The organism is Microlunatus speluncae, assembly GCF_009299835.1.
Classification (GTDB): domain Bacteria; phylum Actinomycetota; class Actinomycetes; order Propionibacteriales; family Propionibacteriaceae; genus Microlunatus; species Microlunatus speluncae.
This window is the reverse complement of record NZ_VKCZ01000014.1, coordinates 630304-860989: the sequence shown is the minus strand read 5'-3', so window position 1 is coordinate 860989 and position 230686 is coordinate 630304. Positions and strand designations below refer to the sequence as shown.

Below are 230686 nucleotides of genomic sequence, written 5' to 3'. Positions count from 1 at the left end.
GTTGGAGTTGTCGCCGCTGGACACGGCCGCAAAGGCGCTCGCGTCACCGATCCGGGCCTCCGTCAACACCTCGCGATCGAAGCCGACCCCCTTCACCGTGGTGCCGGTGAAGTCGGGGCCGAGCCGGCGGAAGGCAGCCGGCTGCATGTCGATCACGGCCACCGAATGACCCCGTCGCTCCAGCGCCCGAGCGAGCGTCGAGCCGACGCGACCGCAGCCCATGATCACGATGTGCACAGCGAAGACGCTACACGACGCGCCGGTTGGGCGGCCTGGCCCGCGGTGGTAGGTCTAGAGTGTCGGGACGTGAGTTTTTCGGACCTCGGCAAGCGCCTGTTGGTGGGGCGCAAGCTGCGGAGCACCCAGCTCGGCGAGACGTTGCTGCCGAAGCGGATCGCCCTTCCCGTCTTCGCCTCGGACGCCTTGTCCTCGGTCGCCTACGCGCCGGACGAGATCCTGCTGACGTTGTCGTTGGCCGGCATGGCGGGCTTCGCGTTCTCCTGGCCGATCGCGATCGCCGTCGCCGTGGTGATGCTGGTCGTCGTCGCCTCGTACCGGCAGAACGTGCACGCCTATCCGTCCGGCGGCGGCGACTACGAGGTGGCCACGGTCAACCTCGGCCGCAACGCCGGCACCACCGTGGCCAGCGCGCTGCTGGTCGACTACGTGCTGACCGTTGCGGTGTCGGTCAGCTCCGGGGTGCAGAACGCGAAGTCGGCGCTGCCGTTCATCGAGGGCCACGAGGGCTGGATCGCCGCGGCGGCGGTGGCGCTGCTGATGGCGCTGAATCTGCGCGGGGTGAAGGAGTCGGGCACGCTGTTCGCGATCCCGACCTACTGCTTCATGATCGGGATCATCGGCATGGTCGCGGTCGGCCTGATCCGGATCTTGATCATGAATGATCCGGTGCGGGTGCACAGCGCGCAGTACGAGGTGGTGGGGGATCCCGCCTTCACCTCCTTCACCGGCCTGATGATGGTGGTCTTGCTGGCCCGGGCCTTCTCGTCCGGCTCCGCGGCGTTGACCGGGGTGGAGGCGATCTCCAACGGCGTCCCCGCCTTCCGCAAGCCGAAGAGCAAGAACGCGGCGACCACACTGCTGCTGCTCGGCGTGGTCGCGGTCAGCATGTTGCTCGGGGTGATCACCCTGGCCAACCTGACCGGGCTGCGACTGATCGATCCCGCTCACTCCTTCTACACGCTGAACGGGGTCCGGGTCGACATCATCGAGGAGACGGCGATCGGCCAGCTGGCCCGGGCGATCTTCTCCGGCTTCCCGATCGGCTTCTATTTCGTTGTCGCGGCGACCATGATCATTTTGTTCCTGGCCGCCAATACGGCGTTCAACGGCTTCCCCGTGCTCGGCTCGATCCTGGCCCGGGACGGCTACCTGCCGCGGCAGCTGCACACCCGCGGCGACCGGCTGGCGTACAGCAACGGGATCATCGTGCTGGCCACGCTGGCGATCATCCTGATCCTCGCCTTCGATGCGAACGTGACGGCCCTGATCCAGTTGTACGTGGTCGGCGTGTTCGTCTCGTTCACGGTCAGTCAGGCCGGCATGCTGCGGCACTGGACCCGGGCGCTGAAGACGGAGACCCGGCCGGGCGAACGGCGGCGGATGCAGCGATCGCGGGTGATCAATGCCATCGGCCTGACCATGACCGGGACGGTGTTGATCATCGTCCTGCTGTCCAAGTTCCTGCAGGGCGCCTACATCGCGATCATCGCGATGGCCGTGCTGTTCGTGTTGATGAAGTTGATCAAGCGGCACTACGACGCGGTGGCGGAGGAGACGGCGCTGGTGCCGGGCGAAGCGAAGACCCTGCCCAGCCGGGTGCACGCGATCGTGCTGGTCAGCAAGCTGCACAAGCCGACCGCGCGGGCGCTGGCCTTCGCCAAGGCGTCCCGGCCCAGCACGCTGGAGGCGATCACCGTCGACGTCAACGACGAGGAGACGGCCAACCTGGTGCGGGCCTGGGACGAGGCGGGGATCCCGATCCCGTTGAAGGTCGTCGCCTCGCCGTACCGCGAGGTGACCAACCCGATCCTCGACTATGTGAAGACGATCAGGTCGGAGAGCCCGCGGGACGTGGTCACCGTCTACATCCCCGAGTACGTGGTCGGTCACTGGTGGGAGCAGATCCTGCACAACCAGAGCGCGCTGCGGCTCAAGGGCCGGCTGCTGTTCACCCCGGGCGTGATGGTGACCTCGGTGCCGTATCTGCTGGCCACGGCGGACGTCGCCGAACGCCGGCTGGCGCGGTCCGATCTCCAGGGCGCCCGCCGGCGGCGCTGATGCCGGCCGAGGAGTTGGTCGGCCCGGCCGATGTCGGGCCGGTGGCACATGGCGGCCACTGCGTGGTCCGTGATCAGGGCCGGGTGATCTTCGTCCGGCACGCGCTGCCGGGGGAGCGGGTGATGATCAAGATCACCGATCGCAGTCATGATCGTTACTGGCGCGGGGACGCGGTGCAGATCCTCGATCCGGGGCCGGGACGGGTCCAGCCGCCGTGCCCGATCGCGGGCCCGGGCCGCTGCGGTGGCTGCGACTTCCAGCACGCCGACCCGGCCACTCAGCGGGAGCTGAAACGCGCCGTCGTGGCGGAGCAGTTGCTGCGCCTGGCCGACCTCGACTGGACCGGTGAGGTCGAGCCCGCCGGCGGGGATCCGGATGGCCTGGGCTGGCGGAGCCGGATGCGGTATCACGCCGGGCCCGATCAGGATTCGGCGGACGACAGCTTCGGGCTGCGGGCCCATCGGTCGGACCGGGTGATCATGCTGCCGGCCGATGGCTGCCGGATCGCCGCGCCGTCGATCGCCGTACCGCCGCGGGTGCCGGAGGGTGCGGACTCGATCATCGGCGTGGCCGCGGCCGGCGGCACCGTCTGGGCCTCCGAACACCATCCGGCCGGCACCGTGCTGGAGCGTGCCGGTGATCGCGAGTTCACGGTCGGGGTGGATGGCTTCTGGCAGGCACATCCGGCCGCGCCGCGGCTGCTGTCCGAAGCGGTGATCACCGGGCTGGCTCCGCGCCGCGGCGAGTCCGCTTTCGACCTTTACTGCGGGGTGGGCTTGTTCGCGGCCGCACTGGTTGATCATGGTTGCGGCCCGGTGACCGGGGTCGAGGGCTCGAAGCCGGCCGTAGCCTCGGCCCGTCGCAACCTGGCCGATGTGGGCCGGCGGGCCCGGTTCGTCGCCGGGTCGGTGGAGCGGGTGCTGGAGCGGCCGAAGGCTCGCGGCGGTCTGCCCGATCAGGTCGACCTGGTCGTCCTGGACCCGCCTCGGGTGGGAGCCGGCCGTCGGGTCGTCGCCGCGGTGGCACGGCGACAGCCGCGCGCGATCGCCTATGTCGCCTGCGATCCGGCCGCCCTGGCCCGCGACCTGGCCTACTTCGGCGATCGCGGCTACCGCCCGGTCTCGTTGCGGGCGTTCGACCTGTTCCCGATGACGCACCACGTCGAGTGCGTCGCCATCCTGGAGCCGGCGCCGGCCGACTAACGTACGGGGATGGATTCGGCGCTCCGGCGGGCACGCTACGCGAAGATCAGCACCGAGCTCGCCCACCACGACGACGATGCCCTGCGGGTGCTGGTGGGGAATCCAGCCGGCACGCCGGGCTGGGGCAGCGTCCGGACGGTCGAGGTGGCCGGTGAGCCCGTCTTCGTCAAGATCATTCCGTTGACCGAGTTGGAGTTGGCGCGGCCCTACTCCACCCGGAACCACTACCGGCTGCCGACCTGCTACCAATACGGGATCGGGTCAGCGGGGTTCGGGGCGTGGCGGGAGATCATCACCTATCTCAAGCTGTCGAATCAGGTCCTCGCCGACGCCGTCGCCACCTTTCCGCTCGCCTATCACGTGCGGGTGGTTCGGCGTGCCGGACGGGCGTCGACGGGACCGGCTGATCTTGAACGGTACGTCCGGTACTGGAACTCCAGCCGGGGCATCGAGCGGTTCCTGACCGAGCGCGCCGGCGGGACGCACGAGGCGATGATCTTCCTCGAACACCTGGCTCATCCACTGGCGGACTGGCTGCTGGAGCATCCGGAGGACACCCCGCGGCTGATCGGGCAGCTGTGCGACACGACGGCATTCCTGCGGGACCAGGGAATCGTGCACTTCGATGCGCACCTCGGCAACATCATGACGGACGGCGATCGCGTCTACCTGACCGACTTCGGGCTGGCGCTGGACGGGAGATTCTCGTTGACCGCGCGCGAGCGCGAGTTCCTCGACCGGCACCGGCTGTTCGACCTGGGCGAGATCCTGTACGGATTCGGGCCGCAACTGATGCGCTGGTATCGATCGCTGCCGACCGCTGAACAGCAACAGGCACGGGCTCTGGTGGGTGCCGCCGGTGACGACAATCTTGCGATCGAGCTGGGATTGGTGCGCGGCGCCGAGCGGCTCGCCGGGGTCGCTCATCCGGCGGTGATCGAGTCGGTCATCAGGTATCGCGCGATCATCGAGTTCATGATCGACTTCTTCATCACATTGCAGAAGAATCGGCGGAAGAACACTCGCTTCGGCGACGCCCGGCTGGGCGAACTGCTGCGGGCGGCGGAGGTCCCGGTCGACTGAGCCACGGCTCCCATCTGCTTGGCTACCATCCGTGATCGTCTGTCTGATGGGTCCGGCCGGCTCGGGGAAGTCGACGCTGGCCAAGCGGCTCGAGGAGGAGCGCCCCGATCTGTTCGCGCGGGTCCCGGTGGACTACTTCTTCGTGCCGCGCGCCGCCGGGACGTCGATGGCAGAATTCCTGGCCCGTCCCTTCGGCTACGACTGGGCAACCGTCGACAAGGCCCTGACCGAGGTCGGGGAACGTCGGAGCACGCCGGCCTGCGACTTCGACTCGATGCGCTGGCGCTCGCCGCACGGTGGCCTGCCGATCGCGACGGCGCCGATCATGGTCTTGGACGGGATGCGGCCGCATCCGCTGTGCGATCGACTCTTCCTGCTGGACCTCGATCCGGTCGAACAACGCCGTCGCCTGGCCGACCGCGACCGCCGCTGGGGCACCCGCGTCGCCGACCGCGAAGATCATCTCGCGGCCACTTTCCGACAGGGACTCTCCGAAGCGTCACGTCCACCCGACCTGCGCCTGAATGCCTCCGACCCGACCGAGTCGACGATCCGGACCTTGATCGAGTTCCTCACCTGACCCGGCCTTGGCGACGGGGACATCACCCTGCTTTTTCCTTGTTTTGCTGTGATTGTGGGCGTGGTGGGATAGAATCGAACACATGTTCGAGGGATCGTTGGAGGGGTGTGCTGCGGGGTTGGATGCCCGCGGGATCCTTGACGCGGCCGCCGCCGCGCAACGGGCCCAGGTCATGGCGCAGAACCAACTGTTGGTGTTGGCGGCGGAGTGGGCGGACCGGTTCCCGGCCGACTCGATCCATCCCGACCAACTGGGGTTGCCGGGGGCGGCGCGTGGGGTTCGTCCGGGTGGGGACGGGACGCCGGAGGTGAACGATCTGGCGATGGTCGATTTCTGTGTGAAGATCGGTAAGAGCACCGGGGCGGGGTTGTTCTTCATCGGTGACGCGTTGGATCTGCGGCACCGGTTCCCGCTCTTGTGGGGGAAAGTCCTGCGGGGGGAGTTGTTGGGTTGGCAGGGCGGCAAGATCGCCCGCCTGACCCGCGGCCTGCTCTTCGACCAGGCGCGGCTGGTTGATGCCGAGGTGGCCCGGTTCGCCGGGGTGGTGCCCTTCACCAAGTTGGAGAACCGGGTGTTGGCGGCGGTCCGCACGGTCGATCCCGAACACTACGAGAAACTGATCGGGCGGCGGAAGAAGGAACGCGGGGTCTGGTTGGGCCGGGTCGATGAGGACGGGATGCGCAGCATCCACGGCCGGATCGAGGCGGTGAAGACCAACCGGCTCTACGCCACGGTCGAGGAACTCGCCGGCTACCTCCCGGTGGAGACCGGCAGCGCCGACGAACGCCGCGCCGAAGCGTTGGCCCTGCTGGGTGATGATCTCCGAGCGGCCGAACTCCGCGCCCGGCACCGGCAGCCGGAACTGTTCGATGAAGAGTTGGCGTCGGCAGTGGCGGAGATCGTGGCCGAGACGGGCGGTCCGGTCGAGGAATCCGAGGTCCATCCCGCTCTCCGCGACCGACCGTCCGCGGTCGATGTCGAGTCGGTGATCTTCCAGACCGCCGTCCGGCGGATGCTTGAACGGTTGGATCTGACGAAGCTGTTGCCGATCGCCCACCTGGTGGTGCATGTTGCGGCGGAGTCGTTGGAGAAGGGTCACGGGGTTTGTCGGGTGCCGGGGATCAAGCCGACCACGATGGGCGTCGTGCAGGACTGGCTCGGCCATACCCGGGTCCGGGTGCGGCCAGTGATCGATCTCAACGACACTCCGCCGCCGGTCGATTCCTACGAGATTCCCGACCGGCACCGCCGTTACCTGCGGTTGCGGCAACCCGGCAGCAGTTTCCCCTGGTCCACCGCCACCGGCGGGTTCGATCTTGATCATGTGCAGCCGTTCGTTCCCCCGCATCGTGGTGGGCCGCCGGGCCAGACCCGGATCGACAACCTGGCCCCCGACACCCGAACCGAGCATCGGGCCGTGACTCATGGTGGGTGGCAGCGTCGACAACCCGACCCCGGCGTGATCCTGTTCCGGGCACCCCACGGGGACGTCTACCTGACCAACCATTCCGGCACCCATGATCTTGGTCCCGGCCCGTTCGCCCACACCATCTGGCAAGCAGCCGCCCCCAACCAGGCCCTGGCCGACTAAGCACCTGAGCCAGTCGAAGGGCAAAGCCCGTCTGGCCTCTGATCAGTTCAGCAGCCAGCGGTCCGGCCGTCCTTCAGCCTGCGGACCCGCCAGACCTGCGCCAGTGCCGGATCACCGGACGAGCTGGGTTCGATCCGCTGCACAGTGAATCCCTCGCGCTGATAGAACGCACCGGCACGTTCGTTGGCGACGAATTGCTCGACGTACAAGCGAATCACGTCGGCGGGCAGCTGCTGGATCAGCGCGTCGATCAGCCGCGGCCCCAGACCGTGACCACGATGGTCCGCGTGCACGTACAGCTTGTAGATCACGTGGTCGGCCCCGGCGAGCCCGGATTGCCCGACGCCGATGACCCGACCTTCGTCCGCGGCGACGACCAGCGTGTTCGCTGCCACGGCGGCGTTGAGGTACGCCTCGTTCCACCAGCTGTCGACCTGGGCGGTCGCTGTGTCGCTGTCGATCAAGGCCGCGTAATGCGCGAACACCTGGGTTTCACCGAACCGCCGCACCGCCGGTACGTCTTCGAGCTCGGCGGCGCGGACGACCGGTCCCGGCCGGTTCATCGGTGATCATCCCGCCGGAGCAGTCGGGTGGCCCGCTCGATCTGGGTGATCATCCTCGTCGGCGGACTGTCGACGGGGGAGTCCTTCGATCCGAGACTCCAGCCGCCGTCATCGGCCCAGAACTGAAACTTGGGCAGCCCGATCAGGGGATCCTCGAAGCAGGCGAGCTCGAAGTCGACCCAGGAGATCAGACCCGTCTCGTCGGCCAGGACGTTGAGCGGGTTGTAGTCGCCGTTGGAGAAGACGAGGGGCCGGCGATGCCGCGGCACCACTTCGTGCAGCACCGCCAGGGCCTCGCTCATCACCCGGGTCCCGGTCCACGGGCTCACCCGCCGGGCCGCAGCCGCCAGCTCGTCGTCGAGGGTCCGCTCCGGCAGATCGGCGGCGAAGGGATGGGCGGCGACCCGAGGGGTCAACCGGTGCAGCCGGTCGATGGCGTCGAACAGCAGTCGGCAGGTCCGGTCAGCCGAGGCGACCTCGGCCACTCCGATCCACGGCAGCACGCGCCCCGGTGCGACGCTCAGCACAAGAGCGTGTAACGAACCGGCCGCGGCGGTGGTCGGGATCGGCCCGGCCAGCACGCGCGGAATCGCGAAGCCCATCGCGCCGAGCTCGGCCAGGGCCCGCAACGTGGCCGATTCGAGCTGCAGCGGAACCGGGTCGGCGACGACCTTCACCACCCAGTCAACCGGTCCGTCGTCGGTGTCGAGGGTCAGCTTCGCCGGGAACGGGAGTGGTGCGCACCGATACGGTGCCACGCTCGCGATCCGGGCCCCCGGCGCGGCCGCGGCTACGACAGCGGCAAGGATCTCGTTCGCATCCGTCACGGATGATCACGCTACGGGCTGCTGAGCGACCGTGCACCAGGGATCCGATCAACGTTCTACTCCCGTGAGACGATCCGAGTTCGACTACCCCGGGGTGCTGGTCGCCTCCAGTCGCGGGGCCGACCTGGTCGTGGCCGTCCGCGACTGACCGGGCGCACAAATCAATCGCGATGGCCACAGGAACCTGGCAGGGTGCCGGGGGTGATCGCCGACGACCTCACCACCGCGTTGCGCAATGATCGCTATCCGCGCACCGCGCGCTACGACCCGCACTGGATCGTGGCGAACCTGATGGGTCCGCATCCGCTCTGGTTGGCCGAGGTGTTGACGAACGTGATGTCGATCAAGTCTGGGCTGCGGGTGCTGGACCTCGGCCACGGACAACTGGCAACGAATCCAGGAGGCCGGCCTGGCCGGCCGGGTGCATCCGTTGGACAGTGATGCACGGAGCCTGCCGTTGCGGACGGATTCTTCGACCTGATTATCAGCATCGACGCTTACGCCTACTTCGGCACCGATGTCCGGCATCTGCCGTACTGCTTGAGGTTCCTCGCTCCGGGCGGCCGGATCGGGATGATCGACGAGGGTTGGCGGGATTGGCTGACCTGGTTGGAGGCCTGCGACCTGGTCGGCAAGGGCTTCGAACCGGACGCCGAGATGCTGCGGGCCGATCAAGGACGGTTGCTCGGCTTCAGCAGAGTCGTCGCTTCCCGGGTATAGCGTCGGCATCATGTTGATCTCGTCCCGGACGCTGGCGGAATACCGGGCCATGTTCGAGCTGACCGACGCGGATCTCGCCGGGGCAATCCTCGACTGCGCGGCCGGCGGGTCCAGTTTCGTCGCCGAGCTGGGGGACCGGGCGGAGGCGGTCGCGACCGATCCTGCCTACGAACGGCCGGTCGAGGAGCTCGCCCGGGTGCTCCGGTCGGACCGGTCGCAGTGCGTCAAGATGACCGTTGATCATGGCAACGAATTCGTCTGGGACTGGTACGGGACCCCGGAGCGACGTGATCAACTCCGGCAGGAGGCGGCCGAGCGGTTCCTGGCCGATCGGGCGGCGCGGCCGGAACGCTACCGACCCGCGTCACTGCCGGAGCTGCCGTTCGCCGACGACGCGTTCGACCTGGTGCTGTGCTCGCATCTGCTGTTCACCTGGGCCGGGCCGCTCGACCGGGCCTGGCATGCGGCGGCGATCACCGAACTGATCCGGGTCAGCCGGGGCGAGGTGCGGCTGTATCCGCTGGTCCATCGCGGGGCCGGCGATCCCGTGCCCTTCCTCGGCGAACTCGCCGAGGAGGTCCGGGCGGCCGGTCACCGGTGGACGGAACGGGCGGTCGACTTCCGGTTCCAGCGGCGGGCCGGGGTGATGGCGGTGATCACCAAGTGAACGGCGTCGCGGCCCGGGTCGGCCACGGTGTGACGGCGGCGGTGGGGATCTTCGCCATCGTCGCGCAACTGGTACTGGTGATCCAGGGCGTCTCCGTGTTGATCACCGACAACCCACCCTCGCTGCCCGAGCGCCTGCGCCGGTTCGTGCTCTATTTCACCATCCAGAGCAACGTGCTCGCCGTCGTCGCGGCGGTCTCACTGGTGTTGCGGTCCGACCGGGACGGCGCGTTCTGGCGGGTGCTCCGGTTGGACGCCGTGGTCGGGATGATCACCACCGGGATTGTGCACTGGTTCCTGCTCCGGCCGCTGCTCGACCTGACCGGCTGGTCCTTGATCACGGACAAGCTGCTGCACGTGGTGGCGCCGATCCTGGTCCTGGCGTGCTGGATCGCCTTCGGCCCGCGGCCCCGGATCGACCTCCGGACCGGCCTGCTGGCCCTGATCTGGCCGATCGGCTGGCTGGTGCTGATCATGGTCCAGGGCGCGGTCAGCGGCTGGTATCCGTACCCCTTCCTGGATGTCACCACCCATGGGGTGGGGCCGGTCGCGGTGGTGATCGCGGCGGTCACCGTCGGCATGATCGTCATCGGCCTGCTGGCAGCCGTGGCGGAGCGGTGGCTGCCGGGCGATCGGCCGCAGCCGGCCGCACCGGATCGCCGACGATGACCCCGAACGAGCCGGGCCGCAGATAGCGGACGGCGAGATTGGCCGAGGTGACCAGCCGGTTGCGGCCGCCGAGCAGGTAGACGATGTGGATCCCGAGCCAGGTGAACCAGGCCAGCAGGCCGGTGATCCTCGGCCCGATCGGCAGCTCGACCACCGCGGAACCCTCGCCGATCGTGGCCATGATCCCCTTGTCGAAATAGCGGAACGGCCGGGTCGGCTGATCCCGCTCCAGCCGGATGATCTGCCGGGCGGCGTGCCGGCCCGACTGCAGCGCCGGCTGGGCCAGTTGCGGCAGCGGGTTCGCCCCGATCACGGCCGTGTCGCCGACAGCGAACACCTCCGGCTTCCCGGGCACCTGCAGGGACCGGTCGACCAGGATCCGCCCGGCCCGGTTCCGGGGCAGCCGCCACTCGCCGGCTTCGTCCGAACCCCGGACCCCGGCGGTCCAGATCACCAGCGACGCCGGTAGTACGGTCTCGTCGGCGAACCGGACCGAGTCCGGCCCGATCTCGACGATCGGCGCCTGCAACCGGACGTCGACACCGCGACGCCGCAACTGGGCCAGCCCGTAGCGCTGCAGCGACGGTGCGAACGGCGCGAGCAGTTGCCCGCCGGCCTCGACCAGGATGATCTTCACCCGGTCGGCGTCCAGCTCCGGGTACGAGTTGGGCAGGCCGTGATCACGAAGCTCGGCCAGGTTGCCGGCCATCTCGATCCCGGTCGCCCCGCCGCCGACGATCACCACGGTGGTCGGCTCGGTCGAGCCGGAGCGGGTGGCGTCTTCGAGCAGCCCGAACAGCCGGTCCCGGACCTGCAGGGCGTCGGAGCGGGTGTAGATGCCGACCGCGTGCTCGGCCGCGCCGGGGATGCCGAAGTGGTTCGTGGTGGCGCCGTTGGCGATGATCACGTAGTCGTAGCCGAGCTGCTGCCCGCCGGCGGTGTTGATCACCGAACGATCATGGTCGATCTCGATCACCCGGTCGCAGACGAATCGGACGCCGGGCCGGCGGGCCAGGAAGTTCCGGATCGGGTAGGTGATGTCGCCGGCGTTCAACCCACCGGTCGCGACCTGATAGAGCAGCGGCTGGAAGGTCGCGTACGGCCGCTGGTCGATCAAGGTCACCTCCAGCCCGGCGCGGGACAGCTGCTTGACCGCGGCCAAACCGGCGAACCCGGCACCGATCACCGCCACCCGCGGCACCGCGGCAAAGCTGCCGGGACGACAAACCGGCCGACTTCGCCGGAACAGGGACACCGCCCCGACGGCGAGCGCCGTGCCGACGCCGGCGAACGCGAGCCCGCCGAAGATCATGATCAGCGGCAGATCGAGCCCGGGCAGGGCCGGGTCGGGGGCCACCCGGACGATGCCGCCGAGGCCGAGCAGCCCGCCGATCAACAGCGGAAAGCCGTAGGCCACCAGCGGCACGGCCGCCAGGGCCGAGGGGACGACCAGCAACGGCGTGGGCAGCCAGCGCGGCAGCCGGGCCAGCAGCACCACGGCCAAGATCATCCCGACCGCGGCCGCGACCACGGTGATGTCGATCCCCAGCTCCGACAGTGCCCGGGCCGGGGCCGACATGATCGTCCGGTCCGCGGCCTGCTGCCATTCCGCCGCGGTGACCCCGAGCAGGGTGGCGCCGAGACCCCAGCCGAGCTTGACCACCGCCCAGGGGAAGACGGCGACGAGGGCGATCGCGGAACCGACGCAGACTGCCGCTGGGGCCATGGTCGGCACCGGTCGCTCCAAGGACGAGCCGGCAGCGTCGGCAGCCGAGCCGCCCGGCAGCGCCCGGTGCCGGCCGCCGCAGCGTTCGCACCGGCCGCGGACCCGGCGACCTTCAAGCACGATCAGCCGGCCGAAACCGACCACCGCGACCACCGCGGCGAGTTGCCAGAGCAGGCCGACGGGGGAGGGACGTTGCCCGGTCGCGACCAGATCGACCAGCACCAGTGGCACCAGTGCGGCCTGACTGCCGGCGGCGATCAGTCCGAAGACCAGTCCGACCAGCGCCAGCGGCCGGGGCGTGATCCGTGACCGCAGCCCGTAGCCGGAGAACACGGCACCGGCCGCCGCCACCGAGAGGCCGATGATCAGCCAACAGACGACGGTGATCGCCGCCGGCCCGATCCGGGGCCGGCCGGAACCATCGAGCAGCGGAAAGGAGAACGTCATCCCGATCAGCCAGGTCAGGGCGACGGCGACCGACAGGACCGACCAGACGCCGGTCACGATCAGGGCCAGCCCGGTCCGGCCCTCGGCGCGGGAGCCGGAACGGTCCCGGGATACGGCATGCGATGCTGTCATGGCTCCAGCCTCGGCCGGTGCGGCCGCCGACGGATCCCCTCCGCGGCGGGACCGACCTCACCCACCCGGGGGAGCGAGCCGTCCCCGCCCGGGGAGTGATATCTTGACGTCAAGACAACAAGACCCCCAACGGAGAGTTCATGAGCGTCAACAGCTTCAACGCCAAGGCCACCCTCGATGTCGGTGACAGCTCGTACGAGATCTTCCGGTTGTCCGCCGTGGACGGCGCCGACAAGCTGCCGTACAGCCTGAAGATCCTGCTGGAGAACCTGCTGCGGACCGAGGACGGCGCCAACATCACGGCCGACGACATCCGCGCCCTGGCCGAATGGGATCCGAAGGCCGAGCCGAGCAAGGAGATCCAGTTCAGCCCGGCCCGGGTGGTGATGCAGGACTTCACCGGCGTCCCGGCGATCGTCGACCTGGCCACGATGCGCGAGGCGATGGCCGACCTCGGCGGCGACCCGACCAAGATCAATCCGCTGGCGCCGGCCGAGCTGGTGATCGACCACTCGGTGATCGCCGACGTCTTCGGCACCGCCGACGCGTTCACCCGCAACGTCGAGATCGAGTACGGCCGCAACAAGGAGCGCTATCAGTTCCTCCGCTGGGGGCAGACCGCGTTCGACGACTTCAAGGTGGTGCCGCCCGGCACCGGCATCGTGCACCAGGTCAACATCGAGCACCTGGCCCGGGTGATCTTCCCGCGCGAGGTGGACGGCGTCACCTACGCCTACCCAGACACCTGTGTGGGCACGGATTCGCACACCACCATGGTCAATGGCCTCGGCGTGGTCGGCTGGGGCGTCGGCGGGATCGAGGCCGAGGCGGCCATGCTCGGCCAGCCGGTGTCGATGCTGATCCCGCGGGTGGTCGGCTTCAAGCTGTCCGGCCGGCTGCCCGAGGGCGCCACCGCGACCGACCTGGTGCTGACGATCACCGAGATGCTGCGCAAGCATGGCGCGGTCGGCAAGTTCGTCGAGTTCTACGGGCCCGGGGTGTCCGAGGTGCCGCTGGCCAACCGGGCGACGATCGGCAACATGAGCCCCGAGTACGGCTCCACCATCGCGGTCTTCCCGATCGACGGCAAGACGATCGAATACCTTCAGCTCACCGGCCGGAGCGCGGAGCAGATCGCGCTGGTCGAGGCGTACGCCAAGGAGCAGGGCATCTGGCACGACGACGACCGCGAGGCCGCCTACTCCGAATACCTCGAACTTGATCTTGGCACGGTGGTGCCGAGCATCGCCGGCCCGAAGCGGCCGCAGGACCGGGTCTCCCTGTCCCATGCCCGGGAGGGCTTCCGCGAGGCGCTGGGCGACTACGTCAGCGAGGACGAGCAGGGTTACGACGAGGCCGTGGCCGAGTCCTTCCCCGCCTCGGATGCGCCCTCTCACGCCAACGGCAACGGCTCCGCCGCTCCGAAGCAGTACGGCGAGCACGGCGACGGACCCGGCCGGCCGAGCAAGAAGACCGCGGTCACCCTGGCCGACGGCTCCAGCTTCGAGATCGATCATGGTGCGGTCGTGATCGCCGCGATCACCTCCTGCACCAACACCTCCAACCCGAGCGTCATGATCGGCGCCGCGCTGGTGGCGAAGAAGGCGGTGGAGAAGGGCCTCACCCGCAAGCCGTGGGTGAAGACCACGCTGGCGCCGGGCTCGAAGGTGGTCAGCGACTACTACGACCGATCCGGGCTCACTCCCTATCTGGACAAGCTCGGCTTCAACCTGGTCGGCTATGGCTGCACCACCTGCATCGGCAACTCCGGCCCGCTGATTCCCGAGGTCAGCGAGGCGGTGAACGAAAATGATCTTGCCGTGGTCTCGGTGTTGTCCGGCAACCGCAACTTCGAGGGCCGGATCAACCCGGACGTGAAGATGAACTACCTCGCCTCGCCGCCGCTGGTCGTCGCCTACGCGCTGGCCGGGACGATGGACATCGATCTGCAGAACGATTCTCTCGGCAACGACGAGGCCGGGAATCCGGTGTATCTGAAGGACATCTGGCCGACCGAGGCGGAGATCGACAAGATCGTCGCCGGCTCGATCGGGGCCGAGATGTTCACCGACTCCTATGCCGATGTGTTCGCCGGTGATCAACAGTGGCAGTCGCTGCCGACGCCGGAGGGTCAGACCTTCGCCTGGGACGAGGATTCGACCTACGTCCGCAAGCCGCCGTACTTCGACGGGATGCCGGCCGACCCGGAGCCGGTGACCGACATCGCCGGAGCGCGGGTGCTGCTCAAGCTCGGCGATTCGATCACCACCGACCACATCTCGCCGGCCGGTTCGATCAAGGCCGACAGCCCGGCCGGGGCCTACCTGAGCGAGCACGGGATCGAGCGCCGCGACTTCAATTCCTACGGTTCCCGGCGCGGCAACCACGAGGTGATGATCCGGGGCACGTTCGCCAACATCCGGCTGCGCAACCAGCTGGCGCCGGGCACCGAGGGCGGCTTCACCCGCGACTTCACCGTCGCCGACGGCCCGGTGACCAGCGTGTACGAGGCGTCGGAGCACTACCTGGCCGCGGGCACGCCGTTGGTGATCTTGGCCGGCAAGGAGTACGGCTCCGGCTCGTCCCGGGATTGGGCGGCCAAGGGCACCGCGCTGCTCGGTGCCCGGGCCGTGATCGCGGAGTCGTACGAGCGGATCCACCGGTCCAACCTGATCGGCATGGGGGTGCTGCCGCTGCAGTACCCGGACGGCCAGAACGCCGAGAGCCTCGGCCTGACCGGCGAGGAGACGTTCGAGATCACCGGCATCACGGCGCTCAATGACGGGCCCTCGCCGAAGACGGTCAAGGTCAGCGCGCAGGGCACGGGCGATCCCGTCACCTTCGACGCGACGGTCCGGATCGACACCCCGGGAGAGGCCGACTACTACCGCAACGGCGGCATCATGCAGTACGTGCTGCGCTCGCTGCGCGGCAAGTAACAGCGCCGCGACGGTCGCCGGAGCCGGGGCTCAGTTGATCTGCTGGAGGCAGATCAGGTCGGGCCCCACTCCGGCGAGCCGGTCGCCGAACGTCACCTGGTAGAGGCCCTCGGGTCGGACGGTCGCCACCCGTTCGCCGGTGCGGAAGTCGACGATGTCCAGCCGATAGAACCCGACCATGAGCTCGTTCTTGATCAGGGTCGCGCTGCTCGAGAACCGGGCGTACGGGCTGTGCCAGATGATCTTGTCCTCGGTGGGATGCACGAGCGCGGTGCCGGCGTCACCGCCGAGCACGGTGGCGTCGCCGACGGTCTCGGTGCTCATGGTCGTCGGCAGCTCCGACCCCGCCGGCGTCCGGTACGGCTTGCCGACCTTGCCGGTGTCGAGGTCGACGGAGATCGGCGTTCCGATCTCGTCGAGGAAGACCGGCCGGTTGCGGTCGACGCCGTCTCCGTCGTCGCCGGGGAAGGCCAGCCGAGGACCGACGACGCGGCGGAGCGGCTTGCCGGCATAGGAGTAGGAGGCGGCGCCGTCGGCTTCGTTGCACCAGATCCGGCGGCCGTCGTCCACCACCCGGGAGCAGCGCGGCATCATGATCAACTTTCCGCTGCGCGGTTGGACGAAGGCCGTCCGGAGCCCGGCCCACAAGGCCACCAGCCCGCTGTTGCCGGTCTCTTCCGCGGATGCTCCATAGCCGACGTCGCGGAGCCGGGGCCGGTCCATCACGACGTCGTCATGATCGGGATCCTTGCGCGCGATGATCCGGTTCTCACTGAACATCGTGTCGTGACCGGGCTGCTTCGAAAGATCGAGTTGCCAGCGCGGTTGCAGGGTCGCGAGATCGAAGCCGCGGAGCACCGCGTGCGGCGCCGGCTCGCGTTGCTCCAAGATGATCACGGTGTCGCCGGCGCGGTGCAGCACGTTGAACCAGCCGGCCACGTCGCTGCTGCGCCGGGTCTCGCCGGTCCGCGGGTCGAGCAGCTGCAGTCGCCACTGCCGCCCCGTCCCGCTTGCCGGGTCGCGGTCCAGCACCTCGGCGCACACCAGGCCGCGCGGATCCGCCTCCCGGGCACAGAGCGCGCCCTCCATCGGCCGGTCCCACAGCACCCGGCCCGAGTTCGGGTCGATGCCGTGGACGACGATTCCGCGCTCATCCGGATCCCCGGTCAGGGCGACCCAGACATCGGTGATCGAGGGATCGACGGCCGTGACGTAGGGACCGGAGAAGTCGCCATCGATCGGCCCGACGAACTCGGCACCGGGCAGATCAGGTCTGAGCTCGTCGGGGGAGATCCGCCACGGAACGGTCGGGGACCGGTCCGGGACCGCGGGCCCCGACGGCGACGAGGTCGGCGCCGGGCGCTCGAACGAGGAGAGCCGCCCCAGTTGTGATCCGAGGCTGCGGGCGAGGACGACGACACCGGTGATCACCAGCACGAGGATCAGGCCGATCGCCACCAGGTTCAGATACACCGGGGTGCGCGGCCGGGGTGGCGGTTGCCGGTACGGCCAGGGGCTCGGGCCTGGCCAGCCACCCTGACCCCGCGGTCCCTCTGGTTCGCGCATGGGCAGCATCTTGGCAGGATCACGGTCGAACGCGTGCCGGGGTGGTCGTCACGTCGGGTGATTCCGGGCCCCGTCAAGAACGCGTCAAGATCGATGAGGACGCCGTCAACGCGAAGTCCGGGTCGCCCCGACCGGAGTTGAATCGCGATCATGAGCTTCGAATCCGCCGGCTTGATCGTCCTGGTCGCCGGCCTGATCGTCTACCTGGTCGTCACGCTGGTCTTCCCGGAGCGCTTCTGATGACCGCTGATCTTGCCGGGGTGTTGACGATCGTCGCGCTGATCGGCTTTCTGGCCCTCTGCTATGTGCCGCTGGGGGACTACCTGGCGGCGGTGCTGACACCGACCCGGCACAGCCGGGCCGAGCGGGTCACCTACCGACTGCTCGGCGTGAACCCGGACAACCAGCAGAGCACGGCCAGCTACGTGCTGGCGACGATCGGCTTCTCCCTGGCCGGCCTCGTCATCCTGTTCCTGATCTTGGTCGGGCAGGGCGCGCTGCCGTTCAGCCGCGGCCTGCCGGGGATGCCGTGGGACATGGCGTTCAACACCGCGGCGTCGTTCGTCGGCAACACCAACTGGCAGTCGTACGCGGGGGAGTCGACACTCGGCTACACCGCACAGATGGCCGGCCTGGCGGTGCAGAACTTCGTCTCCGCCGCCACCGGCATCGCCGTCTTCGCCGCGGTCGTCCGCGGCTTCCTGGCGCTGCGGACCGACGTGCTGGGCAACTTCTGGGTCGATCTGATCCGGATCTGCTACCGGCTGCTGCTGCCGATCTCGGTGATCGGCGCGGTGATCTTGCTCGCTTCGGGCGTGATCCAGAACTTCGCCCCGGACCTGGTGATCACCACCGTCGCCGGCGGCCAGCAGACCATCCCCGGCGGCCCGGTGGCCAGCCAGGAGGTGATCAAGCTTCTCGGCACCAACGGTGGCGGCTTCTTCAACGCCAACTCCGCGCATCCGTTCGAGAGCCCGAACGGGTTCAGCAACCTGTTCGAGATCTTCCTGATCCTGGTCATCCCGTTCTGCCTGCCGCGCACCCTCGGCACCATGCTGAAGAACCAGAAGCAGGGCCTCGCGGTGCTGGCCGCGATGGCGATCCTCTGGCTGACCGCGACGGCCCTGACGGTCTGGTCCGAGCTGTCCCGGCTCGGTGCCGCGCCACAACTGGCCGGGGCCGCGATGGAGGGCAAGGAAGTCCGGTTCGGGGTCTGGGCCACCGGCATCTTCGCCGCCGCCACCACCGGCACCTCGACCGGGGCGGTCAACGGCATGCACGACTCGTTCACCGCCCCCGGTGGCGGCGTGGTGCTGCTGAACATGCTGCTCGGTGAGGTCTCGCCCGGCGGGGTCGGCTCGGGCATCTACAGCATGCTGGTGATGGCGGTGCTGGCCACCTTCATCGCCGGCCTGATGGTCGGCCGGACGCCGGAGTTCCTGGGCAAAAAGATCGGCGCCCGGGAGATGACGTACGTCGCCCTCTACGTGTTGATCATGCCGGTCTGCGTGCTGGTCGGCACCGCGGTGGCGATCGCGCTGCCGGACACGCCGGACGCGATGGCCAACTCCGGCATCCACGGCTTCTCAGAAGTCGTGTACGCCTACGCCTCCGCCGCCAACAACAACGGCAGTGCGTTCGCCGGGATCACCGTGACCTCGACCTTCTTCCAGGTCACTCTGGGGCTGGCGATCCTGATCGGCCGCTTCGTGCCGATGGTGCTGATCCTGGCCCTGGCCGGGTCAGTCGCCCGGGCCGGCATCGTCCCGAAGACATCCGGCACGCTGCCCACCCACACACCCCTCTTCATCGGGCTGCTGGTCGGCGAGGTCTTGCTGGTCACCGGTCTCACCTTCTTCCCGACGCTCGCGCTCGGTCCCATCGCGGAGGCACTGCTGTGAACAAGTCTGCACTGAAACTGGTCGAGGATTCTGATCCCTCGACACCGGATCCGGGGCGGGAGGTGGCGAAGCGCAGCAAGCGCACCAACGTCAAGCACCTCGGCCTCGGCCGGCAGTTGGTGGCGGCGTTCCCGGACGCGCTGCGCAAGCTGAACCCCCGGCACATGTTCCGGTCGCCGGTGATGTTCATCGTGCTGCTCGGATCGGTTGTCACCACGATCCTGGCGATCGTGCAGCCGAACCTGTTCAACGTCGGGATCGCGATCTGGCTCTGGCTGACGGTGATCTTCGGCAACCTGGCCGAGGCGGTCGCCGAGAGCCGGGGCAAGGCCCAGGCCGACACGCTCCGGGCCACCCGGTCCGACACCATCGCGCACCGGATCGGTTCCGACGGTGCCGTCCAGGAGGTGCCGAGCACCCAGCTCCGGCTGGGCGACCGGGTCCGGGTCAGCGCCGGCCAGATCATCCCCGGCGACGGAGACGTCGTCGAGGGCGTGGCCAGCGTGGACGAGTCGGCGATCACCGGCGAGTCCGCCCCGGTGATCCGGGAGGCCGGCGGCGACCGGTCCGCGGTCACCGGTGGCACGACCGTGCTGTCCGACGAGATCGTGGTCAAGATCACCGCGGCCCCGGGAGAGTCCTTCCTGGACAAGATGATCGCCCTGGTCGAGGGTGCAACCCGGCGGAAGACGCCGAACGAGATCGCGTTGTCGATCTTGCTGTCCAGCCTGACGATCATCTTCGTGCTGGCCGTCGCCACGCTGCAGCCGATGGCGGCGTACGCCGGTGCCCCGCAGCAGGTCGGTGTCCTGGTGGCCTTGCTGGTCTGCCTGATCCCGACCACCATCGGCGCGCTGCTCAGTGCGATCGGCATCGCCGGGATGGACCGGCTGGTGCAGGCGAACGTGCTGGCCATGTCCGGCCGGGCGGTCGAGGCGGCCGGCGACGTCAGCACGCTGCTGCTGGACAAGACCGGCACGATCACCTACGGCAACCGGCAGGCGGCCGAGTTCCGGCCGCTGGCCGGGGTCAGCCGGGCCGAGCTGCGGGACGCCGCCCGCTGGTCCAGCCTGGCCGATCAGACGCCCGAGGGCCGGTCGATCGTGGATTTGGCCCTGCGCGAGGGTGCCGATGACAACGATCTGCCCAGCGGCGCGAGCTTCGTCGAGTTCACCGCGCAGACCCGGATGTCCGGGATCGATCTGACGGACCGGCAGATCCGTAAGGGCGCGGGTTCGGCCATCCTGGCCTGGGCCGGCACCAACCCGCCCGGGCTGGCCGAGATCGTCGAGGACATCTCCACCGTCGGCGGCACCCCGCTGGTGGTGGCCACCAAGACCGGCAACACCGCCACGATCCTCGGGGTCATCTACCTCAAGGACATCGTCAAGCCGGGCATGCGGGAGCGGTTCGACCAGCTCCGCGCGATGGGGATCCGGACGGTGATGATCACCGGCGACAATCCGCGCACGGCCAAGGCGATCGCCGACGAGGCCGGGGTCGACGACTATCTGGCCGAGGCGACGCCCGAGGACAAGATGGCGTTGATCAAGACCGAGCAGGCCGGCGGCCGGATGGTCGCGATGACCGGCGACGGCACCAACGACGCCCCGGCGCTCGCCGCCGCGGACGTCGGCGTGGCCATGAACAGCGGCACCTCGGCGGCCAAGGAGGCCGGCAACATGGTCGATCTGGATTCGGATCCGACCAAGCTGATCTCCATCGTCGAGATCGGCAAGCAGTTGCTGATCACCCGTGGTGCGCTGACCACGTTCTCGATCGCGAACGACATCGCGAAATACTTCGCGATCATTCCGGCGATGTTCGCCGTCGCGTACCCGGGACTGCAGACCCTGAACATCATGGGCCTGTCGTCGCCGACCTCGGCGATCCTGTCCGCGGTGATCTTCAACGCCCTGATCATCGTGGCGCTGATCCCGTTGGCGCTGCGCGGAGTCAAGGCCCGGCCGACCACCGCGTCGCGGACCCTTCGCCGGAACCTGTTGATCTACGGCCTGGGCGGCATCATCGTGCCGTTCATCGGGATCAAGATCATCGACCTGCTCGTCTCTCTCATCCCAGGAATTGGCTGATCATGACAAGTCTTCAGGCCAAGGGGGACGACCCCCTTCGGATCCCCCGCACGCTCCGCGAACGGACCGGAGGGACTTCCTTCCCCAACTTCGTCCGGCAGCTCTGGACCGGCCTGCGCGCCGTCGTGGTGCTGACGATCATCCTCGGCATCGCGTATCCGGTGGCCATCTGGCTGATCGGCTTCGCCATGCCGAACCAGGCAAACGGCTCGCTGCTCGAGAGCAACGGCCAGGTCGTCGGCTCCGCCCTGATCGGGCAGACCTTCGAGGGCGAGGGCTGGTTCCAGCCGCGACCCTCGGCCAACGACTACGACGCCCTGGCCAGCGCCGGATCCAACGCCGGCCCGAACGACGAGGACCTGCTCGCCGCGATCGCCGAACGGCGGGCCGAGGTGGCCAAGTCCAACGGCGTCCCCGAGTCCGCGGTGCCGCCGGACGCCCTGACGGCCAGCGGGTCGGGACTGGAGCCGTACATCTCACCCGCCTACGCCGAGATCCAGGTGGCCCGGGTGGCCCGGGAGCGCAATCTCCCGGTCGCCGACGTCCAACGACTGGTCGCGGAGCACACCCAGGGCCGGATCCTCGGCTTTCTCGGCGAGCCGGGGGTCAACGTCGTGAAGCTCAACCTGGCGCTGCGGAACGGGGGATGAGTTGCGTGGCCGGCGCCGCCGCGTGGGGGAGACTGGGGCCATGGACCGTGGACGGCTTCGGGTTTACCTCGGCGCGGCGCCGGGTGTGGGCAAGACGTTCGCGATGCTCAACGAGGGCCGGCGTCGTCGGGACCGGGGCACCGATGTCGTCATCGGCCTGGTCGAGACCCACGGCCGGGAACGTACCGACGCCGAGATCGGTGATCTCGAGGTGGTGCCGCGCAAGCTGATCAGCTACCGCGGGATCGAGGCGAGCGAGCTCGACCTGGCGGGCGTGCTGCGCCGGGCGCCGGGGGTGGCGCTGATCGACGAGCTGGCCCACACCAACATCGAGGACCCGGACGATCCGTCCGGGCACGAGAAGCGCTGGCAGGACATCGAGACGCTGCTTGATCACGGCATCGACGTGATCACCACGCTCAACGTGCAGCATCTGGAATCGCTGAACGACGTGGTGGAGTCGATCACCGGCGTCCGGCAGCAGGAGACCGTGCCGGACGCGATCGTCCGGGCGGCCGACGCGGTCGAGTTGGTCGACATGAGCCCGCAGGCGCTGCGCCGGCGGATGGCCCACGGCAACATCTATCCGGCGGAGAAGATCGACACCGCCCTGTCCCGGTACTTCCGGGAGGGCAATCTCGCCGCCCTGCGCGAGCTGGCGTTGCTCTGGCTGGCCGACCGGGTGGACGAGGGGCTGGAGCGCTATCGCGAGGCGCACGGCATCGAGTCCACCTGGACCACCCGGGAACGCATCGTGGTCGCCATCTCCGGCGGGGAGGAGTCGACGGCGCTGATGCGCCGCGCCGCCCGGATCGCGTCCCGGACCGCCGGTGCCGAATGGATGGCGGTCTACGTCAGCCGCAGCGACGGACTGAAGGGCGTGTCCGCCGAACAGCTGGAACGGCTGCGGCGAAAGACGACCGAGATGTCCGGCACATTCCACGCCGTGGTCTCCGCCGACACCGCCGGCGGCCTGCTGGCGTTCGCCCGCGGGGTCAACGCGAGCCAGATCCTGGTCGGCGCCAGTCGCCGGAGCCGCCTGGCCACGGCGCTGCAGCCGGGGATCGGCGAGATGGTGATCGCCGAGTCCGGCGACATCGACGTGCACGTGGTCAGCCACGACTATGCCCGCGGCCGATCGCTGCTGCACCGGCGGCGGACCAACCTCGGCCGGCGCCGGGTGATCACCGGCTACCTGATGGCCACGATCGGCTCGGTGCTGCTCACCACCGCGCTGTACGTCACGCCGAGCCTGCACGGGCTGCCGACCGAGTCGATGTTGATGATGGCGCTGGTCGTCGCGACGGCCCTGGTCGGCGGGCTCTGGCCGGCCGTCGTCGGCTCGCTGATCAGCGGCGTCGCATTGAACCTGTTCTTCGTCCCGCCGACCATGACGCTGACGATCGCGGATCCGGAGAACGCGCTGGCGCTGCTGGTGTTCCTGATCACCGGGATCGCCGTCGCCTCGGTCGTCGACCTGGCCGGCCGCCGCACCGAGGAGGCCACCCGGGCGAGATCGGAGGCGAACGCGCTGGCCGTCCTGTCGCACAGGCTGCTGCACACCGGCGGTGACCAAGATCAACTGCTGCTGCAGGCGTGCGAGGTGTTCGGGATGAACGGCGCGTCCCTGATCCGGCACGACGGTGCGACCGACGCCGACCGGATCGTCGCCCGCTGCGGCCAGGGACCGGAGACACTGGACCGGGCCGACGTCTCGATCCGGATCGACGACGAGGTGGAGCTGGCGATGGCGGGGCGCACGCTGGAGGCGAGCGACCGGCCGCTGCTCACGGCGTACGCGGCTCACTTCGCGGTGATCAGGGAGCGGCAACGGGCGGCGGCGGACTCCCGGCAACGGGCGCAACTGGTGGAGGGCAACCGCACCCGCACCGCGCTGCTCGCGGCGGTGTCGCACGATCTGCGCAGCCCGTTGGCGGCGATCAAGGCCTCGATCAGCAGCCTGCGCGGCGGCACCATCGTCTGGTCGCCGGAGGACGAGGCGGAGTTGCTGGCCACGATCGAGGAGTCGGCCGACCGGCTGGACGCGTTGGTCGGCAACCTGCTGGACATGAGCCGGCTGCAGATGGGTACGGTCACGCCGCTGCTGGCCGAGATCGACCTCGGCGCCGCAGTCGACCAGGCGATCCGACCGATCGCCGGCAGCGACCGGGTCAAGGCCCTGATCAGCGATGATCTTCCGCTGGCCCTGGCCGATGCCGGACTGTTGGACCGGGTGCTGGCCAACATCATCGAGAACGCGTTGCGCTACACCCCGGCGGAGGTGGCGATCGACGTCACCGCCGCACCGTTCCACGACGAGTCGGGCCGGGACTGGGTCTCGCTCCGCGTTGTCGATCATGGTCCCGGTGTGCCGGGGGAGGGCAAGGAGACCCTGTTCGCGCCGTTCCAGCGATTGGGGGACGTGCCCCGCGGTGACGGGATCGGCCTGGGCCTGGCCGTGGCCCGCGGGTTGACCGAGGTGATGCATGGCGAGCTGTCCGCGGAGGACACGCCGGGCGGCGGGCTGACCATGGTGGTCGACCTCCCGGCGGCCGAGGCTGCCCGGGTCGAGGTTGCCCGTGCCGAAGTTGCCCGGGCCGGAACGGAGGAATCATGACGTTCATCGTTGCCGTCGACGACGATCCGGCGATCCTGCGGACCCTACGGATCAATCTCCGGGCCCGCGACTACGAGGTGGAGACGGCGGGCGACGGCCGGTCGGCGCTGCAGGTGATCAAGGAACGCACGCCGGATCTGGTGCTGCTCGATCTCGGCCTTCCTGATCTTGACGGGGTCGCGGTGCTGACCCGGTTGCGCGAGGTCAGCTCGGTGCCGGTGGTGGTGCTGTCGGCCCGGCACGGTTCTGACGACAAGGTCGAGGCGCTCGACCTGGGCGCCGACGACTACATCACCAAGCCATTCGGGATGGAGGAGCTGCTGGCCCGGATCCGCGCCGCCCTCCGCCGTGGCCCGGACCAGTGGGTCGGTGATCAGTCGGTGATCACCACCGACACGCTGCGGCTGGACCTGGCCGAGCAGGTGGCCAGCAAGGACGGTGAGCCGGTGCACCTGACGCCGACCGAGTGGCGGCTGGTCGCCGCCCTGGCCAAGCGGCCCGGCCGGCTGGTCCGCCAGTCCGAGTTGCTGCAGGAGGTCTGGGGGCCGGCGTACCACCGGGAGACCAACTATCTGCGGGTCTACTTCGCCCAGCTGCGCCGCAAGCTGGAGCCCGAGCCGAGCCGGCCCCGGCACTTCCGGACCGAGCCCGGGGTCGGCTACCGCTTCGTTCCCTGACCCCGGTGGCCGCGGGCGGGTCAGCCGAGGGCGCGGGCGGCCGGGCAGTCGAACGGATCCCGGGCGTGCAGGCCGACCCGATTGAGATAGCTGACGATCCGCGCGTACGACGCCGGCAGGGTCGTCTCGAGGTAGGGGATCCGTACCTCCTGGCAGTGCTCCCGGACGATGGCGGCCGCCCGGCGCAGGTGCGGCCGAGGCATGCTCGGGAACAGGTGGTGCTCGATCTGGAAGTTCAGGCCGCCCATCAGGGTGGTGGTGCCGCGGCCGCGGATGTTGCGCGAGGTGAGCACCTGCTTGTGCACGAAGTCGAGCTTGCTGTTGGCCGAGATGATCGGCATCCCCTTGTGGTTGGGTGCGAAGGACATGCCCATGTAGAAGCCGAACACGGCCACCTGCACGCCCAGGAAGGCTGCACCCATGCCGGGGCCGAGCAGCAAGATCACGGCCGCCGGGAAGAGAGTGAGTCGGAGCACGATCAGGATCCGTTCCAGCGTCGTTGCCCGGCCGGTCCGGCTGAACGCGCTGCGAACGGAATCGACGTGCAGGCCGAGTCCGGTGAGCAGCAGCAACGGAAAGAACAGGTAGCCCTGTCGGCGGGTGATCGCCGCCCAGATGCCGCGCTTGGCGCGGGCATGCTCTTCGTCGAAGGAGAGGAGGTCGATGTCGATGTCCGGGTCCTTGCCGATCTTGTTCGGATTGGCATGGTGCCGGCTGTGTTTGGACTGCCACCAGGAGTAGCTGATCCCGACGATCCCGGTGCCGACCAGCAGCCCGGCAAGATCATTCTTGCGGGCCGAGGCGAAGACCTGCCGGTGGGCGGCTTCGTGGGCGAAGAACGCGAACTGGGTGAAGATCACGCCGAGCCCGGCCGCGATCAACAGCTGGAACCAGGACGAGCCGAGCAGGGCGCCGCCGGTCACCGCCACGGCGGTGCAGCCGAACAGCACCGCCAGCACGCCCAGATAGAAGCCGCGGGTGCGTTTCAGCAGCCCGGCCTCCTGGACGGCGCGGATCAGGGCTCCATGCCCGCTGCCCGGACGGGCCGGAGCCGGATCCGTGGTCAGGGTCAACGTTGTCGTCATCAATCCTCGCTCAAGTCGGCAGGCACCAGGCTGATCGAGGCGATACGCCGCCACGGGCAATCCCAGATCCCGGAAGCTGTGACCAGCACTGCGTTCAGGGTCCGTGAACGGTGTGTGTGGGCTCCAGCATAGGTGGCGCCGGAAATCCCCCGGAACCAGCGCAAATCGGGACGCGCGGCGAGGGCGGACCACCGCTGCGTCAACACCGAGTCAAGATCGCGTCAAGGACCTTGACCCCGCTGCCCGAACGGGAGCTTGATGGTGTGGTGCGGAGCTTGCTGCAACGGACCTCGGTGATCATCACGGCGGCCCTGGTCGCGCCGATCATGATCGGCTGGCTGCTGAGCCTGGTCCGCGACCAGGTCGACAACGCCAACGCCGCGCTGGTGCTGGTCCTGGTCGTCGTCGGGGTCGCGGCCACCGGCCGCCGGCTGGCCGGCATCGTGGCGGCCCTGTCGGCGACGGTGTGGTTCGACTTCTTCCTGACCGAGCCGTACCTGACGTTCACGATCAATGATCAGAACGACATCGAGACCGCGGTGCTGCTCACCCTGGTCGGCCTCGCCGTCACCGAGGTCGCCCTCTGGGGCCGTCGGCATCAGGCCCGCGCCAGCCGACGCGAGGGCTACCTGGCCGGCGTGATCACCGCCGCGCGGACGGCCGTCTCGGGCCGGTCCGAACCCGAGGCCCTGGTCGCCGGGATCGCCGAGCAGATCGGCGTGGTGCTGGAAGTGGACCGCTGCGTCTTCGAACCCGGCAGCAGTTCTCGTGATCATGATCGGCCGCGACTGCAGCAGGACGGATCGGTCACCGTCGCCGGCCGGACCGTCGACGTCGATCGTTACGGACTGCCGACCGACGACCTGATCGAGCTCCCGGTCGAGCGGGCCGGCATCCGGCAGGGTCGCTTCATGATCACGGCCGCCACCCGGGTCAGCCGACCCACCCTGGAGCAACGGCAGGTCGCGGTCACCCTGGCCGACCAGGCCGCCGCCGGTCTGGCGGCCACCGCTTCCTGATCTAGGATCGCGGGCGTGAGTGATGACGTGATCTGTCAGATCGTTCGCGGCGACCTGCCCGCGGCCGAGGTGGCCCGGACCGATCAGCTGGTGGCATTCCTGGATCACCGGCCGGTGTTCAAGGGGCACGTGCTGATCTCCCCGACCGAGCACGTGGACACGCTGCTGGAGTTGCCGACCGGACTGATGGAACCGCTGCTCACCCTGGCCCAGCGGGTGGCGGCGGCCCTCTCGACGGCGGTCGAGGCCCAGGGCAGCTTCGTCGCCATGAACAACGTGATCAGCCAGTCGATCCCGCACGTGCACCTGCACGTGGTGCCCCGGACCAAGGGTGACGGGCTGCGCGGCTTCTTCTGGCCGCGGACCAAGTACGCCGACGGCGAGGCGGCGGAGTACGCCGAGCGGATCCGGCAAGCACTCGGCGCCCCCTCGTGATCATGAGCCGGATCAGGGCACGCGGTAGCCGGCGGCGGTGAACAGCCGGTACCACTCCTGCCGGGTCAGCGGGATCTCGGAGCCGGCGGCCGACTCGCGCACCCGCTCCGGCTTGGTGGTGCCGAGCACGACCTGGATGCCGGCCGGGTGTCGGGTGATCCAGGCGACCGCGATCCCGGTCGGCGTGACGTCGTACTTCTGCGCCAACTCGTCGATCGCGTCGTTGAGCTCCGCGTAGTTCTCCCGGTCGCCGAGGAAGACGCCGTCGAAGAAGCCCTTCTGGAACGGCGACCAGGCCTGCAACGTGATCCCGTTCAGCCGGCAGTAGTCGAGCAGCCCGTTGTCCCGGTCGATCGACTGGTCCAGGCCGGCCATGTTGGCCGCGATCCCGGCGGCGAACAGGGGAGCGTGGGTGATGCTTAGCTGGACCTGGTTGTACGCCAGCGGCTGGTTCACCGACCGCTTCAGCAACTCGATCTGGCCGGGCGTGTGGTTGGAGACGCCGAAGTGCCGCACCTTGCCGTCGGCATGCAGCCGGTCGAACGCGGCCGCGACCTCATCCGGCTCGACCAGCGTGTCCGGCCGGTGCAGCAGCAGGATGTCGAGGTAGTCGGTGCGCAACGCCTGCAGCGAGGCGTCCACCGATTCGGCGATGTGCTCGGCCGAGAAGTCGAAATAGCCGGAGCGGATGCCGACCTTGGACTGGATGATCATGGCCTCGCGGTCGGCGCCGGTCGGTCGGACTGCATCACCGAAGCGCCGCTCGCAGCCGTGGTCGCCGCCGTAGATGTCGGCGTGATCGAGCACGTTGATGCCGACCTCTTGAGCGGTCGCGACCAACTCGCGGATCTGATCATCATCGAGAGCGGAGATCCGCATCAGGCCAAGGACGACGTTGGAGACCTGGAGATCATTGTGGGCGGAGTCGAGGAGTTTCACGACACCATCATCCTCTTCAGTCGCCTCGGGCCATCCACCGGCTTCCATGGTCGGTTCCTGTCGCTGGGTCGCCGAGGTCCTATTGGGGACGCGTGTCGTACGCCTGCTGGGTCAGCTCGAGATAGTTCGGCAGGCCCATCTGCTCCAGCTGGGTCAGGTAGGCGTTCCAGTCGGCGTCGTTGTTGACGTCGAGCTGGCCGGTGGCGAACTTGGCCAGGTGGATCGACACGGCCGAGGTGAGGTTGGCCTCGATGTCGCCGCGCTGAGCGGTGACGTCGGCGGAGAAGAGCAGCCGGGGCAGGAACTGGTCCTCCGGCTGCGCGTACTCCTTGTACAGCTGCGCCACCTCGTCCAGGTTCGGCACGGTCGGGTCGACCTTCTCGCCGGCTCGGTAGTCGGCGGAGCGGTACATGATCGCGTACTGGTTCCAGCCGTCGCCGACCGGAATCTTGTCCCGCGGGATGCCGGCCCAGACGGCCTGTTGATCACCGCTGCCCTTCTCGCCCTTCTTGGCCCAGCGCCAGCCCGCGTCCTGCGGCCCGGCGTAGGACCGCATGGTCGATTCGAGTTCCATCTGGGCGTCGGCCCAGCGGACCAGGGTCTCGGGATCCTTGCAGGCGCTGGTGATCGCCATCGCGTTGGTGAACGGCGCGTTGCCGTAGGTCCAGGTCGCGATCCGGGTGCCGTCCGGCCCGGCCAGCGGCGGCACCGGGACGTAGTCGCGCCAGAGTGCGTCTTCCTCCGGTCCCATCGTCACCCAGGCGGCCCAGTTGAAGGCCCGGCAGACACCGATCAAACCGTTGTTGCCGAGCTTGGTCAGCTCCTCGCCCTTGATCGTGAACGTCTGCTGGGTCAGCGTGCCGTCGTCGAACAGTTGCCGCATGTAGCGCAGCCCGTTGCGCCAGCCCTCGCTGTTGGCGGCGAACTCGACCCGGCCCTGGTTCAGCCGCAGATAGACGGCGCCGGAGACCGGGCCCGGGTTGTACGTGAACGGGCCCATCATGAACTGGTCCACCGGGTCATAGGTGATGTCGCCGCCCATGAACGCCTGGAATCCCTCCTTGCCGCTGGGATTCTGCTCCTTCAGCGTCTTCAGCAGGGTGCGGAACTCCTCGGTGTTGGTCGGCATCTTGGCGCCGATCTTGTCCAGATACTTCTGGTTGACGAAGGCGCGGGAGCCGGCGCAGCGGCAGTGGAAGCAGTCGTTGACGCCGCCGAAGTTGTAGATCTTGCCGTCCTGGGCCAGGTTGGTCCGGCGCACGTCCGGCAGGTCGAGGAGCATCTGCCGCATCTGCGGGGCGGCATTCTCGATGTGCCCGTCCAGCGCCTGGAACAGACCCTGCTGACCGTAGAGCGCGATCTGGTCCCGGCTCAGCCCGACCGCCATGAAGGCGTCCGGAAGATCACCGGAGGCGATCATCGCGTTGATCTTGGACAGATCGGCGCTACCGTCGGGATTGGTGACCAGCACCGCGTCGAACTGGATCTTGACGCCGGTCTGCTGCTCCAGCCATTTCGTGTACGTGTTGTCGTTCCAGTCGCCGACCACCGTCGTGTCCTGCGGGACGACGATCCGGAAGGTGGTGCCGGCGTCGCCGAACGGCGCGATCTTGGCAGCCCGCGGGCCGACATAGGGGTCGGGGTAGAGCACCCCGTCGGTCGCCGGGCCGAACTCGACCCGCTCGCCCGCGGGCGCGCTGCCGGAAGGTGCGCTGCCGGGGCCGGGGTTGCCGCCGCTACAGCCGGCGAGCAGGCCGGCCGATACGCCGGCGGCGCCGGCGATCAGACTGCGCCGGGACAACTCCAGGTGATCGACCATGATCGAGTTCCTTTCTCAGCTTCTAAAAGAGGGACGTCTTGGCGACGCGTCGGGCGAGCCAGTTGGCGAGGATCAGCAGGATCAGGGCGATCACCGACTTGAACAGGCCGATCGCCGTCGCGTACGAGAACTGGGGGACGGTGGAGGCGAGGCCGACGCGGTAGACGTACGTGTCGAGCACCTCGGAACCACCCAGGTTGAGTGGGTTCTGCATCAACAGCACCTTCTCGAAGCCGCTGTTCAGCATCGATCCCATGTTCAAGATCAACAAGGTGATGCTGACCGGGAGCACGGCAGGGAAGTCGATGTGCCAGATCCGGCGCAGGATGTTGGCCCCGTCCACCTTGGCCGCCTCGTGCAGCTCCGGGTCGACGCCGGAGAGGGCGGCCAGATAGATGATCGCCGACCAGCCCAGCGTCTGCCAGGCGCCGGACCAGACGTACATGTGGCGGAACGAGTCCGGGCTGGCCAGGAAGTCCCGCGGCTGGCCGCCGAACACCTCGATCACCTGGTTGACGATGCCGCCGTTGGGGGAGAACAACATCACCATCATGCCGACCACGACCACCGTGGAGATGAAGTGCGGCGCATACGTGATCAACTGGACGCCGCGCCGGAACAGCGCGCTGCGGACCACGTTCAGCAACAGCGCCAGGATGATCGGCAACGGGAACAGCGCGACCAGCTCGTAGACGTTCAGGATCAGGGTGTTCGAGATCACCGGCCAGAACTGGTAGGAGTCGATGAACCGCTGCAGGTGCAGCATGCCGACCCAGGGGCTGCCGAGGATGCCCTGCACGATGTTGTAGTTGCGGAACGCGATCTGCAACCCGTAGAGCGGCCAGTAGAGGAAGACGATCACGTACACCAGCGGCAGCGCGAGCATGGCGTAGAGCTGCCAGCTCTGCAGGATCCTGGTCACGGTCCGCTTCTTGCGCACCGGCCGGACCGCCCGCTCCTGCGCCGGTCGCACGGACTCCTCGAGTTGGGTCATTTGAGTGATCCGATCAGTGCGCCCTTGACGAAGTGGCGTTGGACGAAGGGGTAGGCGATCAACGGCGGGATCATCGCCACCACGATCAGCGCGTAGCGCAGCTTGTCGAACAGGTCCTGCCGGCGGGCGAACTCGGCCGCGCTCATGCTGCCCATGTCGGTCGGGCTGACGCTGGCCAGGGTGAGCACCTCGCGCAACACCAGTTGCAGTGGGTAGAGGTTCTGGTCGGTCAGATAGAGCATCGCGGAGAACCAGCCGTTCCACTGCCCGACGGCGTAGAAGAGCAGGTTCACCGCGATGATCGGCTTGCTCAGCGGCAAGGCGACCCGGAGGAAGAACTGGGCGTCGGTGGCGCCGTCGATCTTGGCCGCCTCGAGCAGCTCACCGGGGATGTTGAGCTGGTAGAAGGTGCGGGTGATGATCACGTTGAACACCGCCATCGCCCCCGGCAGCACGATCGCCCAGACGGTGTTCAGCAGGCCCAACTGCTGCACCACGATGTAGTTCGGGATGATGCCGGCCGAGAACAGCGTCGGGATCAGCACGAAGAAGGTCAGCCAGCGCCGGCCGGGCAGATCCGGCCGGGACAGGGGATAGGCGCAGAGCACGGTCAGCACGGTGCCGAAGACGGCACCGGCAACGGCGTAGAAGATCGAGTTGGCCATCCCGCGGAGCAGCGCCGGCGCGGCGAAGATCATCTGGTACGCGTCGACGTTGAAGCCGACCGGCCAGAGCACCACGGATCCGGAACTGATCGCTTCCGCGCTGCTCACCGAGCTGCTGACCACGTAGATCAACGGATACACCACCGACAGCGTGAACAGCGCCAGGATGCAGTAGTTGATCACATGAAAGCCGCGATCGATGCGAGGTTCGCGGATGCGCATGCGGCGGAACCTTCCCTTCCCCGTACGGACACCGAATCGCCTGGCCAAGATCATCACGGCATCGTGAACTGCTCGGCATGAAACTAACAGGTAGGCTACCTAATAGATAATTGATGCGCTAGTGTTTGCGACGCACCAAATCAGTGGCGGGCGGGAGCTGAGAGAGGTCGGCCGTGAAATCGAGAAGCGATCACCGGGTGATCGAGCTGCTCCTGGCCAAGGGGCCGTTGGACCGGCCGGCGCTGGCCGAGTTCACCGGGCTGTCCCGGCCGTCGACCGGTGAGTTGATCACCCGGTTGACGCTGGCCGACCTGGTCGAGGAGGACGGTGAGATCGCCACCGGCCGGCGCGGCCCGAATGCGATGCGTTACCGGTTGCGGCGCGGTCGCGGCACCGTCGCCGGGCTGGAGATCCAGCCGGATCACGCCGAGGCGGTGCTCGCCGACGTCGAAGGCACGGTGCTGGAGCGGATCCGGGTGAAGGCGCGGCGGAACGAGCGACCGGCGACCCTGGTCCGGCGGGCCGTGCGCAGCTTCGAGGAGGCCGATCGGCTGCTGGCGGTGGTCGTCGCCACGCCGGGCATCGTCGACCGGCAGGGCAACGTGGCGTTCGTGTCGGACCATCCGCACTGGGCCGGTCCGCAGGGCGTCCGGATGGCCGAGGCGCTCGGCGTGCCGGTGGTGCTGGAGAACGACACCAACCTGGCCGCGGTCGCCGAGCACCGATTCGGTGCGGCCGCCGACTCCGAGAATTTCGTCCTGCTCCGGTTCACCGAGAGTCTGAGCGCGGGGCTGGTGCTGGACGGCCGGCTGGTCCGCGGTGCCCACGGGGCGGCGGGCGAAATCGGGTTCCATCCGTATCAACGGACGGCGACGGAGCTGATCGGACAGTTGACCGAGGCGGTGATCGCCTTGTGTTCGGTGGCCGATCCCGAGCTCGCCGTACTCTCCGGACCGCAGGCGACGGCGGAGGTTGCCGCGCAGGTGCAGGATGAAGTGGCGGCGACGTCGCTGTTCCGGCCACGGGTGGTGCCGAGCGCACTGCCGGACGGGGCCGAGGACCAATCTCCGGCGACCCAGGGTGCGCTGGCCCTGGCCTGGGACCGTGGCCGTGATCGTGTCTACTTCGAGGAGGAACCCGTCCGATGACCCTCACACCGACCCCGGAGCAGCTGCGCTGGCAGCACTGGGGCCTGGGAGTCTTCTTCCATTTCGGCCTGAACACCTTCAACGGCAAGGAATGGAGCGACGGAACGCTGCCCGCGGCCTCCTTCGACCCGGCCGAGCTCGACGCCCGGGAATGGGTCGAGGTGGCCCGCGCCGCCGGCGCACGCTATGTCGTGCTGACGGCCAAGCACCACGACGGGTTCTGCCTGTGGCCGACGGAGACCACCGACTATTCGGTGGCCGGCAGCCCGTGGCGGGACGGCCGGGGTGACCTGGTCGGCGAGGTCGCGGCGGCCTGCGCGGAGGCGGGCCTCGGCCTCGGGCTCTACCTGTCGCCCTGGGATCGCAACGCCGACTGCTATGACGACCCGGCCGGCTACGACGCCTTCTACACCCGGCAGCTGACCGAGCTGTGCACCCGGTACGGGCCGCTGGTCGAGCTGTGGTTCGACGGCGCCGGCTCGCAGGGCCGGACCTACGACTGGGCCGCGATCATGGACGTGGTGCACACCCACCAGCCGGGCGCGATGATCTTCAACATGGGCGATCCGACGATCCGCTGGGTCGGCAACGAGGACGGGTACGCCGAGGATCCGGTCGACTACGTCATCGACCACACCCGGATGGACAACTACACCGTGGTCACCACCACCTTCAGCGAGGCGCTCTATCTGCCGATCGAGTGCGACGTGTCACTGCGGCGCGGCTGGTTCTGGCATCCGCAGGAACAGCCCAAGGAACTTGATCACCTGTTGGCGATCTACTACCGCTCGGTCGGGTTGGGGGCCAATCTGCTGCTCAACGTCCCGCCGGACCGCCGCGGCCGGATCGACGCCGCGGACCGGTCCCGGATCGAGGAGTGGGCGACGGAGCTCGACCGCCGGTTCGCCGACCCGCTGCCGGCCAAGCTCACCGAACAGGGCGAGGAGCTGATCATCGACTTCGGCTCCGCGGTCACGCTTGATCATCTGGCGCTGGTCGAGGAGTTGGCCGACGGGCAGCGGATCACCGGGCATGTCGTGCTGGACGGTGATCACGAGCTCGTCGCCGGGCTCAGCGTGGGCAGCCGGCGGTTGCACGCCTTCGCCCCGCGGACCGTTGAACGGCTACGGATCCGGCTGTCCGGCTCCACGCCGAAGCTGGCCGAGGTGACCGGATACGCCACCGGGGTGGCCGAGATCCCGCCGCTGCCGGGCGACTACCGGGCGTCGACCACGGCGCCGCTGGACTGATGACCGCCGGCACCGATCCGGTCGAGGAACTGCTCGGCCGGCTGTCCCTGCGCGAGAAGGTCGGCCAGCTCAACGTCCGGCTGCACGGCTGGACCGGGGTCGAACGGCGCGGGGACGGCTACGTCCTGACCGAGGCCTTTCACGCCGAGGTCGAGCGGTGGGGCGGGCTCGGCGGCTTGTACGGCGTCTTCCGCTCCGACGCCTGGTCGGGCCGGGGCTGGCAGAACGGGATCCGGCCCGAGGACCGGCCCGACGTCGCCGCCCTGGTGACCGACGCGGTCCGGGCGAAGGCTCGGCACGGCGTCGCACCGCTGCTGATCGAGGAGGCGCCGCACGGGCATCAGAGCCTGGGGCAGACGCTGTTCCCGGTCAACCTGGCGGCCGGCGCGGCCTGGGATCCCGAGCTGACCGCGGAGGCCGCGGCGGCGATGGGCACGGAGTTGCGCCGCGACGGGGTGCACGTCGCCCTGATCTCCGGGCTGGACCTGCTCCGCGATCCGCGCTGGGGCCGCAGCGAGGAGTGTTTCGGCGAGGATCCGCGGCTGGCGGCGGCGCTCACCGCCGCGCAGGTGCGCGGGCTGGCCGAGGCGGGGGTCGGTTCGGTGATCAAGCATTTCGCCGCGCAGGGGGAGGGACTCGGCGGTCGTAACGGCCACTCCGCGGTGATCGGTCCGCAGGATCTGGCCGAGCTGCATCTGCCGGCCGCGCGGGCGGGGATCGAGGCCGGGGCGGTCGGGGTGATGGCCGCGTACAACGACATCGACGGCATCCCCTGCTGTGCCAACCCGGAGCTGCTGACCGGATTGCTGCGGGACGACTGGGGCTTCGACGGGATCGTGCTCGGCGACGGGCTGGCGATCGACCGGCTGGCCGGTCAGACCGGTTCGCTGTCGGCCGCGGCCCGGTCGGCGCTCATCGCCGGGGTCGATCAGAGTCTCTGGGACACCGCGTACACGCTGCTGGAGGACGTCGTCGCGGCCGAGCCGGCGCTCGAGCACCTGATCGACCGGTCCTGCCGCCGGGTGCTGCGGCTCAAACACCGGTTCGGGTTGCTCGGCGGACTGCCGCCGGCGGATCCGATCGAGCCCGGACCTGTGATCATCCGGGATCCGGCGGTGCTGTCGCGGCAGCTGGCCACCCGGTCGCTGGTGCTGCTGGACGCCGCCGCCGGCGTGCTGCCCGCCATCGCCCCGGGACGGCTGGCCGTGGTCGGGCCCAACGCCGACTCGGTGACCTGCCTGCTCGGCGACTACGTGCCGCCGCTGCGGCCGGGGGAGGCCCGGACGGTGCGCGAGGCGTTGGCCGAGCGCCGGCCGGTCGTCGGACCGGAAGGGATCGCCGAGGCCGGGGCGGTGATCTGTGTCCTGGGCGGCACCAGCCATCGGGCCTATTCGGAGGAGTTCGCCGACAACGGCGCGGCCGGTGGGCTCACGGCGGCGACCTGCGGTGAAGGGGTCGACGTGGCTGACCTGGAGCTGCCCGGTGATCAGCTCGAGCTGCTGCGCCGGCTCCGGGCCGAGGCCCGCGGGCCGGTGATCAGCGTGGTGATCATGGGCCGGCCGCACGTGCTGACCGAGGTGATCGAGCTCAGTGATGCGACCGTGCTGGCGTTCTATCCCGGACCGTACGGGGCCGACGCGATCGCCGACCTGCTGACCGGGGTTGCCGAGCCGGTGGGCCGGCTACCGATCACCCTGCCCTCGGCGACCGGCGTGGTGCCGGTCCGCTACAACGATCGGCTCGACCCGGCCGGGGTCTACGTCGACCGGTCGGATCCGGTGCTGCGGCCGTTCGGCTTCGGTCTCGGCTTCCGCTCGGCTCCGGTGACCGGACTGACCGCGACCGCCGGTCCGGACCGGGTCGAGGTCGCGGTCCGGCTGGCCAACGAATCCGACGGCACCGTGCCCGAGGTGATTCAGGTGTACGGGCGCCGGACCGGCGGGCCGCGATGGCCCCGGGTCCGGGAACTGCTGGCGTTTCGCCGGGTCGACGTGCCGCCCGGCGGGACCTTGATCGACTTCTCGATCCCGGCGGACGAGGCCTTCGCCGGCCCGGCCGGCACGACGATGATCATGGTCGGTGAGCAGCGAGCCGAGGTGGCTCGGCTCAGGTCCACTGCCAGCTGTCCAGCACCGAGTTGAGTGCCTGGTCGGTGACGTCGATGTCGTTGGGGTCGGATTGCAGGCTGATGTTGAACAGGGTGCCCTTCGACTGCACGCACCGCATCCGGTAGGTGTCCTCGCCGGCGAGCTGGCCGCCCGGGGCGACCTGGCCGTCGATCTTGCGATCGGGCAGGTCGGTGATCACGCCCGGCACCCAGATCTCCAGATCTCGGAGCTGCTCCTGACACAGCTTCTCCGGGGTGGACCCGGCCAGGACATAGACGGTGATGTCGTTGCCGGCGGCGTCGATGATCTTGCCGTCGTTCTTGTCGCCCCACTCCGGGGCCCGGGTCCAGCCGGCCGGTGAGGTGAACGTGAAGCCGGTGCCCTGCTGCTGCTCCGGTTTGGTCGGCAACGGCGGTGTCTTCTCCCGCGGCGGGGTGCTCCACGGGTCGGACGGGCCGCCCCGGGTCGAGTTCATCGCGTTGCCGATCACGACCACGCCGCCGGTGATGATCAACACGGCGGCGACGACCGACACCAGGGTGATGATCACGCCGCGGGACGGACCGGAGGGTGGCTGCTCCGGCGGCGAGGCGAAGCCGACCGCGCGCGGCGGTCCGGACGGCGGCGGGAAGGAATCGGCGGGTGCCGCGGCCGGGGGATAGGAACCCGGTGGTGGTGCCAACGGGGAGGACCCGGGTGGTTGGGCCGGTGTGGGGGTCGGTGGGCCGGACGGCGGCCCATAGGAAGGACCCGCGCCCGGCGGCGCGAAGTCCGGTCCGGCCTCCTCGCCGAGGCCCTCGCTGTCGGGGTCGCCGTTCAGCGGCCGATCGGTCACCCGCCTCACCTCCAGCGAGGGAGACTACGGCATCGCCCGGCCGATCCGCCGTCTCGTTCGGGACTGTCGGCCGCTTCTGGTTCGATGACGTGGTGGCCGTGACGATTCCGACCTTCCTCCGCCTGGTCGACCTGCTGCCCGAGGTCGAGCGGAGTGAAGGACCCGACTGGACCGGGTTCAAGGTCCACGGCAAGGCGTTCGGCTACCTCTGGGAGCGCACCAGCACGGTCGGCCTGAAGCAGACGATCGCCGAGCAGTTGGCGTTGGTGCACGAGCGGCCCGATGTCTTCGAGGTGCAGTTCACCACCGGGCAGTTCGGGTGGGTCGTGGTCTATCTGGACGGGCTCGACCAGGACGAGTTGGTCGAGTTGACGTACGAGGCCTGGCGGCTGTCCGCTCCGCTCTATCTGATCGAGGAGCAGGGCGGTGAACCGCCCCGGTTGCCGGCCCGCCGGCGCCGATGAGCTCGATCGAGCCGAGTCGCTCCGCGGTAGAGGCGAGTTCTGCCCGATGGGGGGAGGCCCACCGGGGAGAACTCACCTCGCCGGTGGTTCAGGCCTGCAGGTTCAACCGGAACTGGACGTTGCCCTGGTCGTCGACCTGGGCATCGAGTTCCTTGTCGTCCAGCGCCGTCGACGCCGTCTCGTCGACGAACACCTTGGCTCCGGCGCTCTCCACCACCTGATCGCCGGGTTGCCCGTCGGGGACCGGCGCGATGGCGAAACTCCCGTCGGCTCCGTCGTGGCTACTGATCCGCAGGCCGCCCTCCTCGGCGCCCAACTGCTGGGTGGCGATGGTCTTGACTACGGTGCTTGCGTTCTCGGTCAGGGTGAGCACAGCTCTCCTCGAAGATCGCGGACAGAAAGGGTCCACGCTACGTGTTCCTCCGCACAGATCAACCCCCCGCGCGGGGATCCTCCCCGGTGACGGGCCGCGATTCTCGTATGGTGAGCTACGGATGACATGGATCGATCCGGAAGAGGTTGACGACGTGACGGTGAAGGTGTCCTGGCCCCGCCAGGCCATGACCCAGCTGCAGTTCCCGCCGGTATGTCCGCTGACGGGAGCGCCGGCGACGACGCGGGTCCGGATGGTCTTCCGCAAGGAGTGGACGATCTTCCTGCCCGGCATCGGCCGGCTGATCGTCAACGCGACCGCGCCGCCGGTGATGATGGACGTGCCGGTCAGCGAGGCGACCAAGAAGCAGATCTCGAACTGGCGGATGCTGATGCTCGCCGGGCTCGGCTCGCTGATCTTGTGTGTGATCTGTTTCGCCACCCTGCCGGCCGCCATCGGCGGTTTCGGCAGCTTCCTCGGCTTCCTCTTCTTCCTCGGCTTCATCGGGCTGGTGATCTTGGGCGGCTGGAAGTCCGACGTGATCGGCGCGGACGTCAACGAGCACTCGATCCTGATCAACAAGGCTCACCCGGTCTTCGTCGACGCCCTGGTGCGCGCGAACCCGCCCGGGATGGTCCAGGTGATCACGCCGATGCCGGGCCAGCAGCCCGGCCCGCAGCAATTCGGCTCGCCCCAGCAGTACGGCTCGCCGCAGCAATACGGCTCCCCCCAGCAGTACGGGTCCCCGCAACAGTTCAGCCCGCCACCGCAGCAGTACGGGCAGCCCAACCAGCCGCAGTACGGCCAGCCGCCGCAGCAGCAGGGTCCCCCGCAGCAGTACGGCTCGCCCCAGCCGTACGGGCAGCCGCAGCAGTACGGGCACCAACAGCAGTACGGGCAACCTCAGCAGCCCAATCAGTACGGGCAGCCCCAGCAGAACGGACAGCCCCAGCAGTACGGGCAACCTCAGCAGTACGGGTCGCCGCAGCAGTACGGGTCACCGGCGCTGCAGCCCGATCCGTCGCCGGGTCCGGCGCTGCCGGGTCAGGGGCCGGTGCGATCGACCCACCAGCCGGGCCAGGGTCCGCAAGACCAGCGGTGACCCGGGACGATGCACGGTGAATACAAGGTCCCCGGCGGCAAGCTGGTCGCCGCGGACGTCGAGATCGATCATGGAACGCTGCGCTCGGTCCGGATCTCCGGCGACTTCTTCCTCGAGCCGGACGAGGCCCTGGAGCGGATCGACCAGGCACTGACCGGGCTGCCGGAGGACACCCCGGTGGACCGGCTCAGCGCCGCCGTCGCGACGGCCGCCGGCGACGCCCGGATGATCGGCTTCACCGCCGACGCGGTCGCGATTGCCGTCCGCCGGGCGGTCGGCAGGGCCACCGGCTGGCAGGACCACACGTTCGGGCTGATCCACGGTGCGGCCGAGACCCCGCCGATGCAGATGGCGCTCGACCAGGTGCTGGCCGAAGCGGTGGCCGAGGGCACCCGAGCGCCGACACTGCGGATCTGGGAGTGGGAACGGCCGACGGTCGTGATCGGGTCGTTCCAGTCACTCCGCAACGAGGTCGATCTCGATGCCGCGGTCGCCTACGGCGTCACCGTGGTGCGCCGGATCTCCGGCGGCGGGGCGATGTTCATCGAGCCGGGCAATACGATCACCTATTCGCTCTATGTGCCGGCCTCGCTGGTCGAGGGGCTCAGCTTCGAGCGCTCGTACGCGTTCCTGGACGACTGGGTGCTGGGTGCGCTGCACGGCCTGGGCATCGATGCCAGCTATGTGCCACTGAACGACATCGCCTCACCGGCCGGCAAGATCGGCGGCGCGGCGCAGAAGCGGCTGGCGGCCGGCTCGGTGCTGCACCACGCGACGATGGCGTACGACATCGATGCCGACAAGATGCTGCAGGTGCTGCGGATCGGCCGGGAGAAGCTGTCCGACAAGGGCACCAAGAGCGCGAACAAACGGGTCGACCCGCTGCGCAGCCAGACCGGGCTGTCCCGGGCGGCGATCATCGAGGCCTACAAGGAGCACTTCCGGTCCCGCTACGCCACCGAGGACTCCGAGATCACCGCCGCCGAGCGGTCCCGGGCCGAGGCCCTGGTGGCGGAGAAGTTCGGCACCACCGACTGGCTGCACCGCGTCCCCTGATCATGGACGGAGCCCAGCTACTCCTGGTCGTGATCGCGGCGATCGTGGTCACCGCGATCGCGCACCGGCGCGGCCTGCAGACCCCACTGGTCCTGGTCGTGCTCGGCATGGCCGCCTCGTTCATCCCCGGCATGCCGCGGTTCGAGATCGCCCCCGAAGTGATCTTGAGCTTCGTGCTGCCGCCACTGCTGTATTCGACGGCGGTCGAGTTCTCGTTCATCCAGTTCATGCGCAACCTGCGGCCGATCCTCGGCCTGGGCGTGCTGCTGGTGGTGGTGACCACGGTCATCGTCGGTCTCTCGGCCAACATCATGGTGAACGAGCTGACCCTCGGCGCCGCGCTGGTGCTCGGGGCGGTGGTGGCGCCGCCGGACGCGGTCAGCGCCGTCGCGATCGGCCGCCGGCTCGGGCTGTCCAAACGGGTGATGACGATCTTGACCGGCGAGAGCCTGGTCAACGACGCCGCCGCGCTGACGCTGTTCACGATCACCACGATCGCGGTCACCCGGCAGACCGCGTTCATCGACGGGCCGGTGCTGTTCTTCGGCTACGGCGTGGTCGTCGGGCTGGTGGTCGGGATCGTCCTGGCCATGATCGTGTTGCAGACCCGGAGCCGGCTGAAGAACGCCGGCCTGGAGACCGTGCTCGGCATCGTCGTCCCGTTCGCCGCCTATCTGGTCGCCGAAGAACTGCACGCGTCCGGGGTGGTGGCGGTGGTCGCCGCCGGGTTCATGATCGGCCACAACGCCGACCGGACCGGGGTCGCGACCCGGATGCAGGAACGCGACGTCTGGCGCACGGTCTCGGTGTTGCTGGAGGCGTTCGTCTTCGCCTACATGGGGCTGCAGTTCAAGTTCGTCCTCGAGGACGTGCAGCAGGAGGGCCGGTCGATCGGCGGCGTGCTGCTCGCCGCGGTCGGCGTGCTGCTGGTGGTGATCGCGGTCCGGATCGCCTGGGTGCTGCTCGATCATGCGCGGCTGGTCGGCCTGGCCGCGTTCTACCGGCGGTTGGTCCGGGACCGGCCGAACGTACGGGCTGAGATCAAACGCCGAAGAAACCGGGAGGGACAACCACCGCCGGAGGCCCGGATCCTGCCGCTCAAGTCGGATCTGGTGATCTCCTGGACCGGGATGCGCGGCGTGGTCACGCTGGCCGCCGCGGCCGGTGTGCCCGCGGTGACCGCGACCGGCGAGGACTTCCCGGGCCGCGGCACGATCCAGGTGATCGCGCTGGTCGTCGCGATCGGCACGCTGCTGATCCAGGGCGCGACGCTGCCGGCGTTCATCCGGGCGCTGAAGCTGGAGCCCGATGACGAGGCGTACAACGAACGGCAATATCGGCTCGCCCACGAGGTGACCCAACGGGTGGCGCAGGAGAAGATGCAGGAGGCCTTCCAGCAGCTCGCGGCGAAGAAGGCGAGCGGGGTCGACGCGCCGATGATGGAGAAGTTCATGGCCCAGTTCACCGAGGCGCAGCAGGCCCGGCAGCGGCTGTTCGATGATCTTGGTCCGGCGGAGTCCGACGGCGAGGTCGAGGATCCGCGGGAGCGGAAGCGTCGGCTGGTGGCGGAGCAGTTCCAACAGGTCCGGCTCGAAGTTCTGCAAGCTCAGCGGCAGGCCTTGATCGCGGAGCGTGATGCGTTCAGGCTTGATGATGACGTCTATCGGGTACTGATCGAACAACTCGACTTCGATGAAGCGTCTGTCGAGGCGCGACTCCAGTCGCGGCTGCAGTAGGTTTTGCCTTATTCAAGGCGGGCATCGACGCGAAGGGGACTTTCGTGGCGGAGGAGGCACCCGCGTCCGGTGACGAAGTCATCGAGTCGCATCAGAGTGAGATCACTTACGACGAGCAGTTCTATCCTGCTCGTCCGCAACGATTGCGCCCTCGGGCGCGATTGCGTGATCTGTTCGCTCTGCGTCCTCGCACGCCACGAAACGGCCGGCCGTCCGGGGACAACCCGGCCTATGTCGCCTGGCTGAAAGAGGAATCGATGCTCGGCGACGCGACGGCGATCGCGGGGCAGTTCTCCGGGCTGGGCAGCATGTGGCAGAACCCGTACGCCCATCCCGATCCGCGGGCCGCGATCGACAAGGCCTCGGTCTGGTTCACCGCGTACCCGATCTCCTTGATCACCGCGCCCGGGCAGTCCTTCCTCGGCACCCTCGGCGACGACGCGCTGTGGCAGGCGTTCGAGCGGATCGGGATCAGCGCGCTGCACACCGGGCCGGTGAAGCGGGCCGGTGGCCTGAGCGGCTGGGATCCGACGCCGAGCGTGGACGGGCACTTCGACCGGATCAGCACCCAGATCGACGAGCAGTTCGGCACCGAGGAGGAGTTCCGATCCCTGTGCGACGTGGCCGCCGGCCACGGCGGCACCGTGATCGACGACATCGTGCCCGGCCACACCGGCAAGGGTGCGGACTTCCGGCTGGCCGAGATGAAGGTCGCCGACTATCCGGGGGTCTACCACATGGTGGAGATCGCGCCGGAGGACTGGCACCTGCTGCCGCCGGTGCCGCGGGGCCGGGACTCGATCAACCTGGACGCCGAGGCCGAAGATCAACTGGCCAAGGCCGGCTACATCATCGGCCAGATGCAGCGGGTGATCTTCTACGACCCGGGGATCAAAGACACCAACTGGAGCGCGACCGACCTGGTCCTCGGCCCGGACGGCGTCGAGCGGCGCTGGGTCTATCTGCACTACTTCAAGGAGGGTCAGCCGTCGATCAACTGGCTCGACCCGACCTTCGCCGGGATGCGGCTGGTGATCGGCGACGCGCTGCACTCGCTCGGTGATCTCGGCACCGGCGCGCTGCGGCTGGACGCCAACGGCTTCCTGGCGGTGGAGAAGACGACGGAGGGCGCGCCGGCCTGGTCGGAAGGGCACCCGCTGTCGGAGGCGGCGAACCAGTTCATCGCCTCGATGGTGCGCAAGGTCGGCGGCTTCACGTTCCAGGAGCTCAACCTCACCGTCGACGACATCAAGGCGACCTCCGAGCGCGGCGCCGACCTGTCCTACGACTTCGTCAACCGGCCCGCCTATCACCACGCGCTGGCCACCGCCGACACCGAGTTCCTGCGGCTGACGCTGAACCTGTCGCTGGAGTTCGGGGTCGAGCCGGTCGGGCTGGTGCACGCCCTGCAGAACCACGACGAGATGACGTACGAGCTGGTGCACTTCGCCACCCTGCACGCCGACGACCTGTTCAGCTATCAGGGGGCCGAGATCAGCGGCGGTGATCTTGCGGTCAAGATCAGGCAGGATCTGCTGGATCAGCTGACCGGCGACGCCGCCCCGTACAACGCGACCTTCACCACCAACGGGATCGCCTCGACGCTGGGGACGATCATCGCGGCGTCGCTCGGGATCACCGATCTGGACCGGATCACCGAGGCCGACGTCGAGTCGATCAAGCGGGCCCATCTGCTGCTGGCCGCGTTCAACGCCTGGCAGCCCGGGGTGTTCGCGTTGTCCGGCTGGGATCTGTGCGGCATGCTCACCCTGGACCGGCGGCAGGTCGAGCCGCTGCTGGCGACCGGCGACACCCGATGGATCCATCGCTCGGCGTACGACCTGATGGACTATCAGCCGCACGCACTGCAGTCCGGTTCGCAGATGCCGAGAGGTCGCAGCCTGTACGGCTCGCTGCCCGCTCAGCTCGCCGATCCGAACTCGTTCGTCTCCCGGCTGGCGGAGATCCTGCGGGTCCGGCGGCGCTACCGGATCGACATCGCCGATCAGGTCGACGTGCCGCAGGTGTCGCAGCGGGCGATGCTGGTGATGGTGCACGCCCTGGCCGAACGCGAGGCGCGGCAGGTGACGGTGCTCAACTTCTCCGACGAGCCGATCTCGGGCAACGTGCTGTCCGAGCAGCTGCCCGCCGGCGCCCAGGTGATCGACATGATGGGCGACAAGATCATCGGCGAGGTCGACGACCTGCACAGCTTCCCGGTGGTGCTCGATCCATTCGAGGGGCTGTCGCTGCTGATCGAGCCGCCGATCGATCGGACCGAGCCACCGACCCCGGCCTGACCGAGTGACCGATTCGTCGACGAACCTGTCCTGGGATCTCGTCCTGGATCTGTCCGAGACCGAGGACGGTCCGCTGTATCAGCGGTTGACCCGGTCGCTCCGGTCGGCGGTGCGGACCGGGCGACTGCCCGGCGGTTCGGCGCTGCCGCCGAGCCGGGTGCTGGCTGGCGAGCTCGGCGTGTCCCGGGCGACGGTGACCGAGGCGTACGGGCAGCTGGCGGCGGAGGGCTATCTGACCGCGCGGAGCGGCTCGGTGACCCGGGTCCGGCCCGGCCTGGTCTGGCAACCGGGCCAACAGCCGCAGCCGGATCCGAATCCGCGACCGTGGCGGATCGACCTGGGGCCGGGCATCGCCGACCTGAACGCCTTTCCGCGGGTCTCCTGGGCCGAGGCGATGCGGCGGGCGATCACCGGCTTGCCGGTCGGTGAACTCGCCGCTGCCTATCCGTCCGGGCACCCACGGGCCCGCCGGGCGATCGCCGGCTATCTGCGCCGGGCCCGGGACGCCGACGCGGACGAGACCCGGACCTTCCTGGTGCCCAGTGCCAGCTCGGGGATGGGTGGGCTGGCCCGGGCCCTGGCCCGAGCGGGCCGGACCGAGATCGCGGTGGAGGATCCGAGCTGGCCGAACCTGCGCCGGATCTGCGCCGAGCACGGGCTGACCCCGCGCCCGGTGCCGGTCGACGCGGACGGACTGCGGGTCGACCGGCTGGCCGCGCTGCCCGACGTGCGCGCGGTGTTGATCACTCCGGCACACCAGTTCCCGACCGGGGTCGCGCTGTCGCCGGCCCGCCGGGCGGCACTGCTGGCCTGGTGCCGCGACGTCGACGGCTTGATCATCGAGGACGACTACGACGCCTCCTTCCGCTATGACCGGGCCCAGGTCGCGGCGCTGCAGGCGATGGCACCGGACCGGGTGGTGCTGCTCGGCTCGGTGTCGAAGACACTGTCGCCGGCGCTGGGCCTGGGCTGGATGCTGGTGCCGCCGCTGTGGTGCGACCCGGTGTCGGCCGAGCTGGGCGGGCCGTCGACCGTCGACTCGGTCGCCTTCGCCGACCTGATCGAGACAGGCCGCTACGACCAGCAGTTGCGGCGGCTCCGGCTGACGTACCGGCGGCGTCGGGACCGGCTCGCCGCCCGCCTCGCCGCCGACCTGCCCGGACTGCCGGTCTCCGGCCTCCGTGCCGGCCTCCATCTGGTCCTCGGCCTGCCACCCCGGACCGACGTGCCCGCGCTGATCAACCGTGCCGCCGAGGTCGGCCTGCACCTGGTCGACCATGATCGTTACCGGGCCTCGGACCGCCCGAAGGATCCACCGGCCCTGGTCATCGGCTACGGCAACCTGCGCGACGCCCAGGTCGATCAAGCTGTCCGCCTGCTGGCCGAGTTGATCAGCTAGCGTCGTGCCCCGAACGGGCTCTGGTTGGGTCGTTTCTCTACCTGTGGCGACTTGCGTGCTCCGGAACGGGCTCTGGCTGGGTCGTTTCTCTACCTGTGGCGACTTCTGAACCTCGAGATCGACCGGCCGGAGACGGCGGAGTCCAGATCAGGAATGATCGGGCTATGGCCGCGAGCCACTGGACGGCGAATCCGGCCAGTCGTCCGGGTAGCGGTGGGCGATTCGGTCGAAGTCGCGGTAGAGCTGCTTGCGGCGGCGGCCCGGCAGTCGGTCGCCGAAGACCATGCCCAAGGTGTGATCGGTCTCGTGCTGCAGGCACCGGCCGAGCGTGCCGCCGCCGGTGATCACGACCGGCTCGCCGTACTGGTCGAAGCCGCGGCAGGTCGCCACCTCGGGCCGGACCAGCTCGGCGTCCGCCCCGGGCAGCGAGAGACAGCCCTCCTCGTAGGTGACCAGGCTGCGATCCCGGCCCTGCGGCAGTTCCAGCTCGGGGTTGCAGACCACGCCGACCCGGCGCTGCCAATCCTCGTCCGGGCAGTCGTAGATGAACACGGCGAGATCGACGCCGATCTGCTGCGCCGCCAGCCCGGCTCCGTTGGCCGCCGTGTTGGTGGCGAACATGTCGGCCAGCAGGCTCTGCAGACTCGGCCCGAAGTCGGTCACCGGCCGCGCGGGCGCGTGCAGCACCGGATCGCCCCAGCGGACGATCGGGCGTGGTCGACCCAGGCGGAGCAGCTCGGCGATCGGCATGGTGCTCATCGTGCCCGCGCCGTACCGGCCGGGCAAGCCGGCGCCTGGTCGGGTGGGGGAGTCTTCCGGTCCAAGACCAGTGTTCAGTCCCGCCGTTCACCCGCAACGGTTGAGTCCGGCCCACCGGGCTCGACGCGCCGGCTCCACTCACCGAGTGTGACCTTATCGACGCAAAATCGGCACTTTGAGGTCGATAAGGTCACACTCGACGACTCCGCAACCGGAAGCCGGCCGGCCAACGTGTCCGACGCCAGACCTTCCCCTCTTGGTGCCGAAAGAGTCTCCACCCGCCCACGCTTCGGCGCGGCACCGAGCCCGATCACCGGCACGGGGTCGCGCATCCCGAAAGGACCGCGCTCCGGGCACACTCGACGTCTCCGCAACCGGAAGCCGGCCGGCCAAACGTGCCCGCCGCCCGACCCCGCGACCGGTAGCCGGCCGGCCAAAACGTGTCCGACGCCAGACCTTCCGCCTCTTGCTGCCGAAAGAGTCTCCACCCGCCCACCCTTCGGCGCGGCACCCAGCCCAATCACCCGCCAGTGATCGCGCACAACGACAACACTGGGCTCTGCGCTACTTGCGGTTGCGGTCGAGGGCGGCGAGGACGGCGGTGTAGTGGCCGGGGGTGAGGCGGGCGACGAGGTCGGGGACGGTGGCGGTGCCGCCGATCAGGAGGCGGGGGCGGCGGCGTTCGACGGCCCGGAGGATCAGGGCTGCGGCGCGGTCGGGCGGGAAGCTGAGCAGGCGTTCGAAGGCGCGGAGTTGATCTTCGTCCGCGGCGGTGAGAGGCGGGAGGGCGGCGGCGCGGCGGGCGGTGCGGGCGATGCCGGTCCGGATCCCGCCGGGATGCACCACGGTGACGCCGACGTCCGGCGCGAGCTCGGCCCGGAGGGCTTCGGTGAAGCCGCGGACGGCGAACTTGCTGGTGGCGTACGCGACGTTGCCGGCCGGGGCGATCAGGCCGAACAGGCTGGACAGGTTGACCAGATGCGATCCGGGGTTGGTCCGCAGCACCGGGACCAGGGCCCGGGTCAGCGTGATCACCGCCCGGAGGTTGATCGCCAGCAGCCAGTCGAACTCCTCGGCGCTGAGCTGCTCGAAGGTGCCGTGCAGGGCGACGCCGGCATTGTTGATCACCAGCGTCGTGTCGGGATGATCACGGGCCAGCCGGTCGGCCAGCGCCCGGGTGCCCGGTTCGTCGGCAAGATCGGCGACGTGGGTCGTCACCGGGACGCGCTCCCGAGCCGAGCCGGCAACCAGCTCGAGCCGATCGGCGTCGCGGTCGATCAGGACGAGCGGCAGGCCGCGATCGGCCAGTTGGTACGTGAGCTGCTCGCCGATGCCGGCGGCCGCGCCGGTGACGATCGCGGCTCCGCGGCCGAAGTCGAAGCGGCGCATCAGCGGTCCTGCGCCTTCGCCGCCCCGGCCGGACGAAGATGATCGCCCGAGGTGCGGGCCCGGACCCGGCCGAAGCGCAGGCTCCGGTCGCGCAGCGGTCCGTGCCGCAGCGGCCAGACCTCGCGCAGATAGCTCTGCTGGATCCGCCACGGCGCCCGCCCGGCCTGATGGGGGAGCACGCCGTCGGCCCGTTCGATGTAACCGGACCGGAGGTCGAGCAGCGGCCGGCCGGTCGCCCCCTCCGGCGGCGGTTGCGGGACCGCGTAGTCGTACCCGTGCCGATCGAGGTGGCGGAGCAGTCGGGTCAGATAGCGGTTGATCAGATCGGCCCGCAGCGTCCAGGACGCGTTGACGTAGCCGATCACCATGGTCAGGTTGGGCACGCCGCAGAGCATCATTCCCTTGTACGTCACGCTGTGGCCGGGATCGACCGGGGCGCCGTCGACGCTCAACCGGATCCCGCCCGCGGTGCGCAGCGCCAGCCCGGTGGCGGTGACGATGATGTCGGCGTCGAGCTGCCGGCCCGACCGCAGCCGGATCCCGGTCGGGGTGAAGGTGTCGATCCGGTCCGTGACGACCTCGGCCCGGCCCTCTCGCAGGGCCCGGAACAGATCGCCGTCGGTGACCACGCAGAGCCGCTGATCCCAGGGCTGGTAGGGCGGAGTGAAATGGGTGTCCAGGTCGTACGGCTCGGGCAGCGCATGCCGCAGCCCGCGCCGCAGCAACTGTTTCATGGCCTCGGGCCGGCGGCGCGCGAACCGGTAGGACGCGGACGTGGTCAGGATGTTCTTCCAGCGCACGATCCAGGACGCGAGCCGTCCCGGCAGCCAGCGGGGCAGCCGACCGACCAGCGGGTCGATGGTCGGCTGGGACACGATGTAGCTCGGGGTCCGCTGCAGCATGATCACCTGTTCGGCCGAGCGGGCCAGGGCCGGCACCAGGGTGATCGCCGTCGCGCCGCTGCCGATCACGATCACCCGCCGGCCGGTGCAGTCGAGCTCCTCGGGCCAGTGCTGCGGGTGGACGACAGTGCCGGTGAACTGGTCCTCACCGGGGAAGGCCGGACGGTGACCGTCGGCGTAGTCGTAGTAGCCGGCGCAGACCGAGAGCCAGCGGCAGGTGATCAACTTCGTGCTGCCGGTGCCGTCCTCGACGGTCACGGTCCACCGGCCGGTGCCGCCGTCCCAGTCGGCGGAGCGGACCCGATGGCCGAACCTGATCTTGCCGTCGAGGTCGTACGCGCGGGCGGTGTCCTCGACGTAATCCCGGATGGAGGCGCCGTCGGCGATCGCCCGGGAGTCCTGCCAGGGCCGGAACGAGTAGCCGAGAGCGAACATGTCGGAGTCGGAGCGGACGCCGGGGAACCGGAACAGATCCCAGGTGCCGCCGACCCGGTCCCGGGCCTCGAAGATCACGAAGGACTGATCCGGGCATCGGCGCCGCAGCATGCACCCGGCGCCGATCCCGGACAGGCCGGCGCCGACGATGATCACATCGACATGATCGGGCAACGCCGCCGGGTCGGGAGGGTCGGCTGGCACGGACATGGTGATCAACTCCTCGGCGGCGTCGGGCGATCCCGTCGGGTCCCATCGTGCGCAGCGGGACACGGTGCGGTCAATGATCCTCGCGGCCGCCTCCTCGAGCCGCGGAGGTCACCTCACTGTGGCGGCTGATCCGGTGACGGCAGGGCATCCCAGTGTTCGGTGTCCTGGAGCCGATCGATCACCGCGTGCAGGACGTCGAGGGCGGGATGGTCCCGTTCGTCCAGCCAGACCATGCTCCAGCTGAGCACCGGCACCGGGTTCACCAGCGGCCGGACGACGGAGGTCGCCGTGGCCGGCTGACTGATCGGCACCAGCACCGGCGGTTCGCCGGCCCGGACGTGATGATCGACTTCGTCGGCGCCGCGGACGTACGGATGGTCGACGGCCGACCGCGCGCCCCAACCGGTCAGGAGTTGCTGGGCGACAATCTCCCAGTCGGCGGTGACATGACGGCCGGCGCGGACACAGACGGTCAGCTCCGCGAGCGCCGCCGGCTCGATGACCGGCGAGTCGGCCAGGGGATCGGTGAGCGGCAGCAGCAGGGCGAGCGGTTCGTGCCGGACCAGCCGACGCCGCAGCCCAGCACTCGGTCCGGCCGTCGCCGACCAGTGACCGAACGCCACGTCGAGGGCACCGGCCCGCAACTGGGCCACCGCCTCGCGCAGCCCGGTCCCCGTCCGCGCGTAGTACTCGAATCCGTCCTCCTGCCGCCGGGCCTCGGTGAGCACCCGCGCCGGCGTGGTCTGCTCACCGACGATGTCGACAACGAAGCCGCCGCTGTCGACCCGCATGGCCCGGATCAGTTCGTCGTGATCATCGATCAGCCGCCGGGCATGCCGCAGCAGGCGTTCGCCGGCCGCGGTCAGCGAGACGCTGCGGCTGTTCCGCTCCAGCAACCGGGTGCCGAGCCGATCCTCCAGCGCGCGTATGTCCCGGCTCAACGTCTGCTGCGCGACATAGAGTCTGGCCGCCGCCCGACTGAAATGGAGCTCGTCCGCGACCGCGACGAAGTGCCGGAGCAGGCGGACGTCGAGATCGCGGGGCACACCGACGAGTGTGCCGGATCGACAACAGATCCGGGTAGCTGAGGGGCACGATCCGTGTTGGACCCGGACCGGTCTCCGGCCGCAGGATCGAACCATGGAAACGATCACCGAAATCCACCCCGACGGCGCCGCACCGGAGCAGTTGATCAAGGTCGGCGACGTCGAGCTGTGTGCGCAGACGTTCGGCCGCCGCGACGACCCGGCCGTGCTGCTGGTCGCGGGCACCTCCTGCTCGCTCGACTGGTGGCCCGCGCCCTTCTGCTCCCGGCTGGCCGACCGCGGCCTGTTCGTCATCCGCTTCGATCAGCGCGACACCGGCCGCTCGACCGCCGATCCGGCCGGGCAGCCGTCGTACGCGCTGCGTGATCTGGTGTCCGACGCCGTCGGCGTCCTCGACGCCCACGGCATCGACCGGGCCCATTGGGTCGGGTTCTCGATGGGCGGCTGGATCGCTCAGCTGGCCGCCCTGGATCATCCGGACCGGGTGGCGGCCCTGGTGCTCGTGTCGAGCCGGACGACGGGTCACGGACCCGCCGACCCGGATCTCCCCGAGGTCGCCGATCGGCTGCTGGCCGGCTGGGAGTCGGCGGCGGAACCGGACTGGGCCGCTCCCGCGGCCGTCGTCGACTATCTGGTCGAGGCCGAGGGGGAGCTGGCCGGTGCCGAGTTCGACGAGCCGACGGTGCGGCTGATGTGTGAACGCGCCGTCGCCCGGACCCCCGACCTCCGGCCCGCCGTGACCAACCACCCGATGCTCGACCAGGGCCCGCGCTGGCGCGAACGCCTCGGCCAGGTCGCCGCGCCGACATTGGTGCTGCACGGCGAGGACGACCCGATGTTTCCGCCGCGGCACGCCGGAGCCCTGGCCGCGGCGATCCCGGGCGCCACCCTCCGGCTGATCCCCGGCGTCGGGCACGAGCTGCCGCCCCGGCACTGGGCGGACTACGCCCGGGCCATCGCCGATCACGTCCGCTGACCCGCGGGGTCAGAGCCACGGCCGCCCCGCCCTGGCCCAGGCTAAGGTCGGTGCCGTGGAGCCCCTCCCGGCAGAGCTGAGCCGCGTCCTCGAACTCGCCGCGGCCAAGCTGCCGACCGGTCGGCTGACCGACCAGACCTCGCGGCTGATCGACCGCTATCAGAGCGACTTTCCGGCGCCGCCCGGCGAGCCGATCGTGGCCGACGATCCGGCCGCGACGGCCTATGCGCTTTATCGAATGCCCGCCACCTATGCGGCGGTGCGGGCGGCGCTGCACCAGGCGGCGCTGGCGATGCCGGGGTTCGCGCCGCGGCGGCATTGTGATCTTGGTGGTGGCACGGGTGGAGCGGTCTGGGCGGTCGCCGACACCTGGCCGACGATCACCGAGCACCGGGTGATCGAGCAGTCGCCGGCCATGATCACGCTCGGCCGGCGGCTCGCCTCCGCCGGCACCGGGGCGGTGGCCGGCACGGCGTGGGACCGCGGGCTGTTGGACGGCTCGCTCGCGATCCCGCCGACCGACCTGATCACGATCTCGTACGTCCTCGGCGAGCTGGCCCCGGAGCTGCGGCAGACCATGATCACCAAGCTGGCGCAGGCCGCACCGACCGTGGCGATCATCGAGCCCGGCACCAAGGCGGGCTATCGACGCATCCTGGACGCGCGAAAGATCTTGATCACGGCCGGAATGCGGATCGCCGCCCCCTGTCCGCACGCCGAGCCGTGCCCGATGGCGGCAGACGACTGGTGCCACTTCGCGGTCCGGGTCAATCGGTCCTCGACCCACCGGATGATCAAGAACGCCGAGCTGTCGTACGAGGACGAGAAGTTCAGCTACCTGATCGCGACCCGCGAACCGGCCCAACCCGGCGCGGCCAGGATCGTCCGGCATCCCCGCTACGCCAAGGGACGGGTGCTGCTCACCCTGTGCCGGCGCGATCCGCAGATCGAGCAGGCGGTGGTGGCCAAACGAGACCAGGAAGGCTACCGGCAGGCTCGTCGCGCCGACTGGGGCGACCGCTGGCCGACCGGCTGACCAAGATCGACAACGATCCCGATGATCAGCCGTTCTCCAGCGCCGCCGGCCCCTCGGAGCGGCGGATGTCGATCACGTGACCGGACTGGCCGGACAGCAGCACGTCCAGTGACTGCCGGGCCACCTCCTCGGAGGTGAGCAGCGTCCCCGGCGGCTCGTCGCCGAACGCCTTGGTCCGCATCGGCGTCGACGTCCGCTCCGGGTTCAGGCAGTTCACCCGCACGCCGGCGTCGGCCCACTCGTCGGCCAGCGCCTGGGTCAGGTTGACCACCGCCGCCTTGGCCGAGGAATAGAGCGAATAGCCGGAACGGCCGCGGGTATAGGAGGAAGAGGTGAACAGCAGCAGCGAGCCGTTGTTGGCAGCCAGGTGCGGGAAGAACTCCTGGGCGATGAAGATCGGCGCCAGGTAGTTGATCTCCGTCGCCGCATAGACGGCTTCCTCGCTGTATTCGGCCAGTTCGCCGAGCGGCAGGATGCCGGCGGTGTTGACCACGAAGTCGACCCGGCCGTCCTTGGCCAGCACCTCGTCGGCCGCCTTGGTGATGTCGTCCCGGCGTTCGACATGAGTGTCGGTCGCGGACCGCGAGTAGGACCGGACGTTGGCCCCGTAACCGGCAGCGAGTTCGGCGATGTCGTGCCCGATCCCGTACGAGCCGCCGAAGATCACCATGGTCTTGCCGGCCAGTCGCCGCCGGTACTCCTCGTCGCTGAGCGGCTCGGGCCGATCTGCCGAGGCCAGCTGGAACAGCTTGTCGGCCAGCGAGATGTCGATCGGCTCGGTCACCTTCATGTTCCGCTCGTGCCCGGCGACGACGGCGATCTCCACCTCGGGCAGATAACGCAGCACCACCGTGCAGTCGTCGGTCGCGGTGAACGCCGGGTCCTGCGACGCGCGGGCGTACGCCGAGCGGAGGGTGGAGAGCCGGAACGACTGTGGGGTCTGGCCGCGGCGCAGCAGATGGCGGGGGAGCACGTCGACCATCCGGGCGCCCGGGTCGTCGACCATGATCACCGTGTCGGCCGACGGGATCGCGGTGTCGACGGCCTGGTGCGTCTGCAGCGCCTGCACGTTCGCGGCGATGATCGACTGCGACACCAGCGGCCGGACGGCGTCGTGCAACAGCACGTTGCAGTCGTCCTCGCCCAACGCCTTCAGGGCGATCGCCGTGGTGTCGTTGCGAGTGCTGCCGGGACCGCTCGCACCCTCGAGGATCTGGGTGACCTTCTCGTACCCGCCCTTCTTCGTGATCGCGCGCACCTCGTCCAGGTAGCCCGGCGTCATCAGCACGATGATCTCGTCGATCAGCGGACACGCGTCGAACGTGGCGATGGTGTGCTCGATGATCGGCTTCCCGGCAACCTTGATCAACTGTTTGGGGATGCTCATGCCGACCCGGGTCCCGATGCCCCCGGCGAGGATGACGGCGACGTTACGCAAGCTGGTCACCGCACGACTGTAGCCGTTCCCTCCCCGGACACGTCGAACTTGACTCCCCGTCGTCGACCCGTCACCGGCGCTCGCGCGCTACCGTGACCGGATGAGGTCCCTGGAGCTTCTCGCGGAGGTGCATCGGCTGCTCGAGCCGGAGCGCTATCTGGAGATCGGTGTGCGCCGCGGCAACAGCCTGGCGCTGGCTCGGGGGCAGGCGGTGGGGATCGATCCGCGGTATTCGATCGAGGCGGAGTTGCACTGTCAGGTGGCGCTGTTCCGGACCACCAGCGACGACTATTTCAGCCAGCCGGATCCGTTGGCGCCGACCGGCGGCCGGCCGTTCGACCTGGCCTTCATCGACGGGCTGCACCTGTTCGAGTTCGTGCTCCGCGACCTGATCAACGCGGAGCGGTTCACGTCGCCGCGCGGGGTGATCATCCTGCACGACGTGATGCCGCGGAACGTCGACGAGGCCGCGCGGGTCAAGCACACCAGGATGTGGACCGGCGATGCGTACCAGATCATCGCGGTGCTGCGGACCTACCGACCGGACCTGGCCGTGGTCCCGATCGGGACCCAGCCCACCGGCCTGTTGCTGCTGGCGGGCCTCGACCCGAGCAACACGGTTTTGGCCGACCGGTACGACCAGATCGTGTCGGAGTTCCGAGCCACCGACCCGCAACCCGTGCCGGCGGATCTGCTCGACCGGTTCGACGCCCAGCCGCCGGCCCACGTGCTCGGCTCGGGACTCTGGGACGTGCTCCGGTCGGCCGCGGAATCCGACGGCCCGGCTGCGATCCAGGAGCAGGTCGCGGCCCGGCTGGCGGTCGAGCTCGGCCCCGTCTACGCCCGCTGACTCCTCGCACGGCAGTAACCCGCTCCGATGGCATGATGGCTGTCGGACAAACCGCCGATGGAGTACGGGCCGCGACAGGTAGAGGGACGGATTCAACTGAGATGCAGTTCAGCGAGGCCCTAGCGCTAGGCGCTTCCTACCGCCTCGAAGAACGGATCGGCAGCGGAGCCACCGGCGAGGTGTGGCGCGGAGTCGACACGCGGAACGGCGACACGATCGCCGCCAAGCTGCTCCGCCCGGAGCACGTCGCCGACCCCGGTTTGGTGGAGCGGTTCGTCCGCGAGCGGTCCCTGCTCACCGGCCTGCGTCATCCCAACATCGTCGCCGTCCGCGACCTGGTGATCGAGGGCGACCGATTCGCCATCGTGATGGACCACCTCGACGGTGGCGCCCTGCGCGAGTTGCTGCGGCGCGAGCGGACACTGCCGCCCACGGTCGCCGTCCACTTCGCCGCAGCCGTCCTGGACGGGCTCGCCGCCGCGCACCAGCGTCGGATCCTGCATCGCGACGTGAAGCCCGACAACGTGCTGCTGCTCGCCGACTGGCGGACCAGCCGGACGGACGGGGTCAAGGTCACCGACTTCGGCATCGCCGAAATGATCTCCGACACCCCGCACACGCCGACCACCGCATCGGGCACGGGCGCCCTCGGGTCGGGGGCGCTGGGCACCCCGGAATACATGTCGCCGGAGTTGATCAGCACCGGCGAGGCGGGACCGCCGGCCGACGTCTACGGCGCCGGCATCCTCTTCTACGAGTTGCTCGCTGGACGGACCCCGTTCGCCGGGCCGGGCACCGACTTCAGCATCGCCCAGCGGCACGTCTCGGCCCAGGTGCCGGTGCTGAAGCTGCCGTCGGAGCTGTGGCGGCTGGTGCAGAGCCTGCTGGACAAGGACCCGCGGTCCCGGCCGACGGCCGCCGAGGCCGCCGCTGCCCTGCGCCGGCTGAGTGGATCGGTGTACGTGGTGCCGCCGCTGGCTCTGGTCCCGCTACCGGACAACTACACCCGGGTCGACCGGCCGGCCACCGCCGTTCGCGGCGTCGTCGAGGAGCCGGTCGAGCGGCCGGCGGACACCGAGACCCGCCGCAACCCCGGCCCGGTGCCGGATCTGGGCACGCCCGGCCAGGCGACCCTGCACCGGCCGCTGCCGACGCGTCCGGCCACGCCGATCGAGCCGGAACCTCAGTCGGAGGAGCCGGATCGACCCTGGTGGCGGACGCCGAAGGTGCTCATCCTGTCCTCCGCCGCCCTGGTGGTTCTGATCGGTGCGGTGATCGCGGCGGTCATCCTCATCCCGCGGCCGGCGGCGACCCCGCCACCGACCCCGCCGCCCGTGGTCGCCGAGTATCAGACCAGCCAGACCGATCAGCCGACCCCGACCGGGCTCGGCGTCTCCCGGCGCGCCGAGTACGACTCGCAGACGGCGTCGATCGACCTGACGATCACCTACAGCGCGCAGAACGCGCCGCTGCGCGGCCCGTTCCTGGAGGTGCTGCCCGGGCTGGATCCGAAGGCGGCCTGCCCGACCGTGAGCTGGAACGGATCCAAGCAGCAGCAGAACCTGCCGAGCGTCACCGGGATCAGCCAGCGCTGCGGCTGGAGCGTGGACGGCGTCGCCGTACCGGCGCAGAGCAGCAAGCAGGTCCGGGTCTCGGTGCGACAGCCGATCAAGAGTTCCGAGGAGCTGCAGAACTGGCTGGCGGCGGCCGCGGAGACGACCCGCACCGCGGTCACGGACGCCGAGGTGACCGGCACCGCCTACCCGGTGCAGCGGTTGCAGAACATCCAGGTCAGCACCCCCTCACGCACCGTGAGCCAGCAGACCCTGCCGGTCACCCTGGTCCCGGTCTGGCCCAGCGGCTCCGACTCGGTCAATCCCCTCTACAAGAGCCCGTCCGTCGGCGCCGCGTCCAAGATGCTGGTTGCCATTGCCGGAGGTGAGAAGGGCGTACGGTTCAGCGACGGCTGCTCCGGCGCGGTTTCCGTCTCCTCCAACGGCCTCACCGTGACCGCCCTGGCCCAGACCCCGGAATGCTCGATCAACGCGAAGGTCGGCAACTTCGCCGACCTGCAGAGCGCCCCCTTCGAGATCGTCACCCGCGGCGGCTGATCGGTCGCGGCGAGTGGTGCCCGTGCCCCCGGAGAATTCCCTTCGAGAGTGACGAAAACGACGTCGAAATCGCTTTGAGGCGTCGATAACGTCACAGTCGAGGCGCCGAATCGCTGACGTGTGGGTTCGATTGGGTTGGGGAGAGAAAGACGCGCCAAGGACGGGCGGGTCGGGCGGAACGCAGCCGATCCTGCCGACTTTCGGTCCGGCGCTGGGAACACCGCCCGGACGCGTCTGCGGATTGCGGCGAGTGGACTGTTTGGCCTCGAGATTTCGCCTTGGGCTTGGCCAACGCGTCCACTCGGTGAGGGTGCGCCGAACTGCCCGGCAACCAGCCGACGGCCGGCATTGAGGGCTCAAGCTCCGCTCGAACCGCCCGTCCTTGGCGCGTCTTTGATCTTTACAGGAGGGCTTGATCGCCTTGGCCCTTCGACAGGCTCAGGGATCGGACCAAACATCCACCGATCAGTAATCCGCCGCCGCGTCGTCAGTTCTGGCAGCACTCAACGCACCCGGTGGAAGGATCGATGACATGAGCGACGACGAGGCTACGTTCGTCGCGGCGGCCAGGGCGGGGGACACCGCGCGGTTCGCGCAGCTGACCGAGCGGCACCGGCGGGAGTTGCAGGTGCACTGCTACCGGATGCTCGCGAACTACGAGGACGCCCAGGACCTGACGCAGGAGACGTTTCTGCGGGCGTGGCACAAGCGGGAGTCGTTCCAGGGGCGCGCGGCCCTGCGGACCTGGCTGTACCGGATCGCGACGAACGCCTGCCTCGACTTCCTGGCCAAGCGCAAGGACCGCACCCCCGTACCGTCCGGGTTGCCGGGCCCGGACTCGGGCTCTGAGGTGCTGTACCTGCAGCCGTACCCCGACCGGATGCTGCCCGAGGACCCGCAGGAATCGGTGGTGGCGCGGGAGACGATCGAGCTGGCGTTCATCGTCGCCGTCCAGCAGCTGCCGCCGCGGCAGCGGGCGGTGTTCGTGCTGCGCGACGTTCTCGGCTGGCCGGCGTCGACCGCCGCCGACGCCCTCGAGCTGACCGTCGCCTCGGTGACCAGCGCGTTGCAGCGGGCCCGGGTGACGATGCGGGAGCAGCTGCCCGACCGCCGCCTCGACTGGCGCAGCCCCGCCACCCGCGAGCTGTCGACGGACGAGCGCGGCGTGGTGAAGTCGTACATCGAGGCCCATCAGCGCAACGACCTCGACGGGCTGGTGTCGCTGCTCCGCGAAGACCTGCGCTTCGCCATGCTGCCCGAGGCCGGCACGGTGATCAGGACGGCCGAGGAGGCGGTGGACGGCTGGGTCTCCGGCGGGCTCTTCCAGCGCGGCCATGACGACTGGCGTGGGATCGCCACGACGGTCAACCGGATGCCGGCCGCCGCGTTGTACCTCCGCGCCTCCGAGGATCCCGACCACCGGCTGTTCGCCGTCGCGGTCCTGCGTGTCGTCGACGGGAAGATCGCCGAACTCACCGGATTCGACGCCAGGGACCAACCATGGCTGGGCCTGCCCTCGACCCTGTGATCAGCCGGGTCGCCATCGGGGCCCGTGCTCAGCGCCTCGTCTCGTAGCGGGTCAGGAGGATGCCGCCGGAAAACGTCCGCGTCTCCACCAGGTTCAGATTGACCCAGCTGTCCAGGGCGGTGAAGAACGGCGTGCCGCCACCCAATAGGACCGGTGCGGTGAGCAGCACGTACTCGTCGATCAGCCCGGCCCGCATGACCGTCGCGGCCAGAGTGGCGCCAACGATGTCCAGCGGACCGCCGCCTTCGGCGGCCTTGAGCCGGGTGATCTCGGTGACCGCGTCGCCGGTGACCAGGCGGGTGTTCCAGTCGACCGTGCTGGTGGTCGAGGAGAACACCACCTTCGGCATGTTCCGCCAGCGCTGGGCGTACATGATCTCCGCCGGTGTCGCGCCGGGCTGCTGATCGGCGGTCGGCCAGTGGGAGCTCATCGCCTGCCACGTCTTGCGCCCGTACAGTGCCAGAGCGGTCGCCCCGACCCGGTCGGACCACCACTGGAACAGCTCGTCGCTCGGCACGCTCCAGCCGAGGTCGTCGCCGGGAGCGGCGATGTAGCCGTCCAGGCTCACGTTCATCCCGTAGCTCAGTTTCCGCATCGTGCCAGCCTCCTGTGAATCGGTCTCACAGGTACAGACGGGCCCGGCGCGGAATCCTGATCGGTCAGGTCGTCGAGGGGCTGGCGGTCTGGACCAGGGCCAGGCCGCCGGCGACGCAGGCGTAGCCGCGGCCAGGAGTGAGGGCGACCGGGGCTCGGCGCGGGAGGGTGACGCCCAGCAGGTCACCGTCGTAGTCGACGTTGGGTTGCAGCAGCACGCCGCAGCGGGACTTGCGGACGGTCTTGGTCCAGTGGCTGTAAAGGCTGCGCAGGTCGTCGGAGCGGCCGCCGGCGATGATCCGGAGATCGGTCAGGCCGGCGTCGAGCAGGCCGCTGATCGCCTGATCGGCGTCGTCGAAGCGTTCTGCGTCGTCGATCATCAGGACCAGCGGGCCGTCGTGCATCCGGGCCTCGGCCAGCAACGGGGCCAGGCCGTCGGCGGCGGACGCCGTCCGGTCGAAGAGCGGGGAGCTGAGCAGGGGAGAGCGGCGATCGCCGACCCCCCAGACCTGGGCCGGGTCGCCCTGGTGTTCACCGGCCCGCAGCGACTCGGCGATCGACAACAGCAGGGTCGACTTGCCGGACCGGGCCGGCCCGGCGATCATCATGTGCTCGCCCTCGTAGAGCTCCAGCAGTTGCGGCTCCAGGTCGACCTCGCGGATCCCGACCGGGACCTGCCACGGCTCGACGCCGATCACGGACCGGACCCCGAGCTCAGTGACCGACACGTGCTCCGGCAGCCGGCCGACGACGTCGGACTTGCCCGACTCGCCCCACTTGGCGGTCAGCCGGGCCACGGCTTCGCGCAGCCCGCAGTTCGGCGTCGCCACGTGGGTCTGCAGCTTGGTCTCGCTGAGCACACACCGGCCGGGCACCGCGGCCGGCGCCTCGGCCGGCTTCACCCCGGCGGCCGAGTAGTCGTACTGGTCGGCCAGCCGGAACAGCCACTTCTGGGTGGTCACCTCATCGATCGCCGGCGGCACCGACTTCGCCCGGGTGGTCGCCGCCGCGAAGTAGAGCCCGAGGTCGGGGCCGTCGGCGTACGCGCGGTAGAGGCTGTCCATCAGCGCGATGCCCTCGAAGTCCTGGAACTCCTCGCGCAGCGCGGCCAGCCCGTCGATCAGCACCACGGTCCGGCGATGCTGGCCGGAGCTGTCGGCCTTGCGCCGGTCCAGCTCGGCCCGCAGGTAGCGCATGAACCGCACCTGCTGTTCCCGGGCGCCGCTGCCCGACCCGACGTAGCCGGTGGTGTGCGGCAGCTCGGCCAACGGCCGCAGGTCGCCGGATCCCATGTCGAGCACGACCAGGTCGAGCTCGTCCGGGGCGACGGCGTCGGCCAGGGTCAGCGCGAGGGTGGACAGGGAGGTGCTGGTGCCGCTGCCGGGGATCCCCATCAGCAGCAGGTTGCCGCGTTCGATGTCCCAGCCGGCCGGGATCTGCCGCTGCCGGTCCGGGTCGTCGGAGATCGCGAACTCGATCCGGCCGCCGTCGACCAGACCGCCCACCACCGGCAGCGGCGGACCGTCCTCGTCCTCGGGCTGCGGTTCGAGGCCGGCCGGCTGCTCCGGTACGAAACCGGCGAGCTCGACCCGTTCGCCCAGCGGCTCGGGCCAGACCGGCCGGGGCGCGGCGATGCCGGCATCGCCGGCCGCGGCGACGATCGCGTCGATCATCAGATCAAGGTCGGCCGGCGCATCCTCCGCGGGCCGCGGCCGGGCCTCCTGGCGTACCTGACCGAACACCACCGGATGGGCGTCGATCTTGGACACCGACTCCTGCTCCGACTGTCCGGTGACCAGGGCGGTCTGCACCGGCGTGATGTCGTCCTGGCCGAGCTTGACGTAGGCGCGGCCCTGCTGCCGGCGGCTGATCGCGGCGGCATCGGGCACCCCGATCACATTGCTCGAGTCCTCCCGGCTCTGCACCCGCAGGGCCACCCGGAGGTTGGTGTTGGCCAGGATGTCGTCGTTGACCACGCCGGCCGGCCGCTGGGTGGCCAGGATCATGTGCACGCCGAGGGTACGGCCGACGGCGCCGACGCTGACCAGCGACGACAGCACGTCCGGGAACTCCTTGGCCAGCATCGCGAACTCGTCCACCACCAGCAGCAACCGCGGCATCGGCTCGCTCGGGTTGGTCGCCAGATAGGTGTCCAGGTTGTCCACGCCCTCGCCGGCCGCGGCGAACTTACGCTGCCGGTACTGCATCTCGGCCTCCAGCGCGCGCAGCGCCCGGTTGGCCAGCTGCTCGTCCAGGTTGCTGATCGTGCCGATCGTGTGCGGCAGCCGCTCACAGGTCTTGAATGCCGCACCACCCTTGAAGTCGATCAGGATGAAGGTCAGCTTGGTCGGATCGTTGCGGGCCGCGAGCCCGGCCACCAGCGAGCGCAGGAACTCGCTCTTGCCCGAGCCGGTGGTGCCGCCGACCAGGCCGTGCGGGCCGTCGCGGACCAGGTCGAGGCTGAACGCTCCGCCCTCACCGATGCCGACCGGCGTCGACACCCCGGTCGGCGCCGACCAGGCCTGCCGGATCACCTCGGCGGAGATCTCCTCGAAGTCGAGCAGCGGCGGCAGCCGGACCAGCGAGGGGAGGGCGGCGCCCGGCACGACCAGGTCCGGGTCGTCGAACCGGGCCAGGTCCATCGCCGCCCGGAGGGCGGTGGTCAGGCTGATCCCGGCCAGCACGACGTCGTCGACCTGCTTCAGGTCACCCGGCCGGGTGACCGTGCCGGCGGCGTCGGCGCCGACCGTGATCACCACCGTGCAGGCGGCCGGAAGTTGATCTTCGGAGGAGGCGACGACGATGCCGGAGACCTGGGTCTCGGGCTTCTGCGGGTTGCTGGTGCCGTGCGGCCGGCCGTGGCCGAGCAGGGTCCGGGCCGGGGCGTTGCGGCCTTCGGTCAGCACGTCGGAGTCGAGCATCATCAGCACGGCCGGGGTCGGATGATCATGGATCCCGTCGCGCAGCGTACGCAGCAGTTCGTCGCTGCGGGATCGCTGGTCGGACAGCCACCGTTCGCCGGCGCCGCCGCCGTGCCGGCGCAGGTGCGGCAGCCAGGACGTCCAGGCCCAGTCCTCGTCCCGGCCCTGGTCGCAGAACACCCCGACCGTGAGATCCGCCGGCCCGCTCTGCGTGGCCGCCTGGGTCAGCAGGCTCCGGGCGACGGCCAGGGCGCCGGCCCGGTCGCCGACGATGCCGACCACGCCGGCTCCGGAGAGGTCGACCTCGACGGCGGACGCGGGCATCCGGCTGTCCCGCATCGCCGCCCGGATCTTGTCGTCGAGCCGGCCGCCGGCCCGGTTCTCCACCGGCGGCGACCACGGGGTGTCGCCCACGCCGGCGTGCAGGTGCAGAAAGTCCTGCGCTTGGGATCGGCGCTCCCACAGCGTCATGGTGGGGATGGCGGCGCGGCGGATCGCCGTCGCCGGGTCGGGCGCGTCGCCGTAGCTGCGCCGGCTCGCCTCGACCCCGGCCTCCCGAAGCTCGGTCCGCAGCGTCACGATCGCCTCGTCGAACCGGGTCTCCTCGGCCTTCAGGTTCTTGGTGCGCCGGTGCTTGCCTTCGATCCAGGTGCCGACGCCGAGGATCGGGCTGAGCGCGGCCATCATGGCGAACATCGGGTTGCCCATCACCATCACCATGGCCCCGGCCAGCACCAGCGGCGCGATGATCATCGCGATGCTGAACCGGCTGGAGTCCGGCACGTCCTTGCGGGCCGGGGGCTGCACCGGGTCCGGGTCCTCCGGTCGGCCGGGTCGGGGCGGCCGGTTGTACGGCGCCGTACCGGCCGGGGTGAGGTTGTGCAGGGATCCCGGCTTGGGCGCCGGAGTCTCCACGATCCGCGGGCGCAACAGGACGGTCACCCCGCCGGCGGTGACCACGGCCTGTTCGGTGACCAGGATCCCCTCGGGCCGCGGCTCGGCGGGCACCTCCTTGCGACCCTTGCGTCGGATCAGGTCGGCCGCGCGCTGCCGTGGGCCGGGCCGGTCCTTCGTCGCCGTCTCGTCCTGGTCGTCGGCATCCTCGGCCTCGTCGCCGTCGCCGTCGGGTTCTTCCTCGGGGCCGCCGAGGCGCCGGCCGTCGACCAGGGTGCCGTTGGTCGAGCCGGCGTCCTTGACCCGGACGCCGTCGCCCTCGATGGTCACCGTCGCGTGTTCCCACGAGGTGCTGGCGGAGTCCACCGAGATGTCGGCCTGCGGTGAGCGGCCGATGATCATCGCCCGGTTCGCCGGAACGGCGATCACGAGGCCGGCGTCCAGCCCACCGGCCAGGGTCGCGGTCCAACCGGTCGTCGGCGTCGGTCGTTCCAGTGGCGCCCGGGACACGGTGCTGCCCTCGAGCAGCAGCAGCTCGGACAGCAGCGTGTCGGCGGCGGCGGCGTTCTCATCGACGAAAAGGGTCGTCTGATCATCGAGCCGCTGCCCGCAGGTCTCGGCGACCAGATCGGCCAGGGTGGCCGACGGAGTGCTGCGGCTCACCTCGATTTCGCGCGGCGAACCGTCGATGTCGATCAACAGACGCAACGAAATGCCTTTCCGACGTCGGTGGTCACCAGTCCAATCTACGGAGTCCCGGGGCTATCGGCGTCCCAGGTCGCCGGGGCCTCGAGTCATGGGGCGTCGAGTCAGGGGGCCGCGAACCAGATCAGCCGCGGGGCCGGGTCGGACGCGCCGGGCCGGAGCCCGAGATCCTGATCCGACGATCGCAACCCGATCACGCCGTCGGGCGCCAGGGCGCCGCTGCCGGAGAAGTCGAGCGCGGGCCCGGCCAGTCCGCTGGCGTGGTCGAGCTTCAACCCGGCGATCGCGGTCTCCGGATCGACGCTGCCGTCCTGGCTCTGCCGGGTGGTCACGGCGGTGATGGCGTACGCCATCGCGATCACCGCGTCGTGGCTGCGGGTGTCGGCGTGGTCGGCCACCTCGGCGAACGGCTGGTCGCCCAACAACGTCGTCCGCTCCGGATCACCGGCCAGCATCCGGGTGGCGGCCAGGAAGGCCGACACCGCCTTGCCGGTCTCGTCCGCGCCCAGCGCCGCCGCGTCGTCGGCGTCGGGCCCGACACTGGCCAGGCTGGTCGACAGGCTGCCGCCGGCCTCGACCAGCGCGGCGGTGAAGGCCGGGCTGGTCGCGTCCGGGGTGAGATAGAGCGGCAGCGTGAGGTCCGCGCCCTGCAGCGCCTGGACCACGGCCGCCTGCTGCACCGCCGGCCCGGAGATCAGGACGGAGTCGATGGGCTTCTTCTCCTTGGTCCGGTCGGTGACGACCTTGACCAGGTTCTTCGGATCGTCGTCCGGCTCGAAGGTGATCTTGCCGTCCGGGTCCACCCCGTCCGGGGTGCCGCCGCCGACGTCGATCAGCAGGGTCCGCTTCAGGTTCGCCGCGGTCAGCGACTGCTGCAGGGCGGCGCCGATGGCCGAATCCTGCGGGCCGGTGGCCCAGGCCAGATCGCCGAGCAGCTTCGGATCCGGCTCGTACGGCAGCAGCAGCGGCACCTTGGCCTTCTTGGCGGCCTTCACCGCGCCGCTCAGGTGCGAGCCCTGGCTGGCAGCGATGATCCCGACCACGCTCTGGTCGGCGAGTTGCTCCACCGCGCGCTGGGCGCCGGCCTCGCTGCCCTTGTCGTCGACGGTCACCAGCGTGACCTTGACGCCGCCCATGGTCAGCCGTTCCGCGGCCACCTGGGCGCCCTCGGCGGCGAACTTCCACTCCGAGCCCTGGCCCGGCCGCGAAGCCAGCGTCACCAGGACGCCGATCTTCAGCTCGGCCGGCGCCCCGGGCACCGCGACGGCGACCGGCTGGGCCGGAGCCGGGTCCGTCTTCGGGGTGGCGGAGGCGTTCCGCCACACCAGGAACCCGCCGCCGCCGGCCAGCAGCACGACGACCGCGACGGCGATCACGATCCAATGACGCTTGCTCACTGCGCCCCGATTCGGAAGGTGTAGACGGTCTGGCTCTCGGCGCCGGGCGGCACCTCGAGCTGGAACGCGGGCAGCGTGGCGCCGACCTGCAGGGCCGCCTGCAACTGGGCCTGCTTCAGCAGGATGCCGTTGATGTCCTCACCGCGGACGTTGGCGTACGCCTCGGTCTGGCCCGACGCCAGCGCCAGCTGGAAGTCGGCGGTGCCGACCTGGGCCGCGCTGGTGGCCATCGAGCCGAGCAGGCCGGAACCGTTGACCTTGCGGTCACCGAGGTCGAGCAGCACCTTCTTCAGGCTGGTCTCGAGCAGGGCGAACGAGGCGTTGACGTCCCGGGTCGAGTCCGACACTCCGCGGGCCAGGTCGCCGAGTGATTCGTCGACCTGCTTGGCCGCGGCCGCCGCGGTCCGCTTCTCCGACTCGCGCAGCGCCCGGCGCTGGCTGTCGATGATCCGGGCGCCGTTCTTGTTGATCGCCGCCGCCCCGTTGGACAACCCCACGGCCGACTGCTCGAACATCTTGCCCACGGCCTCGCTGTCGATCTCGGCCTGCTTGCTGATCTTGCGAATCGCGGGCTCGATCGCCTCGGCCAGTCGCTTAGTGGCGTCCTGGGAGGCGTTCTTGAACCCGGCCCGGATCAGGCCCGGCAGCTCGGCTTCGTACTTGATCAGGGCCTCCATCGCCGGGCCCATGTCCTGGTACGAGCCCTGGAACTCCTCGATCGATCCGGTCAGCTCCTCGACCTGCTCGGTCAAGTCATCCAGCTCGGGCAGTTCCTTATCGATGTCCACGTCCTCCGGCGTCTGAGCGAGGAGCTTCTGGATCGCGGCACGGATCGCCGTGATCCGTTCCTGGGAATCGGCCAGCTTCTGCTTAGTGGCGCGCAGCGGACCGTAGAGGCTTTCGTCGCTCTCCTCATCGGTGGCATCCACGACCTTCTGCCAGGCGGCCGACTGGTCCTTGATCCGCTGCAGCAGTGAACCCTTCTGCCGGAACGGCGACGGAGCGTCCAGGATTTCCGGCACCGGCGGTGTCTGGGGATTGTTGTCGTCGTCGATGAGCTCGCAGCCCGTGCCGACGAGGTAGGCCCGCATCTTCTCGACGTCGCGCTCGTCGGCACCTTCGTCGAACGCACCATCCTCGCCCATCTCGCAGGCGAGTTCGGCAGCCGCCAGGATCTGGGCCTCCACCGAGTCGCCCCGATCGGGATTGTCCTCGTCCTCGCTCCGCAACTCTTCGATCGCGTTGCCGGCGTCGACGTGGATCGTCTCCAGACCGTCGCCGAACAGGTCCAACCCTTCGTCAGTCTGGGTCAGAACCGCCGATAGGTCTTCCAATTGCTGGTCCATCGCCTCCAGCTGGGCTTTCGTTCCAGCCAGCTCGGCTTCCAGATTCTTCTCGACATCATCCAGTCGCTGCTTGGCGGCCGCCTCCAAGATCTCGGCCGACTTCTTGACCAGGTTGGCGTTGTCGCCGACGGCTACAACTTCGTCTTCGAGACCGGCGTATTCGTCCCGCGCCGTCGCAACGATCTCGGGCTGCAGCTTGCTGATCAACTTCTCGCCGTCATCGACCAGCCGCTGCATGATCGCGGCGAAGGTCTGCTCGGCCGCCCACAGTGAGCAGGTGGTCGACTTGTCCTCCTTGCACAGTTCGGCACTCGGCTCGGCCGGGCCGACCGAACGCAGCAGCACGGCCTGGGCTTCGGCCTTGCAGTTCTTGCTGGCGGTGGCGTAACCCTGGAGCTGGCCGGAGACCTGGAGCAGGTTGCCGTACACGCTGCCGACGGCCTGCGGCGAGCCGACGACCGTCGCGCAGCCGTTGCCGCTGACCCGCGGTGCGGGCGGATCACCCGAGGTGTCGCCGAGCAGCTTGTCCAGCGCGCCGACGGTCTGGCTCAGTTCCTGCAGCACCGCGGACTGGGCGCCCTCGACGGTGCCTTCGATGTCGCGGTTCAGATCGGTGAGCTGGCCGTCGAGGGTCTTGACCGAGGAGGACAGACCCTTGGTGCTCTCCTCCAGTTCCTTGACTGTCCGGGTGCCGAGCGTCTTGGAGGTGGACTCCAGGTTCTTCCGCACCTTGGAGATGTCCCCGCTGGCGCGGGTGAGCACCTGGTTGACGTCGGTGATCACCCGGATCGTCCGCTGCTCCAGCGCGAGCTGGGAGGTCGGGCTGGTGTTGAACGCCGACTCCAGCACCCGGCTCACCGACGGATCGGTGACCAGCCCGGGCTGCACCGACAGGTCGAAGGTCGGCACCTTGAAGTCCTTGGCGTCCGCGACCAGTCGCAGGGTCGCGTTCGAGCCCATCTGCGGCGACGCGAGCAGGGCGGCCCACTGGATCACGGCCTCGCCGTTGTCGGACCGGCTGAGCACGCCGTTGGTGGCGGCCCCGGTGCCGGACGCGGTGGCGGTGATCACCTCGGTCGGTTCGACCCCGGACAGCGCGGTCGAGGCGACCACGGTGAGCGGGGCGCCGACCAGCGCCGGCTGGGTCCGCGAGCTGCCGGCGACGTCGTAGGTGAGGTTCTCCGGCCGCAGGGTCAGGTTCTGCACCGTGATGTCGATCTCGATCCGGCCGGTGTGCCCGGCCAGCTCGTCGAGATTGGTGCCGGTCCTGTCGGCCGTACGGTACGCCGTGCTCACCCGCACCGGCAGGTCGTCGGCGACCTCGCGCGGGGAGTAGTTCCGGGTGTCGGTGGTGGCGTCGGACGCGTTCTCGCGGACCGACAGTGCGGTCGACTTGATCGCGGTCATCGCGCCGTCCGGGGCCATCTGGACGTCCACCGACTGCAGGATGCGCTGCGGCGGCAGGTCCGGTCCCTGGTCCTGCGTCGTACAGCCGGCGACCACCAACACGGCCGCGAGCAGCAGCGCGAGGGGTCGGACACGGATGGACGGTTGACGGGCGAAGGACCCGCTGGGACAGGTCCGTTCGGGCCTGGTGATCGTCATCAGCTCCCTTGTGAATGGCTGGTCAGTCGGCTGGGTGGTGCGATCTTCCGACGCTCCGGGCGTCGCCATGCTGCGGGATCGTATCGCAGAGGCGCGTCACGGTGCCGTCCACGCCGCGCCGAGCCGTGATCTTCCTCCGGGCCCGGTGCGGGCCTTGGTTAACGCCGGAAGAACAGTGGATTTCCAAATGATCTTGGTGCTCCCGCCGCTGTTAAGTTGATCTTGGTTCGAGTCGGGCCGTACGAGCGGGCGGGTCTGCTCCGCGTGTTCGCCCAGACGATGAATGAGCCAACTCACACACGTTGACCGGCCCGGGGCCGGTGTGGATGGAGGTGTACGGATGACGCGGGTTTTGTCGACTGAGGAAGCGAAGATCGCGATCGGGGAGATTCAGAGGATCATCAGCGGGGGTTTGACGGATGACATCACGCAGTTGAACACCCAGGGGACCACGCTGTCGCAGCCGAATGTCTGGGACGGCGCGTTGGCGGCTCAGTTCCGGAGTTCGACTTGGCCGGAGACGAAGGCGGCGTTGGACAAGGCGAAGCAGGAGCTGGAAGAACTGCGGGACCAGTTGCAGAAGATCTCGCAGAACATCATGACCGCCGGCGGCAACGGCTGAGCTGCCCCGGCTTCGAGCGGGGAGGAGTCGTCGCGGCCTTCCGGTCGCCGCTCCTCCCGGCTACCGGTGCGGTCACCTCGACGCCGAGCTGACCGACCCGTTCCGTCAGGGGTAGGCAATCAACGGGAAGGTTGCAGCAGTGGTAGACATCTCCGACCTCGGGGCCATCGACGAGAAGGTGCCGTTCGACCACGACGTCGCCGACGCACTGATCGCGGCCTTCGACGCGGCGGCGACGGACATCGACGGGCAGACGGCTGTTCGCGCGACGTCCGTGAGCACCGGCACGGTGGACTTCAAGGGACATTTCTCCGAACTCTTCTCCGGCAACGCCTCGGTGGCCGCCGCAGACGCCACCGAGCTGATCTCCCGGCTGCGGGAGGTCGCGACCGGTGCGCGCACCCTCAAGACCGAGGCGACCAAGGAACAGCAGCGTCGCGACAAGGCGCGCACCTGGAAGCAGGAGCAGGACGACCGCAACGTCTTCGAGGAGTTCGGCGATTGGATCGGCGGTGGTGAGGATCCGCCGGTCGGGCCGCCGGCCGACCCGGTGTCGATCACTGCCTCGGCATCGCAGAACGGGACCCGGCAGACCCCGCCACCGGGCACCGGCGCCAGCGGCGGCAGCTCGACCACCACCTCGGCCCGACCCTCCAACCTGCGCCAGTTCGTGACCGGTTCCGCCCCGCTGAACGAGGCGCTGAAGGACAAGCCGGGCGCGCTGCGCGGCCACCTGACGAGCTTCGCCTCGGCCTGCCAGTGGGGCTCGCTGTCCGCCGACGGCGTGGTGACCGGCTTCGACCAGTGGCTGGCCGCCAACGTCCAGGACGTGACCTGGGCGACGACGGTCGCGAACGCGTTCGCCACGGCCGGCGGCGAGGGCAACATCACCTGGCTGTTGAACAGCACCCTGTCGGAGGTGCTGAGCGCCGCCGGGATCGCCGAGACCCGGCAGGATCTGACCATCGTCGCCGCGCAGGCCTACGGTCATCCGCCGACCACCGGCTACGCCGACGACCCGGTGAACACCGCCACCGGCAACTTCGTCGAGACCGAACTGGATCTCGGCTTCGCCGGCGCCGCGGCCGAGCTCGAGTTCTCCCGCACCTACAACGCCGTGGACGGCGAAGGCGGCGCGTTCGGGCCGGGCTGGTCGTCGGTGCTCGACGTACGGCTGGAGTTGGCCGACGACGGCGCGACGATGGTGCTGGCCGACGGGCGCCGGGTGCTGATCCCGCGGCTCGGCGACGGCTGGGACCGGGCACCGGGGGAGAAGCTGTGGTTGCACCGGGTCGGCTCCGGCGGCCTGGTGGTGTCGGACAACGACGGCCTGCGGCGGACCTTCACGGCCGGCGGGCTCTGGACCTCGGTCAGCCGCGGTCCCGGGACCAAGATCACCGCGGAGCGCGATGACGAGGGTCGGCTGATTCGGCTGGCCCACGAGCGCGGCCGGTGGATCGAGATCGGCTGGACCGCGCACCGGGTCACCGAGGTGCGAGCCTCGGACGGCCGCCGGGCCTCCTTCGGCTACGACGACGCCGGCCGGCTCGCCTCGGCCACCGGGCCGCTGGGCACCCGCACGTACCGGTGGAACGACGCCGGCCTGATCGAGGCCGTGATCGCGGCCGACGGCACGGTCGAGGTCGAGAACAGCTATGACGAGCAGCGCCGGGTCGCCGGCCAGCGCTCGCCCTTCGGCCGGGAGACCCGCTACACCTATCTACCCGGCCGGATCACGGTCGTGTCCGATCGCGACGGCGACCGGTCGAACACCTGGGTCGCCGACCAGCGCGGCCGGCTGGTCCGGGTCGTCGACGCCGACGGCCACCGGCAGGCGATGAACTACGACGGCTTCGGCAACGTGGTCTCGGCGACCGAACGCAACGGCGCCGTCACCACCCACGGCTACGACGAACGGGGCCGGCGGCTGCGGACCCGGACCCCGGCCGGCGCCGACCTGACCTTCGGCTACGACGACGCCGACCGGGTGACCACCGTGGTCACCGAGTCCGGCGCGGTCACCGAATACAGCTATGCCGGCGCGGACCGCAATCCGTCGGTGATCACCGATCCCGAGGGCGGCCGGACCGAGCTGACCTGGGACGGGGCGCTGCTGCGCCAGGTGGTCGACCCGGTCGGGGTCCGACTCCGGTTCGACTACGACCAGCACGGCGACCTGGTCGCGGTGATCGACGCCGCCGACCACCGCGCCCGGCTCGACCGGGACGCGGCCGGTCGGGTGATCGCCGCGATCACGCCGTCCGGAGCGCGGACCACCTTCCACTACGACGCGGCCGGCCTGCTCGCCTCCCGCCGCGACCCGAACGGCGCCATCCACCGGTTCGAGCATTCGGCCGGCGGCCGGCCGACGGCCACGATCGACCCGTACGGCGGCCGGACCGAGCTCGAGTACGGCCCGCACGGCGAGGTGATCAAGACGATCGACCCGCTCGGCCGGGCGACGACCAGCAGCTACGACGATCTCGGCAACCTGGCCGCGGTCGAGCTGCCGGACGGCAGCAGCTGGCGGTTCGTGCACGACGCGCTGTCCCGGCTGCGGCAGACCATCGATCCCTCCGGCGGCAGTTGGCGGCGCGAGTACGACGCGAACGGCGAGGTGACCTCGTTCACCGACCCGACCGGGCTGCACCGCACGCTGGCCGCGGATCCGGCCGGCCGCAGTGCCGCGCTGGTCGAGGCCGAGGCGACGTCGGCGCTCAAGTTCGACCAGCTGGGCCGCCCGGTCGCGGCGGAGGAGCCGGACGGGTCGACCCGGTTGATCAGCTACGACCGCTGCGGCCGTGCGGTGGAACTGGTCGACGGCGAAGGCCAACTGACGCTGTTGCGGCGGGATCCCGCCGGCCGCCTGGTGGAGCTGGTCGCGCCGTCCGGCGCCATCACCCGCTACGAATACGACGCGTGCGGCCGGCCGGCCGCGGTGACCGATCCGACCGGCGGCCGGATCGAGCGGCAGTACGACGCCGACGGCCGTGTGGTGCGGGAGGTGTCGTCGACCGGGGAGGTCGCCTGGTCCGACTACGACGCGATGGGCTGGGTCGTGGCCCGGTTCCAGCCCGGCGAGGGGCTGACCCGCTACGGGTACGACCTGATGGGCCGGCTGATCCGGCAGACCGACCCGTGGCACGGGCCGCGCCGGTTCCGCTACGACGCCGCCGGGCAACTGGTCGAGGCGACAGGCGGCAACGGTGGCATCACCCGCTACGACTACGACGCCCTCGGCCGGGTGATCATGATCACCGACCCGCTCGGCGGGGTGACCCGGCGCAGCTACGACCCGATGGGGCGGCTGATCGCCGAGACCGACCCGCTCGGCCGCACCACCACCGCCGAGTACGACGCCGCCGGCCGGCAACTCACCCGGACCGATCCCTGCGGCCGCCGGACCGAACGGACGTTCCGGGCGGGCCAGGAAGCGACGCTGCGGATCGACGGCCGGCTGATCGCCGAGATCAGCCGCGACCTCCGCGACCGGCGCGTGATCATCGCCGATCACTCCGACCCCGAACGGTCGACCGAGCACGAGCTGAGCTGGAACGGGCGCCGGCAGTTGATCACCCGGCGCCGTGGCGAGGGCCGGGTCGAGTGGACCTACGACAGCGACGGCCGGCGGGCCACGATGACCACGCCGGACGGCCACCGGACCCGCTACGAACGCGACGAGACCGGCCGACTGACCGCCGTCGACCATCCGCTGCTCGGCCGGGCCACCTTCGGCTACGACGCCTCGGGCCGGCTGGTCCGGGCGGCCGCCGGTGACCTGATCCAGACCTGGGGTCACGCGGCCGGCTTCGTCGTCGAGCACACCCTGACCGGGCTGGTCGGCTCGACCCGGACCCGGCTGGAGCGCGACGAGTCGGGCCGGATCTGCTCGCTCACCGCCGACTCTGGCCGGCGCACGTTCGGCTACGACGAGGCCGGGCAGCTGGTCGAGGAGCGGGCCGAGGACGGCACCGGGTCGAGCTGGGTGTTCGACCGGGCCGGCCGGCTGACGGCCGAGGCGATCGACGGCACCCGCCGCGACCACTGCCACGACGCCGCGGGACAGCTGGTCTCGACCAGCACCGGCGAGGCGCGGGTGAGCTATCACTACGACCAGGCGGGCCGGCGGGTCCGGGCCGAGGCGTCCGACGGCCGGGTCCGGGAGTTCGCCTGGTCGGAGGTCGGCGGGCTGTCCGCGATCACCGACCGCGACGCCACCGGCGCCACCCGGACCACCCGGTTGTGGGTGGATGTCGTCGGCGAGCTCGGCCGGGTCGACGGGGCCGAGACCTGGTGGGACTCCGCGGAGTCGTACGCGCCGGGACTGATCCAGGCCGGCGACTCGCCGGTGGTGCCCACCGCCGGCGGGCTGACCGGCGTCGGCGGTGCCTGGCACGCGGCCGGCTGGCGGACCGCGCGGGCGGCCTCCCCCGATCCCTGGGCCGTCGCTCCGGTCGCCGACCTGACCGCCGGGATGCGGGTCGGCGCCGCGGGGGAGTTGCTGGTCGGCGGGTTGGAGTGGATGGGCGCCCGCGCCTACGATCCGGCGACCCGGGCGTTCCTGTCGGTCGACCAGCTCGAGCCGGTGACCGGTGCGGGCTGGTCCGGCAATCCGTACGCCTTCGCCGGGAACGATCCGCTGCACGCGCTCGATCCGGCCGGGCTGAGCCCGGTCACCGACGAGGAGCTCAAGGCCTACGCGGCCAGCAACGACGGGGCCTGGAACGCCGCCACCGAATGGGTCGGAGACAACTGGGAGTATCTGGCCGGCGGGGCGATGGTGCTGGCCGGCGGCGTGCTGATGGCCACCGGGGTCGGCGGCCCGGCCGGCATGGCGCTGCTCAGCGCCGGCGCGGACACGATCATCCAGAAGGCCACCACCGGCACGGTCAACTGGGGCCAGGTCGCGATCTCCGGCGTCGTCGGTGGGGTGGGCGGCGGCCTGGCGGGCCTGGCCGCGAAGGCCAGCAAGGGCGGACTTGCCGCCTTGCGGGCCCGGGTCGGCGTCTATGGCACGATCGGTGCCGTGAGCAGCGAGGCGACCTATGTCACGCAGAACTGGAACAACCTCAGTTGGCGGGGCGCGCTGGGTGCCGGTGCGGGTGGCTTCGTGGCCGGCGCCTTCTCCGGCGGGCGCGGTCCGGGTGGCGGCAGCCTGGCGACCGCGGTCGGCCAGAACGCCAAGGGGCTCGCGGCCCGGGGATTCACCGCCGGGCTCGGCTTCGTGGGCGGGTTCTCGGGCTCGGTGACGAACAACGTGGTCTCGGGCAACCCGATCAATCTGACGGGGGCGTTGGTCTCCGGCGGCCTCGGTGCGGGCACCTCGCAGATTCCGAAGATCTACAACGCGCCCAGCGGGACCTCGAGCACGCTGCAGCAGGTGTCCCACTACGGCCCCCGCTTCTCCAACCTGGCGAGCTTCGGCAACCACGGCACCCAGGCGCTCTATGTCGGCGCCATTCAGAGTTCCGTGCAGAGCTACGGTGCGAACGTGCTCGTCGGATCACCCCTCCAGGGCCACGGCATTCAGTTCTTCGGACATTAGTGAGTAGCTCCGGTCCGACCCGCAAGCGGCGCCGTCGTCCCCCGAAGTTCCGGCGGCTGCGCCCGTTGGACCTGTGGTTGCTCCTGATCCCGGTGGCGATGGGCATCGCCGTGCCGGTGATCTTCCAGGCCCGGCCGGACCTGACGATCACGGTGATCGTGCTGGCCCTCGCGCTGGGGTTCGGTTCGGTCCTGCTGCCGAGGATCGCCCGGGAAGTGCTGATGTGGGTCCTGGGGTTCGGCGGTGCCCTCGCCTGGGGACTGCTGAACCCCCTGCTCGCGCTGAGCTGGCTGGTGCTGTTTCCGTGCGGACTGGCCCTGGGCGGGCATCTGAGGGCGGTCCGGGCCGGCACCGGGAAGCGCCCGACGACCACGGGTGACGGCGATCCGTCCGGCCCGGCGCCGGACCGGATGGTGTGCAATCCCGGCGAGGATGAGGACGAGGTCGTGCTGGCCGCGCCGTCGCCGGAGGCGGTCTCGGCCGCGATCGACGCCCTGGACGGGAGCGAACGGACCGTTATCAGCCTGTTCCGCGGGCCGGCCCGGCTCGACCTGTCGGGCAGCGCCGCCGGGCCGATGATGGTCTACTTCAGCGCCGATCACGCGGCCAGACGGCCGGAGTGGAGCCACCTGACCACCCCCGGGGCCGCGGACTCCGAGGTCGCCATCCGGTTCAGCGAGGCCGTGGGCCATTTCCGCGCCTGGCAGACCACGACGCTGGAACCGGCCAAGCTGGCCGCGGCCGAGTTCCTCGAATCGGGCGACCGATCGCCGGCACTCTCCTGGCGTACCGACGCCGACGTGGCCGACCTGAGACCCCCGGGGCTCGATCCGGACTGACAGCAACCCTGACCCCCTCCCTGTTAGGTTGTTGACCAACTTTCGGGCCTGCTGTGTTGGCTTGGTGTTCATTCGGCCCGAGGTGAGGTGACCCGTCAGGTCGGTCGCCGATGTGCTTCTTGGAACCGGCGCGGGTCCCGGGTGCGCCGGTCCTTGTCAGCTGCGGCAGGGGAAGGTTGCAGAAGTGGTAGACATCTCGAACCTCGGTGCCATCGACGAGGACGTACCGTTCGACGTCGACACGGCCGACGATCTGATCACTGCTTTCAACGGCGCCGCCAAGGACATCGACGGGCAATCGAGCGAACGATCCCAACTGGTGACGACCGCGTTGTCGGACTTCGAGGGAAACTTCTCCGACCTCTTCAAGGGCAATGCCTCGGTCGCGTCCGCCGACGCGTCCGAGCTGGCCGACCGACTGCGCGAGGTCGCGACCGGCGCCGGTCTGCTCAAGACGGAAGCGGACAAGGAGCAACAGCGCCGCCAGAAGGCCCGGCAGTGGAAGAAGGAACAGGACGACCGCAACGTCTTCCAGGAGTTCGGCGACTGGGCCTTCGGCGGCGACGACCCGCCGGTCGGCCCTCCTGCGGAGGAGCCGTCCATCCCGGTCTCGGCCGCCCAGAACGGCACCCGGCAGACGCCACCGCCGGGCGGTGCCGGCGGTGGCGGCGGGACCTCCTCGGCCCGGCCGTCGGAACTGCGCGCGTTCGCGACCGGATCGGAGGGCCTGAACGGGAAGCTGACGACCCGGCCGGCCACGCTGCGCAGCCACCTGACGCAGTTCGCTTCGAAGTGCAAGTGGGGCCGGCTCGACGCCGACGGGGTGCTGACCGGCTTCGACAAGTGGCTGACCGCCAACGGTGAGGACGTGCGCTGGGCCACGACGGTCGCGAACGCCTTCAAGGCGGCCGGCGGCGAGGGCAACATCTCGCGGGTGTCCAACAGCGCCCTGGCGGCGGCGCTGCAAGCGCAGGGGATCAGTGCCACTCGGCAGGACCTGACGATCGACCCGCCGCAGGCGTACGGGCACCCGCCGACCACCGGTTACGCCGACGACCCGGTGAACACCGCGACCGGCAATTTCGTCGAGACCGAGGTCGATCTGAGCTTCGCCGGCGCCGCCGGACGGCTGGACTTCGCCCGCACGTACAACGCGGTCGATGACCGCGGCGGCGTGTTCGGCCCGGGCTGGTCGTCGGTGCTCGAGCTGCGGCTGGACCTGGCCGACGACGGTGCGGCGCTGGTGCTGGCGGACGGACGCCGCGTGCTCTTCCCCCGGCTCGGCGACGGCTGGGACCGGGCGCCGGGGGAGAGCCTGTGGCTGGCTCGGGCCGAGTCGGCCGCCGGCGCGACGCTGGAGGTCACCGACAACGACGGCGGGCGGTGGACCTTCACCACGGGCGGGCTCTGGCTCAGTCTGACCCGCGGGCCGGGGACGGCGATCACGGCCGAACGCGACGCCGACGGCCGGCTGGTCCGGTTGGCGCACGAGCGCGGTCGCTGGATCTCGGTCGGCTGGTCCGGGGGCCGGGTCGAGGACGTGCGGTCCTCCGACGGTCGCACCGTGATCTTCGCGTACGACGAAGCCGGCCGGCTGACCTCCGCCGCCGGACCGGGCGGCACGAGAACGTACCGCTGGAACGACGCCGGCCTGATCAGCGCCGTGGTCGACCCGGACGGAGTGATCGAGGTCGAGAACTGCTACGACGATCGACGCCGGGTGGCCAGCCAGCTGTCCGCCTTCGGCCGCCGGACCCGGTACGTCTACCTCGCCGGCCGGACCACGGTGGTCTCCGACCTGGACGGCGAGCGGTCGAACACCTGGATCGCGGATCAGCGCGGCCGGCTGATCGGCGTCGTCGACAGCGACGGACAGCGGCAGTCGATGAGTTACGACGGCTTCGGCGATCTGGTGTCGGTGACCGAGCGCGACGGCTCGGTGACCAGCCACGGTTACGACGACCGCGGCCGGCTGGTGCGGACGCTGACGCCGTCCGGCGCCGACCTGACGTACGGCTACGACGACGCCGACCGGGTCACCACGGTGGTCACCGAATCGGGGGCGGCGACCGAGTACGGCTACGCGGGCGCGAACCGCAACCCGTCGGTGATCATCGATCCCGAGGGCGGTCGGACCGAGCTCGACTGGGACGACTCGCTGCTGCGCCGGGTGGTCGACCCGACCGGCGTGCAGGTCCGGTTCGGCTACGACGAGTTCGGCGACCTGATCTCGGTGACCAACGCCGCCGACAACGTGGCGCGGCTGGAGCGCGACGCCACCGGACGGGTGACCGCGGCGATCACGCCGTCCGGGGCCCGGACCAGCTTCCATTTCGACGCGGCCGGCCGGCTGGTCTCGCGACGTGAACCCAACGGCGCGATCTGGCGCCAGGAGCACTCGGCGGCCGGCAGGCTCACCGCGGTGATCGACCCGCTCGGCGGCCGGACGGCGATCGAGTACGGGCCGCACGGCGAGGCGACGAAATCCATCGATCCGCTCGACCGGGCCGCGACGCGGATCTTCGACGATCTCGGCAACATCGCCGAAGCCGAGTTGCCCGACGGCACGAGCTGGCGGTTCGTGCACGACGCCCTGTCCCGGCTGCGCGAGACGGTTGATCCGACCGGCGGCGTCTGGCGGCGGGAATACGACGCCACCGGGGAGCTGGTCGCGTACACCGATCCGTCCGGGGCCCAGCTCACCCTGGATGCCGATCCGGCCGGTGCGACGGCCACGGTGACCGAGGCCGACAACGCGACCGGTCTGCGGTTCGATCCGTTGGGCCGGCCGGTCGCCGCCGAGCCGGCCGACGGCTCGACCGAGTTGATCAGCTACGACCGCTGCGGCCGCCCGGTCGAGCTGGTCGACGGCGAGGGCGGGCTGACCGTGCTGCGCCGCGACGGCGCCGGTCGGGTGATCGAGCGCGTCCTGCCCTCCGGTGCGGCGACCCGCCTCGAGTACGACGAGTGCGGCCGACCGGCGGCGGTGATCGATCCGCTCGGGGCCCGCACCACGCTGGAGTACGACGCCGACGGCCGGGTCGCCCGGCGGCGGTTGCCGACCGGTGAGGTCGCCTGGTCCGACTACGACGAGTCGGGCCGGCTGCTGGCCCGGTTCGAGCCCGGACGCGGGCTCGCGCGCTTCGGCTACGACCTGATGGGGCGGGTCGTGCGGGCGACCGACTCCTGGCACGGCGGGCGCCGGTTCCGTTACGACGCCGCCGGTCAGTTGGTCGAGACGACCGACGGCAACGGCGGCGTGACCCGCTACGACTACGACGTCTGTGGGCGACTGGTCGCGATCACCGATCCGCTGGGGGCAGTGACCCGGCGGGCCCACGACGCGCTGGGCCGGCTGACGGCCGAGACCGATCCGCTCGGCCGCACCACGACGCTCGCCTACGACCGCGCCGGTCGACCGGTCGCCCAGACCGACCCGACCGGCGTCCGGACCGAGTGGAGTTACGACGACGCCGGCCGGGAAGCCGAGCAGCGGGTCGACGGTCGAGTCGTCTGGACCGTCGTCTCCCGCGACCTGCGTCGCCGGAGCGTGGTCGTCGCCGATAGCTCCGATCCCGACCGTCCGGTCGAGCACGAGTTGACCTGGAACCGCCGCCGGCAGCTGATCACCCGGCGCCGCGGTGATCGCCGGCTCGAGTGGAGCTACGACACGGACGGCCACCGGGACACGCTGACCGGGCCGGACGGACTGCAGACCCGATATCGGCGGGACGCGGCGGGCCGGGTCACCGCCGTGGAACATCCGCGGCTCGGCCGGGCGACCTTCAGCTACGACCCGGCAGGCCGGCTGGTGCAGGCCGGCGCCGGTGACCTGATCCAGACCTGGCGGCACACGGACGGTTTCGTCGTCGAGCACACGACGACCGGTCCGGACGGTGCCACGAGCCGCCGGCTGGACCGGGACGAGTGGGGCCGGATCAGCGCGATCGGGTCGGCCTCCGGCCGGTGCGCCTACGGCTACGACGAGGCCTGCCAGCTGATCGAGGCTCGGCTCGACGACGGTACGGTCTCCAGCTGGCGCTACGACCGCGCGGGCCGGCTGGTCGCCGAATCGGTGGCCGGGTCCCAGCGCGTCCATGAGTACGACACCGCGGGCCAGCTGACCGCGACCCTGGCCGGCGACGACCGGACGGACTACGAGTACGACCAGGCCGGTCGCCGGATCCGCGCCGAGTCGCCCGACGGCCGGGTCCGCCGGTTCTCCTGGTCCGACTCGGGCCGGCTGACCTCGATCGCCGACCAGTCCGAGACCGGTGACCTGAGCTCGGTCTCGCTCTCGGTGGACGCGTTCGGCGAGCTGGCCCGGATCGACGATCTCGACACCTGGTGGGACAGCGCGGCCGGCTTCGCGCCCGGCCTGGTCCAGGTCGGCACCACCCCGGTCCTACCCACTCCGGGCGGGCTGACCGGCATCGGTGACGGCTGGGCCACGCCCGGCTGGCGTACCGGCCGGGCGGTCGGCGCGGACCCGTGGGCGGCCGATCCGTTCCGGACCCTGGACGAAGCCGGGCTCGGCATCGGCGGCGCCGGCGAACTGCGGATCGCCGGGCTGGAATGGCTGGGAGCGCGCGCCTTCGATCCGGCGACCCGCGGTTTCCTGTCGGTCGACCCGCTCGATCCGGTTCCGGGCGCCGGCTGGTCCGGCAACCCGTATGCGTACGCGGGCAACGATCCACTGCACGCCCTCGACCCGACCGGACTCAGCCCGGTCACCGACGAAGAACTGAAGGCGTACGCGGCCTCCAACGACGGGGCGGCGTCGGCCGTCGTCGACTGGGTGGGGGACAACTGGGAGTATCTGGCCGGCGGGGCGATGGTGATCGCCGGCGGAGTGTTGATGGCGACCGGCGTCGGCGGCCCGGCCGGCATGGCCCTGCTCAGTGCCGGCGCCGACACGATCATCCAGAAGGCCACCACCGGCGAGGTCAACTGGGGACAGGTCGCGATCTCCGGGGCGATCGGCGGCGTCGGCGGTGGACTTGCGGGCCTGGCGGCGAAGGCCAGCAAGGGCGGACTGGCCGCCTTACGCTCCCGGGTCGCCGTCTACGGCACGGTCGGGGCGATGGGTGGCGAGGCTTCGTACGTCACGAAGAATTGGGGCAACCTGAGCTGGCGCGGTGCTCTCGGCGCCGGAGCCGGCGGCTTCCTCGGCGGTGCGGTCGGCGGCGCCTCGGGTCCGGGCGGCGGCACGCTGGCCACCCTGATGGGCAAGGCGTCGACCTCGCTGACCGCCAAGTCGATGACCGCCGGCATCAACTTCGTGGGCGGCGCCTCGGCCTCGGTGACGAACAACATCGTGTCCGGCAACCCGATCAACTGGACCGGGGCAGCGATCGCCGGCGGCGTGAGCGGCGCCACGTCCTACATCCCCCCGTACGTCAGCGCCAACGGCACCGGCACCCTGAACCAGCTGTCGTACTTCGGCCCGCGTACACCTGCCGGCCTCGTCAACTTCGGCGGCGGCAACACCCAGGCCCTCTGGACCACCGTCGGGCAGGGCGCGGCGACCAGCTATGCGGCCAACATGGGGCTGCACTTCGGCCTCGGGACGCCGTGACCGCAGGCCGGCGTGGCGTTGGCCACACCGGCCGCGCGAGTTCGGCGGCGGTTGACCCTCTCCCTGTTAGGTTTACGGAGGTTGTTGCGGGCCTGCTGCGTGGAGGCACCGGTCGGCTCGTACAACCGCTTCGTGAGCTTGTCGGTGCCAGGTGCCGGCTGATGGCCGGCGTGGATGGAGGAGTACGGATGACGCGGGTTTTGTCGACTGAGGAAGCGAAGATCGCGATCGGGGAGATTCAGAGGATCATCAGCGGGGGTTTGACGGATGACATCACGCAGTTGAACACCCAGGGGACCACGCTGTCGCAGCCGAATGTCTGGGACGGCGCGTTGGCGGCTCAGTTCCGGAGTTCGACTTGGCCGGAGACGAAGGCGGCGTTGGACAAGGCGAAGCAGGAGCTGGAAGAACTGCGGGACCAGTTGCAGAAGATCTCGCAGAACATCATGACCGCCGGCGGCAACGGCTGACGTTCGGCCAAGGCATGATGTGGGCCGCCGTGACCTGTGAGAGGTTGCGGCGGCCTTGCTGTCCGATCAGGAGCTGGTGATCAGGGTGAGGGGTTGAGCGGCCTGTGGTGAACATCGATGATCTGAAGGGCATGCCGGACGTCGAGTTCAATTTCGACACGTCGACGACGGTGAAGGCGGCGTTCCGGGCGGCGGCCACGGACATCGAGGCCCAGCGCAGTGATCGGTCGACCTGGCGTTTGGAGGGGCTGAAGGATTTCGACGGTCACTTCAGCACGGTGTTCGAGCAGAACGGCACGACCCAGCTGACCGACCTGACCGAGGTTGTGTCGGCCCTCAAGGACGTCGCGTCGAAGATCGAGGACGTCGAGGACGCCGCCCGGCAGGAGAATCAACGGCGCAAGACCGCGCGGGATTGGGCGCAGCGCCAAGAAGATCGCAACATGTTTGAGAAGGGCTGGGACTCGGTCTTCGGCGGCGAGGACCCGCCGAACACCGATATCAGTGAGACCGGCCCGGCGGCGTCGACCCCGGCCCCCCGGTCCGGCAGCCGGGAGACCCCGCCCCCGGGCGGCAGCAGCGGCGGCGGTGGGGGCGGCGGAAAGTCGTCGGCGAAGCCGGAGAACCTGCGCTCCTTCGCGACGAGCACCTCGGGTGGCGATGAGGCGTTCTCGGATCGGGCGGGGACGTTACAGACCCAGTGCGGCAATTTCGACTCGGACTGCAAGTGGGCAACGCTGGACGCGTCGGGCCCGATCCAGGCGCTGAAGGACTGGCTGCGGCTCAACGGTGAGGACGGCAAGTGGGCCAACACCGTGGCCGATGCCTTCGCCCGCGCCGGCGGCGAGGGCAACGTGTCGACGTTGTCGAACAGCACGATCGAGGCCGCGCTGCGAGCGGCGAACGTGTCGGTCAACCGGCAGGACATCGTGGTCGACCCGCCCACCGCCTACGGTCAGCCCCCGACCACCGGCTATTCCGATGATCCGGTCAACACCGCGACCGGCAATTTCATCGAGAACGAGAACGACCTCGCCTTCACCGGTGCTGCCGCGGAGTTGGGCCTGACCCGGACCTACAACTCGTTGAACCGTGACCTCGGCGGCTTCGGGTTGGGCTGGACGTCGTGGTCCGAGGCCGGGCTGACCCTGACCGACGAAGCCGGTCGGCTGCGGTTGTCCGACGGCCGCGTGATCGTCTTCCCCCGCCTCGGCGACAGCTGGGACCGCGCCGGCGGAGAGAACCTGTGGCTCGACCGGACCGACACCGGCTATCGGGTGACCGGTTCGACCGGGCTGCGGTGGGAACTGTCCGCCAACGGCCGCCTCGTCTCGACCGGCAACGGCCCGGGCACCACGATCACCTATACCTACGACGACACCGGCCGCCTGGCCACGATGACCCACGAGTTCGGCCGCGCCCTCGACCTGCAGTGGGACGAGGCCGGTCGGATCGGCGCCGCGACGGCCTCCGACGGTCGCCGGGTCTCCTATGAGTACGACGACCGCGGCCGCCTGGTCGCCGCCCACACCCCGGCCGGGATCCGCCGCTACCGGTGGGACGAGGCGGACCTGATCGATGCCGTGTTCGACGCCGACGGCGTGATGGAGGCGGAGAACACCTACGACGATCAGGGCCGGGTCACCACCCAGCGCTCTCCGTTCGGCCGCCTCACGCGCTTCGTCTACCTGCCCGGCGGCGTGACCGAGGTCTCCGACACCGACGGCACCCGAGCCAACACCTGGATCGCCGACGGCAAGGGCCGCCTGATCGGCGTCATCGACGCCGAAGATCACCGCCAGTCCACCAGCTACGACCGCCACGGCAACCCGGTCATGATCACCGAGCGCAACGGCGCGACGACCGTCAACACCTACGACGACCGTGGCCGTCGGGTTCAGCAGGTCATGCCCTCTGGCGCACGCGTCCAGTGGCACTACGACGAGGCCGACCGCCCGGCCAGCGTGCTGGTCACGAGCACAGATGATCATGGTGACACGGTCGAGGCGGCCACTCACTACAGCTATGAGGGCGATTCGCGCGATCCCGCTCGGCTCGTTGACCCCGAGGGTGGGGTCACCCTGATGAGCTGGTCCGGCGGGCTGCTGAAGAAGATCGTCGATCCGGTCGGAGTCGCGCTGGAGTTCGACCATGACGAGCACGGCGACTTGATCTCCAGCACTGACGCCGAGGGCAACATCGCGCGGTTGGAGCGTGATGATCTTGGTCGGGTGGTCGGGGCGGTCACGCCGCTGGGCCACCGGACGACGTATCGCTATGACGGTGCCGGAGCGTTGCTGTCGCGGCAGGATCCGGACGGGGCGATCTGGCGGTATGAGACGTCGGCGGCCGGCCGGGTCACGGCGGTGATCGACCCGTTGGGCGGCCGGACCGAGGTCGAGTACGGCGAGCACGGCGAGGAGTCGCGGACCATCGACCCGCTGGGCCGGGCGACAACCTCCACCTACGACGACCTGGGCAACCCCAAGCGGTCGGAGCTGCCCGACGGCAACGCCTGGGAGTTCGGTTACGACGCCATGTCCCGGATGAGGGCGTCGACCGATCCAAGTGGCGGTCGGTGGCAGCTGGACTACGACGTGCACGGCTTCGTCGCCCGGACGGAGGATCCGACCGGGGTCGAGCACACCGTGCAGCGGGACCGGACCGGCCGACCGACCAAGTTCGGGGACCGACTGTCCCAATTCACAACCGACTATGACGCCTTGGGCCGGACGGTGGCCGAGACGGCGCCGGACGGCAGCACACACCACTATCGCTACGACCGGTGCGGTCGGCTCGTCGAGCACACCGATCCGACCGGGGCAGCCACTCGGATCCAGCTCGATGCGGCCGGTCGTCAGGTGGCTATCACCCACCCGATGGGCACCACCTACCGCTACGAGTACGACACCTGCGGACGACGTTCGGCGACGGTCGACACCGATGGTTCCCGGTACGAGTTCAGCTACGACGCCGACGGCCGACTGGCGCGCGAGCATTGGCCGACCGGCGAGGAAGCCTGGCTGACCTATGACGACTGCGGGCGGGTGAGCGAGCGGTTCGAACCAGGCAAGGGCTCGTTCAGCTTCCGCTACGACAAGGCCGGCCGGATCGAACAGCTGAACGACGGTTGGTACGGTCGCCGTCGGCTCCAGTACGACCCCGCCGGGCAACTGGTCGGGGTGACCAACGCCGCCGGTGGCCGCACCCAGTTCGAGTACAACGAGCTCGGCCACTGTGTCGCCATCGTCGATCCACTGGGCGGCCGGACCGAACGGCGCTACGACCCGATGGGACGCATCGTCGCCGAAACCGATCCGCTCGGACGGACGATCACTTTCGGATACGACGCCGCCGGACGGCAGACCCGCCAGCTCGACCCGACTGGGGTGAGGCTCTCGTGGGGTTACGACGGCACCGGTCGGCTGGTCGAGACCCGGGCCGGGGACCGGCTGCTGTCCCGGATCGAACACGACCTCGCTGGCCGCACCCTGCGGGTCCGTGAGGGTGACGCGGTCAACGAGCTGGTCTGGGATGAGAACGGCAACCTGATCCGGCGCAGCCGAGGCCGCGATGGCGCTCCCTCCACGGTCATCGGGCTGTCTTGGACCTATGACGGCGACGGCCGCCGGACCTCGTTCACTCGCAGTGACGGTTCGCAGACCCGCTACGAGTACGACCAGGCCGGCCGGGTCACAGCGGTGACCGAGCCGGGCCTGGGCCGGGCGGTGATCGAGCGTGATGGCATCGGCCGAATCGTGTCGATGGCCGCGCCCGGCCTGCACGCGACCTGGGTCTGGAACGGTGGAGGGATCGTCCGGCACCAGGTGACCCGGCACGGGGTCACCGAGACCGTGGAGATCGAGCGCAACGGCGCCGGTCGAGTGGTAGCCCAGACCAGCAACGACGAGCGGACGACCTACGGCTATGACCCGGCCGGTCAGCTGGTCGAGGCCCGCCGCAGTGACGGGTCGGTCACCGGTTACACCTACGATGCCGCCGGCCGGCTGATCCGCGAGGTCAATGACGGTCGGACCACCGATCTCGACTACGACCGGGCGGGTCAGTTGCTGACCCGCCGCGGTCCCGATGGCGCGACCGAATACAGCTACGACGCGTCCGGGCGACGAACCCGCGAGATCGGTCCGGAGGGCGAGCGGCGGTTCAGTTGGGACCCGCGCGGATTCCTGGCCCGGATCACGACCATCACCCACGATCGCGACAAGATCACGGCCCGGACCCGGGACGTCTCCGACGAGGCCGCGACTATCCGTGACTTCCACGTCGACGCCCTCGGCGAGCTGGCGACCGTCGACGACCAGCCAGTGGCCTGGGACTCCGCCGGTGAGCTGCCGTCGCTGGCTCAGGTCGGCGAGATCTCGGTCTCGAACATCGGCCCGCTGACCTCGTTGCTGCCCGATGCCGCCGGCCAGACCGGCGAGCGGGGCGAATGGGTGACGCCGGACTGGCGCCCCCGTACCACGGGCACCGATCCGTGGGGCGTCGCCCCGGGGGTGCAGCGAGCCGGCATGCCGTCGGGAGTCGCCATCGGTGGCCAGGCCAACCTCCTGGTCGACGGCCGCGAGTGGATGCAGGCCCGGGTCTACGACCCGAGTAGCCGCGGGTTCCTGTCCACCGATCCGCTGGACCCGGTGCCCGGCACCGGCTGGGCCGGGAACCCATACTCCTTCGCCGGCAACGATCCACTGAACCAGTCGGATCCCTGGGGTCTGGAACCGGTCACCGACAAGGAACTCCAGGCCTACCGAGACTCCAACAACGGCGCGCTTTCCGACGCGTGGAACGCGACTACGTCATGGGTGAAAGACAACTGGGAGTACATCGCGGCGGGCGCCATGATCGTCGCCGGTGTCGCCCTGATGGCCACCGGTGTCGGCGGCCCGGTCGGCCTTGCCCTGGCCGGCGGTGCACTGTCGATGGGTATGTCGGTCGCCCAACAGAAGGCGACCAAAGGTTCCGTCGACTGGGGGCAGGCCGGCGTTGACGGTCTGATCGGCATGGTCCCGATCCCAGGTGCCGCCGCACTGAAGGGTGGCGCGAAGCTGCTCAAGGGTGCCGGTGCCAAGCTGATGTCGAAGACAGCCAAGTCCGGCTGCTTCCTCGCGGGCACTCAGGTGCTGATGGGCGACGGAAGCTCGAAGCACATCGAGGAAGTCGAAGTCGGGGACGAGGTCACGGCAGCCGATTCCGAGACCGGAGAGATTCACGCCCGCCGGGTGGTGGAGACCTACATCCACGAGGACGTGCCTACCTACGACGTGATCACGACTGCGGGCACGGTCACCTCGACGGAGGAGCACCCGTTCTATGTGCAGGGCAAGGGCTGGACCCCGGTCTGCGACCTGCGACCCGGGGACAGGCTCGTTGATCCGAAGGGCACCAAGGTCGAGGTCGAAGCGGTCACACCGACGGGACGTACCGCAACGGTTCACAACTTTCACGTCGAGGGCCTGCAGAACTATCACGTCCAGGCGGGAACAACCTGGCTCCGGGTCCACAACACATGTAACGGACTGGTTCGCGTAGCTGACTTCGCGTCGAACGCGAAGGCTGTGGAACACTACGCGAAACACGCCAGGGGAGTGATCGTCAAACCGAATGGGAAGCTCCTGGCAAAAAAGGGTGGGCCGGATATGCCAGAGTTCGCGAACCCTGCCGAATATCGCACGGCGGCCCGAGGATTCATGGGCGGTGGGCTGAGAGACGGCGCCATAGAAGGCGTGAGGCAGAGCGACGGAGCACTCGTGCGATTCGAACAATCAACGGGCTATTTCGGAGCGAGATCTTCGGATGGGGTGATCCGGACGTTCTTCCGGCCGGACGACGGTATCGATTACTTTAGGAAGCAGTTCTTGTGATGGAAGCCTTCTTCAACGAATTTCGGTCCGTCGTCCAGGCTGGCGGACGGCGGAGTGGCTGGTCACCGTTCCAGTTCGTCGATGCCTGGCGAACGTTTGTTCGCGAAGTAGGCGAAGGGTACGCCGATGATCTCTACGAGTACTGGAACGAACTGTTCGTCCGAGATCATCTGGAGGTTGCTCTCGGCAGCGACGCGTTGGATTCCTGGGAGGCCTGGCGGGGCCTCCGAACTCAGATCGAAGCTGCAGACGATGAGTTTCGCGGAATCATCGGCGAGGGCCCCCTGGTTCGCCCGGACGAGCCATGGTGGCGGGCCCGATTGCCCCCGCGAGCGAGCGAAGACTTCGTCGAAGAGGCCGAACGTATGTTCAAGGTGAAGCTCACCTCGGTCGACGACTAATTCACCGGAACGGGCTGTGAGGTGTGCCAACGAAGATGTCCCAGAAGACCTCGGAATTGACGAGGAGGTATATGGAAGAATGGTTGCGGTGGATGCCGTGGTGGAGGTGATCAAGAAATGATGAACGAAGAACTCTGGGCCGAAGCGTGGCGGGCCGTCGAGTCTGCTGTGTCCGAGGTGGCGTGGGAACTTTCGATCGCCAATCCGGACTTGCGCTGGAGGACGGGTTACTCGAAGCCGCAACCGGTGTTTCCGTTCCGGGGTTACGCGTCGGCTACTGCCGACAACCTCGCCGATGAGATCGAAGGGATCGAATTCACCGTCGATTGTCAACACGAGGGCGAACGTCTGCGAATTACCAGTGACATCTGTTACCCGGACGGCCGGATCATGGCCGAGGGACCGACGGTCTTGGAGCCGGAGGGTGTCCATCGATCTGCCTGGGTGCACGAGCAGTTCGAGGCGGCCGCAGAATTCCTCCGATCGAACAAGGCGATGTTGCGTGATCTCATTCGTGCCGCGGCCTGAGGTCCGGGGTCCAAGGGCTATGTATCCGTGGGGACCGACCAATACGAGATTCATGAACGCGGAGGTGTTCCCACACTGATGAGCATCCAGTTGCCGGGAATCAGCGGAAAGACCTGTGTCAAGGTAATCAAGATTCGACACCACTATCAGGGGCAAGTGGAATCTCCGCGCGGCCCCGTTCAATTCAACTGGAGTGACGGCAGCGTCACGACGATGGACTCCAAATCTGACCTCACGGTCGTGGTCACCGACCAGCCCTGGATCGACCCGTACGCCGAGGTTACCGGCGACGCAAGGGACCGACTGGAAGAAGAGGTTGGATTGTGGATGCCGACACCTGTCGATCGGGAGGATCCACTTCACGCTGTCGTCGGTAGGGTTGCGAGCGCAATCGAAGCGATTTCTGATTCGGCTGGACTTCTGATCGGTGCCATAGTCCGATTCGGGGATGTCCAGGTGAGTGCACGAATTGCTGACCTCGACGATTGGGACCTAGACGTTACCGTCGAGCGGGCCGGAGGAACTGAGAGACTGTGAGTTTACCCCCGTCGGCGGTGTGGAGCCGTAGTTAAGCGGTGTCCGCCTCGATCCGGAGACCACTCGGCATCGCGCCATCCAAATACTGCACTCCATCCGGATACTCAACCGATACGTTTCCCTCATGGGCATCGGGCGGAAGAACCTGGGCTGGCTGTTGGGCCGGCTGGTGTCCGACGCTGCGGCGGAGCGGGACGAGGCGGCGTCGGTGGTCCGCGACTGGGAGCCTTCGCTCGACGACTTCGAGCGCAGGGCCTTGATCCGGCAGTTGGCCCAGTTGGCTGGTGTCGAGGTCGACCCGGCAGCGCGAGCGTCGCAGCTGGACGCGATCGCGGAGATCTCCGGACCGGGCAGCAACACCCGGGGCGATGTGGAGCCGATCCTGCTCCTTCCCGTCGATGATCTTGCTCCGTCCGAACGGGTGTGGCTCGGGTGCATTCGGGATGATCTCGACGAGGCGGGCAAGTTCTGGATCGTGGAGTCATCGGTGATCAAGGCCGCGGTGGCCACGATTCAGCACGATCTTGTCCGGACTCATCCCGACCTGCGCTGGCAGTCGGCCTACGTCTGGCCGAGTTGCGGGACGACGGGCCTTCTGGAAGCCGAGGCCACCCGGGATGAGAATCTCTGAGATGTTGAGGCTTCCGGATCGACTCCCGACCTCATGATCAGCGACGAGGTGGCGCAGGTGCTGCCGCTACGGGTGATCGAGTACGCGATCACCAGCCCGTTCTTCAATGTCTTCGGCCAGGACTGGAGCCTGGCGATCAACTGTGACTGGTCGCTGAACCTCATCCGCCGGGCCCGAACTTCGAGATCGTGTCCCGGGAGCCGGGCCACGATTTCACCGCGGCGTTCCGGAAGGTCGTCCGGGCGACGGGACGGCGTACGCACTGGTCGCCGTTCGAGTTCGTCGACGCCTGGCGGACGTTCGTCCGCCAGGTTCGGGACGGCTACGACGGAGCACTGTATGAGTACCAGGACGAGCTGTTCCTCCGCGCGAGGCTGGAGGCGGCGCTGCGGAGCCGGACCCTCGACGCCTGGCCGGCCTGGCGTGACCTGCGGGCCGAATCGATCCGCATCAGGTTCGCTTCAGTCAGGACAACATCAAGGCGACGTTCAAGGATGGGCGATCAGTCGATGATCTTGCTGAGGGTCTCCGCAACGGTTCGATCAGGCCCGAGGACGTGCAGCCCATCCGTGTCGTTGACCGCGATGGAGTGCTTTACACCCTTGACAACCGGCGACTGGCAGCGTTCCAGCAGGCTGATATGAACGTGCCTGCCCGCATGGCAACACCGCAAGAGGTTGCGCGTGACGCGTTCAAATTCACGACAAAGAACGAAGGAACTTCGATCAGAATCAGGGGAGGCTGAGAATGGATCCGCAGAGTTTGCCTACGACGCGACTTGAGTTGGCTCAGTTTGTTCAAGGGCTTGCCCAGGCGTCTGAGGGCACGGATGAAGCCTGGGAGAATACCACCCTTCGCTCGTACCTCGATGGAATGTCGGGATGGATCGAAGATATGGACGGCTACTTTCAAGGGTTGGGGGAGGAGGTGCCGGATCATCCAACCTGGAGTCTGATTGCGATGATTCTGCTCGCCGCCCGGTCCTACGAATAGCGACTGAGGTTCGTACAGAGCAGGGCATCGGCTAGAACCTTCCATTAGGGACGAGTGGACTCCGCGGAAGATCTCACGCCTGATCAATTCGCCGAACAGCTCGGGCACATAAGGACGGTATAGCGTGCGCAGAATCATTCCACCGGAGGGCTTTGACGACTACGACTGGCGGCTCGTCGAGTCCAAGGGCTATCTAGATGACCTTGGCGTAGAACTTGATGGAGGAACCGGCTAGGGTGCTGGGCATGGAGGCCGTCTGCAGGATGCGCCATCCAATGGCTCTGCCCAAGCATCAGCGAAACCGGATCGACCAGTTCTCCGGGGATTATCCGATCACCGTCGGCCGGACCTACCTGGTCGGCGGCATGATGATCTCTGAGGGACGGCTGCTGTTCCTGGTGCGGGACGATGAAGGGGACCCGGTCTTCGTCCCTGCTGCCTTCTTCGACGTGGTGGCGCGGGAGGTGCCCAAGGGATGGATGTTCTCCTTGGCCGCCGGCAATCGGATCGCGGACGAGGAGCTGTGGAACTTTCCCGTCTCCGCGTTGTGGGGGTATCCGGAGTTCGTTCGGGAGGTCCGGCACATCGCCGATCTCGGTGAGGGCGATTCGCGGGCGCTGGCCGTGTTCGACAGGTATCTGCCATGACGTGCTGGCAAGGCATCGCCGGCAGGGGAGCGGCTGCGTGGTGATCAGCGGTGAAGAGCCGTCCCGGCTGGTCCGCGGGAGAGTCACCAGGCATGAGAACTACGGGTTCATGATCGACTTTGGCGAGGATCAGGAAGGTGTTGTGGTCATCACCATGATCGCCGATGATTCGGTGGCGAGCCCGGACTTCCCGAGGATCGGGTCCGAGGTTGAGGCGGTGCTGCTCGGTTACACCGAGTTCGGCGGCCAGCCGCGGCTCAGCGTCAGGCCGAAGGACATCGTGAAGGCCGTTGGAGGGTGACCGGCAGTACACCGGCCCGAGAGCAGCTGACGATCATGCTCGGCGGCTCAGAGGAGGTCGCCGGTCTGATCTTCTACCAGCGGCGGAGAGTTCGGGTGCCCGCTCGACCCCGACCTGCCACTGGTCGGCGCCACCGACGAGGAGTTGCTGTTGCTTCGGGCCTGGGCCGGAGAGCTGGCGGAGGCCGCGCTGTTGGACGTGCGGCTGGATGCCACGACCTCCGAGCTCTGGCTGCTGTTCGACTGTCGCGGAGCGCTGCAGATCGCGGAAGCCAACACGGCGGTGATCGCGGTCAACGGCGTCACGGCCTTCAGTTGGGAAGCCGAGCCACGGCACAGCCGGACCTGGCGAGTCGTCACGGGGTGTGGGTCCCGAGGGTGGCTGCAGGCCAGTTGGAGCTGGTAGCGGAAACGACGCCCGGTGTGCGGCTGCGGGTGGTCGGCACGGGTGCGGAATTCTATGTCGGCGACATCCCCGGAGGCGACGAACCGCCACCCGACTTCACCGGCGCTACCGATTCAGAGATTCGAGCCCGGTTGGCCGATTGGGAGTCGGAGTTCGATCTTGTCGGGGCATCGGCTCGGCCACCGACCAATATCTCGACCTCATGATCAGCGACGAGGTGGCGCAGGTGCTGCCGCTACGGGTGATCGAGTACGCGATCACCAGCCCGTTCTTCAATGTCTTCGGCCAGGACTGGAGCCTGGCGATCAACTGTGACTGGTCACTGAACCGCGGGGACGCCCGGCTCGCCGGGTGGGAGGACGAGGAGTTCGAGGTCGTGATCGCGGCGCTCAGGGGGAGGTCGATCGTCGAGATCAGGATCGGCGAAGACCTGCGGGATCCCGTGATCAGGTTCGACGACGGCACAGAGCTGGTGGTCCGGGCCGACACCCACCTCGACCCCTGGGTGTTGCGGGCCGAAGGGTTGAGTGTGGTGCTGGTCGGCGCGGGGCCGGTGGCCGACGCCCCGCCGCCGGGCCCGACCTTCTAGGTCATCATCACCGACGGTCCGTTGGTGCGCCCAGAGCAGGCATGGTGGGAGGCCCGGTTGCCGGCGCGGGCGGGCGCGGAATTCGTGGCGGAGGCGGCGCGGGTCTTCGGGGTGCGGCTGGACACGGTCGACGCCTGATCGTGGCAAGTCCCGGGAGCCCCTATCCTGGCGCGGTGTTTCGATGGAGCGAGCGTGGTGGGTACGACTGGCAGCTGATCGACCGGGCGGAGGACGCCACGGAGGTCGTGCTGGGGGCGACGCTCGCGTACGGGATGCTGGACGAGCCCGTGGCCGACTACGGCACGCTGCAACTGGTCGGCGGCCAGATCCGGGCCGAGCTCGGCCGGCCGACCGAGCTGGCCGGCGGCGGTGTCTCGGTGCCGGAAGGCATGGTCGAGATCAGCCAGGACACCCTGACCTTCGCCGTGCGCGGCCGGCCCGACGTGGCCGTCTCCACCTGGCGTCGGTTGGCCGGCTACTTCCAGGGCACGGTGCCGGCCGATCTCGCCGATCCGCATCCGGTGGACACGTTCGGCTGGACCCGGGACGCCGCCTTCCGCAGCGGCATGAACTCCTTCACGGTGTCCCTGCTCGACCTGCCGCCGATCGTGGTCGCCGCCGAGAAGGTCGACCGGCTGCGCCGGCACCTCGATCCGTCCGCCGGTCGGGTCCGGAGTGCGTTCTTCACGACCGACGAGTCGCTGGTCGGCGTCGAGGCGTTCGCCGCTCCGCCGGACGACCCGCGGCAGCAGTCGATCCCGGCCCCGGGCCGGGCTCGGGGAGCGGCCACGCCGGGCAGCCTGGGCGCTCCGCTCGGGCCGGTCCAGTTCACCGCGGTGGTGCCGCGGACTCGCACCGGGCTCGCGGCCGGGCTGGCGCTGCGGACGCATTTCGCCGAGGCGCTGACCTCGGTCGGCGGCACCGACCCGGGCACCGGTTGCGTGATCCACGAGTTCGGGGCCGACCGGTGGATCACCGTCGCCTGCGAGGGCGTACCGGCTCCGCAGCATCGGGACCGGGCGATCGCCCGCACCCTGGCCGCGCCGATCGCCGATGCCCGGTTGACTGCCGTGATCCTCGAGGTCGAGCAGTTGTCCGAGAGCCAGTGGGCCCGGAACCGTCGGGTCCTCGGGCTCCCCGAGGACGACGAGGCGCTGACCGTCCCCGGGGTCCGCAACGCGCTCGGGGCCGCGCTGAACACGGTGCACATCACGTCGCTGCTGGGCCCGGACGACCGCAGCGTGTCCGTGCTGCCCGGCTACCCGGAGCTGATGCCCGAGCTGCCGGAGGAGCGGGGGCAGAAGTTCAGCTCCTGGCTCGCCCACTCCGCGCTCAGCGGCGGGCCGAGCACCGTCCGGCTGGGCGATCGCACCCTGCTGACCGACGTCCCGGCCGAGACGCTGGGCGAGCCGGCCGAGCGCAACGTGATCGATCTCGACGCAGTCGCCGTGATCATCGAACACAGCCCGACCAACCTGGCGATCTTCGACGCCTCGGGCCGCGGCGTCGACGTCGACACCGGGCAGCTGCGTCGCGGCGGCAAGCTCAAGGAGCTGCTGGATCGACGGCTCGCCGGCGTGCCGCGGATCAGGCTCACCGAACAGCCCGAGCAGTCGGAGCCGACCCCGGAACAGCGCCGGACCACGTCGACCAAGCGTCGGTACGTGATCGGGGCCATCATCGCCGCGGTCGCCTTCAGCGCAGTGATCAGCATCGGGATCGTGCAGAGCGCCACCCGCGCGCGGCCGGTCACCGCCCGCGTCGCCGAGGGGCAGACGGTGGAACTGGCCAGCGGGACCGCACTCACCGCCAGCGGGATCGAAACCCGCGCCGACGGCCAGGACCTCATCGTCAGCACGTCGGTCCGGATCTGCGCCGGCGGCGACCTCAACGCCGCCCGCGGCACCGACCCCGCGGTCCAGCGCGCGGTCGGCCCGGCCAACTTCGCGCTGCATTCCCAGGACGGGATGGCGGGGGAGCGGACCGACGGCGGCGGGCCGCAACTCGTCGCCACGACCCTGCCCGAGGGCGAGTGCGCCGACGGCGACCTGACCTACCGGATCCGCGACACCGGCAGCCCGCTGGCGTTCAGCTACAGCAACCCGTTCGGCGACGACGTCGTCTGGTACGACCAGTGAGCCGGCTGCGGTCAGATCCGGCCGCGGAGTGACCGGTTGACCCTGCGGTAGAAGGCACGGGCGGCCGGGTTGTGCGAGAGGCGCCGGGCGGTCGGCTCGAGGAAGCCGGGGATCCGGTGGCGCAGTTTGGTCAGCACGGTCGGCGGCGGCTTCGGCCGACTCCGGGTCTGCGATCGGGACGGCTCCGGCGCCGGCACGGTGACCGGCCGCGGTCGGCGTACCGGCGGAGTCGGAATGATCACCATCGACCCGGACGGCTCGATCCGCAGGGTCAGCCCGGTCTCGGCCGGTCGGGCACCGCCGAACGCGGCCGACAACGGCTGGGTGCCGGCCAGCCCGGACAGGAAGCACTCGATCCGGGCCTGACCTTCGGCGCAGACCAGGGTCGCCGGCGCCGAATCGTGCCCGTGCAGCCGGCCCCGGATCCGGGCCTCGCCGGTGACCTGCAGGTCGGGCACCATCAAGGTCGCGAGCGATCCGCGCCGGCTTTCCGTCACCTCGGCCCCGTCAGCCGGCAGCGCGCCGACCACCGGATACCGGGTGGCGCCGATGTCGACGGCCAGGCCGTCGGCGTGCCGGGCCACGGCGACCAGGGTGCCGTCGAGCACGGCCGAGGGGGCCGCCGCGGCGGGGATCCGCAGTCGGCAGCCGGTGTGATCGGGGCCGATCACCGAGATCCAGAGCTCCCAGACCCCGTCGGCCAACGGGCCACCCAGGGCGGCGTGCAGCGGATCGAGCTCGGTCCGCGCCACTCGGACCTCGGCCGTCGGATCGACCGGCGTCGGCGCGTCCGTGGGCAGCCAGAAGTCCAGCCCGGTCGCCGGATGATGCACGGCGAACCACAACTGTTGATCATGCAGCCGGCGGCCGCTCGTCAGCGCCGAGTCGGTCCGCAGCGTCACCTCGACCCGCAACCGCCCGTCGACCCATTCCGCGGCCACCCCGGAGCGGGTGATCGGCGGAGTGTTGGACAGATGCGGATCCAGATAGAGGCTCGGGTAGTCGGCCAGCACACCGCCGCGGCGGGTGTGCCGCCGCGGATCGGTCAGCACCGCCGTGCGGTACAGCACGAACGGTTCCGGCCGGTCCGGCGCGTCACCGGTCCAGACCGCGTTGTCGATGAACAGGCCGTCGAGGATCCCGGCCGCGCTGCGATAGGTCACCCGGCCGGTCAGCCGGTCCAGATCATGCTCTTCGGCATACCGGGTCAACCGCTCCAACGCCTCGGGCAGGACGCGGGCCCGGCGCTCCATCACGCTCGGCCCGAGCACCAGGGTCCAGTCACCGGACGCCAGCGCCGCGGCGCCGTGCTTCGACGCCTCCGGTGGGCCCTCGTTGTGATGGATGACCACGTTGGGCCGGTTCTGGGCGTACCGGTCGAGACGGCGCGCCAATTCGCCGCTGCCGGTGGCCAGGATCACTTGGATCTGGGCGGCCGGCAGCGTCTGGGCGTCAATGGACGCCAGGGTGGCGGACAACTCCTGAGGTGGGCGGTCCGCATACACCACAACCGAGACGGAGCGAGACATCACTCTCACCTTACTGTTGTCGTCGGGGTCGGAGTGCCGCGAAGGGCATTAATGGGACACGGAAGGCCCCAATTGGTCATGAATAGTCCGTTACGGATGAGGAGTCCGGTGGAAAGGTCACGTCAATCCGATCAGCCGCGCCGCGGGGCCCGGCTGAAGCGACTCGGTCGCCGGTACGCCCCCGACTGGCTCAAGGACGCCTATCGTTCCGCCCGCGGCGGCAAGCCGGCGCCGGCCGGCAACGGTGCGGCGACGACCGATTGGGTCACCCGGGCCGTGGAACTCGGCTGGCAGCCCGACCAGCAGACCCGACGTTTCCTCAAGCAGGCCGAGAGCGCGCTGGCCAAGGCCAAGCCGAAGCGGGTCGTGGTGTTCACCGACCGTGACTCGGCCGCGTTCGGCCGGCTGGCACGGCAGGCCTGGCCGGCGGCCACCGTCGTCCAGGTCGCGCCGGCGGACCAAGATCACGACGGCCGGCCGGACGACCGGCTGCGGCTGGTCGTCGGTGCCGACGACTCCGTGGTGCACGCCGAGCTGACCGCGCTCGGGCCGTACCAGTTGATCATGGACGCCACCCTCGATCCGCCGGCCGAACGGCTCCGCCGGTTCCGCCGGGTCTGGTTCCATCTGGCGGCCCGCGGCCGCTACATCGTCCGCAGCGTCACCGCCGGCCTGGCGGGCGCCGCGGACCGGACGAAGGCCCCGTCGGTCTGGACCTTCCTGAGCCGGGTGGTCGATGATCAGGCCCGCGGCCGGTACGCCGACATCGACGGCCTGGTGCCCAGCCCGGCCAAGGACGAGCAGGCGATCGCCGAGTCGGTCCGTCGGATCGGTTACGACGACGAGTTGTTGATCATCACCAGCACCGGCCCGGCCCTGCCGAAGCTGCGCGAGTGGGAGATCGGCCGGGTGTTCGAGGCCCGGCCGGAGCTCGGCCGGGTGCTGACCCGGCTGCCGGCCCGGTCCTTCGCCCGGGTCGGGGACCTGCGCTGCAACCATGATCGCCACGACCTCCGGTTCGCCACCGAATACCAGGTGCCCGAGGTCCAGCTGCGCGAGTACGACGACGTGCTGGCCGGCCCCCATCAGGTGCTGCTGTCGCAGGAGCTGGTGCTGCCGGACACGTTCCGCCATTTCACCCATCCGCGGTTGAAGAGCCGGTTCCTGGACGACCTGCACCCGCTGTTCGCCCGCTATCCGCGCAAGCTGACCGATGCCAAGGAGCTCTCCGGCAGCTACTTCTATCTGTCCTCGGAATGGCCGCGGCACTTCGGCCACATCATGACCGAGCAGCTGTCCCGGCTGTGGGCCTGGTCGATCGCCAAGCAGCGGTATCCGGACCTCAAGGCGCTGCTGCCCCTGCCCGGCGGGCACAACGAGCTGGCCCCGTTCGAGCGGGACGTGCTCGGCGCGGTCGGCATCCCCCCGGAGGACTTCGTGTCACCGAAGGGCGTGCTCCGGGTGGAACGGCTGCTGTCGGCCACGCCGATGCTGGTCAACCCGACCTACGTCCACCCGGAGCTGCCCGCGGTGTGGCGCCGGGCCGGGGCGCACCTGATCGCGCGGGCCCAGCAGCGGGAGTGGCCGGCCAAGGTCTTCATCTCCCGCCGGTCCAACTACAAGCGGGCCTGTCACAACCTGTCCGAGGTGGAGGAATTCTTCGTCCGACACGGCTTCACCGTCCTCTATCCGGAGGACTACGACGTGGCCGAGCAGGCGATGATCTTCGACTCGGCCGAGCTGATCGCCGGCTTCGCCGGCAGTGCGCTGTTCAGTTTGATCTTCTGCGCCGAGCCCAAGCGGGTGATCATGATCTCGTCGGAGTCCTACACTGCGCGGAACGAATACATGATGGCGTTCGCGATGGGGCACCGGGTGCGCCTGGTCTGGTGCGACCCGGACATCGCGCAGCCGGAGCAGGGCTGGGACGGCAAGGCGTTCGCGTCCGGGTTCAGCGTCGACTTCGACCGGGACGGCGAATTCCTGAGTGACGCGGCGACCGCGGACTGGTGACCCCCGGTGACCAGGGTCGGCGTGGGCCACTCGTCCTGAGGATGCGGTGTCACTTACACTGACGCGTCGTCATGGCACGCGTGAATGGACCTCGCGGAGACTGAACAGGAGCAGAGTGCAGGCACGCAAGCTTTTCAGCCGGATCGCCCGGCGGCTTCCGAACCGCCTGGTCCGAGCGGTCAAGGAGAGCCCGATCGGGCCGATGCTGTGGCGGCGGCTGCCGGGGCCCGAGTTGAGCGTGATCGTCCCGGTCTACAACGTCGAGGACTACCTCGGTGCCTGCCTGAACAGCCTGCTGCGCCAGACGCTGAAGCGGCTGGAGATCATCATCGTCGACGACGGTTCGACCGACGGCTCGGCCGCGGTGATCGCCGCGTACGCCGCGAAGGACCGGCGGATCAGGGTGATCCGGCAGGCCAACGCCGGCCTGGGCGCGGCCCGCAATGTCGGCATCGCCGCCGCGACCTCGCCGCTGATCACCTTCCTCGACTCCGACGACACGATCCCGCAGCGGGCGTACCAACGGATGGTGGACACGTTGCGCCGGACCGGCTCCGAGTTCGTGGTCGGCTCGGTCCGCCGGTTCAGCCACGGCAGGTCGTCCACGCCGGCCTGGGTGGACAACGCGCACCGCGAGGAGCGGCTGAAGATCACGATCGACGAGTTCCCGGACGCGATGCAGGACGTGATCGCCTGCAACCGGATGTTCCGGCGCGACTTCTGGAACGCCAGGGTCGGGCCGTTCCCGGAGGGCATCGCGTACGAAGATCACGTGCCGATGGTCACCGCCTACCTGCGGGCCACCTCGTTCGACCTGCTCAGCAGCACCACCTACAACTGGCGGATCAGGGAGGACCAGACCTCGATCGGCCAGCAGAAGCACCAGACCGCCAACCTGCGGGACCGGGTCTCGGTCAAGGACCAGGCCTGGGAGGTCGTGACGGCCGAGGCGTCGCCCCGGGTCGCCGCCGCCTGGCTGGGCCGGGTGCTGGACCTCGACCTGTCGCTGTTCGTCGAGTACGGGGTCACCGCCGACGAGGAGTACCGGGCGGTGCTGCAGCGGGCCTGCCAGCGCTTCCTGGCTCGCGCCGGAGACGCGGCCTGGTCGCAGGTCCGGGTCGAACGCAAGCTGCGGGTGCATCTGGCCGCGGAGGGCCGCTGGGTCGACGCCGGCCGGGTGATCGAGTTCTTCCGGCTGAACGGTGCGCTGCCGCAGACGACGGTCGTCGACGGCCTGGTGCTGGCCGAGCTGGCGATCGCCGCGGAGCTGGACCTGCCGGACGAGCTGTACCGGCTCAGTGATCATCAGAGCGCCCTGTCGGCCTGCATCGCGCGGACCGACTGGCTGCCCGACGGCCGCCTCCGGATCGAGGGCTGGGCCTTCGCCCGCGGCGTCGACCTGACCGAGCACGACGAGGAGATCACCGCCTACCTGAAGGATCTGACCAGCGGCCACCGGGTCCCGCTCGAGGTCGGCCGGTTCAGCCGCGACTACATCACCCGGTGGGCGAACCATCCCAACCAGCGCTACGACTCCGCCGGCTTCACGACGGTGATCGACGTCGACGCTCTGGTCACCGACCGGGATCCCGCGGAGACCCGGTGGCAGTTGCGGATCCGGACCAGCAGCCGCGGTGTCGCCCGCGAAGGCGCGGTGCACGGCCTGATCCGGATCGGCCAGGGCAAGATGAACGCGGCCCGGGAGCTGGCGTCCGGCGACGTGACGTACCGGATCGTCCCGGTCTGCGACCCGAAGGCCGGCTTCGTCTTGCACATCCGGCCCGATCGGTGGCGGGCGGTGCGGCTGGCCGCCACCGGGCGCCGACTGACCGGCCAGGTGCGACTGCTGCGGCCGGGCCGGCCGGCGCGCGAGCTCGTGCTCACCCGGAACGCGCAACAGGTCGTGCTGGCGAAGCTGGAGCCGCGTCCGGACGGCGACTACGGGTTCTCGGTCGAGCTGCCGGAAACGTTGCCGCCGAGCAGTAGCTGGGAGGTGCGGGTCCGCGACGCGAGCCGGACCGAGCGGCGTCTGTCCTGGCCGGCGGAGGCTGAGGTCGGGACCGAGCTCGGCGGCTTCGGCCCCGGGTCCTCCCGGTGGACGCGGACACCGCGCGGCTACGTCACGCTGAGCACCGCGCCGGTGGTGCTGCGGGCCCACGCCGTGGCCGCGGACGGCAACCGGCTGCTGGTCGACGTCACGCTCAGCGGCGCCGATCCGTCGGTGCTGGCCCGGGCCTATCTGCATGCGGCGAAGGCCAACGTCACCACGTCGTCGGTCGAGGATCTCGGCACGGGCCGGCACCGGCTGGTGTTCGAGTCGGCGGCGTCGAGCTGGGGGAGCCCGACGGCGTATCCGCTGCCGGCCGGCAGCTACGGCATCCGGCTGCCCTGGCAGCTCGACGAGGACGGTGCGGACTCGACCGTCAACTGCCTGTACGACCTGGCCTGGCTGCCCGAGCTGCCGTACGAGCTGGTGACCGAGCGGCACCGGGTCACCGTGGCGCGGCGGGTCGGGTCGCCGGTGCTGACCATCGGTCTGCGGGCCCCGCTGGCGGAGCGCGAACTGGGCCGGGTCGCCCAGCGGCGGCTGGCCGCGCGGGAGTGGTCGGAGGAGCCGCTGGAGCAGGTGTTCTTCCAGTGCTACCGGGGCGAGTTCGCCACCGACAGCCAGCTCGCCATCCATCAGGAACTGCGCCGGCGGGGGACCGAGCTGGATCTGGTCTGGGGCGTGTCCGACCTGTCGGTCGAGCTGCCGGAGGGCGGCCGACCGGTGATCATCGGCAGCGCCGACTGGTACGAGGCGATCGCCCGGTCCCGGCATCTGTGCAACAACATCGACTTCGACCGGTTCTTCCGCCGGCGGCCGTTCCAGCGGTTCCTGCAGACCTTCCACGGCTACCCGTTCAAGTCGATGGGGATCTCGTTCTGGCGGGCCAAGGGCTTCCCGGAGGATCTGATCGACGTCGAGTGCGAGCGCCGCAACGCTGCCTGGACCTCGATCCTGGTGCCGTCGGAGTTCTGTGCCGAGCTGTACCGGCGGGAATACCGCTATGAAGGCGAGATCCTGGTCACCGGGTATCCGCGGAGCGACGCGCTGATCGACCCGGATCCGGGGGAGCGGGCCCGGGTGCTGGGCCGGCTCGGCGTCGACCCGGCCAAGAAGGTGATCTTGTACGCGCCGACCTGGCGGGACACCAGCGCGACCGGCGCCTGGACGGCCCGGTTCTTCGATGCGCTCGACATCGAGCGGCTGGCCGAGGAGCTGGGCGACGATTACGTGATCTTGCTCCGCGGCCACAACTACAACCTGCGCCACGGCGATCTGGAACACCTGGCCGCGACGGTGCTGGACGTGACCCGCTATCCGGAGATCAACGACCTGACCCTGGCCGCCGACGTGGCGATCCTGGACTACTCGTCGCTACGCTTCGACTGGGCGCTGACCGGCAAGCCGATGATCTTCTTCGTGCCCGACCTGGACGACTACCTGGGCGCCCGGTCGGCCTTGTACGACTGGGGTCCGACGGCGCCCGGGCCGCAGGTGCGGGAACTGCCGGAGCTGGTCGACTGGCTGCTCCGGCTGGAGGTGGTGGAGAAGGAGTACCGGTCCGACATCGCGCGGTTCAACGCCGAGTACAACGGGCTGCACGACGGCTCCGCCGGCCGGCGGGTGGTCGACGCCAACTTCTCGGCCGACGTGGTGGCAGGAAGGTGATTCGGTGAACCGGACGACCGAGCAGGTGCGCTGGAGCATCGAGGATCCGCTGCTCGCCGCGCTGCCGCTGTTGCTCGCCTGGTTGGTGCGGTCCGGCTGGCTGCCGGGCTCCGCCGGGGCCGGTCTCGCCGCTGCGGTGATCATCGTCGCTGCGGTGACGATCGGGGTGGAGCAGCAGCTGGCGTACCGGCGGGAGGAGCTGACCCCGGTCGGCAGTCGGCAACTGCCCCGGGTCGCGCTGGTCGCGACGGTGGCGGTGCTGCAACCCACGGCGTCTGAGGGGATGGGCGGACCGGCCGCGGCGCTCGGCTCGTCGCTGGCCATGTTGATCATCATCGCCGGCCTGATCCTGGAGCCGGCGGTGGCCCGGGGCGCGGCGTCCCGCTTCGTCTTCGTGCACAACCTGCCGGGCATCACCCCGCTGCCGCCGGTCAACCGGTCGCTGCCGCTGCTGGTGCTGTGGGCCAGCTTGGCCGCGACGATCGTCGGCGCCGGGTTGGGCTGGCTCGGCCGGTCCGAACTGATCATGATCGGCCCCTGGCTCTGGGTGCTGGCGTCGTTGCTGCCGGCAGCGGTGCTGGCCGGCTACCTGCTGTGGATCGGCCGGCGGATCAAGCGGCACCAGGCGATCGAGCGGGACCTGGCCGACGCCGTCGCGGCCTACGCCCCACGGTTCCTGATCTACACCGGGCGGCCGGACGACGCGTCCTACCAGGTGACGATGTGGCTGCCGTACCTGAAACGAGCCGGGCTGCCGTTCCTGATCGTCGCCCGGGACGAACTGCCGGCCCGGATGCTGGCCGAGCTGACCGACGTGCCGATCGTGGTCCGGCGCACCATGGGCGGGCTGGACGATGTCGTCGCGCCGTCGCTGCAGGCCGCGTTCTACGTCAACGCGTCGTCGGGCAACGGCGCCTTCATCCGCTACGGGCATCTTGATCACGTCTATCTGGGCCACGGCGACTCGGACAAGCCGCCCTCGTACAACCCGACCCACGCGATGTACGACCTGATCTTCGCCGCCGGCCCGGCCGCGACCCGGCGCTACGCCGACCACGGCGTCCGGATCCCGGCCGACCGGTTCCGGGTCGTCGGCCGCCCCCAGGTCGAGGCCGTCGAGGTAAGCCCGACAGCGCCCAGCCGCTTCGAAGGGCAGGCCCGATCCTCCCTCGATCCCGACCGTCCGGTCCTCTACGCCCCGACCTGGCGCGGTCACGTCACCGAGACCCAACTGTCCTCGCTGCCGGTCGGCCTGAAGATCATCGAGGCGCTGCTGGCCCGCGGCCGCACGGTCATCTTCCGGCCGCATCCGTTCTCGTACCACTATCCCGAGGACACGGCGCAGCTCGAACGAATCCAGCGGTTGCTGGCCGAGGACGCCGCCCGGACCGGTCGGCAGCACGTCTGGGGCCCGGCGGCCGAGACCGAGCGCACGGTGCTGGACTGCACCAACGAATCCGGCGCCATGATCGCCGACGTCTCGGCCATCGTGTCGGACTACCTCTACTCGTTGAAGCCGTTCGCGATGGTCGCGGTGCCGCCGGGCGACTTCCGCCGGCAGTATCCGATCGCCCGCGGTGCCTACGTGCTCGACGGCGACCTGGCCAACCTCGACCTGGTCCTGGACGATCTGCTCGGCGCCGACCCGCACGCGGCGGTCCGGGCCGAGATCCGCGCCGACTACCTCGGCGACTTCCCCACCGAGCGATATGCCGACGCCTTCGTCGACGCGGTCCGCGAGGTGAGCAGCGCGGAGACGTCGGCCCACGCCGGCCGCGGCCTGGCCGAGCCGGACGAACCGTCCCGGCCGAGCCGCCGGGCCAACCTGAAGCGGCAGGTGTCGTCGCTCGCCGGCGGTGCCGTGGCCGGTGGACTGGCCGCGCTGGCGTTGGCCGCCGACCTGCTCGATGCGCCCGCCCTGGTGTCGGTGCTGCCGGCGCTGGCCGCGCTGGTGCTGATCGGCTGGTTGCGGCGCACCAGGCTGCCCGATCCTGCGCGCTGGGATTCGCTGCTCACCTTCGCCGCGCCGGCCCGGCTGCTGTTGGCCGTCGGCCTGGCCGTGGTCGTCGGTCCCGGACCGACCACCGTGCTGACCCTGATCGCGATCACGCTGTGCATCGCCGCCGAGGCCGCGATCAAGCGGGGCTGGGGCCGGCAGGGGGTTGAGGTGGCCAATCTGCCCGCGCTGCGGGCCGAGGTGGCCCGGCCGCTGGTCTGGCAGCTGACCTGGCCCGGCTCGTTGGTCGTGATCACGCTCGGCTGGCTGACCTGGTGGACCCCGGTCGGCGGCTGGCTGACCCTGGTCGCGGCGGTGGCGTTGCTGGTGATCACGCTCGGCGGGCTGATCTTGACCGCGATCCGGGTGCACCGGGTGGTGTCGGCCGAGGAACACCTGCCCCAGGTGGTCGCCGACCTCGCGCCCCGGTTCGCGGCCTACTTCGCCTCGCCGGTCGGTGGCCGCTACCAGCTGGGGATGTGGCTGCCGTACTTCGACCGGCTCGGGGTGCCGTACGTGATCATCACCCGCGATCTGAAGATGCAGCGGGAGATCGCCGCGATCGCGTCGGCGCCGGTGATCTACCGGCAGACACTGGGCAGTCTGGAGGAGGTGATCGTGCCGTCGTTGACCACCTGTTTCTACGTCAACAACGCGGTCAAGAACACCCACTTCATCGAGCGGCGCGAGCTGACCCACGTCTGGCTCAATCACGGCGATTCGGAGAAGCCGGCCTGCTACAACCCGGTGCACGCGATCTATGACCTGATCTTCGCCGCCGGCCAGGCCGGCATCGACCGGTATGCCCGGCACGGGGTGGAGATCCCGGCCGAGAAGTTCCGGATCGTCGGCCGGCCCCAGGTCGAGCTGATCAAGCGCGCCGAGGTCTCGATCGCCGAGCTGACCGCCACGGCCGGGTCCCGGCCGACGGTGCTGTACGCGCCGACCTGGCAGGGTTCCTTCGCCGACACCCGGGTCTATTCGCTGCCGGTGGGGGAGCAGATCGTGGAGGCGCTGCTGCGCCGTGGGCTCCGGGTGATCTTCCGGGCCCATCCGTTCAACTATCGCTATCCGGCGGCCGTCGAGTTGATCAAGAAGATCCAGGCCCGGCTCGCCGCCGACCCCGGGGCCGATCATCTGTGGGGCAGCGCCGCCGAGCAGGAGCTGACCGTCGAGGACTGCTTCAACGCCTCCGACGCGATGATCTCCGACGTGTCGGCGGTGGTGTCGGACTACCTGCACAGCGACAAACCGTTCGCGATCGTCTCGGTCGGCCGGACCCCGGAGGATCTGCTCCGGGACGCGCCGGCGGCCCGGGCGGCCTACGTGATCGAGGACGACCTGGCCAACCTGGAGCCGGCCCTGGACGACCTGCTCGGCGCCGACCCGCGCAGCCCCGAACGGTCCGCCACCCGGGTCTACTACCTCGGTGACTTCCCGGCCGATCGCTACGCCGACGGCTTCCTCGACCGGGCCCGCGCGGTGATCGACCATGCCGATCATCCGTTCCCTGTGCCTGTCGAAGGGCAAGTCCCGATGATCACTTCCGATCATGGTTAGCCTGCTCCGCCGGGCCGCGCCGGATCTGGCCCTGGCCGTCGCCGCCGGGCTGCTGGTGATCATCGTCGTCCAGCTCCGCGCCTTCGCCCCGGGCGTCGTCTCCGTTCCGGCCCTGCCGGTGTTCACCGGCTACGGCCTCGGCCTGTTGGCGGTGATCATGGTCGCGGTCAGCGGACCGCTGGCCCGCGCCGGGTCGCGGCCACTGCTGAGCACGGTGGCGCTGCCCGGTCGCCCCGATCCGGGCCGGCCGGTGACCCGGACCATCACCCGGACCGCCGCCGGCCTGATCGTGCTGGTCTGTGGTCTGGCCGCGGCGGTCGGGACTGCGCCGGTGATGATCATCACCGGCATCGTCGGGGTGCTGTTCGCCGGCCTGCTGGTGATCATGGTGCGGCGCCGCAACGCCACTGTCGGTCACCGCGCCGCCGTCGCTGCGGCGCTGACCGACTACGCGCCGCGACTGATCATCTACACCAGCCGCGAGACCGGCGGCGCCTATCAGCTGGCGATGTGGCTGCCGCTGCTGGAGCGGCTGGGGGAGCGGTTCGTCGTCGTGGTCCGGCACCCGGCCGCGCAAGCCTGGGCCGCCCGGCTGACCTCGGCCCCGGTGATCAGCGCCCCGCTCGCCGCCGACCTCGACGCGGTGATCGTGGACACGCTGCGGGTCGCCTGTTACGTCAACGTCGTCGGCGGCAACGCCAACCTGATCGGCTACCGCTCGCTGCGGCACGTCTATCTCGGCCACGGCGATTCCGACAAGGAAGCCTCGATCCATCCCACGCACACGATGTTCGACCGGATCTTCGTCGCCGGGCCGGCCGCCCGGGACCGCTACCGCCAGGCCGGCTTGATCATCCCGGACGAGAAGTTCGTGATCATCGGCCGGCCGCAACTCGCCGCCGTGACCCCGGCCGCGACGCCGATCGGCGAGGTGGCCGAGCCGACCGTGCTGCTGGCGCCGACCTGGCGCGGCTACAACACCCGGACCGACCTCAGCTCGCTGCCGTCCTGCCGCACGCTGGCCCGGGCCCTGGTCCGGCGCGGCGCCGCCGTCGCCTTCCGGCCGCATCCGCTCAGCTGGGAGAACGCCGACGAACGCGCCTTGATCAACGAGGTGGACGCGCTGCTGCAGCGTGACCGCACCACCTCCGGCCGACGACACCGGCTCGCCGCCGAAGGCCGCCGGGACCCGCTGGTCGAGGCCTTCAACGCCACCGACGCCCTGATCACCGACGTCGGCGGCCTGCTGGTCGACTACTTCGCCACCGGGAAGCCGTACGCGGTCACGTTGTCCCGCACCAACCCCGAGCCCCCGCCGACCGCCGGCGCCGGCTACTTGATCACCGCCGATCGCCTCGCCGCCGGCGACCTCGACGAACCCCTCGATCTCCTACTGCGCACCGACCCCAACGTCGACCGCCGGCGCATGGTCGCCGAGCACTACCTCGGCGGCAGCGCCCCCTCCACCGAGCAGTTCGACACCGCCATCCGCTACTTGTTGGCCGGCACCTGACCCCGTCGTTCCTGGATCCGAGGTGCCATGGCTACCCGTCATGCTACGAGGAGGAAGCCGACGTTGCTGATGCCGTTGTACATCACGTGCACGATGACGCACGTCCAGATGGAGCCGCTGCGGCGGAAGAGGATGGCGTTGACGATGCCGACGACGAGAGCGATCGGCAGGATCAGGTTGAACCCGTGCACGACGGCGAAGATGATCGCGCTGAGGAAGATGCCGGCCCAGGCGCCGTATCGCCACAGCACGTTGGCGACGACGCCTCGGAAGAACACCTCCTCGCCGAGCCCCGTCAGCCCGGCTCCGAGGACGAGAGTCACGGCGAGCGACAGAGGGCTACCGCTGGCTGCGGCCTGGTAATCGGCTTGCGGGGTGTCGTTGCCGAAGAGGGCGATGTAGGCCAGAGCGACGAGCTGATTCACCCAGTAGACGCCGATGCCGGCCGCGATGGCCACTGCTACCCACTTCCAGCTCGTCGTGCGGAAACCGAAGGAAGCCAAGGACAGCCTCCGGACCAGGATCGCGGCGACGAGCGCGAGAACGCCCGTCGCACCGGAGACGAAGTAGCTGATCCACCCGCGCAGCTCGCCCAGCTCGGAGGGGACGCTGTCGATCCACCAGATGCCGAGGGCCAGGGTGAGGGCATAGACGGCCGCGCCCACGCTGAGCTCCGGCCAGCCTGGGCGTGCCGTCGTGCGGTCGGATGCCCGAGGGGTACTTGCTGTGGTGATGGCATTCATGGGTCTACTCCCTGTCCCGTGGTGCGATAAGTACGCTGTACCGCACACCGTACCGCACGATGTGCGGTACGGTGTGCCATACTCTTGAGCCATGAGCGAGAGCACGCGCCAACGCATCCTCCAGGCCGCGATAGAACTAGCCAGGGAGAAAGGGCTCGGCGCCCTGTCCGTACGATCTGCGGCCGCGGCGGCGGGCGTGGGTCCGACGACGCTGCGCAACTACTTCCCCACCCAGGCGCTCCTGCACAGCGCGGTCACGGCGGAGTTTGTCTCTGTCTCAATGAGCGACCGGAACATCGCCGACTCGTCACTCCCTGCCGCGCAACGGCTCGCCGAGTGCCTGGAGCAGTTCCTCCCGTCAAAGCGGGACCCAATGGCAGCACTGGAGGGGTGGATGGAGTACTACCGGCTGTCGTTCGGTCCCGACGCGGCCCACGGGGTGCGCGACGTGCTCGTCAACGGCCGGCGCTCGTCGGCCAACGCCATCGAACGGTGGCTGCTCCTGCTCAGAGAAGAAGGTCATTCCCTACCGGCGGTAGTGACCGAGCAGGCGACGATGCTGCTCGCGCTGATCGACGGCCTGCACCTGGCGATGCTGACCGAACCTGAACGCCTCGACGTGCCCGCCGCACAGCAACTGCTTCGTACCTTCATCGCCACGTCGGTACTCGTCGAGACCGATGCACCGACAGGGCGGAGCGGCCGAGCCCGGTCACGAGGGAGTGCGTGATGGAGGTGATCAGGCGGCGGAGGTGAGAAGTTGGGAAACGATCGTGCCGAGGGAGTTGTTCACGACGTGGACGACCACCCCGGGCCAGATCGACCGGGAGCGCACCGTGAGCACGCCCGCGATCAGCCCAACGATGAGTGCAGGGACGAGCGCCAGGTTGATGCCGTGTGCCACCGCGAAGATCACTGTGCTGACGGAGACCGCCAGGACGGAGCCATAGCGGGTGAGAGCGTTGGTGAGTACGCCACGGAACGCGAACTCCTCTCCGGCCCCGGTGAGTAGTCCGAGCAGAACCAGCTGCAGCGCGAGGGATGCCCCACCGGCGCGGGCGGCGTCCTGGTAGGAGCCTTGTGGATCGACGAGTGCGTCACCTGTGAGAGCCACAACGACAATGACGACGAGTCGTGAGAGTGCGACCGCGGCGACGCCCAAGGCGAGACCGGCGAGCAGCCAACGCCAGGAGACGCGGCGCACCCCGAACGCTCCCCACCTGCGACGCCGGATCACGAACGCCGCACCGAAGGCCGCGAAACCGAGAAGCCCCGACAGCGCCGCCAACAGCTGGCCCCGGAGGGCCGCGTCCCCGGCGGCCAGATCGGTCAACACCGGCGGAAGCAGGAACAACAGCCCCGCGTACGTCACCGCGGCAGCCGCAATCTCCGGCCACCCCGGATGAGCATCCGCCAAGGTGCGTGCGTCCGACGATGTCGGCATGACCATCTCCCTCCTGAAGTCACTAAGTGACTACTGTCACTTAGTGGCACATTAGTCCATCGCCGGGCTTATAGTCACTATGTGACAGACAGGGTGGTGCCAATAGATCTTCGTCGCCGCTCAGATGCGCGGCTGCAGGTGTCTCGTCTGGCGGCGGAATTGTTCTGGCGTGATGGGGTGTCGGCCACCCGCGGCGAGGACATCGCCGCTGCGGCGGGGATCGCCACGCGCACGCTCTGGCGCTACTTTCGTTCCAAAGAGGCGTGCATCGAACCGGTCCTGGTGGAGTCCGGGCGCCGGTTCATGGCCGTCCTCGCCGCCTGGCCCCTGAATGCGAGTCTCGAGGAGTTCTTGGAGTCGTCGCGCCAGCCGGGACCGGTGGTGTACACCGTCGACGACGTGCGCGCGATGAGAATGGTTCGGCTGGGGTTCGACGAACCCGCTCTGCGCAGTTCCTGGTTGGTGGTGTGTGATGACGCGGAACGTCAGTGCGCTCAGCTTTTCGGGGAACGGCTCGGCCAGGATGAGACAAGCCGGGAGGTGAAGCAGATCGCAGCCTCGGTGGCTGGTGCCGTTCGGGTGCTGAATGACTCGCTCAGTGTCGACTTCGTCGACCGAGGCGTAACGCCCGACGGCCGGGACGTGCTGGGCATGCTTGCGCGGGCGGTCCGGGACGGGAGCAGCGGCCGCATCGGGCCCGCTGTGTGAGCGCAGGTCACAGGGGCGGCTCGGGCAGTGTTTCGAGCCAGGGGAGGGCGGCGGCCAGGAACCGTTCCGGTTCCTCCACCTGGACCCAGTGACCGCAGTCGTCGATCATGATCAACCGAGCGTGCGGCATCAGGGCCGCGGCCTGCTGCGAGCCCCGCGGGTCGACGATCGGGTCGTCGGCGCCGTGCACGATCAGCGTCGGAGCCGTGATGGTGGAGACCACCGGCAGCAGGTTGTTGATCATGCGGTTTCGGGCGAAGGTGGCCTGGTTGTAGCGTCCGTACGCGATGCCGCCGCCGGGGCGCCGGGCCTCCCGGGTGAACTCCTCGACCACCGCCGCGGGCAGCCGCTCGGGATGCCGGACGATCGCCCGCAGGGCCTGCTCGGTGAAGCGGCCGGCGATCCGGGCCAGTGGGAGCAGCACCGGATCGGGCAGCCGGGTGCCGAGCCAGGCGATCAGGTGCAGCGGCCGGCTGCGGAAGATCGGCACCAGACCGCCCGGCGCGATCAGCACCAGTCCGGCCACCCGGTCCGGCGCCAGCAGAGCGAGATTCAGCGCGACGTCGCCGCCCATCGACACCCCGAAGACGATCACTCGATCGATCCCCAGCCGATCCAGCACCATGATCACGAACCGGGCCAGCTCGACCGGCCCGCCGACCGGCTCGAGCGCGGTGCCGCCGAACCCCGGGAGATCGATCGCGACCGGCTGCCACGCCTCCGCCAGCGGACCGAGGATCCCGCCCCAGGAGATCGCCGCGTTGTCGGTGCCGCCGCCGTGGATCAACAGCAGCACCGGCCGGTCCGGCCGCCCGGCGCGGAGCACCCGGGCCGGGCCGCCGGCGATGTCGACGAAGGTCTCGGTCACCTGATCGGGTAGTTCCATCCGCCGATTCTTCCAGCCCGGTTCAGGTCCCGGTGAGCCACCAGAACCACCCGGCCCTCGTCATGGCCGGCCCGCTCGCACCGGGCGTGGGGCGCGCCACAACTGGACGACGATCGCCAGCCCGGCCACGCACGGCAGCACGCCGAGCCAGCCCAGCAACGGCGGCAGCCCGGTGTCGCCGGACGTGTCGGTGATCATGAGGTTGGTCAGGGACACCGCGCCGGCGAGCAGGAAGATCACGGTCGCCAGCCACCGGGCCCAGCCCTTGCCGGTCGCGACCGCCCAGGTCGTGACCGACCAGAACAGGACGCCGAGCACGCCGAGGACGGAGAGGTAGACCAGATAAACCGAGGCGGCCGCGTCGATGTCCGCCGGCGCCAGGGCGGGGTAGCCGGACCGGAGGTGGCTCCGGAGCTCGTTGCCGGCGAGATGATCGACATAGAGCACGATCAGGGCGACCAGGGTCAGGCCGAGACCGGCGAACAGGGTGGCCAGCGGCGCGCGCCGGGAGGTGGTGGTGGACATGGAGAGTTTCCTTCCGAGGTTGGGATTCCGGGATTTCGGATGATCAAGGACGGGTGGGGTCCGGCGTTACCGTCGTCGCGGCGGCCGGCTCGACGGCGTCCGGTTCGGCCCGGCGGCGGGGCAGCACGATCAGCGCGATCAGGACCGATCCGGCGAGCAGCACCGCGGCCAGGGTCAGGCCGAGGGCGTACCCGCTGCTCAGGGCGGCCGGGTCGATCAGGTCCCCGGTCCGCCGCTGCGCCGCGGTGCCGAGGACGGCCAGGCCCAGCGCGGCCCCGAGTTGGCGCGAACTGTTCAGCAGTCCGGAGGCCGTACCGGTTTCCGCGGCGGCGACACCGGCCGTGGCCGTCGAGACCATCGGAGCCAGGCACAGGCCGAAGCCGATGCTGACCGCCAGCGACGGGCCGAGCACGTCCCCGAGGAACGAGCCCTCGGCGCTGATCAGGCCGAACCAGGCGAACCCGACCGCGGTCAGCAGTCCGCCGCCGATCATCAGCGTCCGCGGCGCGATCCGGTAGCCGAGTTTGACCGCGATCGCCGAGCCGATGATCACGCCGATCGCGAACGGCAGCAGGGCGAGTCCGGACTGCGCCGGCCCGTAGTGCAGCACCCGCTGCAGGTAGAGCGAGACGAAGTAGAAGGCCGATGCCATCGCGGCCCCGAGCAGCAGGTTGTACGTGTTCGCCCCGGCGACCGAGCGATTGCGGAACAGGCCCAGCCGGATCAGCGGGTCGGGCCCGGCGGGATCACGTTCCAACCGGCGCTCGACCAGCACGAACGCCACCAACAGCGCGACCGCGACCGTCAGCGTGATCGCCGTGACCGGGGAGGCCCAGCCGACCTGGTCGGTGCGGACCACACCGAACACCAGGGTGGTCATCCCCGCGGTGCCGAGCACCGCACCCAGCACGTCGGGCCGGCTCCGCGGGCCGGCGGCGGTCTCGGTGCGGGCGATCCCGACCCCGACCAACGCCAGGGCGACCAGGGCCATCGGCACATTGACGAACATCACCCAACGCCAGCCGGCGTACTCGGTCAGCAGCCCGCCGATCAGCACCCCGAGCGCACCACCGGCGGCGTTGACGGCACTCCAGACGCCGAACGCGCGGACCCGCGGCCGGCCGCTGGGGAAGGTCGAGGTCAGCAGCGACAGGGCGGCCGGAGCGAGGGCCGCGGCGCCCAGTCCCTGCACCGCTCGGGCCGCGATCAACTGGCCCGCCTGCAGGGCGAAGCCGCCGGCCAGGGAGGCCAGGCCGAACACGGCCAGGCCGAAGATCAGCAGCCGTTTGCGGCCGAGCAGGTCGGCCGCCTTCCCGCCGAGCAGCAGCAGCCCACCGAAGGCGAGGGCGTACGCGTGGATCACCCAGGTCAGGTCGGCGCCGACGAAGCCGAGCCCCGCGGCGATCTGGGGGAGACCGACGTTGACCACCGACAGGTCGAGCGACACCATGAACTGCACGACGGCCACGGCAGCCAGTGTGATGCCGGCTCGAGAGTTATTTCGGAACATGTTCCTAAATTAGACCGGGCCGGTCGATCGGGGAGTCCGGAAGGCACCTGAGCCGACCCTGATTGCCGTCCGGGTGTCGGGACCGGAGACGGCATGATGGACCCGTGGCCACCCCGACCAGCCCCCACCGCCGAGCCGGCCGGCCGCCGGCGACCTCGTTGCCGGCGATCCTGGCCGCGGCCCGGACGCTGATCGACCGGGACGGCTGGGAGCGGCTGACCATCCGCGGCCTGGCCGCCGAGCTCGGCATCGGCGCCACCACGCTCTATCACCACGTCCGGGACAAGGACGACCTGCTGGTGCACCTGCTCAACGAACTCGCCGCGCGGACGCCGCGACCGGAATTGCCAAGTGACCCGCGGGACCGGATCGTCGTCGCTGCCGTCGCCGGCCACGACCTGCTGGCCGCCTGGCCCTGGGCGGTCGAGGTGATCACCAACGACGGCTACCTCGGCCGGCTGGACGAGTCGGCCGCCTGGACCTCGGAGGCGATCGTCGCCGGTGCCATCGACGCCGGCTGCACCCTGGATCAGGCCGTCTACCTCTTCCGCAGCATCTGGTTCTACACGGTCGGCGAGATCCTGGTCCGCGCCCACTCACCCGGCGGCGTCGACCTCAGCACCTACCCCGACGGCACCTTCTTCCACGGCGCCGACATGGCGAAGCTGCCCAACCTCGCCGCCATCGGGAACGACTGGATCGAGATCGAGAACCGCGACACCTTCCGGCCGGGCCTGGAAGCCTTCGTCGACGGCCTGCTCGCCCAAGCCCGTGCCGGCACCGACCACAAGCCGGCCGGCTAGATGTCCGATCCGATGGGCCAGTGGGCGCTGGCCGCCTGGCCGGACCGGGAGGTCACCGTCATCCATCGGACCCGCACAGTCACCCCCTGACCCCTCACGAGCGAAGCCGGCGCAGAGCGTTGAGATCGGCCCGTCGGGGACGTACAGTTTTCTGTACGTACATCGAGAGGGTCGCCATGAGGACCATGAGCTATACCGAGTCACGCGCTCGCTACGCCGAGGTTTTGGACTCCGTGGTCGACGACCGAGAAGAAGTGATCGTGACTCGGTCCGGTCATGAGCCAGTGGTGATCGTCTCCCTGGCCGACTACGAGTCGTTGCGGGAGACGGCCTATCTGATGCGTTCCCCCGCGAACGCTCGCCGGCTGCTCGACGCCATGGAGCGGCTCGAGTCCGGGAGCGGGGAAGTGCGCGACCTGATCGACACGGATTGACCCATGCGTCTGGTCTGGGATCTCAGCGCCTGGGATGACTACCTGTGGTGGCAAACGCAGGACCGGAAGACCTTGAAGCGAATCAATCTGCTCATCCAGGACGTTCTCCGAAACGGCAACGAGGGCATCGGCAAGCCTGAGCCACTGCGCCATGACTTCGCCGGATATTGGTTACGCCGGATCACTGACAAGCATCGGTTGGTCTATCGACTCGTCGATGACACCGAGGTCCGGATCGCATCCTGCCGGTATCACTACGGGCGCTGATGATCATCAAGGCGCGATCCGACCGGAATCAGTTGCCGGCGCTGTCGAGCCAGGAGTAGTGCAGGCGCCGAGCGATCGCCGAGGATTTGAGCCGCCGTGAGATGATCGGGCCATACAGCCCGAATCCGGGCCGTCTGCCCACGGCTGTCATCGTGTCCGGCTCGCGAGCACCGAACGGACCCAGCAACAGATGCCGTCCGTCACGGGCCCGCTTCTTTGCTCAGCACTGATCAACTCTCGCCCCGTCCTGCCTTCCGCCGGACGCGGGCACCGCGCACCCTCCGGGAGGTTCTCCATTACTCTTGCCGTCTCATTTTCGCCGTCGGTCGGCGCCCCTCGTACGCTCAGCGACATCTACGGCCCGGGCGTCGCCGTCTGCGCCCGACCGCCACTGGAGGTCACCGCCTCGGCGGGCCAGCGGAACAGTCGGGACGTCGTCTCCGCCAGGCCGCTCGGCGTGGCGGCGGACACCCCGCTGATCTGCAGTGCCGGCGGCACCGACCCGGCGCTGCTGGCCGTGCTGCGCGATGTCGGCCTGCCGGTCGGCACCGATCTTCGCGAGTTCCGCAGCGAGGCGGAGTTCGAGTCCCGCGTGGCCGAGGCGCTGGCCGACGGCCTGTCGATCTCGATGGAGTATCCGCAGCCGGCGATGCCGTACGTCGACGTCGGCGGGGTCAAGAGCGCCGAACTGGTCGGCTACCTGAACAACAAGGCCAGCATCGGCAGCCTGGTCGACCCGGTCTTCCAGGCGCGGCGCCGGGTCGTGTCGCGGGCGGAGCTGCTGGCGGCGGCACCGGAAGCCGAGTCCTGGGTCCTCAAGGCGGCCACCGACGACGCGCACGGCGGCAGGCTGGATGTCTACCTGCACCGGGCCGGCGTGCCGATCATCCTGCCGGCCTTCACCGAGCTGCTGTCCGAGTTCGTGCTCGAGGAGTATCTGCGGATCCAGCGCAACTGGGGCCTTCAGCTCTACGTCGGACCGGACGCTCAGGCACGCCTACTGGCCGTCACCGAGCAGCGGATCGACTCCCTCGGCGTCTACGCCGGGGGTCGGTTCGGATTGGTCACCCCGCCGCCGGCGGCGCTGCTCGCCGAGTGCCTGGCGATCACCCAACGCGCGGCAGATCTCGGCTACCGCGGCATGTGCAGCCTTGACTGCGCCGAGACCGAGGACGGCCAGCTCGCCGTGCTCGACCTGAACTTCCGGATCACCAGTGGGTCGGTCCCGCTGCTGGCGCTGCAGTCGATCCGGCCCGACCTTCTCGACCGTCCGGCCGAGTCGGTCACGCTGACCGTGGCCGGGCCGCTCGCGGACCTGCTGGCCGAACTGCGGCCGAGCCTGGCGGCGGGCGGCGTACTCGTCGTCGCGGGCCACGACACCGGCCGCACCGACAATGCGATCCGGCGCAGCACGGCCCAGTTGGTGGTGTACGGCGACGAGCCCGACGACGTTGTCTCCCGCCGCCGCAGGCTCGAACGCCGGTTCGGCTGACCCCGGGAGCACTGATCGGAGGAGTCAGTTGGCGGCGCTGTCGAGCCATGAGTAGCGCAGCCGGAGGGCGCGTTCGGCACTGCCCAGCGCGGCGGCGGCCACCAGGGTGAGGTTGAGCCACACCGGCAGCTGGAGTGGCGATTCGAAGGTGCCGAACAGGTCGTTGACCGGTGGGATCCGCGAGATCGGCTCCAGCACCTGCAGCAGGTTGAGGCCGAGTCCGACGACGAGCATGATCACCGAGACGACGCCGATCCAGCGGCTCGCAGTGGGGTGATTGCGGTCGAGGCGGGCGCGCCGGCCTTCGGGGGAGCGAGGGTGCGGGGTGAGTTGCCGTTCGGTGCCGTCGGTCGTGACGTAGTGACAGCGCCGGAGACCGAACGAGCTGGTCGCGACCTCGATGTGGCCGCCCGGCACCGGAAAGGCCGCTGGGAGCTTGGCCTGGGCCAAGTGGCGTCCGTCCAGGTAGAGGTGGGCCCGGACCTCGCCGTCCTCCTGCTCGCCCCAATGCCGGACGTCGATCGCGTACTCCTGCTCGCGGCCGCCGGCCCCGGGGAGGTGGAGGAAGAGCAAGGAGCGCCCGAGCAGGTGCCAGATCCGGAAGCGCTTCAGTTCCCGCCCGGTGCCGTCCTTCACCCGCGCTACCGCCCGCTGATGTCGCCACTCGTCGAACACGTTCCCTGCCCTTCGCAGTTTGACCAGCACAGTGTGTTGATCCCGAATCGACAGATTAGCACAGTGTGCTAGTACGCTGTGCCAGTAGAGTGCCGGCAGGAGGTCCCATGTCTGAACCAGCGAACCCGCAACCGAGCACGCGGGATCGGATCCTGATCGCCGCAGCGACGATGCTCGGCGAGGATCCGGCCGCTCGCTTGAGCGTGCGGACGGTGGCCACCCGGGCCGGAGTGAGCACCGGATCGCTGCGGCATCACTTCCCGACCCAGCGCGCCCTGCAGGACGCCGTGCTGGCCGGCCTGTACGACCTGGTGTTTCCGGGCGATCCCATTCACGACCAGGAGTTGCCGCCCCGCGATCGGCTGGTCGCTTGCCTGCGGCAGATCCTCGCCCCGCTCGGCACGGCGGAGAAGGCACGGCGGGCCTGGGGTCTGATCCACGAGAAGTTGATCGCGCCGGAGCCGACGGCGGAATCCCGGGAGGCCTATCTCGCCCTGGACCGCGAGTCGCAGCAACGGGTGGAGCACTGGTTGGCCGTGCTCGGTGCCGAGGGGTCACTCGCGGTCGGCGACAACGCCCAGCGGGCGAGATTCCTGCTGACGGTGATCAACGGGCTCTCGCTCGAACGGGCCCTGCCCGGCGCCGAGTCCCGGCTCGCCGCCGAGACGGCCACCCTGTACCGGGCCGCGGACAGCGTCCTGCGCGACTGACCGACCCGGCGAAACAGGCCGGGGTTCAGCCGAGGTGGAGGCGGGCGAGGGAGCCGGTCTCCAGCGCGGTCCAGACCGCGCCGTCGGGGCCGAGGGTGATGCCGTGCGGTTCCGAATCGGGCCGGGGCAGGTCGTGCTCGGTGATCGTGCCCTCGACGGTGATCCGGCCGACCCGGTTGGCGCCCCACTCGGTGAACCAGCAGTCGCCGAACCGGCCGGGTGTGATCGCGTGCGGCCGACAGGCCCGGTCCGGCAGCGGGAACTCGGTGATCTTGCCGTCGGTGGTGATCCGGCCGACCTGTCCGGCGCCGATCTCGACGAACCACAGGGCACCATCCGGCCCGGCCGCGATGCCGACCGGCGCGGCGCCCTCGGTCGGCAACGGGTGCATGATCACGTCGCCGACGAGGTCGATCCGGCCGATCGCGTTGCCCTGATTGATCGTGAACCACAGGGCCCCGTCGGAGCCGCTGGTGATCATGGACGGGAACAGGCCGCTGCCCGGCAGGGCGAACTCGGTGATCATTCCGTCCACCGTGATCCGGCCGATCCGGTCGGCGTTGAGCTCGGTGAACCAGAGCGCATCGTCCGGCCCGGCCACGATCCCGTACGGACCGGCGTCCGGAGTCGGCACCGGGAAGGTGTCGACCTCGCCGTCCGGCGCGATCCGGCCGATCCGATGCCCCTGGAACTCGGTGAACCACAGCGCCTCGTCCGGCCCGGCGGTGATCACCGTCGGGCCGCCGACCGGTTCCACCGGGAAGCGGCTGACCGCCCCGTCGGCAGGATCGAGCCGACCGATCGCTCCGTCGTGCACCAGGGTGAACCAGAGGGCGCCGTCGGGTCCGGCGACGATCCCGTACGGCCCCGCGGCACCGTCGGCGACCGGGAACTCGGTGATCATCACGTCATTCGGCATCGGCACCGAGCGCGGCCAGGATGCGGTCGGCGCTGGTGCCGAGGCCGAGTCGTTCGGTCAACTCGGCGAAGGCCTTCGGGTCGGCCGGCGCCGTCGGCAGCTCGAGGTCGGCCGGCTTGACGCCGAGGTCGATGTCGCGGGCCACGGCGACCACGGTCGGCGCCACGGCCAGGTAGTCGATCGCGGCGCCGAGCTTGGACCGGATCGACCCGCTGATCTTGGTGTCCGGCCGGCTCGCCGCGGCCAGCACCTCGTCCAGGGTGCCGTACGTGTTGAGCAGCGAGGCGGCGGTCTTCTCGCCGATGCCGGCGACGCCCGGCAGCCCGTCCGAGGTGTCGCCGCGCAGCGTGGCGAAGTCGACGTAGGCGGCGGCCGGGATGTCGTACTTGCCCTTGATCCAGGCATTGGTCACCTGCTCGTGCTTGCCGACCCCGCGGGCGATGTAGAGGATCCGTACCTCCCGCTCGTCGTCCACCAGTTGGAACAGGTCCCGGTCGCCGGTGACCACGTCGACCGGCAGCTCGGCCGTCGTCGCCAGGGTCCCGATCACGTCGTCGGCCTCGTACCCGTCGGCGCCGACGATCGGCAGCCCGAGGGCGGTCAGCACCTCGATGATCAACGGCACCTGGACCGCCAGGTCGTCCGGGGCCTGTTCACCGGCCGTTTCCGTGGAGGTCGACATCTCGTTGACCACCGTGTCCCCGGCCCCGGCGACCCGGTGCGCCTTGTAGGTCGGGATCAGCTCGACCCGCCAGGCGGGACGCCAGTCGTTGTCCCAGCAGCAGACGAGGTGCGTCGGATGGTAGGTGTCGACGAGTCTTGAGATGAAGTCAAGCAGTCCGCGGACCGCGTTGACCGGGGTACCATCCGGTGCACGCAGGGAATCCGGTACGCCGAAGAAGGCTCGGAAGTACAGGGAAGCAGTGTCGAGGAGGAGTAATCGCGGTGTGCGCACAGTCGAATCCTGGCACGGTGTCGGGGATGGAGAAGCTTGACCGCCGGATTCTGGAGCTGCTGGCCCGGGACGGACGGATGTCCTACACCGACATCGGCAAGGAGACCGGTCTCTCGACGTCGGCCGCCCAGCAGCGCGTCCGCCGGCTGGAGCAGCGTGGCGTGATCAAGGGCTACCGGGCGACGCTGGACTCCAACGAGCTCGGCCTGCTGGTCACCGCGTTCGTCGCGATCAAGCCGTTCGACCCGAGCCAGCCCGACGACGCCCCGGAGCGGTTGCAGCACCTGCCCGAGATCATCTCCTGTTACTCGGTCGCCGGCGACCCGAGCTATCTGCTCAAGGTCCAGGTCCCGACCATGGTCGATCTGGAAGCGGTGCTGGCCAAGATCCGCGCCTCGGCCAAGGTCTCCACCCACACAACCACCGTCCTTTCCACCCCCTACGAAGACCGCCCGCAACTGTGACCACCATCCCCTCCACCGACTTGTCAGAATCCAGTAGCCCTATAGCGCAACTCAGTTCTGACAAGTCGGCGTGGTGGCGGCTGGTGGCGGTGGTCGTCGGGGGTGCGGGGCTGGGGTTGGCGTGGCAGCCGTACGGGGTGTGGCCGGTGTTGCTGGTCGGCATCCCGTTGTTGCTGCTCGCGGTGCACGGGCAGCGGCCGCGCCGGGCCTTCGGGCTGAGCTACCTGTTCGGGCTGTTGCTGCTGACCGTGACGATCGGCTGGATCCAGGTCCTCGGCACCTGGATCGCGGCGCTGCTGATCCTGTTCGAGGCCCTGTTCTTCGGTCTGCTCGGGATCGCGCTCGCGCTGATCTCGCGGCTGCGGCTGTGGCCGTTGTGGTCGGCGTTCGCCTGGACCGCCCTCGAGTTCGCCTACTCCCGGGTCCCGTTCGGCGGGTTCGGCTGGGTTCGGCTGGCGTACGCGGCGGTCGACACTCCACTGGCCGGGTTCCTGCCGCTGATCGGCGTGCCCGGCGTCTCCTTCCTGGTCGCGCTGGCCGCGGCCGTCTTCGCCTGGGCCGTGCTGTGGCTGCTGCGAAACGGCCGGGCCGGCCTGATCCGGGCGCGGCGGCCGGCGATCGCGGTGCTGGCCGGGTTCGTGCTGGTCTCGGCGGCGGGCTTCGGGATGCGCTGGCTGCAGTTCGAACCGGCGGCGGGCGATCAGGGCACGGTCACCGTGGGCGTGGTCCAGGGCAACGTGCCGGGCAAGGGCATGGACGCGATGGGGGAGGCCCGCACGGTCACCAGCAACCACCTGAGCCAGACCATCGAGCTGACCGCGCAATGGCGGCTCGGTCAGGTGCCGGAGCCGGACTTCCTGCTCTGGCCGGAGAACTCCACCGACATCGACCCGATGCTCGATCAGACGACCCGGCAGGTGGTGCAGTCGGCCGCGCAGGTCGCCGGCAAGCCGATCCTGGTCGGCGCGGTGACGCGGGGTCCGGGACCGGACGAGCGCCAGACCACCGGGCTCTGGTGGGATCCGCAGCGGGGCATCCTCGCCAGCTATCAGAAGCGCAACCTGGTGCCGTTCGGCGAGTGGATCCCGTTCCGCGAGCAGCTGCTGCCGCTGGTGCCGATCCTGCAGGAAGTCGGCCCGCAAGGGGTTCCCGGCACCCGGCCCGGCGTGATGACGGTGCCGATCGGCGATCGCACGATCACCGTCGGCGATGCGGTCTGCTTCGAGCTGGCGTACGACCAGACCATCTACGACACGATCACCAACGGCGCCCAGGTCTCGATGGTGCAGAGCAACAACGCCACCTACGGCGGCACCGGCCAGATCGAGCAGCAGTTCGCGATCACCCGGGCCCGCGCGCTGGAGACCCGGCGGGAGATCGCGGTCGCGACCACCAACAGCGTCTCCGGGTTCATCGACCGCGACGGCACGGTGGTGCACCGGACCCAGGAGTTCACCGCCGACTCGTTCGTGGTGCAACTGCCGCTCCGGTCCGCGGTCACCCCGGCGGTGCTGCTGGCACCGTGGCTGGACCGGGCGATGGCGCTGATCGGACTACTTGCGGCGGTCGCCGGTGGTGTCGGATTGGCTCGCTTTGGGCGTCTGCGGAAGACTGGGGAGCCTGAAGTGCGGGAATCCGTGCATTCGTAACGGCGAGAGGACGAGTGTGACCCAACGGCCAGCGACAGAACTGGGCCGGATCTTGGTGATCGTCCCCACGTACAACGAGGCGCCGAACATCGAGAAGATCACCGGCCGGATCCGCGAGGCCGTGCCGGACGCCGACATCCTGGTCGCCGACGACAACTCGCCGGACGGCACCGGTGACGTGGCCGATCACCTGGCGGAGGCGGACGACCACATCCACGTGCTGCACCGGCGGAGCAAGGAAGGTCTGGGCGGCGCCTATCTGGCCGGCTTCGGCTGGGGACTGGACCGCGGCTACGGCGTGCTGGTGCAACACGACGCCGACGGCTCGCACCCGCCGGAGCGGCTGCCGGCGATGCTGCAGGCGCTGCGGACCGCCGACATGGTCAAGGGGTCGCGCTGGGTGATGGGCGGCAAGGTCGTCAACTGGTCGCCGCTGCGGCAGCTGATCTCCCGGGTCGGCAGCCTGTGGTCCAGGATCTGCCTCGGATTGCCGATCAAGGACGTCACCGGCGGCTTCAACGCCTGGCGCGCCGACACGCTGCGGCAGATCGGCCTGGACGACGTCGCCTCCGCCGGTTACTGCTTCCAGATCGACCTGGCCTGGCGGACCGTGAAGGCCGGGCTGCGGGTGGTCGAGGTGCCGATCACGTTCGTCGACCGGCAGTACGGCGAGTCCAAGATGAATCAGTCGATCGTGATCGAGGCGCTGATCCGGGTCACCCTGTGGGGGATCGGGCACCGGGCCGGGCAGCTGATCGGCCGGGCCGAGCAACGGCGGGCGCGGACCCGCAGTGTGAACAAGGACTGACCGATGCGCCGCCGACACCCCTGGCTGCTGCCGCTGTTGATCGTGCTGCTGGTCGCGGTCCCGATCTTCGAGGTCTGGCTGCTGATCCAGGTCGGCCAGGTGATCGGGGTGCTGCCGACCCTGTTGATCTTGGTCGCCGAGGCGATCCTCGGCGGCTGGCTGATGCGCCGTGAAGGCAACCGGGCCTGGAAGTCGCTGATGGAGGCCTATCAGGCGGGCCGGATGCCGGCCGGCGAGCTGACCGACGCGGCGCTGATCCTGGTCGGCGGCGTGTTCCTGATGCTGCCCGGCTTCGCCACCGACGTGATCGGCCTGTTCTTCCTGCTGCCGTTCACCCGGCCGCTGGCCCGCAAGCTGCTCGGCGCCGCGATCGCCCGCCGGCTCGACCGCGCGACAACCATGATCAACGTCGACCCCGGCAACATCGTCGACGGCACCGTCGTCGACGGCACCGCGACCGAACACCGCGACCCGGACCCCGATCAGCGGCCGATCCGCGGCACCATCGAACCGCCGCGTTGACCGGCCACCGGAAGCCGGAGCCCATCGAAGTCGTACGAGCTCTGGCCGATCGCGCGGTCGCGGAGGGCCATGTCGGTGTCGTCGCCGGCATCGTCAGCGGGGATAGGGTGGCGATCGCCGGCGCCGGCCGGATCGGCGCGGACGGCCTCGTCCCCGACCGGCGCACGATCTTCCGGATCGCCTCGGTCAGCAAACCGATCACCGCGACGGCACTGGCACTGGCCGTGGTCCGGGGCGAGCTCGGGTTGGGCGACACCCTTCATGATCAACTTCCGGCGTGGCGGCTGCCGGCCGATCCGTTCGGCCGGATCACGCTGGAGCAGCTGGCCACCCACCGATCCGGGATGCCGCACGGGCTCGACGGGACGCTGACCTCGATCGACGATTACGTCGACGCCCTGACCCGGGTCCGCCCGGCGACCGGGCCCGGGGTCGAATACGCGTACTCCAATCTCGGTGCGCAGTTGATCGGCATGGTCCTGACCCGCGGCGCCGCGGAACCGTTCGACGCGATGCTCCGGGAGACGCTCGCCGGCATCGCCGGCGCCGGCGACGTCGTCGACCGGCTCGACCCCGACCAGCAGGCCCGGCTGGCGCTCGGCCACGACCTGACCGGCACGCTCTGCGAGACCCCGGACCACCCGCTCGGCGTCGCCTCCGGCGGTCTGCATGCGACCGCGGAATCCCTGTTGGCACTGGTCCGAGCACACTGGTCCGCCGTCGATGATCAACTGGCCGAGGCGCTGCGGCTGACCACGACACCGCGGGCGGACGCGTTCGGGGGAAACCGGATCGGGCTGCTGTGGCATCTCGGCCCGGTCCCGGACGGCGACGGGCTGGAGGCGATCTGGCACAACGGATCGCTGCCCGGCTATCGCAGCTTCCTCGGCTTCCGACCCGATGAGCGACTCGGTGCGGTCGTGCTCAGCAACACCGCGAAATCGGTCGACGGCTACGGTGCCGAACTGCTCGCTGCCGCCTGACCCGGTCCGCGACGATACTGTCTGACACGCATTACGAGACTATTGGACACAGTTTCGTGACCGCGGGGTCGAGACCGGAGAGTGAGCATGCAGCCGACGTATTCAGCCGACGGCCGGTACTGGTGGGACGGCCGGGCCTGGCAACGGGTCCCCGGCGCCCCCGAGCATGGAGCGCCGCCGCCGGCCGGCCCGCCCGGCTGGGCGCCGCCGCCCGGGTCACCGCCCGCAGCGCGGCTGCCACTGATCATCGCCGGCATCGTCGCCCTGATTCTGGTGATCATCGCCGTACCGGCCGTCTACTTCCTGACCCGGGCCGGGGGACCGGTGGCCGGGCCGGCGCCGGCCGGATCGGAGCCGGCCGGACCGGTGCTGCAGCCGGGCGATGAGGTCACCAAGGAGAAGCTGAGCCGGGTCTCGGCGGCCGACTTCTACTGGGCCGCGCTGGACCGCCAGCTGACCGCGCCGGTGAGCGTGATCAACGGCGGCTACTTCCAGACCCCCGCCGACTTCGCCAAGCACGGCTTCTACGAGGTCAGGCAGGTCGGGGTCGATCACCGCAGCGGGGCCGACGTGAACTCCAAGGAGTTCACCGCCGCCGCTACGACCTACGTCAACGGCAAGCCGGATGCCCAATCGCGCTGCGTCGACGGGCACCACTACCTGCTCCTCGACGACCTCGACAGTCGCAAGCCCTACTGGAAGAAGTCGGATTCGACGCCGTGCCGGCTCGACTACCAGTCCTGGACGCTCGGCAGCAGCGACGGCATCCTGCCCAGCGGACTGAAACCCGACCAGGCCTCGGTGGTGATCAAGGCGCTACGGGACGACTACCCGGGCTTCGTCAACGCGGGACAGCCCACGCTGATCACCGCCTCCGGCCACACCTACATCCGCCAGATCGTCGACTTCAAGCCCGTCAAGATCCCCGACCTGGGCTACTGGGGCACCCAGATCTTCCTGTGGGCGTTCAAACGGACCGGCCTTGATTCGCAGCAGTGGCCGTTCCTGCCCGGCCTCGGCGCCCGCGAGGGGCTGCACGTCGCGTACTACTACGACGTCAAGACCCTGCTGCCGGCCGCGTCCGTGATCCGCTCGACCCCGGTCCTCGACGACGACGGCCAGGTCAAGGAACGCTACGACCAGACTCAGATCTTCAACTACCGGTTCCCGGCGAAGCTGACCCCGCTGACCCTCAAGGACACCAAGCCGCAGACCCTGGTGATCCCGGAGGGCTGGAAGATCCCAGAGTGAGCAGTGGGATTCAGCCCTTCACCGCGCCGGAGGTCATCCCGGCGACGATCTGGCGGTTGAAGAAGATGTACATGATCAAGGGTGGGATGGTGATCAGCAGGATGTTGGTGAACAGCAGGTTCCACTGGTTGTTCACCTGGCCCATGAAGTTGAACAGGGTCAGCTGTACGGTGACGTTCTCCCGGCCGGGAAGGAAATAGAGCGGGCCGGTGAAGTCGTTGAAGACGCTGACCACCTGGACCACGATGATCGTGATCATCACCGGCCGGAGCAGCGGCAGCACGACCTGGAAGAACAGCCGGAGTGGGCCGGCGCCGTCCATCACCGCGGCCTCGTCCAGCTCACGCGGGATGGTCGCGACGAAGGCGCGGAAGAGCAGGATGCAGAAGGACAGCCCGAAGGTGACCTCGACCATGATCATCCCGATCATGGTCTTGAACAGGCCCAGGGTCTGCAGCACCCAGATCGTCGGCACCACGGCCGGCGGCACGATCAGCCCGGCCAGCACGAAGAAGTTGATCACCGGGTTCCAGCGCGACGACCGCCGTTGCAACACATAACCGGCCATGGCCGAGACGACCACCATCAGCGTCACGCTGCTCACGGTCAGCGTGGTGCTGTTGATGAACGCGCGCAGCACCTCGAAGTCCCGGGTGGACAGCACCTCGGTCACGTTCTGCCACAGCCTCCACTGCTCCGGCAGCGAGAACGCGAAGGTCGCCGCCTCGGCCCTGGTCTTGGCCGCGGTCAGCAGCACGAACAGGAACGGCACCAGGAAGATGATCACCGACACCACGATCGCGACCAGCCCGGCGATCCAGCCGCGGGCCACGTTGCGCCTCATCGCTCGACCTCCCGCCGGTTCAGCAGGAACGAGATCGGCACGATGATCGCGGTCACCACGACGAACAGCACCACGTTGCCCGCGGTGGAGAGGCCGTAGAACCCGGCCTGATACTGCTTGTAGATCACCGAGCCGATCACGTCGCTGGTGAATCCCGGGCCGCCGTTGGTCATCGCCCAGATCAGGTCGAACGACCGCAGCCCGCCGATCAGTGACAGCAGGATCACGGTCGCGGTGGCCGGCCGGACCAGCGGCAGCGTGATGCTCCAGAAACACCACCAGCCGCCGGCGCCATCCACCCGCGCCGCCTCGTAGTACTCCTGCGGGATCGCGACCAGCCCGGCGATGTAGATCAGGGTCGCGATGCCGAGGCCCTTCCAGACATCGACCAGCGCGACCGAGAACAGCGCCCAGGCCGGGTCGGTGAGCCAGCCGGGACCGGTGATCCCAATCGCCGCGAGCGCGCTGTTGACCAGCCCGTCGAACGGGTCGAGCAGCACCTTGAACGTGATCCCGACCCCGATCGTGGAGACCAGCACCGGGAAGAAGATCACCGACCTGAGGTAACCGCGGGCGACGATCTGGGAGGTCAACAGGATCCCGAGCAGTAACCCGATCACCACCTTCAGCCCAGAGGTCAGAAAGCCGTAGACGAAGGTGTTGACGAAGCCCTTCACCAGCATCGGCTCCCGGAAGAACTGGATGAAGTTGTCCAGCCCGATGAACTCGGTGTCGGTCAGCGTCCAGCGGGTCAGGCTGAAGTAGAACGACGCGAAGGTCGGCACCGCGAACAGCACCACGTAGAGCACGGCCGAGGGGAGATAGAACCAGGACGGGTACGGGCTCCGCCGGGCACGCCGGGTCGCCGCCCGGGTCGGCCGCGACCCGGGCGACCGTGGCGGCCCGGCGGTCGCGGTCGTCGTGACTGCCATCGCCGGCCTACCAGCCGGGCAGGCCGAGTTGCTGCGCCTGCTTCTCCACGTCCTGGTCGTACAACGCGGCGGCCTCCTTGGCGGACCGGATGCCCGAGCCGACCTCGACCGTGAAGCCGGACAGGTTCGGCCCCTTGATCGGGGAGATGAACTCCAGCGCCGGGCCGACCTTCCCCTCGTCGGTGTAGCGCTGCACGTCGGCGGCGACCGCCGGGATGTCGGCGGGCAGCTCACAGCTGCTGATCGAGTACGGCCCGGCGATGGACAGCTGCTCGGACTGGATCGCGCAACCCTTGGCCGAGACCGTGAAGGCGATGAGCTTCCGGGCCGCGTCGAGCTTGGCGTCGGTCGTCGTCTTGGGGATGTACATGGCTCCCGGCAACCAGATCGTCAGCCGGGTGCTCGCGGCGTCCTGCGCCGGCAGGGCGAACACGCCGACATCGTCGACGTTGTCCGGGAAGTTCTGCTGCAGCGTGCCGACCGCTGTGGTGGTGATCGGATAGTGCGCGGCCTCACCGGTCGCGATCAGCCGGATCCCCTCGTCGAACATCGCCGAGGCGAAGTCCTTGTTGTACATGTCCGCCTGGCCCAGTTGCTCCTGGTTGACGAAGCCCTGCAGCGCCGGCTGGTCGGCGTACTTGCGCTGGTTCTTGGTGTATTCCTCGGCCCACTTCGGGTCCTTGACCGCGACGTTGGCGAAGTCGCCGAGCACGAACAGCTGCGCGGTCCAGCTCTCGCCGTACGTCTGCGCCACGGCGATCTTGCCGGCCGCCTTGATCTTCTCGTTGTTGGCCATGAATTCGGCCCAACTGGTCGGGATCTTCAGCCCCAGCTCCTCGTACAACACCTTGTTGTACATCACCCCGCCGGCCGAACTGGTCCCGTACGGCGCACCGTAGATGCCCTTCGGCGTCTTGACCTGCGGCACGAACTCCTCGCTCAGGTCGGCGACCCAGGGCTGATCGTCGAGGGGAGCGAGGTTGGTGTCCGGGTTCAGCGCCTGAAACAGCGACCCGGAGTTGTACGTGAAGACGTCGGCCATCTCGCCGGTGGACAGCCGGGTCTTGACCAGGTTGTCACCCTCCACGCCACCCGGCCGGGTGTCGATGGTCACCTTGATATCGGGGTTCTCGGCGACGAAACCGTCCCGCAATGCCTCCGCTGCCGCGACGTCCTCGGCGCCGTTGCCGACCAGATAGGTGATTTCGACCGAACCGTCGCCGGAACTGCCGATGGAGCCGACCGAGCACGCGGTCAACATCAGGCTCGCGGCACCGACGGCCGCGAACAGGGGACGAAGGGAAACCACTGCTACCTCCTTGTAGACAGGACCACGAACCTGGGTTGAAACGGTTCACGGGATTGCTGACTACGGTAAGCCGCCGGACCCGGCGGGTCAAGAGATGCGGGACGGCCGCGGTACGAACGCGTGCTGGGCCGCCTGCCGGAACTCCCGCGGCGACCGGTCGTGAGCGGCGCGGAAGCAGCGGGTGAAATAGGCCGGGCTGGCAAAGCCGCAGGCGGCGGCGATGTCGGCGACCGGCCGCATCGTGGTGGTCAGCAGCATCGCGGCGTGCCGCAGCCGGAGCTCGGCGACGAAGGCCGTGGCGGTGGTGTCGTAGTGCCGGCGCATCGTGCGGGCCAGGTGGGCCGGGCTGACCCGGGCGAGTTCGAGCAGCCGCGGCACGCCCCGGCGCAGGTTCGGCTCCCGGCGCATCGCGGCGCAGGCGGTGACCAACCAGTCCGGGGCGCCGTGCGGCCGTTCCGCCAGCGGCTCCGGGGCCGGCCCGAGCAACGGCACGATGTCGGTCCAGAACCGGATCAGGTCGAACTGCCGGGGCCCGCCCCGGAACCGGGCCAGCGCCTCGGCGCAGACCGCCCCGGCCCGCTCGGCCTCCGCGGAGCCGGGGGAGAGCCGCCGTCGCGGCGGCAGCGCGGCCTGGTGCCAGGCCGGGTCGACGCCGGCCAGATCGGCGAAGGCGCGCCAGCCGGCGACCGGGAAGGCGATGTTGTAGAACCGGACCGGACCGGCGAGGGCGTGCTGGTCCCGCGGCCGGATCAAGATCAACTCGCCCGGCCGCAACGGCTGCACCCGCTCCGCCAGGCCCGGCCCGAGATCCTGGCTGCCGTCGCCGTCGATCACCAGCATGATCTCGAAGTAGTCGGCGTGGCCGTGCGGCTCAGACCGGCCACGCAGGTCGACCAGCGCGGCGTGGTACGGCCGGCCGAAGGCGTGGCTTTCGAAGCGCTCCGGCGACGTCGACTCGCGGGAAGGCACATCAAGAAGTTACAAGTTTTCGCGCGCTCTGTGCCTGTGCCAGGCGCGATCCGGTCGGCATTCTGAAAGAAAACGTCAACTCGCCGCCGAGGAGGCTGCCTCGATGACTCTCTCTCCCGACCCCACCCTGACCGACTTCGACCGCGACGGCTACGTGATCTTCCGCGACGTGATCGACCCCGACCTGATCGCCGAGGTCAGCGATCACGTCGACTGGCTGGAGCAGCAGCACCCGGATGTCCGGCCGGAGAATCTCGGCCACATCTATCTGCGCGACGACCCGTTCTGGGTCCGGCTGATCTCCGACGACCGCTTGGTCGACATCGCCGCCCGGTTCATCGGCGACGACGTCGCGCTGTTCGCGTCGCACTACATCAGCAAGCCGCCGTTCACCGGCCGGCAGGTGTTGTGGCACCAGGACAGCGCCTTCTGGCCGCTGGAGCCGATGGAGGTGGTGACGCTCTGGCTGGCCGTCGATCACTCGACCCCGGAGAACGGCTGCGTCCGGCTGATCCCCGGCAGCCACACCCTGGACACGGCGGCGCTGCGCGAGCGGACCGACGTGGAGAACGTGCTCGGCGCGGAGATCGCGGTCGACGTGGACGAAAGCCAGGCCGTCGACATGGTGCTGAAGCCGGGGGACGTCGAGGTGCACCACCCGAAGATCGTGCACGGCAGCAACGCCAACACCTCACCCAATCGGCGCTGCGGGCTGACCATCCGCTACATCCCGACCTCGACCCGGATCACCGCCGACGAGCAGCCGTACCCGAGCGCCTTCCTGCTCCGCGGCGACCCCGGCGTCAACACCTACCAGCCGGTCCCGACCTTCGACCCCGCCCGCCACTTCCCCCACCGCGGCGCGGCGTAAGAGACCCCAAACGCCGAGTTGTCAGAACTGAGTTGCCCTATGGCACAACTCAGTTCTGACAACTCGGCGAATGGGTGTGGACAAAGAAGATGACCGTCTCCCGGTGGTCCCGCATCGCCGACCAGTGCGATGCGGGGGCCGGGAGACGGCCAGGCTGGTGCCTCGTGGGGTCAGGCCGACTTGGCCGACCCCGAGGAAGCGATGTAGTTGGGGCCCAGCGCCCCGGACCGCAGCAGGTCGAGCCGCTCCGCGAGCAGGTCTTCCAGTTCCGCGATCGACCGCCGCTCCCGCAGCATGTCCCAGTGCGTCCGGGCCGGCTTCTCGTCCTTGGCCTCCGGACGCTCACCGTCCGACCGCAGCGATTCCGCACCGCACCGCGGGCACTCCCACAGGGCGGGGATCTCCGCCTCCTCCGCGAACGTCAGCGCGAAGTGGTGCTGATTCGGACAGTCGTATCCGATCTCCTGGCGAGGAGCGAATTCGACTCCGGTCTCATCCTCGAAGCTCTTGGCGCCGAGGCCGGATCCCCGTAACGAACGATCTGCCATCGTGTCCCTCCCGACTCGATCCTGACTGAGTTGTACCCCTGGTCATCTCAACTCGCGAGTCGGTGGAATTGTTCCGAACCGGTGAACAAACCGGTTCATCACGGTGTGACGGGCGCCTCCCGCGGCGGTGGCCGGACCCCGAGCAGCGCGATCGCACCGACCAGCAGCACCAGTGCGATGCCGATGATGCCCATCCGGTCGCTGGCGAAGATGCCCGCGAACAGCCCGAACAGGCTCGGCGCGAGGAAGGACACGGCCCGGCCGGTGGTCGCGTACAGGCCGAACAGCTGGCCCTCGTGACCGGCCGGCGACAACCGAGCCAGGAAGGTCCGCGAGCTGGACTGGGCCGGCCCGACCCACAGGCAGAGGGCCAGCCCGAAGATCCAGAACATGGTCGAGCCCTGCGCGAACAGGAGCACGACCGCCGCCACGATCAGCCCGCCGAGCGACACCAGAATGATCAGCTTCGGCCCGACCCGGTCCTCGATGAAGCCGGCGGCGAACGCGCCGGCCGCGGCGACCACGTTGGCCGCCACCCCGAAGATGATCACTTCACCGGCGGACAGCCCGTACACGCTGCGGGCAAGCACGGCCCCGAAGGCGAACACCGCCGCCAGGCCGTCCCGGAAGATCGCGCTGGCGAGCAGGAACCAGACGGTGTGCCGGGCTCCTGCGTACAACCCGCGGAGCTGCTTGATCAGCACCCCGTACGAGGCGAAGAAGCCGACCCGGGCGGCACGGTCGGTCGGCGGGATCTCCGGCACCGCGATCAGCACCGGGATCGACCAGACCGCGAACCAGACGGCCGCGACCACCGCCAGCACCCGGAACTTCAGCCCGCCGTCGGCGGTCACGCCGAACAGGCCGACCTCGGGCTGGATGAACAGCAGGTACGCGCCGAGCAGCACGCCGATGCCGCCGACATAGCCGGCCGCCCAGCCGAAGCCGGACACCTTGCCGATCGTCGCCGGGGTGGAGACCTGCCGCAGCATCGCGTTGTACGAGACGCCGGCGAACTCGGAGAAGACGCTGCCGGCGGCCATCAGGATCAGGCCGAGCCAGAGGTAGGAGTATTCGTCGCGGACGAAGAACAGCCCGGCGGCGGAGATCACGGTGAGCCCGCTCCACAGCGCCAGGTTGAGCTTGCGTCGTCCGCCGGCGTCGGCCCGCTGACCGATCACCGGGGCGAGCAGCGCGATCAGCAGCCCGGCCGCGGCGAGCGCGATGCTCAGCCAGGTCGCGCCGGACAGCGAGCCGGTCGGGGCCTGGGCGGCGACGTCCTCGGTCAGGTAGGGCGCGATCACGAACGTCACCACGATCGTGCTGTACGCGCTCGCTCCCCAGTCCCACAGCGCCCAGGCCAGCACCCGGCCGCGCTTGGTTCGGGGCGGGGTGGGGTCGGTCGACGGCTCGGTCGAGGTGTCCATGGTGCGGCTCAGGTCCAGAGCCCGCGACGGTTCAGCACGTCGGACAAGATATCGATCCGATCGGTGAAAATGCCGTCGACGCCCAGATCGATCAGCCGCTCCATCTCGGCGGCGTCGTCCACGGTCCAGACGTGCACCTGTTTCCCGGCCCGATGCACCGCCCGGACCAGGCCCTCGGTCAGCACCTGCAGGTCCCGGCCGGCGACCCGGTGTCGCACCGGCAACTGCAGCGCCGCCCCGGCGGTGTTGATCATGGTGGTCAGCCGAGGGGCGAACCGGTTCCAGGCGATCCCGGCCTGGCTGGCCGCGGTCGGCGTCTCCGGCCCGAGCAGCCGGCGCAGCCGGTGCAGCCGAGACGTACCGAACGAGGAGACGCAGACCCGGCCACCGGCGCCGTGCCGGGCGATCGCCTCGGCCAGCAGCGGCACCGCGGCGTCGGACTTGGCGTCGACGTTGAACCGTACGTCCGGGAACTCCTCCAGCAGCTCGGTGAATGTGGGGATCGGGTCGAGCCCGCCGATCTTGGCCGCCGCGACCTCCCGGTAGGGCAGCGCGCCGATCAGCCCGGTCCGGTCGGTGACCCGGTCCAGCCGGTCGTCATGGAAGGCGACCAACACCCCGTCGGTCGTGGCATGCACATCGGTCTCGAAGTAGCGGTAGCCGAGCTTGGCCGCCTCGGTGAAGGCGTGCAGCGTGTTCTCCCGACCGACGTTCGGCGGATAGGTCGCGCCGCCACGGTGAGCGAAGGCGAGGAACGGGGCGTCGAAATAGGCGTAGTCCGCCGCGCGCATCGTCCTGGTCAGCGGCACTCGGCCTCAGACGTTCGGGAGCTGGCGCAGCACGTCGCCGATCACGGGCGGCAGCCACGGCGGCACACCGAAGACGGCCAGCGAGAGGTAGATGCCGGTCAGCGCGCCGCAGACGGCCAGCACGATCAGCAACACCTTCTGTCGCCGCGGCCAGCGGCTGACGATGCCGAGCAGGTGCTTGAAGAACCGCATCAGCCGGTTGGCCCAGGCGAACTCCGACGACCACACGGCTAGCCCGAGCAGGACCAGCGGGATGCCGCCGGGGCCGGGCAACGGACCGGTGACCGCGCCGAGGATGATGAAGAACAGCCCGGCCAGCGCGACGCCGATCCGGTAGACGACCAGCTTCCGTGGGTCCTGTCGGATCCGCTGCCGCCACTTCCAGCGGTCCTGGTCGGGCTCGATCAGGACGTGATCGTTGTGCTCCGGCTCGTACTCGTCGAACGGCGACCCGCGCTTCCACCGGGCGCGGTGTTTCCGCGCCGTACGGGAAGCCTGATCCGCCGACATGCGACCACTCTATTCGCCGCTTGTGCACCAGTCCGATCGGACCGGAAAATTCAGCGCGCCGCTACGATGTAGGTATGTAGTTGCAAGCTGAGGAGGCTTGATGGCGATCGTTACCGCACGAAGGTTCAACCAGTCGCCGTCGGAGGTGAAGGCCCTCGCCAAGGGCGAGCCGGTGTTCGTCACCGACCGCGGACAAACGGCCCTGGTCGTCATGTCGGCCGAGCAGTACGACCGGCTCACCGGCGGGTCCAATGCCTACGACTCGCTCCGTATGGACGAGGACGCCGCCGACGTCGACTTCGAGCCGATCGTGGATCGTGAACCCGGCCGGATCGCCGACCTGTGACCTACCTGCTCGACACCAACGTCGTGAGTGAGCTCCGCAAGCGATTCCCGGATGACGGCGTTGCCCGGTGGGCGAAGGCGGTCCACGCGGGAGTTCTTTTCCTCAGCGTCATCACGATCCGGGAGCTCGAAGCCGGAATTCTGGCCAAGGAGCGACGGGATGCAACCCAGGGCGCAGTCCTGCGCCGCTGGTACGAGCGGAAGGTCCTGTCCGGCTACCGGGATCGGATTCTGCCGATCGACCTGGACATCGCACGCCGCTCCGCAGCCCTCCACGTCCCGGACCCGATGCCGGAACGGGACGCCCTGATCGCCGCGACGGCTCTGGTCTCCGGGCTGACAGTGGTCACCCGCAACGTCGGCGACTTCGCGCGGACCGGTGTCGGCCTGCTCGATCCCTGGAACGGATAGCCGAACCTACAACGCGTGCCGGCGTTCCCAGACCGCTGCGGCGATCGATGCGATGAACGCGTGGGCGACCTCGCCCGGCCAGGGGGCGGTCGTCGCGACGGCGAGCACGAACGGGCGGGCGTCGGGCGGCCGGATCAGGCCGGCGTCGTGCACGACGTCGGTGACCCAGCCGTTCTTGTGGGCGACCCAGGTGCCCGGCGGCAGCCCGGCCCGCAGGTCGGTGGCGACCTCGTTGGCGGCGAGTACGGCGAGGACCGCGTCGCAGGTGGTGCGATCGGCGGCGGTGCCGTGGTGCAGGGCGGACAGGATCGTGGCCAGGCCTCGGGTGGTGATCAGATTGCGGTCGCCAAGCCGGTCCCGGGCGGCGTAGTCGTTGATGCCCCGGCCGACGGAGACACCGGTCGCGCCACAGGTCGCGATCGCCTCGGCCACGGCCGGCAGCCCGACCTGGTCCAGGACCAGGTTGGTGGCCAGGTTGGACGATCGGACGACCGAGCGCTGACAGAGCCAGCGCAGGGTTGCCGTCCCGCCGAGCCGGTCCCACGGCTGCGGATCCGAATCGTCCTCCTGGACCACGCCGAACGGGGTGCCGACCTGGGAGGTGAACTCGTTGTGCACCGGCAGTTCGGCGTCCAGGTCGAGCTTTCCGGCCGCGGCCAGCCGGTAGGCCGCCAGCACCAGCGGCAGCTTCATCGTCGAGGCGGCGTAGTGCTGTGCGTCCGGGTTGACCTCGGCCACGGTGTCGCCGTGATCATCGAGCAGGGTGACCGAGACGGTGGCCGGGCCCGGGTCGGGGCGTTCGGCGACGAGGCGTTCGAGCTCGGTAGCGACCGCGGCCGCGGATGTCTTCACCCGCCCATCTAACCGGATCGGAATCGGTGCCAGAATCAAGCCGTGACCGCGATTCTGTCGATCCAGTCCTCCGTCGCGTACGGGCACGTCGGCAACAGTGCCGCCACGTTCCCGCTGATGCGGCTCGGCGTCGAGGTGTGGCCGGTGATCACCGTGCACTTCTCCAACCACACCGGGTACGAGAGCTGGCGCGGGCCGCTGCTGGCCGCCGGCGACATCGCCGAGGTGATCAAGGGGCTGGACGAGCGCGGCGTGCTGTCCCGCTGCGACGCCGTCCTGTCCGGCTATCAGGGCGCCGCCGAGGTCGGTGCCGTGATCTTGGACGCGGTCGCGCTGGTGAAGCAGCGCAACCCGGACGCGATCTACTGCTGCGATCCGGTGATGGGCGACGTCGGCCGCGGATTCTATGTCCGGGAAGGGATTCCGGAGTTCATGCGGGACCGGGTGGTGCCGGCCGCGCAGTTGATCACCCCGAACCAGTTCGAGCTGGAGTATCTGACCGGCCGGTCGGCCAAGACCCTGGACGACGTGCTGGCCGCCGCCGACGCCGCCCGCGCGATGGGCCCGGAAACGGTGCTGGTGACCAGCGTGACCCATGATCTGGTCGCCGAGGACACGCTGCAGATGATCGCGGTGACCGAGACCGAGGCCTGGTCGGTGACCATCCCGCTGCTGCGGCAGACCTTCACCGGCAGCGGCGACCTGACCGCCGCCACGTTCCTGGCCCACACCCTGACCACCGACCTGCCGACGGCCCTGTCCCGGACCGCCGCGATCGTGCATGGGGTCTTGTCGGCGACCGTCGAGTCGGGCCAGACCGAGCTGCAGTTGGTGGCGGCGCAGGACGAGATCGCCGATCCCAGCCACACCTTCGAAGCGACCCGGTTGCGCTGACCTGCCGTTCCGGAAGGGGACCCCATGCTGATCGAGCACCGTGGCCGGCAACCGGTGATCCCGGCCTCGGCCTACGTCGCGCCCACGGCCGTGATCTGCGGCGCGGTGATCTTGGGGGAGCGGGCCCGGGTGTTGCACGGCGCGGTGATCACGGCCGAGAACGGCGAGGTGCGGACCGGCGACGACGTGGTGATCATGGAGAACGCCCTGGTCCGCGGCCGCGGTGATCATCCGGCGGTGATCGGCGACGCCGTGCTGATCGGACCGCACGCCCACGTCAACGGCGCGACGATCGAGGACGAGGTGTTCGTCGCGACCGGCGCCTCGCTGTTTCCCGGTTCGGTCGCCGGCGCCGGCTCCGAACTGCGGATCAACAGCATCCTGCACGTGAACTCGCGCCTGCCGCCCGGCACCGTCGTCCCGATCGGCTGGATCGCCGCCGGCGACCCGGCCCAACTCTTCTCACCCGACCGGCACGACGAACTCTGGGAAACCCAACGAGGACTGGATTTCCCCGGCACCGTCTACGGCGTCGAGCGCGGCACCCCGATGCGCGAGATCATGCGCCGTCAAGCCGACTTCTACGCCGCCCACCTGGCGGATCAAGAACTCAACTGAGCCGAGTCCGTCCCCTGAGCCCGTCGAAGGGCAGACCATATGATCACCAAGCCCTTCGACAAGCTCAGGGAACGGAACCAGCAACCCCACTCGGCAGAGCCCGTCCGTTCCCTGAGCCCGTCGAAGGGCAAGCCACATGATCACCAAACCCTCCGACCAGCTCAGGGAACGGAACCAGCAACACCAGTCGGCAGAGCTTGTTCGTTCCCTGAGCCTGTCGAAGGGCAGACCACACGGCTCGGGCGTGCGTGCCCCCGAGCCCGGCGCGACTGTTTTCGGCCCGCGCGACTGCGGCAACGGTCTTGCCTACCTGGAACAGTCGCGTCGAGCGGTGTGCGGTCTGTAAGTGCGCGAGTAGGTGGTCGGCGGTGTGGTTTCGCGCGTCGGGTTGGGTGCGTGGGGGCTTTCTTGGCGGCAAAGGGGCGGTTCGGGCGTAGGTCGGGTTGGTGCCGCCCGATTGCGTCCGCCGATGGCCATCGAGTGTGCAGTTAACGACGTGGAATCTGCGATTTTGCGTCGTTAAGGTCACACTCGGCGACCTCGGAGGGCACTTCGGCGCCATGGCGACCACCGAACGACGCAACCCGGCCGACCAGACCCGACCGACGCGAACCCGGCCCCTTGCTGCGCCTGAAAGTCTGCCCGTCGCCACCGCACCGCGCTGCCGCAGCGATCTCGGGCGCCCGCTCCCTCCGCGAACGGCCGGATCTCTCGCCGCGACCCTTGCCGGCCCGCGCGACCGCTGCAACAGTCGCGTGCGCCCTCAACGGTCGCGTCGAGGCCCGGGATCCGTCAGTGGGTGTCGTAGTAGATCTGGATGTCGGCGCCGACGGCGTTGAGGCGGTTGGCCAGGTCCTCGTAGCCGCGGTTGATCACGTACACGTTGCGCAGCAAGGATTCGCCGCGGGCGGCGAGCATGGTCAGCAGCACGCACATGGCGGGGCGCAGGGCGGGCGGGCAGATGACTTCGGCGCCGCGCCAGCGGGTGGGGCCGGTGACCTCGACCCGGTGCGGGTCGAACAGCTTCACCTGGGCGCCGAGCTTGTTCAGGTCGGTCAGGTAGATCGCGCGGTTGTCGTACACCCAGTCATGGATGATCGTCGACCCACTCGCGGTCGCCGCGATCACGGCGAAGAACGGCAGGTTGTCGATGTTGAGGCCCGGGAACGGCATCGGCTGGATGCTGTCGATCGGCGCCTTCAGCTCGGACGGGTGCACGGTCAGGTCGACCAGCCGGGTATGCCCGTTCTGCGCCACGTACTCATCCGACAAGGAGTAGCGCAGGCCCATCTCGGTCAAGATCGACAACTCGATCTCGAGGAACTCGATCGGCGCCCGCCGGATGGTCAGCTCCGACTCGGTCACCACGGCGGCGGTGAGCAGGCTCATCGCCTCGATCGGATCCTCCGACGGCGCGTACTCGACATCGGTGTTGATGCTCTCCACACCGCGGATCCGCAGCGTCGTGGTGCCGATGCCGTCGATCTCCACGCCGAGGTGGGTGAGGAAGACGCAGAGGTCCTGCACCATGTAGTTGGAGCTGGCGTTGCGCAACACGGTCTCGCCGGTGAACAGCGCGGCGGCCAGCAACGCGTTCTCGGTGCCGGTGTCGCTGCGCTGAGTGAGCACGATGGCCCGGGTCGGCACGACGCTCGGGTCGACCTTGCAGTGGTAGAAGCCGTCGGTCGGCGTCACCGAGAGGCCGAACTGGCGGAACACCTGCAGGTGCGGCTCGATGGTCCGGGCGCCAAGATCACAACCGCCGGCGTACGGCAGCTCGAACTCGTGCATCAGGTGCAGCAGCGGTCCGAGGAACATCAGGATGCTCCGGGTCCGCCGGGCCGCCTCGAGATCCATCGACTCCAGATCCAGCCGGGCCGGCCGGACCAGGGTCAGGTCCTGCCGGTTGGCCGACCAGGTCGCCTCCACGCCGATACTGGTCAGCACCTCGAGGATCCGGTTGACCTCTTCGATCTTGGCGATGCCGCGGATCGTGGTCCGGCCCTGGTTGAGCAGGCTGGCACAGAGCAACGCGACGGCCGCGTTCTTGGAGGACCGGACGTCGATGCTGCCGCTCAGCTTCGCGCCGCCCGTGACCCGCAGGTGCATCGGACTGGCGCCGACGGAGATGATGGGGGAGTCGAGGGCGTCCGCGATGCGGCTCACCATGTCAAGACTCAGGTTCTGGTTACCGGCCTCGATCCGATGGATCGCACTCTGACTCGTCCCCAGCACGGTGGCCAGCTGGGTCTGGGTCAGCCCGCGGTGCTTGCGCGCGTCGCGGATCAGAGTGCCGATGCGGTCCAGTGAGGTTTCAGTCACGCGGAGCACCATATCTCATATGTGAGTTAAACCAAGGTAAGGCCTGTGGTCGACGTGTCGCGCCCCGGCGCTACCGGTCGCCCGGCGCCTTCTAGAGTTGCGTCTATGACCGCACACTTTGATGTCGTAGTCCTCGGCGCGGGTCCGGGAGGCTATGTGGCCGCGATCCGCGCGGCCCAGCTGGGGCTGAAGACCGCCATCGTGGAGAAGAAGTACTGGGGCGGCGTCTGCCTGAACGTCGGTTGTATCCCGAGCAAGGCCCTGCTGCGCAACGCCGAGCTGTCGCACATCCTGACCAAGGAAGCGAAGACGTACGGCATCAACGGCGAGGTCACCATGGACTTCGGGGCCGCCTTCAAGCGCAGCCGGGCCGTCGCGGACCGGATGAGCAAGGGCGTCCACTTCCTGATGAAGAAGAACAAGATCACCGAGTTCGACGGCTGGGGCACCTTCACCGATGATCACACCCTGTCCGTCCAGGGTGACTCGGGCGAGGCCGAGACGATCACGTTCGATCACGCGATCATCTCCACCGGTGCGACGACCAAGCTGCTGCCGGGCACCGAGCTGAGCGAGCGGGTGGTCACCTACGAGGAGCAGATCCTCACCGACACGCTGCCGGAGTCGATGATCATCGCCGGCGCCGGCGCGATCGGCGTCGAGTTCGCGTACGTGCTGACGAACTACGGCGTCAAGGTGACCATCGTCGAGTTCCTTGATCGCATCGTGCCGCTGGAGGACGCCGAGGTGTCGGCCGAGCTGGCCAAGGCGTACAAGAAGCTCGGCGTCACCCTGCTGACCTCGACCAAGGTCGACGCGATCGACGACTCCGGCGACAAGGTCAAGGTGACCGTGTCCCCGGCCAAGGGCGGCGACAGCCAGGTGTTGGAGGCCGACAAGGTGCTGCAGGCGATCGGCTTCGCGCCGCGGACCGACGGCTACGGCCTGGACAAGGCCGGGGTCCAGCTGACCGATCGCGGCGCGATCGACATCGACGGCCTGATGCGGACCAACGTGCCGCACATCTACGCGATCGGCGACGTCACGGCGAAGCTGATGTTGGCCCACACCGCCGAGGCGCAGGGGATCGTGGCCGCCGAGACCATCGCCGGCGCGCCGACGCAGGAGATCAACTACGACTTCATCCCGCGGGCGACCTACTGCCAGCCGCAGATCGGTTCGTTCGGCTACACCGAGGCTCAGGCCAAGGAGAAGGGCTACGACGTCAAGGTGGCGAAGTTCCCGTTCGCGGCCAACGGCAAGGCCTGGGGTCTGGGCGACGCGACCGGCTTCGTCAAGATCGTTTCCGACGCGAAGTACGGCGAGCTGCTCGGCGCCCACCTGGTCGGCCCCGAGGTCACCGAGCTGCTGCCGGAGCTCACCCTGGCCCAGCTCTGGGACCTCACCGCGGAAGAGATCTCCCGCAACATCCACGCCCACCCGACCCTCTCGGAGTCCCTCAAGGAAGCCGCCCACGGCATCTCCGGCCACATGATCAACATCTGAGGCTGATCAACCTCGGGAATAAACGGCGGCGAGAGCCGCGGCGGTGGCCCGGAGTCGGTCGCGGAGTTCGACCGGGGTCAGCAGCTCGACCTCGGCACCGACCTTGAGCACCTCGGTCTCGGCATGACCGAGGGACTCAATCGGAATCCGGGCCGTGGTCCAGCCGTCCGGGTCGGGCTCGGTCGCGGTGTCGATCACGGAGGCGACGGCGGCATCGCCCCACAGGTCACGGATCCGTTCGAGTCCGCGCGGCGACAGGCGGATCGTCGCGATGTCCTGAAACAGTCGCTCCTGGAAACCGGCGAGTTGATCATGCCAGTACGCGGCGAGATCGAAATCAGTCGGGCGGTCGAAGGCCTCGCCGATCTCCTCGACTCCGAGCACCTGGTTGACCCGGTAGGTCCGGGGCGGGCCGTCCTCGGCGGTCCGGGCGACGAGATACCACCGGCCGGCCTTGAGCACCAGGCCCAGCGGCTCCAGCGTGCGCCGGACCAGCGCGGGTTCTTTCCAGCGGCGGTAGAGCACGGTGAGTCGGCGTTGCTGCCACAGGGCGGCGGCCACGTCGGCCAGATAGGCCGGGTTGTCCCGGTCGGCGTACCAGCCGGGAGCATCGAGGTGGAAGCGATCCCGGACCGTCTCGGCCTGCCGGCGGAGCTCCGGCGGCAGGGCCGCGTGCAGCTTGCGTTCCGCGCCGGCGAGGACCGCGCCGAGACCGAGATCGTCGGCCGCCTGAGGCAGCCCGGTGAGGAACAGCGCCTGGGCTTCGTCGCGGGTCAGGCCGGTCAGCCGGGTGCGGTAGCCCTCGATCAGCCGATAGCCGCCGCCGCGGCCGGTGTCGGCATAGAGCGGCACGCCGGCGAACTGCAGCGACTCCATGTCCCGATAGACCGTGCGGACCGACACCCCGAGCTCGTCGGCCAGCTCCTGCGCGGTCATCGACTGCCGCGCCTGCAGCAACATCAGGACACTGACCAGACGGCTGGCACGCATCCGGTCAGTATGGACGGAAAGACTGACAGAGGGTGGCAGTGTTGACCGACAGAGTGCCGCCATGAGCATCGACACCACTTCCGCCGAGCCGATCACCGACGGCCGGCACGACTTCGACTTCATCGCCGGCAGCTGGGCCGTGCACAGCCGCCGGGTGATCGACGCGCTCGACCCGGAGTGCGACGAGTGGGTCGAGTTCGACGGCACCTGCGACGCGCGGTTGATCTTGGACGGGCTCGGCAACTCCGACTCGTTCTTCGTGCCGGCCCTGCCCGACGGCCGCAGCCTCGAGGGTTTCACCGTGCGGTTGTTCGAGCCCGAGACCGCGCTGTGGCGGATCTGGTGGGCCTCGACCACTCGGCCCGGCGTGCTGGACGAGCCGGTGGTCGGTCGCTTCGTCGACGGCGTCGGCACCTTCGAATGCCCGGACGTGGTCAACGGCGTCTCGCTGCTGGTGCGCTACCGCTGGTCCGACATCACCGCCGACTCGGCCCGCTGGCAGCAGTTCTTCTCCTTCGACGACGGCGTCAGGTGGCATCTGAACTGGACCATGGACAACACCCGCATCGCGGCCGCCGGATGAGTTCGACGGCGCCGACGGCCACCGAATGCGGGGTGGTCGAGCTGCGCCGCTACCTGTTGCGGCCCGGCGGCCGGGACGCCCTGATCGAGCTGTTCGAGCGCGAGTTCGTGGAGTCGCAGGAAGTCCTGGGGATGCACCTGTTCGGCCTGTTCCGCGAGGAGGGCGCCGATGATCATTTCGTCTGGTTCCGTGGGTTCCGTGACCTGGGGGAGCGGCTGACGGCCCTACAGACCTTCTACAGCGGTCCGGTATGGGCCCGGCACGGTGCCGCCGCCAACGCCACCATGATCTCCACCGACGACGTGCTGCTGCTCCGCCCCACGCAGTTGTACGCGAGCGAACCGCCCGGCCGAGACGGCAGCGACCGCCCGCCGCTGGAGGTGGCGGTCAGCGACCTGCGGGGCCGGTCCGACGCCGATCGGACCGCCCTCGGCGACCCGGCGATGCCGCCCGGTTTCCGGCCCTTGGGGCGCTTCGAGACGCTGCCCGCGGAGAACGACTTCCCCGGGCTCCCGGTCCGGGACGCGGACGTTGTGGTGATCATCGGCACCGGTGCCCCCGCCCCCGGCGGCGAGGGGGTCGTCCGGCACCGCCTGCTCCCCACCGCCCGGTCGCGCTGGCCCTGATCCGCGACGATGCGGCCGGGCTCAGCGACCTCCGTCCGAGGGTCGGTAGCCGCGGGCCTGCAGCTCGTACAGCTCGGCGTAGTGGCCGCCCGCGGCGATCAGGTCGTCGTGGCTGCCGTACTCGATCAGTCGACCATGATCGAGGACGGCGATCACGTCGGCCGACGCGACGGTGGAGAACCGATGCGTGATCAAGATGGTGATCGTCCCGGTCTCCCGACCGGATCTGGCCGCCGCGGCGTAACGATCGAACAGCTGGTGCTCGGTGATCGCGTCCAAGGCCGCGGTCGGCTCGTCCAGGACCCTGATCAGCGGCGCATCGCGCATCATGCCGCGAGCGATCGCCAGCCGCTGCCACTGACCGCCGGACAGGTCGATACCGCCCGGCCAGCTCGCCCCGAGCTGGGTTGCCAGGCCCGCCGGGACCGTGTCCACGACGGCCTCGGCGGCGCCGGCCCGGATCCCGGCCCGGACCGCTTGCTGATCATCACGACGCGGCAGGTCACCGATGCCGACGGTCTCGGACAGGATCAGTTCGAACCGTACGTGATCTTGGAACGCGCCGCTCAGCCGAGCCTGCCAGGCGGCGACGTCCAGCGTGGTCAGGTCGGCGCCGCCGACCGTGATCGCGCCGGCGGTGGCGGTCCGGAGCCCGGTGATCACCTCGGCCAGCGTCGACTTCCCGGCTCCGTTCTCGCCGACCACCGCGAGGACCGTGCCGGGGGCCAGGTCGAGGGTGATCCCGGCCAGCGCCGCGCGCTCCGATCCCGGATAGTGATAGCTCACCCCGGACAGGCTCAGCCGGCCCGGTCGCCGCGGCGGCTCTTCGGCGCCGATGTGGTCGGCCGTGATCCGGTCGGCGGCGTCGAGCAGCCAGAGGAACCGGCCGGCCGTCCGCGTCATGTCGGCCAGCTCGCTGACCACGCCGCGCAGCTCGCCGCTGACGTTCTGCAGGCGGGTGACCAACAGCAGGGCCAGGGTGAGCCCGACGATGTCGGCACGGCCGGCCAGCGTGTCGCCGACCAGCAGTGCGATCACCGCCGCCGCAACGCTGAAGAAGAGCACCTGGGTGATCGCGGTGAGCCCGGCCTCGCGGACCGCCACGATGACCAGCGGCCGGCGCCAGGCCCGGGCGGCCGCTCGGAGCCGGGCTCGGAGGCCGTCGGCCAGGCCGAAGACCCGGACCTCGCCGAAGTGCTCCGGATCGATGCCGAGCCGGAGCAGCGCCCGGGCCAACCGACCGGGCTCGGCGCTCGCCGCTTCGGCGCGGCCGCGCCAGCGCGCGACGATCGGCCCGGCCAGCACGGTCGGAACGCCGGCGAGGGCGACCACCAGCATCCGCGGATCGGCCGAAGCCGCCATGATCAAGACTCCGACCACCCCGACGACGGAGTTGAGCTGGTTGAGCAACGTGTTGACGGCCAGCCCGATCGCCCCGGAGCGCTCTCGCAGGATCTGCAGTTGATCAAGGTAGCGGGGGTCGTCCAGGTGATCGACGGTCGGGATGGTCGCCGTGACCCGGGCGATCTCGGCGGCGAAGGTGGCGCCGACGCGTTCCATCTGGTTGATCCGGGAGCTGATCCCGATCATGAACAGCAGCCGGGACAGAGCGATCTGACCGACGAAGAGCGCCGCAGCGGTGATCATCCGGTGCTGATCTCCGGCCGTCGCGCCGGCGATGAACAGGGCCAGCGACCAGGGCTGCAGCAGAGCGACCAGGACTCCGGCCACCTCGGCGAGGCAGCCGAGGGAGGCGACCGGAGCGACCCGGATCGACGTGCTGACGAGGAGTCGGAGGGCTCGCAACAGCGAGGTCATCAGAGCTCACCCCGGAACCGTGCCGCCTGCAGCTCGAACATCCGCGCATAGCTGCCACCAAGCCGGATCAAGTCCCGGTGGCTGCCGGACTCGATCACCCGCGCCCCGGAAGCGCCGGGTGGAGTGCCGAGGACGGCGATCCGGTCTGCGTGTCGGACCGACGACAGCCGGTGCGTGATCAACAACGTGCTGCACCGGCGCCGATGATCGAGTACAGACTCGAACAGCGCTACCTCGGCCCGGACGTCGAGCGCCGCGGTCGGCTCGTCCAGCGCGAGCAGGCCGGCCCCTGCCTCGATCGCGGTCAGCGCTCGGGCCAGCGCGATCCGCTGCCACTGGCCGCCGGACAGGTTCGTCCCGCCGGCGAACTCGGCCGACAGCACCGTGCCGGGACCGTCCGGCAGTTCCTTGATCACCGTGTCCGCCCCTGCCTGGGCGGCGGCTCGGGCCCAGTCCGTACCGGATTGCCAGCGGTTGCCGGCCAGCAGGTTCTCGGCCGCGCTGAGTGGCAGCCGGAGGAACTGCTGGAAGATCGGCGCGATCCGCGACCGGGCCACCGGATCCGTCGCGGGGTCCCGACCGTCGATCCGGATCGTGCCGGCAGCGGCCGGCCAGAGCCCGCAGAGCAGCCCGAGCAGTGTCGACTTGCCGGCCCCGTTCGGCCCGACGACCGCCACACACTCACCCGGTTCGATGATCAACTCCAGCTCCTCCAGCACGGGGGAGTCACGCCCCGGATATCCGAAGGTCAGCCCGCGGATCTCGATCCGCGCCGGCTTCGGCTCGGGCGGCGAGCTCGGGGAACGAAGCGTCGCTTGCGCCCGGGCCGGAAAGGGTAGGCCGAGCGAGGTGCGTAAGTCGACCAGCCGGGACAGTTCGGTGGCCGTACGGTCCAAAGACGTCTCGTCGTCCTCCTGCCGGCCGAACACACTCAGCGCCAGCATCGCCTGCACCAGGGTGACCAGCGATGCCACGGTCACCTTGCCGCCGCCGACGTCGAAGATCAACACGCCGAACGCGCCGGCATTCAGGAGCAGTAGCAAGATCAACGACCCGACGGTGCCGCGCACGGTCCGGCGCCGGTCGGCCGCGACGCCGACCATGATCTGTCGCCGCAGCGCCACGAACGCATCGACGAACCACTCGGCCAGGCCGAACAGCCGCACCTCCTTGGCGGAGGCCCGGTCCGAGACCGCGCGATACAGATAGGCGGCGCGGTGCCGCAGCGGAATCGCCCCGGCGTCGTCCATCAGCACGGACCGCCACCGGGCGGTGGTGCGGGACAGGATCAGCCAGCCGACCAGCAGGATGACCGCGATCCACCAGTGCCAGCCGGCCACGATCACCAGGGCGCCGATGCCGGACAGCCGGGACGAGATCACGCCCCACAGGCCGCCGACTCCGCGCAGAAACAGCCAGTGCTGCAGCACCCCGGCCGCCTGCTCCAGCGTCTGGGCGCCGGCCGGGGACCGGATCCCGGTGATCGAGTACGGAGCGGTGGCGGTGTCCAGCAGCAGGTCCTGGTATGCGCTCAGGTACCGAGCCCCGGTCACCTCCTCGACCCCGCCCGAGATCGCCGCCAGCAGCGGGCCCGCGACGAGCGCGGCGGCGGTCGCGGTCAGCCAGCCCCAGACTGCGGCCGGATCGCCGGAACCGCCCACCACCTCAGCCAGCGCCCCGATCAGTCGACCCGAGCTGATCATCGCGGCGACCGCGGCGACGGCGTGCAAGGTCGCCAGGGCCAGGCAGATCAGGGCATGGAGGGGAGCGGCGCGCCAGAGCAACCGGAGGTGGATCAGCAGGCGGGAGATGGAGCGCGGCAGCCTGGGCATGGCAAGACCCTTCGTTCGAGTGAACTAGGCGGACTCGCGTCCACCCGGGCCTTGGATCAGGCGATCCTGATCATGCCCGGTGGTGCGGTTCGTACGCCACTGGATTTCGGACTTGCGCGCGCTCTTACCGACCCAATCACGGGACCTACGGTCCACGCACGCTGTATGTGATGGAGATCACATCAAGGACCCGATGATGATCAACTTCGAGGCCGGTCGGGGTAGGTAGACAGATGAGGGAGGATGGTCGCATGCCGTACCAGATCACCGGGCTGCCGGAAGCCGACGCCGTGCTCAACGAATACCCGTTCGCCCTGGTGGCCGGGATGATGCTCGACCAGCAACACCCGATGGAGCACGCGTTCCGGGGCCCCTGGAAGATCCTCGACCGGTTCGGCACGCTCGACCCGGCGGCGATCGCCACGGCCGACCCGCAGGAGTTCGCGGCCCTGTGCGCGGTGCCGCCGGCCGTGCACCGGTTCCACGGCGCGATGGGGGCCCGGCTGCAGGAACTGGCCCGGGTCGTGGTCGAGGAGTACGACGGCGACGCCTCCCGGATCTGGACCGAGGCCAAGTCGGGCGCCGAGTTGCTGAAGCGGGTGCAGTCGCTGCCCGGCTTCGGCAAGCAGAAGGCGCAGATCTTCGTGGCGCTGCTGGCCAAGCAGGCCGGCATCCAGCCGCGGGGCTGGAAGGCGGCCGCCGGCGACTATTCGCTCAACGGCTTCCGCTCGGTCGCCGACGTGATCGACCCGGAGACGTTGCTGAAGGTGCGCAGCTACAAGAAGGCCAAGAAGGCCGCCGCCAAGGAAGCCGCCGCGCCCTGACGTTCAGGCGGTGAGGGAGAGGCCGCCCCGGCTGTCGCCCAGCGCGGCCACCTCGGCCCACAGCGCCGCCAGCCGGTCGACGGCCTCGGTCAGCGTTTCGGTCGGCAGCGTGTAGGCGATCCGGAGCCGGCGCTCGCCGCCGCCGTCGGGGAAGAACTGGCTGCCCGGCGTGAGCAGCAGGCCGTGCCGCTCCGCGTTGGCGGCCAGCCGGCCGGACAGCTCGCCCGGCAGTGAGACCCAGACCGAGAGCCCGCCGGTCGGCCGGGTCAGGGTCCAGGCCGGCAGGCGGTCGGCCAGCGTCGCGATCAGGTGATCACGCTGCTCGGCCAGCCGCTCGCGCTGCAACGCCAGTAGCGTCGAGGAGTCCCGGAGCAGCTCCGCGACGACCAGTTGCTCCAGCGGCGCGGTGCCGAGATCGAGGGCGATCCGGCTCTGCACCAGCGGCCGGATCAGGGACCGCGGCGCCCGGATCCAGCCGACCCGCAGGCCGCCCCAGAACACCTTGCTGGCCGAGCCGATGGTGATCGCGTCGGTCAGGCCGGCCGCCATCGGACCGGGCTCGGGCTGACCGTCAAGGAGCAGCTCGGTCATCGTCTCGTCGACGATCATGGTCACCCGGTGCTCGCGGAAGACCTCCCGCAGCCGGGACCGCTGCCCGGCCGGCATCAGGTGTCCGGTCGGGTTGTGAAAATCGGGGATCTGGTACGCCAGCCGCGGCGACGTCTGCCGGACCAGGAACTCGATCGCGTCCGGATCCCAGCCGTCGTCGCCGAGCGGCTGCGCCACCAGCCGGGCGCCGTGCTGGCGGAACGCGTCGATCGCGTTCGGATAGGTGGGAGCGTCGACCAGCACCCGGTCCCCCCGGGACAGCAGGCACCGGGCCAGGATCGCGATCGCGGACAGCGCCCCGGAGGTGATCAGGATCTGGCCCGGCTCGGTCGGCAGCCCGCGACTCCGATAGCGATCGGCGATCGCCTCGCGCAGCGTGAGCAGGCCGTGCGGCTCGTACCCGGTCGTGCCGAGCACCGCGGGCAGCCGCTCGATCGCCCGCTCGTAGGCGAGCATCAGGCCCGGCGTGGCCCGCGGCGCGGCGCGGGTGAGCTCGATCAGTCCGTCGTCCGGTGAGTTGCTGCCGAGCAGGGCCGTGGATTCAGCCCGGGCCGCGGCGATGGCGTAGTTGCCGGAGCCGCGCCGAGCCTCGGCGTACCCGCGCTCGCGCAGGTCGACGTACGCGGCGGCGATGGTGGATCGGCTGAGCGACAGGGCGGTGGCCAGCTCGCGTTCGCTCGGCAGCCGGGTGTGATGTCCGATCCGCCCGTCGACGATCAGCAGCCGGAGCCGTTCGGCGAGGTCCTGATAGGCCGGCGAGGCCCAGGCCGAATCCCCGAGCAACCGGGCCACTCGGGCCGCAGAGATCCAGGGGTTCGTCATGGTCTCAGCCTAAGCGGCCCGCTCAAGCCCTGGCAATCGTGCCACTTGTTGTCAATTGGATCTATGGAGACCGACCAATGTCCGGCGAGACTGGCTCCGTGCCTCCCACCTCGTCACCCGTCACGACCCTGGGCCCGGTGCAGCAACTGCGCGCCGGCCGACTCGGCCGCCGGCTGCCGCAGCTCTACGCCGGGCTGTTGCTGTACGGCTTCTCGCTGGCCATGATGCTCCGCGGCGATCTCGGCCTGCCGCCGTGGGACGTGCTGGCGCAGGGCCTGTCCCGCTGGATCCCGGTCAGTTTCGGCACGATCACCATCGGCGTCGGTGCGCTGGTGCTGCTGCTCTGGCTGCCGCTGCGGCAGCGGCCCGGGCTCGGCACCCTGTCCAATGTGATCGTCGTCGGGTTGGCGATCGATCTTGGCCTCTGGCTGATCCCGGCGCAGTCCGACTGGCCGGTCCGGATCGCGCTGCTGGTCGGCGGCATTGTGCTGAACGGGATCGCCGGCGCGACCTACATCGGCAGCCAGTTCGGCCCCGGCCCGCGGGACGGACTGATGACCGGGCTGGCCGCGCGGACCGGCCGCAGCCTGCGCCTGATCCGGACCGGGATCGAGATCGTGGTGTTGATCATCGGCTTCCTGCTCGGCGGCACGGTCGGTGTCGGCACGGTTGCGTACGCGCTGGCGATCGGGCCGTTGGTCCAACTGTTCCTGCGCTGGACCGCGGTCCGGCTGGAGCCGTCATGATCAGCCTCATTGTGCTGGGCGCCCTGCTCGTGATCATCGTTGTCGCCCTGGAGCTGAACCAGCGGCGATCGGGCGGGACCCGACCCTGGGCCGGGTTCGCCGACGACCGGGACCGAGCCCGCACCTGGGCGGAGTTCGAGGCCCGCCAGGTGTCAGCCGATCCGACTGGCAGACTTGTCGCCCGTGACCGAGACAGCCGCCAACGCCACCGCGATCGCCCGCTGGTCGAAACTCCCGACGAATGTCCTCGAAGCCCATCAGCTCGACGGAGACTTCCCGAAACGTCATCTGCTCAATGATCATCTACTCAATCTGCTCGGTGAGCTGCCCGGCCGCCGGCTGCTCGACGCCGGCGCCGGAGAGGGCTACCTGAGCCGGATCCTGGCCCGGGCCGGCGCCCGGGTGACCGCGGTTGAGCCGGCCGGCGGGCTGGTGGACCGGATCCGGCAGCTGGAGCAGGCGGAGCCGCTGGGGTTGGAGATCCAGCAGCAGGACCTGACCGAGTTCCGAGCCGAGCAGCCGTACGACGCGGTGGTCTGCAGCATGGTGTTGCAGGCGATCCCGGACTGGCGGCCCGCGCTCGCGGCCTGCGTGGCCGCCGTGAAGCCCGGCGGGCAACTGGTGATCGCCCTGGTCCATCCGGCGTTCGAGAATCTCTGGACCGTCTGGCGGGAGCACGGCGACTACCGGCTGACCGGCTATCTGGCCGAGTACGAGATCAAGGCCGCGTACGCCTCGGACTTCCACCGGCCGCTGTCGACGTATCTGAACGCGATCATCGAAGCCGGCTGCCGGCTGACCTCGGTCATCGAGCCCGGCCTGGATCCCGAGGTCGCCCGCGAGTCGGGGATCGAGGCGATCGAGGCCTACGTCGACCTGCCGAACTTCGTGATCATCGCCGCGGAGCGGCCGGCATGAGCGGGCTGACCGAGCCGGTCTTCGACCCGCTGCCGCTCGGCGCGATCAAGCCCAGCGGCTGGCTGCATGATCAACTCCGGATCCAGGCCGACGGGCTGACCGGCCACCTGGACGAGCACTGGGCCGACGTCGGCCCGGACAACGGCTGGCTCGGCGGCGACGGCGACGGCTGGGAGCGCGGACCGTACTATCTCGACGGGCTGCTGCCGCTGGCTCACCTGCTCGGCGACGAACGGCTGATCGCCAAGGCCGGCCGCTGGATCGACGCCACCCTGGACGGGCAGCGCGACGACGGCAGCTTCGGGCCGTACGGCAAGGAGACCAGCAGCGGGCGAGACCAGAGCCACGACTGGTGGCAGTTCATGATCATGCTCAAGGTGCTGACCCAGCATCACGAGGCGACCGGTGACGAGCGGGTGATCCCGTTCCTGGAGCGCTACGCCGCCCACCTGGAGCGGGAGCTGCCCGGCCGGCCGCTGCAGTCGTGGGCCCGGGCCAGGGGAGCGGACCTGGTGCTGAGCATCCTCTGGCTGCACCGGCAGCGGCCGGACGACCGCTGGCTCCGGCTGGCCGAGTTGATCATGGAACAAACGCTCGACTGGACCGACACGTTCACCGACTTCCCGTTCCGGCGCAAGGTGACGGTCTGGGATCCGCGGTCGCACGGCGTCAACGTGGCGATGGGGCTGCGGGCGCCGGGATTGCGGCACCGGGTGACCGGTGACCCGGCGCAGCTGACCGCGGTCCGGGCCGGTTTGACCGCCCTGGACACGTACCACGGGCAGGCACACGGGCTGTTCTCCGGCGACGAGTGGCTCAGCGGCACCCATCCCAGCCAGGGCTTGGAGTTGTGCGCCGTCGTCGAATACCTGTTCAGCATGGAACAGTTGATCATGATCTTCGGCGAGGGGGAGTTCGGCGACCTGCTCGAACTGGCCGCGTTCAACGCGCTGCCGGCGACGATCTCGGCCGACTGGACCTCGCACCAGTACGACCAGCAGGCCAACCAGATCGCCTGCACGGTAGCCGATCGGCCGTGGAGCAACGGCCCGGACGCCAACCTGTTCGGCCTGGAGCCGCATTTCGGCTGCTGCACCGCCAACATGCATCAGGGCTGGCCCAAGCTGGTGTCCCACCTGTGGCTGAGCGACCGGCAGGGTGGGCTGGTTGCGGCCGGCTATGCGCCGTGCCGGGTCGAGACCGAGGTGGCCGACGGCATCGGGTTGCGGCTCGAGGTCGGCGGCGGCTATCCGTTCCGGGAGACCGTGACGATCACCCTCGGGCTGGATGCCGACGCCCGGTTCCCGCTCCGGCTGCGGATCCCCGGCTGGTGTGAGAAGCCGTCGCTGTCCTGTAACGGCGAGGCCGTGATCTTCGGCGAAGTCGATCATGGTTTCGTCACCGTGCACCAGACCTGGAAGGACGGCGATCAACTCCGGCTGCACCTGCCGATGGAGACCCGGGTGTTGCCGCGGCAGACCCCGGCCGTCGCGGTCGAACGCGGGCCGCTGGTCTACGCCCTGCCGATCAAGGAGGACTGGCGCCCGCTGCGGACCCGGGACCGGTTCAGCGACTGGGAGTTGCACCCGGCCTCGCAATGGCAGTTCGGGATCGACGAGGCCGCCGACCTGACCCCGGTGGAGTCCGAGATCGGCCGCCAGCCGTTCGACGCAGCCGACGCCCCGATCCGGCTCCGCACCACCGGCCGGCTGATCCGCAACTGGCCGATGAAGCACAACAGCGCCGCCGCCCCACCCCTGACCTGCGACGTGACCGACCAACCCTCCGTCCCCCTCACCCTCGTCCCCTACGGCTCCGCCCGCCTCCGCCTCACCGAACTCCCCCTCCTCCCTCCCTAAACCGCCGACCCGCCACTAACGCACGCGCTTCAGCGGCGTGTCTGCGCACAAGTGACGTCTCGCCAACGCCCCCCCCGGGTCACCCAGAACCGCCGACCCGTCACATCCGCGGCCGTTTTGGCGGCGTGTCGCAGCAGTTGTGACGGCTCAGTGGGAAATCGGGGAGGTCGAGGCCGAGTCGGAACATCTCAGATCGTCGTCAAGAGGTCGGGCGGTCATGCGATAGGTCGCAGGTCATTCGGGGGTCGTAGGTCTGGGTCGGTCACAGGTGATGCAGGGGGTCGCAGGTCATACGGGGTCCGCAGGTCATACGGGGTCCGCAGGTCATACGGGGTGGGAGGTCATGCAGGGGGTCGCAGGTCATGCGGGGATCGCAGGTCTGGGTCGGTCACAGGTCATGTGAGGGGTCGCAGGTCATGCGGCGGGGGTCCGGACCGGGTGATCGAGACGTCACTCGTGCACCGACACCCCGCCAAAACGCGTGCACTAGTGCCGGGTCGGCGGGGGTTAGAGGAGGCCGGCGAGGCGGTAGAGGACCAGGGAGCCGGCGACGGTGACGTTGAGGCTGTGGCCGGTGCCGACCATCGGGATCTCGACGGCGTCGTCCAGCAGGTCGAGTGCGTCGGCGGGGATGCCGGTGGTCTCGTGGCCGAGCAGCATCACGGTCCGCTGCCGCGCCGCGGGAAGATCACCGAGCCGGATCGATTCCTCGGTCAGCTCGACGCCGATCAGGCGGGAGCCTTCCGCCTGCTGCCGGGTCAGCCACGGGATCGGGTCCCGCGCCACCCAGTGCACGCAGCTCCGGCGGCGCAGCGTGTTGCCCTTGTCCAGTGCCTCCGGGATCCACGGCAGCCGGGGCACCGCCAGGCACGCGCCGACGGCGTCGCAGGTGCGCAGCATGGTGCCGAGATTGACACCGTGCTTGGGCCAGAGCGGCGCGGCGATCAGGTGGTTCCAACAGGAGTGCGAGCGGCGCCGGCGTTGGCTGCGGAGGTCGGACCGGGAGCTGATCCGGATCCGCCGGGCGGTCATGACGAGACCGGAAGACCCTTCCGGCCGGGATCGAGAGTGCCTCGCGACAGGCTCGCGGAACCAGTGCTTCGAATCATGATCATCGATGCTTCGCGGCGCATCGGGGCCATCGACGGGCGCCGTCGGTACGGCGACGCGGAAGTCATCAGGATACCAACCCGCGGAGCCTCGGCCGTCTCAGCCGGCCGGAACTTTCGTAGGCTGGGGCGGGTGCCCATCCCCACCGCCGCCCTGGTGCTGTCACTACTGCGCCCGGTCTGGGGCCGCGACGTCGAGGCGGGGCCCGCCGAGCCGATCCCACCATGGAGTGTCGCCCGGTTCAAGATCAGCGGTGGGCCGCTCGGGTCGGTGATCACGAAGTGGGTCCGCGACGGCGATCCCGATCATCCGGGGGCGAGGGCGCATCCGAGTCAGTTGACGACCGAGGCGGTCGCGCTCGACTTCCTGGCCGGCCTCGACGTCCGGGCCCCGCGGCTGATCGCCGCCGATCGAGGAATCTTGATCATGGAAGACTTCCCGGCGCACCGGCCGTTGGACCGGCTGATCCGGGAGCGGGGTTACACCGAGCAGACGCGCACCGGTCTGCTCGAGGCGGCGCGGCTGCTGGCCGATCGTCACGCCCGGACCGCGGGTCGGTCGGCGGCGTTCTACCGGGCGTTGGCCGATCGAAGGCCCGTCGACCAGGCTCACGAACGGCGTCGCTTCCTGGCCCGTGGCTGGGAGCTGACCAGCGGGTACGCGGCCGGGATCGGCTGCCCGCCGGGGGATCGGGCGGTCGCCGAGGCCGCGGACGTGTTCAACGTGCTGGATCGCCCGGGTCCGTTCCTCGCCTTGTCCAACGGCGATTCCGCGACCAACAACGTCCTGGTCGGCAGCCCGACGGACGTGATCATCGACTACGAGTTCGCCGGCTATCGGCACTGCCTGAGCGACCTGACCGACTTCTATCTGCCCGGGCCACGCTGGGTCACGGTGGTCGATGCGGTCGAGTCCGGATTCGAGGACGTGTACCGGTCGACCCTGGCGCCGGCCATCCCGGCGGTCACCGACGACGACCGCTTCGGCCGTGATCTTGCCGCGGCCGGACTGACCCATGCGTTCGGCCGACTGGGCAACTTTCCCAAGATCGACAACCGCGCCGCCGGCGACCGGAGCCGGCTGGAACGGCTGATCACGATCGAGTCGGCGGCGGCCCTGGCGGAGTCCCGGTCAACGTTCCCGGCACTCGCCGACTGGTGCCGCGACCTGGGTCGGACCCTGCGCCGGCGCTGGCCGGAGACCGACGTCCGGACCGACGACCTGCTCCGATTCCTACCTCGAGGCTAGGGCGTGTCTCCTGAACCGCACTGGCACGAATCGGGGGCGCAACGCACCGCGGGACCGAAAATCGCCAGGTGGGACCGGGTTGCGCTCCCGATTTGTGACGGTGGGTCGAGGGCTCAGGCCTCGAAGGTCCGCCAGCCGGCGCCGCCGTACCAGTGGCCGCCGTTGTCGAGGTGGTCGATCAGCGCCCGTTGCAGCGACGACCGTCGCGGCAGGCCGGCCCGGGCGTCCACGTCGCGGGTGCCGAAGACGAACAGGAACGCGCCGGCGTCGTCGATGTCAGCTCGGCGGTGGGTGATCGTGAACCGGCGTTGGAAGGCCGTGATGTTGGAGTCGGCCGGCAGTCGCTCGGCGAGCTGCGGGTCGAGCAACCAGGAGTGGCAGGTGAAGACGATCGGCCGGTGGTCGGGGAAGTGCCGCGGGAAGAACTCCAGCGCGGCCGCGAAGGACTCCGCACAGGCGCCGTCGTCGATCGGCCCGCAGTAGTCGGGGATGTGGACGGCGATCGCCGGATCGCCGGGCTCGGCCGGCACCCCGCCGGCCCGGACCTCGGCGCTGGTCGTCCGACCGAGCGGCACCAGCTCGAACTGCAGCCGGCCGAGTTGATACAGCCGGCCCTGGAAGTGGTTCGACATCCAGCCGACCTCGGACATCCCGCCGCGGCCGATCCGGCGGCGGTGGTTGGTCAGTTGCCGGCCGAGGTCGGCCAGAGTGCGTCGGCTGACGTCCGGCGGCACCGACCGTTCCAGGTGCCAACGACGGATCACCGGATCCATCGCCGCGAAGGCGTACATGGCCGCATAGCGGAGCAACGGATCGTCGCACCGGCGGAGGTCGAGCTCGTGCCCCAGGCCCGTGGCCGAGCCGAGTCCGCGGTGCAGCCCGCTCAGGATCCGCGCCGCGACGGTGCCGGCCTCATGATCATCCAGCCGCGGTCGCAGGCGGAGGATCTCGCCGAGATCCTCGTGCGGGACGGCCAACTCGGTGAGTACGTCGAGCAGGGCGACGCCGCTGGGGATCGGCGGCAACGGCTCGGCGACGTCGAGCGTGTCCAGCCAGGCTCGGTCGGCGGCCGTCAACTGGGCGGCGGTGTCGGTCATCCCAACCCTTTCGAGGTCGTCAGCATCAGGTCGAGCAGCCGGTGGCAGCGCGGCGGATCCTCGGTCAGTCCGTGCCGCAGCCCCCAGAAGAGATAGTCGGCCGACCGGAAGATCACCCAGCGGCGAGCGCGGGCCGGGTCGAGCCCGGCGATCTCGACGACCGTGCGGACATGATCGACAACGTCGCGGTCGGAGCGGGTGTCGAGCCGGTCCCACAGGATCCGGGCCAGGTCGTACTCGATGTCGCCGCGCAGCAGCACCGGATCGACCACCAGCCACGGTTCCCGTTCACCGCCGAGGACCTGGGCGTAGTGCAGATCGCCGTTCACGGCCAGGTCGGCGCCCGGCTCGGCCAGCAGCGCACCCGCCGCGTCGAGCACCCCGTCCAGCAGCCGCTCGGGGAACGGCTGCCGCAACTCGCGCCAGGCGTCGCGGAATCGCGCGACGCCCGAGCGAAGGATCGACGTCGTGGTCGTCACCCCGGTGGGTGGCTCGACGGCCAACCGGCGCATCAGCCGGGCGAGGATCGGCACCGCGTCGGCCGACGGCATCGTCTCCAGCGTGCGGCCGGCGTCCAGTCGTTCCAGCAGCATCGCCCCGGCCGCGAGCTCGGCGTCGTGCAGCAGCACCGTGCCCCGCCCGGCCCAGAACCGGAGCGCCTCGACCTGGGCCGGCAGATCATGATCATCCGGCGGGTTCAGTCGCAGCGCGAATCGTTCCGTGCCGCGCCGGACCGGGACCACCAGGGCGTTCGACCCGTGCCGGACCGGCCCGTCGACGACGACACCGAAGTGATCGCACTGCTCGGCGACGAGGGCCGGCAGCGTGTCCAGCCAGGCGGCCCCGCCATGCCACCACCGGGGCATCGCGCGAAAGCTCGCCGGGACCTCGATCATCAGTCGATCGGCTCGACCGCGAAGAAGAACTCGCGGCCCGGCCGGAACGGCTCGATCAGCTCGAAGTTCTCGTACGAGACGCCGCCCGGGATCGGCGATTCGCTGGCCCAGTAGGTGTAGCGGCCGTTGACACAGGCGACCAGCCCGGGATCCGGATCGGCGGCGCGCCAGGTCTGGACGGCCCGGCGGCCGAAGTACTTCCAGTGCTCGGCCGTATCGGCGGCATAGCTCGCGGCGCCGTGATCAACTTCGTCCGGCCGGGCCGAGACCACGGCGTCGCCGGTCTCCGTGCGGGTCAGCTCGGCCAGCCCGAACTTCGCGTGCGGGGCGAATCCGGTGCCGGTGAAGCCGGACCAGCAGTCCGCCGGGGTGACCGTACGATTGGCCAGCTCCAGCAGCCGGAGCCGGGCGAAGTTGCCCATCGTCGCGGTCAGCACGCAGGCACTCAGCGGCACCGAACCGCTCCGCCGGAAGGCCGCGATCCCGAACTCGTGCGGCCGGTCGGCCCGGAAGGTCACCCGCACCGCGACATCGGCACCGTTGTCGAACCGCTCGGAGATGATCACCACGCTGAGCCGCTCGACGCCGTCGACCGTGGTCAGCTCTCCGGCCACCGGCTGATCGCTCTCACCGACCTCCGCGTCGACCCCGGTGGCACTCCAGAACCGCTTGCCGCGCACCTGGTCCAAGCCGCTGGGCTCGAGCTCGGAGTAGCCCCGCTTGTCCTGGCCTTCCGGGATCGGCTCGATGGCGATGAAGTTGATCAGTCGCTGCCGCGGATGATCAAGATAAGGCGCATAGATCCGGAGCAGTCCGCGCGGACCGCCGGGTGGCACGATGCCAACCTGGATCCCGTCCGCGAATCCCCACCGCGGCTCGGCCGGAAACCGGTCGGACGGACGGATCCAGGCACCCTGCTGTCGCGGTTCAGTGATCATGGTGAGCCTCAGGCTACCGTCCCGTCTTCAACTCGGTGAAGGCGCCGACGGTGGCCAGGGCGGTGACTCCCTGCCACAGCCGTACCGCCTCGTCGTCGTCCTCGATCGCCGTCGTGATCACCGGGCCGAAGAACGCGCGGTCCACACCGGCTCCGTCGCTGAGTTGGACGACCGGGGTGCCGAGCCCCGGACCGACCAGTTCCACGCCACGCGAGTGCGAGTCGCGGATCGCCTGGTCCAGGGCGTCACTGCTACCGGCCTCGGCCAGGTCCTCGGGCAGTCCGGCGGTGCGCAGGGACGACGTCAGGTCGTTCAGCCAGTCGTTCTCGGGATCGGCGCCGGGCGTCCGTTCCCAGAGCGCGCGGTAGAACCGCAGCAACGCCTCCGGTCCGTGCCGGTCGAGGACCGCGGCGCAGATCCGGACCGGCACCCACAGGTAGCCCTCCGGATCTCCCTCGGGGTCGTCGTCGCGATCTTCGTTGAGCACCGAGAGGCTCATCAGCTGCCAGTCGACCATGATCAGCTTGTGCTCGATCAGTCGTAGCAACCATCGGGTGGTCAGCCAGGTCAGCGGGCAGGAGGGGTCGAACCAGTAGCCGACCTGCCAGGGCCGGCCGCTGTCGTCGGGAAGGGCCATGTCGGCCAGGCTAGTTCGTTGACGTCACGGCTTGACCGCGGCGGCGAGATCACGACCGGTGTTCTCCAGCCCGCGCAGGTATTCCCGGCGGTCGGCCGGATTTCCGTCGGTACGGCTCCGCGCCGGTGCCGGACCGCGAACCGGCCGATAGCCGCGGAACTCCGTCTCGAGCACCCCCTCGCCCCGGGTCAGCCCGGGCAGTCGCTGCTGCAGCTCGTGCACCCGGGCCGCCGGCAGTTCACCGTCGATGATCACGGTGGACCGGCGGACGGTCGAGCCCAGCGGAATGGCTTCGAGCCGGGCGATCGCCGGCAGCACGGTGTCGACCAGATCGTCCGGGACCTCCAGCCGCATCCGGTGGATCGGTTCCGAGACCCGGCTGCCGGCTCGCCGGAGGGCGGCCATCAGCACCAGCGGGGTGAGGTAACGGAAGTCGCCGGCCGTGCTGGACATGCTCTTGTCGAACTTGCCGTGCGAATGGCTCTGCCGTGGGTAGTAGCCGGAGTGGGTCATGATCACCGCGCAGCCCTGCACCTGCCAGCCGTGCAGACCCTGACGCAGGGCGGCGAACACCGTCTCCTCGACGGCGTTGAAGAAGGCCGGCGGCATCGATCCGAGCTCGATCTCGAGCCGGAACGTGTTCACCTCGGTCGGCGCCGGCTCGACCCGGAGGCCGACGGTGGCGAAGAACGGATTGGGGGCGACACCGATCAGTTCGGCGGCGGCGCCGGTGCCGATGGGCCGTTCGATGCAGATGATCGACGTCTCGCTGAAGTTGACGTCGATGCCGTGCTCCTCGGCCAGCGTCGCGCCGATCACCTCCTTCTGGACTTCCCCGAAGAGCGACAGCGACAACTCCCGGCGGACGTCGTCGGAGCGGAGATTGATCAACGGATCCTGCTCGGCCAACTGGGACAGGGCCGCGTACAGGGCACCGCGCTGGGTCGGATCGACCGGGGAGATGATCGTTTCCAGCGTCGGCGGTGCGAAGCGTGCGGCGGCCGGCCGGGTGTCGACGGCGCCGATCGTGTCGCCGATCTTGATCGCACCCAGCCCGCGCAGCCGGCCGATCTGACCGGCGCTGATCATGGTCGATTCGGCTGGGGCGCCGCGGTCGAACACCTCCAGTCCGGTCACCCGGCCCGCGCCGTCGGCCCCGAAGCGGACCCGGTCCCGGACCCGGAGCCGGCCGCCGAACACCCGAACATAGGCGCGTTTCTCGCCTTCCGGGGTCCGTTCGATCTTGAACACCCGAGCCGACAGCGGAGTGGTGTCGGTGACGTCGGTGGGCAGGAATCGCAGCAGGCCCCGGGCCAGCTCGGGCACGCCGGCCCCGGTCACCGCGGATCCGAAGTAGACCGGGCGCAGCTCGCCGCGGCGTACCTGATCAAGGAACCGGGCCTCGATCCGATCGGCCGGCACCGGTTGATCATCGGCGACATAGGCGGCGAGCATCGCGTCGTCGTGTTCGGCCAGGACCTCGAGCAGCCGTTCGATGAACGCCGGCTCGGTCTCTCGGCCGGGCAGCACCGTGGCGGACCGGGTGCCGACCGAATCGACGGACTGGAGCGGCATGATCGCGACCTCCAGCCGCTCGGCCAGTTCGGTCAGCAGCTCGTCGGCGCGGGCCCCGCGGCGATCGATCTTGTTCACGAAGATCACGGTCGGGATGCCGAGCCGGCGCAGCGCGCGATGCAGCACCCGGGTCTGGGCCTGGACGCCCTCCACGGCCGAGACGACCAGCACCGCGCCGTCCAGGACGGCCAGGGCGCGTTCGACCTCGGCGATGAAGTCCGGGTGCCCGGGGGTGTCGATCAGATTGACCGTGACGTCGTCGACCGCGAACGACGCGACGGCCGTCTTGATCGTGATGCCTCGGCGGCGCTCCAGCGCCAACGTGTCGGTCTGGGTGTTGCCGTCGTCCACCCGGCCGGGTTCGTCGATGACCCCGGCTACATAGAGCAGCCGTTCGGTCAGACTGGTCTTACCGGCGTCGACATGCGCGACGATCCCGAGATTGAGTATGCGAGCCAACCCTCATGTCCTTTGAGTGAGTACTGATGTGACTGATGGACATGACAGTCGTCCGCATGGCTCTGCCCTCCTCGGTGATCGCGGTTCTGGGGGAGTAGACCATCCGGACCCACCGCCGCGCAACCGATTTTCTCGCGGCGCTGCAGAAGGGCGCAGACGTCCCAACTCAGTGACGTGGTGGCGTGGTCAGCCGAACTCGCGGTGATCATCGATCACCTCGGTGATCTCCCGCTGGAATTTCGCGGCCTGCTCCGGATCGGAGTCGATCACTCGGGCGAGCACGATCAGCGCCTTCCAGATCGCCCAGCCACGGGCCCGGGCCCAGGTGCCGTGATCTTGGTCGATCCCTTGCCGGAAGACACGCCGACCCGCGCCGGACAGGAAGGTCCACGCGATCACCAGATCGCAGGCCGGATCACCGACACCGCAGGTGCCGAAGTCGATCACGGCCGCCAGCCGGCCGTCGCGGACGAGCAGGTTGCCGACGGAGACGTCGCCGTGGAACCAGACCGCCGGCCCGCTCGCCGGCGCGGCCAGCGCCGCCTCCCAGACCCGCTCCGCGGCCTCGGTGTCGACCCGACCGCGCAGCATGCGCAGCGCCTCACGGGTCTCGTCGTCGTAGTGGACCGGCGGCGCGCCGCGATGGGCGCAGTGATCACCGGCCGCAGGCCCGTCGGTCGGGTCGATCGCCTGCAGCGCGAGCAGGAACCGCGCGAGATCATCGGCGAACGGGGCCTGGTCACGGACCGTCGCCGGGCTCGCGGTTTCCCCGTCCAACCAGCGCCGGACCGACCAGTGATGCGGATAGTCCTCAGTCGGCCGGCCCAGCCCGACCGGCTCCGGAATGGGCACCGGCAGCCCGGAAGCCAGCCGGGGCAACCAGCGATCCTCCTTCTCCACCGCGGCCGCGTACCCGGCCGCCGACGGGATCCGAATCGACTTGTCATCGCCGAGCCGGAAGGTCCGGTTGTCCCAGCCGTCGAACTCGACCGGGGTCACCGGAAGATCGGCCCACTGAGGAAACTGCGCCTTGATCAAGCGTCGGGCCAACTCGGTGTCGATCCCGCCCCGGCCGTCCGCGAATCTGGTCACCACCCTCAGATCCCATCAACGCCATGCAACCAGAGCAAGACATTTACGGTTGCAGCGCCCGGAACTCGTCCTGGAACCGTTGGGCCGGCGATGCGGAGGTTCGAGTTTCGTTGCCTCTGATGATCTTGGAGCTGTGGTGTTGCATCCCTGTTCGGGCTGGTGAGAGCTGCCGCTTGTTTCGTTCCCTGAGCTTGTCGAAGGGCAAGGTAGGCCGGTGCGCCTCCCTCGCGGTTCGGCCTAACGGCCGGAAAGACGCGCCAAGGACGGAGGGGTTGGAGCGGTCGGCGGAATCGCGGCCGGCCACCGGTTCGGCGCTGGGATCGGAGGCACTCCTTTGAGTGGTCACTTTGGGCGCGGATCTTCGCCTGGGAGCCGCCCAAACTGTCCACTCGACGCAAGCCGGCGGCGATCTCGGTTGCGTATCGGCGGCCGACTGCGCCGAGGTCGGCCACGCACCTCGCCGGCTCAACGCCCGCAGCAGAACGCGAGCGGGCGGACCGGAGCCGAGCGGCACCCGAACCTGCCCCTCTTGGCGCCAAGAAAGTCCCCGAAGGCTCAACCGGCAGCCATGATCGTTCCCTGAGCCTGTCGAAGGGCAAACCAGACCAGACCCCTCCTGGGCATTTCGGGCTGTCGGCCGGAAAGACGCGCCAAGGACGGACGGGTTGGAGCGGTCGGCGGAATCGCGGCCGACCACCGAGATCCGCGCCGCCGTGCGTCGAGTGGTCACTTTGGGTGCGAATGCTCGGCTGGGAGCTGACCAAACCGTCCACTCGACGCACGGCGGCGCGGATCTCGGCTGAGCCGATCTCCTGAGCCTCAGCGAGGGCGCTGGCCGGCCCGATGGTGCCCAATGATCATGATCCGAACAGGTGCTGGGGGCGCGGGTCGAGGTTGTGCCAGACGTGCTTGAGCTCGACGTACTCGTCCAACCCTGCCGGTCCGAGTTCCCGGCCGATGCCGGACTGTTTGAACCCGCCCCACTCGGCCCCCGGCAGGTACGGGTGGTAGTCGTTGATCCACACGGTGCCCAGCCGGAGGCGGCTCGCCAGCCGCTGCGCCCGGGCGTCGTCGGAGGTCCACACGGCTCCGGCCAGGCCGTAAATCGAATCGTTGGCCGCGGCGATCGCGGCCTCCTCGCGATCATGGTCCGACGTTCCACCGAACGTCTCGACCGTGATCACCGGGCCGAAGGATTCCTCGCGGACCACGGTCATGCCCGCTCGACACCGGTCGAGCACGGTCGGCCGGTAGTAGAAGCCGGCCGCCAGCTCCGGGTCCTTCGGCCGGACGCCGCCGCAACGCAGGCCGGCGCCCTCGGCCAGCCCCGCCGCGACATAGGCCTCGACCCGTTCGCGGTGGGCCGAAGAGATCAGCGGGCCGGCCTGAGCCTCCGGATCGAACGGACCGCCGAGCCTGATCCGCTCGGCCCGTTCGACCAGCCGGTCGGTGAACTCCGCGGCGATCGATTCCTCGAGCAGCAACCGGGTGCCGGCCGAGCACACCTGCCCGGAGTGCAGAAAGGCCGCGGTCAGGGCGAAGTCGAGGGCGGTGTCCAGGTCGGCGTCGGCGAAGATGATGTTGGGATTCTTGCCGCCGAGCTCGAGCGCGATCCGTTTCACCGTGCCGGACGCGAGCGCCATCACCCGACGCCCGGTGATCGATCCGCCGGTGAAGCTGATCAGATCGACGTCGGGATGTTCGGCCAGTACGGCGCCGGTGTTCGGGCCGGCGCCGAGGACGAGGTTGGCCACGCCGTCCGGCACACCGGCCTCGGCCAGGGTGCGCATCAGCAGCACGGCGGTCGAGGGAGTCAGCTCGCTGGGCTTGAGGACGATGGTGTTGCCCGCGGCCAGACAGGGCGCGACCTTCCACGAGGCCTGCAACAGCGGATAGTTCCACGGCGTGATCAAGCCGCAGACGCCCACCGGCTCCCGGACCACGCGGCTGATCACGCCGGTGCCGCCGGCGTCGACCCGGCGATCACCGTCGTCCACCCCGACGGCGGCGTAGTGCCGGAACACGGCGATCACGTCGTCCAGGTCCTGCTGGCTCTCGACCAGCCGCTTGCCGGTGTCCAGACTCTCCGCCCTCGCGTACCGATCATGATCACGCGCGAGCAACTCAGCCGTACGGGACAGCACGGCGCACCGGTCGGCCGCCGATCGACGACTCCATCGGCCGTCGTCGAAGGCCCGGCGGGCCGCACCGATGGCCGCCACGGTGTCCGGTGGCTCGGCCTCCGAGACGGTCGTCACCGGGGTTTCGTCGGCGGGGCAGCGGATGGTCCTGAAGCCGGACCGGCGGGCGTCGCGCCAGGTCCCGTCGATGAACAGTTCAGGCACGTTCGGGCTCCTGGTGTGGTGGGCGTGCCAAGCTGGGCCGGTGTCCGAGCTGCGGCTGCCCGCCGAGTCCGACTGGATCCATCAGGCCCATGTCGACCTCGAGAGTCTGTGGGATCGCGCCGTGTTCCGGCTGCACGAGGCGTACGACGTCCGGGTGCGACCCGGCTGGCGGCTCGAACTCCATGATCAGCCGTGGGCCGAGATCTGGCTGATCCGCCGCGGCCATTGCACCCTGCGGCTGGGCGAGGAGGAGGCCGTCGTCGGCCCCGGACAGCTCGCGGTGCTCCGCCCCGGTCGCCTCCGGAGCTCGGCCAACGAGGCGGACGAGGAACTGGCGCTGATCGGCTTCGGCTGCAGCCTGCGGCTGTCGGGGGTGGTCGATCTGCTGACCGAACTCGAACTGCCGCTGGTCGTCGACACTCCGGCTGCGGAAACGGCCGACCTCGTCCGCGAGGTGGTCCGGGCCGCCCGCGGCCAGGGCGTCGACCGGTTCCTCCGGGCTCGGGCCCGCGCCCAGCTGGCGCTGGCGGCGGTCATCGCCGAGGCCGGCCTCGACCTGACCGAGGGCGTCCAGGACCCGGTGGCGGGCCGGGTGCCACGGTCGTTGCTGTTGCGGCCCGAGGTTCGCGCCGTGCTGGATACCATCGCGGCCCGATTCGCCGAGCCGCTCGACCTCGGCCGGTTGGCCGCGCCGTCGCATCTGTCGCCCAAGCACGCGGCCCGGGTCTTCCGGGAGACGCTGGGCATCACGCCGATGGCGTATCTGCGGCGCTACCGGCTGCTGCGGGCCGCCGAATTGTTGATCACGACCGGCCGGCCGGTCACCCGGATCGCCCACGACTGCGGCTTCACCGACTCGGCCCACTTCGCCCGGGCGTTCCGGGACCAGTTCGGGGTCACGGCGCGGCAGTTCCGTGATCATGGACGCTCCTTCCGGTCAACTGATCCGTCCTCCGGGACAAGCTCGGCCGACGCCTGACTCCTAGATTCAGGGCCATGAACATTTCCGCAACTGACCTCAGGCTCAGCGAGGAGCAACTCGCCGCCTTCCACCGGGACGGCTTCCTGCATCTGCCGGCCCTGACCACGCCGGAGGAGGTGGCCTCGCTGCGCACGGTCTACGACCAGTTGTTCGCGCGGGGGAGTGCCGCCTTCGCCGACGGTGATCATCTCGAGCTGGGCAAGGTGGACGAGTCCGGCCAGGAGACGCTGCCGCAGATCCTCAACCCGGAGAAGTACGCGCCGGAGCTGGTCGACATCCAGGCCCGGGTGAACGCGCTGGCTGTGGCCCGGCAACTGCTCGGCGACGAGGCCATGCCGGCCGGTGATCATGCGATCAGCAAGCCGCCGGCCCACGGCGCGCCGACGCCGTGGCACCAGGACGAGGCCTATTGGAGCCCGGCCTACGATCACACCGCGATCAGCGTCTGGATGCCGCTGCAGGAGGCGACGATGCAGAACGGCTGCATGCAGTTCGTCCCCGGCAGCCACCGGTCCGGCGTGGTGCCGCACGAGCTGGTCGATCCCGACGCGCACGCCCTGCAGGTTGCCGATCCGATCACCGACGACGTCGAGCGAGTGGCCGTGCCGCTGCCGGCCGGCGGGTGCACGATCCATCACTGCCGGACCCTGCACTACGCCGGCGCCAACACCTCCGACGGAACCCGGCGGGCCTACATCATGGGCTTCCTCATCCCGGCGACCCCGCGGGACCGGCCGCACCACTACCCGTGGCAGCGACCGGAGTGGGGCAACTGAGCCGGCCCTCCCGGACGACCGGTCAGTGACTCGGATCGTGGACCAGATGCGCATCGGCCGCTTCGGTCCCGGTGTCGAACGTGGGCGGGGTGAAGGTGCTGTCGATCGTCAGGGTGCGCCCCTCCCGGGCCGACTCGATCGCCTTGATCATGATCTCCAGCACGTGATAGGCGTGCTCCGGTCGGATCAGCGGTTCCCGATCATGGCGGATGCAGTCGACCAGGTGCCGCAGGCCGTCGGTCCAGGGCCAGTGCGGATCCTGATCACGGTGGATCTCCCAGGCACCATGATCATTGCGCCAGAGCTCGTACCCCTCGGGGGCCCAGTCGTCGCCCATCATCTGGATCGTCCCGGTGCCGCCGTACAGCTCGACGGCCGGTCCCCGGTAGGCCTGCATGGAGAAGCCGGTGGTCACCGTGCCGAAGCGGGCGTCGCCGAAGTCGACGGTGATCTGGAAGTTGTCCTCGACCTCGACCCGCATCAGCTCGCCGTCGACCTTGCGCTCGGGGATCGCGGTGCCGGCCATCGCGGTCACCCGGCGGGCCGGACCGATCAGCCCGGTCAGCGTGGTCAGGTTGTAGACCCCGAGATCGAACAGCGGGCCGCCACCGGACTGGTAGAACCACTGACCCCACCACGGGCCCGACCAGCCGTAGCGGGCCCGGGCCAGGTGGATCGGGCCGATGTCGCCGCGTTGGATGTGCCGCCAGATCGCCTGGTAGGTCGGGCTCAGCACGACGTGCGGGGCGCAGACCAGATGGCCCGGGCTGCGAGCGGCCAGGGCGAGCAGGTCCTGCGCCTCCGGAAGGGTGACGGCCATCGGCTTCTCGACCAGGACGTGCTTGCCGGCCTCCAGCGCGGCGCGGGTGATCGGCCCGTGTTCGGGCATCGACGTCAGCACCAGCACCGCGTCGACGTCGTCGGCGTTGATCACCTCGGTGTAGTCGGTGGTGAAGCGTTCGATGCCGAGCTCGGAGCGGACGAACGCGGCCCGGTCCGGCTTCACGTCACAGGCCGCGACCAGCTCGACCTCGCCCCGCTCGCGCAGCCGGCGGGCCAGATTCGTGTACGGGCCGGACATCACGCTGCCGCAGCCGACGAACGCGATTCTCACCGGACGGTCCATGGTGTGCTCACTTTCTGGTCGAGGTTGGGTGAAGATTTGATCTTGGAACGAATCGAGCGGTCAGCCCTGGATCCCGCTCAGGGAGATGCCGCGCAGGAAGTAGCGCTGAGTGAAGGCGAACAACACGATCAACGGCAGCGTGACGAGCACCGACGCCGCCATCAACAGCCCCCACTCGGTGCTGCGCTGGGACTGGAAGGCGAACAATCCCATGCTCAGCGGATAGAGATCGGGATTGGACAGATACACGAGCGGACCGAAGAAGTCGTTCCAGGTGCCGAGCCAGCTGAACACGGCCACGACGGCGAGGGCCGGCTTCACCAGCGGCAACATGATCTGCCAGAAGATCCGGAACTCACCGGCCCCGTCCACGCGCGCCGCATCGGCAAGTTCCTTGGGCACGGTCAGGAAGAACTGGCGCATCAGGAAGATGAAGAACGCGCTGCCGAGGAACTGCGGCGCGATCAGTGGGGCCCAGGTGCCGATCATGCCCAGCGTCTTGAACAGCACGTAGGTCGGGATGAAGATGATCAAGCTCGGGATCATCATCGTCGCCATGGTCACGGCGAAGAGCAGGTTCCGGCCGGGGAACCGCATCCGGGCGAAGCCGTAGCCGACCAGCGCGGAGGACAGCACCGTGCCGATGGTCACCGCGCCGGCGTAGAAGACGCTGTTGGCCAGCATCTGCAGGAACGGGAAACCGGGATGGTTCAGCACGCCGGGCACATTGCCCCAGTTGACCGGGTCGGGGAACCACTGCAGGTCCGGGCTGAGGATCTGGGTGTTCGTCTTCAGCGCGGAGACGACCATCCAGTAGAAGGGCAGGAAGAACAGCAGCGACGTGGCGATCAGCACCAGGTGCCGGCCGGCGCCGGTGATCACCCGCCGGCCGGTGTGCCGTTCCCGGGCGGGCGGCCGCGGGGCGTCGTCCGGTGGCCGGGTCATTTCGGCGGGCAGCCGTAGGTCGGAGGTCATCGTTCTCCTTCCCCCGCGTAGAAGATCCAGCGGCGGGAGATGACGAAGATCAGCGCCGTCAGCGCCGCGAGGGCGAGGAACAGCACGACCGACAGCGCCGACGCGTAGCCCATGTCGAAGTAGCGGAAGGCGCTGCGATAGATCAACACCACGAACATCAGGGTCGAGTCGAGCGGGCCGCCCTCGGTGCCGCCGGCGATGAAGGCCGACGTGAACACCTGGAACGATCCGATCACGCCCATCACCAGATTGAACAAGATCACCGGGCTGAGCAGCGGGATGGTCACGTAGCGGAACCGCGCCAGGGTGCCGGCACCGTCCAGATGCGCCGCCTCGATCAGCGACTGCGGGATGTCCTTCAGCCCGGCGAGGAAGATCAGCGCCGAGGCGCCCAGCCCCCACAGCCCCATGATGATCAAGGTCGGCTTCGACCAGGCCGGGTCACTCAGCCAGCCCGGCGTGGGCAGCCCGACGGTCCGCAGCACCTCGTTCACCAGCCCGTTGGCCGGGCTGAACATCAGCATGAAGACGATCACTCCGACGACGGGCGGCGCCAGCGTCGGCAGGTAGAAGATCGTCCGGTAGATGCCGATGCCCTTGGCGCCCAGATTGAGCAGCAGCGCCAGCCCGAGCGAGGCCGCCAGCCCGACCGGCACCGAGACCAGGGCATAGATGGCGCTGTTCTGCACGGCCACCCAGACGGCCGGATCCGCCAGCATTGTCTCGTAGTTCTGGAATCCGGACCATTCCGGCGGCTGGATCACGTTGTACTCGGTGAACGAGAAATACATCGAGGCCAGGATCGGGTACGCGGTGAACACGATCAGGCTGATGATCCAGGGCCCGGTGAACAGGAATCCGGCCACCGCTTCCCGCCGCCGCATGGCCCCGGGTCGTCGCTGCGAAAGCACCGCCGGCCGCTCTGGTCGGGCCGTGGCCAACGCCATCAGCGCACCTTGTCCAGCTCGGCCTGGCAGTTCTTCTGCGCCTCCGCGAGCTCCTCGGCGGGCTTGCCGGTCTTGGTGGAGATCCGTTCGATCGCCCGGGTCAGCTGATCGGAGGCATAGGTGTGGACGGGGGACTCCCACATCGGCACCGCGATCTCGAGCTGCTTGCGGAAGAACGCGACGGCGTCCTTGGCGTAGTCGGCACCGCGGCGCTCGACCAGGGCCTTCGGCACCACAGCCGGATCGATCTTGGCGTTGGTGGGCAGATCGGGGAAGACCTCGAACTGAGCCTGGGCACCCGCGACGGACAGGAAGTCGAGATAGCCGAACGCGGCCTCGATGTTGTTCGCGGCCTGGGGGATCGCGAGCCAGTTGGGCCAGTAGCCGGACACCGTGTTGGTGCCGCTCGGCCCGACCGGGAAGTCGGCGACCTCCCAGTTCTTGAACTTGGCCTCGACGTTGTAGAACGAGCCCATCATCCAGGTGCCGTCGTCGATCATGGCGAGCCGCTGTTGCTGGAAGATCGGCGGAGCGTCCCCGAGCGAGGCCCAGGACTCGTTCACCTGGTTGATGTCGCCGTGGTATTCCGTGTCCAGCCAGGACATGAAGAACTCGAACAGCTCGATGTTCTGCGGCGAGTCGATCTCGTACCGGCGGTTGGCGGCGTCGTAGATCCGGCCACCGTTCAGTCCGCTCCAGATCGGCAGCCGGACCGCGTCGAACGGGATCAGGAACCCGGCCTGCTCGAGAACGTCACCCTTCCAGCGGGTGAATTCCTTCGACAGGTCCCGCAACTCGACCATCGTCTTGGGGAAGCTGGCCCGATCCGAGGGGATTCCCTTCTCCTCGAACCATTCCTGGTTGTAGAAGATCGCGTACGAGCCGGCGGTGAACGGCAGTCCGTACGTCTTGTCCTCGAACCGGCAACTCGCCAGCACCGAGGCCGGCCACTGGTCCTGGGCCGAGTTCTGCGAGGAGGCCATCATCTCGTCCATCGCGACCAGCGCCCCGCGGGCGCCGAAGGACACCGGCGGATCCCAGATAATGGTGGCGCTCGGGGGATTACCGCCGGCGATCCGGGCCAGCAGCACCTCGTTGAAGTTCTGGTTGCCGGTGAGCCGAGTGACCTCGACCGTCGTGCCGGCGTGGGCCGCGGCGTAGTCCTGACCGAGCTTCTGATGCAGCTCCAGGTAGCCGTCCTCACCACCCGGCAGCCAGAACGTCAGCGCCGCGGGGCCGCCGCCGTCACCGCCGCCACCGCCGTTGTTGCCGGAACAGCCACCGAGCAGCGCCGATCCGAGACCGGCGGCGCCGAGGGTGCCGGCGAGTCCGAGCATCGTCCGCCGGTTGAACGGCGGGGCGGCCCCGAGACGCGGACCAGGCGCAGCCAGGGGATTGCGGGTCATCTTCGGCTCCTTCGGCGACAGGCGATCCGTACGGTTCGAACCCTACCAGTTTCATACCACACTGGACTATGCCTGGATCAGGTCTGAATCGCGGTGCGGCGGACTGGACGTGTCGCATCGGACCAGTAACATCCCAGTCATGGACGTCGACACGCCGACCTCTCGCGCGGTCTATCAGGCCCGCGAGCAGGTCCGCCAGCTCGTACACCGCGGGGTCTACGCCCCGGGCACCAGGCTGCCCGGGGAACGCGAACTCGCGGCGACGACGAGGGTCAGTCGCTCGACGCTGCGGTTGGCCCTGGAGCATCTCGAGGACGAGGGCGTGCTCGACCGGCAGCCGCAGCGGGGCTGGTTCGTCACCCGGCGAGCGCTGATCGGGGACCGGTCGAGCTCGCTGCAGAGCTTCTCCGACATCGTCCGCCGCAAGGGCTTCACCCCGACGGCCGTCGTGCTCAGCCACGAAGTGCGCGGCGCCAGCATGGAAGAGGCCAGCCGGCTGGAGATCGCGCCGGCCAGCACGGTGATCGACCTGCGCCGGCTGCGCGGGATGGACGGCAACCCGATCTGCATCGACCGATCGCTGCTGATCGAGGCCCGGACACCGCAATTGGCCGGGGCCGATCTCGCCGACAGTTCTCTCTACGAGACCCTCGAGCACGAGTGCGGGATCGTGATCGGCCGGGCGTCCTGCGAGCTGCAGGCGGCCGCGGCCGACGCCGAGGTGGCCGGGCTGCTGCGGATCGCCGTCGGCGCTCCGGTGCTGCACTACCGCGACGTCAGCCGGGATCAGAACGAGGAGATCGTGATGAGCTCCGAGCTGCACTACCGCGGCGACGCGTACCGCTTCGAATCCGATCTCTACCGGCGCGTGCCGAGCGAGCTGTGATCAACAACTGCTCGGACTAGCTGGTCTAGAACTGGTCTGTTACGCTGAGCGCATGCGGACGTCAAAGCCGGCCTCGCAAGCAACACGTCGAGCCACGCCACGCCCCGAGTTCGATTCGCCCAAGATCATCCGTCGGGATGACGCCGCTCACCATGTCTGGGGTGACGTCGAGGCCGGCTTCGTCACCGATCGGGTCTATCTCTCGACCCGGCAGTTGCACGTGCTGGAGTACGAACTCCCGCCCGGCGGCGAGTTCCGGCACAGTCCGATGAATCAAACGATCTTCGGCGGCGACGTGCTCTATTTCGTCCTCGACGGCACCCTGGTGCTCGCCGATCCGTCCAGCGGTGAGTTGCGGCGGGCGCACGCCGGCAACGGCCTGCTGTTTCGGCGCGGGACCTGGCACAACGGCTTCAATCCGGAGGCGGAGTCGCTGCGGGTGCTGGAATTCTTCTCACCGCCGCCGGCCCGGGGCACCGGTTCGGAGTTCGCCCGCCGGCAGCCTCCGCTGGACTCCACCACCTACCATGATCATCGTTGGGACCGGCGCTGGCCCGAGGCGCGGGACGAGTCGATCAAGGAAGCCCGGCTGCTGCCGGTGGGCGACGACAACGCCCTCTGGGGATTCCGTGATCATCAGGCGTCGCACCAGGTGGCGACGCTGGTCGACACCGAGTTCCTCACCGTCCGCCACGGCCTGGTGATGCCCGGGCACGCGGAGGACTTCGACCTGGTGCCGGACGAGACGATGATCGTCTGCACCGAGGGCGAGCTCTGGGTCGACGTCTTCAGCCCGAGCGGCGGCTACGCCCCCACCTGCCTCACTCCAGGCGCCGCGGCCTACCTGCCCGCCGGTTGCCAGGAGCGCGTCCTGGTCAGGTCGGCGAGCCGGGCCCGGTACTTGCGCGGATCCGGTCGGGTGCCCGACGGTTGGGTGGCGTGACCACTGATCGTTCGGCCTCCCGAGCCGCCGTCGGTGCGCTGGACATCGGCGGCACCAAGATCATCGCCGCCCTGGTCGACCCCAGCGACCGGAGCCTGATCCATCGCCGGCGGTTCGCCATGCCGGGCCCGTCCGGCGCTGCGGATCCGGGGCTGCGGACCACACTGGCCGCGGCCGAGGACCTCGTCCGGGCGGCCGAGCGGCTCCAGGTCAGGATCGCGGCGGTCGGAGCCGGGTTCCCTGAGTACGTACGGGACGGCCGGGTGACCAGCGACGAGGTGCTGGGCGCCGGGGTGGCACCGGACCACGTCCTGGAAGCCGCCCTCGGGCCGGGGATCCCGCTGCTCATCGACGCTGATGTCCGACTCGGTGCGATCGCCGAAGCCGGGCTCGGCGCCGGTCGAGGCGTGGACAGCTTCGTCTACGTCTCCTGGGGAACGGGGTTGTCAGCGACCCTGGTGATCGACGGGGCCTGCTGGCCGGGCGCACACGGCGAAGCGATCGCCCTGGGGGAGTTCCCGCTGCCGGCCGGGATCGGAGACCCGGAGAGCAGCACGCTGGAGGGGTTCGCCTCCGGCACCGGGATCGCTCGCCGGTACGCGGCGGCGTCCGGTGTCGCGGAGCCGGACGGTGCCCGCGCCGTGCTCGCCCGGCGATCGGCCGGGGACGCCGTCGCGGCCGGAGTGATCGACGGTGCCGCGACCGCTCTCGGGCTCAGCCTTGCCGCCGTCGTCCGACTGCTCGATCCGGTCGCGGTGATCATGGGCGGCGGCCTCGGCTCAGCCGGCGAATCGCTGCTGGGCCAGGTCGTCACCGCGGCCCGGCCGGGACTGGCGGACGGTTCCCGGTGTCGCTGGCTGCGAGCGGGTCTCGGCCCCGACTCGGTCCTGATCGGCGCCGCCCTGCTCGCCGAGCGAGCAGCCACCGAAATCTGATCGGCCAGAATTTCGGTCGCGGCCCGCCCCGGCGCGACCGTACAGTCCGGTCATGCTGATCAAGGTCCTCTCGGTCAACCACGGCACCACCGCGTACGCCGATCTGATGTTGCGGTCCCTGGTCGCGCGGCACCCGGACCGGGCCGGGATCGAGGTGCTCCTGCTGGACAGCGGAGGATGCGAGCTTGATCGACTGGCCTGGGCCGAGCGGCACGGGATCCGGATCCGGCCGTCGGGGTATCCGCTGGACGTGGCGGTGACCAGTCACGGCGAGATTCTCCGCGCTGCGGTGCTGGCCGAGCCCGACTGCGACGCCTATCTGTTCGTGGATGCAGATGTGTGTTTCGTCGCCGACGACACGATCGGGGCGTTGGCCCGTGAGCTGGCCGCCGACCCGGACCTGTTCGCGGTCCAGGCGACCTGGTTGCTGCCGGACGGCTCGGTGTTCGCCGAGGGCGGGCCTGATGACCGGGTGGCGTGGATCCGGGAGGCGGTGCGGCCCGACGGGGTGGGGGAGTGGAGTGAGCCCTACGAATACCGGATCGGGTACGGCGACCGGGTGCACCCGTTCTGTGTGCTGGTCCGCAACGATGCCCCCTTCCGGACCGCGGTCGAGGTGATCGGGCTGTCCCCGGGCGGGACGCAGTGTGTCCGTGGGGCGCTGTGGTGGGACACGCTCGGCCTGTTGACCCAGGTGATGAAGACCCACGACCGGAGCTGGCGGCGGTCCGACGCCGGCGTGATCCATTTCGGCAACGTCAGCTGGACCGCGGACTGGGCGGCCGAGAAGGCCGGGCAGCGAGACGTGTTGTTGGCACGGCACCCGCTGCCCGACCCGGCCCCATGATCAATCAGCGCGGAGCGGTGAACCAGGCCAGCGGAATCGGCCCGCGGTGCAGCACGTGCGGTACGTCGACCCAGGGCAGCCACGGATCGTCGGGACCGAGCCGCTCCAGCCGATCGAGGGCGATCTGGGTGACCCGGCTGACCGCCCGCAATCCGGCGGTGTTGAACGGCAGATAGTCGTGCTCATCCGGCGGATCCGCGTGGTGGCCGTCCCGGCCGTGCCGCATCAGCCTGATCACGCACCGCGACGGATCGAGCCGGGAGGCATCGATCGTGGCCGGCGGCGCCGGGGCGACGGCGCGACCGGAGCGGGCCAGGGCCTCGAACAGGGGAGCGGGGTGGACCGGTGCCAGGAACACCACGTCACCCCAGGTGCAGTTCAGCGGTGCCACCGGCTCGGTCAGGCCGTGCGGCCGGGCGACGTACTTCTCGGCGTGCCGGGTGTAGAGCTCCGGATTGGCATCGCGAAGGTCGTTGAGCGGGAGCAGGTGGTCCCCGCGCGGGCTGCTGAGGTGGGAATGGAAGAGCGTTCCATGGACCGCATCGGGCGAACTGTGCGTAGACATGAGAAAAGCCTCCCGGGCTCTGGTGGCCAAGAGGCTTAACTGAGAAAAGCATAACAGTCAGCGGGCCACTCGTGCCAATCGCGGTCAGGTGCTCGATCACGAGGTAGGTTGCCGGGCCCGCCGCAGACGATCCGTCCGTAGGCTGACGTCGTGCTGACCAGTGATCGGATCCGAGCGTACGTGGAGCAGCAGTTGGCGGTCGGGGTGATCGCGCCGCCGGTGCGGATCCAACGGGGCTACGGCAACGAGAACTGGCGGGTGCCGACCGACGACGGCGAACTGCTGGTCAAGCTGGCTCGGCGAGCGTTCGGGAGCGAAAAGCTGACTGCGGCGGCGCGCGCCCACCGACGGGCGGCGGCCGGCGGGGTTCCGGTGCCCGAGCTGCTCCTGGTGGATGCGGACGGGGCGGCGTTCGAGGGCCGGTCAGTCCGGGTCCTGCGCTTCCTCCCGGGCGCTCATCCGGCCGAGGTGCTGATCAGCGAAGCCGCCGTGCGCCGGTTCTTCCGGTCCTTCGGCCGAGCCCTCGCCCAGTTGCACCGGGTCGAGTGCGAGGGCTTCTCGTCCCGGGTCGGCGGCGAGCCGATCTTTCCGACCTGGGCCGAGTACGTCGAGCATCGGGTGCCGCAGATCTCCGAGCGCGCGACGGCGACCGGCGGCATCCCGGGAATTGATCATGAGTCCCTGTTGCAGCGGGTCCTGAAGATCACCGCGGAGGTGTCGCCGGTCGTCCGGCCCAGCATCACGCATCGTGATCTTTACGCCGACAACCTGCTGGCTGGCCCGGACGGGTCACTCGTCGCGCTGCTCGACTTCGACCTGGCCGAAGCCTGGGACCCGGCAGCCGACCAGGCGAAGCTGCGCTGGCTGGTGCTGGCCGACCATCCACCCGAGGCAACGGAGGCGTTCTTCGCCGGCTACACGGAGGTCGATGAGTTGCCGCCGCTGTTCGAGCAGCGGGTCTGGGTGGCCGAAGTCCTCGAGCTCGTGAACCACCTGGCCAACGCGAACGCCGCCGACAACAACGACTTCGCGGCCTCGGCGCGGGCCCGGCTGGACACGGTGCTGACCTCCGTTCCCTGACCACGCCACTAGAATCGATCGAGTGGAACACGCCGACCAGGTCAAGCTGTTGATCACGGGCCTCGGCGCCGGGCCGGGCTCGGCGGTCGGGCCGGTCCGGATCATCGCCGACCTTGATCAGTTTCCCCGCTTCCGGCCCGGTGACGTCCTCGTCTGTCGTACGACCTCGCCGGCCTGGACGCCGTTGCTGTTCAATGCCGCCGCAGTGATCACCGAGGTCGGCAGCCGGCTCGCGCACGCCGCCATCGTGGCCCGCGAGGCCGGAATCCCCGCGGTTGTCGGCGCGGCCGGCGCGATGACGGTCCTGCGCGATGATCAACGCGTCCGGGTCGACGGCGACACGGGCCGGGTCGAGGCCGTGCCCCAGTTGATCAACTCCGACCCGGGCGACGTGGCGCGATGACCCACCGGTCCGCTCCGGAGCTGCTGACCCTGCACGCCGTACGCCTGCTCGGCTATGCCGCTACACCGCGGATCGCGGATCGGTTCGACCTGCCGCCCGCCGCGGTCGAGGAGCACCTGCTCGATGCCCAGGCCGTGGGCCGGATCACGTACAGCAGCTTCGGCGGAGACGGCGGCTGGTCGATGACCGAGACCGGCCGGGCCTGGGGCGAACAGCGACTGCGGGCCGAGCTCGACCAGGCCGGGGCCTGTGCCGACGTCGAGCAGGTGCACGAGGCGTTCGTCCCGTACAACGTCACGGTGAGCGAGCTGTGCACGGCCTGGCAACTGTCCGAGCTCGAGGTCGGCGACGCCCGGGCCGACCTCATCACGATCAGCGCCGGCCTGGCCTCGGCCGCGGACGCGCTGGCCGGGTTCGAGACGGCGCTGACCGCGCGGCTGGGCCGGTTCGCCGGCTATCACCGTCGGTTCCGCGGCGCCCTGGACCGGATCGACGTCGACCCCGGCTGGATCACCGCGACCGATCGGGATTCCTGCCACCGGGTCTGGTTCGAGTTCCACGAGGATCTGATCGCGACGCTCGGCCTGACCCGGTGAGGTTTCCGCCGCGACGTGGCACCATCGGATCGTGACCAGTAGACCGGCCGACGATCAGCGCCTGCGCGACCTGGCGCGGCTGCGTCGGGTGAAGGACCGGATCGACCGGGAGTACGCGCAGCCGCTGGACGTCGAGGCGCTGGCGCGGGATGCGCACATGTCGGCCGGCCATCTCAGTCGCCAGTTCAAGCTGGCCTACGGCGAGGCGCCGTACAGCTATCTGATGACGCGCCGGATCGAGCGGGCGATGACGCTGCTGCGGCGCGGCGATCTCAGCGTGACCGAGGTCTGCTTCGCGGTCGGCTGCTCCTCCCTCGGCACCTTCAGCACCCGGTTCACCGAACTGGTCGGCATCTCACCCAGCGTCTATCGACGCAACGAAGCCAAGTCGGTCGAGGGCATGCCGGCCTGCGTCGCGAAGCAAGTGACCAGACCGATCAGGAATCGAGAAGCACCGGCCGCCGACCCACAACTAGCGTGATCGCCATGGATATCACCGTGCACCACACGTTCCTGCCGCACAACGATCCCGAGGCCGCGCTGGCCTTCTACCGCGACACCCTCGGCTTCGAACTCCGGATGGACGTCGGGTACGAGGGGCTGCGCTGGCTCACCCTCGGCTCACCGGAACAGTCCGACACCTCGATCGTGCTCTACCCGGCGGCGGCGATGCCGGGGCTGACCGATGACGAGCGCCGGGCGGTCACCGAGATGATGGCCAAGGGGACGTTCGCCTCGGTCGTCCTGGCCAGCAAGGACATCGATGGCACGTTCGAACGGGTCCAGGCCGGCGACGCCGAGGTGGTGCAGGAGCCGATCGACCAGGATTACGGCGTCCGCGACTGCGCCTTCCGCGACCCGTCCGGCAACATGGTCCGGATCCAGCAGGCCGGCTGATGACGACGAAGAAGATCCGCGCCCATGATCAGATCCGGGTCCACGGCGCGCGCGTCAACAACCTCAAGGACGTCAGCGTCGAGATCCCGAAGCGCCAGTTGACGGTGTTCACCGGGGTCTCCGGCTCGGGCAAGAGCTCGTTGGTGTTCGACACCATCGCCGCGGAGTCGCAGCGGATGATCAATGAGACCTACAGCACGTTCGTGCAGGGCTTCATGCCGACGCTGGCCCGGCCTGAGGTCGATGTGTTGGAAGGGTTGACGACGGCGATCATCGTCGACCAGGAACGGATGGGAGCCGATGTCCGGTCCACGGTCGGCACCGCGACCGACGCGACCGCCATGTTACGGATCCTGTTCAGCCGGATCGGTAAGCCCAACATCGGTTCGCCGAAGGCGTTCTCCTTCAACGTGGCCTCGATCAGCGGGGCCGGCGCGGTGCAGTTCGAGCGCGGCGGCCAGACGATCAAGGAGCGCCGCGACTTCAACATCATCGGCGGCATGTGCCCACGCTGCGAGGGTGTGGGCAAGGTCTCCGACTTCGATCTCACCCAGCTCTACGACGACAGCCTGTCGCTGAACCAGGGCGCGCTGCTGGTGCCCAACCACGGCGGTGACAGCTGGTACGGCACCATCTACAAGGGATCGGGCTTCCTCGACCCGGACAAGCCGATCAAGAAGTTCACCAAGAAGGAACTGGATTCCCTGCTCTACAAGGAGCAGACCCGGATCAAGGTCAACGGCGTCAACGTCTGGTACATGGGGCTGATCGTGCGGATCCAGCAGTCGATGCTGGCCAAAGACCGGGAGGCGATGCAGCCGCACATCCGGGCCTTCGTCGACCGCGCGATCACCTTCGGGGTCTGCCCCGAATGCGACGGCAGCCGGCTGAACGAGCTGGCCCGTTCGTCCAAGATCAAGAAGCTCAACATCGCGGACTGCTGCTCGATGCAGATCAGCGACCTGGCCGAGTGGGTGCGCGGGGTGAAGGATGCGTCGGTGGCGCCGCTGCTCGACGCGCTCGGCGACACCCTGGATTCCTTTGTGGACATCGGCCTCGGCTACCTGTCCCTGGATCGGCCGGCGGGCACGCTGTCCGGCGGCGAGGCCCAGCGGGCCAAGATGATCCGCCATCTCGGCTCGTCGCTGACCGACGTGACCTATGTCTTCGACGAACCGTCGATCGGGCTGCATCCGCACGACATCCAGCGGATGAACGACTTGCTGCTCCAGCTGCGGGACAAGGGAAACACCGTGCTGGTGGTGGAACACAAACCGGAGCTGATCGCGATCGCCGACCACGTGGTCGATCTTGGTCCGGGCGCCGGCGGCGCCGGCGGAGAGGTGGTCTTCGAGGGCACCGTCGCGCAGTTGCGGAAGAGCAAGACGATCACCGGGCGGCACCTGGACGACCGGGCCAGCCTGAAGCCGTCGGTCCGCAGCTCGAGTCGGGCGCTGGAGGTCCGCGGCGCCGACACCAACAACCTGCAGGACGTCGACGTCGATATCCCGCTCGGTGTCCTCTGCGTGATCACCGGCGTCGCCGGGTCGGGCAAGAGTTCACTGATCCGGGGCTCGGTGTCCGGGCAGGACGACGTGGTGACCATCGATCAGACCGCGATCAGGGGCTCGCGGCGGAGCAACCCCGCGACGTACACGGGGATGCTGGAGCCGATCCGCAAGGCGTTCGCCAAGGCCAACGGCGTGAAGCCGGCCCTGTTCAGTGCGAACTCCGAGGGCGCCTGCCCGACCTGTAACGGCGCCGGGGTGATCTACACCGACCTGGCGATCATGGCCGGCGTCGCGACCACCTGCGACGAGTGCGAGGGGCGGCGGTTCCAGGCCGAGGTGCTGAAGTACGAGCTCGGCGGCAAGAACATCGCCGACGTGCTGGCGCTGCCGGTGAGCGAAGCGGTGCAGTTCTTCGCCGAAGGGGAGGCGGAGACGCCGGCCGCGCACAAGATCTTGATCAGGATGGCCGAGGTCGGTCTCGGCTACCTCACCCTGGGCCAGCCGCTGACCACCCTGTCCGGTGGTGAGCGGCAGCGGCTCAAACTGGCCACGCATCTGGGGGAGAAGGGTGGTGTCTACGTCCTGGACGAGCCGACCACCGGTCTGCACCTGGCCGACGTGGAGAACCTGCTCGGCCTGCTGGACCGGCTGGTCGACTCGGGCAAGTCGGTGATCGTGATCGAGCATCACCAGGCCGTGATGGCGCACGCCGACTGGATCATCGACCTCGGTCCCGGCGCCGGCCACGACGGCGGCAAGATCGTCTTCGAGGGCCCGCCGGCCGACCTGGTCGCCGACGGCACGACGCTCACCGGGATGCACCTGGCGGAATACGTCGGCGGTTGATCAGCGGTCGTCCTCGATCGAGTGACGCTGCACGAAGGCAGTCTTGCCGTCGACGTAGGCCGTCCGGTCGCCGGGGAAGTCGCGGGCCAAGCTGATCTTGGTCGCCGCGTACTCTTCGCGGGCGCGAGGGTCGCCGCGCAGCCGATCACGGAACTCGAGGTAGGCCCGCCATTCCCGAGCACCGTAGGTCACCAGGTGGGCGTTGACCAGCCGTACTCGATCGTCCAGTTCGGTTCGGACGCCGCCAACCGGACCTCTCCTCGGCGCAGGCCGAGCGAGCCGCGGAGCCGAGCCGCCAATTCATCGCCGACGCTCAATCGAGACACCACCCTTGGTCCGTTGATTGGGGAAGCTGCTGCCGGGACTACCCGGCGGCATTCTCCCCAATCCGATCACAGTGGCCGGTGGTGCCCGGCAGCGGACACTAGGCTGCACTCGGTCTGTCCGGCTCCGGCATCACGGGTTGGGGCAGCCGCCGCCGAGCACGTACCTGGAGGGAGTCAGATGAGTTCTGTTCCGGCGATCGACGGTCGGACGCGCTACTCCTCTCATCGAGAGGACGCTCTCGATGATCAGGCCTGGCCTGAGTTCAGCGTGGAGTGCCTGGCTCTGCTCGAGTCGGCGGGTGAGGTGCTGCGGCCCGCCGCCGGCGAGGTGCTGTGGGAGGCCGGCGATCCGTACGATCTCTATCTGGTTCGCACCGGGGGCGTCTGGCTGCTGGACCGCCGTGACGACCGGGTCGTGTTCGTCGTCGAGCCCGGCGACTTCGTCGGTGAGCTCGGCATGCTGATGGCGCAGCCCGCCTTCCTGGCCGGGGCGGCGGCGGGGGACTGCACGCTGCTGCGGGTGCCGATCGATGAGCTTCGCCGGCTGGTGGCGACCTCGGTCGAGCTCGGCGACGTGATGTTGTCCGCGCTCGACGCCCGCCGCCGGCTGCTGTCCCGGTGGGGCGAGGGCGGGCTGGTCCTGGCCGGTGACGAGGACGATCGGCGGCTGCACCGGCTGCAGGAGTTCGCCGAGCGCAATCAGATCCCGTACCGGACGGTGCTGCGATCGGACCGCTCCGGCTGGGCCGAGGTGGCGGCGACCTCGGCGCTCCCGGCGGAGGGTCCGGCCGTGGTGACCGCCCGGCGGCAGGTCCTGGCGGCGCCGACGACCCGCGACCTGGCGACCGCGATCGGCATCGATCTCGGCGGTACCGATGACCAGGCCCGCTGCGACCTGCTCGTCGTGGGCGCCGGCCCGGCGGGGCTGGCCGCCGCGGTCAACGGTGCGTCCGAGGGTCTCGACGTCGTGCTCGTCGAGGACGTCGCGCTGGGCGGCCAGGCCGGCACCTCGTCGCGGATCGAGAACTATCTCGGCTTCCCGCGGGGGATCGCCGGCGCCGAGCTGGCCCGGTCGGCGATGCTGCAGGCGGTCAAGTTCGGGGCGCGGCTGATCTCGCCGCGTTCCGTCACCGGACTGTTCCGAGGGCAGGACGGGATCCGGGTCCGGCTCGATGATCATGATGTGGTCACGGCCCGCGCGGTGATCATCGCCAGCGGAGTCCGGTACCGGCGGCTCGGTGCTCCGGGGACCAACGAGCTCGAGGGCCGCGGTGTCTACTGTGCCGCGACGGAGACCGAAGCACTGGCCTCTGCCGGGCGCGATGTGGTCGTCGTCGGGGGAGCCAACTCCGCCGGTCAGGCCGCCTTGTTCCTGACCCGGCACGCCAACCGGGTGCACGTCCTGATCCGTCGCGACAACCTCGCCGAGACGATGTCGGACTACCTCGTCCAGCGACTCACCCACCACGAACGGATCACCCTGCACCACCGGGCCCAGCTGACCTCGGCCCGCGGCACGGACCGGCTCGACCAGGTCACATGGCGCGACGAGCTCCGACAGCAGGACGTGGAGCTGGCGGCCGGTGCGTTGTTCGTGATGATCGGCGCCCAGCCGCACACCGGCTGGCTCGAAGACTCCGGCGTCGAACTCGACGCCAAGGGTTTCGTGCTGACCCACGACGGCTTCGCCACCTCCGTCCCCGGCCTGTTCGCCGTCGGTGACGTCCGCGCCGGCTCGATCAAGCGGGTCGCCTCGGCCGTCGGCGAAGGCTCCGTGGTGATCTCCGCGGTGCACGGCTATCTCGGCCAGAACCGCTGAGCGGACCGCCCCTCCCGTACGAAATCAGTTGACAGCCGGGAGCTGATCGGGCTGAACTCGTACCGCCGTCACCGAACGGCCAAGATCAGGAAAGGAGAGTGTCCCATGCGCGCACTCGGGCACGGAGCCAACCCCGTCACCGCAACGACCGCGAGGATTCATGCCACCACTCTCCCTCCTGAGGAACGCCCGATCACGACCTGACCCTGTTGATCAGCCGGCCCGCAAGCGGGGCCGCCGGCTGGTCGCGGCATGCCTGCGGCCACCGGCCGGCACCACGCTGGCCCTGCTGGTCGCGATCGCCGCCGCCACCGGCCTTCCGGTCCTGGCGCCCCAACTGACCAAGCGATTCGTCGACGAGGCCATCGCCGGGTCGGCGCTCGGGCCGCTGTTGATCTTGGCCGGAGGCTATCTCCTGCTCGCGGTCGGCGGGCTCGCCGCTCGCACCTTCACCGGCTGGTTGGCCAACGGCTGGACCTGGGACGGCACGAACCGGCTGCGCGAGCAGCTCACCGACCACGTCCTCGGACTTGATCTTGAGGAGCACAGTCGCAGCAGCCCGGGGGAGTTGATCGAACGGGTCGACGGCGACGTGATGGCCATCGCGAACTTCCTGGTCGCCTTCGTGATGGATGTCGTGGTCAGCGTGCTGCTGTTGATCGGCGTGCTGGTCAGTGTCTTCCTGATCAACACTTGGCTCGGCGTCACCCTCACCGGCTACTGCATCCTGGTGTTCGCCGGCATGCTGGCCGGGCAACGGATTGCGGTGCCGGCCGGCCGCCGGTCGAACGAGGCCATCGCGGTAATGCTCGGCGGGCTGGAGGAGACGTTCGGCGGCGTCGAGGACATCCGCGCCAACGGCGCCGGCGGCTATCTGGTCCGTCGCTTCCATCGCACGGCCGGGGCCTGGATCCGGGCCGAGGCCGCGGAGGTCCGGGTGGGCATCCTCGTCGTCGCCGGCATCTCGGTGGCCTTCGCGGCGGGCACCGCGTTGCTGCTGGGCCTGGCGGCCTCGCTGGTCGTCGGTGGCGCGGTGACCGTGGGGACCGCCGTCCTGCTGGTGCAGTACGCCCTGCTGATTCGGGCACCGTTCGAGCGGCTGACCGATCAGTTCCGCCAGGTCCAGGGTGCACTGGCGAGCCTGGACCGGATCACGGAACTGCTGAGCCGGCGCTCGACGCTGGCCGTGCCGGCCCGTCCGGCGTCCGTGCCCGACACTCGTCCCTGGGACGTACGGTTCGAGGGCGTGACCTTCCGCTACGACGCCGGTGATCATCCGGCGCTGCGCGACGTCGAGCTCACCATCGCGGCCGGCAGCACACTCGGTCTGGTCGGTCGGACCGGCAGTGGCAAGACCACCATCGCCCGACTGCTGCTGCGTCTCTACGACCCCATCTCCGGCGTGGTGCGGGTCGGCGGAGTCGATCTTCGGGACCTGGACCAGGCTGCCCTGCGGCAACACATCGGGCTGGTCACCCAGGACGTACAACTGTTCAGCGCCACCATCAGGGACAACCTGACCTTGTTCCGGCCCGCCGCCGAGTTTCGTCCCGTAGCCGACGACAGCCGGCTCCGCCAGGTGCTGCACGAGGTCGGGCTCGGAGCCTGGCTCGATGATCAACCCGACGGGCTGGACACGTTGATCACCGGAATCTCGGCGGGGGAGTCGCAGCTGCTAGCTTTCGCCCGGGTGCTGCTCGCGGATCCGGCGATCGTCGTCCTGGACGAGCCGTCCAGTCGGTTGGACCGGGCCACGGAGCAACGGATCGACACCTGTGTGGCCCGGCTGCTGACCGGTCGTACAGGGATCGTGATCGCCCACCGGCTGGCCTCGCTGGCCCGGGTGGACACGATCGCCGTCGTCGCCGACGGCCGCATCGTCGAGCACGGTGATCGAGCCGCGCTGGCATCGGATCCGGCCAGCCGCTTCGCCCGGTTGATCAGGCTCGCCGACGGAGCACCGCGATGAGAGATCTGTTCCGGGTGATCGGACCGTTGCTGCGCTACGACCTGCGGCGCTACCTGATCGGCGGCCTGTTCTGGCTGCCGGTCCGGGTGCTGCCGTTGATCACCGGTCTGGTGCTCAAGTTGATCTTCGATGCGATCAGTGGTGGGCAGCGGATCGACCTGCCGCTGACCTGGTGGCTGTGCGCGCTCTTCGTCGCCGCCGAGCTGGTGCGCAGTCTGATCATGTGGCTCGCGTGGACCTACGGCGTCTACTGGTGGGATGCGACGGCGACCGTGCTGCGGGCCAACCTGCTTCGCTCCATCCTGACCGCGCCCGGCGCCCCGGCGGGACGACTACCCGCGACGTCCGGCGCAACCATGGCCCGGCTCCGCGACGACGTCGCCAACCTGGTCGACTTCTCCGACGATTTCATTGCCCTCACCGGGACACTGCTGTTCGCCATCGGTGCCCTGGCCGTGCTGGCCGCAATCGACTGGGTGATCATGGTCGCCCTGGTCGTCCCGATGATCATCGTCGCGATCCTGAGCACCTGGGCCAACCGCACCGTCACCCGGCTGTACGCCGAGGCGCAGGAACGCGGTGCGCGAGTGGTCGGTTTTCTCGGTGAGACGTTCAACAGCATCCTGGCCGTCAGGACGGGCGGCGCCGAGGCGTCGGTGGGAGCCAGATTGGCCCGGCTCAACCGGGACCGAAGGCGGGCGGAGGTGCGCAGCCGGTCGGCGTCGAGTCTGCTCGACGCCGCGACCGGTGCGAGCGTGGAACTCGGCATCGGCCTGGTCCTGCTGCTGGCGGCCGGCGCACTCCGTTCCGGTGAGCTGACCGTCGGCGACATCGTGATCTTCACGACCTATGTCAGCTGGCTCACCGCCCTGCCGCGCACCCTCGGAGCCATGTTGCTGAAGGCACCGCGCGCCGCCGTCGCCACCCAGCGGCTCGGCCGGCTGATCAGTCCGCAGGAGTCCGTCGAGGATCTGGTCCGCGACACGACCGTCTGGTACGGCGCTACCGAGGCTCCCGATCCTCCGCCGGCCGGCCGGCATCCCGATCCGCTGCGGGAACTCGAGGTTCGGGATCTGACCGTGCGGCAGCCGGGCGGTCGAGCCGTCGTCCAGGACGTGACGTTCCGGATCCGCCGCGGCTCGGTCACCATGATCACCGGCGCGGTCGGTGCCGGAAAGACCACCGTGCTCCGCGGCCTGCTCGGCCTGATCGACCTCGACGGCGGCTCCATCCGGTGGAACGGCCGGGACGTGTCCGAACCCGGCACCTTCCTGGTGCCGCCCCGGGTGGCGTACGCGAGTCAGACGCCGCGGCTCTTCTCCGCCTCGATCCGGGAGAATCTCCGGCTCGGTTGGGCCGATCATGACCTCGACCGCGCGCTCCAGCTGGCGGCCCTGACCGAAGACGTCGCCGCGATGCCCGCCGGGCTGGCGACCATGATCGGCCCGCGCGGCGTTCGTCTCTCCGGCGGTCAGCTGCAACGGACCGCCGCTGCCCGCGCGATCCTGCGCCGCCCCGATCTGCTCATCGTCGACGATCTGTCCTCGGCCCTCGATGTCGAAACGGAGGCACAGTTGTGGCAGCGGCTGACTGCCGAGGCCGCTCTCGCGACGGATCCGATCACCGTGCTCGCGGTCTCCCACCGCCGCGCCGCCCTGGCCCAGGCCACCGACATCGTCGTCCTTGATCAGGGACGGGTCGTCGGCCAGGGCCCCCTTGATCAACTTCTGAGCAACTGTGCCGAACTTCGCCGTCTCTGGGCCGAGGAGACTGATCTGGAGGCAGGGGAGCGCGGCGATGGCTACACCCGCCTGGCCGCCTATCCGGGCCGCCGACCGTAACCGGATCGGGTCAGCGCCCGTACTTGGCTCGCTCGATCGTCACCCCGACCGCCGGCGCCCCGTCCTCGGGTGTTCCCTCCGTCCCGGGATCGATGCCGCCCGCGGCGATCTTGTCCAGCACACGCAGACCCTGATCCGTGATCCGGCCGAACACCGTGTAGTCGGGCCGCAGCCGAGAATCCTTGTAGACAAGGAAGAATTGACTGCCGTTGGTGTCGGGTCCGGCGTTGGCCATGGCCAGCGTGCCGCGGGCATAGTTGCGCCGGTCCGGCGCACCGGGCCAGGGATCGAGGGCCTGCGCCGACTCCAGCTCGTCACCGAAGCTGTAGCCGGGATCACCCCAACCGGTCCCGAGCGGATCGCCGCACTGGAGAACCGACAGCGCGGCCGGTGGCGTGTGGTAGGCCGTCAGCCGATGGCAGGACGTGTCGTCGAAGTAGCGTTTGCGCAGCAGAAACAGGAACGACTGCACGGTGCACGGTGCCGAGGCACGATCGAGCTCCAGGCCGATGTTCCCCTGATCGGTGCGCAGCGTCACCCGTACCGTCCCGTGGTCCGGCGTGCGCTTCGGATCCGGCGGCAGTCCGACCCAGGTCGAGTAGGTCTGGTCGGCGAGCGGAGCGTACCCACAAGCCCCTTGAGTGGGATCGCCCGGCGGCGACCCCGGAGCCGCCTGAGCCGGTTCAGCGACCAGGGTCGTTCCGATGAACATGATCACGACGATCAGACCACGCAGCACTCGCATCCGTCCTCCTTTGGACGATAGCTGTCCGAACGTCTCGCAGTCTAAGCAGAATCCGGCAGAATCGGTACGCCCGTCGTGGCGAAATGATCTAGCCGGGTTTGCCGGCGATCACCCACTGGTAGGTCACGTAGCCCTCACACCAACTGAGCACCTGGTCGGTCAGGACCGTGAGCCCGGCATCTCGGAGCAGGCTGGAGTTGATCTTGGGACCGTAGCTGCTGGTCAACATCGGCGCGCCGAAGAAGTCCGCGACCTCATCGATCTCCTTATGGCCGAGTGTCGCCAGGAGAATCCCACCGGGCCGCAACCAGCCGGCGATGCGCTGGAACAGTTCGGCGTGATCGGTGCGGGGGAGATGCGGAATCGAGTAGAAGGCGGTCACCAGGTCGAAGCTCTCGGCCGGGAACGCGAGCGTCCTCATGCTGGACTTGAGGAACCGAGCTTTGGGGACGTTGTGCCGAGCCAACTCGACCTGAGCGGCGGAGATGTCGACCCCGGTGGTGTCACCGTGCTCGGCGAGCAAGGCCGTACACGGCAGGCCGGCGCCGCAACCAAGATCAAGTGCGACGGGTTGATCAGGAAGCCGGGTCAGGACATCGTTGAGGAAGCCGAGTCGTGGATCGTCGCCGACACTGCTAATCCACGCTTGGTACGGAACAGCGATCTCGTCATAGCCCGCCTCGGCGATCTCCTCGGAGCTGGAACGCATTCTCACGACGATAACGAGGCCCCAACCGGTCTGCGATCGATTTTCCGCTGAGCTCTCGGGATGGCCGGCCTGCTAGCCGACCTGTCCGATAAGCGACATTATGTCACGTACCGTCTGTGTATCGCATCAGGTGAATCATCCGGATCACTCTCCCACCGCGGCGACGGAGCGGCCGGCCGGCGCCGGCTCAGCTCGCCCGGACCGAACCAGCTGACTAGGCCAGATGACGGCGATGATGCAGCAGATGAATCAATCGATCATCCGATGCATCCGAGGTACCGAAACCTCCGGGTTGATCCCGGTTTGCCGCCAACGCGTGAGCTCGACAATTTGCCCCGCAATGTCCTCGACGGCTCGTTCATCGGTCTGGACACGGTGGGCCCAACCGGGTGTGGCCAAGTCCAGGTCCTTGTCGTCCCGCGGAGTTGCCAGCTGCGCCAGGTGCCACTCCAGACCGCCACCGTGCTCGCGGCCGACGAGCCGTTGGCGCGCCGTGTCGTCGGCGCACAGTAGAAGGACTCCCACCGTCTGAACGTCCGTTCCGTCCTCGCCCATCAGGCGAACGATCCGTTCCGCGTTCCTGACACTGGCCCAGTTGGAGTAGATCAGCCGGCTGCAGCCGACACTGCGGTAGTTGCGCCACACCGCGGCGAAATTCCTGTCGAACAGGTCCTGTGGTGCCTGGGGGAAACACCGATCAAGCCAATCGCCATCCATGATCGAGTGCCCTACATCGGCCCGCTTCAGCTGGGATGAGATCTCCTCAGCGACAGCAGATTTGCCGACTCCGGAACGGCCCGCGAGAAGTAGCAACTGTGCGGCGGTGTCCATGGAGGTAAGCATGGCGCTTCACCCTCATGCGATCACTTCGATTTCACTCTGACACGATCAGCCGAAGCGGTCCCCCTCGTCGCTGAGCCGGCCCTGCGCCCTGCGGTCGCCGAGCCATCGCTCAGCGTGCGCGATCCCAATCCAATTGCTTGTACACAACGAGCGGCATGAGGCACACCTCCCGCCCTCGAGGCGTCGTCGGGAAGGCGTTCGCCATCACAGCCTCAGCTGGGCAACCGCCCTCGGCCAGCACGACAAGATCAATGTCCCTGGCCTCGTGACAGGGAACCTGCTCCCCCTCGGTCAGCGGCTCGACCTCCGGCACCGCCACCAAACACTCCCGCCGCTCCAGGGCGGGAAAGTCGCGGTAGAAGGCCTGGCGCGCGTTCTCCGCAGCGACCTGGCGTGCGTTCTCCGCAGCGACCTGCCGGGCATGGACGACCGCCGCGATCCCCGCGACCACCACCACGACGACAACCACACCGATGACGACGACCTTGCGTCGACTCAATGGCATCCTCCTACAACGGTAAAATGACCGCGGCCGCGAAGGCACTGATCCTCACGGGAACCCCGGGCTTTGTGATCATTCTCTCGCAAGGATTCCAAGGGTGGGTCAACAAGTGGTCAGGGATGACGAGCCCCGCCCCTGTCCAATTCCGACTCGAGCAAGGAGTACCGCCCTGAGCGTGGACCGCGTGCCTCGATCTGTACTGAACTGGGTGCTTGCACAGTTCGAGCCACCGATTCGAGTAGTTCGGATACGACCCCTGCGGGGTGGTCCATCTGACCGGGGACCCTGGCAGATCACGCTCAGCTCAGTTGTCCGCACTCAAGACGTGGTGCTGAAGACCGGGCCAACAGATCTCGACGCGACCCGGCGAACTACCCACCCAGTTTCGATCCGGGCGTCTATGGCGACCGAGGTTGCAGCGCTCGCTGTCGCTGAGAACAATCGGCTGCCCGTACCGCATCTGATCGCGGTCGACCTGGACGGCTTGTGCGGCCGGATCGCTCTGCTGACCACAGCCGTACAGGGAAGCCCGACCTCCGCAGATGACGTAGGCGTCCGGAACCTCGGCGAACTCCTACCGAGGATCCACGCGATCACAGTCCCCTCCGATCCGAACCTCCCCGGGCGAGTACGCGCGCGAGAGGGCGACAACTACGTCGCATTCCGAGCCCGCCAACGCGAAGATATCGACCGCTACCGAACAGGCACACGCAGCGAACAGCAAGACCTTCGCGACCGCGTGCATGATGACCATCCGGAGTGGGCACCGCAGCGAGTACGGCGATACCTGACGGTGCCAGCCACCACTCCCCTGATCATGCGGGCAGAACAGGTCCTGTCCCGACTCCCGTGCAGCACCGAACCAGCCGGATTCGTGCACGATGACATCGCCCCTGGAAACGTCATCTGGACCACCAGCCGGGGCCCAGTCCTGATCGACTGGGAAGGTGCCGGGTCCGGTCCCGCAGGCCTCGATCTGGGCAACGTGAGGTTCGAGTTGGCACTACGCCACGGCGCACACACCGCAGACCTCGTCCTCGAAGGCTGGCGGCGCAACGGCAGCGTCGCGGTCCCCGATGACCTGCCCTACTGGGACCTAAGCGCAGCCCTGAACACCCCGGTCAACCTCGCCAGCTGGTCATCCGACCCGATCGCCACCGAACGGCGCGATCACTACCTTGCCCATGTGCTCAACAGGCTGGGCCACGCCGACCAATACGACCTCTCAAGCAGGAGCCCATAACCCCACTGCGGTCGAACTCATCGCCGTTCCATCGCTCGGGCTACCAGTTAGACGTACCGGGCCGATCCAGCTCGCCCCCAGACATGCACCCGGTTGGGATCCCCACCAGGCACTCTGATGGTTGGGACGTGACGGGACCGTCGTGGAGCCCGAGAGCCTGACCTACTACCCGGATAGCGATCTAGCGTTCCGGCCATGAACACGATTCTGCTGCTGCACGGCGTGATGTCGTCAGCGGGCAACTTGCGCCGGAACCAACGTGATCTTGAAGATCTGGGGTGGACCGTCCTGGCGGTGGATCTTCCCGGCCACGGGAATCGGCCCGCTGCTGGTTCAGCGGACTCCATCGATGGCATGGCCCTCGACGTCGCGGCCCAACTCGACGGCCGGTCGTATGTCGTGGTCGGCCACTCCTTAGGAGCAATCGTCGGGCTGCGCCTGGCGCAGCTGCAACCCGATCTGGTCAGCGGCGTCGTCCTGGAAGATCCGCCTGGACTGGCCTCGATAAACCCGTTCGACGTTGCCACCGAGGTAATAGCCGCCGCCCATCACGCGAGGAATGACCCCGCTGGCGAGGTGGCAGCACTTCTACAGAGCGGATCAGCCTGGACCCCGGAAGCCGCCGAGGATGCCGTCCGCAGCCGGGCAGCCATCGACACCTCTGCGATCGAGCACTTGTTGACGACCCAGCGCTGGGACCTCGTGGCCCTTGTCGAAGAGTGCCCGAGGCCGGTTCAGTTGATCGCCGCTCGGGAGCCAGACAGTGCGCTACGGGGTGCTGATCGAGACAAGATCCTCGCCATGCTCCCGCCCAGCAGGGTTCGCATCATCGACAGCGCACACAGCATCCATCGCGACCGCGCAGCACTGTGGCTGATCACGGTCGACCGCTTCGCGAACACACTCGGCCCGCGACGATGAGCCCCAACCTGCTCAGCTCAACGGAGGTCAGACGTCAGGTCATCAGCACATTCAGTGCCGACTGCAGGAACTCGTCGCGACGTTGTGTCACGGCCGTAGCGTCAAGCCGACTGCCGTCGGCGGCGAACCCTGGAAAATCGCTCAACTCGGTTGGAGTGTTCAGCGCGGCGATCGCATCCCAATAGGAAATCGAGCCGGCATCACGTCCAGCCTGGTCTTGCCAACCACGCAGCACCTCGTCGGGGGCATCGGGCCCGTACTGCATTGCCATCTGCAACCGAAACCCGCTCAAGTCGACGCCGGGATCACCGATACCGGCCGTCTTCCAGTCAATCAGCGCCGTGCAGTTGTCACCCTCGAACAACATGTTTCCCGACCAGGCGTCACCATGGACGAAGACCAGGTCTGTCGCCGGGACCCCATGCTGCCTGGTCATCTCATCGGCCCGCTGAAGCAGCCCGGTGGTCGGCATCCGGCCTTCACGCCGTTCGGCTGCGAAGTCATCGTCGGCGACCGGCCGCAGCCGAAGGCGAAGATCCTCTTGGGGCGCGAGCGAAACGGCGTGCACCTTGGCCAGAGCGGCGCCCGCATTCCGAAGCCGGGTCACTGACACCGCCGGCGGTAGCGCACTGCTGCCGGGCAGCCAGGTCTCCAGCGTCGCCACGGTTCCAGAGGCGCTGCCATCAAGATCAGCGCCGACCAGGCGCGGCGCCGACAGGCCGAACTCGGCCGCCAACTGCAACGCTCGTGCGTTAGTAGCCACCATGCGCGGCCCGATCCACTCCGGGACGGGGACCTTCAGAACAAGATCGGTGAAATCGCCGCCGACCATCCGAAGGCGAAACGAGCCAGAATCACGCTGGGCCCCGACGTGAACTGACATAACGTCCTGGATCGCGGCACCCGCCACGTCCGACACCCACCCCAACAACTCATCAGATAACTCGGCCATCTCGCCCCTCCGTCGACTCCGCTGCTTCCCGGGACTGGACGCCCAACCAACGGAAGGCTCGTAGGTCGTCTTCGGTGAGAGATCTAGGCCCGCGGACGCTGGCGTCTGGTCGGAACGTCACCGAAGTGCCAGTGGCCCTCGCCGCGTGCATCTCACGGAGCTCCTCGTCAGGGACACCGCGGCGGTATGTCTGCGACCATGCGCCGTCGGCGCGGTGGTTCTCGTGGACGAGCACCGTGCAGAGGGCTGCGACGGCCGACATCCCGTGGCGTGGCAAGCCGTCGGGTAGCCGTGGCCCGTCCGACACGTCGAAGAACCTGACGTCCCTCGTCGCCATGACCGGTTTCCGGATGATGCTGCCGTCGCTGTCCAATCGGGTGTCGGTGCCGCGTCCGTCGTCGGTAACCGTGAGCGTACCGTCGGCGTTCGCCGTGACGACCGCCCTGCCGACGTGTCCGTTGGACTCGGCTTCGTCGTTCGCGTACGCGAGCACTTCCAAGATCATGTGGCGCCGACCGCCGGCGCCGTAGTGATCCGCGTGATGCCGGATCTGTGCGAGGTGGTCAGCGTCGACGTCCTTCGACCAGTCGTGGGTCGTCACCGCCCAGTTCGCCCGCTTGGTCACGCCTCCAACTTTAGGTGGTCCGGCACACCGTCGCGGGTCTCGGCAACGGCTGACGTACGCAGCAGCGCGGCAGCTTCGGTCCACCAGCCGCCTTCGTTGCACGATGCCGAGAACGTCTTCGAGGGTTGCGATATCGAGTGGGCTTAGTCAGCGCTGCGACAATCTCTCGGGATGAGTCGTTCATTGACCTGATTGGCGAACCCGAGACCTGTCGAAATATCTAGGGCGGCGCGCTCGACCGCGCTAAGGACGTCCTCCAGTGTCATGTCGGTGGTGTCGAGCACGGTCGCGCGAGGGTTTTCGGCCCAAGCTTGCCAAGCCCAGCGGTGGCTATCCCGAAGGCCGTGAGCTTGATTGATCTGACTCACAAGCTCTTGCGTGGGTTCGGATGTCGTGGGCACAGGTGGGCCTCTCCCATATGAAAGCAACTACGAAGTCGACGAACACCCTCATGATCAAACTCCGGCCGTGGCTGAAATCTGATTGGCGGTGATTCGGCCAAGGTCACGAACGGCGTAGCGCTGGTGCTCCCACTCCTCCTCCAAGATCGTGTGCAGACAGGACAGCACGGTCTCGTCATAGTCAGGTGCGTTGGGATTCGACCGCTTACTGCTCAGAGCTTCGGCGGTCACAGTGGCGAGGAAGTCGGTCACCATCGCGACCCGGCCGGCACGAGCCTCGAGCACTTCGGCGTAGGCCGGAGTCTCGGTGGCAAAGACCGACTGGTCGGCCCAGTCGGGCAACCTGGCCGCGAGTGCTAGCGCATGGAACGGCTGCTCCCTCCTGAGCACCGACCTTCCCAGCCACATGTCGGTAGCAAGCACCAGGTGCCGCAGAGTCTGGGCGAAGGACCACTCGTCGTCCACCGATATGTCGGCCGTCCCGTCCGGCATGACCGCAACCCGTTCGAGGATGGCTTCCCAGGCCGTTTGGACAGCGGTCCACGCTGCGCGGAGTCCGTCGGGGTCAGTAGCTCGGCGCTCAGACCTGCCAGGAAAGCGTCGATTGAGCTCCGCGTCGACGAGCGGAACGACATCCACGTCGTTGATCACCAGCGAGCCGTCGTACAGCCACGGCGCGTCGATCTCGGACCGGTCGACGTCAACCGCCCGCATCACCACCCCCGACACGTTGCTGGCTCGGAACCGCGCACCTTCTAGATCGACACGATGAAACCGAGCGTTGCTCAGCTTGGTGTTGTTGAACGTTGCACCCTCAAGATCGTCGTCTGCATTGAATTCGGACATCGCCGACCCTCTCCCCCTCTCGTGTCGAATTGGCTCTAGGTCTACCGGATCGACGAGGCGTCTGAAAGACTGTTTAGGATCTTCAAACAGTGACGGTAGCGGAGCGATGGAGAAGTTGTCTACCAGTCAGTCAGTCCCCGACTACGAGCTCGACGACGTACGTACGGTCACGTCCAACCAAGAGCTCAAGGCGATGTTCGACCCCTTTCGCAGCATCCTGCTCCAACTCCTGCTGGAGCGTGCGGCCACCATCCAAGAACTTGCAATCGCCACCAGGCGAACCAAAGGAACAGTCGCTTATCACGTCCGTGTGCTCACTGCCGCCAGGATGTTGAAGGTGGTTCGAACACGAACAATCCGCGGGCAGCAGGAACGCTTCTACGGCAGGACCGCACGACTCTTCGGTGTCGGCCGGATCAGCCCCGAACAGGTGTCCCTGATCCCCAACGCGATGCCCCAGTGGGCCGCTGACACCACATCCGCGCACGAGGCTGACCAACTCCGCGCGATCCGACGATACGCCTGGATCAGCGAGGAACACGCCGACGAATTCTGGGACCGAGTTCTTCAGCTGGTCCGCGAGTTCTCCCAGCTGTCCAGTGTCGATCAGGGCGAAGCTCACGCCTTCATGGCAGCCATGTACCCCACAGCCCAGGCCCCACGCCTGCCGGCCCCTGAGGATTAGCCACAGCAATGGTCTCGGTCACATCCGGGTTGCGTCCATCATTTCCCCTCCTGATCCTGATCTTGCTGGTCCTTCGCTTCGGCTTCCTCGGGCTGGTCGGACTCACTCTTCGGGCCGTCTCCCGTTCGAGCCAAACGCTCGCGGCTCAGATACCGAACCAGCTTCCCGAGCGACTCCGCGTAGGCAATCTCCCGTTGGGTTGACTCCCCTACGTAGCCACCCGGATCCACGATGTATACCTCGTCAGCCATGCGAATCTTCTGGAAGTGCACGCCACCGAGCCGCCCCTTCAGGTCCGACCTGTCGGTTGTCCAGTCGTAGTCCGGCAGTTCGGGGAGGCTGAACATTCCGAGGCTGATCACGACGCAACCTTCCATCGTGAGCCGCTGGTTGACCTCCGTGAACTCAGCCTCAAACCTGGACGAGCCGCAGAGCGTGATGACCTTCGCATCACCCACGGTCGGCTGCGGCGCCTGCTGGTCCTCCATGAAGTTCATGATCGGTGAACGGCAGGGACGTCGTCTATCGCCGCCCTGGGACGTCCGCATTAAGCGCACTGCGATCGAGTGTTGATGCTACGTTCGTTGGTGGGAGCCTGAAGGCCAAGGTTTGCCCCCGTCGAGAGCCTGAAACTCAGGCTCCTGGACGTGGGAGGCATCCATGGATCGGTCTGACTACCTTCAGCAACTGCATTCGCGCTTCAGCGTCGCTCAATCAGAAATCATTGCCACGGTCGAGGCCGCGCTCAGCGTTCCCGTCACCAACCTGACCCGGATCATCAAAGGTGACGAGTATGAGGTTCATCGTGTTCAGCTTCGAGACGACTCGACCGTGTATCTGCGGGTGGACTTCCCCGGCACACCGGTCAGCATGGTCGAGCACGAAGCCTGGGCTATGTCGTGCGCCCGCGATGATGGCGCACCGGTTCCAGAAGTCTTAGGCGTTTCTGTGATCGACGACGACATCGGTCCGCGCGCTGCCATGCTCGTCCGCGCTAGCCCGGGACGACCGTTGGCCGGCGTTCTTGCCTCGCTTCTACCAACGCAGCGCTCGACGATCATGAGCAACATCGGCAACGTTCTTGCCGGTCTGCATTCGGTACGAATGCCCGGCGCAGGACGCCCGAACGCCGACGGCGCCTGGATGACCCCCGCCCAAGAACGTGACCGGCGGTTGTCAGACTGCCTGGCCGCCGTTCACCAGTTGCGCGTTGCCGCCTTCAGTCCCGGTGACATCGACCGCGTGAAGCGAGCGCTCCAGCAGGATTGCCCCTCCGCCGAGAATCCTGTGCTCTGCCATGGAGATATCTCCCCTGAACACGTGTTCGTTGACTCAGACCTCAACGTGGTCGGGCTGATCGACTGGGGCATGTGGTCCGCCGGCCCCGCGGTGGCTGAGCTTGCTGGCCTGGACATCAGGCTGAGCGAGCCCGACTACTTCGCACTCGCGACCGGGTATGGACGACACGAGATCCGCGCTGACTCGATGAGGTGGCACGCGATCGCTCAACTGGTCCATCAGATCGACTGGCTTGTCTCCAGCGAACAAGCCGAAGAACTCGAACGACCCGCGAGCGTACTGCGCGAATTCCTGCCCTGACGCCTGATGACCAGAATTGGGGTTGCTCGCAACATTCTTCTGGAGACAGACCCCTGTGCTGTGGACTGTGTGATTCTGCCGGCCGATGTCGAGGACTGGTCCTTGCTTGATCATTGCGGAGTCCGGAACGCGCTGGAGCGGGACGGCTGGCGATTTGTCGCGGCTGGGGACTGGGCTGTCGTCCTCGGAGATCCGACGGGGCGCTATGCCGCCCGGATCAGTCCATTCGAACGGGCCTACCAGTACTTCGTGGAGCTCTGCCGACGTCATCCAGGCAACCGATGGCTGCCCACGATCCATGCCGCGACAGATCTGGCTGGTGGTGGGCATCTGACCGTAATGGAGCTGCTGATACCCAGGCAGATCCCTGACGACGACCATCCTGATCCGGTCTGGTCCAGCGACGAACCCGACCTTGCCACGGTGCGGGCCGACGTGGAACGCACCTTCTCAGACTGCAAAACAAGCGTGCCGTGGTGGGGCTCGTTGGACGTCAAACCCGCTCACTTCTTGCTCGACTCCGAGGGACAGCTGAAGCTTGTCGACCCGTTCGGCTTGGCCGGCGCGGAGTTGTATGGCCTAGCGGAGTCGGACTACCCGTCGTTCTGCAAGCTAGTGCCGACAGAGGAGCGCCGCTACATGCTGCAGATCCCACACTTCTCCCAGTCCTACGCCGCCCCGCAACTCCGCACGTTGCAGGCCGTCATCCGGGCACACGACGACGCGAAATGATCTCGCGCTGCCGGCGACGCCGGCAATATCGACTTGAGCGGTCCGGTCCGAGCGACCAGACTCGCGGACCATGATCACCGACATCGCCGGCGAAATCCTGCGCAAGCAGTTCGGAACGCGTGGGGAGATCAAGGTGCATGAGACGTGGGGGGCCTCGGTCGTGGTGGAACTGGACGGCCTGCTGCTCAAGGCCAACGGTGACCGCAGCACGGTCGCCGAGGCGGTCGTCGCTCGCCGAGTCCGTGCCGCGGGTGTGCCGGCGCCCGAGATCGTCGGCGAAGGTGTCGATGATCGGCTGCCCGGCGGTCGCTGGCTGGTGATGCGCCGGCTGCCCGGCGTCGGCTTCGACGCCAGCAGCGCGTCACCCGCGCGATTGGACGCGGTCGTGGGTCAGGTCGCGCAACTGTTGTCGATCTTGGCGAATGTCACTGCGCCCGGCTGGGGCTGGGTCGGCGACGACGGCCGTGGCACTGCACCCTCTTGGCGCGATTGGCTGCGGCAGCAGGTGACGGAGAGTTCGATGACTCTCGATACTCGGCTCTCCCCCGACTTCGTATCGATGGCGCACAAGACGATCGACGAGGCCATACCCGATCGGATTCAGGGCAGCATCTTGAACGGTGATCTCGGACTCTCGCACGTCCTCGTCGACCCAGCCGCCGGCACCGTGACCGGACTGCTCGACTGGGCGGCTGCGATCATCGGCGACCCGCTGTTCGACGTTGCGACCTTCTCGATGGGAGGTCCGGCGGACGACCCGATCCACGCCGTCCTGCAACCCCGGCTGCTGGCCGCTAGTCCGGGCGAGATCGATCTCCGCCGGGTGCGCATCTACCGGATGATCAACCACCTGTTCAACGCCTGCTGGAGCGTCGAGAACAACGTCCCGTCCTGGACCCCGGCCCTGTGCCGCGCGGCCGAGGACCTGGCGTCGCCCGAGGCCTGATGATCAGATCGATGGATCGGATCGCATCCCGATTCGCCGTGCGAGTGGTGCACCCTCTCCCCTGCTGCTGCACGCCATCCCGTTGTCTGCGCTGAGGAGATCATCCGCAGTCCCTCCTCAACGCCCCAAGCAACGCCGTGCGCACGATTACCTGAAGGGGCGGAGGCAAGTCAGAATGCTGAACCAGCCGATGCCGTCGTGCTCATCAGGAGCGACGTTCCCTGGCATTCCTTTCCAGTCAAGCACGGGCCAAGCCCTGACCAGATCTGGCTCGTTGAAGGGCCCGCGGTCAGACTGCATGGTGGTGGTGGGACACCGCGCCAGTCACGATCTGCACGCCCAGTTCCTCGTGCAGCTCCCGCCTCAGCGCCGAGATGGCCGACCTGCGGCAAGCGCGTCGTGTGAGAATCGAAGTCAGTGACGACGAGGAGGGCTGCAGGGTGTTCAAGGAATGGCGCAGGCGACGTCAACTTGCCATGCGGGAGAGGATTGCGGCGGAGCGGGAAGCGGCTCGAAGATCCGCCAGGACACCGATCGAGCGACTCGATCCGCTGATTCGAGAATTGGTCGAGATCGGGGCAGAAGTTGACTACCTCGTCAGCGACCGTGCACGCGAAATCGGCGTGATTCTCGATGCTCGCGGAGGTCTATCTGAAATGCAAGATGCCTATCATGAACTGATCAATTGGCATAATGAGAACGCCCGCGGGTTGTCCAGAGCTTGGAACGGAATTGGACACTGGCAAGCGTGACGCCGACTTGTTCCATAAGCGGCCGGAGCTGTCTGCGGCCGCGGCGTTCCGTAGATCCCGCGAATTCGATGATCAGATCGTCCTATCTCCGGGGCGGAGGGCGGCAAACGGGTCGGTGATCGCCAGACGGCGTTCGGTGAAGCGGAAGAGCGCGGCGGGACGTCCCCCACCGCTTCGAGATGGCGCGGTCCGCCCGGTCGGCTCGAGCTGGCCGCGCCGTTGCAGGACGCGCTGCAGGTTGGTCGCCGATACTTCGCGCCCGAGAGCCGCCGAATAGATGTCGCGCAGCTGAGCGATGGTGAACTCCTCCGGCGCCAACCCGAAGCCGAGATTGCTGTAGGAGAGCTTGCGCTGCAGGCGTTCTTTCGCCGAGTCCACCACCGAGGCATGGTCGAACGCCATCTTCGGCAGCTTGCCGGCCCGGAGCCAGGCCGCGTTCTGGGGAAGCTGGGGATCGGCCGTGCTCTGCACCAGGCCCAGGTAGGCCGTGGCGATCGTCCGTTGAAAGGGGTCCCGACCGGGCGCGCTGCGGGTCTCCAGCTGTTCCAGATGGGCGATCTCGCCCAGGTCGGCCTTCGTGGCCAGATGCCGGGCCACACACGCCCCCAACGTCTCGTCGCTCTCCAGCGGGCCGCTGGGCAGCGCCCAGGCTCCGTTGTACGGATCGCGGGCTCGCCGCCAGGCCAGCACCGTCAGCTCCGAGTCGGTGATCTTGAACACAACAGCCACCGCTTCGTGCCGAAAGCTGGACACCGCGCTCGATCTGGCCACGAACGGATGCTACCGTCGAGACTAGTTTTCGACTATGAGGCGAAAACCTGACCACGGGAGAACTTGTGACCATCATCGAGTCGGTCAACGCCCACGACGCCGGCTACGAGCCGGTGCCGCCGGGCTTCGCGGACTGGACCAGCTGGCAGCGTGAGGTGCATGACCTCGCGCGCCGCAAGGACGCCGTCGTGCTGGCGCACAACTATCAGCTGCCGCAGATCCAGGACGTTGCCGATCATGTCGGCGACTCGCTCGCGCTGTCCCGGTTGGCCGCTTCGGTGGACGCCTCGATGATCGTCTTCGCCGGCGTGCATTTCATGGCCGAGACCGCGAAGATCCTCTCCCCCGACAAAAAGGTGATCATTCCCGACGCCCGCGCCGGTTGCTCGCTGGCCGATACGATCACCGCCGATCAACTCCGGGACTGGAAGGCCGAGCACCCGGGCGCGGCGGTCGTCGCGTACGTCAACACCACGGCCGAGGTCAAGGCGGAGTCCGACATCTGCTGCACCTCCTCCAACGCGGTCGAGGTGGTGGAGTCGATTCCGGCCGACCGGGAGGTGCTGTTCCTGCCCGACATGTTCCTGGCCGCCCACGTCAAGCGGCAGACCGGCCGCACCAACCTGCACAGCTGGCTGGGCGAATGCCATGTCCACGCAGGGATCTCGCCGCAGGATCTGGAGGCGGCCGTGCATGCCGACCCCGATGCCGAGCTGTACGTGCACCCCGAGTGCGGCTGCTCGACGTCGGCATTGTGGATGACCAGCGTCGGCGACATCCCGGCCGACCGGACTCACATCCTGTCCACCGGCGCGATGCTGGACCAGGCACGGCACAGCTCGGCCGGCAAGGTGCTGGTGGCGACCGAGATCGGCATGCTGCACCAGCTGCGACGCGCCAACCCCCGCGTTGACTTCCAACCGGTCAATCCGAAAGCATCCTGCCGTTTCATGAAGATGATCACGCCGGAGAAGTTGATCAACTCACTGCGCAAGGAGACCGATGAGGTCCAGGTCCCGGCCGAGGTCGCCGCCAGGGCCCGACAGGCGGTCGAGCGGATGGTGGCGATCGGCCGCCCCGGCGGTGGAGAGTGATCATGACCGACCTACGACTACCCACCCGGCTGCGCGTCGGTCCCGTCGGGCAACGGTTCGAGTCTGACGTGATCATCGTCGGCAGCGGCGCCGCCGGAATGGCTGCCGCAATCAGAGTGCTGGACGCCGGCCGACGGGTGACCATGATCACCAAGGGAGCTCTGGGCGACGGTTCGACCGCCTGGGCGCAGGGAGGTCTGGCCGCCGTCACGGACCCGGCCGACAGCCTGACTGATCACCTGGCCGACACCCTGGTCGCCGGCGCCGGGCTCTGCGAACCGGACCAGGTCGCCGAACTCGTCGCCGCCGCGCCGGCCGCGATCGAGCGAATGATCGAGCTCGGCGCCCGCTTCGACCGAGCCATCGATGGAGCGCTGGCGCTGGGGCTGGAAGGCGGACATCACCACCGGCGGATCATCCACGCCGGTGGCGACGCCAGCGGAGCCGAGGTGGCCCGGAGCCTGGCGGCTTCGCTCGCCGGATCCCGACCGGCTCATCAGAGCCGACCCAGCTCGCGAGGACAGTTCACCCTGCTCGAGCGTTGCACCGCCGTCGATGCGATACGCACCGCCGACGGAGCTGTCCGTGGCCTCCGAGTGATCGACGGCGACGGTGTGGTCGGCGAGTTGTACGCCGACGCCGTGGTGCTCGCGGCCGGTGGCATCGGACAGGCCTGGAGCACCACCACCAACCCGGCGACCGCCACCGGCGACGGCCTCGGCATCGCGCTGCGAGCCGGAGCGATCATCCGCGACCCGGAGTTCGTCCAGTTCCATCCGACCGTGCTCGTCGTGCCACCCGCCCATCGCCTGCCGGGCGATCGTGGCGTCCTGATCTCCGAAGCGGTCCGCGGCGAAGGGGCCCGACTGGTCAACGGCCACGGAAAGTTGATCATGGACGGCCGGCACCCGATGGGTGATCTTGCACCGCGGGACGTCGTCGCGGCGGCAATGCACGCCGACCTGCTGGCGTCCGGTGATGAGCAGCTGTTCCTGGACGGCACCGCGCTCGGTGCGACCACCTGGCGGCAACACTTTCCGACGATCTTGCAGTTGTGCCGGGAGCGCGGTGTCGATCCGATCACCGAGCCGGTCCCGGTCCGGCCGGCCGAGCACTACTTCTGTGGTGGCATCCTGGCCACCCTCGACGGCGTCACGACCGTGCCCGGCCTGTATGCGGTCGGCGAAGTCGCGTCGACCGGTGTGCAGGGCGCCAACCGACTCGCGTCCAACAGCCTGACCGAGGCGTTCATCGCCGGTGATCGGCTCGGACGACTGCTGTCGGTTCGCGACGTCGAGACCGAAGCCAGGATCGCGGTCATCTCGGCAGCCCTTCGCTACGGTGCCGCCCTGGACGAAGTCGATCACCCGTACCTCCTCGATGATCAAGCCCCGGCCGTTGTCGGCTCCGCTCAGCGCCCCCGGTTGGTAAAGGCGATCACCCGCGGTGCGGGCGTCCTGCGCGACGGGTCGGGTCTGACCGAGCTGCTCGCGGAGTTGGCAGCGGCGCCGCAGTCGAATCAGGAGGGCTCGGCGGCCGACGTGGAGACGACGAACCTGCAGGTGGTGGGCGCCCTCGTGGGCACCGCCGCGCTGCTGCGCACCGAGAGCCGAGGCAGTCATCGGCGTTCGGATCATGATCGTCCGGTGCCCTCGTGGCAGCGACATTCCTATCTCGCACTCCAGTCGGACGGCCAGCTGGGAACCGCGACCGAGACTGCGGCGGCAGCAGCATGATCACCGTGGCCGCACCCGGCAGCAGTCCGCCGCGTACGGAGATCGCCACGGTCGCCGCCAACGTGTTGGCCGAGGACAGGGCCAAAGATGACGTCACGACGCGGTGGAGCGTTCCCGACGGTCTGTGGTCAGGCGCCGAGGTCGTCGCGAAGCAGCCCGGGACCATCGCGGGGACAGCGGTCGTAGCCGAGGTGATGAACCAGGTCGATCCTCGGATCCGCATCGAGCAGGTGATCCCAGACGGCAGCCGTGTCGACTCCGGAGCAGTGATCATTCGCCTTGAAGGCCCGACCCGATCGCTGTTGACCGGTGAACGTACCGCGCTCAACTTCTTGCAACGGCTGTCTGGTATCGCCAGCTTGACCAGTTCATTCGTACAAGCCATCGGTGATCTGCCGGTGAGGATTCTGGACACCCGTAAAACCGCCCCTGGCCTCCGCGCTCTCGACAAGTACGCCGTAACAACCGGAGGCGGCCATAATCACCGACTCGATCTTGGTGCCATGGTGCTGCTCAAGGAGAACCACATCGCTGCGGCCGGAGGCGTGACCGCCGCGATCGACGCCGTGCGCCAGGCGATGGCCGACGAGGACAAGCTGATCGAGATCGAGGTCGAGGTGCAGGACCTGGCCGAGGCGGAGGAAGCGTTGCGGGCAGCAGCCTCGCGCATCATGCTCGACAATTTCTCGCTGGACGACATCCGGGCGGCGGTGCAACTCCGGCGGCGCCTCGCCGCAGCAGACACCGTCCTGGAGGCATCGGGCAACGTCACGTTGGCCGGTGTCCGGGAGATCGCCGCCACGGGGGTTGACCTGATCTCAGTCGGCGCGCTGACCCACAGCGCGCCGGCCTTGGACCTCACCATGCTTGTCACGCAACAGACCTAACGAGGAGACCACATGCCGATCACAGCCATGCTCGACGTGCACTTCGCTGCCGACCATCTGGTCGACGGGCCCGCCAGATTCACCGAGATCCTCAAGGACACACGGAATTTCGCAGGTTGCACGCGGGTCGACTTGCTCGCTGATATTGCCGACCCTGCTCATTACGTGGCCTACGAACTCTGGGAGTCCAACGAGCACGATCTCGCCTACCGGGCGTGGCGAAAGGGCGAAGGGGCGACAAATCTGCGCGACGTCCTGGACCGTGATCCGGTTCTCACGAAATTCGAAACTGCCGTGCAGTCATAACCCCGGCCGGGATCGCCAGGGTTCCGCTGCCCCTTGCCTAGATGGCCTGACTGACGTAGCTATCGGTTGCGGCACGCCAGACTGCCGGCGGACGCCAGGATGGATCCGTCTCCGGTCCGAGGATCGACCACATCCGTAGTGCGTACCACGCGAGGGTGATGGCCTCGAGTCGCCTCAGGTTAGCCTCATTGGTGATCGTCGGCAGCCCGAGAGCCGCCCGCCGCTCAGCCATGAGTCGAACGAGCCCATGCCAGCCGACGCGGTCCGGATCGGAGTTCAGGACCTGGCAGTAGGCGGCCTCGAATGCCCAGGGCATGAAGCTTGGTTCGAAATCGATCAAGAGCACGTCGCTGAGCTGTGGCGCTGGCGTACGACTGAGGACGTTGGCCATGTGGAGGTCTCCGTGACAGATCTCCGGCGGGCAAACGTCAACGACGAACGTCCAATCGTGATCAAGGTTCTCAAGCAGGGCTGCTGCCGGCCCAGGGGCACCGCGCACGATTGCCGAGCGGATCCAGGCCGCGACGTCAGCTACCGTCGTGGTGGAGTGAGGTCCGGCGGAGTGCCTTCGCGCAAATTGATGGAAGCGTGCGCCGGCCGCCATGAGCATGCCGAACTCCAGGCCGCCCCAGCCCGGATGGAGACCGCCGGGCAGTCGCTCCGTCAGGGTCCAACCCAGCTCGATGTCGCCGAGCTGACTCCCGCTCCCGAACAGCATCGGAGCTAGGCCCGGATCTTCCCTGGCGATCACCTCGGTCCACCACCGCTGAGCTGGCGACACACCGACCTTCAAGATCACCTCGACGCCCGACGCTGTCCACGTTCCGGCGAAATGGAGACCGCTGGAGCCCCACTCAGCCCCGAAGACCGCGAGGTCAGCCAGCCCACGCAACGCGGGTTCAGCGCGAGCCTGATCATGAACGAACGCGACCGCTTCCGGATCGCTTCGAACCCGACCGTCCGCCTTGACGAGCGATGATCGATCGAAGGTCGCACTCGACGCCATGGGCGACATCCTCGCTGAGGCGGATCCGCGGTTCAATCGGATTGATCTCCTGGCTTTGAGGCCGTTCCTTCGGCTTCGAGCTTCAGCCAATCCAGAGCGATCTCGGCAGCCTCGGCGGCCGAGAGGTCCCGGGTGTCCAAGCGAAGAAACGGATGCCGGGTGAGGAAGCCGTCGGCCGGGGTCGGGCTGGAGCTGGTCGGATCGGTGTTGAGTTGGTGGGCCTCCATGCCGCGAACGTTGCCGTCCGACCATTCCAGATCCCGCTTGGTCGGCTTGGCAGCCAGTCGACTCTCGCCCCGGTTCCGCACCAGCCGCGTCTCGAGATCGGCGGCGAGCTCAAGCACCCAGATTTCGCCGCCGGCGTCTTCGAACGGCGCTACAAGGTGCTCGAGATAGGTGGTATCAGCCGGGTCAGCCAGATTCCAGACGAAGGTGAAGATCAAATCCACGTTGTTGCCCGCGGCCTCCTCGATCACCCGCCGGCGGAACTCGACGTTCAGGACGTTGAACGGCGCGGTGCCGTGGCCGAAGACCTCGACCAGCGGCTCGATGGTGTGGTGATTGTGAAACAGCCGGAAGTCACTGCGTGCAGCGATCTCTCGACCCACAGCCATCTTGCCGACAGCCGGCGGGCCGATGATCAGGAGGAGCCTCATGATCGGCAACAGTCCCAGACGTCCAGCTCACGCGCAACCAAATTCAGACCCACGACGTGGCCGGGTCGTTGTCGATCATCGCCGCCGGAATCTTGATCAAGCCAGCGGCTCTCCCCCGGTCTTCTTTCGCGTCGCCGCGTTGAAGCGCGCCTTCTTCTGGCGGTTCCCGCACGTGTTCATGTCGCACCATCGGCGGGTGCGACTTTGGCTGGTGTCGAAGAAGGCGGCCTGGCAGGTTGGCGACGCGCACAAGGCGAGCCTTCCGTCACGTTCGCCGGCGATGATGCTGATCGCGTCCGCGGCGATCACGCCCAGAGCGTCTTCCACGCCGGCGGCCGAGCTGAGCAGCCAGCGCCGATTGCCGTCGGGGGTCAGGATGGCCGCGCCCCGGCCCTGGGTGCTGCGGTCATTGATGACCTGAACAGCAGGTGCGGGGAGCGCATCCTTGATCGCGGCTGCGGTGGCGGCGGCGTGGATCGACTCCCTCAGTTCCCGAGCGAGTCCGAGCTGGGCGGCGTTGCAGGACTGCACGGTGAGGCCACTCACCGCCAACCAGTCGACGAGTCGGTCCGGGATGGGAATGCGCTCCACAGCGTCACCACGGCGCTCCGTCAGGGTCGCCGTGAAGCTGGTCGCCAGGACCGTACCGAGGCGGAAGTCCGGGAACTGAGCGCGCATGGAACCACCTTAGCCGGTTGCGCATCAACCCCCTAGACTGATAGAACCGTCTTAGCTGGTTCCAGACAGTCCGAGCCGGCCCCTCGATGACCAGGAGGTTTCATGAACCGCCCAACCAGCGAAGTGCTGGCATTCGAAGCACACACAACTGACGCTGACCTGGAAGATCTCCGCGCACGATTGGCCGCGGCCCGGCTGCCGGAGGCTGAGACGGTCTTCCGCGCCGCGCCCGACCCTCGGCGCTGGGATCAGGGCGTTCCTCTCGCCGATCTCGTGGAGCTGGCGGACTATTGGCGCACCGGGTACGACTGGCGGGCGTTCGAAGCACGTCTCAACGAGATCGGCCAGTTCCGCACGACCGTTGATGATCTTGGAATCCACTTCCTGCACCACCGGTCGGCGCGTACCGATGCCACTCCACTGATCTTGACGCACGGTTGGCCGGGCAGCATCGCCGAGTTCACTCACGTGATTGACGAGTTGGCAGCTCCGAGAAGCGCAGACACCCCGGCATTTCACGTCGTGGTCCCATCGCTGCCGGGATTCGGCTACAGCGACAAGCCGGCGATGACCGGCTGGGGAACGGAAAGGATCGCGGCCGCCTGGGTGAAACTGATGGCGAGGCTCGGCTACGACAAGTTTCTCGCCCATGGCGGCGATTGGGGCGGAAATATCACCACGGTTCTCGCCGGCAGGTTTCCGGATCACGTTCTCGGAATCCATACGACGTTCGCGGAGGGTCTGCCCGGCGCGACCACGGAGGGGCTGACCGCGACCGAGCGCCGGTGGACCGAGGAGACCCACGACTTCTGGCACCATCGCGCGGGGTACGCGAAGCAGCAGGCGACCCGGCCGCAGACCATCGGCTACTCGCTCGTGGATTCACCAGTCGGGCTTCTCGCCTGGATCCTGGACAAGTTCGCCGAGTGGTCGGACACCGAGGACAGCCCGTTCGAGACGATTTCCAGAGACACGATTCTTGACGATGTCACCCTGTATTGGCTGACTCGGTCCGGTGCGTCGGCGGCCCGGATCTATTACGAGAGCCACAATTCACTCGACCCCGACCTGCGGGTCGACGTCCCGACAGCCATCACCATCTATCCCCGTGACATCGAGAAATATCCGCGGGCCTGGTCGCAGGAGCGGTACCGACAGATCGTCCGCTGGAATTCACCCGAGGCGGGCGGGCATTTCCCGTCACTGGAGGTTCCCGAGTATTTCGTCAAGGACCTGCAGGAAGGCCTCGAAGCCGTGCTGGCCGCGAACCGGTGATCGCCCTTCAGAGTGCTAGCTCGGTTGCGAGCCTGCCGAGTCGTGCAGCCGTCGCGAGGACTTCCGGGATGAGCTGGGTGACGCCTTCGTCGGTGTCCTGGTAGCGAGTCTGCCAGCCGCGGGTTGGTCGGCGATCCAGTGCGTCCTGGAGCATTTTGGTGAGCCGGCCGAGTTCGCTACCCAACTTGTGAGCAAACAGATTCTCTCCCAGGCCAGTTGCGATGACTCCGCCGTACGCACGATAGGAATCAAGAATTCTGCGAACATAGCTGGTGTCGCGACGACCGAAGGTGACGGCAGCGAATCCCGCTTCAAGGCTGGCACTGTCCGGCCCGATGACCTCCCAATCAATGAGGACCGGCCCCGTCGTTGTGACCAAGACATTGAACGGCACCAGGTCGCGGTGCGTGATGACGTGATCTCCCACGTCGAAGAACGTCGTCCGGAGCCTCGCCGTCATGGCCAGATACTTGTCCAGGTGTTCCGTGAGTTCGGATGCCCACGGCCGACGTTGTTCAATCCCCCGAACTGCCCATTCCTGCCATTGCTCGGCCGGAAACAGATAGTACTGCGGTTCGAGACTGCCTTCGTGAGACTCGAGACCGTGCAAGGTTGCCAGTGTCCGGCCGAGCCAATCCGCAAGATCATCTTCGTCGGAAACCTTTCGGTGCTGCACCCATTCGGTCACCCGGTACGCACCTCGCCCGGCCACCCGACCGGCCCACCCGTACGCCGGACGAACCGGCGGAATTGTCAGCGGTGTACGTATCCCGGCGGCCGAGGCGCGCTGTTCGATGGTCATCCGGTGATCAAGTTGATCAGCCCAGTACGGATCGCCGTCAGACCACAGCTCCTTGACCAGGAACGAACCCCGGCTCGTCGACATCCGCCAGGTTTGCGAAACAGTGTGCTGGACCGGGATCAGTGGTCCCTTCGGAGCTCCAAGATCGAAACCCTCAGCGACTTGTTCTGACGTAACCACGTGCGATGTCACTCCCGACGGATCAGGCAACTCGGCACAGCCTCTCACGCCATCCCGTGATGCTGCTGAACAATTCGGGCTACGGCTGCAGTAAAGACAGTGTCAGCGCCCACTCGTACGGTGACGTGATGGCAACCATCTGGCTCACCTCGATCGCGGAGCGGTACGGAGCGGTCCTCGACGACCTGGCGATCGGCATCCGCACCTGTCCGGACGAACTGTGGGAGGAGTCCTTGTATCCGGTCGATCCGGCCGCAGTGACCTGGACTCCGATCGACCCGGAGGGCCGGGGGTTCGAGGACGAGGCGGTTGCGGAGCGGAAGCGTCGAGCCCAGGGTGCGGTGTGGCGGACCGCTGCGCACGCGTTGTATTACGCCGACGCCGACCTCTCGGTGCTGGAGCAGGACTGGGAGCCGCAGGCACCGCTCTCACTGGGTGACGAGGACGAGAACGTCGTGCCGCCGACGTACTCCCGCGAGCAGTTGTCGGCCTACGTCGACTACTGCCGGCGCAAGGTCGACGTGGTCTTCGCCGAGCTGACCGATGCCCGAGCGGAAAAGCCTGTCGTGGTCTCGCACCGCCATCGGGGAACGCCGGTCGGGAAGATGCTCGTGGTGGGTCTGGTCCACCTTCAGCAGCACACAGCCCAGCTCCGCGCCTATCTGGTCACCCGCGGTGTCCCCTGGACCGATGAATAGCCCTGACGCAGGGTCGTCATCCGGCCGTCGCCGGTCCCCACTCGTGCGGCAGCGCCGCGAACCACATCACGTCGTAGCGCTGGCCCTGCCACACGCTGTGGTCACGCATGGTTCCCTCATGGACAAACCCGGCTCGGCGAGCCACCGCGACGGACCCTTCGTTCCCCGCGACGACCGTCAGGAAGACCCGAGCCGCTCCCTCGTCGAACAGCCAGCGCGTGAAGAGGATCACCGCTCGGGTCGCGAAGCCGCGGCCGCGCGCACTCGGTGCGATCCAGTAGCCGAACTGGGCTACGTCCTCGGTGGTCCAGTCGTCCACACCACAACAGCCGACCAGTTCGCCCGAACCCGTGTCCACGATCGCGAACACGACGCCAGAGCGGTCTCCCGTCGCAGCGAACGTACGCAGGTCCTGCGTGAACTGATCGATGACGGCCTCGGCGTCCATGATCGACATCGGCGGAGCCGGGTTGCCCAGTCGGTCATGATCACCGTTGTAGCGCCGGATCGCCGGGTCAGCGTGCGCTTCAGCCATGAACTCGGCATCGTCCCTCGACCAGGGCCGCAGCGTGACCAGGCCGTCGGAAAGGGTCAGAGCAGGGGTTTCGCCAGGCATGTGATGATCTTGCCACCGCGCCGGACGTGGGGCGACCGGCAATACTGCGGGCATGGAAATCTTCGGGCCGATCCAGGACGTCTATCGCGACTTCGCTCGCTACGCCTCGGCAACGTCACCCTGCTTCGACGAGTGGGCGTTGGGCGTAGCCACGGACGGCGAGGTGCTGGATTGGCTGGCCGAGCTGCCCGAGCCGAAGCGGCAACCCAACCTCGTGTTCGCGGCTGCGCGGTGGCACGGGTTGAAAGCTCCCGCACCGTACGCGGAGCTGCGGGCCGCCTTGCTCAACGACGACGGACCGATCCGCGCCACGATCCTCGAACGAGCGACCCAGACGAACGAAGTGGGTCGGCTCGCCACGCTGGTGCCGGCCTTTGCCGCGATCTCCACCGAGCGGCCGGTGGCCCTCTTCGAGGTCGGCGCCAGCGCCGGCCTGTGTCTCTTCCCCGACCGGTGGTCCTACCGGTGGGAGACGGCCGGTGGACCCGTCACGCTCGGGGATTCACCTCGCGTTCTCTCTGCCACGGTCACCGGCCCGGCCGCGCTTCCGATCACCGTGCCCCGGGTGACCTGGCGAGGCGGGGTCGACCTGAATCCCCTCGATCTGTCCGGCGATGATGCGGCGAACTGGTTGCTCACCCTCGTCTGGCCGGAGCATGATCATCGACGCCAGCGACTCAAGGAGGCGATCGACGTGGCGCGCCAGGAACCGCCGGACATCGTCCGCGGCGACCTCCTGGTCGAGCTGCCAGCGGCGGTCGAGCGGGCGCTCCGGGAGACGCCCGACGACACGCCCTTGATCGTTTTCCACTCCGCGGTGATCGTCTACCTCGACGACGATGGACGTGCTCGGTTCCAGGGCCTGATGCAGAAGTTGATCAAGAACCCGCGCGTCCACTGGGTCTCCAACGAGGGACGGAGCGTGCTGCCGGAGGTCACGGTGACCGGCCCGGACGCACCGGCGGGCCGCTTCGTGCTCGGCGTCGACGGACGCGCGGTCGGTCACACGGAAGGTCACGGTGCGGCCTTGCACTGGTGGCCGACTCCTTGATCACCACCGCCGTCAGAGCCGCTTGTCCATGACGTACTGGGCCACCACTCCCCCGGCCACGTCCTCGATGCGCCGCTTCAACTCCCAGTCGACCGATGATTCCCGAAGCCACAGTTGCGGATGCCCCTGCCAGTCCCTTCGGTCCACGATCCGTCCGGCGAGCACGCCCGCCAGCAGGTCCGCGATGACGGGCTCCGGGTCATCGACCTCCGGAGCGAACTGGACGAGGAGCTTGGCCTCGTAGCCGCACCTCAAATAGAAGGCGACGGCGCCGTCCAGGCTTCCCAGCCCCGCAGTATCGGCACCGCGCTCACGCAGGATCGCTTCGGCCCGCTCGAGCAGTTGCCGGCCCAGACCCTGGCCGCGGCACTCATCGAGGACCGCAACTCCCCCGATCCCACTCGCGCCGTCACAGCCCGCGGCACCGACGATCCGTCCGTCGTCGACCGCGATCGACAACAGGGTCGGCGTGGCCAGATACAGCTCGCGCTGCTGCGCTCGAGACAGCTGCCAGCCCCGCACGTTGCCGAGCACGGAATCCAGGACCACCATGGCCGCTTCGACCTCGGCGGCCGAGGCGGCTCCGCGAATCTCGATCACACGTCCCCGTTCCCGATCACTCACCGTTCCTCCACAGCAGATTGTCCGTCAGCCTTGCGGACGGGTCGGACCGATGACGCGGACCCGGTGACCTTCACCGAGGCAGAACACGAACTCCCGCGTGTGCCACGGTTGATCAACAGGCGACGAGAGGATCTTCAGTCCAGCCGCGACGGCACGATCATGCATCACGTCGGTGGGGATGCCGATGTCGACCGTCACCGTCACGGAGGCGATCTCTCCGTCGTCCGCGTCCCTGACATCGATGCCGGGACTTCCGGACCAGGGACCGACGCCCAGCCGGGCGAACGTCGGCGGGTCGCCGTACTCGAAGCTCAGGTTCAGCCCGAGAACCTTGATCAACAATCGGCAGGTCTCCGGGACATCGCGGACCGGCAGGCTGGGCCGGGTGGCGAGGACGGTGCCGTCGCTCGGCTGTGCTGCCCGCGCCATCACGACTTGCTGGGCGGTGTGGTCGGCATAGACCCGGGCCAGCCTGGCCTTCTCGTCGAGTCGCGCCCTCCGCGCGACGCCCAGCGAACGCGTGTTGCGGGTGTCGATCCACGCCTCGACCCCGTCGATGCCCGGCTGCGCCAGCAGATGATCAACAACAACCGGCGCCGCCTCCCCCATCAGACCCCGGCCCCAGTGATCACGCCGGAGGCCCCAGCTCAGACCACGGATCGACGTGCCCTGGTCGAAGAACAGGCCGATCGTGCCCAGGGCCCGAGTGTCCGGACGCAACCGGAGCACCCAGGTCCAGCCGCCGTTTCCGGCCAGCTCCTCGGTCAGCCGAGCGTGGGTCGCCGCCACGTCCACGGTCGGTTCTTCCGGACCGAAGGAATAGTGGTCCGGGTCGCCGTACATGGCGTGCAAGCTTTCGGCGTCCCGATCCGGATCGAGAGGTACGAGCTCCAGCCGCTCAGTCGTCATGGTCGCCATCGCGATCCCCTTTCGTACCTTCTGATATCGGCATCGGAAGATATTCGGATGCCCGACCAAGATCATTAAGCCAGACTTGCGTGATGCTGACAACGCCTCGCCCGATCATCGACTCGGTGGTGCGGTCAATCTGCGGCCGCGACGTCGCGCAGCTCACTCCCCTCGCGGGTGGAGGAATGAGTGAGACCTATCGCGCTGATCTTGCCGGCGGGCTGGTGGTGGTTGTCCGGATCGCGCGTCAGGCCACGCCGTGGTTCGTCGACGAGGCACACCTGATCGCGCAGGCACGAGACGTCGGGGTGCCGACGGCCGAAGTCCTCGGGATCGAGCATCTTGATCACGACGGCGCCTTGCTGTCTTTCTCGATCCAGCAGTTCCTGCCGGGCCGGTTGTTCGCGGACCTCATCGGCGAGTTGGCTGCTGCTGATCTTGAGCGGTTGACCGTTGACGCCGGCGAAATCCTGGCCCGGGTGCACAGCGTGGTCCCGGACGACCAGCTCGGCTTCCGGCACGAGCTGCGATGGCCCGAGGAGCAGGAGGTCGCGCGGATCGCCCGCATCGTCGAAGAGACACTCGACTCGACGGCCGCCGCTGTCATCGAGCGTGGTGCCGCCTTCCTGCGCCGGGAGGTGTCGACCCGTCCCGCACCCCCGCTGTCGCTCGCCCAGGGCGACTTCTGCCCCAAGAATCTCCTGATCCACGACGGGACGATCAGCGGCGTGATCGACTGGGAGTTCGCCGGCCCGGCGTCACCCGCCTTCGACCTCGGCCGCTGGGAGACGATCGCCGGCGACCCGTTGTACGACCGATCGGACCTGCTGCACCGTGGGTACGCCAGGGTCGCCGATCCCGACGCGGCCGGCGACGGCCTCATCCCGGCCTTCTCCATCGACTGGATCCTCGAGATGCTCGCCTGGAAGAACCCGGCCTCGCCGGCACAGTTCCGGCGCGGCGTCGACGTGATCGCCCGTCATACGTCCCCTTGACCGAACCGGAAGGGATGGAGCCAGCCTCTAGGTGCGGGCTGCCCGTTCCCGCTGAGGTTCGGAGTGCAGCCTCACGCCTCGGGCATCACGCCGACGCGCCTCAGCTCGGCGGCCAACGCCGCGCCGTCGGCGCCGTACACCCAGCGGCCCGGAGCCGCCGACGCGCCGTCACGGTTCCGACCGCCGGCCAGTACGGCCTCGCCCGGAGTCAACTGGCGGATCGCCACGGCGGCCAGCTGATCACCGAACCGTTCGGCGAACTCGCCGTAGATCATTTCGTCGTGCTGACCGTCGTCGCCGACGAGCAGCCAGTCGATGTCGGGAAACTCCTCGGCCAACCGGGCCAGATTGGCGCGCTTGTGCTCCGGTCCGCTGCGAAACCAGCGATCCTGCGTCGGTCCCCAGTCGGTCAGCAGCAACGGGCCGGGCGGATAGAGGTTGCGGGACAGGAACCGGGTCAGGGTCGGCGCCACATTCCAGGGACCGGTCGACAGATAGATCACCGGGCTTTCCGGATGTAACGCGGCCAGGCGCTCGTACAACACCGCCATCCCGGGCGTCGGCGTCCGCGCATGCTCGTTGACCACGAACGTGTGCCAGGCGGCCAGCAACGGCCGCGGCAGCGCGGTGACCATCACGGTGTCGTCGATATCCGACACGATCCCGAACCGGGTGGCCGGGTCGATCACGACGATGTCGGCCTCCGCGTGCGCCGATTCGCCGGCTCGCAGGGTGACCGTATGCCACCCGGGCGGCAACGCCACGTCGATCTTGGTGTCGAGCACCCCGCCCCGGTCGGTCGTCGCCGAGAAGGATTGATCACCGATCTCGATCCGGACCGGAGCGTCGACCACCGGGACGCTGGTGAAGTTGCGCCAGCCACGAACGCCCGGCCCGACCAGGTTGCGCCGCTCGCTGCTCGACGCCAGCACGCTGGGTTCCTTGCTCAACAGCACCCGGCCGAGCACCCGGACCCAGCCGGTGCTGCCGTATCCGGTGTAGCCGAGGACGGTCTCCGACCAGCCCCGCCGCCGGGCCCGCCGCCCCCGGAACCGTAACCAGGCGTCGTCGATCCGGGCCGCATGATGGCCGGTGTCCTTGGCGATGTCGGCTGGGCTCCGCACGTCGCTCAGTCTGGCATGGCGGCCAAGCCGGACCGGCGGCGAACTCCGCGGCGGCTCAGCAGACGCAGAACAGGTTCCCGTCGGGATCGGCCATCACCGGTACATCAGGACGGTAGGGCCAATCCACCCGCCGGGCGCCCAGTGACTCGAGTCGTTTGATCTCGGCCGCGTTCTCCTCGAGGCTGTCCGTGTTCAGATCGAGGTGCATCTGGTTGCGCTCGGTCAACTGCAGAACGACGCCGGGGCCGTCCTTGGGAAAGAACGTCGCCGAGTTGTGATCGCGGTGAACCAGTTCGTACTGGGACTCCAGCGCCCGGCCCCAGAACTCCGCGGCCCGCCCGATCTCGGACACGTGCATCACGATCGATCCAAGTCTCACCATCGAGCCTCTCCGTCCCATCGACGTCGGTTTCTCGGAAACGATCATCATTTCATCGCTGGAAAGATCGAGGAAGATCTCGCCGAGATCTGTTATGCAGAGAGGATGACGGTTGCCGATCCTGCCCACCTCTGGCGCGTTCAGCTGGCCCTGGAATGCAAGGCGTTCGACCGTGCCGGCCGCCTGATGCCGGTGCCGTGCGCCCATCCCGATCCCCTGCCCACCGGCTATGCGGTCCGCTATGCCGACGGCTCGACCGAGATCGCCTTCGCGGCCACTGCGCCCGAGTGGTTCGTCCAGCAGGTCAGCCGGGCCTCGGTGGATGAGGTGGTCAACCGGCCGGAATCAATGATCCAGCGGCTCCGAGACGGTGGTGACCAGGTCGTCGTCGACCACTTCCATACCTACAGCTTCGATGACGCACTGCCGAGCGTCCAGCCTCCGGCGATCGTGCGTGAGGGTCCCGAGGCGTATGCGTGCATCCTCGCCGGGCAACGCGTTGCCGGAGCGTCGTCGAGTCGCAGCGACGACGTCGCCGCGGAGTTGTGGATCGAAACCGACCCGGACCATCGACGCCGCGGCTATGCGACGAAGGTCGCGCGGGCGTGGGGAGCCGGTGTACGCGAAGCCGGCAAGATCGCGTTCTACAGCCATCGCCATGACAACACGGCCTCGGCTGCCCTGGCGCGGCGTCTCGGAGTGCGGCCGCTCTTCGAGATCATCGCGCTCGACCTCGCGCACTCTTGATCATCACCAGGTGACCGCGCCTTGATCAACGCCAACGCGTCAAGAACCTTCACCAGCAGGGAAATCGACGAAGGTTCGATGCTGTTCGCGCACGTTATTGCGCCGACTTCCGGGCGGGTGTAGTACGGAAATCGTCTACACACTCGGGGAGTCCTCATGGAGCAACACGAAGCAACACGGCGGGCCGTACTGAAGGGTGGTGGGGCTGCTGTCGCGGGCCTGACCTTGTGGCAGGTGGCGGGACCGGCGCAGGCCTTTCCGCAACAACCGGGATCCGGACCGGAAACAGTGATCGAATGGGACGACGAGGTCCCCGACAGTCCGGTGCCGCCGGAAGGTCTGCGCAATCTGCTCGACTGGGAGCAACTCAAGACCTGGTACACCCCGGCCGACAACTTCTTCGTGGTCAACCACTACAACGAACCCGCGTTGACCGGAGCGGACTGGCGGCTGTCCATCGGCGGGCTGGTTGATCATCGGAAGACCCTGTCGCTGGCCGACCTGCGCGCGGCTCCGCGCCGCGAGGTCGACTTCACGCTGGAATGTTCGGGAAACACCGGCCTGCCCTTCTTCATCGGCGGGATCGGCAACGGCCGCTGGGCCGGCACCCCGCTCGCTCCGCTGCTGAAGATGGCCGGCGTTCGGAAGGACGGCCGCGAAGTCGTGTTCTGGGGCGCCGATGCCGGCGAGGTGACCGTACGGGACAACTCCGGCGTGCTCGAAGGCGGCCAGACCGGCAGCGTCGTGCCCAATTCCAGCGGCGGGCTGGACCTGACGATCACCGAGCGCTTCGCCCGCAGCATGAGCCTGGCCGATGCCATGTCGCCGGACAACCTGCTGTGCTACGAGTTGAACGGGGCTCCGCTCCCGCGCGAGCACGGCTTCCCCGTACGACTCATCGCGCCGGGTTGGTACGGGGTCGCGAACGTGAAGTGGCTGACCGAGATCGAGGTGCGCGACGGCCGATATCAGGGCCGGTTCATGGCCCGCGATTACGTCACGGTCCGCGAGGAGGTCCGCAACGGTCAGACCCGGTGGACGTTTACGACGGTGGCTCGCGACCGGCTCAAGTCGGCGCCCGCCAAGGTCACCCGACGCGACGGCCACTATGCGGTGTTCGGCGCCGCCTGGGGCGCGCCGATCGACCGGGTCCAGGTGCGGATTGATCAAGGTCCGTGGCAGCGGGCGCAGTTGGTGCGCCAGTCCGGCCGCGGTCACGGCTCTCGTGATTTCGCCTGGACATTCTGGCGCTTCCCCTGGGGTCGGCCGCCGGCCGGTCAGCACACGGTGACATCGCGGGCCATCGACAGCAACGGCAAAGTGCAGCCGACGCCGGATGATCCGTTCCTGGCCGCCAAGGTCACCTACTGGGAGAGCAACGGCCAGATCACCCGTCGCGTCACCATCCCCGCCACATGATCAGGACGGCCACGTGATCAGAACGGTCCCGCTCTGAACTCCAACTGAGGCAGCACCTTGACGATGGCCGCCGAGCGACTCGACACCTCGAGCCGCTCGAAGGCGTTCTCCAGATGCTTGCGCACCGTCCCCGAAGCCACGCCGAGTGATCGGGCCGCCTGGCCGTTGGTGTAGCCGGCGGCGACGAGGGCGAGCACCTCCAACTGCCGCGGAGTGAGCCGTGGCGCCGGACCGCTGGCGTGTCGTCGGCGCAACGCCACGAGATGCGGTCGCAGCAGCGTCAACATCAGCACGTCTCGCTCGGTGAAGTCCTTGCCATCGTCACGAAACAACAGGATCCGCTCGTCGCGCGGACCGTCCGGCGGCATCGGAAGAAACAGTTCGTGCTTGATTTCGGCCTCGGCCAGGAAGGCCCCCACGCTGGCCCGCCGGAGTGCCACTCGGGTACCGAAATCGGAAAGCCGGGTCACGGTCCGGTGATCACCGGTGCGTTGCGGATAGTTGCACGCGGGTGAGTCCCAGTAACTGGCCCAGAAGAGGCGCATCATCTCCTCGATGGACGGGTCCTCGGCCAGGTCGACGGCCAGACCGTCCGGGGCCGAGTCGTACTGACAGAGCATCGTTCGGCGCCCGGCCTCCATCACCTGGAAGACCGCCTCGTCGCAGCCGATCAGGTCGGCGATCTCGCGCAACACCTCGCCCGGGATGAAATCGCCCGGGCCGGTCGGCCCCTGCGGATCCACGGCCGACACAAACGAACGGAGGTACCGCTCGCTGATCCCCGATTGGCGTGACATCGTCGCCACCTTTCTCTGCTGAAAGAGTACGCCGATTTCTCCGGTTCGGCTGTACGCCGAACGTCGTATGGCGACGCGCTCGGCCCGCGGATGATCATGACGGCATGTCGACACAAATGATCTTGAACCGCCGCCGGTTCGGCGGCCTGGTGATCCTCGGCTGCGCCGGCCTCGTCGTCTCGAACGGCGTCGCCGAAGCCCAACCGACCGATCGGGCGACCGATGCCGCCGGACCGCTCCTCGCGTCCCGGTGGAACCAGCTCGCACTCCGCACGACCGCTGCCGCGGCGACCAGCCCGGCCGGCGAGGCGCGCACCCTGGCCATCGTGCACACGGCGATGCTGGATGCGGTGGTCGCCGCCGAGAACGGCGGCCGTCCCTACTCCCTGCGGGTCGGCCGGCCGAGCTCCGGATCGAGTACGGCTGCCGCGACCGCCGCCGCTCATCACACCCTCCGCGCCCTCCATCCGGGGCAACGCAAGCAGCTCGACGCGGCGTACTCGGTCGACCGCGATCGGCTCCCTGCCGACCCCTACACCCGAGACGGCCTGGCGATCGGTCACGCCTCCGCCGCCGCGATCCTGGCCCTGCGCACCGGGGACGGAATCGCCGCCCCCACGACGATGCTGCGCTCGATCTCGATCACCCCGTTCGTGCTCGGGGCTGCCGATCAGTTCCGCCCGGAGCCGCCCCCTGAGCTCGACTCCCGCACCTACGCCGAGGACTACGACGAGGTGCGTTCGATCGGCGGAATGGACAGTGGCCGACGATCGCGGGCGCAGACCGACACCGCCCGGCTCTGGGGTGGGACCGCACCGCAGCACTGGAACCGGATCGTCCAGCAACTGGCGATCAACCGGCACCTCTCCCTGGTGCAGAGCGCCGAAACCTTCGCCCTGGTCAACCTCGCCGGGGTCGACGCCTTCGTGGCCGCCGAGGATGCCGGGCCGATCTACGCCAGGTTGCAACCCGTCGCCGCGATCCACGCAGCGACAGCAGGGGTGGCTCCGGCCCGGCCCACCGACCCCGGCTGGTCACCGCTGATCACGGTCTCCCCCGGACCCGAGTACCCGACGCCGGACACGACGTACGCGGGCGCGGCCGAGGCGGTCCTGATCACTCTGTTCGGACCGCGGCCCGGCCGGTTGACGCTGACCAGCGACGCAGCCCCCGGGATCGTCCGCGAGCACATCGAATTCCAGTCCGTGGCGACGGAGATGATCGATGCGCAGGTCTGGGGCGGCGCCCATTGGCGGAGCTCCTGTGTCGCCGGCCGAAACCTCGGCAACCGGGTCGGCCGCCACGTCCTCGAGCACGGCCTCCAGGCCGGGCCGTCGACGCTGCCACCAGTCCGCGATCCCGTTTCCGGTCGGCTCCTCGACCGACTCGACCGCTGGGCGCCCCGCGGCCCGGTCATCACGACTCCGTAGGCGCCCACGAATGTTGATCTTGGACGCTACCTCTTGATCGCGTAGCGCAGCAGGGTGATCCCGTTGTCGAACAGGGTGGCCTCGATCGGGGTCAGGTCCTGGGTGTCCTGGAAGATCCGCGTTCCTTGGCCGCGTGAGGTCGGGCAGACGAGCAGGCGGAGCTCGTCGACCTCACCGGCTTCCAGCAGCGACTGCATCAGCGTCAGGCTTCCCCACAGCCACAGGTCCTTGCCGCTCTGCTGCTTGAGTTCCTTGATCGTGGTGGCCGCGTCGCGGGTCACGGTCGCCGCCGGAATGTCGCCCCAGGGTGCGTCGTCCAGCTTCGAGGAGGCGACGACCTTCGCCAGGTTGTTGAGCTTCTCGCCCCATTCGCCCTGATCCGTCGCGTTCGGCCAGTAGTCCTTGGTCTGGGCGTACGTCGTCGCACCGAGGACCATCGTGTCGACCGAGTCGATGAACGTCATCATGCTCGTCTGATACGGGTCGGTGCTCTGGTCGGAGAACGGCTCCACCGCCACGAAGCTGAGGCCACCGTCCTCCTCCGCGGCGATGTTGTCGGCGGTCACCCACTGCTGGACTATCAGTTTGCGCATGCTCATGATCATCTTTCGTCAGGTCGGTCGGCGTCGTTGATCTTCGTACGCCATCCGAAACAGGATCGCGGTGGAACCCGACGCCGTCCAATGCCAATCTTCTCGCCGACCGATCAAGATCGCTGATGAATGGCATGAGCCCGGCCTCCCCAGTGGCACACTCGCCGGGTGAGGATCAGTCAGGGGAACACGGACGACATCACGGGTCTGGCCCGCCTGCTGTGTCTGAACACCCGGCCCGAAGAGCCAGCACCTGAGGCCGTTGACGCCTTCGCCGCCGAGCTGACGACGTGGTGGTCCGCCCGTCAGGACTCACACCTGGTGTTCGTCGCTCGGCTCGCCCGACCGGAGATCCTCGGCATGGCGTGGGTCGCGCTGATCCCTCGTGTGCCGCGACCGGGCGCCACCAGCCGGCTGTCCGCCGACATCCAGAGCGTCTTCGTCCTGCCCACCCAGCGTGGCCATGGGATCGGCTCGGGCCTCGTCGAGGCGGCCACGGTGCGTGCGATCGAGCTCGGGGCCCTGCACGTGACGGTCCATTCCGGACGCCAGGCCGTGCCGGTCTACGAACGGCTGGGGTTCGCCTCGTCCCGTCAGCTGCTGCAACGGCCACCGAGGCCGTAGCCGTACGACGCCGGTTGACCATGATCAGGAGAATCGCGCCGACATGATCAACTCAGGCCGTCGACCACGGTGAACCCCGGCGCCGACCGACGGGACCATCCATCTCGGAGCCAGGGTACGGCTGGACAGCCGACTAGACAGCTGGGCACCGACACCTAGCCAGCCGAGCCACAGGTGTAGAGCACCGACAACGGCCTGATCGAGGACGATTGGCCGGCCCCGCTTCCACCGGGTTGGGTCCGGCGTCGGGATTTGATGATCATGGCGGAATGCCCTTGTTTCCGGTAGATGTCGGCAAGTCCTGATAGAATCGAACACATGTGGCTCTACTCAGGCTTGTGTGGGTAAGTTGATCTTGATTGAGCTGCAGCAGAGATAGATCATCGCAGTGAGTGATTGAGGGTTGGGGTGTCCGTAGCCGCGGCGTTGGATGACTCTGATCTTGGTGTTGATTCCTTCGAGTCTTCCGTTGGAGAGCTGGTTCTCTGCGGTGGCGACAATCCCGTCGTAGTGAGCGGCGATCCGGTCTCCGAGTTTGATCATGGTTCGGTTGCCGCTGGTCCACGCGCGCCGGATCCATCGTGTGACGTAGGCCGCGGCGCGGTCGGGTGGGACTATGCGGTAGAGGTCTCGGAGTTCTTCTTTCAGGATCCAGGCGTCGTAGAGCTCGGCGCGTTCGGTCCTGATCATGGTCAGGATCTTGCGGTGTTTGGAGGTCAGGCTCTGTTTCGCGCCGCGTAGAGCATTGCGGGCCTTCATCCACGGCCGGGTGTTACGAGCCTCACGGATCTTCGCGGTCAGCGCGGGGATATCACTGGATCGAAACACCGCGTCGAGGGCCTCGGTGGCCCACTTGATCACATGGAACGCGTCGAAGCAGATCTCGGCGTTCGGGGCGTGTTCCTGGGTCGCGGCGATGTAGGCGCCCGAGCCGTCCATCGTGACCGCTTCCAATTGCTCGGATCGCTCAGATCCCAGCTCGGTATAGAACTTGGCCAGGGATGCCTTGGTGTTCCCTTCGCCGACCCAGACCACGTCACCGGTGTCATGATCGGCCACGATGGTGAGGTAGGTGTGGCCTCGCCGGTAGGAGATTTCGTCCACACCGATCCGATAGAGATCATCCAGCCTGGAGTCAGTCAGGTGGCCATCGACGACGCGAGTGACGATCTGATCGATCGCGGTCCAGGAGGCCCGCAAGAGCCGGGCCAGGCTGGTCTTGTCCATCCGCTGCGCCAGCCACGCGGCCAGGTCCTCGAAATCGCGGCTATGCCGGGCACCGGGCCTGGCCCAAGGCACGACCTCGGTCCTGACCGCCGAGCAGGACCGGCACCAGATCCGCGCGATCTCGGCCCGAAGCCACAACCTGGAGCCGGCGAGATCGACGTGACGCCACCGCCGGACCCGGCTGTCATAGCGGGCCCTCGTCGACGCCCCGCACGGGCACCGATACCGGCGTGATCGACGGCGGAGATCGACCGCGATCCCGTCCGGTCCGAACTCGATCCCGACCACCGATGCACCCTGAATTTGCAGGACACGGTTAAATGCTGTGGTGACGCGCACGCGTGACGTCCTTCTTGTTCGGTTGACTTCAGCATCACCAAAACTAGAAGGCCGAACGCGTGCGCGTCCTCACACCCCCAACGACACGCCGGAACACCTTCCACACAAAGGAACCCGGATGATCACCCGCCTCGATCCACCCACACAAACGTGAGGAGAGGCACACATGTTCGAGGGATCGTTGGAGGGGTGTGCTGCGGGGTTGGATGCCCGCGGGATCCTTGACGCGGCCGCCGCCGCGCAACGGGCCCAGGTCATGGCGCAGAACCAACTGTTGGTGTTGGCGGCGGAGTGGGCGGACCGGTTCCCGGCCGACTCGATTCATCCGGACGAGTTGGGGTTGCCGGGGGCGGCGCGTGGGGTTCGTCCGGGTGGGGACGGGACGCCGGAGGTGAACGATCTGGCGATGGTCGATTTCTGTGTGAAGATCGGTAAGAGCACCGGGGCGGGGTTGTTCTTCATCGGTGACGCGCTGGATCTGCGGCACCGGTTCCCACTCCTGTGGGGCAAAGTCCTCCGCGGGGAGTTGTTGGGTTGGCAGGGCGGCAAGATCGCCCGCCTGACCCGCGGCCTGCTCTATGACCAGGCCCGGCTGGTTGATGCCGAGGTGGCTCGGTTCGCCGGGGTGGTGCCCTTCACCAAACTCGAGAACCGGGCGTTGGCGGCGGTCCGCACGGTCGATCCCGAACACTACGAGAAGCTGGTCGGGCGGCGGAAGAAGGAACGTGGGGTCTGGTTGGGCCGGGTTGATGAGGACGGGATGCGGAGCATCCACGGCCGGATCGAGGCGGTGAAGACGAACCGGCTCTACGCCACGGTCGAGGAACTCGCCGGCTACCTGCCCGAGGAGACCGGCAGCGCCGACGAACGCCGCGCCGAAGCCCTCGCCCTGCTGGGCGATGATCTCCGAGCGGCCGAACTCCGCGCCCGGCACCGCCAACCGGAACTGTTCGACGAAGAGCTGGCCGCGGCAGTGGCCGAGATCGCGGCCGAGACCGGGGGTCCGGTCGAGGAATCCGAGGTCCACCCCGCCCTCCGCGACCGACCGTCCGCGGTCGATGTCGAGTCGGCGATCTTCCAGACCGCTGTCCGCCGGATGCTTGAACAGTTGGATCTGACCAAGCTGTTGCCGATCGCTCAGCTGGTGGTTCATGTTGCGGCGGAGTCGTTGGAGAAGGGTCACGGGGTGTGTCGGGTGCCGGGGATCAAGCCGACCACGATGGGGATCGTGCAGGACTGGCTCGGCCACTCCCGGGTCCGGGTCCGGCCAGTGATCGATCTCAACGACACCCCACCACCGGTCGATTCCTACGAGATCCCCCGACCGGCACCGCCGCCACCTACGACTGCGGCTCCTCAGTTGAGCTGTTGGGTCAGCATCACGACGATGCCCTCCGGTCCGCGGACGTAGCACATCCGAACGGTGTCGGCGTAGGTCACGACGTCACCGACGAGCTCGACACCGCGTGCCAGCAGCATTGCGACATCGGCGTCGAGGTCGTCGACACCGAAGGCGATCCGGCGGAGCCCCAGCGTGTTCGACGGGGCGGCGCCGACACCCGGCAGGGCCTGCGGAGACCGGAAGCTCATCAGTTCGAGCCGGCCGTGGCCATCCGGGGTCTCCAGCATGGTGACGTCCACCTGGACTCCTTCGAGGCCTGAGACCTGGTCGACCCACTCCCCTTCGACCAGTCCCGATCCCAACTCCTTGAGCCCGAGCTCGACGAAGAACGAGGTCGCGGCGGCGAGGTCGTTCACCACGATGCTCACGTTCTCCCAGCGCTGAATGGTCATCTGTTTCTCCTCTGGTTGATGATCATGCTCTGATCGGTGATCATGCCCTGCTGGTGATCAGGTCGGGTCGGTGATCTTGAGCCGGTCGGGTCAGCCGGCGCAGGGCCGGGAACAGGATGCCGGATACGGTGACGGAGGCGGCGGCCAGGACAGTGATCGCGGCGGCGGCACCGAGGACCTCGGCGAGGACGCCGGCCAGCACGGCGGCCAGGCCCTGAGCGGTGACCCGGAGGGCCGAGTCGGCGCCGAGGACCTGGCCAACCATCGCCGGCGGGGTGAGCTCCACCAGGAGCTCCTGCTGGGCCAGGGTCGCCGCGAAGCCGACGCTGGCGATCGCCACCAGCCCGGCCGCCACCGGGACTCCGGGGCGGCTGACGAAGATCAGGAACGGTACGGCGAGCCCGAGACTCAGCCACACCCCCACCCGGCGCCGAGCCCAGCTCGGCAGCAGCCGGCCGACCACGACATCCCCCGCGAGCATGCCGAGCGCTGCGGCCACGAACAGCGGACCGGCTCCGCTGCCGGCGTACGGCACGAACAGCGCCTCACAGCCGGCGATCAGGCCGTTGGGCACGCACAGAGCGACCACCAGCGGTCGCACGGACGTGAGCTGCCACAAGGCCCGGTGGCCCTGCCAGGTCTCGCGGATACCGACCCGCCCGCTGCGCCGGGCCGGCCGGTCACCGATCCCGAACCAGGCCACCGGTATCGCCAGCGCGGCCAGGCCGGCACCGATCCAGAGGATGGCGCGCGGATCCAAGATCAACACCAGCGCACCGCCGGCGGCGAATCCCACCACCTGCATGACGCCGACGGACAGGTTCATCGCCGACCGTCCGAGCGCGTACGCGTCCCGGGCGAGCACCTGGGACAGCAGCCCCCAGCGGGTGCCGCTGCCGATCGACAACACGTAGGAGGCGCCGAGCAGGACCAGCACGCGGGCCACCGCGTCGAGGTCGAAGGCGGCCTGGAGGGCGTGGGCGCCGGCCATGCAGACCGCCGCGATGACCAGGACGATCCGCGGCCGGGCCGTGTCCGCGGCCGACATCAGGGTCAGCGCCCCGACCAGCTGCACGGTCGACGGTCCGAACATGGCGACCGCGGTCAGGAAGGCCGACCCGGTCTGTGCGTACACGATCGTGGCCAGCGTGAGCCCGGCCATCGTGGTGGATGCGACGCCCAGCGCGTTGCCCACCCACAGGGCGCAGAATTCGCGGCTCCGCAGGAGCTGTCGATAGGTGTTTCCGGCCATGATTCCAGCCTCGACGCCGACAAAGCATTCGTCTAATGCCAATTCTGTCGGCAAATGATCAGTAGAGTTGATGGATGCTCGATGTGGCGCGGTTGAAGGTGTTGGCGGCGGTCGCCCGGCACGGGTCGGTGACGGCGGCGGCCAAGGAATTGAATTACGCCCAGCCCTCGGTGAGCCACCATCTGGCTCGGCTTGAGGCCGAGGTCGGGCTGCGGCTGACGCAGAAGGTGGGCCGCGGCATCCGGCTGACGCCGACCGGCGACCTGCTCGCCCAGCGCGCGGCGGAGATCCTCGGCCGGGTCGAGTCGGCCGAGGCCGAGCTGGCCGCGATCGCCGGGCTGCGCACCGCCCGGGTCCGGGTCGCCGGCTTCCAGTCGATCTTGAGCACGGTCGTCGCCGACACCGCGGCCGCCTTGCACGCCACCGTTCCCGACCTCGAGCTCATCCTCACCGACGTGCACCCGACCGTCGCACTTGATCAACTGCGCAGCGGGGCGGTCGACGTCGCCGTGATCTTCCGGTACGACGACACGATCCCCGACGACATCCGGGCCCAGCACCTGTTCGACGATCCGATGCAGCTGGTCAGCCGCTCCGCGGAACCACAGACGTTGATCGACCATCGCGATTCGCCGTGGATCGAGGGGTGCCCGGGCTGCCGTCAGGACTTCCTGAACGCCTGCGATGCCGAGGGCTTCACCCCTCGAATCGTGCACAGCAGCGATGATCCGGTGGTCAAGCAGGCCCTGGTGGCCGCGGGCCTCGGCGTCACGGCCATCCCCGAGCTGTCGCTGCAGAGCTACCGGCATCCCGGGGTCGAGGCCGTCGAGCTGGCAGGCTTCCGGCGGCGCATCTACCTGGCCACGTTCGGCGAGCCGCCCAGCGATCCGGGTACGTCAGCGTTCGTCGAGGCCCTGCTGGCGGCAGTGGCCGCGCGCGACCTGGCAAGCTGATCGATCAGTTCAACGCGCCCTGCTGACGTTCCTGCTGTCGCTGGATCAGTTCCTCCACCGCGCTCGGCAGCGTGGTCTCGAAGTCGATCAACTTCGCCCAGGTCGGCGTGACGACGATCCGGACCATCCCGTCATAGAGCGCGAGCACCGATGCCTCCCACTCGACCCGCTGTTCGGGCGTCATCTCGTAACTGCCGTTCAGCTGGAGGTATTCGTCGGGGACGCCGTCGACGAGGTCGAGCTCGGCCCGGCCGCGGATGAGCAGCAGCTTCGGCGGGTGCACCTCGGTGTCGATGGTCAGCGCCACCATCGGGTTCTGCCTCAGGGCGTGGAGCTTCGGCGCGTTCGTCGCCGTACACATGACGATCGTCGTGCCGTTCCAGGCGAACCCGATCGGGACGTTGCGCGGGGTGCCGTCCTTGGCGACATAGGCCAGCCGGGTCAGAGCGCGAGCCAGCAACTCCTGGCTCAGCGGGCGGTTCAGGACCTCGTTGATCTCGTGTGACTCCATGGGATCAAGCCTCGACGACCGCTACCCATTCGTCCAATGCCAATTCCTGCGACTAATGATCGATTCTGTTGATGAGTGCCGACGAGGTCGATCGAGCGGCGTCAGCCGGCTACTGCCGGTACGTCTGCAGGAAGGTGGTCGCGATCAGCCGGTGCCCGGATTCGGTCGGATGGACGCCGTCGGCCGCGAGCTCACCGAGCGGCGTGATCGCGGCCGCCGCGTTCAGCACGGCGTCAGTCGGCACCAGTTCGACCGTGTGCTGCCCGGCCAGTCGCCGGATCGCGGTGATCTTGGGATCGAGGTCCTCCCGCCAGCCCCACTGCGGGTCGTCGACCGGTGTCAGCACCGGCTCCAGCAAGATCAACCGGCGTACCCCGGCGGCCCGGGTGCGCGCGATCAGATCGGTGTAGTCGGCAGCGAAGTCGTCGGTCGTGGTGGGATCGTCGCCGTCGTAACGGCGCCAGGTGTCGTTGATCCCGATCATGAGGCCGACCGTGTCCGGCTTCAGCTCGAGCACGTCGTGGTCCCAGCGGGCCACGAGATCGCGGACCCGGTTGCCGGAGATGCCGCGGTTGATCACCGGCCGGTCGGTCAGCTCGGCCCCAACCAGCCCGGCCCAGCCACTGCCCAGTGAGGTGTCGTCGGTGCGGTCTCGGCCACAATCGGTGACCGAGTCGCCGATCAGGACCAGCGGTGATTCCATGATCACGATCTTAGGGGACGGTCTGTCGTTCCCCGGAGCCTGGTTCCACCGATGGGCGCCGCAACCGGACCGGTGAGCTGAGCCGGGCTTGTTCCGTTCCCTGAGCCTGTCGAAGGGCGGGCCAGACCGCGCCGTTCTCCCGGGTTTCGGCCTGACGGCCGAGGAAAGACGCATCAAAGGGCGGGCGGGTTGTTGCGGTTGGTCCGCATCACGGCCGGCCGTCGACGATCGTATTCCACCGGAGCCCGCACCTCGCCGGGTGATCGGGACATTTGATCATCGAGTGTGACGTTTCCCGGCTCCGAAGCAACGATCGAGCCGGGAATCGTCACAGTCGATGACCCCGGAGCAAAACCCCAGCGACGGGAATCGCCCCGGCCGCCCGAAACGCCATCGAAACCGCCGATCCGTGGCGATCATGACCCGAAGCCCAGGCACAAACTCGACCCTCACTCCGATCGACACCTCAGGGAACGGAACCAGCCCGGCTCTGTGTTCTGTCGCATGCGAGTGGACCCTTTGGCCACGCAGCAAGCGCTTCCGGCGTGGCCAATGCGTCCACTCGGCAAGCGCACCCGCACCGCTCGGCCGAGGCCGATCCCGGCAACCGTCCGGCGGCCGGCAGCAGAGGGCCGAGCCCTGCTCAATCCCGCCCGTCCTAGGCGCGCTTTTCGTCTTTCACCGAGCTCAGCCGCCGCGCCTGGTCCGAACGACGTGCAACTGTGGTGTCGCCCTTCGACAGGCTCAGGGAACGGAACACCCAAACGTCCACCTGCCGAATCGACGATCAGGTTCGGGTCAGTCGAAGATCTCGCCGGCGATCGCATGCTGGACCTCGAGGTTGGCCCACTCCTCCGGCTCGGTGCCGTCGTAGACCAGGGCCAGCGGGCCGGTGTAGGCCGCCGTTCGCAGCGTCCGCAGCGATTCCGCGAAGTCGTCCCGGTCGGGGCCGTCGGCCGCGAAGTGACACTTGGCGTGGCAGGTCTCGGCTCGCGGGGCGATCGCGGCGAGCTGGGCGTACTTCTCCGGCCCGGTCCAGTTGCCGAGGTCGATCAACAGGCCGACCCCATCGCCGGCAGCGTCCAACACCGCGTTGACCTCGTCCGGCCCCGGGGTCAGGGCGAGCCAGTTCTCGGTCACCACCCGGACGGCGGGATGCCGGTCGGCGAGGTCGGAGAGCCGCTCGCCGCTGGTCCGGAGCCGCTCCGGATCGGGCGTCTGCTGGCCGGCGATCACCCGGACCCGGGCGGCACCGAGCGCCTCGGCGTCGTCGATCCAGCGCGAGATCCAGGGCAGGTCGACCTCGGTCGCGGTCGGCCCGATGAGATCCCCGTCGTCGATCAGCACCGCATCGAGCGTGATCGCGGACTCCTCCAGGGCCGACCGGAGTTCGGCCAGATACGACGCGTCGCGCTTGGGCAGGTGGAAATGGCAGAGCTGCACCGTGTCGTAGCCGCGACTCGCCAACTCGGCCGGCAGGGCAAGCAGACTCAATCCGGCACCGGGCGGGGCCGGAGGATCGGCCCGGCCGGGAGCGTCACCGGACCGGTAGGTGCCGAGCGTGCGGTGCAGGGACCAACTGGAGACGGCCTTCATGGTTGATCATTCTGCCCCCTGCCTCGCTGCCGCCGACAGGCGGAACCAGCCGGTACGGAACCGCCAGGTCCGGCCGGCCTTGACGTGATCGACGATGCCGCGTTGCAGCGAGGTGTCCCGGGGCAACACGTCGAGGTCGGCGAACGGCCGCTTGAAGATGAACTCGACCACCGTCTCGTTGAGGTCGGGGCCCGTGTCGGGAGCCAGGGTGAAACGCTCCTGGAACTTGATGATGTTGCTCTCCGGATCGAGATACTCCTTCAGCTGCGGGTCCAGCACCCAGGAGCCACAGACCGCATAGCGGTACGGCTCCTCCGGGAAGTGCCGGCCGAAGAACGCGGCGGCCCGGGTCAGCGAGTCGTCGCAGGACTCCGGGGTCAGCCGGCCCTCCGGGATGTGCAGGGCCAGCGCCGGGGCACCGATCGGCGGGGCGTCCGGGCCCGGGCCGGGATCGAACGTGATCATGGTCCGTTCGACGTGCAGCCGGCCGAGCACATAGACGGCGCCGCGGTAGTGATGGGTCAGCCAATTCTGGGTGTGCAGCCCGCCGCTGCCGTGCAGGGCCCGCCGGTTCCTCAGCTGATCCGCGAGAACGGCGAGAACCTCGCGAGAGCTCTGCTCGGGGATGCCGCGGGCCCGGTGATGCGCCCGCGCGGCCGGCAGGGCCGCGATCAGCACCCAGACATAGAGATAGCGGCCGACCGGTCCGAGCTCGTCCGGCAGATCGGGCCACGGACTGAGCGGGGCGATCGTTCCCTGCCGCGCCCGGAGCACCGTGACGCAACGCTCCAGCAGCCACCACAGGCCGGGTGTGCGCTGCGGGTCCGGCCGGGCGGCGAGCAGGTCGGTCCGGTCCGCCGCGGACAGCCCGAGCCGGTCGAGTTCCCGATCCAGCTCGGCGTCGTCGGGCAGCCGGACCGGCTCAGACGGGGCATGCCGTGCCAGCTCGTACAGCGGCAGCACGGCCGAGGCGGGCAGTCTCAATTCGCCGACCAGCTGCTGGATGTGGGGAAGGTCAGCTCGCGACACCGAACTCACCATCGAAATCACAAGACCGAGCTTTCCGTGCCGGCGCGCAGGGTGAGCCGGGTGCTGTCTTCGGGCCACCGGACCACGAGTTCCCGATCCGTGTCGGCGATCACCGAGGCCTCGGCCAGTGCGCCGTCGCGCCAGCGCAGCGACACGGTCAGTCCGCCGCGGGCCCGGACCCGGGACAGCGAACCGGCCGACAGCTCCGGCGGCAGCGCCGGGAGCAGGATCAGTTCGCCGGAATGGCTTTGCAGCAAGGATTCCAGCAGCCCGGCGACGTAACCGAAGTTCCCGTCGATCTGGTACGGCGGGTGGGCGGCGAACAGGTTCGGATAGAGACCGCCACTCTGCCCACCGCGATCGGTCGTCATGTCCCGGAACACCAGTCGGAGCAGGTCCGAGACCTTGGTCGGCTGCCCGAGTCGGGCCCGCAGCGCGAGCTTCCAGGCCAGCGACCAGCCGGTCGACTCGTCGCCGCGGGCGTCCAGGCTGGCCGCCGCCGCCGCGGTCCGATCGGGGTCACCGTCATGATCACCGGGATAGAGGAAGTAGAGGTGCGACACGTGCCGGTGGTGCGGTTCGGACTGCTCCGGATCGGCCAGCCATTCCCGGATCAGGCCGTCCCGGCCGGGTGCCGGGGCGGGGATCCGGTCGGCGGCCGCGGCGGCGGCCCGCACTACCGGATCGTCGGCGCGGCCGAGCCGATCAGCCAGTTCGACCAGGTGCCGCAACGTCTCGCTGATCATGGTCAGGTCCATCGTGGACGAGCTGCCGACACCGTAGGACTCGCCGTTGATCAGGAACGCGTTTTCGGGTGAGGTGGACGGCGCCGTGCCGAGGGTGCCGTCCGGTCCGTCGATCAGCCAGGCCAGCCCGAACTCGGCGGCGCCGTGCAGGGCCGGCCACACTCGTTCGCGGGCGAAGGATTCGTCCCAGCGGTACGTCAGCCGTTCGGTGAGGTGCCGGACCAGCCAGAACCCGGCCAGCGGCCACATCGACCAGCGCGGCTGGCCGATCCCGGCGCCGGGCATCGCGGTGTAGCCCCAGCCGTCGGTGTTGTGATGGGCCAGCCAACCCGGCAGACCGTACTTGTCCCGGGCGGTGCCGGCACCGTTCCGGCGCAGCACGTCGATCAGGTCGTACAGGGGCTCGAGGCATTCGGTCAGGCCGGTCGCCTCGGCCGACCAGTAGTTCATCTGCAGATTGATGTTGATCGTGTAGTTCGACCGCCACGGGGCCGGCAGCCGGTCGTTCCAGATGCCCTGCAGGTTGGCCGGGTGGCCGCCCGGCCGGGAGGAACTGATCAACAGGTAGCGGCCGTAGTTGAACAACAGCTCGGCCAACCCCGGATCGGCCGCGATCGCACCGCGCGGATCCTGGTTGGCCCGGAGCAGCCGACGATCGGTCGGTTCGGCCGAGCCGGCACCGGAGAGTTGCAGTGCCACCCGCGTGTACAGCGGGACGAAGGCGGCGAGATTGCTTTCCTGCAACGTATCCGGGCCGGCCGCACGGGCACGCCGCAAGCGATCAAGGGCGTCGCGCCGACAGTCCTCCGGCCCGTTCAGCTCCGTCCGGCCGGCCGCCAGCGCCGCCAGGCCCGGGTGCCCGGTCGTGGCCGTGACCATGATCACGCAGCGTCGCACCCCGGTGGCGCGCAGGGTCTCGGACTCACTGACCTCGGCGCCGTCGTGCCGCCAGGCGACGGCGACGGCGCCGCGTAACGCGGCCGTCGGATCGTCGTCCCAGCCGATCGAGTCCCGGCGCAGGTCGACGTCGCTGGGCAGTTGGAGGTCGGCCGTGATCACGCCCGGCTCGCCGGCGGTCTTGATCAACCGCAACGGGGAGTCGACGCCCAGCCGGAGCCCGGTCGGGAGGTCGGACTCGACTACGAGCACCAGGACCGAGGGATCCGCGGCCACGTAGGCCGTCCGGCGCACGCTCCCCCGCGTGGTCTCGATCAGCTCGCTGTGGGTCGCGGTGGAAAGATCGAGTTCCCGCCGGTACGTCAGCGCCTCCCCGACCCCGTCCTGCTCCAGGCTCAGGTCGACGAACGGCAGGTAGGACTGGCTGTCGCCGTCCTGCAGCCGGATCGCGGCGGCCTCGGCCCGGGCATGATCACCGGCCGTGAGCGCCTCCCGGATCTCCGCGACCACCGCCGTCCCCGGCGGCTGATCATGATCAAGGGTGCGGCCGGCGCTTCGCGGTGACCCGGACCAGGCCGACCCGTGATTGACCTGGATCCGTTGCCGAGCGACCCCGCCGAAGATCATCGCCGCCAGCTTCCCGTCGCCGAGCGGGAGCGCCGCCAGCCAGTCGTCCGCCGGCGCGTCGTACCAGAGACGGTGCTCGCCATCGATCATGGCGACAGTCTTTCAGGGCGGTTGTCCGCGCCGAGCACTAGGCTCAGCCGGAGAACCCGGCAGAAGGAGCCAGCACGATGGGCGAGATCGACGGCCTGACCTTCGAGTTCAGCGGCGCCGTCTGGCACTGGCGCGGGCCCTCGCCGTACTACTTCGTCACCGTGCCGGAGGAGGAGAGCGCCGTCATCCAGGAGCTCAAGGCCGCGCTCACGTACGGCTGGGGCGTGATCCCGGTCAAGGCGCAGATCGGCGACACCGAGTGGACCACCTCGCTGTTTCCCAAGGACGGCGGCTATGCACTGCCGCTCAAGGACGCGGTCCGCAAGGCCGAGGACCTGAGCGAGGGTTCGGTGGTGGACGTGATCATGGCGCCGACCCGATCGCCCTGAATCCCACTCCTGGCAGCGATCTGGGGTAAAGATCTTCCCCAGCCGAGTTTCGCTTTTCTGGTTGCGGCCGCCCTGCCCTGGGTGTAGGACAGGCACAGGGGGGCGGTCCAATGGTGGAACGCCCGAAATCGGGGGGATTCATCATGGTTCTACCTCTACTGACGCGCGCCCGGATGCGATTATTCGTCCGGGCCTCGGCCACATTGGCCATCGCCCTCGCCGTCGGAGCCGGCGGCGCCGTCACGGCGTCCGGGCACGGCAGCCCGGCGAAGCCGATCAAGGTCGTCGGCTCGGGGCTCAACGGTCCACGCCAGGTCTCCACCGGCTTCGGCCACTTGCTGGTCGCCGAGTCCGATGCCGGATTCATCACCGCGATCAACGTCAAGACGAAACGCAAGAAGGTGCTGGTCCGCGGTCTCTTCAGCCCGCAGGGGGTGGTCGAGTCGGGCGGCAAGCTCTACATCGCCACCGGCGAGCCCGCGCCGGACAGCGATCCGAGCGGCGCGCCGCCGTCCGGGCTGATGGTGGCCCGGCCCGGTGGCACGGCCAAGAT

Annotated in this window: 204 protein-coding genes (2 of these 204 running past the window's edge); 118 read left to right on the top strand and 86 right to left on the bottom strand. The window is 69.0% G+C overall.

The window, feature by feature from the left end; all coding sequences use genetic code 11:
- Positions 1 to 222 carry the beginning of a potassium channel family protein gene (locus tag FNH24_RS20690; protein WP_175047903.1) on the bottom strand. It extends 426 nt beyond the left edge of the window, so the window shows 222 of its 648 coding nt (coding positions 1–222); the start codon lies at positions 220 to 222; its stop codon lies beyond the left edge, outside the window.
- An 84-nt stretch (positions 223 to 306) separates the two neighbouring features.
- Here FNH24_RS20690 and FNH24_RS20685 point away from each other — a divergent pair, with 84 nt between their 5' ends.
- The 5 genes from FNH24_RS20685 (at position 307) to FNH24_RS20665 (ending at position 6754) form a co-directional block, all read left to right on the top strand.
- A complete protein-coding gene (locus FNH24_RS20685) occupies positions 307 to 2298 on the top strand; it encodes an APC family permease (RefSeq protein WP_246186992.1) in 1992 nt (663 codons plus the stop codon).
- A complete protein-coding gene (locus FNH24_RS20680) occupies positions 2298 to 3500 on the top strand; it encodes a class I SAM-dependent RNA methyltransferase (RefSeq protein ID WP_152364071.1) in 1203 nt (400 codons plus the stop codon). The genes FNH24_RS20685 and FNH24_RS20680 overlap by 1 nt, the downstream gene beginning before the upstream one ends.
- 9 nt (positions 3501 to 3509) lie before the next feature.
- Positions 3510 to 4583 (top strand): BUD32 family EKC/KEOPS complex subunit, encoded by a 1074-nt coding sequence (locus tag FNH24_RS20675; RefSeq protein ID WP_152364070.1) that lies wholly within the window; start codon positions 3510 to 3512, stop codon positions 4581 to 4583.
- Positions 4584 to 4614: 31 nt separating this feature from the next.
- Positions 4615 to 5163 (top strand): nucleoside/nucleotide kinase family protein, encoded by a 549-nt coding sequence (locus FNH24_RS20670; RefSeq protein ID WP_152364069.1) that lies wholly within the window; start codon positions 4615 to 4617, stop codon positions 5161 to 5163.
- 82 nt (positions 5164 to 5245) lie between these two features.
- Positions 5246 to 6754: an HNH endonuclease signature motif containing protein gene (locus tag FNH24_RS20665; RefSeq protein WP_152364068.1), complete on the top strand. Its 1509-nt coding sequence runs from the start codon at positions 5246 to 5248 to the stop codon at positions 6752 to 6754.
- Between the two features lie 47 nt (positions 6755 to 6801).
- Here FNH24_RS20665 and FNH24_RS20660 read toward each other — a convergent pair whose 3' ends face one another.
- Positions 6802 to 7317 (bottom strand): GNAT family N-acetyltransferase, encoded by a 516-nt coding sequence (locus FNH24_RS20660; RefSeq protein ID WP_152364067.1) that lies wholly within the window; start codon positions 7315 to 7317, stop codon positions 6802 to 6804.
- Complete coding sequence (locus FNH24_RS20655; RefSeq protein WP_152364066.1) at positions 7314 to 8144, bottom strand: protein kinase family protein; 831 nt, start codon at positions 8142 to 8144, stop codon at positions 7314 to 7316. The genes FNH24_RS20660 and FNH24_RS20655 overlap by 4 nt, the downstream gene beginning before the upstream one ends.
- A 201-nt stretch (positions 8145 to 8345) precedes the next feature.
- On the opposite strand from FNH24_RS20655, the gene FNH24_RS32305 reads away from it, so the two are divergent.
- From FNH24_RS32305 to FNH24_RS20640, 4 genes are all read left to right on the top strand, one after another.
- Complete coding sequence (locus FNH24_RS32305; RefSeq protein WP_246186991.1) at positions 8346 to 8585, top strand: hypothetical protein; 240 nt, start codon at positions 8346 to 8348, stop codon at positions 8583 to 8585.
- A 132-nt stretch (positions 8586 to 8717) separates the two neighbouring features.
- A complete protein-coding gene (locus FNH24_RS32300; RefSeq protein WP_246186990.1) occupies positions 8718 to 8864 on the top strand; it encodes a hypothetical protein in 147 nt (48 codons plus the stop codon).
- 10 nt (positions 8865 to 8874) lie between these two features.
- Positions 8875 to 9531 (top strand): methyltransferase domain-containing protein, encoded by a 657-nt coding sequence (locus FNH24_RS20645; RefSeq protein ID WP_152364065.1) that lies wholly within the window; start codon positions 8875 to 8877, stop codon positions 9529 to 9531.
- Positions 9528 to 10199 (top strand): Pr6Pr family membrane protein, encoded by a 672-nt coding sequence (locus FNH24_RS20640; protein WP_152364064.1) that lies wholly within the window; start codon positions 9528 to 9530, stop codon positions 10197 to 10199. The genes FNH24_RS20645 and FNH24_RS20640 overlap by 4 nt, the downstream gene beginning before the upstream one ends.
- Here FNH24_RS20640 and FNH24_RS32295 read toward each other — a convergent pair.
- Positions 10117 to 12504 carry an NAD(P)/FAD-dependent oxidoreductase gene (locus tag FNH24_RS32295; RefSeq protein ID WP_246186989.1) on the bottom strand — a complete coding sequence of 796 codons (2388 nt, stop codon included), beginning with the start codon at positions 12502 to 12504 and terminating at the stop codon, positions 10117 to 10119. The genes FNH24_RS20640 and FNH24_RS32295 overlap by 83 nt on opposite strands.
- A 140-nt stretch (positions 12505 to 12644) precedes the next feature.
- Here FNH24_RS32295 and acnA point away from each other — a divergent pair, with 140 nt between their 5' ends.
- The gene (gene acnA, locus FNH24_RS20630; protein ID WP_152364063.1) at positions 12645 to 15443 is read left to right on the top strand and encodes an aconitate hydratase AcnA; all 2799 of its coding nucleotides are present in this window, start codon (positions 12645 to 12647) and stop codon (positions 15441 to 15443) included.
- 30 nt (positions 15444 to 15473) lie between these two features.
- On the opposite strand, the gene FNH24_RS20625 is transcribed toward acnA, so the two are convergent.
- Positions 15474 to 17009, bottom strand: a complete 1536-nt coding sequence (locus FNH24_RS20625; protein ID WP_152364062.1) for a PQQ-binding-like beta-propeller repeat protein — start codon at positions 17007 to 17009, stop codon at positions 15474 to 15476.
- A 150-nt stretch (positions 17010 to 17159) separates the two neighbouring features.
- On the opposite strand from FNH24_RS20625, the gene FNH24_RS20620 reads away from it, so the two are divergent.
- From FNH24_RS20620 to FNH24_RS20595, 6 genes are all read left to right on the top strand, one after another.
- Positions 17160 to 17249: a potassium-transporting ATPase subunit F gene (locus FNH24_RS20620; protein WP_152364061.1), complete on the top strand. Its 90-nt coding sequence runs from the start codon at positions 17160 to 17162 to the stop codon at positions 17247 to 17249.
- On the top strand, positions 17249 to 18910 hold the full coding sequence (gene kdpA, locus FNH24_RS20615) for a potassium-transporting ATPase subunit KdpA (protein ID WP_152364060.1): 1662 nt from the start codon (positions 17249 to 17251) through the stop codon (positions 18908 to 18910). Before FNH24_RS20620 ends, kdpA begins: the two co-directional genes overlap by 1 nt.
- Positions 18911 to 18972: 62 nt before the next feature.
- A complete protein-coding gene (kdpB, locus tag FNH24_RS20610) occupies positions 18973 to 21003 on the top strand; it encodes a potassium-transporting ATPase subunit KdpB (protein WP_217428384.1) in 2031 nt (676 codons plus the stop codon).
- Between the two features lie 2 nt (positions 21004 to 21005).
- Entirely contained in the window at positions 21006 to 21653 is a 648-nt protein-coding gene (kdpC, locus tag FNH24_RS20605; RefSeq protein WP_152364059.1) for a K(+)-transporting ATPase subunit C, read from the top strand.
- A 40-nt stretch (positions 21654 to 21693) separates the two neighbouring features.
- On the top strand, positions 21694 to 24270 hold the full coding sequence (locus FNH24_RS20600; protein WP_152364058.1) for a DUF4118 domain-containing protein: 2577 nt from the start codon (positions 21694 to 21696) through the stop codon (positions 24268 to 24270).
- Positions 24267 to 24947, top strand: a complete 681-nt coding sequence (locus FNH24_RS20595) for a response regulator (protein ID WP_152364057.1) — start codon at positions 24267 to 24269, stop codon at positions 24945 to 24947. Before FNH24_RS20600 ends, FNH24_RS20595 begins: the two co-directional genes overlap by 4 nt.
- A 20-nt stretch (positions 24948 to 24967) precedes the next feature.
- Here the strand turns inward: FNH24_RS20595 and FNH24_RS20590 are convergent, their stop codons facing one another.
- Positions 24968 to 26032: a fatty acid desaturase family protein gene (locus FNH24_RS20590; RefSeq protein WP_152364056.1), complete on the bottom strand. Its 1065-nt coding sequence runs from the start codon at positions 26030 to 26032 to the stop codon at positions 24968 to 24970.
- A 263-nt stretch (positions 26033 to 26295) separates the two neighbouring features.
- On the opposite strand from FNH24_RS20590, the gene FNH24_RS20585 reads away from it, so the two are divergent.
- The gene (locus FNH24_RS20585; RefSeq protein ID WP_246186988.1) at positions 26296 to 27051 is read left to right on the top strand and encodes a DUF4118 domain-containing protein; all 756 of its coding nucleotides are present in this window, start codon (positions 26296 to 26298) and stop codon (positions 27049 to 27051) included.
- 15 nt (positions 27052 to 27066) lie between these two features.
- Complete coding sequence (locus FNH24_RS20580) at positions 27067 to 27486, top strand: HIT family protein (protein ID WP_152364055.1); 420 nt, start codon at positions 27067 to 27069, stop codon at positions 27484 to 27486.
- Between the two features lie 12 nt (positions 27487 to 27498).
- On the opposite strand, the gene FNH24_RS20575 is transcribed toward FNH24_RS20580, so the two are convergent.
- The 4 genes from FNH24_RS20575 to FNH24_RS20560 form a co-directional block, all read right to left on the bottom strand.
- Entirely contained in the window at positions 27499 to 28425 is a 927-nt protein-coding gene (locus FNH24_RS20575) for an aldo/keto reductase (RefSeq protein ID WP_217428320.1), read from the bottom strand.
- 79 nt (positions 28426 to 28504) lie between these two features.
- Positions 28505 to 30244: a type 2 periplasmic-binding domain-containing protein gene (locus FNH24_RS20570; RefSeq protein WP_152364053.1), complete on the bottom strand. Its 1740-nt coding sequence runs from the start codon at positions 30242 to 30244 to the stop codon at positions 28505 to 28507.
- A gap of 22 nt (positions 30245 to 30266) precedes the next feature.
- Complete coding sequence (locus FNH24_RS20565) at positions 30267 to 31238, bottom strand: ABC transporter permease (protein ID WP_152364052.1); 972 nt, start codon at positions 31236 to 31238, stop codon at positions 30267 to 30269.
- Entirely contained in the window at positions 31235 to 32125 is an 891-nt protein-coding gene (locus FNH24_RS20560) for a carbohydrate ABC transporter permease (protein WP_152364051.1), read from the bottom strand. The genes FNH24_RS20565 and FNH24_RS20560 overlap by 4 nt, the downstream gene beginning before the upstream one ends.
- A gap of 197 nt (positions 32126 to 32322) precedes the next feature.
- Here FNH24_RS20560 and FNH24_RS20555 point away from each other — a divergent pair, with 197 nt between their 5' ends.
- The 3 genes from FNH24_RS20555 to FNH24_RS20545 are packed head-to-tail and all read left to right on the top strand — an operon-like array spanning position 32323 to position 36664.
- Positions 32323 to 33273, top strand: coding sequence for an ROK family transcriptional regulator (locus FNH24_RS20555; protein ID WP_161606234.1), 951 nt, complete (start codon positions 32323 to 32325; stop codon positions 33271 to 33273).
- Positions 33270 to 34523: an alpha-L-fucosidase gene (locus FNH24_RS20550; RefSeq protein ID WP_152364049.1), complete on the top strand. Its 1254-nt coding sequence runs from the start codon at positions 33270 to 33272 to the stop codon at positions 34521 to 34523. Before FNH24_RS20555 ends, FNH24_RS20550 begins: the two co-directional genes overlap by 4 nt.
- Positions 34523 to 36664: a glycoside hydrolase family 3 N-terminal domain-containing protein gene (locus tag FNH24_RS20545; RefSeq protein ID WP_152364048.1), complete on the top strand. Its 2142-nt coding sequence runs from the start codon at positions 34523 to 34525 to the stop codon at positions 36662 to 36664. Before FNH24_RS20550 ends, FNH24_RS20545 begins: the two co-directional genes overlap by 1 nt.
- Here the strand turns inward: FNH24_RS20545 and FNH24_RS20540 are convergent.
- Positions 36630 to 37466, bottom strand: coding sequence for a hypothetical protein (locus tag FNH24_RS20540; protein WP_152364047.1), 837 nt, complete (start codon positions 37464 to 37466; stop codon positions 36630 to 36632). The two genes, FNH24_RS20545 and FNH24_RS20540, sit on opposite strands and share 35 nt — an antisense overlap.
- Positions 37467 to 37564: 98 nt before the next feature.
- Between FNH24_RS20540 and FNH24_RS20535 the strand changes: the two genes are divergently transcribed.
- Positions 37565 to 37930, top strand: coding sequence for an MmcQ/YjbR family DNA-binding protein (locus FNH24_RS20535; RefSeq protein ID WP_246186987.1), 366 nt, complete (start codon positions 37565 to 37567; stop codon positions 37928 to 37930).
- Positions 37931 to 38018: 88 nt separating this feature from the next.
- On the opposite strand, the gene FNH24_RS20530 is transcribed toward FNH24_RS20535, so the two are convergent.
- On the bottom strand, positions 38019 to 38303 hold the full coding sequence (locus FNH24_RS20530; protein WP_152364046.1) for an iron-sulfur cluster biosynthesis family protein: 285 nt from the start codon (positions 38301 to 38303) through the stop codon (positions 38019 to 38021).
- Between the two features lie 121 nt (positions 38304 to 38424).
- On the opposite strand from FNH24_RS20530, the gene FNH24_RS20525 reads away from it, so the two are divergent.
- The 5 genes from FNH24_RS20525 to pdxR are packed head-to-tail and all read left to right on the top strand — an operon-like array spanning position 38425 to position 45896.
- Positions 38425 to 39405, top strand: a complete 981-nt coding sequence (locus FNH24_RS20525; RefSeq protein ID WP_152364045.1) for a hypothetical protein — start codon at positions 38425 to 38427, stop codon at positions 39403 to 39405.
- Positions 39406 to 39414: 9 nt separating this feature from the next.
- Positions 39415 to 40461, top strand: coding sequence for a lipoate-protein ligase LplAB (gene lplAB, locus FNH24_RS20520; protein WP_152364044.1), 1047 nt, complete (start codon positions 39415 to 39417; stop codon positions 40459 to 40461).
- Positions 40462 to 40463: 2 nt separating this feature from the next.
- A complete protein-coding gene (locus tag FNH24_RS20515) occupies positions 40464 to 42197 on the top strand; it encodes a cation:proton antiporter (RefSeq protein WP_152364043.1) in 1734 nt (577 codons plus the stop codon).
- Positions 42198 to 42241: 44 nt separating this feature from the next.
- The gene (gene treS / locus FNH24_RS20510) at positions 42242 to 44497 is read left to right on the top strand and encodes a maltose alpha-D-glucosyltransferase (protein WP_152364042.1); all 2256 of its coding nucleotides are present in this window, start codon (positions 42242 to 42244) and stop codon (positions 44495 to 44497) included.
- A gap of 4 nt (positions 44498 to 44501) precedes the next feature.
- A complete protein-coding gene (pdxR, locus tag FNH24_RS20505) occupies positions 44502 to 45896 on the top strand; it encodes a MocR-like pyridoxine biosynthesis transcription factor PdxR (protein ID WP_152364041.1) in 1395 nt (464 codons plus the stop codon).
- Between the two features lie 162 nt (positions 45897 to 46058).
- Here pdxR and def read toward each other — a convergent pair whose 3' ends face one another.
- The 4 genes from def to FNH24_RS20485 all read right to left on the bottom strand — a co-directional run bounded on the left by def (position 46059) and on the right by FNH24_RS20485 (position 50637).
- Positions 46059 to 46655: a peptide deformylase gene (gene def, locus FNH24_RS20500; protein ID WP_343031860.1), complete on the bottom strand. Its 597-nt coding sequence runs from the start codon at positions 46653 to 46655 to the stop codon at positions 46059 to 46061.
- Positions 46656 to 47219: 564 nt separating this feature from the next.
- The gene (locus tag FNH24_RS20495) at positions 47220 to 48044 is read right to left on the bottom strand and encodes an SDR family NAD(P)-dependent oxidoreductase (RefSeq protein WP_152364040.1); all 825 of its coding nucleotides are present in this window, start codon (positions 48042 to 48044) and stop codon (positions 47220 to 47222) included.
- Positions 48044 to 49591, bottom strand: coding sequence for a flavin-containing monooxygenase (locus FNH24_RS20490; RefSeq protein WP_152364039.1), 1548 nt, complete (start codon positions 49589 to 49591; stop codon positions 48044 to 48046). The genes FNH24_RS20495 and FNH24_RS20490 overlap by 1 nt, the downstream gene beginning before the upstream one ends.
- A gap of 113 nt (positions 49592 to 49704) precedes the next feature.
- Positions 49705 to 50637, bottom strand: a complete 933-nt coding sequence (locus FNH24_RS20485; RefSeq protein ID WP_161606233.1) for a LysR family transcriptional regulator — start codon at positions 50635 to 50637, stop codon at positions 49705 to 49707.
- A gap of 94 nt (positions 50638 to 50731) precedes the next feature.
- Between FNH24_RS20485 and FNH24_RS20480 the strand changes: the two genes are divergently transcribed.
- On the top strand, positions 50732 to 51613 hold the full coding sequence (locus FNH24_RS20480; RefSeq protein WP_152364037.1) for an alpha/beta fold hydrolase: 882 nt from the start codon (positions 50732 to 50734) through the stop codon (positions 51611 to 51613).
- 55 nt (positions 51614 to 51668) lie between these two features.
- Positions 51669 to 52649: a small ribosomal subunit Rsm22 family protein gene (locus FNH24_RS20475; RefSeq protein WP_152364036.1), complete on the top strand. Its 981-nt coding sequence runs from the start codon at positions 51669 to 51671 to the stop codon at positions 52647 to 52649.
- 25 nt (positions 52650 to 52674) lie between these two features.
- Here the strand turns inward: FNH24_RS20475 and FNH24_RS20470 are convergent, their stop codons facing one another.
- Entirely contained in the window at positions 52675 to 54096 is a 1422-nt protein-coding gene (locus FNH24_RS20470; protein WP_152364035.1) for a bifunctional cytidylyltransferase/SDR family oxidoreductase, read from the bottom strand.
- A 91-nt stretch (positions 54097 to 54187) separates the two neighbouring features.
- On the opposite strand from FNH24_RS20470, the gene FNH24_RS20465 reads away from it, so the two are divergent.
- The 3 genes from FNH24_RS20465 to FNH24_RS20455 all read left to right on the top strand — a co-directional run bounded on the left by FNH24_RS20465 (position 54188) and on the right by FNH24_RS20455 (position 58576).
- Complete coding sequence (locus tag FNH24_RS20465) at positions 54188 to 54937, top strand: class I SAM-dependent methyltransferase (RefSeq protein WP_152364034.1); 750 nt, start codon at positions 54188 to 54190, stop codon at positions 54935 to 54937.
- 101 nt (positions 54938 to 55038) lie between these two features.
- On the top strand, positions 55039 to 57048 hold the full coding sequence (locus FNH24_RS20460; RefSeq protein WP_152364033.1) for a serine/threonine-protein kinase: 2010 nt from the start codon (positions 55039 to 55041) through the stop codon (positions 57046 to 57048).
- Positions 57049 to 57580: 532 nt separating this feature from the next.
- Positions 57581 to 58576, top strand: a complete 996-nt coding sequence (locus FNH24_RS20455) for an RNA polymerase subunit sigma-70 (protein ID WP_152364032.1) — start codon at positions 57581 to 57583, stop codon at positions 58574 to 58576.
- A 28-nt stretch (positions 58577 to 58604) separates the two neighbouring features.
- Here the strand turns inward: FNH24_RS20455 and FNH24_RS20450 are convergent, their stop codons facing one another.
- The 4 genes from FNH24_RS20450 to FNH24_RS20435 all read right to left on the bottom strand — a co-directional run bounded on the left by FNH24_RS20450 (position 58605) and on the right by FNH24_RS20435 (position 68038).
- Positions 58605 to 59171 carry a dihydrofolate reductase family protein gene (locus FNH24_RS20450; RefSeq protein ID WP_152364031.1) on the bottom strand — a complete coding sequence of 189 codons (567 nt, stop codon included), beginning with the start codon at positions 59169 to 59171 and terminating at the stop codon, positions 58605 to 58607.
- A gap of 64 nt (positions 59172 to 59235) precedes the next feature.
- Positions 59236 to 63693: a type VII secretion EssC family protein gene (locus FNH24_RS20445; RefSeq protein WP_152364030.1), complete on the bottom strand. Its 4458-nt coding sequence runs from the start codon at positions 63691 to 63693 to the stop codon at positions 59236 to 59238.
- A 101-nt stretch (positions 63694 to 63794) separates the two neighbouring features.
- Positions 63795 to 65087 (bottom strand): ABC transporter substrate-binding protein, encoded by a 1293-nt coding sequence (locus FNH24_RS20440; protein WP_152364029.1) that lies wholly within the window; start codon positions 65085 to 65087, stop codon positions 63795 to 63797.
- Entirely contained in the window at positions 65084 to 68038 is a 2955-nt protein-coding gene (locus FNH24_RS20435; protein ID WP_152364028.1) for a coiled-coil domain-containing protein, read from the bottom strand. The genes FNH24_RS20440 and FNH24_RS20435 overlap by 4 nt, the downstream gene beginning before the upstream one ends.
- A 340-nt stretch (positions 68039 to 68378) precedes the next feature.
- Here FNH24_RS20435 and FNH24_RS20430 point away from each other — a divergent pair, with 340 nt between their 5' ends.
- From FNH24_RS20430 to FNH24_RS20355, 17 genes are all read left to right on the top strand, one after another.
- Positions 68379 to 68660 (top strand): pyrophosphorylase, encoded by a 282-nt coding sequence (locus FNH24_RS20430; RefSeq protein ID WP_152364024.1) that lies wholly within the window; start codon positions 68379 to 68381, stop codon positions 68658 to 68660.
- Positions 68661 to 68799: 139 nt separating this feature from the next.
- Positions 68800 to 74205, top strand: a complete 5406-nt coding sequence (locus FNH24_RS20425; RefSeq protein WP_152364027.1) for a DUF6531 domain-containing protein — start codon at positions 68800 to 68802, stop codon at positions 74203 to 74205.
- Positions 74205 to 75044, top strand: a complete 840-nt coding sequence (locus FNH24_RS20420; protein WP_152364026.1) for an Imm1 family immunity protein — start codon at positions 74205 to 74207, stop codon at positions 75042 to 75044. The genes FNH24_RS20425 and FNH24_RS20420 overlap by 1 nt, the downstream gene beginning before the upstream one ends.
- A 184-nt stretch (positions 75045 to 75228) precedes the next feature.
- A complete protein-coding gene (locus tag FNH24_RS20415; RefSeq protein WP_161606232.1) occupies positions 75229 to 80622 on the top strand; it encodes a DUF6531 domain-containing protein in 5394 nt (1797 codons plus the stop codon).
- 188 nt (positions 80623 to 80810) lie between these two features.
- Complete coding sequence (locus tag FNH24_RS20410; RefSeq protein WP_152364024.1) at positions 80811 to 81092, top strand: pyrophosphorylase; 282 nt, start codon at positions 80811 to 80813, stop codon at positions 81090 to 81092.
- 107 nt (positions 81093 to 81199) lie between these two features.
- Positions 81200 to 86971 carry a polymorphic toxin-type HINT domain-containing protein gene (locus tag FNH24_RS20405; RefSeq protein WP_152364023.1) on the top strand — a complete coding sequence of 1924 codons (5772 nt, stop codon included), beginning with the start codon at positions 81200 to 81202 and terminating at the stop codon, positions 86969 to 86971.
- A complete protein-coding gene (locus FNH24_RS20400) occupies positions 86971 to 87372 on the top strand; it encodes a hypothetical protein (RefSeq protein WP_152364022.1) in 402 nt (133 codons plus the stop codon). The genes FNH24_RS20405 and FNH24_RS20400 overlap by 1 nt, the downstream gene beginning before the upstream one ends.
- A 117-nt stretch (positions 87373 to 87489) precedes the next feature.
- Positions 87490 to 87900 carry a hypothetical protein gene (locus FNH24_RS20395; protein WP_152364021.1) on the top strand — a complete coding sequence of 137 codons (411 nt, stop codon included), beginning with the start codon at positions 87490 to 87492 and terminating at the stop codon, positions 87898 to 87900.
- A gap of 78 nt (positions 87901 to 87978) precedes the next feature.
- Positions 87979 to 88437 carry a hypothetical protein gene (locus FNH24_RS20390; protein WP_152364020.1) on the top strand — a complete coding sequence of 153 codons (459 nt, stop codon included), beginning with the start codon at positions 87979 to 87981 and terminating at the stop codon, positions 88435 to 88437.
- A 124-nt stretch (positions 88438 to 88561) separates the two neighbouring features.
- Positions 88562 to 89068: a hypothetical protein gene (locus tag FNH24_RS20385; RefSeq protein WP_152364019.1), complete on the top strand. Its 507-nt coding sequence runs from the start codon at positions 88562 to 88564 to the stop codon at positions 89066 to 89068.
- A gap of 188 nt (positions 89069 to 89256) precedes the next feature.
- A complete protein-coding gene (locus tag FNH24_RS20380; RefSeq protein ID WP_152364018.1) occupies positions 89257 to 89712 on the top strand; it encodes a hypothetical protein in 456 nt (151 codons plus the stop codon).
- 103 nt (positions 89713 to 89815) lie between these two features.
- The gene (locus tag FNH24_RS20375) at positions 89816 to 90061 is read left to right on the top strand and encodes a DUF7660 family protein (RefSeq protein WP_152364017.1); all 246 of its coding nucleotides are present in this window, start codon (positions 89816 to 89818) and stop codon (positions 90059 to 90061) included.
- 275 nt (positions 90062 to 90336) lie between these two features.
- A complete protein-coding gene (locus FNH24_RS31555; protein WP_161606231.1) occupies positions 90337 to 90708 on the top strand; it encodes a hypothetical protein in 372 nt (123 codons plus the stop codon).
- A gap of 37 nt (positions 90709 to 90745) precedes the next feature.
- Complete coding sequence (locus FNH24_RS31550; protein ID WP_161606230.1) at positions 90746 to 91009, top strand: S1 RNA-binding domain-containing protein; 264 nt, start codon at positions 90746 to 90748, stop codon at positions 91007 to 91009.
- A 150-nt stretch (positions 91010 to 91159) separates the two neighbouring features.
- Positions 91160 to 91414, top strand: a complete 255-nt coding sequence (locus FNH24_RS20365) for a hypothetical protein (RefSeq protein ID WP_152364015.1) — start codon at positions 91160 to 91162, stop codon at positions 91412 to 91414.
- Positions 91415 to 91616: 202 nt separating this feature from the next.
- A complete protein-coding gene (locus tag FNH24_RS20360) occupies positions 91617 to 92003 on the top strand; it encodes a hypothetical protein (RefSeq protein ID WP_152364014.1) in 387 nt (128 codons plus the stop codon).
- A gap of 173 nt (positions 92004 to 92176) precedes the next feature.
- The gene (locus tag FNH24_RS20355; protein ID WP_152364013.1) at positions 92177 to 94141 is read left to right on the top strand and encodes a hypothetical protein; all 1965 of its coding nucleotides are present in this window, start codon (positions 92177 to 92179) and stop codon (positions 94139 to 94141) included.
- 11 nt (positions 94142 to 94152) lie between these two features.
- Here FNH24_RS20355 and FNH24_RS20350 read toward each other — a convergent pair whose 3' ends face one another.
- Entirely contained in the window at positions 94153 to 95670 is a 1518-nt protein-coding gene (locus tag FNH24_RS20350) for a glycosyltransferase family protein (RefSeq protein WP_152364012.1), read from the bottom strand.
- Positions 95671 to 95778: 108 nt separating this feature from the next.
- Here FNH24_RS20350 and FNH24_RS20345 point away from each other — a divergent pair, with 108 nt between their 5' ends.
- From FNH24_RS20345 to FNH24_RS20330, 4 genes are all read left to right on the top strand, one after another.
- Positions 95779 to 97683 carry a glycosyltransferase family 61 protein gene (locus FNH24_RS20345; RefSeq protein ID WP_152364011.1) on the top strand — a complete coding sequence of 635 codons (1905 nt, stop codon included), beginning with the start codon at positions 95779 to 95781 and terminating at the stop codon, positions 97681 to 97683.
- Positions 97684 to 97798: 115 nt separating this feature from the next.
- Complete coding sequence (locus tag FNH24_RS20340; RefSeq protein WP_152364010.1) at positions 97799 to 101398, top strand: bifunctional glycosyltransferase/CDP-glycerol:glycerophosphate glycerophosphotransferase; 3600 nt, start codon at positions 97799 to 97801, stop codon at positions 101396 to 101398.
- A gap of 4 nt (positions 101399 to 101402) precedes the next feature.
- On the top strand, positions 101403 to 104954 hold the full coding sequence (locus FNH24_RS20335; RefSeq protein ID WP_152364009.1) for a CDP-glycerol glycerophosphotransferase family protein: 3552 nt from the start codon (positions 101403 to 101405) through the stop codon (positions 104952 to 104954).
- Complete coding sequence (locus FNH24_RS20330; RefSeq protein WP_152364008.1) at positions 104947 to 106467, top strand: CDP-glycerol glycerophosphotransferase family protein; 1521 nt, start codon at positions 104947 to 104949, stop codon at positions 106465 to 106467. The genes FNH24_RS20335 and FNH24_RS20330 overlap by 8 nt, the downstream gene beginning before the upstream one ends.
- A 38-nt stretch (positions 106468 to 106505) precedes the next feature.
- On the opposite strand, the gene FNH24_RS20325 is transcribed toward FNH24_RS20330, so the two are convergent.
- On the bottom strand, positions 106506 to 107210 hold the full coding sequence (locus FNH24_RS20325) for a CPBP family intramembrane glutamic endopeptidase (protein ID WP_161606229.1): 705 nt from the start codon (positions 107208 to 107210) through the stop codon (positions 106506 to 106508).
- A gap of 91 nt (positions 107211 to 107301) precedes the next feature.
- On the opposite strand from FNH24_RS20325, the gene FNH24_RS20320 reads away from it, so the two are divergent.
- Entirely contained in the window at positions 107302 to 107940 is a 639-nt protein-coding gene (locus FNH24_RS20320) for a TetR/AcrR family transcriptional regulator (RefSeq protein WP_152364006.1), read from the top strand.
- A 9-nt stretch (positions 107941 to 107949) separates the two neighbouring features.
- Here FNH24_RS20320 and FNH24_RS20315 read toward each other — a convergent pair whose 3' ends face one another.
- Positions 107950 to 108660: a CPBP family intramembrane glutamic endopeptidase gene (locus tag FNH24_RS20315; protein ID WP_152364005.1), complete on the bottom strand. Its 711-nt coding sequence runs from the start codon at positions 108658 to 108660 to the stop codon at positions 107950 to 107952.
- Between the two features lie 75 nt (positions 108661 to 108735).
- On the opposite strand from FNH24_RS20315, the gene FNH24_RS20310 reads away from it, so the two are divergent.
- Positions 108736 to 109362 (top strand): TetR/AcrR family transcriptional regulator, encoded by a 627-nt coding sequence (locus FNH24_RS20310; protein WP_161606228.1) that lies wholly within the window; start codon positions 108736 to 108738, stop codon positions 109360 to 109362.
- 7 nt (positions 109363 to 109369) lie between these two features.
- Here the strand turns inward: FNH24_RS20310 and FNH24_RS20305 are convergent, their stop codons facing one another.
- Genes FNH24_RS20305 through FNH24_RS20295 form a run of 3 tightly spaced genes read right to left on the bottom strand, consistent with a single transcriptional unit; the run spans position 109370 to position 112241 of the window.
- Positions 109370 to 110248: an alpha/beta fold hydrolase gene (locus FNH24_RS20305; RefSeq protein WP_152364003.1), complete on the bottom strand. Its 879-nt coding sequence runs from the start codon at positions 110246 to 110248 to the stop codon at positions 109370 to 109372.
- A 60-nt stretch (positions 110249 to 110308) separates the two neighbouring features.
- Positions 110309 to 110773 carry a hypothetical protein gene (locus tag FNH24_RS32000; protein WP_217428318.1) on the bottom strand — a complete coding sequence of 155 codons (465 nt, stop codon included), beginning with the start codon at positions 110771 to 110773 and terminating at the stop codon, positions 110309 to 110311.
- Positions 110774 to 110816: 43 nt separating this feature from the next.
- Complete coding sequence (locus FNH24_RS20295) at positions 110817 to 112241, bottom strand: MFS transporter (protein ID WP_246186985.1); 1425 nt, start codon at positions 112239 to 112241, stop codon at positions 110817 to 110819.
- Between the two features lie 146 nt (positions 112242 to 112387).
- Here FNH24_RS20295 and FNH24_RS20290 point away from each other — a divergent pair, with 146 nt between their 5' ends.
- The 4 genes from FNH24_RS20290 (at position 112388) to FNH24_RS20275 (ending at position 115279) form a co-directional block, all read left to right on the top strand.
- Entirely contained in the window at positions 112388 to 113086 is a 699-nt protein-coding gene (locus FNH24_RS20290; RefSeq protein ID WP_152364001.1) for a TetR/AcrR family transcriptional regulator, read from the top strand.
- Positions 113087 to 113262: 176 nt separating this feature from the next.
- Positions 113263 to 113520: a type II toxin-antitoxin system prevent-host-death family antitoxin gene (locus FNH24_RS20285; RefSeq protein WP_152364000.1), complete on the top strand. Its 258-nt coding sequence runs from the start codon at positions 113263 to 113265 to the stop codon at positions 113518 to 113520.
- 3 nt (positions 113521 to 113523) lie between these two features.
- Complete coding sequence (locus FNH24_RS20280) at positions 113524 to 113787, top strand: Txe/YoeB family addiction module toxin (RefSeq protein WP_152363999.1); 264 nt, start codon at positions 113524 to 113526, stop codon at positions 113785 to 113787.
- 457 nt (positions 113788 to 114244) lie between these two features.
- Entirely contained in the window at positions 114245 to 115279 is a 1035-nt protein-coding gene (locus tag FNH24_RS20275) for a hypothetical protein (protein WP_152363998.1), read from the top strand.
- Between the two features lie 24 nt (positions 115280 to 115303).
- Here FNH24_RS20275 and FNH24_RS20270 read toward each other — a convergent pair whose 3' ends face one another.
- Positions 115304 to 115954: a hypothetical protein gene (locus FNH24_RS20270; protein WP_170304515.1), complete on the bottom strand. Its 651-nt coding sequence runs from the start codon at positions 115952 to 115954 to the stop codon at positions 115304 to 115306.
- A 107-nt stretch (positions 115955 to 116061) separates the two neighbouring features.
- Here FNH24_RS20270 and FNH24_RS20265 point away from each other — a divergent pair, with 107 nt between their 5' ends.
- A complete protein-coding gene (locus FNH24_RS20265) occupies positions 116062 to 116664 on the top strand; it encodes a TetR/AcrR family transcriptional regulator (protein WP_152363997.1) in 603 nt (200 codons plus the stop codon).
- 25 nt (positions 116665 to 116689) lie between these two features.
- On the opposite strand, the gene FNH24_RS20260 is transcribed toward FNH24_RS20265, so the two are convergent.
- Positions 116690 to 117583, bottom strand: a complete 894-nt coding sequence (locus FNH24_RS20260) for a Vgb family protein (protein ID WP_217428317.1) — start codon at positions 117581 to 117583, stop codon at positions 116690 to 116692.
- Positions 117573 to 118538 carry a 5'-3' exonuclease gene (locus FNH24_RS20255; protein ID WP_152363996.1) on the bottom strand — a complete coding sequence of 322 codons (966 nt, stop codon included), beginning with the start codon at positions 118536 to 118538 and terminating at the stop codon, positions 117573 to 117575. The genes FNH24_RS20260 and FNH24_RS20255 overlap by 11 nt, the downstream gene beginning before the upstream one ends.
- Positions 118539 to 118564: 26 nt before the next feature.
- Here FNH24_RS20255 and FNH24_RS20250 point away from each other — a divergent pair, with 26 nt between their 5' ends.
- The 6 genes from FNH24_RS20250 (at position 118565) to FNH24_RS20225 (ending at position 124215) form a co-directional block, all read left to right on the top strand.
- Positions 118565 to 119002, top strand: a complete 438-nt coding sequence (locus FNH24_RS20250) for an Lrp/AsnC family transcriptional regulator (RefSeq protein ID WP_152363995.1) — start codon at positions 118565 to 118567, stop codon at positions 119000 to 119002.
- Positions 119003 to 119022: 20 nt separating this feature from the next.
- Positions 119023 to 120651, top strand: coding sequence for an apolipoprotein N-acyltransferase (gene lnt / locus FNH24_RS20245; protein ID WP_161606227.1), 1629 nt, complete (start codon positions 119023 to 119025; stop codon positions 120649 to 120651).
- A gap of 16 nt (positions 120652 to 120667) precedes the next feature.
- Complete coding sequence (locus FNH24_RS20240) at positions 120668 to 121459, top strand: polyprenol monophosphomannose synthase (RefSeq protein WP_217428316.1); 792 nt, start codon at positions 120668 to 120670, stop codon at positions 121457 to 121459.
- 3 nt (positions 121460 to 121462) lie between these two features.
- Positions 121463 to 121981: an FxsA family protein gene (locus FNH24_RS20235; protein WP_152363993.1), complete on the top strand. Its 519-nt coding sequence runs from the start codon at positions 121463 to 121465 to the stop codon at positions 121979 to 121981.
- Positions 121978 to 122964, top strand: coding sequence for a serine hydrolase domain-containing protein (locus FNH24_RS20230; RefSeq protein ID WP_152363992.1), 987 nt, complete (start codon positions 121978 to 121980; stop codon positions 122962 to 122964). The genes FNH24_RS20235 and FNH24_RS20230 overlap by 4 nt, the downstream gene beginning before the upstream one ends.
- Positions 122965 to 123051: 87 nt before the next feature.
- Positions 123052 to 124215, top strand: coding sequence for a hypothetical protein (locus tag FNH24_RS20225; protein WP_152363991.1), 1164 nt, complete (start codon positions 123052 to 123054; stop codon positions 124213 to 124215).
- A gap of 10 nt (positions 124216 to 124225) precedes the next feature.
- Here FNH24_RS20225 and FNH24_RS20220 read toward each other — a convergent pair whose 3' ends face one another.
- The 4 genes from FNH24_RS20220 to FNH24_RS20205 form a co-directional block, all read right to left on the bottom strand.
- A complete protein-coding gene (locus FNH24_RS20220; RefSeq protein WP_152363990.1) occupies positions 124226 to 125059 on the bottom strand; it encodes a carbohydrate ABC transporter permease in 834 nt (277 codons plus the stop codon).
- Complete coding sequence (locus tag FNH24_RS20215; protein WP_152363989.1) at positions 125056 to 125991, bottom strand: carbohydrate ABC transporter permease; 936 nt, start codon at positions 125989 to 125991, stop codon at positions 125056 to 125058. Before FNH24_RS20215 ends, FNH24_RS20220 begins: the two co-directional genes overlap by 4 nt.
- 7 nt (positions 125992 to 125998) lie before the next feature.
- Positions 125999 to 127300 (bottom strand): ABC transporter substrate-binding protein, encoded by a 1302-nt coding sequence (locus FNH24_RS20210; protein WP_246186983.1) that lies wholly within the window; start codon positions 127298 to 127300, stop codon positions 125999 to 126001.
- A gap of 87 nt (positions 127301 to 127387) precedes the next feature.
- Positions 127388 to 128269 (bottom strand): helix-turn-helix transcriptional regulator, encoded by an 882-nt coding sequence (locus FNH24_RS20205; RefSeq protein ID WP_152363988.1) that lies wholly within the window; start codon positions 128267 to 128269, stop codon positions 127388 to 127390.
- Positions 128270 to 128372: 103 nt separating this feature from the next.
- On the opposite strand from FNH24_RS20205, the gene FNH24_RS20200 reads away from it, so the two are divergent.
- A complete protein-coding gene (locus tag FNH24_RS20200) occupies positions 128373 to 129140 on the top strand; it encodes a phytanoyl-CoA dioxygenase family protein (RefSeq protein WP_152363987.1) in 768 nt (255 codons plus the stop codon).
- A gap of 170 nt (positions 129141 to 129310) precedes the next feature.
- On the opposite strand, the gene FNH24_RS20195 is transcribed toward FNH24_RS20200, so the two are convergent.
- From FNH24_RS20195 to FNH24_RS20180, 4 genes are all read right to left on the bottom strand, one after another.
- Complete coding sequence (locus FNH24_RS20195; protein WP_152363986.1) at positions 129311 to 129688, bottom strand: RNA polymerase-binding protein RbpA; 378 nt, start codon at positions 129686 to 129688, stop codon at positions 129311 to 129313.
- Between the two features lie 98 nt (positions 129689 to 129786).
- Entirely contained in the window at positions 129787 to 131115 is a 1329-nt protein-coding gene (locus tag FNH24_RS20190; RefSeq protein WP_152363985.1) for an MFS transporter, read from the bottom strand.
- 8 nt (positions 131116 to 131123) lie between these two features.
- Positions 131124 to 131924 carry a glycerophosphodiester phosphodiesterase family protein gene (locus FNH24_RS20185; RefSeq protein WP_246186982.1) on the bottom strand — a complete coding sequence of 267 codons (801 nt, stop codon included), beginning with the start codon at positions 131922 to 131924 and terminating at the stop codon, positions 131124 to 131126.
- Positions 131925 to 131930: 6 nt separating this feature from the next.
- On the bottom strand, positions 131931 to 132434 hold the full coding sequence (locus tag FNH24_RS20180; protein WP_152363984.1) for a PGPGW domain-containing protein: 504 nt from the start codon (positions 132432 to 132434) through the stop codon (positions 131931 to 131933).
- Positions 132435 to 132534: 100 nt separating this feature from the next.
- On the opposite strand from FNH24_RS20180, the gene FNH24_RS20175 reads away from it, so the two are divergent.
- Positions 132535 to 132780, top strand: coding sequence for a type II toxin-antitoxin system prevent-host-death family antitoxin (locus FNH24_RS20175; protein WP_152363983.1), 246 nt, complete (start codon positions 132535 to 132537; stop codon positions 132778 to 132780).
- Positions 132777 to 133190, top strand: a complete 414-nt coding sequence (locus tag FNH24_RS20170) for a type II toxin-antitoxin system VapC family toxin (protein ID WP_152363982.1) — start codon at positions 132777 to 132779, stop codon at positions 133188 to 133190. The genes FNH24_RS20175 and FNH24_RS20170 overlap by 4 nt, the downstream gene beginning before the upstream one ends.
- A gap of 6 nt (positions 133191 to 133196) precedes the next feature.
- Here the strand turns inward: FNH24_RS20170 and FNH24_RS20165 are convergent, their stop codons facing one another.
- Positions 133197 to 134042 carry a serine hydrolase gene (locus FNH24_RS20165; protein ID WP_161606226.1) on the bottom strand — a complete coding sequence of 282 codons (846 nt, stop codon included), beginning with the start codon at positions 134040 to 134042 and terminating at the stop codon, positions 133197 to 133199.
- Between the two features lie 42 nt (positions 134043 to 134084).
- Here FNH24_RS20165 and pdxY point away from each other — a divergent pair, with 42 nt between their 5' ends.
- From pdxY to FNH24_RS20150, 3 genes are all read left to right on the top strand, one after another.
- On the top strand, positions 134085 to 134936 hold the full coding sequence (gene pdxY, locus FNH24_RS20160) for a pyridoxal kinase PdxY (RefSeq protein ID WP_152363980.1): 852 nt from the start codon (positions 134085 to 134087) through the stop codon (positions 134934 to 134936).
- Positions 134937 to 134960: 24 nt separating this feature from the next.
- The gene (locus FNH24_RS20155) at positions 134961 to 135554 is read left to right on the top strand and encodes a gamma carbonic anhydrase family protein (RefSeq protein ID WP_152363979.1); all 594 of its coding nucleotides are present in this window, start codon (positions 134961 to 134963) and stop codon (positions 135552 to 135554) included.
- A gap of 136 nt (positions 135555 to 135690) precedes the next feature.
- Positions 135691 to 135900 carry a hypothetical protein gene (locus tag FNH24_RS20150; RefSeq protein WP_152363978.1) on the top strand — a complete coding sequence of 70 codons (210 nt, stop codon included), beginning with the start codon at positions 135691 to 135693 and terminating at the stop codon, positions 135898 to 135900.
- A gap of 446 nt (positions 135901 to 136346) precedes the next feature.
- On the opposite strand, the gene FNH24_RS20145 is transcribed toward FNH24_RS20150, so the two are convergent.
- A complete protein-coding gene (locus tag FNH24_RS20145) occupies positions 136347 to 137876 on the bottom strand; it encodes a helix-turn-helix domain-containing protein (protein ID WP_152363977.1) in 1530 nt (509 codons plus the stop codon).
- 105 nt (positions 137877 to 137981) lie between these two features.
- Between FNH24_RS20145 and lpdA the strand changes: the two genes are divergently transcribed.
- The gene (lpdA, locus tag FNH24_RS20140) at positions 137982 to 139382 is read left to right on the top strand and encodes a dihydrolipoyl dehydrogenase (protein ID WP_152363976.1); all 1401 of its coding nucleotides are present in this window, start codon (positions 137982 to 137984) and stop codon (positions 139380 to 139382) included.
- Between the two features lie 6 nt (positions 139383 to 139388).
- On the opposite strand, the gene FNH24_RS20135 is transcribed toward lpdA, so the two are convergent.
- The gene (locus FNH24_RS20135) at positions 139389 to 140372 is read right to left on the bottom strand and encodes a helix-turn-helix transcriptional regulator (protein ID WP_152363975.1); all 984 of its coding nucleotides are present in this window, start codon (positions 140370 to 140372) and stop codon (positions 139389 to 139391) included.
- A 61-nt stretch (positions 140373 to 140433) separates the two neighbouring features.
- Between FNH24_RS20135 and FNH24_RS20130 the strand changes: the two genes are divergently transcribed.
- Positions 140434 to 140955 (top strand): hypothetical protein, encoded by a 522-nt coding sequence (locus FNH24_RS20130; protein WP_152363974.1) that lies wholly within the window; start codon positions 140434 to 140436, stop codon positions 140953 to 140955.
- A complete protein-coding gene (locus FNH24_RS20125) occupies positions 140952 to 141581 on the top strand; it encodes an NIPSNAP family protein (protein ID WP_152363973.1) in 630 nt (209 codons plus the stop codon). Before FNH24_RS20130 ends, FNH24_RS20125 begins: the two co-directional genes overlap by 4 nt.
- 21 nt (positions 141582 to 141602) lie before the next feature.
- Here the strand turns inward: FNH24_RS20125 and FNH24_RS20120 are convergent, their stop codons facing one another.
- On the bottom strand, positions 141603 to 143399 hold the full coding sequence (locus tag FNH24_RS20120) for an ABC transporter ATP-binding protein (protein ID WP_152363972.1): 1797 nt from the start codon (positions 143397 to 143399) through the stop codon (positions 141603 to 141605).
- The gene (locus tag FNH24_RS20115; protein ID WP_152363971.1) at positions 143399 to 145231 is read right to left on the bottom strand and encodes an ATP-binding cassette domain-containing protein; all 1833 of its coding nucleotides are present in this window, start codon (positions 145229 to 145231) and stop codon (positions 143399 to 143401) included. The genes FNH24_RS20120 and FNH24_RS20115 overlap by 1 nt, the downstream gene beginning before the upstream one ends.
- A 251-nt stretch (positions 145232 to 145482) precedes the next feature.
- Between FNH24_RS20115 and FNH24_RS20110 the strand changes: the two genes are divergently transcribed.
- Positions 145483 to 146055 carry an HhH-GPD-type base excision DNA repair protein gene (locus FNH24_RS20110; protein ID WP_152363970.1) on the top strand — a complete coding sequence of 191 codons (573 nt, stop codon included), beginning with the start codon at positions 145483 to 145485 and terminating at the stop codon, positions 146053 to 146055.
- A gap of 3 nt (positions 146056 to 146058) precedes the next feature.
- Here the strand turns inward: FNH24_RS20110 and yczR are convergent, their stop codons facing one another.
- A complete protein-coding gene (gene yczR / locus FNH24_RS20105; RefSeq protein ID WP_152363969.1) occupies positions 146059 to 147486 on the bottom strand; it encodes a MocR-like transcription factor YczR in 1428 nt (475 codons plus the stop codon).
- A 98-nt stretch (positions 147487 to 147584) separates the two neighbouring features.
- Between yczR and yczE the strand changes: the two genes are divergently transcribed.
- The 3 genes from yczE (at position 147585) to FNH24_RS20090 (ending at position 151009) form a co-directional block, all read left to right on the top strand.
- Entirely contained in the window at positions 147585 to 148232 is a 648-nt protein-coding gene (yczE, locus tag FNH24_RS20100) for a membrane protein YczE (RefSeq protein ID WP_246186981.1), read from the top strand.
- Between the two features lie 183 nt (positions 148233 to 148415).
- Complete coding sequence (locus FNH24_RS20095) at positions 148416 to 149150, top strand: class I SAM-dependent methyltransferase (protein ID WP_152363967.1); 735 nt, start codon at positions 148416 to 148418, stop codon at positions 149148 to 149150.
- Entirely contained in the window at positions 149147 to 151009 is a 1863-nt protein-coding gene (locus FNH24_RS20090) for a beta-L-arabinofuranosidase domain-containing protein (RefSeq protein WP_152363966.1), read from the top strand. The genes FNH24_RS20095 and FNH24_RS20090 overlap by 4 nt, the downstream gene beginning before the upstream one ends.
- Positions 151010 to 151516: 507 nt before the next feature.
- Here the strand turns inward: FNH24_RS20090 and FNH24_RS20085 are convergent.
- Positions 151517 to 152041, bottom strand: coding sequence for a TrmH family RNA methyltransferase (locus tag FNH24_RS20085; protein ID WP_152363965.1), 525 nt, complete (start codon positions 152039 to 152041; stop codon positions 151517 to 151519).
- Between the two features lie 210 nt (positions 152042 to 152251).
- Here FNH24_RS20085 and FNH24_RS20080 point away from each other — a divergent pair, with 210 nt between their 5' ends.
- Positions 152252 to 153367 (top strand): hypothetical protein, encoded by a 1116-nt coding sequence (locus FNH24_RS20080; protein ID WP_152363964.1) that lies wholly within the window; start codon positions 152252 to 152254, stop codon positions 153365 to 153367.
- Between the two features lie 113 nt (positions 153368 to 153480).
- Here the strand turns inward: FNH24_RS20080 and FNH24_RS20075 are convergent, their stop codons facing one another.
- The 7 genes from FNH24_RS20075 to FNH24_RS20045 all read right to left on the bottom strand — a co-directional run bounded on the left by FNH24_RS20075 (position 153481) and on the right by FNH24_RS20045 (position 162406).
- Positions 153481 to 154464: an acyltransferase domain-containing protein gene (locus FNH24_RS20075; RefSeq protein WP_152363963.1), complete on the bottom strand. Its 984-nt coding sequence runs from the start codon at positions 154462 to 154464 to the stop codon at positions 153481 to 153483.
- On the bottom strand, positions 154461 to 155360 hold the full coding sequence (locus FNH24_RS20070; RefSeq protein WP_152363962.1) for an aminoglycoside phosphotransferase family protein: 900 nt from the start codon (positions 155358 to 155360) through the stop codon (positions 154461 to 154463). The genes FNH24_RS20075 and FNH24_RS20070 overlap by 4 nt, the downstream gene beginning before the upstream one ends.
- Positions 155360 to 156298, bottom strand: coding sequence for a hypothetical protein (locus FNH24_RS20065; RefSeq protein ID WP_152363961.1), 939 nt, complete (start codon positions 156296 to 156298; stop codon positions 155360 to 155362). Before FNH24_RS20065 ends, FNH24_RS20070 begins: the two co-directional genes overlap by 1 nt.
- Positions 156299 to 156311: 13 nt before the next feature.
- Positions 156312 to 156935, bottom strand: a complete 624-nt coding sequence (locus tag FNH24_RS20060) for a mycothiol-dependent nitroreductase Rv2466c family protein (RefSeq protein ID WP_152363960.1) — start codon at positions 156933 to 156935, stop codon at positions 156312 to 156314.
- A 24-nt stretch (positions 156936 to 156959) separates the two neighbouring features.
- Positions 156960 to 158969, bottom strand: a complete 2010-nt coding sequence (locus tag FNH24_RS20055) for an elongation factor G (RefSeq protein WP_246186980.1) — start codon at positions 158967 to 158969, stop codon at positions 156960 to 156962.
- Between the two features lie 186 nt (positions 158970 to 159155).
- On the bottom strand, positions 159156 to 160064 hold the full coding sequence (locus FNH24_RS20050) for an aminoglycoside phosphotransferase family protein (protein ID WP_152363959.1): 909 nt from the start codon (positions 160062 to 160064) through the stop codon (positions 159156 to 159158).
- 854 nt (positions 160065 to 160918) lie between these two features.
- Positions 160919 to 162406, bottom strand: coding sequence for an aldehyde dehydrogenase family protein (locus FNH24_RS20045; protein ID WP_152363958.1), 1488 nt, complete (start codon positions 162404 to 162406; stop codon positions 160919 to 160921).
- Positions 162407 to 162446: 40 nt separating this feature from the next.
- Between FNH24_RS20045 and FNH24_RS20040 the strand changes: the two genes are divergently transcribed.
- Both FNH24_RS20040 and FNH24_RS20035 read left to right on the top strand, forming a co-directional pair.
- Entirely contained in the window at positions 162447 to 163385 is a 939-nt protein-coding gene (locus FNH24_RS20040) for an AraC family transcriptional regulator (RefSeq protein WP_161606225.1), read from the top strand.
- A gap of 17 nt (positions 163386 to 163402) precedes the next feature.
- Positions 163403 to 164164 carry a phytanoyl-CoA dioxygenase family protein gene (locus FNH24_RS20035; protein ID WP_152363956.1) on the top strand — a complete coding sequence of 254 codons (762 nt, stop codon included), beginning with the start codon at positions 163403 to 163405 and terminating at the stop codon, positions 164162 to 164164.
- A gap of 22 nt (positions 164165 to 164186) precedes the next feature.
- Here FNH24_RS20035 and FNH24_RS20030 read toward each other — a convergent pair whose 3' ends face one another.
- From FNH24_RS20030 to FNH24_RS20015, 4 genes are read right to left on the bottom strand one after another with little or no spacing between them, the layout of a single operon-like run.
- Complete coding sequence (locus FNH24_RS20030) at positions 164187 to 165290, bottom strand: Gfo/Idh/MocA family protein (protein ID WP_152363955.1); 1104 nt, start codon at positions 165288 to 165290, stop codon at positions 164187 to 164189.
- A 60-nt stretch (positions 165291 to 165350) separates the two neighbouring features.
- The gene (locus FNH24_RS20025; RefSeq protein ID WP_217428314.1) at positions 165351 to 166265 is read right to left on the bottom strand and encodes a carbohydrate ABC transporter permease; all 915 of its coding nucleotides are present in this window, start codon (positions 166263 to 166265) and stop codon (positions 165351 to 165353) included.
- Positions 166262 to 167212 (bottom strand): carbohydrate ABC transporter permease, encoded by a 951-nt coding sequence (locus tag FNH24_RS20020; protein ID WP_217428313.1) that lies wholly within the window; start codon positions 167210 to 167212, stop codon positions 166262 to 166264. The genes FNH24_RS20025 and FNH24_RS20020 overlap by 4 nt, the downstream gene beginning before the upstream one ends.
- On the bottom strand, positions 167212 to 168618 hold the full coding sequence (locus tag FNH24_RS20015) for an ABC transporter substrate-binding protein (protein ID WP_152363954.1): 1407 nt from the start codon (positions 168616 to 168618) through the stop codon (positions 167212 to 167214). Before FNH24_RS20015 ends, FNH24_RS20020 begins: the two co-directional genes overlap by 1 nt.
- A gap of 139 nt (positions 168619 to 168757) precedes the next feature.
- On the opposite strand from FNH24_RS20015, the gene FNH24_RS20010 reads away from it, so the two are divergent.
- From FNH24_RS20010 to FNH24_RS19995, 4 genes are read left to right on the top strand one after another with little or no spacing between them, the layout of a single operon-like run.
- Positions 168758 to 169504 (top strand): GntR family transcriptional regulator, encoded by a 747-nt coding sequence (locus FNH24_RS20010; protein ID WP_152363953.1) that lies wholly within the window; start codon positions 168758 to 168760, stop codon positions 169502 to 169504.
- Between the two features lie 52 nt (positions 169505 to 169556).
- On the top strand, positions 169557 to 170447 hold the full coding sequence (locus tag FNH24_RS20005; RefSeq protein ID WP_152363952.1) for a cupin domain-containing protein: 891 nt from the start codon (positions 169557 to 169559) through the stop codon (positions 170445 to 170447).
- Complete coding sequence (locus FNH24_RS20000) at positions 170444 to 171382, top strand: ROK family protein (protein WP_152363951.1); 939 nt, start codon at positions 170444 to 170446, stop codon at positions 171380 to 171382. The genes FNH24_RS20005 and FNH24_RS20000 overlap by 4 nt, the downstream gene beginning before the upstream one ends.
- A 52-nt stretch (positions 171383 to 171434) precedes the next feature.
- The gene (locus FNH24_RS19995; RefSeq protein WP_152363950.1) at positions 171435 to 172229 is read left to right on the top strand and encodes a hypothetical protein; all 795 of its coding nucleotides are present in this window, start codon (positions 171435 to 171437) and stop codon (positions 172227 to 172229) included.
- A gap of 4 nt (positions 172230 to 172233) precedes the next feature.
- On the opposite strand, the gene FNH24_RS19990 is transcribed toward FNH24_RS19995, so the two are convergent.
- Positions 172234 to 172794: a hypothetical protein gene (locus tag FNH24_RS19990; RefSeq protein ID WP_152363949.1), complete on the bottom strand. Its 561-nt coding sequence runs from the start codon at positions 172792 to 172794 to the stop codon at positions 172234 to 172236.
- Between the two features lie 150 nt (positions 172795 to 172944).
- Between FNH24_RS19990 and FNH24_RS19985 the strand changes: the two genes are divergently transcribed.
- Genes FNH24_RS19985 through FNH24_RS19960 form a run of 6 tightly spaced genes read left to right on the top strand, consistent with a single transcriptional unit; the run spans position 172945 to position 178127 of the window.
- A complete protein-coding gene (locus tag FNH24_RS19985; protein ID WP_152363948.1) occupies positions 172945 to 173874 on the top strand; it encodes a phosphotransferase family protein in 930 nt (309 codons plus the stop codon).
- Between the two features lie 22 nt (positions 173875 to 173896).
- Positions 173897 to 174277 carry a PEP-utilizing enzyme gene (locus FNH24_RS19980; protein WP_246186979.1) on the top strand — a complete coding sequence of 127 codons (381 nt, stop codon included), beginning with the start codon at positions 173897 to 173899 and terminating at the stop codon, positions 174275 to 174277.
- Complete coding sequence (locus FNH24_RS19975) at positions 174274 to 174873, top strand: hypothetical protein (protein WP_152363946.1); 600 nt, start codon at positions 174274 to 174276, stop codon at positions 174871 to 174873. The genes FNH24_RS19980 and FNH24_RS19975 overlap by 4 nt, the downstream gene beginning before the upstream one ends.
- A 31-nt stretch (positions 174874 to 174904) precedes the next feature.
- Complete coding sequence (locus tag FNH24_RS19970; protein WP_152363945.1) at positions 174905 to 175354, top strand: helix-turn-helix transcriptional regulator; 450 nt, start codon at positions 174905 to 174907, stop codon at positions 175352 to 175354.
- A 5-nt stretch (positions 175355 to 175359) separates the two neighbouring features.
- The gene (locus tag FNH24_RS19965) at positions 175360 to 175770 is read left to right on the top strand and encodes a VOC family protein (protein ID WP_152363944.1); all 411 of its coding nucleotides are present in this window, start codon (positions 175360 to 175362) and stop codon (positions 175768 to 175770) included.
- On the top strand, positions 175770 to 178127 hold the full coding sequence (locus tag FNH24_RS19960; protein WP_152363943.1) for an ATP-binding cassette domain-containing protein: 2358 nt from the start codon (positions 175770 to 175772) through the stop codon (positions 178125 to 178127). Before FNH24_RS19965 ends, FNH24_RS19960 begins: the two co-directional genes overlap by 1 nt.
- Here FNH24_RS19960 and FNH24_RS31545 read toward each other — a convergent pair whose 3' ends face one another.
- A complete protein-coding gene (locus FNH24_RS31545) occupies positions 178128 to 178337 on the bottom strand; it encodes a GrpB family protein (protein ID WP_281351061.1) in 210 nt (69 codons plus the stop codon).
- A gap of 294 nt (positions 178338 to 178631) precedes the next feature.
- Here FNH24_RS31545 and FNH24_RS19950 point away from each other — a divergent pair, with 294 nt between their 5' ends.
- The 3 genes from FNH24_RS19950 to FNH24_RS19940 all read left to right on the top strand — a co-directional run bounded on the left by FNH24_RS19950 (position 178632) and on the right by FNH24_RS19940 (position 184082).
- Positions 178632 to 180272 carry an FAD-dependent oxidoreductase gene (locus tag FNH24_RS19950; protein WP_152363941.1) on the top strand — a complete coding sequence of 547 codons (1641 nt, stop codon included), beginning with the start codon at positions 178632 to 178634 and terminating at the stop codon, positions 180270 to 180272.
- Between the two features lie 160 nt (positions 180273 to 180432).
- Positions 180433 to 182241 (top strand): ABC transporter ATP-binding protein, encoded by a 1809-nt coding sequence (locus FNH24_RS19945; RefSeq protein WP_152363940.1) that lies wholly within the window; start codon positions 180433 to 180435, stop codon positions 182239 to 182241.
- Positions 182238 to 184082, top strand: coding sequence for an ABC transporter ATP-binding protein (locus FNH24_RS19940; protein WP_152363939.1), 1845 nt, complete (start codon positions 182238 to 182240; stop codon positions 184080 to 184082). The genes FNH24_RS19945 and FNH24_RS19940 overlap by 4 nt, the downstream gene beginning before the upstream one ends.
- A 10-nt stretch (positions 184083 to 184092) precedes the next feature.
- Here FNH24_RS19940 and FNH24_RS19935 read toward each other — a convergent pair whose 3' ends face one another.
- The 4 genes from FNH24_RS19935 to FNH24_RS19920 form a co-directional block, all read right to left on the bottom strand.
- Positions 184093 to 184827 carry a peptidylprolyl isomerase gene (locus tag FNH24_RS19935; protein WP_152363938.1) on the bottom strand — a complete coding sequence of 245 codons (735 nt, stop codon included), beginning with the start codon at positions 184825 to 184827 and terminating at the stop codon, positions 184093 to 184095.
- 88 nt (positions 184828 to 184915) lie between these two features.
- Entirely contained in the window at positions 184916 to 185536 is a 621-nt protein-coding gene (locus tag FNH24_RS19930) for a class I SAM-dependent methyltransferase (protein ID WP_152363937.1), read from the bottom strand.
- Positions 185537 to 185785: 249 nt separating this feature from the next.
- Positions 185786 to 186367 carry a hypothetical protein gene (locus FNH24_RS19925; protein WP_152363936.1) on the bottom strand — a complete coding sequence of 194 codons (582 nt, stop codon included), beginning with the start codon at positions 186365 to 186367 and terminating at the stop codon, positions 185786 to 185788.
- 121 nt (positions 186368 to 186488) lie between these two features.
- Positions 186489 to 186878: a hypothetical protein gene (locus tag FNH24_RS19920; protein ID WP_152363935.1), complete on the bottom strand. Its 390-nt coding sequence runs from the start codon at positions 186876 to 186878 to the stop codon at positions 186489 to 186491.
- Positions 186879 to 187206: 328 nt separating this feature from the next.
- Here FNH24_RS19920 and FNH24_RS19915 point away from each other — a divergent pair, with 328 nt between their 5' ends.
- The gene (locus FNH24_RS19915) at positions 187207 to 188124 is read left to right on the top strand and encodes a phosphotransferase family protein (protein WP_152363934.1); all 918 of its coding nucleotides are present in this window, start codon (positions 187207 to 187209) and stop codon (positions 188122 to 188124) included.
- 195 nt (positions 188125 to 188319) lie between these two features.
- Complete coding sequence (locus FNH24_RS19910) at positions 188320 to 189045, top strand: alpha/beta fold hydrolase (RefSeq protein WP_152363933.1); 726 nt, start codon at positions 188320 to 188322, stop codon at positions 189043 to 189045.
- Between the two features lie 34 nt (positions 189046 to 189079).
- On the opposite strand, the gene FNH24_RS19905 is transcribed toward FNH24_RS19910, so the two are convergent.
- From FNH24_RS19905 to FNH24_RS19895, 3 genes are all read right to left on the bottom strand, one after another.
- Positions 189080 to 189997, bottom strand: a complete 918-nt coding sequence (locus tag FNH24_RS19905; RefSeq protein WP_152363932.1) for an aminoglycoside phosphotransferase family protein — start codon at positions 189995 to 189997, stop codon at positions 189080 to 189082.
- The gene (locus tag FNH24_RS19900) at positions 189981 to 190622 is read right to left on the bottom strand and encodes an ATP-binding protein (RefSeq protein WP_152363931.1); all 642 of its coding nucleotides are present in this window, start codon (positions 190620 to 190622) and stop codon (positions 189981 to 189983) included. The genes FNH24_RS19905 and FNH24_RS19900 overlap by 17 nt, the downstream gene beginning before the upstream one ends.
- Before the next feature lie 455 nt (positions 190623 to 191077).
- The gene (locus FNH24_RS19895; RefSeq protein ID WP_152363930.1) at positions 191078 to 191869 is read right to left on the bottom strand and encodes a DinB family protein; all 792 of its coding nucleotides are present in this window, start codon (positions 191867 to 191869) and stop codon (positions 191078 to 191080) included.
- A 106-nt stretch (positions 191870 to 191975) separates the two neighbouring features.
- Here FNH24_RS19895 and FNH24_RS19890 point away from each other — a divergent pair, with 106 nt between their 5' ends.
- On the top strand, positions 191976 to 192554 hold the full coding sequence (locus tag FNH24_RS19890) for a winged helix-turn-helix domain-containing protein (protein ID WP_152363929.1): 579 nt from the start codon (positions 191976 to 191978) through the stop codon (positions 192552 to 192554).
- A 38-nt stretch (positions 192555 to 192592) separates the two neighbouring features.
- Here FNH24_RS19890 and FNH24_RS19885 read toward each other — a convergent pair whose 3' ends face one another.
- Positions 192593 to 193042: a hypothetical protein gene (locus FNH24_RS19885; RefSeq protein WP_175047892.1), complete on the bottom strand. Its 450-nt coding sequence runs from the start codon at positions 193040 to 193042 to the stop codon at positions 192593 to 192595.
- A 172-nt stretch (positions 193043 to 193214) separates the two neighbouring features.
- Between FNH24_RS19885 and FNH24_RS19880 the strand changes: the two genes are divergently transcribed.
- The 4 genes from FNH24_RS19880 (at position 193215) to FNH24_RS19865 (ending at position 196583) form a co-directional block, all read left to right on the top strand.
- The gene (locus FNH24_RS19880) at positions 193215 to 194153 is read left to right on the top strand and encodes a phosphotransferase family protein (protein ID WP_152363928.1); all 939 of its coding nucleotides are present in this window, start codon (positions 193215 to 193217) and stop codon (positions 194151 to 194153) included.
- Positions 194154 to 194159: 6 nt separating this feature from the next.
- Positions 194160 to 194885, top strand: a complete 726-nt coding sequence (locus FNH24_RS19875) for a hypothetical protein (RefSeq protein ID WP_152363927.1) — start codon at positions 194160 to 194162, stop codon at positions 194883 to 194885.
- Positions 194886 to 194955: 70 nt separating this feature from the next.
- Positions 194956 to 195831 carry a phosphotransferase family protein gene (locus FNH24_RS19870; protein ID WP_152363926.1) on the top strand — a complete coding sequence of 292 codons (876 nt, stop codon included), beginning with the start codon at positions 194956 to 194958 and terminating at the stop codon, positions 195829 to 195831.
- Between the two features lie 374 nt (positions 195832 to 196205).
- Positions 196206 to 196583, top strand: coding sequence for a hypothetical protein (locus FNH24_RS19865; RefSeq protein ID WP_152363925.1), 378 nt, complete (start codon positions 196206 to 196208; stop codon positions 196581 to 196583).
- A gap of 72 nt (positions 196584 to 196655) precedes the next feature.
- Here the strand turns inward: FNH24_RS19865 and FNH24_RS19860 are convergent, their stop codons facing one another.
- A complete protein-coding gene (locus FNH24_RS19860) occupies positions 196656 to 197354 on the bottom strand; it encodes an NUDIX hydrolase (RefSeq protein ID WP_152363924.1) in 699 nt (232 codons plus the stop codon).
- A gap of 113 nt (positions 197355 to 197467) precedes the next feature.
- Here FNH24_RS19860 and nadA point away from each other — a divergent pair, with 113 nt between their 5' ends.
- The 4 genes from nadA to FNH24_RS19840 are packed head-to-tail and all read left to right on the top strand — an operon-like array spanning position 197468 to position 201377.
- On the top strand, positions 197468 to 198448 hold the full coding sequence (gene nadA / locus FNH24_RS19855) for a quinolinate synthase NadA (protein WP_217428375.1): 981 nt from the start codon (positions 197468 to 197470) through the stop codon (positions 198446 to 198448).
- Between the two features lie 2 nt (positions 198449 to 198450).
- On the top strand, positions 198451 to 200184 hold the full coding sequence (locus FNH24_RS19850) for an L-aspartate oxidase (protein ID WP_152363922.1): 1734 nt from the start codon (positions 198451 to 198453) through the stop codon (positions 200182 to 200184).
- The gene (gene nadC, locus FNH24_RS19845) at positions 200181 to 201071 is read left to right on the top strand and encodes a carboxylating nicotinate-nucleotide diphosphorylase (RefSeq protein WP_152363921.1); all 891 of its coding nucleotides are present in this window, start codon (positions 200181 to 200183) and stop codon (positions 201069 to 201071) included. Before FNH24_RS19850 ends, nadC begins: the two co-directional genes overlap by 4 nt.
- A gap of 12 nt (positions 201072 to 201083) precedes the next feature.
- Positions 201084 to 201377, top strand: coding sequence for a putative quinol monooxygenase (locus tag FNH24_RS19840; protein ID WP_152363920.1), 294 nt, complete (start codon positions 201084 to 201086; stop codon positions 201375 to 201377).
- Between the two features lie 37 nt (positions 201378 to 201414).
- Here the strand turns inward: FNH24_RS19840 and FNH24_RS19835 are convergent, their stop codons facing one another.
- The 3 genes from FNH24_RS19835 to FNH24_RS19825 all read right to left on the bottom strand — a co-directional run bounded on the left by FNH24_RS19835 (position 201415) and on the right by FNH24_RS19825 (position 203717).
- Entirely contained in the window at positions 201415 to 202383 is a 969-nt protein-coding gene (locus FNH24_RS19835; protein ID WP_161606223.1) for an aminoglycoside phosphotransferase family protein, read from the bottom strand.
- Between the two features lie 32 nt (positions 202384 to 202415).
- Complete coding sequence (locus FNH24_RS19830) at positions 202416 to 203039, bottom strand: AAA family ATPase (protein WP_152363918.1); 624 nt, start codon at positions 203037 to 203039, stop codon at positions 202416 to 202418.
- A gap of 96 nt (positions 203040 to 203135) precedes the next feature.
- Entirely contained in the window at positions 203136 to 203717 is a 582-nt protein-coding gene (locus FNH24_RS19825) for a CGNR zinc finger domain-containing protein (protein WP_152363917.1), read from the bottom strand.
- A gap of 102 nt (positions 203718 to 203819) precedes the next feature.
- On the opposite strand from FNH24_RS19825, the gene FNH24_RS19820 reads away from it, so the two are divergent.
- Positions 203820 to 204992 carry an epoxide hydrolase family protein gene (locus FNH24_RS19820; RefSeq protein WP_152363916.1) on the top strand — a complete coding sequence of 391 codons (1173 nt, stop codon included), beginning with the start codon at positions 203820 to 203822 and terminating at the stop codon, positions 204990 to 204992.
- 7 nt (positions 204993 to 204999) lie between these two features.
- Here the strand turns inward: FNH24_RS19820 and FNH24_RS19815 are convergent, their stop codons facing one another.
- A complete protein-coding gene (locus FNH24_RS19815) occupies positions 205000 to 205974 on the bottom strand; it encodes a phosphotransferase (protein WP_343031869.1) in 975 nt (324 codons plus the stop codon).
- Positions 205975 to 206102: 128 nt separating this feature from the next.
- On the opposite strand from FNH24_RS19815, the gene FNH24_RS19810 reads away from it, so the two are divergent.
- Complete coding sequence (locus tag FNH24_RS19810) at positions 206103 to 206672, top strand: DinB family protein (RefSeq protein WP_161606222.1); 570 nt, start codon at positions 206103 to 206105, stop codon at positions 206670 to 206672.
- Positions 206673 to 206688: 16 nt separating this feature from the next.
- Here FNH24_RS19810 and FNH24_RS19805 read toward each other — a convergent pair whose 3' ends face one another.
- Complete coding sequence (locus FNH24_RS19805) at positions 206689 to 207288, bottom strand: GNAT family N-acetyltransferase (RefSeq protein WP_281351052.1); 600 nt, start codon at positions 207286 to 207288, stop codon at positions 206689 to 206691.
- Between the two features lie 52 nt (positions 207289 to 207340).
- On the opposite strand from FNH24_RS19805, the gene FNH24_RS19800 reads away from it, so the two are divergent.
- Positions 207341 to 208339 carry a DUF2332 domain-containing protein gene (locus FNH24_RS19800; RefSeq protein WP_152363912.1) on the top strand — a complete coding sequence of 333 codons (999 nt, stop codon included), beginning with the start codon at positions 207341 to 207343 and terminating at the stop codon, positions 208337 to 208339.
- A 12-nt stretch (positions 208340 to 208351) separates the two neighbouring features.
- Here FNH24_RS19800 and FNH24_RS19795 read toward each other — a convergent pair whose 3' ends face one another.
- Both FNH24_RS19795 and FNH24_RS19790 read right to left on the bottom strand, forming a co-directional pair.
- Complete coding sequence (locus FNH24_RS19795) at positions 208352 to 208939, bottom strand: GNAT family N-acetyltransferase (RefSeq protein ID WP_152363911.1); 588 nt, start codon at positions 208937 to 208939, stop codon at positions 208352 to 208354.
- Positions 208940 to 208987: 48 nt separating this feature from the next.
- A complete protein-coding gene (locus FNH24_RS19790) occupies positions 208988 to 209881 on the bottom strand; it encodes a GNAT family N-acetyltransferase (protein WP_161606220.1) in 894 nt (297 codons plus the stop codon).
- 83 nt (positions 209882 to 209964) lie between these two features.
- Between FNH24_RS19790 and FNH24_RS19785 the strand changes: the two genes are divergently transcribed.
- On the top strand, positions 209965 to 210867 hold the full coding sequence (locus tag FNH24_RS19785; protein WP_152363909.1) for a phosphotransferase family protein: 903 nt from the start codon (positions 209965 to 209967) through the stop codon (positions 210865 to 210867).
- 71 nt (positions 210868 to 210938) lie between these two features.
- On the opposite strand, the gene FNH24_RS19780 is transcribed toward FNH24_RS19785, so the two are convergent.
- Positions 210939 to 211991: an App1 family protein phosphatidate phosphatase gene (locus FNH24_RS19780; protein WP_246186977.1), complete on the bottom strand. Its 1053-nt coding sequence runs from the start codon at positions 211989 to 211991 to the stop codon at positions 210939 to 210941.
- 55 nt (positions 211992 to 212046) lie between these two features.
- Positions 212047 to 212499, bottom strand: a complete 453-nt coding sequence (locus tag FNH24_RS19775) for a VOC family protein (protein ID WP_217428312.1) — start codon at positions 212497 to 212499, stop codon at positions 212047 to 212049.
- Here FNH24_RS19775 and FNH24_RS19770 point away from each other — a divergent pair.
- On the top strand, positions 212476 to 213117 hold the full coding sequence (locus FNH24_RS19770; protein WP_152363907.1) for a GNAT family N-acetyltransferase: 642 nt from the start codon (positions 212476 to 212478) through the stop codon (positions 213115 to 213117). The two genes, FNH24_RS19775 and FNH24_RS19770, sit on opposite strands and share 24 nt — an antisense overlap.
- Before the next feature lie 156 nt (positions 213118 to 213273).
- On the top strand, positions 213274 to 214536 hold the full coding sequence (locus tag FNH24_RS19765) for a molybdopterin-dependent oxidoreductase (RefSeq protein WP_152363906.1): 1263 nt from the start codon (positions 213274 to 213276) through the stop codon (positions 214534 to 214536).
- Positions 214537 to 214553: 17 nt separating this feature from the next.
- Here the strand turns inward: FNH24_RS19765 and FNH24_RS19760 are convergent, their stop codons facing one another.
- Positions 214554 to 215333, bottom strand: a complete 780-nt coding sequence (locus FNH24_RS19760) for a helix-turn-helix transcriptional regulator (RefSeq protein WP_152363905.1) — start codon at positions 215331 to 215333, stop codon at positions 214554 to 214556.
- Between the two features lie 104 nt (positions 215334 to 215437).
- On the opposite strand from FNH24_RS19760, the gene FNH24_RS19755 reads away from it, so the two are divergent.
- On the top strand, positions 215438 to 216763 hold the full coding sequence (locus tag FNH24_RS19755) for a vanadium-dependent haloperoxidase (protein ID WP_152363904.1): 1326 nt from the start codon (positions 215438 to 215440) through the stop codon (positions 216761 to 216763).
- Between the two features lie 26 nt (positions 216764 to 216789).
- Here the strand turns inward: FNH24_RS19755 and FNH24_RS19750 are convergent, their stop codons facing one another.
- Complete coding sequence (locus FNH24_RS19750) at positions 216790 to 217356, bottom strand: dihydrofolate reductase family protein (RefSeq protein WP_152363903.1); 567 nt, start codon at positions 217354 to 217356, stop codon at positions 216790 to 216792.
- A gap of 168 nt (positions 217357 to 217524) precedes the next feature.
- Here FNH24_RS19750 and FNH24_RS19745 point away from each other — a divergent pair, with 168 nt between their 5' ends.
- The gene (locus tag FNH24_RS19745) at positions 217525 to 217980 is read left to right on the top strand and encodes a GNAT family N-acetyltransferase (RefSeq protein ID WP_152363902.1); all 456 of its coding nucleotides are present in this window, start codon (positions 217525 to 217527) and stop codon (positions 217978 to 217980) included.
- A 330-nt stretch (positions 217981 to 218310) separates the two neighbouring features.
- Here FNH24_RS19745 and FNH24_RS19740 read toward each other — a convergent pair whose 3' ends face one another.
- On the bottom strand, positions 218311 to 219546 hold the full coding sequence (locus FNH24_RS19740) for an ISL3 family transposase (RefSeq protein ID WP_217428311.1): 1236 nt from the start codon (positions 219544 to 219546) through the stop codon (positions 218311 to 218313).
- 166 nt (positions 219547 to 219712) lie between these two features.
- Here FNH24_RS19740 and FNH24_RS19735 point away from each other — a divergent pair, with 166 nt between their 5' ends.
- On the top strand, positions 219713 to 220957 hold the full coding sequence (locus FNH24_RS19735) for a DUF222 domain-containing protein (RefSeq protein WP_152363901.1): 1245 nt from the start codon (positions 219713 to 219715) through the stop codon (positions 220955 to 220957).
- On the opposite strand, the gene FNH24_RS19730 is transcribed toward FNH24_RS19735, so the two are convergent.
- Positions 220903 to 221340 carry a VOC family protein gene (locus tag FNH24_RS19730; protein ID WP_152363900.1) on the bottom strand — a complete coding sequence of 146 codons (438 nt, stop codon included), beginning with the start codon at positions 221338 to 221340 and terminating at the stop codon, positions 220903 to 220905. The genes FNH24_RS19735 and FNH24_RS19730 overlap by 55 nt on opposite strands.
- Before the next feature lie 40 nt (positions 221341 to 221380).
- A complete protein-coding gene (locus tag FNH24_RS19725) occupies positions 221381 to 222592 on the bottom strand; it encodes an MFS transporter (RefSeq protein ID WP_152363899.1) in 1212 nt (403 codons plus the stop codon).
- Between the two features lie 74 nt (positions 222593 to 222666).
- On the opposite strand from FNH24_RS19725, the gene FNH24_RS19720 reads away from it, so the two are divergent.
- Positions 222667 to 223545, top strand: coding sequence for a LysR family transcriptional regulator (locus FNH24_RS19720; RefSeq protein WP_152363898.1), 879 nt, complete (start codon positions 222667 to 222669; stop codon positions 223543 to 223545).
- 4 nt (positions 223546 to 223549) lie between these two features.
- Here FNH24_RS19720 and FNH24_RS19715 read toward each other — a convergent pair whose 3' ends face one another.
- The 5 genes from FNH24_RS19715 to FNH24_RS19695 all read right to left on the bottom strand — a co-directional run bounded on the left by FNH24_RS19715 (position 223550) and on the right by FNH24_RS19695 (position 229744).
- The gene (locus FNH24_RS19715; RefSeq protein ID WP_152363897.1) at positions 223550 to 224056 is read right to left on the bottom strand and encodes a pyridoxamine 5'-phosphate oxidase family protein; all 507 of its coding nucleotides are present in this window, start codon (positions 224054 to 224056) and stop codon (positions 223550 to 223552) included.
- Positions 224057 to 224165: 109 nt separating this feature from the next.
- A complete protein-coding gene (locus tag FNH24_RS19710) occupies positions 224166 to 224759 on the bottom strand; it encodes an SGNH/GDSL hydrolase family protein (protein ID WP_152363896.1) in 594 nt (197 codons plus the stop codon).
- A gap of 798 nt (positions 224760 to 225557) precedes the next feature.
- The gene (locus tag FNH24_RS19705; protein ID WP_152363895.1) at positions 225558 to 226355 is read right to left on the bottom strand and encodes a sugar phosphate isomerase/epimerase family protein; all 798 of its coding nucleotides are present in this window, start codon (positions 226353 to 226355) and stop codon (positions 225558 to 225560) included.
- Positions 226356 to 226361: 6 nt separating this feature from the next.
- On the bottom strand, positions 226362 to 227384 hold the full coding sequence (locus tag FNH24_RS32470; protein ID WP_152363894.1) for an acyltransferase domain-containing protein: 1023 nt from the start codon (positions 227382 to 227384) through the stop codon (positions 226362 to 226364).
- A gap of 17 nt (positions 227385 to 227401) precedes the next feature.
- Positions 227402 to 229744: a glycoside hydrolase family 95 protein gene (locus FNH24_RS19695; protein ID WP_152363893.1), complete on the bottom strand. Its 2343-nt coding sequence runs from the start codon at positions 229742 to 229744 to the stop codon at positions 227402 to 227404.
- A gap of 77 nt (positions 229745 to 229821) precedes the next feature.
- Between FNH24_RS19695 and FNH24_RS19690 the strand changes: the two genes are divergently transcribed.
- Together FNH24_RS19690 and FNH24_RS19685 are read left to right on the top strand one after the other, a co-directional pair.
- The gene (locus FNH24_RS19690) at positions 229822 to 230133 is read left to right on the top strand and encodes a DUF1905 domain-containing protein (protein ID WP_246186976.1); all 312 of its coding nucleotides are present in this window, start codon (positions 229822 to 229824) and stop codon (positions 230131 to 230133) included.
- A 143-nt stretch (positions 230134 to 230276) separates the two neighbouring features.
- Positions 230277 to 230686: the 5' portion of a ScyD/ScyE family protein gene (locus FNH24_RS19685; RefSeq protein WP_161606219.1), read on the top strand. The gene runs 715 nt beyond the window's last position; the window shows 410 of its 1125 coding nt (coding positions 1–410); its start codon is at positions 230277 to 230279; the stop codon falls past the right edge of the window.

Bases quoted from the DNA above. Each gene is read 5' to 3' on its own strand.
- FNH24_RS20680 (WP_152364071.1), top strand. From the start codon at position 2,298: ATGCCGGCCGAGGAGTTGGTCGGCCCGGCCGATGTCGGGCCGGTGGCA.
- FNH24_RS20675 (WP_152364070.1), top strand. From the start codon at position 3,510: ATGGATTCGGCGCTCCGGCGGGCACGCTACGCGAAGATCAGCACCGAG.
- FNH24_RS20665 (WP_152364068.1), top strand. From the start codon at position 5,246: ATGTTCGAGGGATCGTTGGAGGGGTGTGCTGCGGGGTTGGATGCCCGC.
- FNH24_RS20660 (WP_152364067.1), bottom strand. From the start codon at position 7,317: ATGAACCGGCCGGGACCGGTCGTCCGCGCCGCCGAGCTCGAAGACGTA.
- FNH24_RS32300 (WP_246186990.1), top strand. From the start codon at position 8,718: ATGATCGACGAGGGTTGGCGGGATTGGCTGACCTGGTTGGAGGCCTGC.
- FNH24_RS20645 (WP_152364065.1), top strand. From the start codon at position 8,875: ATGTTGATCTCGTCCCGGACGCTGGCGGAATACCGGGCCATGTTCGAG.
- FNH24_RS32295 (WP_246186989.1), bottom strand. From the start codon at position 12,504: ATGACAGCATCGCATGCCGTATCCCGGGACCGTTCCGGCTCCCGCGCC.
- acnA (WP_152364063.1), top strand. From the start codon at position 12,645: ATGAGCGTCAACAGCTTCAACGCCAAGGCCACCCTCGATGTCGGTGAC.
- FNH24_RS20625 (WP_152364062.1), bottom strand. From the start codon at position 17,009: ATGCGCGAACCAGAGGGACCGCGGGGTCAGGGTGGCTGGCCAGGCCCG.
- FNH24_RS20620 (WP_152364061.1), top strand. From the start codon at position 17,160: ATGAGCTTCGAATCCGCCGGCTTGATCGTCCTGGTCGCCGGCCTGATC.
- kdpA (WP_152364060.1), top strand. From the start codon at position 17,249: ATGACCGCTGATCTTGCCGGGGTGTTGACGATCGTCGCGCTGATCGGC.
- kdpC (WP_152364059.1), top strand. From the start codon at position 21,006: ATGACAAGTCTTCAGGCCAAGGGGGACGACCCCCTTCGGATCCCCCGC.
- FNH24_RS20600 (WP_152364058.1), top strand. From the start codon at position 21,694: ATGGACCGTGGACGGCTTCGGGTTTACCTCGGCGCGGCGCCGGGTGTG.
- FNH24_RS20595 (WP_152364057.1), top strand. From the start codon at position 24,267: ATGACGTTCATCGTTGCCGTCGACGACGATCCGGCGATCCTGCGGACC.
- FNH24_RS20590 (WP_152364056.1), bottom strand. From the start codon at position 26,032: ATGACGACAACGTTGACCCTGACCACGGATCCGGCTCCGGCCCGTCCG.
- FNH24_RS20570 (WP_152364053.1), bottom strand. From the start codon at position 30,244: ATGGTCGATCACCTGGAGTTGTCCCGGCGCAGTCTGATCGCCGGCGCC.
- FNH24_RS20565 (WP_152364052.1), bottom strand. From the start codon at position 31,238: ATGACCCAACTCGAGGAGTCCGTGCGACCGGCGCAGGAGCGGGCGGTC.
- FNH24_RS20560 (WP_152364051.1), bottom strand. From the start codon at position 32,125: ATGCGCATCCGCGAACCTCGCATCGATCGCGGCTTTCATGTGATCAAC.
- FNH24_RS20550 (WP_152364049.1), top strand. From the start codon at position 33,270: ATGACCCTCACACCGACCCCGGAGCAGCTGCGCTGGCAGCACTGGGGC.
- FNH24_RS20545 (WP_152364048.1), top strand. From the start codon at position 34,523: ATGACCGCCGGCACCGATCCGGTCGAGGAACTGCTCGGCCGGCTGTCC.
- FNH24_RS20525 (WP_152364045.1), top strand. From the start codon at position 38,425: ATGACATGGATCGATCCGGAAGAGGTTGACGACGTGACGGTGAAGGTG.
- lplAB (WP_152364044.1), top strand. From the start codon at position 39,415: ATGCACGGTGAATACAAGGTCCCCGGCGGCAAGCTGGTCGCCGCGGAC.
- FNH24_RS20515 (WP_152364043.1), top strand. From the start codon at position 40,464: ATGGACGGAGCCCAGCTACTCCTGGTCGTGATCGCGGCGATCGTGGTC.
- def (WP_343031860.1), bottom strand. From the start codon at position 46,655: ATGAGCACCATGCCGATCGCCGAGCTGCTCCGCCTGGGTCGACCACGC.
- FNH24_RS20495 (WP_152364040.1), bottom strand. From the start codon at position 48,044: ATGCGCCGCTTCGACTTCGGCCGCGGAGCCGCGATCGTCACCGGCGCG.
- FNH24_RS20490 (WP_152364039.1), bottom strand. From the start codon at position 49,591: ATGTCCGTGCCAGCCGACCCTCCCGACCCGGCGGCGTTGCCCGATCAT.
- FNH24_RS20480 (WP_152364037.1), top strand. From the start codon at position 50,732: ATGGAAACGATCACCGAAATCCACCCCGACGGCGCCGCACCGGAGCAG.
- FNH24_RS20465 (WP_152364034.1), top strand. From the start codon at position 54,188: ATGAGGTCCCTGGAGCTTCTCGCGGAGGTGCATCGGCTGCTCGAGCCG.
- FNH24_RS20460 (WP_152364033.1), top strand. From the start codon at position 55,039: ATGCAGTTCAGCGAGGCCCTAGCGCTAGGCGCTTCCTACCGCCTCGAA.
- FNH24_RS20455 (WP_152364032.1), top strand. From the start codon at position 57,581: ATGAGCGACGACGAGGCTACGTTCGTCGCGGCGGCCAGGGCGGGGGAC.
- FNH24_RS20450 (WP_152364031.1), bottom strand. From the start codon at position 59,171: ATGCGGAAACTGAGCTACGGGATGAACGTGAGCCTGGACGGCTACATC.
- FNH24_RS20435 (WP_152364028.1), bottom strand. From the start codon at position 68,038: ATGACGATCACCAGGCCCGAACGGACCTGTCCCAGCGGGTCCTTCGCC.
- FNH24_RS20430 (WP_152364024.1), top strand. From the start codon at position 68,379: ATGACGCGGGTTTTGTCGACTGAGGAAGCGAAGATCGCGATCGGGGAG.
- FNH24_RS20410 (WP_152364024.1), top strand. From the start codon at position 80,811: ATGACGCGGGTTTTGTCGACTGAGGAAGCGAAGATCGCGATCGGGGAG.
- FNH24_RS20400 (WP_152364022.1), top strand. From the start codon at position 86,971: ATGGAAGCCTTCTTCAACGAATTTCGGTCCGTCGTCCAGGCTGGCGGA.
- FNH24_RS20395 (WP_152364021.1), top strand. From the start codon at position 87,490: ATGATGAACGAAGAACTCTGGGCCGAAGCGTGGCGGGCCGTCGAGTCT.
- FNH24_RS20390 (WP_152364020.1), top strand. From the start codon at position 87,979: ATGAGCATCCAGTTGCCGGGAATCAGCGGAAAGACCTGTGTCAAGGTA.
- FNH24_RS20385 (WP_152364019.1), top strand. From the start codon at position 88,562: ATGGGCATCGGGCGGAAGAACCTGGGCTGGCTGTTGGGCCGGCTGGTG.
- FNH24_RS20375 (WP_152364017.1), top strand. From the start codon at position 89,816: ATGGATCCGCAGAGTTTGCCTACGACGCGACTTGAGTTGGCTCAGTTT.
- FNH24_RS31555 (WP_161606231.1), top strand. From the start codon at position 90,337: ATGGCTCTGCCCAAGCATCAGCGAAACCGGATCGACCAGTTCTCCGGG.
- FNH24_RS20360 (WP_152364014.1), top strand. From the start codon at position 91,617: ATGATCAGCGACGAGGTGGCGCAGGTGCTGCCGCTACGGGTGATCGAG.
- FNH24_RS20350 (WP_152364012.1), bottom strand. From the start codon at position 95,670: ATGTCTCGCTCCGTCTCGGTTGTGGTGTATGCGGACCGCCCACCTCAG.
- FNH24_RS20330 (WP_152364008.1), top strand. From the start codon at position 104,947: ATGGTTAGCCTGCTCCGCCGGGCCGCGCCGGATCTGGCCCTGGCCGTC.
- FNH24_RS20325 (WP_161606229.1), bottom strand. From the start codon at position 107,210: ATGAATGCCATCACCACAGCAAGTACCCCTCGGGCATCCGACCGCACG.
- FNH24_RS20320 (WP_152364006.1), top strand. From the start codon at position 107,302: ATGAGCGAGAGCACGCGCCAACGCATCCTCCAGGCCGCGATAGAACTA.
- FNH24_RS20315 (WP_152364005.1), bottom strand. From the start codon at position 108,660: ATGGTCATGCCGACATCGTCGGACGCACGCACCTTGGCGGATGCTCAT.
- FNH24_RS20305 (WP_152364003.1), bottom strand. From the start codon at position 110,248: ATGGAACTACCCGATCAGGTGACCGAGACCTTCGTCGACATCGCCGGC.
- FNH24_RS32000 (WP_217428318.1), bottom strand. From the start codon at position 110,773: ATGTCCACCACCACCTCCCGGCGCGCGCCGCTGGCCACCCTGTTCGCC.
- FNH24_RS20285 (WP_152364000.1), top strand. From the start codon at position 113,263: ATGAGGACCATGAGCTATACCGAGTCACGCGCTCGCTACGCCGAGGTT.
- FNH24_RS20280 (WP_152363999.1), top strand. From the start codon at position 113,524: ATGCGTCTGGTCTGGGATCTCAGCGCCTGGGATGACTACCTGTGGTGG.
- FNH24_RS20265 (WP_152363997.1), top strand. From the start codon at position 116,062: ATGTCTGAACCAGCGAACCCGCAACCGAGCACGCGGGATCGGATCCTG.
- FNH24_RS20260 (WP_217428317.1), bottom strand. From the start codon at position 117,583: ATGCCGAATGACGTGATGATCACCGAGTTCCCGGTCGCCGACGGTGCC.
- FNH24_RS20250 (WP_152363995.1), top strand. From the start codon at position 118,565: ATGGAGAAGCTTGACCGCCGGATTCTGGAGCTGCTGGCCCGGGACGGA.
- FNH24_RS20235 (WP_152363993.1), top strand. From the start codon at position 121,463: ATGCGCCGCCGACACCCCTGGCTGCTGCCGCTGTTGATCGTGCTGCTG.
- FNH24_RS20225 (WP_152363991.1), top strand. From the start codon at position 123,052: ATGCAGCCGACGTATTCAGCCGACGGCCGGTACTGGTGGGACGGCCGG.
- FNH24_RS20220 (WP_152363990.1), bottom strand. From the start codon at position 125,059: ATGAGGCGCAACGTGGCCCGCGGCTGGATCGCCGGGCTGGTCGCGATC.
- FNH24_RS20215 (WP_152363989.1), bottom strand. From the start codon at position 125,991: ATGGCAGTCACGACGACCGCGACCGCCGGGCCGCCACGGTCGCCCGGG.
- FNH24_RS20200 (WP_152363987.1), top strand. From the start codon at position 128,373: ATGACTCTCTCTCCCGACCCCACCCTGACCGACTTCGACCGCGACGGC.
- FNH24_RS20195 (WP_152363986.1), bottom strand. From the start codon at position 129,688: ATGGCAGATCGTTCGTTACGGGGATCCGGCCTCGGCGCCAAGAGCTTC.
- FNH24_RS20190 (WP_152363985.1), bottom strand. From the start codon at position 131,115: ATGGACACCTCGACCGAGCCGTCGACCGACCCCACCCCGCCCCGAACC.
- FNH24_RS20180 (WP_152363984.1), bottom strand. From the start codon at position 132,434: ATGTCGGCGGATCAGGCTTCCCGTACGGCGCGGAAACACCGCGCCCGG.
- FNH24_RS20175 (WP_152363983.1), top strand. From the start codon at position 132,535: ATGGCGATCGTTACCGCACGAAGGTTCAACCAGTCGCCGTCGGAGGTG.
- FNH24_RS20155 (WP_152363979.1), top strand. From the start codon at position 134,961: ATGCTGATCGAGCACCGTGGCCGGCAACCGGTGATCCCGGCCTCGGCC.
- FNH24_RS20150 (WP_152363978.1), top strand. From the start codon at position 135,691: ATGATCACCAAACCCTCCGACCAGCTCAGGGAACGGAACCAGCAACAC.
- lpdA (WP_152363976.1), top strand. From the start codon at position 137,982: ATGACCGCACACTTTGATGTCGTAGTCCTCGGCGCGGGTCCGGGAGGC.
- FNH24_RS20135 (WP_152363975.1), bottom strand. From the start codon at position 140,372: ATGCGTGCCAGCCGTCTGGTCAGTGTCCTGATGTTGCTGCAGGCGCGG.
- FNH24_RS20130 (WP_152363974.1), top strand. From the start codon at position 140,434: ATGAGCATCGACACCACTTCCGCCGAGCCGATCACCGACGGCCGGCAC.
- FNH24_RS20125 (WP_152363973.1), top strand. From the start codon at position 140,952: ATGAGTTCGACGGCGCCGACGGCCACCGAATGCGGGGTGGTCGAGCTG.
- FNH24_RS20120 (WP_152363972.1), bottom strand. From the start codon at position 143,399: ATGACCTCGCTGTTGCGAGCCCTCCGACTCCTCGTCAGCACGTCGATC.
- FNH24_RS20115 (WP_152363971.1), bottom strand. From the start codon at position 145,231: ATGCCCAGGCTGCCGCGCTCCATCTCCCGCCTGCTGATCCACCTCCGG.
- FNH24_RS20110 (WP_152363970.1), top strand. From the start codon at position 145,483: ATGCCGTACCAGATCACCGGGCTGCCGGAAGCCGACGCCGTGCTCAAC.
- yczR (WP_152363969.1), bottom strand. From the start codon at position 147,486: ATGACGAACCCCTGGATCTCTGCGGCCCGAGTGGCCCGGTTGCTCGGG.
- FNH24_RS20090 (WP_152363966.1), top strand. From the start codon at position 149,147: ATGAGCGGGCTGACCGAGCCGGTCTTCGACCCGCTGCCGCTCGGCGCG.
- FNH24_RS20085 (WP_152363965.1), bottom strand. From the start codon at position 152,041: ATGACCGCCCGGCGGATCCGGATCAGCTCCCGGTCCGACCTCCGCAGC.
- FNH24_RS20075 (WP_152363963.1), bottom strand. From the start codon at position 154,464: ATGACCGACACCGCCGCCCAGTTGACGGCCGCCGACCGAGCCTGGCTG.
- FNH24_RS20070 (WP_152363962.1), bottom strand. From the start codon at position 155,360: ATGATCGAGGTCCCGGCGAGCTTTCGCGCGATGCCCCGGTGGTGGCAT.
- FNH24_RS20065 (WP_152363961.1), bottom strand. From the start codon at position 156,298: ATGATCACTGAACCGCGACAGCAGGGTGCCTGGATCCGTCCGTCCGAC.
- FNH24_RS20060 (WP_152363960.1), bottom strand. From the start codon at position 156,935: ATGGCCCTTCCCGACGACAGCGGCCGGCCCTGGCAGGTCGGCTACTGG.
- FNH24_RS20035 (WP_152363956.1), top strand. From the start codon at position 163,403: ATGAACATTTCCGCAACTGACCTCAGGCTCAGCGAGGAGCAACTCGCC.
- FNH24_RS20030 (WP_152363955.1), bottom strand. From the start codon at position 165,290: ATGGACCGTCCGGTGAGAATCGCGTTCGTCGGCTGCGGCAGCGTGATG.
- FNH24_RS20025 (WP_217428314.1), bottom strand. From the start codon at position 166,265: ATGACCTCCGACCTACGGCTGCCCGCCGAAATGACCCGGCCACCGGAC.
- FNH24_RS20020 (WP_217428313.1), bottom strand. From the start codon at position 167,212: ATGGCGTTGGCCACGGCCCGACCAGAGCGGCCGGCGGTGCTTTCGCAG.
- FNH24_RS20015 (WP_152363954.1), bottom strand. From the start codon at position 168,618: ATGACCCGCAATCCCCTGGCTGCGCCTGGTCCGCGTCTCGGGGCCGCC.
- FNH24_RS20010 (WP_152363953.1), top strand. From the start codon at position 168,758: ATGGACGTCGACACGCCGACCTCTCGCGCGGTCTATCAGGCCCGCGAG.
- FNH24_RS20005 (WP_152363952.1), top strand. From the start codon at position 169,557: ATGCGGACGTCAAAGCCGGCCTCGCAAGCAACACGTCGAGCCACGCCA.
- FNH24_RS19995 (WP_152363950.1), top strand. From the start codon at position 171,435: ATGCTGATCAAGGTCCTCTCGGTCAACCACGGCACCACCGCGTACGCC.
- FNH24_RS19990 (WP_152363949.1), bottom strand. From the start codon at position 172,794: ATGTCTACGCACAGTTCGCCCGATGCGGTCCATGGAACGCTCTTCCAT.
- FNH24_RS19975 (WP_152363946.1), top strand. From the start codon at position 174,274: ATGACCCACCGGTCCGCTCCGGAGCTGCTGACCCTGCACGCCGTACGC.
- FNH24_RS19965 (WP_152363944.1), top strand. From the start codon at position 175,360: ATGGATATCACCGTGCACCACACGTTCCTGCCGCACAACGATCCCGAG.
- FNH24_RS19960 (WP_152363943.1), top strand. From the start codon at position 175,770: ATGACGACGAAGAAGATCCGCGCCCATGATCAGATCCGGGTCCACGGC.
- FNH24_RS19950 (WP_152363941.1), top strand. From the start codon at position 178,632: ATGAGTTCTGTTCCGGCGATCGACGGTCGGACGCGCTACTCCTCTCAT.
- FNH24_RS19945 (WP_152363940.1), top strand. From the start codon at position 180,433: ATGCCACCACTCTCCCTCCTGAGGAACGCCCGATCACGACCTGACCCT.
- FNH24_RS19940 (WP_152363939.1), top strand. From the start codon at position 182,238: ATGAGAGATCTGTTCCGGGTGATCGGACCGTTGCTGCGCTACGACCTG.
- FNH24_RS19935 (WP_152363938.1), bottom strand. From the start codon at position 184,827: ATGCGAGTGCTGCGTGGTCTGATCGTCGTGATCATGTTCATCGGAACG.
- FNH24_RS19930 (WP_152363937.1), bottom strand. From the start codon at position 185,536: ATGCGTTCCAGCTCCGAGGAGATCGCCGAGGCGGGCTATGACGAGATC.
- FNH24_RS19925 (WP_152363936.1), bottom strand. From the start codon at position 186,367: ATGGACACCGCCGCACAGTTGCTACTTCTCGCGGGCCGTTCCGGAGTC.
- FNH24_RS19910 (WP_152363933.1), top strand. From the start codon at position 188,320: ATGAACACGATTCTGCTGCTGCACGGCGTGATGTCGTCAGCGGGCAAC.
- FNH24_RS19905 (WP_152363932.1), bottom strand. From the start codon at position 189,997: ATGGCCGAGTTATCTGATGAGTTGTTGGGGTGGGTGTCGGACGTGGCG.
- FNH24_RS19895 (WP_152363930.1), bottom strand. From the start codon at position 191,869: ATGTCCGAATTCAATGCAGACGACGATCTTGAGGGTGCAACGTTCAAC.
- FNH24_RS19890 (WP_152363929.1), top strand. From the start codon at position 191,976: ATGGAGAAGTTGTCTACCAGTCAGTCAGTCCCCGACTACGAGCTCGAC.
- FNH24_RS19885 (WP_175047892.1), bottom strand. From the start codon at position 193,042: ATGGAGGACCAGCAGGCGCCGCAGCCGACCGTGGGTGATGCGAAGGTC.
- FNH24_RS19880 (WP_152363928.1), top strand. From the start codon at position 193,215: ATGGATCGGTCTGACTACCTTCAGCAACTGCATTCGCGCTTCAGCGTC.
- FNH24_RS19875 (WP_152363927.1), top strand. From the start codon at position 194,160: ATGACCAGAATTGGGGTTGCTCGCAACATTCTTCTGGAGACAGACCCC.
- FNH24_RS19870 (WP_152363926.1), top strand. From the start codon at position 194,956: ATGATCACCGACATCGCCGGCGAAATCCTGCGCAAGCAGTTCGGAACG.
- FNH24_RS19865 (WP_152363925.1), top strand. From the start codon at position 196,206: ATGGCCGACCTGCGGCAAGCGCGTCGTGTGAGAATCGAAGTCAGTGAC.
- FNH24_RS19850 (WP_152363922.1), top strand. From the start codon at position 198,451: ATGACCGACCTACGACTACCCACCCGGCTGCGCGTCGGTCCCGTCGGG.
- nadC (WP_152363921.1), top strand. From the start codon at position 200,181: ATGATCACCGTGGCCGCACCCGGCAGCAGTCCGCCGCGTACGGAGATC.
- FNH24_RS19840 (WP_152363920.1), top strand. From the start codon at position 201,084: ATGCCGATCACAGCCATGCTCGACGTGCACTTCGCTGCCGACCATCTG.
- FNH24_RS19835 (WP_161606223.1), bottom strand. From the start codon at position 202,383: ATGGCGTCGAGTGCGACCTTCGATCGATCATCGCTCGTCAAGGCGGAC.
- FNH24_RS19830 (WP_152363918.1), bottom strand. From the start codon at position 203,039: ATGAGGCTCCTCCTGATCATCGGCCCGCCGGCTGTCGGCAAGATGGCT.
- FNH24_RS19825 (WP_152363917.1), bottom strand. From the start codon at position 203,717: ATGCGCGCTCAGTTCCCGGACTTCCGCCTCGGTACGGTCCTGGCGACC.
- FNH24_RS19820 (WP_152363916.1), top strand. From the start codon at position 203,820: ATGAACCGCCCAACCAGCGAAGTGCTGGCATTCGAAGCACACACAACT.
- FNH24_RS19810 (WP_161606222.1), top strand. From the start codon at position 206,103: ATGGCAACCATCTGGCTCACCTCGATCGCGGAGCGGTACGGAGCGGTC.
- FNH24_RS19805 (WP_281351052.1), bottom strand. From the start codon at position 207,288: ATGCCTGGCGAAACCCCTGCTCTGACCCTTTCCGACGGCCTGGTCACG.
- FNH24_RS19800 (WP_152363912.1), top strand. From the start codon at position 207,341: ATGGAAATCTTCGGGCCGATCCAGGACGTCTATCGCGACTTCGCTCGC.
- FNH24_RS19790 (WP_161606220.1), bottom strand. From the start codon at position 209,881: ATGGCGACCATGACGACTGAGCGGCTGGAGCTCGTACCTCTCGATCCG.
- FNH24_RS19785 (WP_152363909.1), top strand. From the start codon at position 209,965: ATGCTGACAACGCCTCGCCCGATCATCGACTCGGTGGTGCGGTCAATC.
- FNH24_RS19770 (WP_152363907.1), top strand. From the start codon at position 212,476: ATGACGGTTGCCGATCCTGCCCACCTCTGGCGCGTTCAGCTGGCCCTG.
- FNH24_RS19765 (WP_152363906.1), top strand. From the start codon at position 213,274: ATGGAGCAACACGAAGCAACACGGCGGGCCGTACTGAAGGGTGGTGGG.
- FNH24_RS19760 (WP_152363905.1), bottom strand. From the start codon at position 215,333: ATGTCACGCCAATCGGGGATCAGCGAGCGGTACCTCCGTTCGTTTGTG.
- FNH24_RS19755 (WP_152363904.1), top strand. From the start codon at position 215,438: ATGTCGACACAAATGATCTTGAACCGCCGCCGGTTCGGCGGCCTGGTG.
- FNH24_RS19750 (WP_152363903.1), bottom strand. From the start codon at position 217,356: ATGCGCAAACTGATAGTCCAGCAGTGGGTGACCGCCGACAACATCGCC.
- FNH24_RS19735 (WP_152363901.1), top strand. From the start codon at position 219,713: ATGTTCGAGGGATCGTTGGAGGGGTGTGCTGCGGGGTTGGATGCCCGC.
- FNH24_RS19730 (WP_152363900.1), bottom strand. From the start codon at position 221,340: ATGACCATTCAGCGCTGGGAGAACGTGAGCATCGTGGTGAACGACCTC.
- FNH24_RS19725 (WP_152363899.1), bottom strand. From the start codon at position 222,592: ATGGCCGGAAACACCTATCGACAGCTCCTGCGGAGCCGCGAATTCTGC.
- FNH24_RS19720 (WP_152363898.1), top strand. From the start codon at position 222,667: ATGCTCGATGTGGCGCGGTTGAAGGTGTTGGCGGCGGTCGCCCGGCAC.
- FNH24_RS19715 (WP_152363897.1), bottom strand. From the start codon at position 224,056: ATGGAGTCACACGAGATCAACGAGGTCCTGAACCGCCCGCTGAGCCAG.
- FNH24_RS19710 (WP_152363896.1), bottom strand. From the start codon at position 224,759: ATGGAATCACCGCTGGTCCTGATCGGCGACTCGGTCACCGATTGTGGC.
- FNH24_RS19705 (WP_152363895.1), bottom strand. From the start codon at position 226,355: ATGAAGGCCGTCTCCAGTTGGTCCCTGCACCGCACGCTCGGCACCTAC.
- FNH24_RS19695 (WP_152363893.1), bottom strand. From the start codon at position 229,744: ATGATCGATGGCGAGCACCGTCTCTGGTACGACGCGCCGGCGGACGAC.
- FNH24_RS19690 (WP_246186976.1), top strand. From the start codon at position 229,822: ATGGGCGAGATCGACGGCCTGACCTTCGAGTTCAGCGGCGCCGTCTGG.